This is a genomic window from Shewanella aquimarina, assembly GCF_023349185.1.
GTDB lineage: Bacteria > Pseudomonadota > Gammaproteobacteria > Enterobacterales > Shewanellaceae > Shewanella > Shewanella aquimarina.
In genome coordinates, this window is sequence record NZ_JAKIKY010000007.1 from 57,672 (window position 1) to 259,151 (window position 201,480).

The 201,480-nt window shown below is 52.6% G+C and carries 172 protein-coding genes, 8 tRNA genes and 3 pseudogenes; 118 read left to right on the forward strand and 65 right to left on the reverse strand.

Features of this window, described 5'->3' with window-relative positions; genetic code table 11:
* Window positions 1-211 precede the first annotated feature (211 nt).
* Window positions 212-508 carry a hypothetical protein gene (locus tag L2731_RS10140; protein ID WP_249253139.1) on the forward strand — a complete coding sequence of 99 codons (297 nt, stop codon included), beginning with the start codon at window positions 212-214 and terminating at the stop codon, window positions 506-508.
* Here the strand turns inward: L2731_RS10140 and nfo are convergent.
* Complete coding sequence (gene nfo, locus L2731_RS10145) at window positions 505-1,356, reverse strand: deoxyribonuclease IV (RefSeq protein WP_249252972.1); 852 nt, start codon at window positions 1,354-1,356, stop codon at window positions 505-507. The genes L2731_RS10140 and nfo overlap by 4 nt on opposite strands.
* Window positions 1,357-1,488: 132 nt before the next feature.
* Here nfo and L2731_RS10150 point away from each other — a divergent pair, with 132 nt between their 5' ends.
* From L2731_RS10150 to L2731_RS10160, 3 genes are all read left to right on the forward strand, one after another.
* A complete protein-coding gene (locus tag L2731_RS10150; RefSeq protein ID WP_239849867.1) occupies window positions 1,489-3,513 on the forward strand; it encodes a hybrid sensor histidine kinase/response regulator in 2,025 nt (674 codons plus the stop codon).
* Window positions 3,510-4,604 (forward strand): response regulator, encoded by a 1,095-nt coding sequence (locus L2731_RS10155; RefSeq protein WP_239849868.1) that lies wholly within the window; start codon window positions 3,510-3,512, stop codon window positions 4,602-4,604. Before L2731_RS10150 ends, L2731_RS10155 begins: the two co-directional genes overlap by 4 nt.
* Before the next feature lie 126 nt (window positions 4,605-4,730).
* Entirely contained in the window at window positions 4,731-5,273 is a 543-nt protein-coding gene (locus L2731_RS10160) for a hemerythrin domain-containing protein (RefSeq protein ID WP_041510391.1), read from the forward strand.
* A gap of 43 nt (window positions 5,274-5,316) precedes the next feature.
* On the opposite strand, the gene L2731_RS10165 is transcribed toward L2731_RS10160, so the two are convergent.
* The 5 genes from L2731_RS10165 to L2731_RS10185 all read right to left on the reverse strand — a co-directional run bounded on the left by L2731_RS10165 (window position 5,317) and on the right by L2731_RS10185 (window position 12,344).
* Entirely contained in the window at window positions 5,317-5,508 is a 192-nt protein-coding gene (locus L2731_RS10165; RefSeq protein WP_011864891.1) for a DUF3545 family protein, read from the reverse strand.
* A 230-nt stretch (window positions 5,509-5,738) separates the two neighbouring features.
* Complete coding sequence (gene pgi, locus L2731_RS10170) at window positions 5,739-7,376, reverse strand: glucose-6-phosphate isomerase (protein WP_239849869.1); 1,638 nt, start codon at window positions 7,374-7,376, stop codon at window positions 5,739-5,741.
* A 13-nt stretch (window positions 7,377-7,389) separates the two neighbouring features.
* Window positions 7,390-8,346 (reverse strand): transaldolase, encoded by a 957-nt coding sequence (gene tal / locus L2731_RS10175; RefSeq protein ID WP_041510393.1) that lies wholly within the window; start codon window positions 8,344-8,346, stop codon window positions 7,390-7,392.
* 273 nt (window positions 8,347-8,619) lie between these two features.
* A complete protein-coding gene (locus tag L2731_RS10180; RefSeq protein WP_239849870.1) occupies window positions 8,620-9,729 on the reverse strand; it encodes an OmpA family protein in 1,110 nt (369 codons plus the stop codon).
* Between the two features lie 248 nt (window positions 9,730-9,977).
* Window positions 9,978-12,344, reverse strand: a complete 2,367-nt coding sequence (locus L2731_RS10185) for a phosphoketolase family protein (protein ID WP_239849871.1) — start codon at window positions 12,342-12,344, stop codon at window positions 9,978-9,980.
* A 426-nt stretch (window positions 12,345-12,770) separates the two neighbouring features.
* Here L2731_RS10185 and L2731_RS10190 point away from each other — a divergent pair, with 426 nt between their 5' ends.
* Together L2731_RS10190 and yaaA are read left to right on the forward strand one after the other, a co-directional pair.
* Window positions 12,771-14,249, forward strand: coding sequence for an alanine/glycine:cation symporter family protein (locus tag L2731_RS10190; protein ID WP_249252974.1), 1,479 nt, complete (start codon window positions 12,771-12,773; stop codon window positions 14,247-14,249).
* 127 nt (window positions 14,250-14,376) lie between these two features.
* On the forward strand, window positions 14,377-15,153 hold the full coding sequence (gene yaaA, locus L2731_RS10195) for a peroxide stress protein YaaA (protein ID WP_239849873.1): 777 nt from the start codon (window positions 14,377-14,379) through the stop codon (window positions 15,151-15,153).
* A gap of 147 nt (window positions 15,154-15,300) precedes the next feature.
* Here yaaA and L2731_RS10200 read toward each other — a convergent pair whose 3' ends face one another.
* The gene (locus tag L2731_RS10200; RefSeq protein WP_239849874.1) at window positions 15,301-16,707 is read right to left on the reverse strand and encodes a M28 family peptidase; all 1,407 of its coding nucleotides are present in this window, start codon (window positions 16,705-16,707) and stop codon (window positions 15,301-15,303) included.
* 135 nt (window positions 16,708-16,842) lie between these two features.
* Here L2731_RS10200 and L2731_RS10205 point away from each other — a divergent pair, with 135 nt between their 5' ends.
* Window positions 16,843-17,139: an ArsR/SmtB family transcription factor gene (locus tag L2731_RS10205; protein ID WP_011864899.1), complete on the forward strand. Its 297-nt coding sequence runs from the start codon at window positions 16,843-16,845 to the stop codon at window positions 17,137-17,139.
* A 167-nt stretch (window positions 17,140-17,306) separates the two neighbouring features.
* Here L2731_RS10205 and rpsT read toward each other — a convergent pair whose 3' ends face one another.
* Window positions 17,307-17,573 carry a 30S ribosomal protein S20 gene (gene rpsT, locus L2731_RS10210; RefSeq protein WP_011864900.1) on the reverse strand — a complete coding sequence of 89 codons (267 nt, stop codon included), beginning with the start codon at window positions 17,571-17,573 and terminating at the stop codon, window positions 17,307-17,309.
* A 248-nt stretch (window positions 17,574-17,821) separates the two neighbouring features.
* On the opposite strand from rpsT, the gene murJ reads away from it, so the two are divergent.
* From murJ to L2731_RS10270, 12 genes are all read left to right on the forward strand, one after another.
* The gene (murJ, locus tag L2731_RS10215) at window positions 17,822-19,381 is read left to right on the forward strand and encodes a murein biosynthesis integral membrane protein MurJ (RefSeq protein WP_239849875.1); all 1,560 of its coding nucleotides are present in this window, start codon (window positions 17,822-17,824) and stop codon (window positions 19,379-19,381) included.
* A 65-nt stretch (window positions 19,382-19,446) separates the two neighbouring features.
* Window positions 19,447-20,382: a bifunctional riboflavin kinase/FAD synthetase gene (gene ribF / locus L2731_RS10220; RefSeq protein ID WP_041510400.1), complete on the forward strand. Its 936-nt coding sequence runs from the start codon at window positions 19,447-19,449 to the stop codon at window positions 20,380-20,382.
* Window positions 20,383-20,414: 32 nt separating this feature from the next.
* Window positions 20,415-23,237 (forward strand): isoleucine--tRNA ligase, encoded by a 2,823-nt coding sequence (ileS, locus tag L2731_RS10225; RefSeq protein ID WP_239849877.1) that lies wholly within the window; start codon window positions 20,415-20,417, stop codon window positions 23,235-23,237.
* A gap of 9 nt (window positions 23,238-23,246) precedes the next feature.
* The gene (gene lspA / locus L2731_RS10230) at window positions 23,247-23,759 is read left to right on the forward strand and encodes a signal peptidase II (RefSeq protein WP_041510402.1); all 513 of its coding nucleotides are present in this window, start codon (window positions 23,247-23,249) and stop codon (window positions 23,757-23,759) included.
* 3 nt (window positions 23,760-23,762) lie between these two features.
* The gene (gene fkpB / locus L2731_RS10235; protein ID WP_239849878.1) at window positions 23,763-24,185 is read left to right on the forward strand and encodes an FKBP-type peptidyl-prolyl cis-trans isomerase; all 423 of its coding nucleotides are present in this window, start codon (window positions 23,763-23,765) and stop codon (window positions 24,183-24,185) included.
* A gap of 23 nt (window positions 24,186-24,208) precedes the next feature.
* Window positions 24,209-25,138: a 4-hydroxy-3-methylbut-2-enyl diphosphate reductase gene (ispH, locus tag L2731_RS10240; protein WP_200890553.1), complete on the forward strand. Its 930-nt coding sequence runs from the start codon at window positions 24,209-24,211 to the stop codon at window positions 25,136-25,138.
* 230 nt (window positions 25,139-25,368) lie between these two features.
* Window positions 25,369-25,887, forward strand: a complete 519-nt coding sequence (gene pilV, locus L2731_RS10245) for a type IV pilus modification protein PilV (protein ID WP_239849879.1) — start codon at window positions 25,369-25,371, stop codon at window positions 25,885-25,887.
* Between the two features lie 5 nt (window positions 25,888-25,892).
* A complete protein-coding gene (locus tag L2731_RS10250; RefSeq protein WP_249252976.1) occupies window positions 25,893-26,867 on the forward strand; it encodes a PilW family protein in 975 nt (324 codons plus the stop codon).
* A gap of 11 nt (window positions 26,868-26,878) precedes the next feature.
* Entirely contained in the window at window positions 26,879-27,349 is a 471-nt protein-coding gene (locus L2731_RS10255) for a pilus assembly PilX family protein (RefSeq protein ID WP_041510551.1), read from the forward strand.
* Complete coding sequence (locus L2731_RS10260) at window positions 27,346-30,912, forward strand: pilus assembly protein (RefSeq protein ID WP_249252978.1); 3,567 nt, start codon at window positions 27,346-27,348, stop codon at window positions 30,910-30,912. Before L2731_RS10255 ends, L2731_RS10260 begins: the two co-directional genes overlap by 4 nt.
* A 7-nt stretch (window positions 30,913-30,919) precedes the next feature.
* Window positions 30,920-31,318 carry a type IV pilin protein gene (locus L2731_RS10265; protein WP_249252980.1) on the forward strand — a complete coding sequence of 133 codons (399 nt, stop codon included), beginning with the start codon at window positions 30,920-30,922 and terminating at the stop codon, window positions 31,316-31,318.
* A complete protein-coding gene (locus L2731_RS10270; protein WP_041510409.1) occupies window positions 31,315-31,614 on the forward strand; it encodes a TapY2 family type IVa secretion system protein in 300 nt (99 codons plus the stop codon). Before L2731_RS10265 ends, L2731_RS10270 begins: the two co-directional genes overlap by 4 nt.
* A 73-nt stretch (window positions 31,615-31,687) precedes the next feature.
* Here L2731_RS10270 and L2731_RS10275 read toward each other — a convergent pair whose 3' ends face one another.
* Both L2731_RS10275 and L2731_RS10280 read right to left on the reverse strand, forming a co-directional pair.
* Window positions 31,688-32,179, reverse strand: a complete 492-nt coding sequence (locus L2731_RS10275) for a GspH/FimT family pseudopilin (protein WP_249252982.1) — start codon at window positions 32,177-32,179, stop codon at window positions 31,688-31,690.
* 135 nt (window positions 32,180-32,314) lie between these two features.
* Window positions 32,315-32,827: a GspH/FimT family pseudopilin gene (locus L2731_RS10280; RefSeq protein ID WP_249252984.1), complete on the reverse strand. Its 513-nt coding sequence runs from the start codon at window positions 32,825-32,827 to the stop codon at window positions 32,315-32,317.
* A 251-nt stretch (window positions 32,828-33,078) separates the two neighbouring features.
* Between L2731_RS10280 and L2731_RS10285 the strand changes: the two genes are divergently transcribed.
* Complete coding sequence (locus tag L2731_RS10285; protein WP_011864914.1) at window positions 33,079-33,417, forward strand: P-II family nitrogen regulator; 339 nt, start codon at window positions 33,079-33,081, stop codon at window positions 33,415-33,417.
* Window positions 33,418-33,487: 70 nt separating this feature from the next.
* On the opposite strand, the gene L2731_RS10290 is transcribed toward L2731_RS10285, so the two are convergent.
* Window positions 33,488-34,510 carry a LacI family DNA-binding transcriptional regulator gene (locus L2731_RS10290; RefSeq protein WP_249252986.1) on the reverse strand — a complete coding sequence of 341 codons (1,023 nt, stop codon included), beginning with the start codon at window positions 34,508-34,510 and terminating at the stop codon, window positions 33,488-33,490.
* 412 nt (window positions 34,511-34,922) lie between these two features.
* On the opposite strand from L2731_RS10290, the gene L2731_RS10295 reads away from it, so the two are divergent.
* Together L2731_RS10295 and L2731_RS10300 are read left to right on the forward strand one after the other, a co-directional pair.
* Window positions 34,923-37,547 (forward strand): TonB-dependent receptor, encoded by a 2,625-nt coding sequence (locus tag L2731_RS10295; RefSeq protein WP_249252988.1) that lies wholly within the window; start codon window positions 34,923-34,925, stop codon window positions 37,545-37,547.
* Between the two features lie 91 nt (window positions 37,548-37,638).
* Complete coding sequence (locus L2731_RS10300; protein ID WP_249252990.1) at window positions 37,639-39,165, forward strand: tryptophan halogenase family protein; 1,527 nt, start codon at window positions 37,639-37,641, stop codon at window positions 39,163-39,165.
* A gap of 103 nt (window positions 39,166-39,268) precedes the next feature.
* Here L2731_RS10300 and L2731_RS10305 read toward each other — a convergent pair whose 3' ends face one another.
* Complete coding sequence (locus L2731_RS10305; RefSeq protein WP_249252992.1) at window positions 39,269-39,988, reverse strand: SapC family protein; 720 nt, start codon at window positions 39,986-39,988, stop codon at window positions 39,269-39,271.
* Window positions 39,989-41,310: 1,322 nt separating this feature from the next.
* Here L2731_RS10305 and L2731_RS10310 point away from each other — a divergent pair.
* The 5 genes from L2731_RS10310 (at window position 41,311) to nagP (ending at window position 49,158) form a co-directional block, all read left to right on the forward strand.
* On the forward strand, window positions 41,311-43,977 hold the full coding sequence (locus tag L2731_RS10310; protein WP_249252994.1) for a family 20 glycosylhydrolase: 2,667 nt from the start codon (window positions 41,311-41,313) through the stop codon (window positions 43,975-43,977).
* 262 nt (window positions 43,978-44,239) lie between these two features.
* Window positions 44,240-45,142 carry an N-acetylglucosamine kinase gene (gene nagK, locus L2731_RS10315; protein ID WP_249252996.1) on the forward strand — a complete coding sequence of 301 codons (903 nt, stop codon included), beginning with the start codon at window positions 44,240-44,242 and terminating at the stop codon, window positions 45,140-45,142.
* Window positions 45,143-45,203: 61 nt separating this feature from the next.
* Window positions 45,204-46,334 (forward strand): N-acetylglucosamine-6-phosphate deacetylase, encoded by a 1,131-nt coding sequence (gene nagA, locus L2731_RS10320; RefSeq protein WP_249252998.1) that lies wholly within the window; start codon window positions 45,204-45,206, stop codon window positions 46,332-46,334.
* 117 nt (window positions 46,335-46,451) lie between these two features.
* On the forward strand, window positions 46,452-47,639 hold the full coding sequence (gene nagX, locus L2731_RS10325) for a transmembrane glucosamine N-acetyltransferase NagX (RefSeq protein ID WP_415837027.1): 1,188 nt from the start codon (window positions 46,452-46,454) through the stop codon (window positions 47,637-47,639).
* 214 nt (window positions 47,640-47,853) lie between these two features.
* A complete protein-coding gene (gene nagP, locus L2731_RS10330; RefSeq protein WP_415837028.1) occupies window positions 47,854-49,158 on the forward strand; it encodes an N-acetylglucosamine MFS transporter NagP in 1,305 nt (434 codons plus the stop codon).
* A 380-nt stretch (window positions 49,159-49,538) separates the two neighbouring features.
* Here the strand turns inward: nagP and L2731_RS10335 are convergent.
* Both L2731_RS10335 and L2731_RS10340 read right to left on the reverse strand, forming a co-directional pair.
* Window positions 49,539-49,614 (reverse strand) — tRNA-Thr (locus tag L2731_RS10335).
* Between the two features lie 7 nt (window positions 49,615-49,621).
* Window positions 49,622-49,697: transfer RNA gene (locus L2731_RS10340), tRNA-Phe, on the reverse strand.
* Between the two features lie 386 nt (window positions 49,698-50,083).
* Here L2731_RS10340 and L2731_RS10345 point away from each other — a divergent pair.
* On the forward strand, window positions 50,084-50,638 hold the full coding sequence (locus tag L2731_RS10345; RefSeq protein WP_249253003.1) for a cytochrome b: 555 nt from the start codon (window positions 50,084-50,086) through the stop codon (window positions 50,636-50,638).
* Complete coding sequence (locus L2731_RS10350; RefSeq protein WP_249253005.1) at window positions 50,635-51,210, forward strand: YceI family protein; 576 nt, start codon at window positions 50,635-50,637, stop codon at window positions 51,208-51,210. Before L2731_RS10345 ends, L2731_RS10350 begins: the two co-directional genes overlap by 4 nt.
* A 75-nt stretch (window positions 51,211-51,285) precedes the next feature.
* Here L2731_RS10350 and L2731_RS10355 read toward each other — a convergent pair whose 3' ends face one another.
* Together L2731_RS10355 and mutY are read right to left on the reverse strand one after the other, a co-directional pair.
* The gene (locus L2731_RS10355) at window positions 51,286-51,564 is read right to left on the reverse strand and encodes an oxidative damage protection protein (RefSeq protein ID WP_011864926.1); all 279 of its coding nucleotides are present in this window, start codon (window positions 51,562-51,564) and stop codon (window positions 51,286-51,288) included.
* Between the two features lie 2 nt (window positions 51,565-51,566).
* Window positions 51,567-52,625, reverse strand: coding sequence for an A/G-specific adenine glycosylase (gene mutY / locus L2731_RS10360; RefSeq protein ID WP_249253008.1), 1,059 nt, complete (start codon window positions 52,623-52,625; stop codon window positions 51,567-51,569).
* Window positions 52,626-52,908: 283 nt separating this feature from the next.
* On the opposite strand from mutY, the gene trmB reads away from it, so the two are divergent.
* The 6 genes from trmB to L2731_RS10390 all read left to right on the forward strand — a co-directional run bounded on the left by trmB (window position 52,909) and on the right by L2731_RS10390 (window position 58,880).
* A complete protein-coding gene (gene trmB / locus L2731_RS10365; RefSeq protein WP_041510420.1) occupies window positions 52,909-53,625 on the forward strand; it encodes a tRNA (guanosine(46)-N7)-methyltransferase TrmB in 717 nt (238 codons plus the stop codon).
* A 31-nt stretch (window positions 53,626-53,656) separates the two neighbouring features.
* Entirely contained in the window at window positions 53,657-53,980 is a 324-nt protein-coding gene (locus L2731_RS10370) for a YggL family protein (protein WP_041510421.1), read from the forward strand.
* Window positions 53,980-54,894 (forward strand): glutaminase B, encoded by a 915-nt coding sequence (gene glsB / locus L2731_RS10375; protein WP_239849899.1) that lies wholly within the window; start codon window positions 53,980-53,982, stop codon window positions 54,892-54,894. Before L2731_RS10370 ends, glsB begins: the two co-directional genes overlap by 1 nt.
* 319 nt (window positions 54,895-55,213) lie before the next feature.
* Window positions 55,214-56,044, forward strand: coding sequence for a YggN family protein (locus L2731_RS10380; RefSeq protein WP_041510423.1), 831 nt, complete (start codon window positions 55,214-55,216; stop codon window positions 56,042-56,044).
* Window positions 56,045-56,389: 345 nt separating this feature from the next.
* A complete protein-coding gene (locus L2731_RS10385; protein ID WP_041510424.1) occupies window positions 56,390-57,331 on the forward strand; it encodes a LysR family transcriptional regulator in 942 nt (313 codons plus the stop codon).
* Window positions 57,332-58,217: 886 nt separating this feature from the next.
* The gene (locus tag L2731_RS10390) at window positions 58,218-58,880 is read left to right on the forward strand and encodes a hypothetical protein (protein WP_249253010.1); all 663 of its coding nucleotides are present in this window, start codon (window positions 58,218-58,220) and stop codon (window positions 58,878-58,880) included.
* A gap of 115 nt (window positions 58,881-58,995) precedes the next feature.
* Here L2731_RS10390 and L2731_RS10395 read toward each other — a convergent pair whose 3' ends face one another.
* The 8 genes from L2731_RS10395 to L2731_RS10430 form a co-directional block, all read right to left on the reverse strand.
* Window positions 58,996-60,837 carry a DUF885 domain-containing protein gene (locus L2731_RS10395; RefSeq protein WP_249253012.1) on the reverse strand — a complete coding sequence of 614 codons (1,842 nt, stop codon included), beginning with the start codon at window positions 60,835-60,837 and terminating at the stop codon, window positions 58,996-58,998.
* A 121-nt stretch (window positions 60,838-60,958) separates the two neighbouring features.
* Window positions 60,959-62,098 carry a radical SAM family heme chaperone HemW gene (gene hemW, locus L2731_RS10400; protein ID WP_249253014.1) on the reverse strand — a complete coding sequence of 380 codons (1,140 nt, stop codon included), beginning with the start codon at window positions 62,096-62,098 and terminating at the stop codon, window positions 60,959-60,961.
* Window positions 62,098-62,697, reverse strand: coding sequence for an RdgB/HAM1 family non-canonical purine NTP pyrophosphatase (rdgB, locus tag L2731_RS10405; RefSeq protein WP_249253016.1), 600 nt, complete (start codon window positions 62,695-62,697; stop codon window positions 62,098-62,100). The genes hemW and rdgB overlap by 1 nt, the downstream gene beginning before the upstream one ends.
* 141 nt (window positions 62,698-62,838) lie before the next feature.
* A complete protein-coding gene (locus L2731_RS10410; RefSeq protein WP_041510429.1) occupies window positions 62,839-63,273 on the reverse strand; it encodes a DUF4426 domain-containing protein in 435 nt (144 codons plus the stop codon).
* Between the two features lie 86 nt (window positions 63,274-63,359).
* The gene (gene yggU, locus L2731_RS10415) at window positions 63,360-63,650 is read right to left on the reverse strand and encodes a DUF167 family protein YggU (RefSeq protein ID WP_239849905.1); all 291 of its coding nucleotides are present in this window, start codon (window positions 63,648-63,650) and stop codon (window positions 63,360-63,362) included.
* A complete protein-coding gene (locus L2731_RS10420; RefSeq protein WP_220080195.1) occupies window positions 63,651-64,199 on the reverse strand; it encodes a YggT family protein in 549 nt (182 codons plus the stop codon).
* 60 nt (window positions 64,200-64,259) lie between these two features.
* Window positions 64,260-65,078: a pyrroline-5-carboxylate reductase gene (gene proC, locus L2731_RS10425; protein WP_249253018.1), complete on the reverse strand. Its 819-nt coding sequence runs from the start codon at window positions 65,076-65,078 to the stop codon at window positions 64,260-64,262.
* Window positions 65,079-65,159: 81 nt separating this feature from the next.
* Window positions 65,160-65,861, reverse strand: a complete 702-nt coding sequence (locus L2731_RS10430) for a YggS family pyridoxal phosphate-dependent enzyme (RefSeq protein ID WP_249253020.1) — start codon at window positions 65,859-65,861, stop codon at window positions 65,160-65,162.
* 35 nt (window positions 65,862-65,896) lie between these two features.
* Here L2731_RS10430 and L2731_RS10435 point away from each other — a divergent pair, with 35 nt between their 5' ends.
* The 3 genes from L2731_RS10435 to hemH all read left to right on the forward strand — a co-directional run bounded on the left by L2731_RS10435 (window position 65,897) and on the right by hemH (window position 69,300).
* Window positions 65,897-66,934 carry a type IV pilus twitching motility protein PilT gene (locus tag L2731_RS10435; RefSeq protein ID WP_041510434.1) on the forward strand — a complete coding sequence of 346 codons (1,038 nt, stop codon included), beginning with the start codon at window positions 65,897-65,899 and terminating at the stop codon, window positions 66,932-66,934.
* Between the two features lie 12 nt (window positions 66,935-66,946).
* Window positions 66,947-68,059 (forward strand): PilT/PilU family type 4a pilus ATPase, encoded by a 1,113-nt coding sequence (locus L2731_RS10440; RefSeq protein WP_239849908.1) that lies wholly within the window; start codon window positions 66,947-66,949, stop codon window positions 68,057-68,059.
* A 227-nt stretch (window positions 68,060-68,286) separates the two neighbouring features.
* A complete protein-coding gene (gene hemH, locus L2731_RS10445; RefSeq protein WP_249253022.1) occupies window positions 68,287-69,300 on the forward strand; it encodes a ferrochelatase in 1,014 nt (337 codons plus the stop codon).
* 416 nt (window positions 69,301-69,716) lie between these two features.
* Here the strand turns inward: hemH and L2731_RS10450 are convergent.
* A pseudogene (locus L2731_RS10450) lies at window positions 69,717-69,965 on the reverse strand (transposase); the annotation flags it as partial.
* 123 nt (window positions 69,966-70,088) lie between these two features.
* Between L2731_RS10450 and L2731_RS10455 the strand changes: the two are divergent.
* Together L2731_RS10455 and L2731_RS10460 are read left to right on the forward strand one after the other, a co-directional pair.
* A complete protein-coding gene (locus L2731_RS10455) occupies window positions 70,089-70,298 on the forward strand; it encodes a hypothetical protein (RefSeq protein ID WP_249253024.1) in 210 nt (69 codons plus the stop codon).
* 224 nt (window positions 70,299-70,522) lie between these two features.
* Window positions 70,523-71,065: a hypothetical protein gene (locus L2731_RS10460; RefSeq protein WP_249253026.1), complete on the forward strand. Its 543-nt coding sequence runs from the start codon at window positions 70,523-70,525 to the stop codon at window positions 71,063-71,065.
* A 552-nt stretch (window positions 71,066-71,617) separates the two neighbouring features.
* Here L2731_RS10460 and ruvX read toward each other — a convergent pair.
* The 4 genes from ruvX to L2731_RS10480 form a co-directional block, all read right to left on the reverse strand.
* On the reverse strand, window positions 71,618-72,037 hold the full coding sequence (gene ruvX, locus L2731_RS10465; RefSeq protein WP_220058764.1) for a Holliday junction resolvase RuvX: 420 nt from the start codon (window positions 72,035-72,037) through the stop codon (window positions 71,618-71,620).
* Between the two features lie 21 nt (window positions 72,038-72,058).
* Window positions 72,059-72,616 (reverse strand): YqgE/AlgH family protein, encoded by a 558-nt coding sequence (locus L2731_RS10470; protein ID WP_249253028.1) that lies wholly within the window; start codon window positions 72,614-72,616, stop codon window positions 72,059-72,061.
* 16 nt (window positions 72,617-72,632) lie between these two features.
* Entirely contained in the window at window positions 72,633-72,962 is a 330-nt protein-coding gene (gene yciH, locus L2731_RS10475) for a stress response translation initiation inhibitor YciH (RefSeq protein ID WP_041510556.1), read from the reverse strand.
* Window positions 72,963-73,178: 216 nt separating this feature from the next.
* A complete protein-coding gene (locus L2731_RS10480) occupies window positions 73,179-73,493 on the reverse strand; it encodes a hypothetical protein (protein ID WP_249253030.1) in 315 nt (104 codons plus the stop codon).
* A 173-nt stretch (window positions 73,494-73,666) separates the two neighbouring features.
* On the opposite strand from L2731_RS10480, the gene L2731_RS10485 reads away from it, so the two are divergent.
* Window positions 73,667-74,230 carry a DUF4136 domain-containing protein gene (locus L2731_RS10485; RefSeq protein WP_249253032.1) on the forward strand — a complete coding sequence of 188 codons (564 nt, stop codon included), beginning with the start codon at window positions 73,667-73,669 and terminating at the stop codon, window positions 74,228-74,230.
* 280 nt (window positions 74,231-74,510) lie between these two features.
* On the forward strand, window positions 74,511-74,960 hold the full coding sequence (locus L2731_RS10490; RefSeq protein WP_239849914.1) for a DUF924 family protein: 450 nt from the start codon (window positions 74,511-74,513) through the stop codon (window positions 74,958-74,960).
* Between the two features lie 366 nt (window positions 74,961-75,326).
* Here the strand turns inward: L2731_RS10490 and L2731_RS10495 are convergent, their stop codons facing one another.
* Window positions 75,327-76,202 (reverse strand): LysR family transcriptional regulator, encoded by an 876-nt coding sequence (locus L2731_RS10495; protein ID WP_249253034.1) that lies wholly within the window; start codon window positions 76,200-76,202, stop codon window positions 75,327-75,329.
* A 144-nt stretch (window positions 76,203-76,346) separates the two neighbouring features.
* Here L2731_RS10495 and L2731_RS10500 point away from each other — a divergent pair, with 144 nt between their 5' ends.
* The 3 genes from L2731_RS10500 to L2731_RS10510 all read left to right on the forward strand — a co-directional run bounded on the left by L2731_RS10500 (window position 76,347) and on the right by L2731_RS10510 (window position 78,520).
* Window positions 76,347-76,769: a PACE efflux transporter gene (locus L2731_RS10500; RefSeq protein WP_249253035.1), complete on the forward strand. Its 423-nt coding sequence runs from the start codon at window positions 76,347-76,349 to the stop codon at window positions 76,767-76,769.
* Window positions 76,770-76,955: 186 nt separating this feature from the next.
* Entirely contained in the window at window positions 76,956-77,666 is a 711-nt protein-coding gene (locus L2731_RS10505) for an OmpA family protein (protein WP_249253036.1), read from the forward strand.
* Between the two features lie 29 nt (window positions 77,667-77,695).
* A complete protein-coding gene (locus L2731_RS10510) occupies window positions 77,696-78,520 on the forward strand; it encodes a mechanosensitive ion channel family protein (RefSeq protein WP_239849917.1) in 825 nt (274 codons plus the stop codon).
* A gap of 97 nt (window positions 78,521-78,617) precedes the next feature.
* Here L2731_RS10510 and L2731_RS10515 read toward each other — a convergent pair whose 3' ends face one another.
* Complete coding sequence (locus L2731_RS10515) at window positions 78,618-79,271, reverse strand: trimeric intracellular cation channel family protein (protein ID WP_249253037.1); 654 nt, start codon at window positions 79,269-79,271, stop codon at window positions 78,618-78,620.
* Between the two features lie 316 nt (window positions 79,272-79,587).
* On the opposite strand from L2731_RS10515, the gene ltaE reads away from it, so the two are divergent.
* Entirely contained in the window at window positions 79,588-80,595 is a 1,008-nt protein-coding gene (gene ltaE, locus L2731_RS10520; protein ID WP_249253038.1) for a low-specificity L-threonine aldolase, read from the forward strand.
* A gap of 79 nt (window positions 80,596-80,674) precedes the next feature.
* On the opposite strand, the gene L2731_RS10525 is transcribed toward ltaE, so the two are convergent.
* The 3 genes from L2731_RS10525 to L2731_RS10535 all read right to left on the reverse strand — a co-directional run bounded on the left by L2731_RS10525 (window position 80,675) and on the right by L2731_RS10535 (window position 84,731).
* Window positions 80,675-81,481, reverse strand: coding sequence for a hypothetical protein (locus tag L2731_RS10525; protein ID WP_249253039.1), 807 nt, complete (start codon window positions 81,479-81,481; stop codon window positions 80,675-80,677).
* 101 nt (window positions 81,482-81,582) lie between these two features.
* Window positions 81,583-83,220, reverse strand: coding sequence for an alkaline phosphatase family protein (locus tag L2731_RS10530; RefSeq protein WP_041510448.1), 1,638 nt, complete (start codon window positions 83,218-83,220; stop codon window positions 81,583-81,585).
* Between the two features lie 14 nt (window positions 83,221-83,234).
* Window positions 83,235-84,731, reverse strand: coding sequence for an alkaline phosphatase (locus L2731_RS10535; RefSeq protein ID WP_041510558.1), 1,497 nt, complete (start codon window positions 84,729-84,731; stop codon window positions 83,235-83,237).
* A 283-nt stretch (window positions 84,732-85,014) separates the two neighbouring features.
* On the opposite strand from L2731_RS10535, the gene L2731_RS10540 reads away from it, so the two are divergent.
* A complete protein-coding gene (locus tag L2731_RS10540; protein WP_041510449.1) occupies window positions 85,015-85,383 on the forward strand; it encodes an acyl-CoA thioesterase in 369 nt (122 codons plus the stop codon).
* 109 nt (window positions 85,384-85,492) lie between these two features.
* Here L2731_RS10540 and L2731_RS10545 read toward each other — a convergent pair whose 3' ends face one another.
* The 3 genes from L2731_RS10545 to L2731_RS10555 all read right to left on the reverse strand — a co-directional run bounded on the left by L2731_RS10545 (window position 85,493) and on the right by L2731_RS10555 (window position 87,767).
* Window positions 85,493-85,699, reverse strand: a complete 207-nt coding sequence (locus L2731_RS10545) for a hypothetical protein (RefSeq protein WP_041510450.1) — start codon at window positions 85,697-85,699, stop codon at window positions 85,493-85,495.
* Window positions 85,700-85,773: 74 nt separating this feature from the next.
* The gene (locus tag L2731_RS10550; RefSeq protein WP_249253040.1) at window positions 85,774-87,075 is read right to left on the reverse strand and encodes an NAD(P)/FAD-dependent oxidoreductase; all 1,302 of its coding nucleotides are present in this window, start codon (window positions 87,073-87,075) and stop codon (window positions 85,774-85,776) included.
* A gap of 326 nt (window positions 87,076-87,401) precedes the next feature.
* Window positions 87,402-87,767 carry a hypothetical protein gene (locus L2731_RS10555; protein ID WP_041510452.1) on the reverse strand — a complete coding sequence of 122 codons (366 nt, stop codon included), beginning with the start codon at window positions 87,765-87,767 and terminating at the stop codon, window positions 87,402-87,404.
* 465 nt (window positions 87,768-88,232) lie between these two features.
* Here L2731_RS10555 and L2731_RS10560 point away from each other — a divergent pair, with 465 nt between their 5' ends.
* Window positions 88,233-89,390 (forward strand): efflux RND transporter periplasmic adaptor subunit, encoded by a 1,158-nt coding sequence (locus L2731_RS10560; RefSeq protein WP_249253041.1) that lies wholly within the window; start codon window positions 88,233-88,235, stop codon window positions 89,388-89,390.
* Between the two features lie 12 nt (window positions 89,391-89,402).
* Complete coding sequence (locus L2731_RS10565) at window positions 89,403-92,525, forward strand: efflux RND transporter permease subunit (RefSeq protein ID WP_249253042.1); 3,123 nt, start codon at window positions 89,403-89,405, stop codon at window positions 92,523-92,525.
* A gap of 78 nt (window positions 92,526-92,603) precedes the next feature.
* Here the strand turns inward: L2731_RS10565 and cspE are convergent, their stop codons facing one another.
* Together cspE and yiaY are read right to left on the reverse strand one after the other, a co-directional pair.
* Window positions 92,604-92,813, reverse strand: a complete 210-nt coding sequence (cspE, locus tag L2731_RS10570; RefSeq protein ID WP_144203266.1) for a transcription antiterminator/RNA stability regulator CspE — start codon at window positions 92,811-92,813, stop codon at window positions 92,604-92,606.
* Between the two features lie 696 nt (window positions 92,814-93,509).
* Entirely contained in the window at window positions 93,510-94,658 is a 1,149-nt protein-coding gene (yiaY, locus tag L2731_RS10575) for an L-threonine dehydrogenase (protein WP_249253043.1), read from the reverse strand.
* A 514-nt stretch (window positions 94,659-95,172) separates the two neighbouring features.
* On the opposite strand from yiaY, the gene malQ reads away from it, so the two are divergent.
* The 6 genes from malQ to L2731_RS10605 all read left to right on the forward strand — a co-directional run bounded on the left by malQ (window position 95,173) and on the right by L2731_RS10605 (window position 107,482).
* Window positions 95,173-97,434 (forward strand): 4-alpha-glucanotransferase, encoded by a 2,262-nt coding sequence (gene malQ, locus L2731_RS10580; protein ID WP_249253045.1) that lies wholly within the window; start codon window positions 95,173-95,175, stop codon window positions 97,432-97,434.
* Between the two features lie 47 nt (window positions 97,435-97,481).
* Window positions 97,482-99,791, forward strand: coding sequence for a 1,4-alpha-glucan branching protein GlgB (glgB, locus tag L2731_RS10585; protein ID WP_249253047.1), 2,310 nt, complete (start codon window positions 97,482-97,484; stop codon window positions 99,789-99,791).
* Window positions 99,782-101,971 carry a glycogen debranching protein GlgX gene (gene glgX / locus L2731_RS10590; protein ID WP_249253049.1) on the forward strand — a complete coding sequence of 730 codons (2,190 nt, stop codon included), beginning with the start codon at window positions 99,782-99,784 and terminating at the stop codon, window positions 101,969-101,971. The genes glgB and glgX overlap by 10 nt, the downstream gene beginning before the upstream one ends.
* On the forward strand, window positions 101,968-104,478 hold the full coding sequence (locus L2731_RS10595; protein WP_249253051.1) for a glycogen/starch/alpha-glucan phosphorylase: 2,511 nt from the start codon (window positions 101,968-101,970) through the stop codon (window positions 104,476-104,478). The genes glgX and L2731_RS10595 overlap by 4 nt, the downstream gene beginning before the upstream one ends.
* A gap of 78 nt (window positions 104,479-104,556) precedes the next feature.
* On the forward strand, window positions 104,557-105,831 hold the full coding sequence (glgC, locus tag L2731_RS10600; RefSeq protein WP_220044626.1) for a glucose-1-phosphate adenylyltransferase: 1,275 nt from the start codon (window positions 104,557-104,559) through the stop codon (window positions 105,829-105,831).
* The gene (locus L2731_RS10605; RefSeq protein WP_249253053.1) at window positions 105,824-107,482 is read left to right on the forward strand and encodes a glycogen synthase; all 1,659 of its coding nucleotides are present in this window, start codon (window positions 105,824-105,826) and stop codon (window positions 107,480-107,482) included. Before glgC ends, L2731_RS10605 begins: the two co-directional genes overlap by 8 nt.
* Window positions 107,483-107,486: 4 nt before the next feature.
* Here L2731_RS10605 and L2731_RS10610 read toward each other — a convergent pair whose 3' ends face one another.
* Window positions 107,487-107,960, reverse strand: coding sequence for a LabA-like NYN domain-containing protein (locus tag L2731_RS10610; protein ID WP_239849931.1), 474 nt, complete (start codon window positions 107,958-107,960; stop codon window positions 107,487-107,489).
* Window positions 107,961-108,164: 204 nt separating this feature from the next.
* On the opposite strand from L2731_RS10610, the gene L2731_RS10615 reads away from it, so the two are divergent.
* Window positions 108,165-109,760, forward strand: coding sequence for a tetratricopeptide repeat-containing sulfotransferase family protein (locus tag L2731_RS10615; RefSeq protein ID WP_249253055.1), 1,596 nt, complete (start codon window positions 108,165-108,167; stop codon window positions 109,758-109,760).
* A gap of 166 nt (window positions 109,761-109,926) precedes the next feature.
* On the opposite strand, the pseudogene L2731_RS19600 reads toward L2731_RS10615, so the two are convergent.
* From L2731_RS19600 to L2731_RS10630, 4 genes and pseudogenes are all read right to left on the reverse strand, one after another.
* Window positions 109,927-110,007 (reverse strand): annotated as a pseudogene (locus tag L2731_RS19600) (SEC-C metal-binding domain-containing protein); the annotation flags it as partial.
* 609 nt (window positions 110,008-110,616) lie between these two features.
* Window positions 110,617-111,102 (reverse strand): annotated as a pseudogene (locus L2731_RS19605) (aspartyl/asparaginyl beta-hydroxylase domain-containing protein); the annotation flags it as partial.
* A gap of 16 nt (window positions 111,103-111,118) precedes the next feature.
* The gene (locus tag L2731_RS10625; protein WP_239849934.1) at window positions 111,119-112,252 is read right to left on the reverse strand and encodes a sulfotransferase; all 1,134 of its coding nucleotides are present in this window, start codon (window positions 112,250-112,252) and stop codon (window positions 111,119-111,121) included.
* Window positions 112,253-112,322: 70 nt separating this feature from the next.
* Window positions 112,323-112,826: a GNAT family N-acetyltransferase gene (locus L2731_RS10630; RefSeq protein ID WP_239849935.1), complete on the reverse strand. Its 504-nt coding sequence runs from the start codon at window positions 112,824-112,826 to the stop codon at window positions 112,323-112,325.
* A gap of 216 nt (window positions 112,827-113,042) precedes the next feature.
* On the opposite strand from L2731_RS10630, the gene L2731_RS10635 reads away from it, so the two are divergent.
* The 4 genes from L2731_RS10635 to L2731_RS10650 all read left to right on the forward strand — a co-directional run bounded on the left by L2731_RS10635 (window position 113,043) and on the right by L2731_RS10650 (window position 122,289).
* Entirely contained in the window at window positions 113,043-114,284 is a 1,242-nt protein-coding gene (locus L2731_RS10635) for an efflux RND transporter periplasmic adaptor subunit (RefSeq protein ID WP_249253059.1), read from the forward strand.
* Window positions 114,284-117,388: a multidrug efflux RND transporter permease subunit gene (locus tag L2731_RS10640; protein ID WP_249253060.1), complete on the forward strand. Its 3,105-nt coding sequence runs from the start codon at window positions 114,284-114,286 to the stop codon at window positions 117,386-117,388. The genes L2731_RS10635 and L2731_RS10640 overlap by 1 nt, the downstream gene beginning before the upstream one ends.
* Before the next feature lie 867 nt (window positions 117,389-118,255).
* Window positions 118,256-121,873, forward strand: a complete 3,618-nt coding sequence (locus L2731_RS10645) for a pilus assembly protein (RefSeq protein WP_249253061.1) — start codon at window positions 118,256-118,258, stop codon at window positions 121,871-121,873.
* A 104-nt stretch (window positions 121,874-121,977) separates the two neighbouring features.
* Window positions 121,978-122,289 (forward strand): TapY2 family type IVa secretion system protein, encoded by a 312-nt coding sequence (locus tag L2731_RS10650; RefSeq protein WP_249253062.1) that lies wholly within the window; start codon window positions 121,978-121,980, stop codon window positions 122,287-122,289.
* A 52-nt stretch (window positions 122,290-122,341) separates the two neighbouring features.
* Here the strand turns inward: L2731_RS10650 and L2731_RS10655 are convergent, their stop codons facing one another.
* From L2731_RS10655 to ettA, 3 genes are all read right to left on the reverse strand, one after another.
* The gene (locus tag L2731_RS10655) at window positions 122,342-123,460 is read right to left on the reverse strand and encodes a PepSY-associated TM helix domain-containing protein (protein ID WP_249253063.1); all 1,119 of its coding nucleotides are present in this window, start codon (window positions 123,458-123,460) and stop codon (window positions 122,342-122,344) included.
* 436 nt (window positions 123,461-123,896) lie between these two features.
* Window positions 123,897-125,015, reverse strand: a complete 1,119-nt coding sequence (locus L2731_RS10660; RefSeq protein ID WP_249253141.1) for a metallophosphoesterase — start codon at window positions 125,013-125,015, stop codon at window positions 123,897-123,899.
* 213 nt (window positions 125,016-125,228) lie between these two features.
* Window positions 125,229-126,893 carry an energy-dependent translational throttle protein EttA gene (gene ettA, locus L2731_RS10665; protein ID WP_249253064.1) on the reverse strand — a complete coding sequence of 555 codons (1,665 nt, stop codon included), beginning with the start codon at window positions 126,891-126,893 and terminating at the stop codon, window positions 125,229-125,231.
* 311 nt (window positions 126,894-127,204) lie between these two features.
* Between ettA and L2731_RS10670 the strand changes: the two genes are divergently transcribed.
* From L2731_RS10670 to L2731_RS10720, 11 genes are all read left to right on the forward strand, one after another.
* Window positions 127,205-128,830 carry a DUF3943 domain-containing protein gene (locus L2731_RS10670; protein ID WP_249253065.1) on the forward strand — a complete coding sequence of 542 codons (1,626 nt, stop codon included), beginning with the start codon at window positions 127,205-127,207 and terminating at the stop codon, window positions 128,828-128,830.
* A 342-nt stretch (window positions 128,831-129,172) separates the two neighbouring features.
* A complete protein-coding gene (glyA, locus tag L2731_RS10675) occupies window positions 129,173-130,426 on the forward strand; it encodes a serine hydroxymethyltransferase (RefSeq protein ID WP_249253066.1) in 1,254 nt (417 codons plus the stop codon).
* Between the two features lie 124 nt (window positions 130,427-130,550).
* A complete protein-coding gene (gene nrdR / locus L2731_RS10680) occupies window positions 130,551-131,024 on the forward strand; it encodes a transcriptional regulator NrdR (protein WP_041510466.1) in 474 nt (157 codons plus the stop codon).
* Between the two features lie 52 nt (window positions 131,025-131,076).
* The gene (ribD, locus tag L2731_RS10685; RefSeq protein WP_249253067.1) at window positions 131,077-132,225 is read left to right on the forward strand and encodes a bifunctional diaminohydroxyphosphoribosylaminopyrimidine deaminase/5-amino-6-(5-phosphoribosylamino)uracil reductase RibD; all 1,149 of its coding nucleotides are present in this window, start codon (window positions 131,077-131,079) and stop codon (window positions 132,223-132,225) included.
* Window positions 132,226-132,231: 6 nt separating this feature from the next.
* Window positions 132,232-132,897: a riboflavin synthase gene (locus L2731_RS10690; protein WP_239882712.1), complete on the forward strand. Its 666-nt coding sequence runs from the start codon at window positions 132,232-132,234 to the stop codon at window positions 132,895-132,897.
* Between the two features lie 82 nt (window positions 132,898-132,979).
* On the forward strand, window positions 132,980-134,083 hold the full coding sequence (gene ribBA, locus L2731_RS10695; protein WP_239849944.1) for a bifunctional 3,4-dihydroxy-2-butanone-4-phosphate synthase/GTP cyclohydrolase II: 1,104 nt from the start codon (window positions 132,980-132,982) through the stop codon (window positions 134,081-134,083).
* Between the two features lie 123 nt (window positions 134,084-134,206).
* Entirely contained in the window at window positions 134,207-134,683 is a 477-nt protein-coding gene (ribH, locus tag L2731_RS10700) for a 6,7-dimethyl-8-ribityllumazine synthase (RefSeq protein ID WP_011864992.1), read from the forward strand.
* Between the two features lie 14 nt (window positions 134,684-134,697).
* On the forward strand, window positions 134,698-135,102 hold the full coding sequence (nusB, locus tag L2731_RS10705) for a transcription antitermination factor NusB (protein WP_011864993.1): 405 nt from the start codon (window positions 134,698-134,700) through the stop codon (window positions 135,100-135,102).
* A 131-nt stretch (window positions 135,103-135,233) separates the two neighbouring features.
* Entirely contained in the window at window positions 135,234-136,190 is a 957-nt protein-coding gene (thiL, locus tag L2731_RS10710; RefSeq protein ID WP_249253069.1) for a thiamine-phosphate kinase, read from the forward strand.
* Window positions 136,191-136,192: 2 nt separating this feature from the next.
* Window positions 136,193-136,687 carry a phosphatidylglycerophosphatase A family protein gene (locus L2731_RS10715; RefSeq protein WP_249253071.1) on the forward strand — a complete coding sequence of 165 codons (495 nt, stop codon included), beginning with the start codon at window positions 136,193-136,195 and terminating at the stop codon, window positions 136,685-136,687.
* A 173-nt stretch (window positions 136,688-136,860) separates the two neighbouring features.
* A complete protein-coding gene (locus tag L2731_RS10720) occupies window positions 136,861-137,298 on the forward strand; it encodes a GFA family protein (protein ID WP_249253073.1) in 438 nt (145 codons plus the stop codon).
* A gap of 90 nt (window positions 137,299-137,388) precedes the next feature.
* On the opposite strand, the gene L2731_RS10725 is transcribed toward L2731_RS10720, so the two are convergent.
* From L2731_RS10725 to barA, 6 genes are all read right to left on the reverse strand, one after another.
* Complete coding sequence (locus tag L2731_RS10725) at window positions 137,389-138,519, reverse strand: hypothetical protein (protein ID WP_249253076.1); 1,131 nt, start codon at window positions 138,517-138,519, stop codon at window positions 137,389-137,391.
* Window positions 138,520-138,806: 287 nt separating this feature from the next.
* On the reverse strand, window positions 138,807-140,468 hold the full coding sequence (gene recN / locus L2731_RS10730) for a DNA repair protein RecN (RefSeq protein WP_249253078.1): 1,662 nt from the start codon (window positions 140,466-140,468) through the stop codon (window positions 138,807-138,809).
* Between the two features lie 150 nt (window positions 140,469-140,618).
* Entirely contained in the window at window positions 140,619-141,587 is a 969-nt protein-coding gene (locus L2731_RS10735) for an AEC family transporter (protein ID WP_249253080.1), read from the reverse strand.
* Between the two features lie 96 nt (window positions 141,588-141,683).
* Window positions 141,684-141,878, reverse strand: a complete 195-nt coding sequence (locus L2731_RS10740; RefSeq protein WP_220073417.1) for a hypothetical protein — start codon at window positions 141,876-141,878, stop codon at window positions 141,684-141,686.
* Between the two features lie 3 nt (window positions 141,879-141,881).
* Window positions 141,882-142,484, reverse strand: a complete 603-nt coding sequence (locus L2731_RS10745) for a YjaG family protein (protein WP_249253082.1) — start codon at window positions 142,482-142,484, stop codon at window positions 141,882-141,884.
* Window positions 142,477-145,260, reverse strand: a complete 2,784-nt coding sequence (gene barA / locus L2731_RS10750) for a two-component sensor histidine kinase BarA (RefSeq protein ID WP_428985253.1) — start codon at window positions 145,258-145,260, stop codon at window positions 142,477-142,479. Before barA ends, L2731_RS10745 begins: the two co-directional genes overlap by 8 nt.
* A 115-nt stretch (window positions 145,261-145,375) precedes the next feature.
* Between barA and rlmD the strand changes: the two genes are divergently transcribed.
* The 13 genes from rlmD to rpoS all read left to right on the forward strand — a co-directional run bounded on the left by rlmD (window position 145,376) and on the right by rpoS (window position 159,282).
* The gene (gene rlmD, locus L2731_RS10755) at window positions 145,376-146,710 is read left to right on the forward strand and encodes a 23S rRNA (uracil(1939)-C(5))-methyltransferase RlmD (RefSeq protein ID WP_249253086.1); all 1,335 of its coding nucleotides are present in this window, start codon (window positions 145,376-145,378) and stop codon (window positions 146,708-146,710) included.
* Between the two features lie 168 nt (window positions 146,711-146,878).
* On the forward strand, window positions 146,879-149,083 hold the full coding sequence (gene relA / locus L2731_RS10760) for a GTP diphosphokinase (RefSeq protein ID WP_249253087.1): 2,205 nt from the start codon (window positions 146,879-146,881) through the stop codon (window positions 149,081-149,083).
* A gap of 68 nt (window positions 149,084-149,151) precedes the next feature.
* Window positions 149,152-149,949, forward strand: coding sequence for a nucleoside triphosphate pyrophosphohydrolase (gene mazG / locus L2731_RS10765; RefSeq protein WP_249253088.1), 798 nt, complete (start codon window positions 149,152-149,154; stop codon window positions 149,947-149,949).
* Window positions 149,950-150,059: 110 nt separating this feature from the next.
* A complete protein-coding gene (pyrG, locus tag L2731_RS10770) occupies window positions 150,060-151,697 on the forward strand; it encodes a CTP synthase (protein ID WP_041510479.1) in 1,638 nt (545 codons plus the stop codon).
* A 131-nt stretch (window positions 151,698-151,828) separates the two neighbouring features.
* Complete coding sequence (gene eno / locus L2731_RS10775) at window positions 151,829-153,124, forward strand: phosphopyruvate hydratase (RefSeq protein WP_041510480.1); 1,296 nt, start codon at window positions 151,829-151,831, stop codon at window positions 153,122-153,124.
* A 99-nt stretch (window positions 153,125-153,223) separates the two neighbouring features.
* Entirely contained in the window at window positions 153,224-153,526 is a 303-nt protein-coding gene (ftsB, locus tag L2731_RS10780; protein WP_041510481.1) for a cell division protein FtsB, read from the forward strand.
* 41 nt (window positions 153,527-153,567) lie between these two features.
* Complete coding sequence (gene ispD / locus L2731_RS10785; protein ID WP_239849958.1) at window positions 153,568-154,299, forward strand: 2-C-methyl-D-erythritol 4-phosphate cytidylyltransferase; 732 nt, start codon at window positions 153,568-153,570, stop codon at window positions 154,297-154,299.
* On the forward strand, window positions 154,300-154,785 hold the full coding sequence (gene ispF / locus L2731_RS10790) for a 2-C-methyl-D-erythritol 2,4-cyclodiphosphate synthase (RefSeq protein WP_249253089.1): 486 nt from the start codon (window positions 154,300-154,302) through the stop codon (window positions 154,783-154,785).
* Window positions 154,786-154,794: 9 nt separating this feature from the next.
* Window positions 154,795-155,862, forward strand: coding sequence for a tRNA pseudouridine(13) synthase TruD (gene truD, locus L2731_RS10795; protein WP_249253090.1), 1,068 nt, complete (start codon window positions 154,795-154,797; stop codon window positions 155,860-155,862).
* Window positions 155,855-156,604: a 5'/3'-nucleotidase SurE gene (gene surE, locus L2731_RS10800; RefSeq protein WP_249253091.1), complete on the forward strand. Its 750-nt coding sequence runs from the start codon at window positions 155,855-155,857 to the stop codon at window positions 156,602-156,604. Before truD ends, surE begins: the two co-directional genes overlap by 8 nt.
* Window positions 156,601-157,236 (forward strand): protein-L-isoaspartate(D-aspartate) O-methyltransferase, encoded by a 636-nt coding sequence (locus tag L2731_RS10805; RefSeq protein WP_239851030.1) that lies wholly within the window; start codon window positions 156,601-156,603, stop codon window positions 157,234-157,236. Before surE ends, L2731_RS10805 begins: the two co-directional genes overlap by 4 nt.
* Window positions 157,237-157,285: 49 nt before the next feature.
* Entirely contained in the window at window positions 157,286-158,230 is a 945-nt protein-coding gene (locus L2731_RS10810) for a peptidoglycan DD-metalloendopeptidase family protein (protein ID WP_415837029.1), read from the forward strand.
* 77 nt (window positions 158,231-158,307) lie between these two features.
* Complete coding sequence (gene rpoS, locus L2731_RS10815) at window positions 158,308-159,282, forward strand: RNA polymerase sigma factor RpoS (RefSeq protein WP_041510486.1); 975 nt, start codon at window positions 158,308-158,310, stop codon at window positions 159,280-159,282.
* 273 nt (window positions 159,283-159,555) lie between these two features.
* On the opposite strand, the gene mutS is transcribed toward rpoS, so the two are convergent.
* Window positions 159,556-162,123 carry a DNA mismatch repair protein MutS gene (gene mutS, locus L2731_RS10820; RefSeq protein ID WP_249253092.1) on the reverse strand — a complete coding sequence of 856 codons (2,568 nt, stop codon included), beginning with the start codon at window positions 162,121-162,123 and terminating at the stop codon, window positions 159,556-159,558.
* Window positions 162,124-162,453: 330 nt separating this feature from the next.
* On the opposite strand from mutS, the gene recA reads away from it, so the two are divergent.
* The 14 genes from recA (at window position 162,454) to L2731_RS10890 (ending at window position 172,540) form a co-directional block, all read left to right on the forward strand.
* Complete coding sequence (recA, locus tag L2731_RS10825) at window positions 162,454-163,515, forward strand: recombinase RecA (protein WP_041510488.1); 1,062 nt, start codon at window positions 162,454-162,456, stop codon at window positions 163,513-163,515.
* A 63-nt stretch (window positions 163,516-163,578) separates the two neighbouring features.
* Window positions 163,579-164,031 (forward strand): recombination regulator RecX, encoded by a 453-nt coding sequence (recX, locus tag L2731_RS10830; protein ID WP_249253094.1) that lies wholly within the window; start codon window positions 163,579-163,581, stop codon window positions 164,029-164,031.
* 304 nt (window positions 164,032-164,335) lie between these two features.
* Window positions 164,336-166,960, forward strand: coding sequence for an alanine--tRNA ligase (gene alaS / locus L2731_RS10835; RefSeq protein WP_249253096.1), 2,625 nt, complete (start codon window positions 164,336-164,338; stop codon window positions 166,958-166,960).
* A 306-nt stretch (window positions 166,961-167,266) separates the two neighbouring features.
* Window positions 167,267-167,464 (forward strand): carbon storage regulator CsrA, encoded by a 198-nt coding sequence (gene csrA, locus L2731_RS10840; RefSeq protein WP_011865020.1) that lies wholly within the window; start codon window positions 167,267-167,269, stop codon window positions 167,462-167,464.
* Window positions 167,465-167,677: 213 nt separating this feature from the next.
* A tRNA-Ser gene (locus L2731_RS10845) sits at window positions 167,678-167,769 on the forward strand.
* A 21-nt stretch (window positions 167,770-167,790) separates the two neighbouring features.
* Window positions 167,791-167,867 (forward strand) — tRNA-Arg (locus L2731_RS10850).
* Between the two features lie 39 nt (window positions 167,868-167,906).
* A tRNA-Arg gene (locus tag L2731_RS10855) sits at window positions 167,907-167,983 on the forward strand.
* Window positions 167,984-168,008: 25 nt separating this feature from the next.
* Window positions 168,009-168,085: transfer RNA gene (locus L2731_RS10860), tRNA-Arg, on the forward strand.
* Window positions 168,086-168,137: 52 nt separating this feature from the next.
* Window positions 168,138-168,214: transfer RNA gene (locus L2731_RS10865), tRNA-Arg, on the forward strand.
* 8 nt (window positions 168,215-168,222) lie between these two features.
* Window positions 168,223-168,314: transfer RNA gene (locus L2731_RS10870), tRNA-Ser, on the forward strand.
* A gap of 501 nt (window positions 168,315-168,815) precedes the next feature.
* Window positions 168,816-169,064, forward strand: coding sequence for an OadG family protein (locus L2731_RS10875; protein WP_041510490.1), 249 nt, complete (start codon window positions 168,816-168,818; stop codon window positions 169,062-169,064).
* Window positions 169,065-169,083: 19 nt separating this feature from the next.
* On the forward strand, window positions 169,084-170,901 hold the full coding sequence (gene oadA, locus L2731_RS10880; protein WP_249253098.1) for a sodium-extruding oxaloacetate decarboxylase subunit alpha: 1,818 nt from the start codon (window positions 169,084-169,086) through the stop codon (window positions 170,899-170,901).
* 8 nt (window positions 170,902-170,909) lie between these two features.
* Window positions 170,910-172,043, forward strand: a complete 1,134-nt coding sequence (locus tag L2731_RS10885; RefSeq protein WP_041510492.1) for a sodium ion-translocating decarboxylase subunit beta — start codon at window positions 170,910-170,912, stop codon at window positions 172,041-172,043.
* Between the two features lie 311 nt (window positions 172,044-172,354).
* Window positions 172,355-172,540, forward strand: a complete 186-nt coding sequence (locus tag L2731_RS10890; protein WP_249253100.1) for a hypothetical protein — start codon at window positions 172,355-172,357, stop codon at window positions 172,538-172,540.
* A gap of 10 nt (window positions 172,541-172,550) precedes the next feature.
* Here the strand turns inward: L2731_RS10890 and L2731_RS10895 are convergent, their stop codons facing one another.
* Together L2731_RS10895 and L2731_RS10900 are read right to left on the reverse strand one after the other, a co-directional pair.
* Window positions 172,551-172,736 (reverse strand): hypothetical protein, encoded by a 186-nt coding sequence (locus L2731_RS10895; RefSeq protein WP_041510494.1) that lies wholly within the window; start codon window positions 172,734-172,736, stop codon window positions 172,551-172,553.
* A gap of 131 nt (window positions 172,737-172,867) precedes the next feature.
* Entirely contained in the window at window positions 172,868-174,118 is a 1,251-nt protein-coding gene (locus L2731_RS10900) for a dicarboxylate/amino acid:cation symporter (protein WP_249253103.1), read from the reverse strand.
* Between the two features lie 279 nt (window positions 174,119-174,397).
* On the opposite strand from L2731_RS10900, the gene L2731_RS10905 reads away from it, so the two are divergent.
* From L2731_RS10905 to L2731_RS10950, 10 genes are all read left to right on the forward strand, one after another.
* Window positions 174,398-174,820 (forward strand): YqaA family protein, encoded by a 423-nt coding sequence (locus L2731_RS10905; protein ID WP_249253105.1) that lies wholly within the window; start codon window positions 174,398-174,400, stop codon window positions 174,818-174,820.
* An 87-nt stretch (window positions 174,821-174,907) separates the two neighbouring features.
* Entirely contained in the window at window positions 174,908-177,742 is a 2,835-nt protein-coding gene (locus L2731_RS10910) for a M16 family metallopeptidase (protein WP_249253107.1), read from the forward strand.
* Between the two features lie 180 nt (window positions 177,743-177,922).
* Entirely contained in the window at window positions 177,923-179,512 is a 1,590-nt protein-coding gene (gshA, locus tag L2731_RS10915; RefSeq protein ID WP_249253109.1) for a glutamate--cysteine ligase, read from the forward strand.
* A 2-nt stretch (window positions 179,513-179,514) separates the two neighbouring features.
* Window positions 179,515-179,955: a hypothetical protein gene (locus L2731_RS10920; RefSeq protein WP_249253112.1), complete on the forward strand. Its 441-nt coding sequence runs from the start codon at window positions 179,515-179,517 to the stop codon at window positions 179,953-179,955.
* Between the two features lie 122 nt (window positions 179,956-180,077).
* Complete coding sequence (locus L2731_RS10925; protein ID WP_041510499.1) at window positions 180,078-180,695, forward strand: transglycosylase SLT domain-containing protein; 618 nt, start codon at window positions 180,078-180,080, stop codon at window positions 180,693-180,695.
* Window positions 180,696-181,019: 324 nt separating this feature from the next.
* Complete coding sequence (gene purE, locus L2731_RS10930) at window positions 181,020-181,529, forward strand: 5-(carboxyamino)imidazole ribonucleotide mutase (RefSeq protein WP_041510500.1); 510 nt, start codon at window positions 181,020-181,022, stop codon at window positions 181,527-181,529.
* A gap of 132 nt (window positions 181,530-181,661) precedes the next feature.
* Entirely contained in the window at window positions 181,662-182,030 is a 369-nt protein-coding gene (locus L2731_RS10935; RefSeq protein ID WP_249253114.1) for a hypothetical protein, read from the forward strand.
* A gap of 93 nt (window positions 182,031-182,123) precedes the next feature.
* Window positions 182,124-182,750: a sigma-70 family RNA polymerase sigma factor gene (locus tag L2731_RS10940; RefSeq protein WP_415837098.1), complete on the forward strand. Its 627-nt coding sequence runs from the start codon at window positions 182,124-182,126 to the stop codon at window positions 182,748-182,750.
* A complete protein-coding gene (locus tag L2731_RS10945) occupies window positions 182,740-183,546 on the forward strand; it encodes a hypothetical protein (RefSeq protein ID WP_249253115.1) in 807 nt (268 codons plus the stop codon). Before L2731_RS10940 ends, L2731_RS10945 begins: the two co-directional genes overlap by 11 nt.
* A gap of 375 nt (window positions 183,547-183,921) precedes the next feature.
* On the forward strand, window positions 183,922-187,236 hold the full coding sequence (locus tag L2731_RS10950) for a S41 family peptidase (RefSeq protein ID WP_249253116.1): 3,315 nt from the start codon (window positions 183,922-183,924) through the stop codon (window positions 187,234-187,236).
* 273 nt (window positions 187,237-187,509) lie between these two features.
* Here the strand turns inward: L2731_RS10950 and L2731_RS10955 are convergent, their stop codons facing one another.
* The 5 genes from L2731_RS10955 to L2731_RS10975 form a co-directional block, all read right to left on the reverse strand.
* Window positions 187,510-187,950 carry an OsmC family protein gene (locus tag L2731_RS10955; RefSeq protein WP_249253117.1) on the reverse strand — a complete coding sequence of 147 codons (441 nt, stop codon included), beginning with the start codon at window positions 187,948-187,950 and terminating at the stop codon, window positions 187,510-187,512.
* Between the two features lie 63 nt (window positions 187,951-188,013).
* Entirely contained in the window at window positions 188,014-188,517 is a 504-nt protein-coding gene (locus tag L2731_RS10960) for a hypothetical protein (RefSeq protein ID WP_249253118.1), read from the reverse strand.
* Between the two features lie 82 nt (window positions 188,518-188,599).
* Window positions 188,600-188,932 (reverse strand): DUF3325 domain-containing protein, encoded by a 333-nt coding sequence (locus L2731_RS10965; protein WP_249253119.1) that lies wholly within the window; start codon window positions 188,930-188,932, stop codon window positions 188,600-188,602.
* Window positions 188,929-190,635: a PepSY-associated TM helix domain-containing protein gene (locus L2731_RS10970; RefSeq protein WP_249253120.1), complete on the reverse strand. Its 1,707-nt coding sequence runs from the start codon at window positions 190,633-190,635 to the stop codon at window positions 188,929-188,931. The genes L2731_RS10965 and L2731_RS10970 overlap by 4 nt, the downstream gene beginning before the upstream one ends.
* 4 nt (window positions 190,636-190,639) lie before the next feature.
* Complete coding sequence (locus L2731_RS10975; protein WP_249253121.1) at window positions 190,640-190,948, reverse strand: hypothetical protein; 309 nt, start codon at window positions 190,946-190,948, stop codon at window positions 190,640-190,642.
* A 641-nt stretch (window positions 190,949-191,589) separates the two neighbouring features.
* Between L2731_RS10975 and hpf the strand changes: the two genes are divergently transcribed.
* The gene (hpf, locus tag L2731_RS10980; RefSeq protein WP_041510507.1) at window positions 191,590-191,946 is read left to right on the forward strand and encodes a ribosome hibernation-promoting factor, HPF/YfiA family; all 357 of its coding nucleotides are present in this window, start codon (window positions 191,590-191,592) and stop codon (window positions 191,944-191,946) included.
* Between the two features lie 138 nt (window positions 191,947-192,084).
* Here hpf and L2731_RS10985 read toward each other — a convergent pair whose 3' ends face one another.
* The 3 genes from L2731_RS10985 to L2731_RS10995 all read right to left on the reverse strand — a co-directional run bounded on the left by L2731_RS10985 (window position 192,085) and on the right by L2731_RS10995 (window position 194,751).
* Window positions 192,085-192,501, reverse strand: coding sequence for a hypothetical protein (locus tag L2731_RS10985; protein ID WP_249253122.1), 417 nt, complete (start codon window positions 192,499-192,501; stop codon window positions 192,085-192,087).
* A gap of 139 nt (window positions 192,502-192,640) precedes the next feature.
* Entirely contained in the window at window positions 192,641-193,726 is a 1,086-nt protein-coding gene (locus tag L2731_RS10990) for a M35 family metalloendopeptidase (RefSeq protein WP_249253124.1), read from the reverse strand.
* A 236-nt stretch (window positions 193,727-193,962) separates the two neighbouring features.
* Entirely contained in the window at window positions 193,963-194,751 is a 789-nt protein-coding gene (locus L2731_RS10995) for an alpha/beta fold hydrolase (protein ID WP_249253126.1), read from the reverse strand.
* A gap of 394 nt (window positions 194,752-195,145) precedes the next feature.
* On the opposite strand from L2731_RS10995, the gene L2731_RS11000 reads away from it, so the two are divergent.
* The 3 genes from L2731_RS11000 (at window position 195,146) to L2731_RS11010 (ending at window position 196,358) form a co-directional block, all read left to right on the forward strand.
* Complete coding sequence (locus L2731_RS11000; RefSeq protein WP_249253128.1) at window positions 195,146-195,361, forward strand: TIGR02450 family Trp-rich protein; 216 nt, start codon at window positions 195,146-195,148, stop codon at window positions 195,359-195,361.
* Between the two features lie 142 nt (window positions 195,362-195,503).
* Complete coding sequence (gene ohr / locus L2731_RS11005; RefSeq protein WP_249253129.1) at window positions 195,504-195,926, forward strand: organic hydroperoxide reductase Ohr; 423 nt, start codon at window positions 195,504-195,506, stop codon at window positions 195,924-195,926.
* 9 nt (window positions 195,927-195,935) lie between these two features.
* Window positions 195,936-196,358, forward strand: coding sequence for a DoxX family protein (locus L2731_RS11010; protein ID WP_249253130.1), 423 nt, complete (start codon window positions 195,936-195,938; stop codon window positions 196,356-196,358).
* Between the two features lie 210 nt (window positions 196,359-196,568).
* Here the strand turns inward: L2731_RS11010 and L2731_RS11015 are convergent, their stop codons facing one another.
* Complete coding sequence (locus tag L2731_RS11015) at window positions 196,569-197,510, reverse strand: LysR family transcriptional regulator (protein ID WP_249253131.1); 942 nt, start codon at window positions 197,508-197,510, stop codon at window positions 196,569-196,571.
* A 138-nt stretch (window positions 197,511-197,648) separates the two neighbouring features.
* Here L2731_RS11015 and L2731_RS11020 point away from each other — a divergent pair, with 138 nt between their 5' ends.
* The 6 genes from L2731_RS11020 (at window position 197,649) to L2731_RS11045 (ending at window position 201,284) form a co-directional block, all read left to right on the forward strand.
* Window positions 197,649-197,897 carry a hypothetical protein gene (locus tag L2731_RS11020; RefSeq protein WP_249253132.1) on the forward strand — a complete coding sequence of 83 codons (249 nt, stop codon included), beginning with the start codon at window positions 197,649-197,651 and terminating at the stop codon, window positions 197,895-197,897.
* 1 nt (window position 197,898) lies between these two features.
* Window positions 197,899-198,831: a sodium-dependent bicarbonate transport family permease gene (locus L2731_RS11025; RefSeq protein WP_011865049.1), complete on the forward strand. Its 933-nt coding sequence runs from the start codon at window positions 197,899-197,901 to the stop codon at window positions 198,829-198,831.
* A gap of 9 nt (window positions 198,832-198,840) precedes the next feature.
* Window positions 198,841-199,323, forward strand: coding sequence for a 5-(carboxyamino)imidazole ribonucleotide mutase (gene purE / locus L2731_RS11030; protein WP_249253133.1), 483 nt, complete (start codon window positions 198,841-198,843; stop codon window positions 199,321-199,323).
* Window positions 199,323-200,420 carry a 5-(carboxyamino)imidazole ribonucleotide synthase gene (locus tag L2731_RS11035; protein WP_249253134.1) on the forward strand — a complete coding sequence of 366 codons (1,098 nt, stop codon included), beginning with the start codon at window positions 199,323-199,325 and terminating at the stop codon, window positions 200,418-200,420. Before purE (L2731_RS11030) ends, L2731_RS11035 begins: the two co-directional genes overlap by 1 nt.
* 184 nt (window positions 200,421-200,604) lie before the next feature.
* The gene (gene tnpA, locus L2731_RS11040) at window positions 200,605-200,994 is read left to right on the forward strand and encodes an IS200/IS605 family transposase (protein ID WP_249253135.1); all 390 of its coding nucleotides are present in this window, start codon (window positions 200,605-200,607) and stop codon (window positions 200,992-200,994) included.
* A 176-nt stretch (window positions 200,995-201,170) separates the two neighbouring features.
* Window positions 201,171-201,284 (forward strand): AlpA family phage regulatory protein, encoded by a 114-nt coding sequence (locus L2731_RS11045; protein ID WP_249253137.1) that lies wholly within the window; start codon window positions 201,171-201,173, stop codon window positions 201,282-201,284.
* Window positions 201,285-201,480: the final 196 nt, after the last annotated feature.

The window sequence follows — 201,480 nt, forward strand, 5'->3', positions numbered from 1 at the left end:
AGTTGTTTAGATGGGGCGGCAGCTAACCTCCGTGCCGTATTTTATTAGCATTATCAGCAATGCGTTTGCATCGAATCGCGTCCATTACCTAGGTTGCCAAATGTATCAATGACCTTGAGACCGGCGTGATGGTTATCACAACCAAGCTCTGCTAAATCACTTATCTTACGGGCCTTTTTCTTTAGCCATTATTTGATAGAGCCGTGACGTGTTGCATCTTAGAGTGATTTTATCTGGCCTTTGTTTACTGACAGCCTGCGCCTCAAATGAGCCACAGCTCTACTCGCGAATTAATGAGGCCTATGATTTCGAGGTGACCCATTGCGATAGTTTCGCTATGGTGACTGGGATAGGCAGAGGGGAGGCGCCGCTAAGGGCGGCGCGGGAGAATGCCAAGCAGCAAGGTGAGGCCCTGCAGGGCACTCATATCGTCTGGCTACAGGAGGATCACTTCGACAGGGATAATCAGGTCAGGGTGATTGCCGTGGTCTATAAGTGCTTGTTTTAGCGAACCTGACTCCTTAGCCAGTTGATCTCTTGTGGCCAGATCTCAGGTTCTATCGTCTCCAGGATGAGTGGGATCTGCTTAGTCGCGGGGTGTTTCATGATATAGCTAAACGCATCCATGCCGATATAACCGGCGCCGAGGGAGTGGTGCCTGTCGACCCGGCTGTTGAGGGGCGTTTTGCTGTCGTTAAGGTGCATCGCCTTAAGGTAGCGGTTGCCCACTATGGCATCGAATTGTCCGAAGCTCGCTTCGCAGGCCTCATGGGTCGTTAAATCATAGCCAGCGGCAAACATGTGGCAGGTGTCGATACAGACACCTACGCGGCTCTTATCTTCTACCTTGTCGATGATCTGCGCCAGCTGCTCGAAGCTATGGCCCAGGTTTGACCCCTGACCCGCGGTGTTTTCTATGATGGCGCTGACGCCTTGCGTCTTGTCCAGTGCCAGATTGATCGATTCGCTGATGCGGGCCAGGCACTCGTCTATGTCTATCTTGTTGAGATGACTACCGGGATGAAAGTTGAGCAGGGTCAATCCCATCTGTTCGCAGCGCTGCATCTCGTCGAGAAAGGCTTCTCGCGAGCGCGTGAGCTGCTCGGTATCCGGATGGCCAAGATTAATCAGATAGCTGTCGTGGGGCAGAATGGCATCGGGGCGAATATTGGCCTGCTCGCAGTTGGCCTTGAAGTCGGCTATCTGCTTAGGACAGAGCGGCGCCGCCTGCCAACGTCTCTGATTCTTGGTAAATAGCGCAAAGGCGTTGGCGCCAATCTTCTGTGCGTTTAGCGGCGCATTGGCGATACCGCCGGCGGCGCTGACATGGGCACCAACCCAATGAGTGTCTGACATTCTTCCTCACTAACTTTCAACAAGCTTATAAATTATCACGGTATTTTGAGCGATTTTTCTAGGCTGGACTATGCTCAATGAAAGGTATTTAGCCTTAATTGTTTATTTTTCGATAGTGGAATGGACTCTAGCGTGTTTAAGGATCTCTCTCAATCTGAATTTATGGACTTCGGCCCAGCCTTGATCGCCCAGCTGGGTAAGTTACAGGGACAGTTTATTCGTGGTGACGATGTGCTCTTGCCCCTGTGTCGTGTTCTGGCCGATAGCAGCGGCGCCGAGTCTGTGATGATCTTGTCTCGTCGCCTGCTGGCCTGTGACGAGATGCCGGCCGATGTCACCTGCTGGTGCCGGGATTCTATGCGATATATCACCCTGTGGCGCCAGGTAAAGGACTGGCCGCTGTTGGATGGTCAACGCGGTGCACATCTGTGGCAGCGATTTGTGGTGTGGCCCATCGAGGGGCTAGACGTCAATATCTTCTTCTATCGCCCGGTCAAGGGCTGGCTGTCGTTTCTCACCTCCTATCAGACCTTTATTGCCGATAGTATCAGCGGCATGTTGCAGCAGCAGAGCCTGGATTGGCAGCAGAGCCGTAATGCCCAGATCATCAAGTCGATCGACACCCAGATGTATCAGTCTATCGTCAGTAACAGCGAGGATATGATAGTGGTTGCTTCGCGCCAGAAGGGGATGGCGCCCGTGATCATGTATGCCAACGCGGCGGCAACCGCCATCAGCCAATATCCCCGCAGTCAGCTGATCGGCAAGTCGATTGAGCTCTTCTTCGGAGATCAGGATGACAAGGCGCAGGAACTGCTGGAGGCGATAGAGCTGCGCCTGGAATTTACCGGCGAGCTGGTTTGTTCGACCGCTACGGGGGAGAAAGTGATCCTGCATACCCATCTGATTGCCTTAAACGAGCAGTATGAAGACGGCAGCCTGTTTACCCTGGTGGGGAGGGATATCACAGAGCAGAAGCTGATGCAAAATACCATGGCCCGTACGCAAAAGATGCAGGCCATGGGCCAGCTGGTGGGCGGTGTGGCCCACGATTTCAACAACATCTTGGGTGTGCTCAAGGGCAATCTGGAACTGATGGAGCTCAAGGGCAAGGACGATACCATAGCACGTTACCTGGCCACGGCGCTCAAAGCTTGTCAGCGAGGCACCGACCTGACCCGGCGCCTGCTGCAGTTTTCCCGGCAGGAGCAATTCAGTGCCCAACCGGTGCAGGTCAATGAGGTGCTGCTGGGCTTAGAGGAGCTGCTGGAGAAGTCGTTAACCACTCAGGTGAGCCTCAATATTTTGCCTCAAGCGTCGATGCGGGATATCTGTGTCGATCGTGGCGACCTGGAAGATGCCCTGATTAACCTGGTATTGAACGCCAAGGATGCCATGCATGGGGAAGGGCAGATCACCATAGCGACAGGTGAGCAGTATCTGTCGGGCTATCTGCCAGGAGTGGGCAATACGGTCAGCACAGATAACCGCGACTATGTGTGGGTCTCTGTGATCGATCAGGGTGGGGGGATAGCCGATCACCTGCTGGATAAGATTTTCGAGCCATTCTTTACCACCAAGGATAAGAGCAAGGGGACCGGACTCGGCCTCTCCATGGTGTACGGCTTCGTAAAACGCTCTAACGGTTACATGAGTATCATGCACACAGGCGCAGAGGGCACTGAGATACGCCTCTGGTTTCCGGCCATCAAGCCGGTCGAGCGACAGAGCGAGCGACATCACAGGCCGCTCGAGTACCCCAAGGTCGCGCGGCCCATCAGGGTGCTCATCGTCGATGATGAACCCGACCTGCTGGAGGTGCTCTGCGATCACTGTCAGATGATGGGGATGGAGGTGCTGGCCTATACAGACCCTCTGTTGGTCAGGGAGCAGTTTAGCGGCGGCATAGAAAACATAGATCTCATCATCTCAGATCTCTTGATGCCAGGTGGCATAAACGGCTATGAGCTGGTGACAGATTTGAATCGGCACACAGCTATCCCTGTGCTCTTGATCTCAGGTTATGTCGGTGATGTCGGGATCAGTAGCCGGGAAGATCTGCCCTTTAAGGTACTACAGAAGCCCTTTGATATTAGCGCCTTCGTGCGTGGGCTCGAAGAGATAGGGATTGAGTTTTTACAAGGAGAATTGCGATGAACAACATGGAGATTTGGGTTGTCGACGATGACAGGGATTACTGCGAGCTGATCGTCGAGATGTTGCAAGATGAATTTAAGGTGACTCCCTTCTATGGTGCGGCCGATTTTCGTATTGCCCTGCAAAGTAGCCAACCCGACCTGTTGTTGATGGATATCAATCTGCCCGATACCGATGGCATCACTCTCTGCAAAGAGCTGCAGGAAACAAACCAGGAGGTGGCCGTGCTGTTTGTCTCTGGGATGAATACCCTAGAGGAGCGGCTCAAGGCCTATGAGGTGAATGCGGTGGACTTTATCGCTAAACCCTTTGAGTTAAAAGAGTTACTGGCCAAGGTCCATAGCGTCGCCCACTATGTGATGAAGCAGAGAGAGCTGATTCAGGCGGAATCAGTCTCCCGCAACATGGCCTTTCAGTCGATGACCGAGTCGTCTCAGTATGGCTGCGTATTGCAGTTCTTTCGCCAGTGTTTTCTCTGTCACGATCACCAGACTCTGGCCGATGCCTTCTTTGACCTGATGCAGCAGCTTAATCTCAACACCTGCCTGGAGATACGTGGTGATAGCGTGGAGTATTTTGCGCCTAGGCATGCCGCGATCAGCCCCATAGAGTCGAACATTCTCGAACTGCTGGACAAACATGGCCGCCTGTATGACTTTGGCTGCCGTACCATATGCAACGATAAACATGTCTCCTTCCTGATCAAAAATATGCCGATAAATGACGAGGTGCTCTATGGCAGGTTACGGGATATTATCGCCGTGGTGGTCGAAGGCCTCGAGGCGCGCGTCATGGATATCGGTCGTCAGCAGACACTGAAACAGGTTTTTGTCGATATCGAAGCACTTATCGGTGACATCAACGCCGCGACCCTTGAGCATGATGAAAGATTCAGTGCCGCACTCATTAACATGACCACTGAGATCCGCGGCAGCTTTCATGTGCTGGACATGACCATAGAGCAGGAAGATTATTTTACCGCGCTCATCGAGCGTAATTTGAAGGAGGTGAAGTCGGCCTCGCAGGCCTTTACCCGCCTACAGTCTGCGCTGGGCAAGGTGATGGATGTACTGGGGGCAAGCGTACCTTAAGTGATTATTTTATGTTCATTTTTCTTGATCTGAGTCACGTCATCATGGCGGGTTACATATTAGTGTGAGTAAAAGTTCAACAATTGACTATAGTAACTAAAGGCGTCTAGAAGGTTGGAGGTGACGATGTTAGCGAGACTTCATAATGACCATAAACATATCGCGATACTGTTAAATATTCTCAAAAATAAGCAGCAGCGGCTGCAAAATGGTGAGGCCGTCAACTTTAATCTGATCCGAGATATCGTCGAATATATGCAGAGCTATGCCGAGCACAGCCATCACCCGGTAGAGGATCTGATCAACGAATTCTATATCCAGACACACCCTGAAGAGGCCCTGGAAGAGAATCTGGGGGAAGAGCATCATGGTCTCATCGAAAGTTCGACCAATCTGATGACTACCCTAAACCTTATCTTGAGTGACGTCCCGGTACAGAACGAAACCCTGAGTCAGGCGCTGAAGGAGTATGTTGAGGCTCAGCGAAATCACATGATGTATGAAGAGAGTAAGTTGTTCCCCATCTGGGAGGCGGGGATGACCGAGGCGCAGTGGCAGCAGGTGGCCGACAGATGTCAGGAGAAGTTAATTAGCGACCCCTTATTCAGCGACGATGACAATCTGCTCTTCGAGGAGTTAAAAGAATATCTGGCCAAGGCCGAAGAGTGACAGACATAAAAATAGCGCCTTAGGCGCTATTTTCTTATCATTTTTACATCAGAAGGTTATCTAAGTCGTATTCGAAACTGCTGTCGATATCCTGAAGCTCTTTAATCAAACGCTGTTTCTCTTTGATAGCCTCTATTTCGCGCCATTTTCGCTTCTTGTTGGAGCTTCGCGAACGACTGTTGGGTCTTTCAATGACGGTATCATCTAGCGCACTACCATAATCTAAGCGATTCATGGCAACCTCCTGTTGTTGTATTTTTTCTCAACAATTAAATATCACACTTCCAATTTATAGTGCAAGAAAAATGTTTCAATAATGTTAAGTCTGAGTGAATCATTTATGGCGCGGCAGGTGGTTTTTTGCCCGCTGTATGGGCGAAAGCTTAAGCTTGCTGGTGGATGTTACTGCAGATAATAAAAAAGCCAGTGAAAACTGGCTTTTTTATTGGCTAATCTTTCGCGAGCTTAAATGTGGCCGCGTCTAAAGAGATTGATGAGGGCGTTGCTGGATGCATCCAGCGCCTTAGCCTCTTCATCGCTCTGAAGACGAGCGAGTACATCGTTACCTAGGGTCTTACCCAGTTCGACGCCCCATTGGTCGAAGGAGTTGATGTCCCATAGTGCACCCTGAACGAAGGTTCTATGTTCGTACAGGGCAATCAGGGCACCCAGAGTTTCCGGGGTCAGCTTGTCCATCAGTAGGGTGTTGCTTGGCTTATTGCCATCCATCACCTTGTGCTTAGCGATCAATGCCTTCTCTTCCTGGCTCAGCGAGCTGCCGTCGAGTTCGGCAAGAGCCTCATCGAAGGTTCTGCCTTGCATCAGCGCCTGGGTCTGTCCAAAACAGTTTGACGCCAGCTGAACATGGTGTTCACCGAGGGGGTTGTGGCTCTGCAGCGGCAGAATAAAGTCTGCCGGGATCAGTGCCGTGCCTTGGTGCAGTAACTGATGGTAGGCGTGTTGACCATTAGTGCCTTCGCCGCCCCAGATCACCGGGCCGGTTGCATGGTCGACGCTGTCGCCGTTGAGGGTGACAGATTTACCATTACTCTCCATGTCCAGTTGCTGGAAGTAGGCTGGCAGGCCTCTGAGGTAATGATCATAGGTCAGTACCACATGGGACTGTGCCTGGTAGAAGTTGCCATAGAGCAGGGAAAATAGCCCCATGATCACCGGCATATTCTGCTCGAGAGGCGCTTCGACAAAATGTTTGTCCATCGACTTGGCACCGGCCAGCAGCTGGTAGAAGTTGTCCATGCCAATGAGCAGTGCGATAGGCAGGCCAATCGCCGACCAGAGTGAATAGCGGCCGCCGACCCAATCCCACATAGGGAAGATGTTATCCGCATCCATGCCAAATTCGGTTGCCTTGGCCACATTTGAGGTTACGGCGACGAAATGCTTGGCGATATCCGCTTGAGTGCCGCCATTTTCCAGGAACCAGGCCTTGGCACTCAGGGTATTGGTCAGCGTCTCTTGGGTGCCGAAAGACTTGGACGACATCACGAACAGAGTGGTTTCTGGATCCACCAGACGCAGCTTCTCACACAGTGAGGTGGCATCGACGTTGGCAACGAAGTGGCACTTGAGCGCCGGATTCCAGTAGGGGCGCAGCGCCTGAGTGACGATTTTAGGTCCAAGGAATGAGCCGCCGATACCTATGCTAACGATATCTGTGATCGCCTTGCCCGTGTAGCCTTTCCACTCGCCCGAGGTGACAGCTTCGACAAACTTGGCCATCTTGGCCTGAGTCTGTTTTACCTCGGGGACGATATTTTGGCCGTCCACCAGGATCACCTCGTCAGTCTCGGCTCTGAGGGCGGTGTGCAGTACGGCGCGCTTCTCTGTGTTGTTGATGATCTCGCCATTGAACATGGCGCGGATCTTATCACTTAACTTGGCAGATTTAGCCAATTCAAACAGTTGTGTCAGTGTCTGCTCATCGGCTCGGTTCTTGGAGTAGTCCAGCAACAGTCCACATGCCGACAGTGACATCTTGTCAAAGCGCTGTGGATCGGCTTCAAAGAGCTCGCGCATATGGGGCAGCTTGGCGGTTTGCGCTTCAAGCTGGGCCCACGCATCTTGCTGAGTAAGCTTAGTCATGACGTCTATTCCCTTAGGCTTCGAGTTCGGCTTTTAGCATGGTTTCAAGTTTGCCCTGGTCGATGGCAAAGTTGCGGATACCTTCGGCAAGCTTCTCAACGGCCATAGGATCTTGGTTGAACTCCCAACGGAACTCGGCTTCGCTGAGGGCGGCACCCGGGGCAACGACTTCGCCTGCTGGTTTCAGCTTTTGAACGACAGGCGTGTCACTGTTTGCCATCTCTTCAAGCAGTGCAGGGCCAATTGTCAGGCGATCGCAGCCAGCAAGTTCGATGATCTCACCCGTGTTGCGGAAGCTGGCGCCCATCACAACCGTGTTGTAGCCATGGCGCTTGTAGTAGTTGTAGATGTTAGTGACCGAGACAACGCCAGGATCTTCCTCGGCGCTGTAGTCCAGGCCGGTATCCTTCTTGTACCAGTCGAGAATACGGCCGACGAAAGGCGAGATCAGGTAAACACCGGCTTCGGCACAGGCTCTGGCCTGGGCGAAACAGAATAAAAGTGTCAGATTACAGTTGATGCCTTCTTTTTCCAGCTCTTTGGCGGCGCAGATCCCTTCCCAGGTCGAGGCCAGTTTGATTAGGATGCGAGACTTGTCGATGCCGGCCTCTTCATAAAGCTTGATCAGCTTGTGCGCCTTCTCGATAGAGCCGGCCTTGTCGAATGAAAGACGAGCGTCCACCTCGGTAGAGATGCGGCCTGGAACAATTTTTAGGATCTCGAGGCCGATGTTGACCGCCAGTTTGTCGCCGGCATCTTCAACCTGCTGCGCCAGATCGTCACTCTGAGACTTAGCCCATTCGATGGCATTGGCAATCAGGTGTTTGTATTCAGGAATTTGGGCTGCTTTGAGAATAAGAGAGGGGTTGGTGGTAGCGTCTTGTGGTTGATAACGCTTGATGGCTTCGATGTCACCGGTATCGGCGACTATGGTGGTGATTGATTTGAATTGCTCGAGTGTATTAGCCATGAAAATTACATCCTTCTTAAGAAGCAGCTTAAGTGTGTGGTTTACTAACGGCTATTAGACGCGATTTTGCCGATATTTCCAACCATGAATGAAAAAAAATTACAGAAAAGTTGCTAAATATCAGTAAAAGGCATTTTAGCCATTGCCGTATAGCCGGGCTGATGTTTGGGCTAAACGGACTTAGAGTATAACCATTAAATTATGACAGGAAAAAAAATCGCTGCCTAAGCAGCGATTTTTATTGAGCTCGATCATTAAGTTAATCGTAAAGACTTACTTTAGAATCGCCTCTTTACGAACACCCGTAACGTGGGCTTCGATGCGACGGTTAGCCTTGTTGGCTTCGGCGCTGCTGCCTTCGATCAGCGGCTGAGTGATACCATATCCCTTAGCGCTGACGCGATCTTGGCTGATACCGTACTTGCTGACCAGTAGCTCGGCAACGGCATTGGCACGACGCTCAGACAGATCCATGTTGTAGTCAGGGTTACCTACGTTAGAGGCGTGACCACCGATCAACACGGTTGCGCGTGGGTTTTGGTTCATGTAGTTGGCCAGCTTTTCGATTTGGCCATAAGACGCAGAGTTCACCACGGCAGAGTTATTGGCAAAGCGAATTGAACCCAGTTCATGTTTCTCGGTGACTTCGCGGTAAAGGGTACAACCGCTGGCATCAACCTTATGATTGCTCGGCGTGTTGGCACATTGGTCTTTATCGTCGGTCACGCCGTCGTTGTCTGAATCCTTTGGTTCAACAACCACAGGTGCTGCAACGGGTGCGGGTGCAGCGGCTGCGCGACCGAAGCGGTAGCTTAGCTCAAGACCCCAGTAGTTGCTTTCCATCTCAAGGGTGTTCCACTTGTCTTCGTCGAGATTTTCATAACGACGATACTTGGCTTGCAGCTTGAGGTTTTCGGTAAAGTTGTAGCCGATACCTGCACCAAAGTAAGGTGCAACACCGCTGTCACTGTAGTACTCGCTACCCCACTGTTTGTTGTTAGACAGTAGGTAATTCATTGCACCGGCTTCGGCTGACAGGCTCCAACGGTCGGCAAACGGCCAGAAACCTACCAGGCCGAGTGTCATACCGCGAGCACCGACATCGTTAAGTTTGTTGGCATAGTCGACCCATTCGGCGCGGCCCAGGTCACGATAACCCAGTTCGACACCAAAATAGTCGTTAAAGAGGTAACCACCAAATACATCCCAAGCATAAGGATCATCTTCACCACATTGCTTCATGGTTTTCTGATCGCAGTTAGGCTCGTAGTTGTTTACGCCTAAACCGCCACCGACGTACCAAGGGGTGAGTTCTTGTGCTGCATTGGCTGCAAATGGGAGCATTGATGTAAGCAGAATAGCTTTCAATGTATTGTTCATCATTTTCCAATTCCTTTGTTTTACTATCTTTCCCCCATGCTGTTTTTATCCAGTAAAAACATGCCAGCACTTTGTGGGGGGATTCCTTTGGTATTATCGCTAGCCTCTGTATTATCTTACGCGAATATAGAAATTGCCACGAATAACAGGCAAATTTTCTAGGATTATTGGTCGATAGACAATAAAAAAGGCGTTTCCGCTAGGAATCGCCTTTTTTCTAGTAGAATAATTAACTTAGCGTTAATCTATTCTTAACGTGTCCAGACCCAGTTTTCGATGCTTTCAGGGTCTACACCGTTGGCCTTGATGTAGTTACGGTGATCAACCAGACGCTGAAGCATGTCAGTGGTGATGGCGACGTGTTGTGTCTCGTCGATCACACCCTGTTGGAATAGCTTGTAAGCCATATCGATAACCAGGTGGTAGCGAGAAGTACCGTTACGCACGCCCATATCGAATGGTGTTGTGGTTGAACCTTCCTCTTCATAACCCTTGATACGGAATCTGTGGCTACCCTTGTAATCGAACACCAGCTTCTTGATAGTGTTTGGATAACCATGGTAGTTGAAGACCACGCCTTTATCGGCGGTGAAGATCTCATCCATCATCCAAGGCTTGCTTTGGAACTTACGGCTACCCAGACCGCTGCTGGTTAGCTCGGTTACGCTCACGAAGCGCACGCGGACTCTTGGTAGTAGCTCACGCAGGATGACTAGAGAAGCCATACATTCCTGGGTCACATAGTCACCACAGCCTGCTAGAACGACGTCTGGGTTGTCGTCAGAGGCGAAATCCCACACCATGACGCCATCTTTAGCCTGTTGACGTGCTTCGTCCAGTGTCAGCCATTGTGGCAGCTCTTTCTTACCGGCAGCGATGATGTTTAGCTTGTCGCGGTCGGCGAAGGCACGCTCGGTGTAAACCAGTGTCGAGTTGGCATCTGCTGGCAGATAAGCCGAGATGATCTCTGGGTGCTTCTCAAGCATAGCCCCAAGGAAAGAAGGGTTCTGGTGAGAATAACCGTTGTGGTCTTGACGCTCTAGCAGTGAAGAGAGCACGACGTTACAAGAAGGCACAGGCTTACGGAAGTGTACGCCCTGGCTGGCATAGACATACTTACAGTATTGGTCGGCCATAGAGGACACTACTTGTGAGAAAGACTCATAAGTTGGGAACATACCGTGACGACCCGTTACTGTGTAGCCGTGTAGCATACCGAACAGCAGGTTTTCAGATAGCAGCTCGAGTACACGACCATCGCGAGACATATCTTCGTCCCAGCTCTCGATAGGCCATTGCCATGCACGATCTGTCTCTTCAAACACAGCCTGTAGCTGGTTAGAGTAGGTTTCGTCAGGGCTGAAGATACGTAGGTTACGCTGATCTCTGTTGAGCTTGAACGCATCACGCATCCATTGACCCATCTTCAACATAGAGTAACCACGCTGTCCTCTTGGTGTTTCAGCACCGTAGGCCAGGTCTTCCAGCTTAGGGTTGTTCAGTGAACGTACCACTTCGCCGCCATAGCTCAGGTGTTGACGACCACAGCAAAGCTCTTTTGGTGGGAGCAAAGATTGAATGTCTTTGTCGAACACGATCTGGTTTTGCTCGTTGATGCTATAGAGTTCGCCGAACTTGTAGCTGGCAAGCCATTGATCTAAGGCTTCAAGGTGTTGTTTGTCTTTCGCACACTTGTTAACGATAACCTGGTGAGATTCACAGTTGCCTTCCAGCTTCTTACCATTGTCTTCGGCAACGCCTGTCCAGCCTTTTGCGGTGCGCATCAGAATCACTGGCCAGCGAGGCTTAACGACATCTTCGCCGCTACGAGCCTTGGTTTGAATGGCTTCGATCATGGCATAGGATTCATCCATCGCCTTGGTCATCTGCACGTAGACATCTTCTTCAAGGTCGCTATCGACGATGATTGGATGATAGCCAAGACCTTTAAATTCCAACTCAAGTTCTTCGTGGCTCATGCGTCCCATACGGGTTGGGCCAGAGATCTTGTAGCCGTTGATGTGAACGATAGGCAGTACGGCACCGTTGTTTGCTGGAGAAACCAGACGGTTAGCGTACCAAGAAGCTGCTAGTGGGCCTGTTTCAGATTCACCGTCACCGATAAGTACGGTAGCGATGAGGTTAGGGTTATCCAGTACGGCACCCCAGGCAACAGAGAGCGAGTAACCTAGCTCACCACCTTCTAGGATCTGACCCGGTGCTTCTGGGTTAGCGTGAGAAGGATAGCCATAGGCAGCTGAAAATTTCTTACAGATATCTTCGATACCAGTCTCGTTGTACGGAATCGTCTCTGGATAGAAATGACTCAGCGATCCTTCCATAAACAGGTTAGCTTGTACTGCAGGGAAGCCGTGGCCTGGGCCGACAAGGTAGAGGAAAGGACGATTGGTTTTCTTGATGAGACGGTTGACGTTAGCGTAGACGAAGTTGATACCTGGACAAGTACCCCAGTGCCCTAGCAGTCTGGGTTTGATGTCGCTATGTTCTAGCGGACGCTTGTGCAGTACGTTTTGCTTTAGATAGATTTGCGAGGTGGCCAGGAAGTTGGTCGCTCTTACAAATTTCTTTAGTGCGGTGATCTCTTGCTGTTGTGACATAAATAACCCCATTTATAGTAAGCAATAAGTTAATCAAAGCTCATGTGAGGCACTATATTTGTAATTTTATTACAAAAATGTGTTCAATATCTTATTTTTGAAAAGTCGTTAAATTTACTAAATGTTAAATTTTTGGTGGTAAACACCATGTTAGTTACGTTAATACAGTAGCTTATTTATGTCTGATTGCGTGATGCCAATGTCATGTAAATGGGTAAGTGTGATCTGTATCACATGGCGCTTTTTTGATGGTATGCTATTTTGGCGTGTCGAATTCGGCAGGCATGTTGTTTTGGCATCATGAAAGGATAATTCGAAAAGAAAATCCTGCCGAAATTATTCGATCAAATTGGGAAGGAAATTTAACAAAGATGGCGGCTTGTTTGGATATGCCGCCATAAACGTCCTAAGGGTGATAGAAGTTCTATGTTTGAATCTGTATTAAATTTAGTCGATTCGACTATCAACGCGGTAAACGGCATGCTGTGGGGCAGCGTGTTGATTTACGTGCTGGTCGCTGCGGGCGTGTTATTTACATTGAGATTGGGCTTTATCCAATTACGTATGTTTGGTCATGGCACCAAACTTGTGCTGCAAGGACGGGAAAAGACTAATGGCATTTCCTCGTTCCAGGTGTTTTGTACCTCTATGGCGGCGCGTGTGGGGACGGGCAACATGGCGGGGGTTGCGGTGGCGATCACTGTAGGTGGTGCCGGCGCCGTGTTCTGGATGTGGCTCATCGCCCTGCTTGGGATGGCGACCGCCTTTATCGAGTCGACCCTGGCTCAGGTCTATAAGGTAAAAGACAGCGACGGTCAGTATCGCGGTGGTCCGGCCTATTATATGGAGCAGGGCTTGGGCAAGCGCTGGATGGGCTCGCTGTTCTCGATATTGCTGATCATCGCCTTCGGTTTTGCGTTCAACGCCGCGCAGGCCAACACCATGACTGAGGCACTCAACAATGCCTTTGGCTTAGATAAGACCATGGTAGGTCTGGTGATCGTCGCAGTTGCGGCCTATATCATCAGCGGTGGTCTGAAGAAAGTGGCTAAGGCTTCTGAGCTTATCGTGCCTGTGATGGCGGTGGCTTATCTGGCTATCGCCTTGGTTGTGCTGGTGATGAACCTAGAGCAGGTGCCTGCGGCGCTGGCCTATATCGTGAAGAGTGCCTTCGGTTGGGAAGAAGCCGCCGGTGGTGCCATGGGGGCCATGATGGCGGGGATCGCCAGGGGACTCTTTTCAAACGAAGCGGGTATGGGCAGTGCGGCCAATATCGCGGCGTCAGCATCACCGAACCCTAACCACCCTGCTTCTCAGGGCTTCGTGCAGATGATCGGCGTATTCGTCGATACCATAGTCATCTGTAGCGCGACTGCCGCCATCATTTTGCTGTCTGGCGTCCTTGATGCGCCGGGCGAGCAGAAGGGGATTGGCCTGCTGCAGTTGGCGCTCACCAACGAGGTGGGCGGATGGGCAGCCTATTTTGTTGCCTTTGCCATCATACTCTTCTGTTTCTCTTCTATCATAGCTAACTACAGCTATGCGGAGAGCAATATCCTGTTCCTGAGCAAGAGTAAGAAGGTACTGTATACCTTCCGCGCCTTGGTGTTGGCCATGGTCATGGCGGGGTCGGTTGCCTCGTTGCAGCTGGTGTGGAATTTCGCCGATGTCTCCATGGGGCTGATGGCGCTGGTGAATATTGCCGCCATCGTCATGCTCTCTAAGGTGGCCTTTGCGGTGATCAAAGATTATGAGCTGCAGCTAAAGGCGGGCAAGGTGCCAACCTTCGATGCTGCGCATTTTCCCGAGCTTAATGGTCTGGATGAGAAGATCTGGAAGGGTAAGCCGAGTGCGGGGGTACTGGCTAAAGAGGAAGAAGAGTCGGTTGCCGTCCCAGAGGTATAGGGATATTGGGCTAATCGCGGCTTTCTATTAGTTCTATCTAAAAAACCACGTCCTTTGGGCGTGGTTTTTTATTGTCTGCGTCAGTATGATAGTCACCTCGCTTAATGTTAGAAATAAAGGATAATTTATGCTGATCTTAGTCTCTCCGGCTAAAACCCTGGATTATGAAACGCCAGCAAGTACCCAAACCTTTACAATGCCTGCACTGCTGGAACACAGTGAAGAGTTGATCAAGGTGTGTCGAGAGCTAACACCAGCAGATATCGCGTCTTTGATGAAGGTTAGCGACAAGATCGCCGGTCTCAACGCCGCGCGCTTCGCCCAGTGGAACAGAGACTTTAACTTGGATAATGCCAAGCAGGCGCTGTTTGCCTTTCGCGGCGATGTCTATACCGGGCTGGATGCCGATACTCTGTCTGAGGCGAGCCTTGGACGCGCGCAGCAGCATCTGCGCATCTTATCCGGACTCTATGGTTTACTGCGCCCCCTAGATCTGATGCAGGCTTATCGATTGGAGATGGGCACTAAGCTGGCTAACGGCCGAGGAGCTAATCTGTATCAGTTTTGGGGCGATATTGTCACCCAAGAAGTTAATAAGGCGCTAGCCGAACAGGGGGATGATATTCTGGTGAATCTGGCGTCGAATGAATATTTCAAGGCGGTGAAGCCAAAGCAGATCCAAGGTCAGGTGATCACGCCAGTCTTTAAGGATAAGAAGAATGGCCAGTATAAGGTGATTAGCTTCTTCGCCAAGAAGGCCCGCGGCATGATGGTGCGTTATATGCTGGATAATCAGGTGAGTAGTTATAATGAGCTGATCAAGTTCGACACCGCCGGCTATTACTATAGCGAGGCAGACTCGAGCGTCAACGAGCCGGTATTCCTAAGGGAAGAGCAGGCTTAATGTCAGGTAAGAATTGAATCAAAGCGAAAGTCTACTCTCAAGCTAAGTTAGTTAATGGCTCAGCAAGCGCGATAAAAAAGCAGCCATAGGCTGCTTTTTTTGTCTGTCGTCGGCGTAAAGGTGCTGGCGGCCGCTGTTTTTCGCTATTTATTTTGCCTTAGGGGTAAGTGGCCTTAGCTTGATTTCAGACTGGGCCATTAGGTAAGCAAACTGGGCATAGGCCGCCGCATTTTGCGCTAGCGCCTTGGGATCGATTTTATCCAAGGTATCGTTTGGCGTGTGGTGATAGTCGAAATAGTCGCTGCCATCTTGTCTCAGTGACGCAACCGGGACTCCGTAGCCGGGCAACATGGAGACATCAGGGCCGCCAGAGGCCTTGTTGTTGCCGGGAGCGACGCCGTTATCCTGCATCGAGCTTGTATGGGCCTGTACGGCGCCGAAGGCCTTGTCGGCGACGTTAAAGTCGATTTGGTAGATAGGTCCAGCACCAAAGTCGGATTCGGCGGCTATATAGTGTTTGGCCAGTTCCGCTTGATGCTCTTTGGCGTAGCTCTTGCCGCCAATTAACCCTAGCTCTTCAGCGGCGTAGAGGACGACACGTACCGTGCGAGCAGGTTTTGTGGGTAATTGAGCAATATAGTGGCCTGCGGCGGTGACAATGGCTACACCTGCGCCGTCGTCGATGGCACCGGTTCCTTCGTCCCAAGAATCCAGATGGGCACCGATGAGCACTATCTCGTCGGGCTTGCTACTGCCGGTGACCTCGGCAATCACGTTGTAGGATGTGGCATAGCCCAGGTTCTTGGGGCTCATCTCTAGGTGCATCACGACATTGGGATCGCGCTTTAGCATCAGGGTGATCAAGTCCGCATCAGGGTTGGACATGGCCGCTGCTGGGATCTTATCAACCCCGTCCTGGTAGCGCATCATGCCAGTATGAGCCATTCTGTCATGGTCTGTGCCGATAGAGCGGATCACTATGGCTAGCGCGCCTTTCTCTGCCGCCGCAATCGCGCCGCGCGAGCGTCCGCCTACCGTCATGCCGTAGCCTTTGCCTGTCTTGAACCTTGGGGTGATGTGATCGATAAAGACGATTTTTCCTGTGACCTGGCTTGGATCGGCTTGTTTAAGGGCATCCAGGGTCTCGAAACGGACGATTGGCGCGCTGATACCTTCTTCGGGCGTGCCGATACTGCCACCAAGGGCGGTGATCACCAGTGGCTGTGCATAGGGAGAGACAATATTGGCTTTGGCCTCGCCTCGTTGCCATACGGGCACCTGTACCGCTTCCTTATAGACTCTGTCGAACCCAAGTGAAGCGAGTTTTTTCTCTGCCCACTGAACGGCGATCAGATCTTTCTCGCTGCCCGCGAGTCTAGGGCCTACCTCGACAGTTAGCGATTCGACAATATCGAATGCCAGGCTGGAAGCGAGCGCCTCTTGCTGAAGCATTTGGCTAACACTTTGATTTGTGTCTGTTGCTAACGCGTTTTGGCATGCTAATAACCCGGTAAAAAAGAGCGTGGAAAGGAGGGTGATAGGGGAGCTTTTCATGAGTTTCCTTTATTTTTATTACGTATGTCCCATTTTTGAAAACAATCTAGCAAAAAGTGTGCTTCATGTCCCGACTATATCTTTAAGTCAACGCTATATTAGTGCCGGGGTTTGTTTTAGGAGAAATTGCTCGTAATGAATATAGAATTGATGCAGCAACGAGCGGATAATGCTGTTGTATTGCTAAAGGCTTTAGCAAATGAACGCCGGCTGTTCATCTTATGCTACTTGTTGAGCGAAGGTGAGATGTGCGTCGGTGAGATGAATAAAAAGCTGGGGCTTAGCCAATCTGCGCTGTCGCAACACTTAGCATGGCTTCGTAAAGACAATTTGGTCGAAACGCGAAAAGAAGCGCAAACGGTATTTTATTCGCTAAAAAGCAAGGAAGTATCTGAAATTATTAAGTTACTTAACACTATCTATTGCCACTAAACGGCTTGAGAATAGCGCAGATAGAAAGCTGATGGGCTGTAGGCCATCAGCTTTTTTGTTTTTTAGCTTAGGCCTATGCCTGTAATACTGAAGGGAAGTTGACCTAGTACTCGGGCGACAGGCACAAAAAAACCGGCCTAAGCCGGTTTTTTTATATCGCTAAAAGATTAAGCAGCCAGTGCTTTGATCTTAGCGTTTAGACGAGCCTTATGACGGGCAGCTTTATTCTTGTGAATAAGACCTTTAGTCGCCATACGGTCAACAATTGGTTGTGCAGCATTGAATGCTTCAGTTGCCGCTTTGTGATCGCCAGTGTTGATCGCAGCGATAACTTTCTTAACGTAAGAACGTAGCATAGAACGACGGCTAGCGTTGTGCTGACGACGTTTTTCAGATTGAAGCGCGCGCTTCTTTGCAGACTTGCTATTAGCCAAGGTGCAACTCCTAAAAGGGTTAGATATTTTTAAAGGTCGAGGAATATGCCTTTTTTTCGTCAGTTTGTCAATGACAATGATCGGATCTTTATCTTAAAGATAAATTAATCAGAGCAGACTTGGCCTTCTTCAACCTAACTCGTGTAATATGGGGCGCAATTCTAGCAGTATTTGCTGCTTGGTGACAGGGGGTAAGTCGACTTTTTAACTTGCTCGATACACCTGTGATGCTCGTTTCAGGGGGAGCTTTGAGCAAGAAACTTTTTAAGTCAGGCATGATCGTGAGTGCTATGACGCTGATTTCTCGTGTTTTAGGTTTAGTGCGAGACGTGGTTATCGCCAATTTGATGGGAGCAGGGAGTAGCGCCGACGTCTTCTTTTTTGCCAATAAGATCCCAAATTTTTTACGCCGATTATTTGCCGAAGGCGCCTTCGCCCAGGCCTTTGTGCCGGTATTGACCGAATATCAAGAGAAACATGACGACCAGGCGGTTCGCGAGTTGCTGGCCAAGGTGACCGGTACGCTCGGGCTGGTGGTGACCTTGGTGACTCTGGTGGGGGTGATCGCCTCGCCACTATTAACGGCTCTGTTTGGCGGCGGCTGGTTTTTGGCCTGGCTAAACGATGAGCCAAATGGTCAGAAGTTTGAACTTGCATCACTAATGTTGAAGATCACCTTCCCCTATCTTTGGTTTATTACCTTTACCGCCTTGGCGGGTTCGATACTCAATACCCGAGGTCGTTTCGCGGTGTCGGCTTTTACCCCGGTTTTTTTGAATGTCGCCATCATCAGTGCGGCGCTGTTTCTGGCGCCTAAGCTCGATCAGCCGGAGATAGGCCTTGCTTGGGGCGTTTTCGCCGGTGGCCTGATCCAGTTTCTGTTTCAGATTCCTTTTCTATTTAGAGAGAAGGCCTTGGTTAAGCCGTCGTGGGGCTGGCATCACCCGGGCGTCGTTAAGATCCGCACCCTGATGCTGCCCGCGCTGTTTGGCGTGTCTGTGTCGCAGATCAATCTGCTGCTCGATACCTTTATCGCCAGTTTCTTGGTGACGGGCTCCATCAGTTGGCTCTACTACTCAGATCGACTGCTGGAGTTCCCCTTAGGTCTGTTTGGTATCGCGATTGCTACCGTTATCTTGCCGGCCCTGTCGAAGAAACATGTCAACGCCGAAGGTGATGGGTTTGCCAAGACGATGGATTGGGGGATCAAGGCGATTCTGCTGATGGGGGTTCCGGCCATGTGTGGGCTGATCGTCTTGGCCAAGCCCATGTTGATGGTGCTGTTTATGCGCGGTGCCTTCACGATAGATGATGTCGATATGGCCTCCTACAGTTTAATGGCTTATGGTTCGGGTCTGCTGAGTTTCATGCTGATCAAGGTGTTGGCCCCTGGGTATTATTCTCGTCAGGATACCAAGACGCCGGTGCGCTACGGTATCGTCGCCATGGTCAGTAACATGGTGTTTAATCTGATTTTTGTGTTTCCTTTCGGCTATGTGGGGTTGGCGATAGCTACCTCGCTATCGGCACTGCTCAATGCCAGCCTGCTTTATCGCGGTCTACATCGTGCTGGTGTTTATCAAATCTCAAGGCAAACCCTTGTGTTTATGGGGAAAACCTTGGTAGCTGCCGCGCTGATGATCGCCGTGCTCTATCAGTTGTTACCTAGCATGGAAACCTGGCTGACACTCTCCTTTGTGGGCAGGGCAACTCAGCTTGCATATTTGATTGGTGCGGGGGCTGTGGTCTATCTGCTGGCTATGTTATTGTTAGGAATTCGCCCCTGGAGGATGAAAGCTGGCTTTTGATTGCTGATAATCATCTTGAGCTGGTATATAATCCGCGAACTTATGCTTGCTAGTTATTGAATGTAATGGAACTGATCCGCGGTATACATAATATTTTACCCCGACACCAGGGCTGCGTGCTGACTATTGGTAATTTTGATGGTGTGCATCGTGGGCATGCCGAAGTCATTGCTGCACTTGTGAAAAAAGCCAAGCAACATGGGGTTCCAGCAACACTCATGACATTCGAACCTCAGCCGCAAGAGTTGTTTAAGGGGGATAATGCCCCGGCTAGGCTGAGTCTGCTGCGCGATAAGATAGTCTTGCTCGATGAGCTGGGCATAGATCGTCTGCTATGCGTCAATTTTAATCAGAAGTTTGCCGCCATGCCCGCCGAAGCCTTTATCGAGGATCTCCTGGTAAAACAGCTAGGGGTGAAATACCTGGTGGTGGGGGATGACTTCTGTTTTGGCAAGCAGCGTCGCGGTAATTTTGAGATGTTAAAGGCCGCCGGTGAAAAATATGGTTTCGCCGTGGTCAATACCCATAGCTTTATCCTAGGGGATAAGCGGGTGAGCTCGACCGAGATTCGTGGGCTGCTCGCCAAAGGCAACCTAGAGCAGGCAAGACGTCTGCTGGGCCATCCCTATGCACTGAGCGGCAAAGTTGCCCACGGCGAGAAAATTGGCCGCACCATAGGCTTTCCCACTGCCAACATCGCCTTGAAACGTAAGGTGTCTCCGGTACGGGGCGTCTTTGCCGTCAGGCTATTTTGGGATGGTAGTGACATCTATGAAGGGGTGGCAAACGTGGGCTTTAGGCCTACGGTCAATGGACAAAATTGTCAGTTAGAAGTCCATTTGTTTGATTTTGATGGAGACCTCTATGGTCGCACCGTCGAAGTCGAGCTGGTGGCAAAGATTAGGGATGAACAGCCATTTAAGTCATTAGATGCGCTGAAGCTACAAATTAAAGATGATGCTGACAGGGCCAAGGCCCTGCTTGGCTGCGATGCAGGCTGAGAGCGATCAGCTAAATTAACGGTATAGGATCAATGAGCGACTATAAATCTACTTTAAACTTGCCGGAAACTGAGTTTCCGATGCGTGGTAATCTGGCGAAACGCGAGCCAGAGATGTTGAAATCTTGGACAGAAAAGAAGCTGTACCAAAAGATTCGTGAAAGCCGCACAGGTGCCAAGCCATTCATTCTGCATGATGGCCCACCGTACGCTAACGGTAGTATTCATATTGGTCACTCAGTAAATAAGATCCTTAAAGACATTATTATCAAGTCGAAGACCCTGTCGGGTTTCGATGCACCTTATATTCCTGGTTGGGACTGTCACGGTCTGCCTATTGAGCTTAAGGTCGAGCAGAAAGTGGGTAAGCCAGGCCAGAAGGTGTCTGCGGCCGAGTTTCGTCAAAAGTGTCGTGAGTACGCAGCTGCCCAGGTAGATGGTCAGCGTGAAGACTTTATCCGTCTTGGCGTGTTGGGCGACTGGCAGAATCCTTATCTCACCATGAACTTTGATACCGAGGCCAACATAGTTCGCTCTTTGGCTAAGGTTATCGATAACGGCCACCTACACAAAGGTGTTAAGCCGGTGCATTGGTGTACCGATTGTGGTTCGGCCCTGGCTGAAGCCGAGGTGGAGTATGAAGATAAGACTTCACCAGCAGTAGATGTCGCTTTCCTAGCGGTCGATAAGGCGACTGTGCTGGCTAAGTTTGGTGTAGAGCAGTGTGAAGCCGATGTCGCGACCGTTATCTGGACCACGACGCCTTGGACACTGCCTGCTAACCGCGGTCTCTCTATGGCCGGTGATATCGATTACGATCTGGTTGAGTACACTAAAGAAGGTAACAAGCGCGCGATCATCGTGGCGCAGGAACTTGTAGAGTCTTGCGTTGAGCGTTATGGCGCCGAGTCACATCGCGTGCTGGGTACGGTGAAAGGGCAGGCCCTTGAACTGTTGCGCTTTAAGCATCCTTTCTATGATTTCGATGTGCCTGTCATCATTGGTGATCACGTCACGGTTGACTCAGGTACGGGTGTGGTTCATACGGCGCCTGGCCATGGTCAGGACGACTTTGTGATTGGTCAAAAATATGGCCTGGAAGTGGCTAACCCTGTTGGAGACAACGGTGTCTATAAGCCAGATACCGAGTTCTTTGCCGGTCAACACGTGTTTAAGGCCAACGACAATGTAGTTGCACTGCTTGAAGAGAAGGGCGCGCTGCTGAATCATGTGGCCTATCGTCACAGCTACCCACACTGCTGGCGCCATAAGACGCCTATCATCTTCCGCGCGACGCCGCAGTGGTTCATCTCTATGGACCAAAAAGGCTTACGTACTCAGTCACTGAGCGAGATCGAGAAGACCCAATGGATCCCTGACTGGGGGCAGAGCCGAATCGAAAAGATGGTTGAGAACCGTCCTGATTGGTGTATCTCTCGCCAGCGTACTTGGGGCGTGCCTATTACCCTGTTTGTGCACCGTGATACCGAAGAGTTGCATCCTGATAGCGTCGCCCTGATGGAGCGTGTTGCCCACAGAATCGAGCAAGAAGGTATTCAGGCTTGGTGGGATCTCGACGCTGCAGAGCTATTGGGTGAAGAGGCTGACCAATATCGTAAGGTCACAGATACCTTAGATGTGTGGTATGACTCAGGTTCAACTTTCTCGTCGGTGGTTGCCGCACGTCCCGAGTACAACGGCCATCCTGTCGACCTTTACCTCGAAGGTAGCGATCAGCACCGTGGTTGGTTCATGTCATCACTGATGATCTCTACCGCCATGAGTGGTAAGGCGCCATACAAGCAGGTGCTGACTCACGGTTTCACCGTAGACGGCCAGGGCCGTAAGATGTCTAAGTCTATCGGTAACGTGATCGCGCCGCTGCAAGTCACCAACAAGCTTGGCGCAGACATTCTACGTCTTTGGGTTGCGGCGACCGATTACAGTGGTGAGATGACGGTATCTGACGAGATCCTCAAGCGTAGTGCCGATGCCTATCGTCGTATCCGTAACACGGCTCGCTTCCTGCTTGCTAACCTGAATGGTTTCGATCCGGTAAACGACACCGTTGCCGTCGAAGATATGGTGGCGTTAGATCGCTGGGTGGTACGTCGCGCTGCGGCCTTGCAAACCGAGATCCTGGAAGCTTACGAGCAATACAACTTCCATTTGGTGACTCAGAAACTGATGCAGTTCTGCTCTGTCGAGCTTGGCAGCTTCTATCTGGATATCATCAAAGATAGACAATATACGGCTAAACGTGACAGCCTGGCTCGTCGTAGCTGTCAAAGCGCGCTGTTCCTGATCGCCGAAGCCATGGTGCGCTGGATTGCGCCTATCCTGAGCTTCACCGCCGATGAAGTATGGCAATCGCTACCGGGTGAGCGTGAAGAGTTTGTCTTTACTCAGACCTGGTTCGAAGGCTTGGCCTCTGTGACGCTGGATAGCGACCTGAGCGATGATTACTGGGCAAACCTTATCACGGTTCGTGACGAGGTGAACAAGGCCATCGAGCAGGCACGCCGCGAGCAGCGTGTCGGTGGCTCCTTAGAAGCCGAAGTGACTCTCTACGCCGATGAGGCGCTCACCGAGTCTTTGGCGCTGCTTGGCGATGAACTGCGTTTCGTACTGCTGACCTCTAATACTCAGATTGCACCACTGGCTAGTGCCGGTGCCGATGCAGTTGAAACTGAGCTGGCCGGGTTGAAACTATTAGTGGCTAAGACTGAAGCGGCCAAGTGCGATCGCTGCTGGCATCACAGAGAAGATGTGGGTCAGGTCGAAGCGCATCCACTGCTGTGTACCCGCTGTGTGACCAACATCGAAGGTGATGGCGAACAGCGTCAGTTCGCATAAGGGAGTCGAATGCCATCTAGCTGGAAAGAGAGTGGCTTACGTTGGTATTGGGTAGTTGTATTGGTGTTTATTGCCGATCAACTATCCAAACAATGGGTATTAGCCAATTTTGACCTGAGAGAGTCAATTAACCTGCTGCCATTTTTTAATTTCACCTATGTGAGAAATTATGGTGCGGCTTTTAGCTTCTTAAGTGATGCCGGAGGGTGGCAGCGTTGGCTGTTTACCTTGGTTGCCGTCGGTTTTAGTACCTTGCTTACCGTCTGGTTACGTAAGCAATCCAAAGGGATGTGGAGATTGAATCTGGCCTATACCTTAGTGATAGGTGGAGCGCTGGGGAACTTAATCGACAGATTGCAGCATGGCTTTGTGGTCGATTTTCTCGATTTTTATTGGAAGACGAGCCACTTCCCCGCCTTTAACATTGCCGATTCGGCGATCTGTGTTGGCGCAGGGCTCATCATCTTAGATTCGTTTATTTCGGAGCGTAAGCCAAACGGCGAAGACGTTGCAAAGGGGTAAGTCGTGACTGTTACTCGTTCATTATTGTGTCATATGAATATCGTGCTGGAGGACGGTTCGACCGCCGATAGCACTAAAGCTTCTGGAAAACCTGCTAAGTTAAACATTGGCGACCAGAGCCTGAGCCCAGCGTTTGAGGCCGAGATCACGGGTCTGAAGCAAGGGGATAAGCATAGCTTTACCCTGGCCGCCGCCGATGCTTTTGGTGAGTCAAATCCAGATGCCATTCATCATATGGACAGAAGTAAGTTTCCTGCCGATATGACGCTCGAAACCGGGGTTATCGTGAGTTTTGCCGGTCCTGGTGGCAGCGAGATCCCTGGCATAGTGCGTGAGGTGATTGGCGACTCGGTAACCGTCGATCTTAATCATCCGCTGGCGGGGCGCTCGGTGACATTCGAACTGGAAGTGGTTCAGGAGCTTTAATCATGACACAACCTCCTCAAGGCTTGCAGATCAAACTGGCTAATCCACGTGGCTTTTGCGCCGGTGTCGACAGGGCCATCAGCATAGTCGAAAGAGCGCTCGAGCTGTTTTCGCCGCCTATTTATGTGCGCCACGAAGTGGTACATAACAGATATGTGGTGGAAAATCTGAAAGACAGGGGCGCCGTATTTGTCGACGAGCTAGATCAAGTGCCAGACGACAGCATAGTGATCTTCAGTGCCCACGGCGTATCTCAGGCGGTTCGCGCCGAGGCGAAAAAGCGTGGTCTGAGAGTGTTCGATGCGACATGCCCCTTGGTGACTAAGGTACACCTTCAGGTGACTAGAGCCAGTCGTAAGGGAATTGAGTGCATTCTTATCGGTCATGCGGGCCATCCTGAGGTTGAGGGAACCATGGGACAATACGATAACCCTGAAGGGGGCGTGTTGTTGGTGGAGTCCCCCGCCGATGTTGAGGCCTTAGTGGTTAAAGATCCAGATAACCTCTGCTTCGTCACACAGACCACCTTGTCTATGGATGATACCGCAGATGTGATCGCCGCCCTGCAGAAGCGTTTCCCTTCAATTCAAGGGCCGCGTAAGGACGATATCTGCTATGCCACCCAAAACCGACAAGATGCGGTGCGTAATGTTGCCGATGATGTTGACCTCTTTATTGTTGTGGGCTCTAAGAACAGCTCAAATTCGAACCGTTTGATGGAACTTGCCATCAAGAAGGGCACTCAGTCTTATCTTGTCGACAATGCCGATGACATAAAATTAGAGTGGTTTAACAATATCTCTAAGGTCGCCGTAACTGCTGGCGCGTCTGCGCCAGAGGTCCTCGTTCAGCAGGTAATCGATGCAATAGCCAAGCTGGCCCCGAGTGTCATTACAGAGGTAGAAGGGCGTAAAGAAGATACTGTATTTGCCGTACCGGCGGAATTGCGATAGGTATCTTGCTGTTTTGATGAGAAAAGGAGGCTTAGCCTCCTTTTTTATTGTCTAAAAATCACACTCGGCATATTGAATTTTATTTTTAGACCTAATATTACTAGCGAGTAACATTCGACTAATCTATGATTAACTAGTATAGTTTAAAGTTATGCTAACTTTCAGATTTTAAAAGACTAAACGGCTGGAACGACTGTCAAAAGTATGGCTAATATCGGAGATTTGACATCATGGTAAAAGGTGGGAAAGGGTTTTCCCTAATAGAGGTGATGGTATCGCTCGTCATTCTTGTTATTGGCCTGATCGGCATATTTAATCTGCACGTTGTTTCCAAGCGCGGCAGCTTCGAGTCTTTTCAGCAGACCCAAGCTTCATACTACGCCAACGATATTATCAATCGTATGAAGTTAAATCCTACCCAGTTAGCAAATTATGCGGGCACCTATAGTGGTGCCCCAAGTTCAGTCAGCAAGCAATGTCAAGGAGCTACAATATGTTCGTCCTCGGAGATGGTTGCTTGGGATCTGTATGAGTGGCAAACATTGTTCAATGGTACCGCTGAGCAGGTAGGTACTCAGAATGTTGGAGGGTTAGATACGCCAACGGCTTGTATTGTGATTAATGGCAATAGTGTATTGGTTACCATGGCTTGGAAAGGTATTCGTGAAACTTCAATTGCCTCAGCGACTTCTGATTGTGGATCTACTACTGCAAATCGACGACTCTATTCAGTTCAAACGGTGATTTAAACGGGATGAAGATTTTAATTATGCGTACTCAGTCAGGGATGTCTCTCGTTGAGCTGATGGTAGCACTTGTTATTAGTCTGTTTTTATCGGCAGGCATCTTCACTATGTTTAGCATGTCTGCTTCTAATGTCACGACAACAAGTCAGTTTAATCAACTGCAAGAAAATGGCCGTATAGCCTTAGCCATTATGGAACGAGACATAAGTCAGCTTGCCTTCATGGGGGATATGACTGGCACCGACTTTATTGTGGGAAATAATACAACAATATCCTCTGCTGCGGTCCCCAATGACTGTATCGGAGGCGGGGTTAATAATGCGACCTTACCTAATGGTACACCTTCGCATTTTAGGAGGATTTGGGGTTATGAGGCTGGCGTTAGTGGCGTAGCTTTTAATTGTCTTACTGGGGTGAATGCTAATACAGATGTATTGCAAATTAAGCGTTTGGTTGGGCCTAATGTCTTGGCTCCAAATAATGTGTCTAGTCACTATGTAGCAACCACTTCTAGTCAAGCGATTTTTTTTACGGGCAATCAAGTGACCCCGGTACTCACAAATAGTCGATTTTGGGAGTATCAACATCATATCTATTTCATAAGAAATGATGGAACGATTCCTGTTTTAAGAAGAAGGACGCTTACCGTCGCAAATGGAATGAATAATGAGGAACAGCTCGTTGAAGGGATAGAAAACTTAAGGGTTTTGTACGGCGTCGATGATGATGGTGATGATATTCCTAATCGCTATGTGCCCGTTGGTAACGTGAATACCGTAATGTGGGACAACCAATCATTTCAACGGATCGTGGCACTAAAAGTGTTTTTGCTTGTTCGCTCTGTGGATCAGGATCCTAGCTATACTAATGAGACTCAATATCAGTTAGGCGATAAAACGATATTAGCTCCTCAGGATCATTTTAGGCGCAAGGTAATGTCGACCACTGTCATGCTTGAAAATCCAGTGCTGATTAGGAATTAATGAGGTTGCAAATGAACAAACAGAAAGGCGTTGTACTCTTTTTTGCCTTAATCGTTTTGATTCTTATGACGGTTATTGGCGTTGCATTGGCGGTTAATTCTACTCAGTCTTTAAGAATGGCGGGGGCTGGAGCCGAACGAATTGAAGCAAAAGCCTTGGCCGATGGTGGCGTTGCTGCCGTGCTATTAAATAAAACACAGGCTTTTTTGGCTACCATGACAACAATTGACGATCAGAACTCTTTTTCTGGTGGAAAGCAGGTATTAACGCCTTTGCCATTGGTGGATGACGGTGCGGGAAATTTAATTGTTCAGCCGAAAAACGTGTCTTGTCAGAGAAGTGCGGCGGCCAGTGGTACAGATTTATTTAAATGTCGCAGAATTGAAATCTCGAGCCAGGTTAGTTTTGGTCGAGATAATTTGGGACAAGTGTTAGTTGTAACAGGTATTGAGCAGGAAGTGCTCAGTGGGAGCGGGTCATGAAGTTTAATAAAATTTTATTTGCAAGCCTAGTTACAGCATTGGCTTTGCCTGTTCAGTCTTTTGCTGATGATACTGATCTTTATTTAAATCCAGCACAGAATAATGTACGTCCACAAGTGCTGATTATTTTTGATAATTCAGGAAGTATGGATACCATTTTGGATGGTGTCCCAGGTGGGTATGAACCGGAAACTGTCTATGATGCGGTGGGGAGTTCGAACTCTTATCAAGGAAGAATGATCTATTTTACCGTCGGTACCGGGATGGATGAATCATCGCTGCCCGTACCCGATAGTCCTTCTGAATCCAGACGCTTTAATGATTTCTTAAATGGCTGTAAAGCCGCCAGGGATGCGTTGAATCAGTATGGACGTTTCACCGGTTATATCAGGGAGTTTATTAAAAAAGGTAAGGGTAAAGCAACCTGGCAGCCTATAAAAGAGAATAGTGGTGCAGAGACTAATAATCCAATAGATTGCTGGGAAGACATTGAATTAGGTTACAACAGTAACAATGATGATGGCAGTGCTTATAAGACTGGCTTTGCCTCTGGTTTTCCTAAAGATGGAGATGTAAATTCGCCGTGGGATGATTCAACTAATGCACAAGAGAGAGCAAAAAATTTAGGTTGGAATAATGGGGAGTTGGTAACTCTCTATACCGATAATTATTTACGCTGGTATACCCTATATAAGAATAATTTATTGCCAATCCCCCCTGACGGAGAAGGGTTTACTCGTTTAGAAATTGCCAAGAAGGCAATTTCTGGTGTTATTAGCTCCATACCTTCGGTGGATTTTGGTCTAGCGGTTTTTAACCTGAATTTCCCTAATGAAGGGGATAGCGATGGTGGTCGTATCGTTGCTGGTATACGCTCTAGAACATCTGCAGAAAAAGATACTTTGCTTGGTACCATTAATAACTTACCAGCTAAAACGAATACGCCACTATGTGAAACGCTGTTTGAAGCATATCGTTACTTCTCAGGCGGTCCAATAACTTATGGGCATGCTGATTCCGATTATAATGGCAAGGATATTAAGTATACCGCCAATCGCCCTATGTACGATACCAGCATAGAAGATGGAGCGAATTATAAAACGCCTTTATCTGAATGTAATAAAGTTGCGCATGTCATCTATATTACAGATGGTGCTCCAGTGTTAGATGATAGTGCTAATGATTTTATCAAGGCTTTAAATGATGATCCGTATGTCTATAAGGCAGCAAGCGGTGACCAACCTGCTAAAGTAAGTTATCTGCCAGCATTAGCAGAATATATGTTTGCCAATGATTTATTGCCAGATGTAGAAAATAAGCAGCGTGTAGTGACTCATACCATAGGTTTTAGTCTTGGCGAAGATTCTGAGGCAGAACCTTTGTTGGTTGAAACAGCCGCTCGATCCTATTTGATGACTTCTGAAGGTAAGAAGGTTTTTGGTACTTATCGAAGTGCCAATGATGTAAGGGGATTGCAAGCAGCTGTTAGTAATATTATTGATTCAATTCCGCAGACGGGACAGCGTTTTTCTGCCCCAGGTGTCGCTTTTAGTAATGCGGATCCGACGAGAACATTAGACTCAGCTTACTATGCGCTCTTTCGTCCAGAACAGAGTCCCAAGTGGGCAGGAAATCTGAAAAAACTGAAAGTTAATTCCTCTGGTACTTTAGTTGATTCTACCGGGAAGCCTGCTATTGACAGTTCTGGCGGTATTGCCGAAAGCTCATGTAGTTTGTGGAGTTCTTGTACAGGTGGCACTGACGGTAATGATGTTGTTTTAGGTGGCGCTGCGCGTACGATAGATCCTGATAGCCGAACGATTTGGAGCGATATTGGTGGTGCAGGAAAGTTTGCCAAACTTACCCGAACAAATGCTTCAAGTTATGCGGGAGGGGATGATGCTCTAGCGACTTATCTTGGACTAGCTAAATTGGATGTTGATGCGGAATTGACTGCTACATTTGATTGGATCAAGGGTAAAAATGTCGATAGAGATTCAGAAGGCGTTTTGACCTCTGAGGATTTCTCCGGTGTTAGAGGGGATATCATGGGGGATCCGCTGCATTCTCAACCTTTGGCTATTGATTACGGCGGTGATGGATCCAATGTTCGTATCTTTGTAGGTACAAATCATGGAGCGCTACATGCTTTTAGGGATTATGGCCCATCAGTGAATGAGAGTTGGGCATTTATGCCGTATCAGCTTCTTCCGAATCTAGCAACCATACGTCGTGACAGCTATTTAGCGGGACATAGTGTCTACGGTATGGATGGCTCTCCTGTAGCTCATATTGAGCGTAATGCTTCTGGAGCGATAACCAAAGCTTGGTTGTTTGTTGGGATGCGCAGAGGCGGCCAATCTTATTATGCTATTAATATCACAAATCCAGATTCTCCATCTTTGATGTGGCAGATAACTAATAATACCAATGGTTTTACTGATATGGGACAGACTTGGTCTACCCCTGTGGTTACCAAAATACCTGGTTCAGATAAACCTGTAGTTGTTTTTGGTGGTGGATATAATCAGGGGTATGATTCCGGTGTAGGATCTAATTCTGTTGGCCGTTTGGTTTATCTTGTAGATGCAGAAACGGGTAATTTAATTCATAGTTTTGGCGCCAATGGTAATACATCTCTTGCTGGCATTGAGGACTCGATCGTTGGTTCAATCGCGACCTTAGATAGTAATAGTGATGGCTACACCGACCGACTCTATGCTGCTGATTTAGGCGGAAACATTTGGCGTATGGATTTGCCTTCTGCTGAAAAGAGCACTTGGAGTGGATTTAAGTTTGCAGAGTTAGGGGGGAGTATTGCATCGAGTGATCGACGTTTCTTTTATGAGCCTACCGTCGCACAAACTTATTTTACAAATACAACGAAAGTTACTGTGACGGATGGTTCTGGAACCACTACAACCGTCGCCTATCAAAATGTTCCCTATGATGCTGTGACTTTGGGCTCAGGTAATAGAGCAGATCCTTTGAATTTAAATACAGATGATATGTTTTTTGTCTTACAGGATCGATATGTTATTTCACAGCAGTTTGGCGATGGTGGTACAGCAGTGCCCACACCGATAACACTTGCTAATCTTTATGATGTTACTTCGGCGTCACCTTCAACAGAGACTGAAAACATTGAGTTTGGTACGAAGAAAGGCTGGTATTTTAACTTTGCTGTAACCGGTGAGAAGAGCCTTTCTCCATCTGTGGTCATCAAGGGTAAAGTATATTTTACTTCCTTCATTCCAACTCAACCTGCGGCAGACCAAAACGTTTGTAGTGTATCTTCGGTTGGACGTTTATATACGCTGGATTTACATAAAGGGGGACGCTTCACTGAGGAGTATGTTATTGATGTCTGTGATAACTGTATCCCTCAACCTCCTAAGATTATTACGCCGCCTGTAGATCCTGATAATCCAGGAAGCGAGTCCGAACCAGTTCTTATTATTGGTAAGGGCAAGTGTGATGAAGATGGGGAAAACTGTACAGGAACAGTAGGATTAGAGTCTGGCCTGACTACTAATAAAATTTATTACCACATAGATGAGTAGTGTTTTAATGAAGAAGAGTCGTTTAGTTGGTTTTACACTGATTGAGTTGATGATTGTTGTTGCAATTATTGGTATTTTGGCCGCAATAGCTTATCCGTCATACGTAGATTACATCACCAAGAGCGCACGTTCTGAGGGCGTCGCAGCGGTGATGAGAGTAGCTAATTTACAGGAGCAGTATTATTTAGATAATCGTGCTTATGCGACGGATATGACCAAGCTAGGGCTAAGTGCAAATCCGTTTGTTACCGAGCATGGTCATTATAGTTTGGCCTCGGCAGGTACTGGTTCTTTTACTATTACCGCAACGGCGAAAGGGGCACAGGCAAGCAGGGACTCAACCTGTGGCACTATTACTATGACATCGGCAGGTGTTAAGGGGCCTTCAGTGGAGTGTTGGAAATGAATAAGTTAATTGCAACTTTATCTTGCGTTGTTGCGCTAGGTGTAACCTCTTCAGTATTTGCTGCTAAACAGGATTATAAGTGTTTCATTCAAAGCTCTAAGAAAGGTGAGCAAGTAGTTTTTTATCGATGGGATATTAAAGACGCTAAAATACGAGCTAATAGTTTGGTGGGGAAGCGGCTAAGCGATAGCAGTGGAAAGAAATATTTCATTAAGAGTGTTGAGGAATGCGTGCCATTAAATGAAGAGTTTTCGAGTGGTAAGGCCAGGAAGATTGATGGCCAAACACTAAGATAGAGTGTTAGATATTTTTATTTAGCCAAATGTAAAAAGGCCCCAACGAAAAGTAGGGCCTTTTTACATTCTAGTTTTAGCAGGCGTTACCATCGGTCCCATAAGAGACTATACCGCTGGTGCTTAGAGAAACGCTCTTCGAATCACTGGCTCTACCGTTTGGACAATAGATTACAGTCCCGCCGGAAGAAAGCCCATCAGCGGAAAAAGTCATTGAGATGGCCGATGCTTTAACTTTGTCTTGGCTATTGAAACTATTGATAGCTCTTAGTTCATGGTCTGTATTTGTCGCATCAGTTATGTAAACTCTGATGCCACCACTCCAGTCTGTACTTGTTCCGCATGACGTTGCCGTAGCGAAAGAGCATACATTTACCGTTGCACCATAACTAACGGCTTGGTTGCGGGCAAAAGCGAAGAGATCGTGAATTTTTTCAACGTTATTGTTTACCCTAACTTGTTCATATACAGAGGTTAAAGAGGGAACGCCGATAGTCAAGAGTATTGCGGCAACGGCAATGGTGACCATCAATTCTACTAAGGTAAAGCCTTTATTATTGTTACACATCTAAAGTTCCTCGCTGATACTGATACAAAGTATAAGCGAGAAGTTTTAGGATTTCAGTATATATAAGCTATTCTTTTTAATGCCAATAATTTGTCGGCTTGATTAAAATTGGCGTGAAGTATTACTGTGAGCTTGTTATTGGTTGCAGCTAATATTTTTCTCCTTCGAAAATCGCACTCTACCGGCCTGATTGACGATGACGGCTTTGGAATAAGGGCTGTTTGCTGAATCTGGACAATACCTAAGTGTACCGTTGCTGCCCGATGCGAGCCCATCGGGTTGAAAACGAGCGGCGGCTCGGTTGTAGTAGACAATGTCACTGCTATCGAATGTAGTGGTTTGCATTAGCAACTTATCTGCGCCGTCGATTTGATTACTGGTTCCAGAGTCGGTGAAAACGCTGAGCCCTAGATGCCAGTCATTGCTACATTGATTGTCTTTGAGCGGACATACAGTAACCCGCACACCGTAGTTAATGGCGTTATTTCTCGCAAACTGCAGTGTTTGTTGGATGATTTTTATGGCGGCATCGGCTCGATAAGCTCTATGTAAGTCCGACAAGTTGGGTATGGCTATAGAAAGTAGGATGGTCGATACGGCGATAGTGACCATTAATTCAATAAGCGTAAATCCATTGCTATGTTTCATGGCGATTCCTTGCTGTGTTTAGTCTATGCTTCCTGCAATGACCTGAACTCGTTTTTTGGGCGAGTTCATTGAGTATAGAAGAGTTGCTTCAGGTTTAGGCGACAGCTATATATTGTTCTGCTCTATGAATATTGAATCATTTTATCTCTCGATATAATCATCTTTGGTGGTTTGGATGGACGTGGTAAGCTAGTGCCTAATAAGCTTAGGTTTTGTTGAATTTGGGTCAGTAGAATTTTAGGGAGCGTTTGATGAAGAAGGTCGAGGCCATTATTAAGCCGTTTAAGTTAGATGATGTGCGTGAGTCTCTGGCGGAGATCGGTATTACCGGCATGACGGTTTCTGAAGTCAAAGGTTTTGGGCGCCAGAAGGGGCATACAGAGCTCTATCGCGGTGCCGAGTATATGGTGGATTTCTTACCTAAGGTGAAAATTGAGCTGGTTATTCAAGATGAGCAGCTAGATCAGGCGCTCGAAGTCATCGTCGATACTGCTAGAACGGGTAAGATAGGTGACGGTAAGATATTTGTTACCGAAGTTGAACGCGTGATCCGCATTCGTACCGGTGAAGAAAACGAAGAGGCGGTTTAAATTCGCCAAAAGAAAACCGCTGATGATAAGTCAGCGGTTTTTTTATATCAGTTTCTCGAGCCCAACTATATTAGCTGGCTCTCGGCTTTGCCGACGAGTCTCTTAGCACTGGCTCAGGAATAAACACCTGGTGAGTCGTCTCACTTTGCTTGTTGCCTTGATTTTCGATGAGTAACTCGGTCGCCGTCTGGGCAATCAACTTATTAGGTTGATGGACTGTGGTTAACTTAGGCCAGGTTTGCCTTGAGAAGGGGCTATCCTCGAAGCCAACGATAGAGAGTTCCTCGGGTATCGCGACCCCAGCTAACCTTGCCGCAAAGAGTGCACCCGCGGCAATTTCATCGTTACAGGCCACAATGGCGGTAGGGCGATGCGACTTAGCCAGCAGGGTTTTAGCCCCTTCAACGCCCGATTCAAAAGAATACTGGCCGTTAATGATGTTTGACTCATCCAGTGTTAAGTTGTTGCTTTGCAGGGCCGCCTTAAACCCCGCTAGACGTTCCTTGGTGGATTCGTGCTGGTGGTCACCACTCAGGAAGGCGATATTTTTATGTCCCAAGTCGATAAGATGCTGAGTGATGGATACCGCGCCATGTTTGTCATTGACCAGGATCGATAAGCCATCGGTCGGGCTCACCTCTTCACCTGCAATAATGCGGACATAATTGGCGTTAATCTGATCTAGGGCCTCTAAGACTTTTGGATCTTCCGACAGCGGCGGGGTGAGAACTAAGCCCGACAGCCTGGCCTGGCGCACCATATCGACCAGCTCCTGGCAGATATTGTCGGACTTGGCATCGCAGGGGTGGATGAGTAGCTCATAGCCTCTTTGCTTACAGGAAGACAAAATACCATTTTGCATATCAATGACATAGTAGGCATTGGGGTTGTCGTAGACAAAGGCGATCACATAGGATTTTGTGCCGGCTAGATTACGGGCTGCCACATTGGGTTGATAGTTGAGTGCGGCAATGGCCTGATTGACTTTATCTATTGTCGCCTGACGAACCGAAGGTTCGTTATTCGTAACCCGTGAAACCGTTTTTATGGAGACGCCGGCATATTTTGCGACGTCATTAATGGTGACTTTCATCTAGCGGATACTCTTTGTGTCTGCGCAGCGTCTAGCTGCATCAGAATTCAAATATGTCTTAAACAATGTACTGTATGGTTACACAGCAGATCTCACTTCCCCTGGCGACAATATTGCTAAGTTTTCCACTATTAAGCAATCATCAAATTGATTTCTATCCCGAATTACTTTTATTTGCTTACAGGCTGAAGTGGTTTTTTCTCTTTATTATCAGCGGATTGCAATGGCGTCTGGATAATACATTTTGTTTAATAAATGTATAAATCCAAAGAAATTCCCGCTTTTGGTTATTTTGTTGTGGCGCATCTGTTAATTGTTGTGTAATCTTTGTACTCACATGACAGCGTTGTCATTCCTGCGGGAATGGTTATGAATACGAAAAAAGATAATAAAGTTATGGAAGGGAAACGAGATGCGACCATCTACTTTTAAGAAAAGTGTACTAGCTACAAACATTGCCCTGCTCATGAGTGGCGCAGTGTCTGTTTCTGCTTTTGCGGCTGAGGCCGAAGCAGAAGCGGTTAATACTGACAATATTGAAAAAATTGAAGTACGTGGTCTACGCGCTTCGATGAAGGCGTCTATTAACGCCAAACGATTTTCTGATGCCGTTGTCGATGCCGTAACGGCCGAAGACATTGGTAAGTTCCCTGATGGCGACGTTGGTGAGTCTTTAGGGCGTATTCCCGGGGTTACCGTAAACCGCCAGTTTGGCCAAGGCCAACAGGTGTCGATTCGCGGTGCCTCTGCTCAGTTAACCCGTACCCTGTTAAATGGCCACTCAGTTGCCTCAACGGGTTGGTTTGACCAACAGGCCATCGACCGTAGCTTTAACTACTCTCTACTGCCACCCGAGATGGTAAGCGGCATCGAAGTCTATAAGTCTTCTCAGGCCGACATCACAGAAGGTGGTATCGGTGGTACGGTGATCGTTAAGACACGTAAGCCATTGGATTTAGAGGCTAACACGCTATTTCTAAGTGCCAAGGGTGACTATGGTACTGTCTCTGAGGCGACAGATCCTGCCGTTTCAGGTCTGTATAGCTGGGCTAACGACGACGAGACATTTGGTATCTTAGTCTCTGCCGCAGGCTCTCAAACCGATTATCAACGTAACGGTATCGAAACCTTGCTAGGTTGGGGTGAGATAGTACCTACAACTTTCCAGCAAGATCGCGAGCGCACCGCCTACAACATCGCAGCTCAGTATCGTCCGACCGACAACCTAGAGTTCGGCCTAACGGTGACTAGCCTAGATCTTAAGGCAAATAACGCCAACACATCTATCTTCCTCTTCCCGACACAGCAAGGCGTTAGTACCTGTAATCAGACCAATGCCGCAGGTGTCTGTACCGATATCACCCATACTGGTGAGGGTGGATTTGCCTGGGCGCAGACTTGGGCTCGTGAAGCCGAGATGTCGTCTGATACCTATGACTTTGACTTCAAATATGAAGCAGAAAACTTCACCCTTGAAGGTCGCGTTGGTAACACCAAGGCTGATGGCGGTACCAGCCTGACCTCTAACTATGGTAACTCAATTGGTCAGCCTGGCGACTTTGCCGGTCATTATGACGCGACAGGCGAGAAGATTTTGATCGACATCGCCAACAAGTCTTTCGGTGCGGGCGACTTTAACGGTCAGCTAGAAACAGCTGGCTGGGCGCTGAAGAAGCAGCCTAACACTGACGAAGAGACCTATGCTCAGTTTGACCTGACTTTCCCGGTTGATCTTGGTGCCATCACTTCTATCAAGGCGGGTGTGCGCTATGCCGACCATGACGTGACACAGCAGACTGACGCGGCTATCGTGGGTGACATAGTGGCTAAAGATGCCTCTGAATACTATTCAGGTACTATCTCTTCTGGCGCAGGCTTTACCCTGCCTAAGCCTAATTTTGATGCCATGATCCGTGATGCCAAGGCTTCTGTGGACGGCTTTACTCGTGACAAGTCTGGTTACGGCACCCTGAATGAGAAAAACCTGGCCGCTTATGCCATGGCTAACTTCGAAGCTGAAGGGATCCGCGGTAACTTCGGTCTACGTTTCATCTCTACCGATATCGAGTCTGACTACTATGCGCTGAGCTCAAGCGGTCAGTTTGCCGACGAGCTAAGCACAGATAAGTCTAGCTACAGCGACGTATTGCCAAGCATCAACGTGACGTTTGATTTAGCGCCGGATCTCTTGTTGCGTACTACCGCGGCTCAGGTGATATCTCGTCCTAACTATGCCGAGCTGTTTGCTACATCGACGCTGCCTGGTTTGAACGATGGTACGCCGGGTAACGAAAAGCTAAACCGCGGTTCTGTAGCCCTTGACCCATTTAAGGCGACCCAAGCCGATGTCAGCTTAGAGTGGTACTTCGGTGGCGAAGGTCTCGCTTCTTTGACCTACTTTATCAAAGACGTGAGTTCGTTCATCACCACACGTCAGAAGCTTAACCAGCAGATAGGCATCGAGGATAACAACCTTAAGGAGCAAGGCGGCAGCGCTTGTGGGGTTGGCGTGTACGATTGCTGGACCGTCAGTGAGAAATACAATGCAAACGGTGGTCGTATCGAAGGGGTTGAGCTGCAGCTGCAAGACTCGTTCGAAAATGGCTTAGGCTACTCGGTTAACTATACCTTCGCCGATGCCGGTTCCCCTGCCGAGAACTATCCTGATGAGGTGGGAGTATTCTCTGACTCGTCGAAGCACACAGTTAACCTGGTGGGCTACTATGAGATGGATAGCTTCTCTGCCCGTCTGGCTTACAACTGGCGTAGCGAATATATGATCCGTGAATTGCCAGGCTTCTATGGTAACCGTCAGCACCAAGACTATGGTTCGCTGGATCTGAGCATGAACTACAGCGTTACCGATTGGATGGATTTGACCTTCGAAGCCGTTAACCTCACAGAGGAAGACAGCATTCAGATAGGCGTCTCACCAGTCGACAACGAAAATGTGATTGCCGAATTTAAAGATAACTACCCGGTATGGAGCTTCGAAGGCGAAGCAAGATACAAGGTCGGTGTCGCACTGCGTTTCTAATCGACACATGAGTGTAGAAAGCCCGGCATAAGCTGGGCTTTTTATTAGCACCGGCCTTTAATTAGACCAAGAGTAGGGAAGAGGTGAAACCATGGACATTAAGCGTATCTTGATATTAGGGGGCGGAACGACAGGCTGGTTGGCGGCCAATCACCTGGGCAAGGCTCTTGAACATCGCCAGGACGTGACCATCACGCTGGTGGAGTCACCAGATATCCCCATCATAGGCGTCGGAGAGGGGACAGTGCCAGCCATTCGTCAGAGTCTGAAACGCTTCGGCATCAGCGAGTCTGAGTTTATCCGTCAATGTGATGTTACCTTTAAGCAGTCGATCAAGTTCGTCAACTGGATGGATAAGGGCCGGGACGGAGCTGAGAACTTCTATCATCACCTGTTCGACATGCCGAGCCCTCTGGGGGAGGACCTGACCCAGCATTGGCAAGCGAATCGCCAACAAGCCTATGGTGACCTGGTTTCGCCCCAACACAAGGTGTGTGAAGCGGGTAGGGCGCCTAAACGTATCACCCACAGCGAATATGAAGGGGCATTGGGCTATGCCTATCACCTTAACGCTGCCAAGTTTGCCAAGCTGTTAGCGGATAACGCCATCAGGCGTTTCAATGTCGAGCATATTAAGGCCAACGTCTGTGAGGTTATGCTCAAGGATAATGGCGAGATTGCCTCCCTGGAAACCGATAACCGGGGCAGCATCAGCGCCGATTTCTACATAGACTGCAGTGGGTTTGAATCTTTGCTTATCGATAAGACGCTCAAGGTGCCCTTTGTCGATAAGTCCCATCAGCTATTTGCCGATAAGGCGATTGCCGTTCAGGTGCCCATAGGTGAAGAAGAAGCGATTCCGCCTTATACCCTGGCGACGGCCCATCAGGCCGGTTGGATATGGGATATCGCCTTGACCCATAGGCGTGGCGTCGGTTTTGTCTATTCCTCTAAGTATATGGATGATGCTACGGCGCTTAAAAAGCTGTCACATTATCTGGGACAGGATGTCGCTCAGTATCAATACCGGGTTTTGCCGATGAAACTTGGCTATCGCAGGGAGTTCTTGCATAAAAATTGCCTAGCCTTGGGGTTGGCGCAAGGCTTTCTCGAACCCCTGGAGGCAACCTCTATCTTGCTGACCGATTTTGCAGCAGGCTACATCGCCAACCGTTTACCAAAAGATAGTGAAGCGCTGGCTTTGCTGGCTGAACAGTTTAATCGGGTGATGACCTATGCCTGGGAGCGTGTCGTCGAATTTATCAAGATGCACTATTGCCTGTCAGACAGGAGTGACTCGGCGTTCTGGGTCGATAATCGCGATCCGGCGACGATTCCGTGTGAGCTTAATAGCCGGCTAAAACTGTGGCGAGATCACGCCCCCATAAGGCAGGACTTCTTCAGTAAGTTTGAGGTGTTTGATTTAGAAAACTACCTGTATGTGCTCTATGGCATGCACTACCCAACGAACACGCAGGTGGCGAGTGAGCAGCAAAGAGAAGCCTGGCAAGTACAGGGAAAACAGATAGCCAACTTGGCTGAGCATCTGGTGAATGAGCTGCCAGCTCATCGAGACTTGCTCGAGAAGATTGCCAAATATGGTATGCAGAGATGTTAACTTGGGTTTGGCCTAGGTGTTAGCCAGACGAGGGGCATCAGGGCTCAAAAAAGCAGAGCCGATATTTATGTACTCTCATATTATCGGCTCTGCTACTTAAAAGTTATTGCAACTTATCAAACTGATTTTGCTTGGCGATGAGGCGCGACATCTGATTGAGGGAGGCTCTGTGGGCATAAACAATCGGCAGCAAACCTTTCTTTCTTAGCTCGAGGAAATCTTCATCGCTCAGTTCGTTCAATGCCTTGTCATCGATCAGATAGACGCCATTGATATTGATCTTCTGCTCAGATCTTTCCAGCTTAATGGTCAGTTGCTGTGACACCAGTAGGTTTTTGTCTGCCAGGAATTGGCAAACCGCCTGAGTCTGTTGATGCATAGCGGCGACATCCAGTAGGGCATTGGTTCTTGCCGTCAGGTATTCGCTACGCTCCCCTTCATCGGTAAACAGGCGGTTACCTTCCGCCTCAGACACCATTGGGCTCTCCTCATCGATGCAGACGATCACGTTGTCGCCTTCCTCCGAGGTTCTGGCGATCGACAGGGGCGCATTGCTAAAGCCAATTGGGCTGATAGGGGCATCCCATTGGTTGCTTTGGCAATACAGGTTGACTTCGGGTTCGATCCCCATGATAGCCACAGGGATGAACTGACCCGTCTCACCATTCTTCACGAAGACGATAGGGAATTCGGCCACCAGGCTGGGGATCTCTCTGGCCAATACCGGGATCAGGTGCTCTTTACTGAAACGGCTGAAATCATTTGAATGGGTCAGCTTGATGTTGAGATGTTTTTCCGTTGAAAGGGGGACTATCTTCGCCATATTCTTACCTTAGTTAATTTTAGTTTGTGGTGTCTGTCTCAAGCGTTAATTGTCTAACCTGAGAAACGCTGGGTTAATCTTTTACCGCTAGTGGGGGCAAAAGCGCAAGTATTAATGTTTCGAGCTAGCCCGAAACAAGCCCTAAATTGGAGTGAAAAGACGTTAAGCCAGTCTCATCCCTACCCTTTGGGGATCTTAATACTTTTCTGTGTTAGGGAGCACTACTCCGGTTATCTCTCGCCTTACACATCTTTGTTCTGTTCCTCTCCTATATGGACACTTAGCACTCATTGTTTAGTGTTTTTTCGACTCTGAGTACTGTTAGCCTCTCTGAATGTTATCAATAGTTGACAGCGTTGTCATGTTTGTGTGGTGAAGAAGGCTTTGTTCGGCCTCTATGACAGCGTCTGTGCTTGGCGGCTTTCAGCGGTGTGATAAAAAATTGCCTCACAATGTCAAAAAAATGTAGAAATTCTGTTCTTTCTTAGGTAAATTAATCAATGACAGCGTTGTCATTTGCTTGTGTGGCACGTTTGTTTTGTAAGGTTTGCATTGTTAGGAAGAGGTCTCCTAACGTTTGCATTGGCAGTAGCCATTAAGTTTGTAGCAATGGTTATTGTGTTTGTTTTTTCCTATAGTCTCTCCCCAGATACTAGAGATGGCTAGATGTGTTATGTCTCAATTGGCGCCTTTATCGGTGGCACTTGATACATGATGCATCTAGCGCTTTTTTCTGGATTAGAGTGACGCCTGATGAGTGGGCGCTAGGGAAATGCGTAAGAGCGAGCAAAGCACAGCGCGGCACGGCACAGCAGGGCGTTCGTTGTCTTGCAGAGATTCAGATTAAATAAACAGATTTCTTTCATTGTCAGATGGCTGAGTGGTTTCTAAAGCCAGAACGCTTTCTATAGCCTGATTACTTGCCAATTCTAGATTGCCTGTAATTGCCAGGTGGGGTTCGGGGAGCCGCTAGATTTGTACAAGTCTGACGATGATCTATTTTCGCGGCGGCATTTTTGTTAATCGGCCAAGATGCGGCGGCAAAAAAGACCAAGCGCAATAAGTAAGTGATCAGCAATAGCGCAGGGAAAACGTTTGAGAGCAAGGCTGGATTTTTAGGTAAGTAGTTATTCTAAAATCAAAAAAGTAATGCAGTTATCGAACGTTTTAACAAGTTCGCTTGAACAGTTATTTATTAGGATTGGCATAAAGTGGTGGCTATCTCAGATATCGCAATAGCAGGAAGCTTATTGCCGATGCTGATGGGGAAGGGTAGCTGCAATGAGACTTGAACGTTCAAGTTGAGAAAAGTGAGGATAACAATGAATAATAAGCTCATACCAATAACATTACTCATTAGCCTAGGACTGATTGCCTGCAGTCAGCCAACCACTACTCAAGTCCCCAAGGATGAAGGCGCCGCGGCGCAGCAAGTTGTTGACAGCGAGCCGCAACAGGCGCTGCATCAATTTGCCACTAGTCTGGCGGTCAACTATCACACTCTGACCAATTATCCTCAGCAGTGCACTTCTAGCGGTGTCGACGGTCGTTGTTTTGCCGCCCAGATTGAGCTAATCCCAGGTGTTGATTTTGACCGTAAGGATTGGGCCATCTACTACAGCCAGATGCGACCGGTGAAGCAGGTGCTAAGCGATGCCTTTGAGCTAACCCAAGTGAAAGGGGACCTGCACCGCATCACGCCTACTGACAAGTTCAAGGGCTTTTACAAGGGTCAGCCGGTCGATATCGCCTTTCTTGGGGAGCTATGGCAGCTGTCGGAAACCGATGCCATGCCCAACTACTATATTGTCGTTCCCGGCCTTCAACCTGAGGTTATCACCAGCACTCAGCTCACCGTGGATGCCAGCACAGGCATGGAGCAGCGCCCCTATGTTGAGGCATATGTCAGCGCCGAAAGCCAATATAAGCGCAGCGATACAGACAGGTTAGCATGGGCGACCCCTAAGATATTGTTTGACGCGAACCAAGATATCGAGAGCCGCCCTGAGCTTGCCGTCAACGCGATTATCCCAACGCCGAAGCGACAAATCATAGAGAGTCAAAGTCCGGTATTATCGCTGGCCTCAGGTTATCATCTGGATTCAGGCAGTGTATCTAAAACCGCTGTCGAGGCGGCGCTGTCTCGCTTGGCGCGCCTGGGCGTGAAGCCATCGCCTCAGGGAGTCGCGCTTAAGTTAGAGAAACTGACGACTAGACTTCCCGAGGGGGGGTATCGACTCAGCATTACTGCAGATGGGATCACCATCGCTGCGAGCGACGATGCTGGTTTTTCCTATGGTTTGGCGTCGCTGACGAGTCTCATCTCGCTCGACAACCTGTCGCTTAATGCCATGCAGATCCAAGATGAACCAAGATATGGCTTTCGCGGCATGCACGTCGACGTGGCGCGTAATTTTCACAGCAAGCAGTTTATCTTAGATCTACTTGATCAGATGGCGGCCTATAAGCTCAACAAGTTACACCTGCATATGGCCGATGATGAGGGCTGGCGCCTTGAGATAGATGGATTGCCCGAGCTGACTCAGGTGGGCAGTCGTCGCTGCCACGATCTGAAGGAAGATACCTGTCTATTGCCTCAGTTGGGCAGTGGTCCATATGGTGACAGCAAGGTTAACGGCTACTACTCCAAGGCAGATTATATCGAGATCCTCAAGTATGCAGCTGCCCGGCATATTCAGGTGATTCCCTCTATGGACATGCCGGGGCATTCCCGCGCCGCCATCAAGTCGATGGAGGCCAGGTATCGTCGCCTGATGGCCGAAGGTAATGAGGCCGGAGCCAACGAGTACCGGCTTATCGACCCGCTCGATAAGACGCAGTATGCCTCGATTCAATATTATGATGACAACACGATCAACGTCTGTATGGAGTCCAGCTATCACTTCGTCGATAAGGTGGTGAGCGAAATTTCCAAGTTGCATCAGGCCGCAGGCCAACGCCTGGATCTTTACCATATCGGCGCCGATGAAACCGCCGGTGCCTGGGTGGAGTCGCCAGTCTGTCAGGCACTGCTAGCAGTCAAAGAGAGCGGCCTTGAGAGCGAGGCACATTTTGGTGCTTATTTCATCGAGCGGCTGGCGAATATGCTGGCCGATAAAGGGATTGAAACTGCGGGTTGGAGTGATGGCATGAGCCATACACGACCTGAGCGTATGCCGGCAAAAAATCAGTCCAACATCTGGGACGTGGTTGCTCATGGCGGCCATAAGCGCGCCCATGCACAGGCCAACTTGGGCTGGGATACGGTACTGAGTAATCCCGAGGTACTCTATTTCGACTTCCCCTACGAAGCCGATCCGAAAGAGCATGGATATTACTGGGCGAGTCGCAGCACCAACGAGCGCAAACTCTTTAGCTTCATGCCCGACAACCTACCGGCCAACGCCGAGCAGTGGACGGATATCGAAGGTAAGTCATTTGAGGCCGACGATACCCTTAAGCTCGATGATGCGGGCAAGCGAATCAGCGGCCCACTTAATCAAGGTGTCCGCTTCAAAGGGATCCAGGGACAGCTGTGGAGCGAGACGATTCGCTCAGACCAAGTAGTTGAATATATGGTGTTTCCTCGCCTGTTAGTCCTAGCGGAAAGGGCCTGGCATAAGGCCGATTGGGAAGTGCCTTATCAATATCAGGGGGCTAAATACAGCGCCGAGACTAACTACTTCACGGCCGAGATGCGCGAGAAGCAGAGAATTCAATGGCAGACCTTTGCCAACACCTTAGGTTACAAGGAGCTGGCCAAATTGGATAAGGCGGGGATCGCCTATCGTGTGCCAACGGTGGGGGCCAAGATTAAGGATGGCTACCTGCAGGCGAATAGCATCTACCCTGGACTCGGCATCGAGTATCGTGTCGATGGCGGCCAGTGGCGGCAATATACCGAGGCGGCTAAAGTCTCGGGTAGAGTCGAGGTGAGGGGCGTTGCCGCGGATGGTATGCGCAAGGGACGCATACTCAGGGTCAATTAGCATTTCACAAATAAAACGCTTAAATCAGGGCGGTTATCTATGAGTCGATAACCGCTTTTCTTCATGTCGCCTAGCTAAAGCAAATAGAGGGCCTAACAGGTCTAAAGCGGACAGTAACATCGAGGATTAGCTGTCATAAACTTAGCTAAAATTTTGAATGACAGCGCTGTCATTTTTGTTGTAACATGACATTAACTTAGTCAGTGGGCAGGGCGGGCGAAGCGAGATGCCCTGGATAATAAAACTGTGAATGAGGTTGGTAATGGGATTTAACCAGACAGAGGAACAGGCCCTCGTCATAGGCATAGATGGTGGCGGTAGCAAGTGCCGCGCGACTATCTATGCCGGAGATGACAGTGTAATAGGCACTGGTGTGGCCGGGCGTGCGAATCCGCTTTACGGCCTGACACATACCTTCGACTCTATCTCGCGCGCGACTGAGCTTGCTCTACAAGACGCCGGGCTAAAAGCGAGCGACAGCAAGACACTGGTGGCCGGGGTGGGCCTGGCCGGGGTTAATGTTGAGCACCTCTATCAGGCGATCAAAGAGTGGCAGCATCCCTTCGCAGAGATGTATGTCACCACAGATCTGCACACAGCCTGCATCGGCGCCCATAAAGGGGGCGATGGCGCGGTGATCATCACAGGTACCGGCTCTTGCGGTTATGCCCACGTGGGCGAGCAGTCCCTGAGCCTGGGTGGTCACGGATTTGCTCTGGGCGATAAAGGTAGTGGCGCCTGGTTAGGCCTCCAGGCCGCCCAGCAGGTGCTGTTAGATCTCGATGGCTTTGGTCCGGCGACTCTGCTCACCGAGCGTTTATTGGATCACTTTAAGGTCAGCGATGCCATGGGCATAGTCGAGCACCTGGCGGGGAAATCATCCGGTTGTTATGCCACTCTGGCGCGCACGGTGTTATCTTGTGCGCAGGCACAGGATGAAGTGGCCAAGGCGATAGTGGTCGAGGGCGCAGAGTATATCAGCGCATTGGCGCACAAGTTGTTTGAGATCCATCCGCCGCGTTTTTCCATGATAGGTGGTCTAGCCGAACCCTTGGCACCTTGGCTGGATAAGCGAGTGGTCGACAAGATCTCGCCAATACTTGCCCCGCCAGAGTTAGGTGCCGCCTATTATGCGCGTCAGCAGTTAGGCTTGAGCCAGGCATAGCCTGTGTCACTTAGCCAGTCGCAAATAGCTAGTCGCAGATGATGTTTTGCCAGGAGAATAAATGAAACAGACACTCATTGCCGAGCGGGTATTCGACGGTGAACACTTCCACCACAACCAGGCCATCACCATAGAGGATGGGCGTATCGTCTCCTTTGACAAGGCGAGTGACGTCGAGCCCATTTTGCTTGCCGGCACCCTGGTACCCGGCTTTATCGATGTACAGGTCAATGGCGGCGGCGGCGCCCTGTTCAACGACGCGCCCAGTATTGAGAAGATAAAGACCATAGGCCTGGCTCATGCCAAGTTTGGTACAACGGGCTTCTTGCCGACCCTGATCACAGATGATATTCAGGTGATGCATGCTGCTGCCGATGCGGTGGCTGAGGCGATCGCCCTGAAAACACCGGGCGTGCTAGGGATCCATTTCGAGGGGCCGCATCTTAGTGTGCCTAAGAAGGGAGTGCATCCGGTCGATTTTATTCGTCGAATCTCAGATGAAGAACTCGCGATATTCGCTCGCAATGATCTCGGCACTAAGGTGGTGACACTAGCACCGGAGAATGTGGCGCCAGAGGTGATCCGTGCCTTAGTCGAGTGTGGCGTCAGAGTCTGTCTCGGTCACTCTAATGCCGACTACGACACTGTAGTTAAGGCGCTCAATGCCGGCGCAACAGGTTTTACCCATCTGTTTAATGCCATGTCGCCCATGGATTCTAGGGCGCCGGGCATGGTGGGCGCTGCGCTCGAGAGCCAAGCTGCCTGGTGCGGCCTGATTGTCGATGGGCACCATGTACACCCGGCGTCGGCCAAGGTGGCCATCGCGACTAAGCCTAGAGGCAAGGTGATGCTGGTGACGGACGCCATGCCGCCGGTCGGCATGGATGATGATGCCAGCTTCGAGCTATTTGGCACGCAAGTTGTGCGTCAGGGAGATAGGCTGAACGCCGTGACGGGTGAGCTTGCCGGTTGTGTGCTGGACATGAATGGTGCGGTCAACAATAGTGTTGACATGCTTGGTGTGGCTCGTGAAGAGGCACTACGCATGGCATCGAAATATCCCGCCGAGTTTATCGGTCAGCGTCAGCGTGGCATATTCACCATAGGTGCCAAGGCGGATATGGTGCTGCTGGATCAAGACAACAGGGTTGCACGAACCTATATAGATGGCCAGCTGATTAATCAGGCCTAGCGAGTCTTCTGTGTGCATGGCCGTTTGTGTTCTGTGCTTAAAATTCTATTGCTATTAGCCCCTTAGGTTATACCTTGGGGCCTTAATTATAATAATAACCATAAGAGAGACGCCCCGATGGAGCCAAAGCTAGATAGCCATCCTAAGCCAGCAACTAAGCCAGCCTCTATGCCAGCCAATAAGCCCAGGCTGAAGTCGCTCGATGCCCTAAGGGGCTTCGACATGTTTTGGATCTTAGGTGGCGAGGCCTTGTTTGCGGCGCTGCTTGTATGGACCGGCTGGCAGGGATGGCGTATCGCCGATGCCCAGATGCATCACAGCCAGTGGCATGGGTTTACCTTCTATGATCTTATTTTTCCCCTATTCATCTTTCTCTCCGGCGTTGCCTTAGGCCTGTCACCAAAACGTTTGGATTCACTGCCTTGGCCAGAGCGCCTGCCGCTTTATCGTCATGCGATAAAGCGTCTGTTCTTGTTGCTTCTGTTTGGCGTGCTCTATAACCACGGCTGGGGCACGGGCATGCCCATGGCGGCTGATGAGATAAGGTATGCCAGTGTGCTTGGGCGTATCGCCTTTGCCTGGTTCTTTGCCGCCTTATTGGTTTGGCATACCGACCTGAAGACGCAGATCATCATCGCAATCGGGATATTGATTGGATATGCCGCTATGCAGCTCTGGCTGCCGGTTCCCGGCGGCGTAGCCGGGGACTTCTCTATCTCTGGCTCCATCAACGCCTATGTGGATAGTCAATTTCTGCCCGGGATCACCTATCAGGGCAGGGCGACAGACCCCGAGGGGATCCTCTCGACCCTGCCTGCCATAGTCAATGCCTTGGCCGGCGTCTTTACCGGTCGCTTCATCGTTAAGCCTCATTCCAAGTGGGGAGGGGCAAAGGGCGAGTGGGCTAAGGTCGGCATCTTGTTACTTGCCGGTTTGCTCAGCCTGGGGCTCGGCTGGTTGATGAACCCTTATATTCCGGTAAACAAAGATCTCTGGACCAGCAGTTTCGTCTTGGTCACCCTGGGCTGGAGCCTTATCTTGTTAGCCATCTTCTATGCGCTGGTGGATGTCATCAAGCTGCACAGATTGGCCTTCGGGTTTGTGGTCATTGGCTGCAATGCCATCATCATCTATCTGGCGTCGAGCCTGGTCAAATGGGAGTATCTCGCCACTAGCCTCTTCGGTGGTGTGATGCGGGCACTTCCCACTGATATGCAGCCGCTGGGGTCTGCCTGCGCCTTGCTGCTGGTGCAGTGGTTACTCCTCTACTGGATGTATAAGCGCGGTATCTTCATCAAGGTTTAAGTCTTGTAGAGGATAATGTTCGGGCAATTTGGCAAGGAAAACGTTGAGTTAGCCTGCTAAGGTTAAAAAGCTAAAATGACAGCGTTGTCTTTTTCTGTTTTATGTTTTAACATCGGTGAAACAAGGGAGCAACTTGTCGCCCAAGCTGTAAATGTACCAAGCCGATATCACAGCGCTGATATCCAAAGATTAATTACTATAAGAAAACAGGCTTATGGAAATGACATTAAATAGTGAAAGTAAGCGCAGCAGCGTGATCCCTATGGCGATCGTTGCCGGGCTCTTCTTTATTCTGGGTTTTGCGACCTGGCTAAACGGGTCCTTGATGCCCTACCTCAAGCAGATCCTGCAACTTACCCCACTTCAAGCCTCCCTCATTCTCTTCTCCTTCTATATCGCCGTGACCTTTACCGCATTACCCTCGGCCTGGGTGATCCGTAAGGTGGGCTATAAGACAGGGATGGCGATGGGCATGGGGATCATGATGATTGCCGGCCTGCTATTTATTCCTGCGGCCAAGACACAGATATTTGCGCTATTTCTATTTGCCCAGCTGGTTATGGGCACGGGCCAGACCCTGCTACAGACGGCGGTGAATCCCTATGTGGTCAGAATTGGTCCCGAGGAGTCGGCCGCCGCTCGCGTGAGTGTCATGGGGATCCTGAACAAGGGCGCTGGTGTTATCGCCCCTTTGGTGTTTACCGCCCTTATTTTGGATAGCTTTAAGGACAGAGTCGGCATGGAGCTGACTCAGGCGCAGATCGACGAGATGGCTAACGGCCTGGTGTTCCCATATCTGGGCATGGCTATCTTTATCGGTGTGCTGGCGCTGCTGGTGAAGAAATCGCCTCTGCCAGAGCTTGAAAATGAAGACGAGCAAGAGCAGGGCACCAAGGGTCATACCCGTGAGGCGCTGTCTCATCCTAATCTGGCATTAGGGGTAGTAGCACTGTTTTTCTATGTGGCGGTGGAAGTGATCGCCGGCGACACCATTGGCACATTCGCCCTCTCTCTTGGGGTCGAGAACTATGGTGTGATGACCTCATATACCATGATCTGTATGGTTATCGGTTACTCGCTCGGTATCCTGACCATTCCACGTTTCATCTCTCAGCCTAAGGCCTTGATGATCTCGGCGATATTGGGCTTGTTACTGACGCTGGGGATCTTGTTTGGTGACAACGAGTCCTATGCGATCGCCAATGCCTTACTGGTTCCATTCGGTGGTGCCATGCTACCGGACACCCTATTGATGATCGCCTTCTTAGGTTTGGCTAACGCCATCGTTTGGCCCGCGGTATGGCCGCTGGCGCTATCGGGTATGGGCAAACTGACCAGCACAGGTTCGGCGCTCTTGGTGATGGGCATAGCAGGCGGGGCCTTCGGACCGCTGTTTTGGGGATTAACCAGCTCTGCTACCTCGCTCGGTCAGCAGGGTGGCTATATGGTGATGTTGCCTTGCTACCTGTTTATCCTCTTCTACGCAGTAAAAGGTTATAAGATGCGTAGCTGGAAGTAGCCTTATACCAATCACAATAAGTATGTGATCAGAAATAGCGCAGGAAAAACGCTTGAGAACAAAGCAGGATTTTTAGATAAGTAGTTATTCTACAATTAAAAATACTAATACAGTTATCGAGCGTTTTAACAAGCTAGAATGATCAATTATTTATTACGATTGGTATTAGTTATTTCATCAAATCAAAAAGGAGCCTAGTGCTCCTTTTTTGCTGTCTGCTTTCTAACTTAGTCCGCTTTCTAGCTTATGCCATGAAGGCGTTAACAGGAAAGGCTGGATAATCGCTGGCTATAGGGGAGGGGCTGAATATAAAGAATTGAAGCAAAGAGTGAAATCATACAGATATAAAAAAGCCCCGACATTGTCGAGGCTGTTTTATATGGTGCCGGCACCAAGAGTCGAACTCGGGACCTACTGATTACAAGTCAGTTGCTCTACCAACTGAGCTATGCCGGCTAAATTGTGGTGCCCGAACCCGGAATCGAACCAGGGACACGAGGATTTTCAATCCTCTGCTCTACCGACTGAGCTATTCGGGCAACTAAACTAAGTGTCTAGTTAACTACTTCAAACCAGGTCTCTGTGACCCTTGCCGTTTGGAGTGCGCGTATAATATAGCGCTGATATTTATCCTGCAAGCGCTTTTTTGGAGAAATTTAACTGCATGGCTAGTTAATGTGCAAAGTGCTGGCTTTTTGGCATTTATGCCGTTTTTTAGCACAGTGGCTGTGGTTAAAACCCAGGTTTAAGCCACTATTTGTTTTTAAGGGGGCATTTTCAGGCCTCTTATTTCTCAATGCTCCACTTATCTCGTTTGTCTTGGCGCTACCTTTCTAAAAATTAGAAGTTTATTGGCGAAATTACGCGATATTCGTCGATCTAAATCGAAGTTAATATGCTGTTAAGTGATAAATGAGGAAGAATCGTGCTTAAAAATACCCAGAGCCGCTACGGAGTGGTGAGCATAGGCCTGCACTGGCTATCGGCGTTAGCCGTATTAGGGCTTTTCGCCTTAGGTGTGTGGATGGTCGAGCTGACCTATTACAGCCCCTGGTATAAGCGAGCGCCGGATATTCATAAGGGCATAGGCGTCTTGCTCATGGTGGTGACCCTGTGCCGTCTGCTGTGGCGCTGGTTAAATCCTGCCCCCAAGGCTCTGCCTGAGCATAAAAGGTGGGAGAAGTTGGCCGCCGGCCTGATGCACCGCCTGCTTTATCTGATGTTGCTCGGCATGTTGGTCTCAGGCTACCTGATCTCGACAGCCGACGGCAGACCCATAGTCGTCTTTTCTCTTATCGAGCTGCCGAGTCTAGGGCTGCTGTTTGAGGAGCAGGCCGACATCGCCGGCTGGATACACAAGTATTTGGCCTATGGATTTATTGCCTTGGTTGTCCTGCACGCCTTAGGCGCCATTAAACACCACCTTTTAGACAGAGATGCCACATTAAAACGAATGTTAAACATTAAGGAGATACAATGAAAAAGACGTTAGCCACAGCCTTGATATCGGCTTCCCTCATGCTGCCTATGGGGGCCAATGCCGCCGATTATGTGATAGATACTCAGGGCGCCCATGCGTCAATACAGTTTAAGGTGAGCCACTTAGGTTACAGCTTCGTGGTGGGGCGCTTTAATGAATTCGCCGGAGGCTTTAGCTTCGATAGCAAGCATATGGGTGATGCCAAGGTAAATGTAACGATCAACACGGCGAGCCTCGACTCTAACCACGCCGAGCGTGACAAGCACCTGAGAAGCGAGGATTTCCTTAATGTCGCTAAGCATCCAGAGGCAAGCTTTAAATCGACCTCGGTCAAAGAGCTGGGTGACGGCAAGTTTGTGCTCAATGGCAACTTGACACTCAACGGCGTGACTAAGCCTGTGGCAATCGATGCAAAGTTTATTGGTGAAGGGCAAGACCCTTGGGGTGGCTACCGCGCCGGTTTCGTCGGCCAGACAGAATTTGCTTTGAAGGACTATGATATCAAGATGGATCTGGGCCCCGCGTCCAGCCATGTGACCCTAGATTTCGTGGTCGAAGGCATTCGTCAGTAGTGACTGCTTAAGCAAGTCCCCATTATAGAAAAAGCGCCAATAGGCGCTTTTTAATTTTATAGAGCGAGTAATTTATTACTCGTCATCTTTTTGCGGCACATAGCCTTCGATCTCGACCTCTTTGCCCTCAAACAGGAAGTTCACCATCTGCTCTTCGAGGAACTTGCGATCGTCAACATTCATCATGTTGAGTTTCTTCTCATTGATCAGCATGGTCTGCTTGGCCTGCCAGAGCGACCAGGCTTCCTGGCTGATGTTGTCAAAAATTCGCTTACCGAGTTCACCCGGGTAGAGCTGAAAGGCTAGGCCGTCTGCCTCTTTCTTCAGATACTGGCAGTTCACTGTACGCGCCATGATTACTCCTTATTTGATACTGAACCTAAGCTGGAGAGGATCCGCTCGGTGGCGGCGGCCAGACCAACCTTCGGTGGCTTGGCTATGTTATACCAGAGAGAGGCGCTCTCTTCCATGATCTCATGTGCGCTTGTGGCCTTGCGGGCGACAAAGGCGCTGATATCCAGATGGAAATGGCTGAAGGTGTGACGAAAGCTATCAATTGGCTCCTTGCTGGTCAGTGTCAGGCCTTTATCTTCGGCAAAGGTCTCGAGTGCCTCCTGGCTGTCGAACTGCGGAAAGCACCAGAGCCCGCCCCAGATCCCAGCCGGTGGGCGTTTGCTCATCAGCACCCTATCGTCATCTTTAATCACCAACATATAGCCGAGCTTTTCCGGAATCGTCTTCTTTGGCTTTTTGCCGGGAAACTCAGTCTGGCGCCCCATCAGCTGCGCCTTGCAGTCTATGGCGACGGGGCAGAGCTCGCACTTGGGCTTAGAGCGGGTACAGATACTGGCGCCAATGTCCATCATCGCCTGGTTGTATTGGGTGACGCCCGCTTTTGGCGTCTGGGTTTGAGTGAGTTGCCACAGCTGCTCCTCCACCTCCCGCTTACCCGGCCAGCCTGCTATGGCGCCGTGTCTGGCGAGCACTCGCTTGACGTTACCATCTAAGATGGGGTGATGCTGACCAAGAGATAGTGAGAGTATTGCACCCGCGGTGGAGCGACCAATTCCTGGCAAGGCGAGTACCTGCTCGAACTCTGTGGGGAAGGCTCCATCATATTCGCTGGCAATTATCTGCGCACACTTATGTAGGTTACGCGCCCGGGCGTAATAGCCAAGGCCGGTCCAGTGATGCAGCACCTCATCCTGATCGGCGTTTGCCAAGTCCAAGATAGTGGGGAAACGTGCCATAAAGGCTTCGAAGTAGGGGATAACGGTCGCCACCTGCGTCTGCTGCAGCATGATCTCGGACACCCAAACCTTATAGGGGGTCTTATCTTGTTGCCAGGGGAGATGCTTGCGTCCGTGTTTGTCGTACCAGGAGACTATGCGCTGGTGAAATTGCTCTGTTTTCATGGCGCTCAGTCTATAGAGGGGCAAGGTTTTTCTCAAGGCAAATGGCATCTCTAAGCCGGCATGGCTCGCGCGCCGTGGGATAATTGGTATACTTTGGCAACATAGGGCTTGCCTTAGCGCAGTATCTTTGGATAATGCCCTTCTTTTTATAATTTTCCAATCATATAAGTGTCAGGATCCCATGGGATCATATGAGTTGGTCTGTCGAGCCTTGAGCCGCTTGACGCTGACTTTTTCTCGGCGCTATATGGCCAACCACAGGCAGATCTGAGGCTGAAAGATAATGAGCGAAGTGACCACCGCAGAGTTTAACGAAGAGGGTAAATACCTTCGCAAAGTGAGAAGCTTTGTTTTACGTGAAGGACGTTTGACCAAGGGCCAGGCACAGGCCATGGAGCAACAATGGCCTATCATGGGGCTGGACTATTCGCCCGAGCCGCTGGATCTGGTCAAGGTGTTTGGCCGCGAAGCCGATACCGTATTGGAAATTGGTTTCGGCATGGGCGCCTCACTGGTTGAGATGGCTAAGGCGGCTCCCGAGCTTAACTTCATCGGTATCGAAGTGCACAAGCCTGGTGTCGGTGCCTGCCTGGCAGATGCGGCAGAGGCCGGTGTCACTAACCTGCGCGTGTTTCACCATGACGCCATTGAGGTATTGGAAAACAGCATTCAAAGCGGCAGCCTGGCCAGAGTACAACTATTCTTTCCTGATCCTTGGCATAAGAAGCGTCATCATAAGCGCCGTATCGTGCAGCCCGAGTTTGCCCAGCTTATCCGTCGCTGCCTGAAGGTTGGCGGTGTGTTCCATCTGGCGACCGATTGGGAAAACTATAGCGAGCATATGTTAGAGGTGATGAGCGCCGCGCCCGGTTATAAGAACCAGGCACAAGAGGGGGATTTTGTGCCTCGTCCGGATCATCGCCCACTGACCAAGTTTGAGGCCAGGGGTCATCGTCTGGGACATGGCGTCTGGGATCTGATGTTCGAGCGTACCGAGTAAGCTTTATTTCTATATAAAAGAGGGAATACACATGGCAACACGTAGTCGTCGTTTACGTAAAAAATTGCGCATTGATGAGTTTCAAGAGTTCGGCTTCGATGTGAATTGGACCTTCGATGATTCGGTAACCGAAGAGCAGATCGATGCTATCGTCGATCAGTTTATCGACCAGGTGATCGAAGAGCGAAAGCTGGGTTTCCACGGTGGCGGCCATAAAGAGTGGGAGGGCATCATTGCCACTCAAACCATTGGCAAGTGCACCGAAGAAGACAGGCAAGCCGTGAGTGACTTCTGGAAGAAGCAGCCGGCTAAAGATGTTGTGGTTAGCGAGCTGTACGACATCTGGTGGAACTAATGCCACAGAAGGACCTGCTCGAGACCATTATCGAGCAGGTGCGTCCTCTGCTGGGAAAGGGCAAGGTCGCCGACTATATTCCTGCCCTGGCCGAGGTGGATCCTACCAAGCTTGGGATCGCCGTGACCACAGTAGACGGTCAAACCATAGGGGCTGGAGACTATCTCGAGCCCTTTTCGATCCAGAGTATCTCCAAGGTCTTTAGCCTCACGGTCGCCCTGACTCTGTATGAGGAGGGGGAGATCTGGTCGCGTGTCGGCAAGGAGCCATCGGGGCAGTCATTTAACTCCCTGGTGCAGATTGAGCTCGAGCGCGGGGTGCCGAGAAACCCCTTTATCAACGCTGGTGCCCTGATCATCGCCGACCTGCTGCAGAGTCGTCTCGGTGCGCCCAAGCATCATATGCTTGAGGTGGTCAGAAAGCTGAGCGCCGATCCCCATGTGATTTATGACAAGCGTGTCGCGGCCTCAGAATATGAGCATAGTGCCCGCAATGCGGCGATTGCCTACTTGATGAAGTCGTTCGGCAACTTTAACAACGATGTCGATAGAGTACTGAAAAACTACTTTCACTACTGCGCGCTTAAGATGAGCTGCGCCGATCTCTCAAGGGCCATGCTCTATCTGGCCAATCGTGGCCAGAGCCTTTCTGGGCAGCAGGTGGTTTCCCCCATACAGACCCGTAAGCTTAACGCCTTGTTGGCGACATCTGGCCTGTATGATGGCGCAGGTGAATTTGCCTATCGCGTGGGCATGCCTGGCAAGAGTGGTGTGGGCGGCGGTATCATCGCCGTGATCCCGGGCGATATGAGCATCTGTGTCTGGTCACCCGAACTCGATAAGAACGGTAACTCCCTGGCGGGCACCGCCGCGCTGGAGCGACTCTCCCAAGCCCTGGGACGCTCTATCTTCTAATAGTGCGTCTATTCGAGGCGCTCTTTTTGTTCTACCTTTTCACTCTTAGCCGGTTTCCTTTTCTCCCTTTCCTTTCTTTTCTTCTATCAGCCTCCATTCTCTCGATGGTGAAATTTGCTAAAAACTGGCAGAAGGCTTTACTTTTCTGAGCTCCTTGCCGACTGGCTGGCTCTATCTTATAACGCTAAATTTACCTAATCTATTGATTATATTTAATTAGTTAAAATTGGCACGATACCTGTATTGTTAGCTCTCAATGACACATGGTGCACCTTAAGCTTCACATCATGTGATTTTCAATGACTTAAGGATTAAGAATATGAAGAAATTGACCGCATCTCTTGGACTGACAGCTTTCGTACTTGCCACTACCAGTGCCGCTTGGGCCGGTGAGGATAAGGACAACCATATTTCGTTCGGCAGAGATGACAAGCAGTGCGAGGTGAGCCTTAACTATGATGTCTCGGTAGAGCCGAGCAAGCTGGTGGTCAGTGAAGCCAAAAAAGAGGTATATCGCATCGAGCTTGGTCGTCTCTATGTTAACGGTGACAAGGTTGAGCTTAACGATAAGCAGCAGGCCCTGGTTAACCAATATGCAGGTGAGGTGTCAAAGCAGCTGCCCGAGGTGATCGACGTGGTGCATGACGCCGTCGATATTGCCTCTACCGCGGTTAGCATGGCGCTCACCCCTCTGTTAGGCGACGCCGCCGGTGCCAAGATTGATGAGATGATGGACGGTCTGTCTCAGCGTATCGACACGGTTGCCTATCAGAATGGCGACAAGTTTTACCTGGGGGCGACCGAATCTTCTATAGAAGATACCTTCGGTAAAGAGTTCGAGCAAGAGATGGAGCAGCTGGTGCAGAGCTCTATCGGTAGCATGATGATGACCCTGGGTAGCGAGATGATGAAGGGCGACGGTGAGAGCTTCGAAGAGAAGATGAACGCCTTCTCTGCTAAGATGGACAAGGTGGGCGACGATATCGAAGCCCAGATTGAACAGCAGGCAACGGATCTCGAGGCGCGCGCCGACAAGCTGTGTGACAACTTCCAGCAACTGGTTGCCTTAGAGTCTCAGATGCGTAGCGAAGTCCCGGCGCTGCGCGACTATCCACTGGTTAGCGCTAAGCAGCAAACCCTGCGCGAATAAGTCGCAAACAATTTCCTCTGGCAAAGCAAGATCCACATTTCCCTGCACTTACCTTGGGTGCAGGGCTTTTTTTATTCTGGGCCCACTATTCTTATGACTTTTCCTCCACTCCTAACTGGGTGTATAGTGGCTAGAAAATAGGTATTAGAATCAAAGAGCAAATCTTTGGTATACTTGTAAAAAATAATAACAATGCTGGCGAAATTTCGATAACGAAATGGCTAACAGTCTGACTCTACTCTTAAAATAATCTGCATAGTCAAGGGGATAACTTCGAAGTCAGGAGGTATCTCCATGATTTATAATTGGTATTTATAGGGTCGCATACACCTTAAGGCTATTTAAATGTTAGAACTTTTAGAACCTATTGCAATTTTTACTCATGTTGCTCGTGCCGGGAGTTTTAGCTCTGCTGCGCGAAAATTGGGGATTTCTAAATCAAAGGTCAGTACTCAAGTTGCCGATCTTGAGCATAAATTAGGTGTTCAGCTGATACAGCGTACCACTCGGAGTCTGAGTTTAACCGAAGCCGGACAGCTACTTTATGCCCAGGGTGAAGAGTTGCTTCGCGATGCCGACCAGGCGGTTGCCAGCGTGCACAATCTTAACGATGCCACACGCGGTGTACTCAAGGTGGGGATCTCCCAATCTTTCGGTACCATGCACATCATTCCTGCCTTGCCCGATTTTATGGCCAGACATCCCGAGCTGGAGCTACAGGTAAGCCTGTTGGATCATAAGGTGGATGTGGTCAGTGAAGGTTTGGATCTGCTATTGACCATGTCTGAGCAGTTACCACTCGGCATGGTGGCCAGGCCGCTGATGAAGTGTCAGTTCCTGCTGGCGGCATCGCCTGAGTATGTCGCCAAGCACGGCTACCCTGAGCGCCCCGAGCAGCTGGTGGATCATAACTGTCTGGTGTACCACGGTGAGTGGCACGAGCATAGCGTCTGGCAGTTTAAGAAGGGTGACGACTACTGCGAGATAGGTGTATCGGGTAATTTCAGGGTCGATAACGCCCCTGCGCTCAAGTCTGCCGCGGTAAGTGGCCTGGGTGTCGTCTATCTTGCCAGTTACCTGCTGGAAGATGAGATAGAGAAGGGCACACTGGTGCCGCTATTGCCAGAATGGCAGTTGACTCACCATCTGCCACTGCAGGCCGTTTACCCAAGACGTAAACACCTGGCACCTAAGGTTAGCGCCTTTATCGACTTCATTAAGGATCATATCGGTTCACCACCCTATTGGGACGAACCATACGCCGCCCTGTATGCCCAGCGTAAATAGCAGGATGTGGCTGAAAAAACAGCATTTTATCCATGTTGTTGTTAAGGTTTTTGCTACTTTCAGTTATCAATAACTTAAAAACATTGTTCTGATAACAAGACGATAACCCCCGGTATTTTTTGTGTTGGGGGTTATTCTTTTATAATCATGTGGTTACACTGGTATTACCTCTCTGTTTCGTGATGACTTATTTAGCTCAAACTAAAGCTTGAAAGTAATTCACGTTGCAGTCCGTTCTTAATTTAATACAATGGTGGCAGTTGATATCGGGATGACCTGATTCAGTTAGCCGAGCCAGAGAATGACCCCTCTCTCGTTTGGTTACACAGGTCGGCGTTACTGCAATCTTGAATCAATGCTGGCAGCGGTTTAAGAACTAAAACAATGCTAGCCTTAAAACCATCATCCTAGTTTTGGTTTACCCCAGCAAAGATTGCTGGGGTATTTTTCTTTTAGCTCCTTATCTTTTCATCACCTTGCTTTTGTCCTTCAATCCCCCTAGGGCCTGTTTATCTTTCGCGTTCATTTATGCATCATTCTGTATCGCTTTTATACAAGGCAGAGCGATTGTAATCTAGTGTGCTACATCAATGAGCGATAACGCAGTAGAAAAATGATACAGACGTTGCCCGCAGGGTTCGTCTTGAGCACGTTCAACTCTTTGTTACTCGGCTTTTATATAGAATAACTATACTCCAAGCCTCATGCCGCGATTTGAACGTGCTCAATTAGAACAAAATTTGCTCTCAAAAGGTCAACAGGCCCTAGCCTTTTTGACCGCTCGATAAAGAGAATTTAATCTGTTGTCGATGGCACCTATATGCAGAGCAGGTTATTGTGCTGCACAGTTCAATCGAATCGGCCTCTAATGAGTAAAGGGATATTTATGGCTCGTAAACTACTGTTTTCAATTCTCGCCCTGGTTAGCTTAGTCATTCTGGCGGGCATCTACCGTTTTAACTTTACCCATGATGACCTCTATGTGGTGCAGGAGGATGGCAGTGTCGTCCCATTAGATGAAGATATCGACAGGGTCATGCTGACCCTCTTTAGCATAAAGGCTCATGAGGGCTGGTCTATCAAGCTGCCCGAGTCCCAGTCGCAGCCCCCGGCCGAGGCGAGGCTGACCCGTGTCGATCTCAGTGGCGACAGACGCTTTGCCAGTGGCGATTATCAGGATGGCCCAGAGCGTGGCAGCGTGCGCCTCGATTATATGAAGATGTTGACCCTCAACTATGTCGGTGACGCTGACCAGATGCTGTTTGTGGCGCCCTTCTTTGTCTCCAATCAGGGCAGTGGCGTGTTCGCCTACCTGGGCCTGTTTAATCTCAATCATAAACGCGGCGATATCGCGCAGTTAGGCAGTGTTTTTATTGGAGACAGAATCGAGATCCGTGACTTGCAAGTTGAAGAGCCATTCGATGTGACTTCGAGTGTGTCGCTGAGTTATCTCCCCCATGGCGACGAGCAGAGTATGGCCGAGGCGCCTGCTAAGCTGGTGACTAAGCTTATTAAGGTGACGCCATCGGGCTTTAGCGAGCAGCGCTAAGGCCATTATGAATACATGAGCCTGAGTTAATGACTATTTGCAGGTAAATGTAAAAAGGCCGCTCTCGTTTAAGAGCGGCCTTTCTTATGGACAATCTTGAATATAAGGTCAGCTGTTAGGCCTTGTGGGCCCAGTTCATTACCTTAGATTCCAACACATCCAGCGGTAGTGGCCCGTTCTTGAGTACCAGGGTGTGGAACTCACGAATATCGAACTTATCTCCCATGATGGCCTTGGCCTTCTCGCGAATATCGACAATCTTGAGCATGCCTATCTTGTAGGCGGTCGCCTGAGATGGCATCACGATATGACGTTCAACCATCTTGATCGCATCTGATTCGGCATTTGGAGTGTTGTTGACATAGTATTGGATCCCCTGCTCGCGGGTCCAATGCTTAGCATGGATCCCCGTATCCACCACCAGTCGGCATGAGCGCCATAGCTCCATGGAGAGGCGGCCGAAGTCAGAGTAGGGATCTTTATACAGGCCCATCTCCTTAGGGAAGAACTCACTGTACAGTCCCCAACCTTCGATATAGGCGGTATAGCCACCGAACTTCCTGAATTTAGGGATCCCCTCTAGCTCCTGGGCGATGGCTATCTGCATGTGATGACCCGGTGTGCCCTCATGGTAGGCGAGCGCCTCCATCTGGTATTTGGGCATGGCGTCCATATCATACAGGTTGGCGTAGTAGGTGCCAGGGCGACTGCCATCGGGCGTCGGCTGATTATAAAACGCCTTACCGGCAGACTTTTCTCTAAACGCCTCGACCCGTTTGACTATCATGGGGGCCTTGGGTTTGACATAGAACACCTCATCGAGACGCGAGGAGATGTTATCTATCAGCGTCTTGGCATCTTTGAGATAGGCGGTGCGGCCCTCTTCCGTGTCAGGATAGTAGAACTGCTTGTCTTCACGCATAAACTTGAAGAAGGCCTTGAGATCGCCCTTGAAGCCGACCTTCTTCATGATGGCGCGCATCTCCTGATGGATGCGGTCGACCTCGGCAAGGCCCAGCTGATGGATCTCATCGGCTGTCATCTGGGTGGTCGTGGTGCGTGCCAGGGCGTTGTTGTAAAACGCGTCACCATCTCTAAACTTCCACACGCCATCTTTGGTATCGGCGCGCTTCTCTAGGGTTTCTATGTAGGCGATAAGTTTGTCATAGGCGGGCTTGACCTTGGCGGTCAGCGCCTGCTTGGCCTCATCGAGCAGCTTATTGCGTTGATTATCCGCTATCGCAAGCTTGGCCACCTTACGCTGAAAATCGGCCCAGATGGCGCTGTCATCCGCCTGGTCGAAGGGGGCGCCGCTGATGATGTTGCGGCTGTCGGACAGCACATAGGCAAACACAAACTTAGGCGCTATGATGCCGGCCTTGGCGCGCTCCTCTAATGCTTCTTCCAGCTGCTGCATGTAGTGGGGCACACCCTTGAGACGGCTGATATAGGCCTCGGCGTCGGCGACGCTGTCTATCTGATGTTGGTTAATCAGGAAAGAGGGCACCATGGCGTGGCCGCCATACATCTGGTTAACCGGGTAGTTGTAAAGGCGCCACTTATAGTCCTTGATGCTCTCTTCAAGTTTCTGGGTCAGCAGGTCATAACTCAGCAGCGTCTGCGCATCTAACTTACTCTTATCTATCTGTTTGAGCTGCGCGAGATGTCGCTTATCTCTAGCCAGGCTCTCCTTATCGGCGGCTTCGCCTCGCTCATCCCATTTGCCGTAATCTGTCTTGATCCCAAGCTGGGTCTGACTCATGGGGCTGGCCATCACATTTTCCATGAAGATGGTTTCGAAGAGTTGGTTAGCCTTTTCCGATTCTTGCGCGCTAATCTTTTGTGCGGGTTCGCTGGCGCTAAGTAGAGGGAGTGAAACTGGCGCGGCGTGTACAGCGCCAGAAAGTAGTGTCGCCAAGGTGATGGCGAGCATAGTTGTTTTTGTTTTTATTGGCATAACTTTATTAGTTTAACTTGGCTTAGATTGACTAGTGCCTGTTATCCTAATAAAGCTGACGATTAAATATGCAAACTAAGTGTTAGAAAATGTTTCTGTTCCCCTCGTCTGAGGGGAAAGATTATTCGCAAAACAGTCCAAGTAGCTCGTTGACAAACATCTGTCCCTTGGACGTAAGCTGCCAGTGATCGGCTTCTATGATCACCAGACCCTTTGCCGCCGCCCGTGCCATGCCGTCATCCAGTACATCTGCAGAGAGGCCGGTGCGTTCCTCAAACTCGCGCCTAGGGATAGGCGACATCAACCTGAGGCGATTCATCAGGTATTCCAGCGCCCTGTCTTCCGCTAACACCTCGCTCTTATCGAATAGATAATCACTGGCGCCCAGATAGCCCTTGGGATGCTTTATCTTCACCGTGCGGTAGATGCGCTGCTCATTCACTAGGGTTATCTTGCCGTGGGCACCGCAGCCTATCCCTAAGTAGTCACCAAACTGCCAGTAGTTGAGGTTGTGACGACAACGATAACCGGGTTTGGCGTAGGCGGAGATCTCATACTGTTCATAGCCGAGCGCGGCGAGGCGTTGCTGGCCCTGCTCATAGATCTGCCAAAGTGCCTCGTCGTCAGGCAACTGTGGCGGCTTAGAGTGGAACAGGGTATTGGGCTCTATGGTGAGCTGATACCAGGAGAGGTGAGGCGGATTGAGGGCCGCCGCCTTATCGATATCGTGCATCGCTTCCTCGAAGCTCTGATTGGGCAGGCCATGCATGAGATCCAGGTTAAAGCTCTGGTAACCGGCCTGGGCGGCCTTGGTGGCCGCGACCTCAGCCTCATGCTTGTCGTGAATTCTGCCGAGCAGATTCAGCTTGTCGCTGGAAAAACTCTGCACTCCGATAGAGAGGCGAGTCACCCCGGCGGCGAAATAGGCGCTAAAGTCATCGTGCTCCAGGGTGCCCGGGTTGGCCTCCATGGTGATCTCTATATCCTCTGCAAAGGGGATCTGCGCCTCGACGCCTTTGAGGAGACGCCTTATCTGGGCGGCATCGAATAGCGACGGTGTGCCGCCACCGATAAAGATGGAGTGCAGGCTGCGCCCCTGAACATAGGCGGCATCGTTAGCCAGATCGGCGAGCAGGTCATTCACATAGGCCTGCTGCGGCAGCTCACCATGTTGACCATGGGAGTTGAAGTCGCAGTAGGGGCATTTCTGCACGCACCAGGGGATATGGATATAGAGGCTGAGCGGAGGAAGCTTAAGCATTAGCCGAGAACACCCTTGGCCTTGAGCTCGGCCAGTAGCAGCTGCATCGCCTTGCCTCTGTGGCTGAGGGCATTCTTCTCGTCGCTGCTTAGCTCGGCGGCGCTGCACTCATGCTCGGCGGGAATAAAGATAGGGTCATAGCCATGGCCGTTGTCGCCCCTAGGCTCGAAGCCGATAGTCCCTTCCCAGGATGCTTGGCAGATGATGGGCGTCGGGTCTTTGGCGTGGCGCATATAGACCAGGATGCACTGGAAGCGGGCGCTGCGCTTGTCGCTGTTAGTCAGCGCGTCCAGTAACTTGTTGTAGTTATCGCTGTCACTGGCGCCTTCGCCGCCGTAGCGGGCCGAGTAGATGCCGGGGGCACCCTCTAAGGCGTCTACTTCCAGGCCGGAATCGTCGGCGATGGCTGCAAGGCCGGTTACCTGGGCGGCGTGGCGAGCCTTGATGATGGCGTTCTCGACGAAGGTGGTGCCGGTTTCCGGGACCTCTTGAACATTAAATTGGCTCTGTGGCAGGACTTCGATGCCAAATTCGGCAAGGATCTCGGCAAACTCTTTCAGTTTTCCCTTGTTGCCGCTGGCTAATACGATTTGATTCATTTTCGCTGACTCATGGTGGCAGGTTTCAATGGCCGCCATGATACCCAAGCTGGCGGGGAAACGATAGGGCATCTGCTTAAATAACAACAAGCCGCGCAGGGCGCGGCTTCAACTGGGTTTGAAGTGGCTTAATGGGGCCGTTTAATCGACGTAAAACTTCTGCTTAAACTTCAGCTGGGTGTTGAGCTTGTTGCCATATTTGATGGCAATCTGAAAGTTGATCTCCTGATCGTCCCGGTAGGGCACCTCGGCGATGTAGTAGATAGCCTCACCCTCGCGGATCTCCTTGAAGGTCAGCTCCACCCTGGCATCGAGCAGGTTGTTGGCGATCCCCGAGATCTCAACGGGTATCGCCGGATTCCCCTCGGCGCTGGTATCGAGCACCGAGATGTTGATTAGGCCGGTATAGCTACTGCGCTTGATGCCGTAGGTCTTGGCGATGGAGGGGGTGATGAAGGTGCTGCCCAGGGCAACATAGTGGATATCAAAAGTGCCGACGCTCTGTTTCTGCTCCGCCGCGGCATTGCCCATGCTAAGCAGTGTCAGCGCCAGGGCACAAAAAAGGGTACGTATCATGGTGATCTCCTGTCACGGGATAATTGATTCTAGTATAGCTATTAAAGTCTTAGGCTGCGGTGCCCTGGCTTATTTGCTTACACATTTCATGGGATTAAGGCCAAGATCTCCGCGGGGATCTCCTTAGGCATCACCACGCGGATCTGCTTGTGGCGCCCAAGTTCTCCGTTCTCGATAAGGATATTGCCCTTAGCCGTCTTAAACTGTTTCGAGAGAAACTTACACAGGTGGGCATTGGCCTTACCGTCGATAGGAGGGGCGGTAATGGCCACCTTAAGCTCGTCGCCATGGGGACCAACAATCTGGTCCCGGCTGGCCTTGGGCTGAATATAGAGCCTGATGACGAGGTCATCCTCTTCTTTGGTGACAACCGCCATCTAGACGTTGGCCCAGAAGGGAACGTATTGCGACAGCAGCTTGTTGATGAAGATCAGGCCGAACATGAAGATCATCACCGAAAAATCCAGGCCGCCCATGGGCGGAATCACCCGGCGGATAGGGGCGACCAGCGGCTCGGTCAGCTGCGCCATCACCATCTCGATGGGATTATGTCCCTGGCTAACCCAGCTGAGGATGGCGCGTAGGATAAGCATCCAGAACAGCAACACGCCCGCCTGTTTAACTACAGAGACCAGCGCCACCAAGAGTATGATAGGCAGGTTGATGGCGGCGCCCGCCATCAGGCTGAGGATCACAAACTTGATTACCACCACCGCCAGGGCGAGTACCACTGAGGCGGTATCCAGGCCACCTAGCGGCGGCAGGAAGCGGCGCATAGGGCCAACTACGGGATGGGTCGCCTTGACCACAAACTGGCTGAAGGGGTTGTAAAAATCGGCGCGGGCCAGCTGCAACCAGATACGAATGATGACCACCATGAGGTACAGGTCAAACAGGGTGTTCACTAAAAAACTTAATGCATCCATTGTGTTTCTCTACTGTGCTATATCGAATAAAACTAGGGTTAAACCTATATAAGGCCAGCCCTAAAACTGCTTCGCCATCTCCTGAGCCCTGTCCATGCAGTCGTGCATGGCGGTGCGCACTATCTCCCTCAGGCCGGCGCGCTCAAACGCCGCCAGGGCCTGAGCCGTGGTGCCGCCTTTAGAGGTGACATTTTCCCTTAGTTGCGCCGGTGAAAGTTGTGGGTTCTGCTTCACCATTGAGGCCGCACCTAATGCGGCCTGCTGCACCATCTCGCGGGCCGTCTGCTCGTCTACGCCATCGCGTTTGGCACTGTCAATCATAGCCTCCATCATAAGGAAAAAATAGGCCGGCGAGCTGCCCGCCAGGGCGATCACCTGATTGAGATCCTCTTCCTTTTCGACCCATACGGTTTCACCGCCCGTCTGCATCAGCTGCTCACACAGATGGCGGTCCTGCTCGCCCACGCCTGGCTCGGCGTAGAGGCCCGTCATGCCGAGGCCTATCTGAGTCGGAGTATTGGGCATGGTGCGGATTAGCTGAATGGGCTGCTTGAAGAAGGCGTGATAGCGCTCGGCCGTGACACCTGCGGCGATGGTGACGATAAGCTTGTCTTTCAGGTTGAGTCCGCTCATCGCCTCGCACACCTGCTGCATCAGCTGTGGCTTGACCGCCAGTACGATAACGTCGGCCCCATCGGCGGCCTTCAGGTTGTCGTGGGAGACCTGGATGCCTAAATCCTGTTTCAGGGCGATGAGTTTGCCTTCGCTTGGGTTGGTGGCATGAATAAGCTGAGGTGCATAGCCTCCCTTGACCAAGCCGCTGGTGATGCTGCGAGTCATGTTGCCCGCGCCGATAAAGCAAATCTTCTTCTGTGTCATAAGGGTCTCTATTTATTCGTCTAACTATCTATATTTGGGCGCTTAGGCTAATTACAAGGGGTCAGCCTTAGGCGTGATATTCTAAGCTTTGGCATAATCCCGGGCGCCGAAGATGGCGCTGCCGATCCGCACCATGGTGGAGCCCGCGGCAATCGCCTGTTCCAGGTCCTGGCTCATCCCCATGGAGAGGGTATCAAGGTCTGGGTGCCGCAGTTTCAGCGCGTTAAATAAGGTCTGCATCTGACTGAATTCGTCCTGCTGCAGCGCAACATCGTCTGTGGCGGTGGGAATGGCCATAAGCCCTCTCAGGGTCAGCCTGGGCAGGGATGCGATGGTTTCGGCTAGGTGAGCGACCTCATCTGGATTAATGCCCGACTTGCTCTCCTCCTGGCTGACATTCACCTGGATGCAGACCTGCAGCGGCGCAAGGTGGTCGGGGCGCTGCTCGCTCAGGCGTCTGGCAATCTTCTCCCGGCTCAGTGTGTGCATCCAGTCGAAGTGCTCGGCAATGGTGCGTGTCTTGTTTGACTGCAGCGGGCCGATGAAGTGCCATTCGATGTCGCCATGGCTTTCGCGCAGGGCATTTATCTTCTCTTCACCCTCCTGGACATAGTTTTCACCAAAAAGCCGCTGCCCGGCATCATATGCCGCTACTATCTGATCTATGGGCTTAGTTTTACTGACTGCCAGCAGCTGAATCTCCTTGCTATCACGTGATGAATTTTGCGCCGCTTGAGCGATTCTTTGGTGGGCGTGGGCCAGTCTGTCTGCTATTGTTGTCATGTTGTAAGTTTTTGGTTGAATGGATATCCCATACTATGGAAATCACAGAGTTACTTGCCTTTAGTGTAAAACACAACGCGTCGGATCTACACCTTTCTGCGGGAGTATCTCCCATGATACGTGTTGATGGTGAGGTCAGAAAGATCAATCTGCCTGCCCTGGATCATCAAGGCGTACACAGCCTCGTTTATGACATCATGAACGACAAACAGCGTAAAGATTATGAAGAGCATTTAGAGATAGATTTCTCGTTCGAAGTGCCCAACTTAGCCCGTTTCCGTGTGAACGCCTTTAACCAGTCGCGTGGCGCCGCGGCCGTGTTCCGTACCATTCCCAGCGAGATCTTAAGCCTGGAGAAACTGGGCGCCCCTGAGATTTTCAAGAAGATTGCCAGCTTTCCCCGCGGTCTGGTGTTGGTCACAGGCCCGACCGGTTCGGGTAAGAGTACCACCCTGGCCGGCATGATAGATTATGTGAACGAAAACCGTCACGACCATATCCTGACCATCGAAGACCCTATCGAATTCGTGCACCAGAACAAGCAATGTCTAATCAACCAGCGTGAAGTGCACAGACACACTCACAGCTTCAACGCCGCGCTGCGTAGTGCACTGCGTGAAGACCCGGACGTGATCCTGGTGGGTGAGATGCGTGACCTCGAAACCATACGTCTGGCCATGACGGCGGCGGAAACCGGTCACCTGGTATTTGGTACCCTGCACACCACCTCGGCGGCGAAGACTATTGACCGTGTGGTCGACGTATTCCCTGAGGGCGAGAAGAGTATGGTGCGAACCATGTTGTCAGAGTCGCTACAGGCGGTTATCTCCCAGACCCTTATTAAGAAGGTGGGCGGTGGCCGTGTGGCGGCGCACGAGATCATGATGGGTACCCCGGCGATTCGTAACCTTATCCGTGAAGATAAGGTAGCGCAGATGTACTCGGCTATTCAGACGGGTATGGCTCACGGTATGCAGACCCTAGATCAGTGTCTGCAAAATCTGGTCAGTCGTGGCCTGATCACCCGTGAAGATGCGATGGCCAAGAGTTCTAATAAAAACGCTAGTTTCTAATAAGGTTTGAGTATGGAAGTTCGTCCATTTTTAAAGGTGATGGTAGAGCGTAAGGCGTCGGATCTCTTTATCACCGCCGGCTTTCCCCCCAGTGCTAAGGTTGATGGCGAGGTGCGTCCACTTGCCGAGAACCCCTTTACCCCGGCCCAGGCGCTGGAGTTTGTCGAATCTTTGATGACTGAGGCCCAACGTAAAGAGTTTCACGAGACTCGTGAATGTAACTTCGCCTACGGCGAGAAAGGCTTGGGGCGTTTTCGTGTCAGCGCCTTCTGGCAGCGCGAGTCGCCGGGCTGTGTGATGCGTCGCATCGAGACCAAGATCCCGCTGGTAGAAGATTTGAAACTGCCGCCAATCCTGAAAGACCTGGTGATGAGTAAGCGTGGCCTTATTATCATGGTGGGTGGTACGGGTACGGGTAAGTCGACCTCGTTGGCGGCCCTGGTGGGTTATCGTAACGCCAACGCCCGTGGCCATATCCTGACAATCGAAGATCCGGTGGAATTCGTGCACGACCATCGCAAGAGCATCATCACCCAGCGTGAGGTGGGTATAGATACCGAGTCTTTCGATGCCGCGCTTAAGAGCTCGCTGCGTCAGGCGCCAGACGTGATTCTCATCGGTGAGATCCGTACCCAGGAAACCATGGAATTTGCCCTGTCGTTCGCCGAAACCGGTCACCTGTGTATGGCTACCCTGCACGCCAACAACGCCAACCAGGCGCTGGACCGCATCATGCACCTGGTGCCCGAGAGTAAACATCAACAGCTGTTGTTCGACTTGTCGTTAAACCTTCGCGGCATCGTGGCGCAGCAACTGGTACCTAAGAGCGACGGTACGGGGCGCCGGGCGGCCATCGAGGTATTGATCAACACCCCAAGGGTTGCCAGCATTATCCAGAAGAACGAGCTGCACCTGCTTAAGGAAACCATGGCGAAATCCAACGAGCAGGGGATGCAGACCTTCGACCAGGCGCTGCTTAAGCTCTATGTGGAAGGTGAGATCAGCTACTCGGATGCGTTGCACCACGCCGATTCGCCAAACGATCTGCGCTTGATGATCAAGCTGCAAAGCTCAGAGTCTGCAAGCTCAGGCTTCATGGAAGGTGTGACGCTGGATCTCGACTAGCCTTTGATAGCACTTTGAAAAAACCGATAATCCTTTTATCGGTTTTTTTATGGGCGGGCCTTGATCTAAGCTGCTCTAATGGGCGTACAAGATGAGTGCTCAGTTGCTTTTAGAGTAAGTGAGAGAGCGCAAGTGAGATAAGAGCCAGTTCGATAAAATCAATCGAGTTGAGCGTAAGCGGACAAGTGCAAGGCAGGCGCCTGAACAGATAAAAACAAGGAATCATTTTGGCAAAATACTTTGGATTAAATAAACAGCAGGGCCATGGTGGTCGTGGCAAGACCACAGTACTGCTGATGAATCTGGGCACACCGGACGCGCCAACGACGGGCGCGGTGCGGCGTTATCTGGCGGAGTTTCTGTCTGACCCTCGCGTGGTGGAGATCCCTAAGTTGGTGTGGATGCTGATACTGCACGGCATCATACTCAGAGTCCGCCCGGCCAAGTCGGCGACCCTGTATCAGTCTATCTGGACCGAGCTGGGCTCACCCCTGATGGCCATCACTAAGGCCCAGCGCGACAAGCTGCAGCAAAGCCTGAGTGATGCGGGCATGGCGGTCAATGTGGATTTTTGCATGCGTTACGGTCAGCCGAGCGTCAAGGAGACGCTGAAAAAGCTGCATGCAGAGGGCAGCGACAAGCTTATTGTCTTGCCCCTTTATCCTCAGTACGCCGCGCCTACCACGGCCTCGGCATTCGATGCTATTGCTAAAGAGCTGATGTCCTGGCGCTACCTGCCGTCGCTGCACTTTATCAACAGCTATCATGACCATCCCGATTATATCGCGGCCTTGGCCGAATCTATCGCCGAGGATTTTGCAAAGCATGGCAAGCCTAAGAAGTTAGTGCTCTCTTACCATGGCATGCCCGAGCGTAACCTGCACCTTGGCGACCCCTACTACTGCCTTTGTCAGAAGACCACCCGTCTGGTGGTAGAGCGTCTGGAACTCAGTGAGAATGACTATATCACCACCTTCCAGTCGCGCTTCGGCAAGGCCAAGTGGCTCGGCCCCTACACGGATGCCACCCTCGAAGCCCTTGGGAAAGAGGGCGTGGATGATGTCGCCATCGTCTGCCCGGCCTTTAGCGCCGATTGTCTTGAGACACTCGAGGAGATAGAACACGAGAACCGGGATGTGTTCACCCAGGCCGGTGGCAAGAAGTATCGTTATATTGCCTGCCTCAATGACAGGGATGATCATATCGAGATGATGGCGAATTTGGTGAAGCCTTATCTTTAGCTGAGTTAGGTTAAAGGGGGGATTCTTGGTTGCCTCAAGGGGGGCATTAGTTTGCTTGATTAGCATTTGGCGACATGCTCACTTATTAAATGAGTTGAAGGTTGTACTTTCACTTCTATCAATTGCCTGCGGCAGGCTTATGTGTAAGCACTCTTTTGGCACGCCGCAAGCACGTATATGGACACCTCGGATAGATCAAACATTTTGTGAGTAACAGAAAGTAATACTGCGTACGTATATCCGACCTGTTTGTGAGCATCATTGTGCTCTGGCCTTAATGAGAACCGCGCCTTCGCTGCTTATCGTCCGTTCGGTGTTACAACACCTTGTGCTCTCTCAGCATTTACGAAGGCCGGTATTACCTGTTACTTCATTAATAGTGTTCGGTTTTTAGGGTATGTAATTGTTCTTGTTGTTTAGCCAGGTCTGTACTCCGTTTTGTAGTAAAGCATTGCCCAAATGATTCTGGCGAGTTTGTTGGCCACAGCTATCGCCGCTTTCTGTTTGCCTCTTCGTTCGATGACCTTTCTTGCCCAGACTGATAACCTGTCGTCGTTATTATTGGCGTAGCGTATGACAGACCAAGCACCTTGAATCAGCTGTCGTCTTAGATAGCTGTTTCCCCGCTTGGTGATAGCTCCTAATTTCTGTTTTCCACCACTTGAGATAATGATAAGTCTGGGTTATACGCTGTGAAGTTCCTTCTCGGCTGGGGTTGCTGGACAGGGGGATAGAGTCTACTTATAATGCCTAATATATACGTCAAGGGACGTGAGGATGTGTTTATAATGCTGAACTCCATATTTACATTTGTAACTTTTGGTATTGTCGGCTCCAAAGAAGATAGAGAGCTTTCGAACAGGATCAAGAATTCCTATACTTCTTTGGATGTAATCGGTCGTGGTACAGTTGTTGTAAGTGCCAAAGAAGTACATCAAGACTTGGTTGCCTCTGGGGTGTATGACAAAGCTGATAGACTTGTGAGACAACGAGGATAATGCTTCTTCTTCTTGTACTACCTGTTCTTGTAAGCGGATTTCTATTATTTCACTTTCATCCTTACTACAAATACAAACTTCATAGATATGAAGGGCAATACCTTTATTTGAGGAGTGCTCAGTTTGGGTTATATTGCTTTCTCATTTCAATATTTATTGATTCATATGCATACTCAAATCTTCCAGCTAGTGTAACAGTTTGTAGCTTTGTATTTGAGATTGATTTGCATAAGTTTGTAAATGGAATCCTCTCTAGTTACGAAGTTCTTAATAGTACCGAAGTACCGAAATTAGCATGGATACTGGTAGTTATAATTACATCTCTTGTTGTTCCACTTCTTTGGAGCGGCCTTTCTTTTCTAAAGTACTTTATTCGTTACTGGACTCTATCGACAAGACAGCCTTTGATTGCCAAAGTACTCTCTGACAGCCCTTTGGACGCCTTTTTATTCGAAGCTATGCTCAAAAAAGGAGAGCACCTAGTGATGCTTTCTCTATCAGATAGAAAAGTATATGTTGGTAAAATTCTCAGCATGGGAGAACCAAATGAATCTGAAGGCCCTGACCAAGAAGTGCTTTTAAAACCCGTTATGAGTGGGTATAGAAAAACTGAAGATTTAACTGTTGAATTTACAACCTCTTACAATGGACTTGATGAAGACACATTTATCACTATACGACAAGATCTGATTGTGTCTGCTTGTGAGTTTAAATTTGACACTTACGAAAACTTAAATCCCAAAAAAGAGCCGTGGTCACCAGTTTGAGAGGAAACAACGGAAGCTAGCAAACAAATTCAATACGTTCACTTCGTTCACCGTACAAGCTAACGCCTGCCTTTTATTTTGGCGTAAAGCATACAAAAATTAATCAGAATCAGATGGATAGCGTTAAAAATCTAATTTGTTTGTCTCCTGAGTGTTCCCATACCGCCCAATCGAAGAGATGGATAACTGGGTGTAGATACGCCGGGAGCTTCCGAAACAGGGATGTTTCGGCAGAGCCTAAAGGGATTTATTTACGGCGTCTCACAGGCGTATCTGCACAAAAAGCCTGCTGCCAAGCAATTCAAAATAATGACGGTCAACGCTAGAGTTAGCTTTACTACAGGACAGACCAAGCTAGATGCTAGGTTTAGAAACCTCCGCCACCATTATTCCACTTACTGTAAGTCATTCAAGAACAACAGCGAATAGCGCTAGTTGGGTAAATGCTAACTACCCTATGGGAATAGGTTAAAAAGGGAAAGTCTAACTTTAGGCAATAAAAGTCGGGCAATAAAAAGCGGCCTTGTTTGGCCGCCTTCGAACGTTCAAATTTTAGTAGAGATTCTCGAAATAACTCTCGATGATGAGTACCGCCGACATGGAGTCGACCTGACCCTTGGACAGGGCCTTGTAGCCGCCCATCTCGAACAGTCTGGCCTTGGCGTCGGCTGTGGTGAGGCGTTCATCCTGGGTGGCTGTCTTGACGCCGAAGCGGCCGCTGATGCGGTTGGCAAACTTGCGCGCTCTCTGGGTCATCTCTTGCTCTGTACCATCCATGTTGAGGGGCAGGCCGACGACGATAAGGTCGGGTTTCCACTCCTTGATGAGCGCCTCTATCTCTTCCCATCTGGGGATGCCGTCGTTGGCCTTGAGGGAGGCGAGGGGGGTGGCGCTGCCTGTGATCTGCTGGCCGATGGCGACGCCTATGCTCTTGGTGCCGAAGTCGAAGCCCAAGACACTTGCTGAACTCATAGTGAATTTTATCCTTTACTGTTAGGCGTGACCGGCCTGGGAGGAGAGCTGCCAGATATCGAAGCCCAATGATTCTGTGGCCTTCTGCCAGCGCTGCTCATGAGCTGTGTTGAACATCAGATCCATATTGACGGGGATGGAGAGCCAGGTGTTGTCGGCCAGCTCCTGTTCCAGCTGGTGGCGTCCCCAGCCTGCATAGCCGAGGGCGACGATAAACTGTTCGGGCGCCTCTTTGCCGCCCAGGGAGGTGAGTACGTCGCGGGAGGTGGTGAGCATGAGATCATCACTGATCTGCTGGCTGTTGCTCCACTGTGACTGCGGCGTATGCAGCACGAAGCCTTTCTCTTGCCCAACCGGGCCCCCCACCAGAACCTTGCTGTTGATGCTCTCTATGGTATGAAAATCATCCAGCTCCATCTGTCTGAGCAGCTCATTGACATCGACCCCTATGGGGCGGTTGATCATCAGCCCCATGGCACCTTGTTCGTTGTGCTCGCACAGGTAGATCACGCTGCGCTCGAAGAAGGTATCCTTGAGCGAGGGCATGGCAATGAGTAAATGATTTTGCAAACTTTCCATCTAGCACTCCAATGGGTTAACCACCCGCCAGTTTCACCTGATAATTAAGCTTTTCCAACAGGGTTTTCAGTTGTTCACGGTTGTCGGTTTGGATCTCTATGTTGAACTCTTTTACCGTACCGCCGCAACCGCACTGTTTCTTGAGTTTCTGCGCCAAAGCTTTGAGTGCTTTCTCGTCCAGGCCCAGGCCCTTGATCACCGAGACGCCTTTGCCTTTACGGCCCTTGCTGTCTTTATGAATGCGTACTATGCCATCGCCTTCCGGGATAGCCTTGGTTTCCTTGGGTTGGTCTATTTTGCCGCCATCAGTGCTGTACACCAGGGCAATATTGGGATCGATTCTCATCATCTGTCACACACTTAACTAAGATACCCTGAGTCTATCAAATTGAAACTCCCTTGTGGGAGGAGTAATCCCTAGATACAAAAAAAAGACCACCCTAGGGTGGTCATGGATAAGCAACGATACCAAATGCAGGGAGGTATCAATGTTTTAATATCCCAAGGCGCCAGGCGAGCTGGCGCAATCAGTGAGCAAAACTCTTTAAGCGAAACCTAGAGGCTAGAGATACTGCAGCGCCAACATCAGCAGTGACAGGCCTGTGTAGGCGGCGCAGGGAAGGATGAAACGATGAAAGCGGCTGATGGCCACGCTACAGGCGGTGAGGGCGAAGCCGATGGCGATGCTGGCGTGACTCGAGCTATAACCCTTTGCCAGGGCGATCATCATGACAAGCAGTGCCAGCATAGGCAGGGTAAAGAGCACCCACTGGGAGGCCTTGATCTTAGTGCTGTCCGCCATGGGCGTGGCCAGGGATTTAGGGGCAAACATAAACACTGCGCTGGCGATAACAAATGCTGTGATAAACCAAGTCATGATACGAATCTCAATTAACCTTAATTGATAATCATTATCATTTAGGTTTTTACTGAAGTCAAGCTGAATGAAACGCCATTTACAATAAAGAAGAGTTGTAGAACAGAGGTTTGCTAGGTAAGCTTTAGGATAAATTCCTGTTTAAGCCATGTCTGAAACATGCTGGAGAGTCTATGAAAAAGGTGATTATCTTGGCCGCTGCACTTGCCCTTTCGGCCTGTAGCACACTGAAAACCAGCTCCGATTATGATCCTAAGGTCAACTTCGATGAGGTGAAGACCTATGCCTGGGTGGTTAAGAAGACAGAGGATACTACCTATAACTTAGACGGCTTGATGGATCAGCGTGTTCGCGAGGCGGTAGACCGTGAACTGCAGATGAAGGGAATCAGTAAAGTCGAGGCAGACAGTGCCGACGTGCTGGTGAACTACTTCACTAAGGTCGACAAGAAGATCAATGTCGATACCTTTAATACCAACTTTGGTTATGACCCCTACTACTATCGTCCAGGCTGGGGCTGGAGCGGCAGTGTGCATACTCAAACCACGGTGCGCGAGTATGAGGTGGGAACCTTAGTGCTGGATATGATCAACAGAGAGACGGGTAACCTCATCTGGCGCGGCTCGGTTGCCGATACCATCCGAGATAAGAGTACGCCAGAGGAGCGCGTCGAGGTGGTTAATAAGGCGGTAGCGGCCATGATGCTTAACTACCCACCACAGCAAGCGGCGAAATAGCCTTTTAGTTTGTTAGTAAAGCGGCCCTTGGCCGCTTTTTTATGCTTGTTGTTTTGTTTTCCCTATTTTGTTTCCCCTATTTAGTACCTTTGCTATTTGCCTCTGTTACTTTAGTGCTTAAGCAAAAGTGTGAGCCGCTCGACGCCGTGTCACTCCTATTTACGACTTCCTTCGACCAAAGTCCAAGTTATCCGACCGCTGGCCTGGTGTTATCCTGCCTCGACCAAGATTTTTTAAACTCATGATTTAATCGTATCTTTAATTGTATCTAGGGGGCAGCGTGGAACAGTTTTTACAGCAGTGGTTTCACCACTATGAGAAGGGCGAAGGTGTCGAGGCCAAGGAGCTATGCCCGGAGACCTTGAGTCATTGGCAGCAACTGCTGGTGGGTGCCAAGTCGGGTGAGCTGGAGCACTGGCAGAAGAATCCGCCGGGACGTCTGGCACTTATCCTTCTCATGGGGCCGGTGGCACATCTGCTGGAAGACGAGGCTGCCTTGGCCCTGCAGCTCAAGGCGCGGGATCTCTGTGTATCTGGAGTCGATCGCGGCTTCGATACCCAGCTCGAACCCCTGCAGCGCCGCTGCTTCTACGATCCCCTGTTCTATTCCAGCAAGAGTGAAGACAGGGCATTGCTGGTTCGCTTGCTGGAAGGGATGCAATCCCACATGGCTACCACAGCCAGACCCGCCTGGAGCCATTGGTATCAACAGGCCTCCCTCAGTAACTAGGGCCTGTTGACCTTTTGAGAACAATTTTTGTTCTAATTGAGCACGTTCAAATCGCGGCATGAGGCTTGAAGTATAGTTATTCTATATAAAAGCCGAGTAACAAAGAGTTGAACGTGCTCAAGACGAACCCTGCGGGCAGCGTCTGTATCATTTTTCTACTGCGTTATCGCTCATTGATGTAGTGCACTACATTACAATCGCTTTGCCTTGTATAAAAGCGATACAGAATGCTGCAAAAATGAACGCGAAAGATAAACAGGCCCTAGTGGGCGTTGACCAGACTAAGTCTATTTGCGGCGAGCCTGCTGGCTCGCCGCGCTAATCATCTATCCTGTCGTTGGCCACTAACTATTTAGGTGGCGTTCCTTAGGCGATGGCCGCACTCAATATTTGACGGAATACCCCGCTTACCTCTTGATTGACGCTGCTGTGCTGGATCAGATCCACATTGGCAATCCAGCCCATCTGCTCCATGGTGAGTGGAATATGGCATAGCTGCCCCTGCTCTAAGGCGTCCAGTACCAGGTGTTCGGGCAGCAGGGCCCAGCCAAAGCCAGACTTAGCCAGATCCAGCAGGGCATAGTAGTTGTCGGCGAGCCAGAGCTGGGGCGAGTGCTCCGCCTGAAAACTCCACTGCGGTCCCTGTTTGCTGCCTATGGTGAGTTGGCGATGGAGTTTCAACTGGTCGAGATTGTTCATGGTCGCCTTGGCCAGCGGATGCTTGGGGCTGACCACAGGTTCAAACTTCACTGAGCCCAGGGATTCAAAGTCTATCTGCTGGGGATAGATCTCCTCACTAAAGACCACCCCCATGTCCACGCTCTGTTGCCTGACCTGCTCGATAATCTCCTTGCTGGGCAGCATGCGCAGCTCGAGCTGCATCAGGGGGTAGCGGTCGGCAAACAGGCTCAGGTGCTGGCTGAACTCGGCGAAGGGGACCCCTTCGTCTATGGCCACACGAAACTGCTGCGGCAGTCCGGCGTCCAGCGAGTCGATGAGAGATTGCAGCCTTAGGTGCTGGGCAATCACGGCCCTGGCCTGGGGTAACAGGGTCTGGCCTGCCTGGGTCAGCACTGGGTAGCGACCGCTGCGGTCGAACAGCTGCGTATCGCAATCTATCTCCATGTTGATGATCTGCTGACTCACCGCAGACTGCACCTTATTGAGGCGCCTGGCCGCCGCCGAGAAGGAACCGGTTTCCACCGTTGCCAGAAAGAGTTGTAGCTGTTCGAGTGTTGGCATATCGTAAAATGAGATGGTATCTAACTTTTAAGTATCATATTTGTGGATAAAAATGGTCGCAAGTTAATTTTGCGGAGCGAGCTTATGTCTACCAAGATAGTGTCTACAAAGATTGTGCCTACAAAGAGGATACCTACAACCAGCATGTCTACAGCAGAGAGAATCCTACACTCTGTGTTGTTTGAAATTTTTGCCCTGGTGCTGGTGGTGCCCATCGCCATCTGGTTTACCGGCCATGGGGTGGCGGAGATGGCTGCCGTGGGGATCGGTCTTAGTCTCTACACGGTCACCTGGAACTATTTCTACAACCTGCAGTTCGATAAGTATTTCGGTGAAGATCGCACCAGGCGCACGCTTAAGCTGCGTGTGCTTCATGCCCTGGGTTTCGAAGGGGGACTAGTGTTTGTAACCGTGCCCGTGGTGGCTTGGTTTTTAGCCATCTCCATCTGGCAGGCGCTGATACTAGAAGCGGTTTTCTTGGTGGTGTTTTTCTTCTATGCCATTATCTTTAACTGGCTTTTTGACTGGGCAAGATCTAAGTTTTATGGGCAGCGTGTGGGCTCTTAATGGCTAGACTGGGCTCGGCGGCCAGGTGAAGGCCAGAATGAGAATTAATTTCACTAGATAGATATTCTTATATTGGAGATGCAGGCAGAAGGATATAAAATGTATCCCTGTCTGCATCTTTATATTTGATTGTTTTTCATGCGTTTTGAGACAGCTCTGTTTGAGTGATTGGCATGAGTGACTCCTATGACTGAACTAAGTAAGCTAATGGCGGGTGGTCGCCTAATGCCCACTTGCCGTGTAATGGGCAGCGCCTTTGTTTTAAAGGTGAGTCAGGGCCTGTTAGGCGCGCTTTGCAGCGTCTGGCTTGCCGGCGCCGTGCTGGCTCAGGGCTGGGTCGATAGGGATCGAGACGGGGTGCCAGACAGTAAAGATGCCTGCCCACACTCGCGCCCCAATGTCGCCGTCGATGCTATGGGCTGTGAGATTAGAGCCGAAGCGATGGCATGCATGGCTTCTAAGGGGGCGGGGTCGCAACTGATCGCTTGTGAGGGGGCTGAGCCCGGTAAAAGCGTTGAGCCGGCTAAGCAAGCTAGCACGGCTAATCAAGGTGCCAGTGAGCCTGATATCCTTCGCGTCTATTTCGCCTTCGGCAGCGCCGAGGTGGGTATCGACCAATGGCCGCAGCTGGCAAAGGTGCATGGCTTTCTAAAGACGAGCGATGCCAAGTTAACGCTAGTCGGGCACACGGATAACATCGGCAGCGAGGCGGTCAATATGAACCTGTCGCGCCAGCGCGCCGAGCGAGTAAAACAGATTTTTGTACAAGATTATGGCGTTGAGGCACAAAGGCTGTCGATAGTCGCCAAGGGGGCCAGCCAGCCCGTGACCGACAATGATGGTCCTGGCGGGCGAGCCTTAAACCGCAGAGTCGAGTTTATAGTTGAGGCCAGATAATCCTGGTCCATTTTATTAGGGAGCGTTACATGGAAAATTTGGATAAATATATCGAGCAAGCGCCCGAGCTGATCGTGACCTATGGTCTTCAGGTGATCTTTGCCATCGTCATTTTCTTTATCGGTAAGTACTTTGCCAAGGTGGCTAAGAACCTTACCACTAAGTTGATGAATAAACGCAAGATCGACAAGACTGTGGTCTCCTTTGTGGCCAACATGGCCTGGGCCCTGGTATTTGTCTTCACCGTCATCGCGACCTTAGGTCAGATCGGTGTTCAGACCGCTTCTCTGGTTGCCGTGATCGGTGCCGCCGGTTTAGCCGTGGGTCTGGCACTGCAGGGCTCGCTGTCTAACTTCGCCTCTGGCGTCTTGATGGTACTGTTCCGTCCATGTCGCGTGGGTGACTATATCGAGGCCGCTGGTATCGCGGGTACCGTCGATGAGATCACCATCTTCTCGACTAAGCTGCGCACCCCGGACAACAAGGTGATAGTGGCGCCTAACTCGTCAATCATGAACGGCACCATCACCAACTACTCGGCCATGGAAACCCGTCGTATCGACCTGGTGATCGGTGTCTCTTACGATGCCGACCTTAAGCAGACTAAAGACGTGCTTAAGCAGGTATTGGACAACAACGCCCATATCCTGAAAGATCCAGGCTACACGGTCGCGCTGACCGAGTTGGCGGATTCTTCGGTTAACTTCGTGGTACGTCCATGGGTCAAGGGTAGCGACTACTGGCCAGCCCGTTTCGAGATCCTAGAGCAGATTAAGCTGGCGCTGGATGAGAACAATATCGGTATTCCATATCCACAGATGGATATCTATGTCAAAGAGACCCCGGCGGCTTAAACCTTAAGTTGATTGACAGCAAAAAGGTCGGCATTTGCCGACCTTTTTTTGTGCCTAGATTTTGCGATACAAGGGGTGGTGAAAGGTTCGCAAAATCTTAATGGGCCTGACTGTCCTGATTGCTCTGATCCCCGTGCTGATAGTCAAACTTGGGCATGCCCCAGTGGTAGCGAATAGCCAGCATGCGGAAGCTAAAGCCGACGCTCAGGCTGATGGCCAGGTTGACCCATTCGGTGATCTCATAGCTGCGCAGCAGCATGTAGAGGCTGGCGGTGGTCAGCGAGACCAGGGCGTAGAGCTCCTTCTTGAAGATCAGCGGCACCTGATTACAGAGGATGTCGCGGATCACCCCGCCGAAGACGCCAGTCACTACACCCATGACGATGGCCAGAGCCGGGCTAAAACCCAAGAGCAATGTCTTCTGGGCGCCCACAATGGAGAATACCGCCAGCCCAAGTGCATCTATGGTCAGAAACAGCTTGGAGAGATAGCGCATCACGGGGGAGATGAGTACGGTCAGCAGGGAGGCGAAGGCGATGGCCAACAGGTAGTGGATGTTCTCGACCCAGATGAGGGGATAGTTGCCCAGGAGAATGTCGCGTAGGGTGCCGCCGCCGATGGCGGTGGCACAACCTATGATGACCACGCCAAACAGATCCATCTGTTTTCTGCCGGCGCACAGCGCACCTGTCATGGCCTCGGCCAGTATGCCGATGAGCCAGAGTAGGGTGATAAATTCAGCTTCTTGCATTGTCGATTCAGTCGGGAAAAAAGAGTGCGCATATTGCCAGTCTCTCACGGGAAATGACAGCGAGATTTTTTGAAAAGTTCGGATTAGATTTTTTAATTCTATATGTTGGTGAATTTTGGCTTGTTAGCAGTTTGTTGCCTTAAATATGGCTCATTGTGGTTTTCATCCTATTAGTTTATTCAGGTTAAAGCTAAGAGTGAGTGACGCCTGATGATAATTTTCTCGGCTGGCGTTAGGGCTGGCTCTAGCGAGGGCGGGCGGCGAGGAGTACTATTTGCGCTCGGTGTATCATTTTAAGATGAGTCGGACGGGGAAGATGATTGATTTTCGCAGTGACACAGTAACTCAGCCCACGGCGGCGATGCGCCGCGCCATGGCAGATGCCCAGGTTGGCGACGATGTGTATGGGGACGATCCCAGTGTTAACCGACTGGAGGCGATGGCGGCAGAGCGTTTTGGCTTCGACAGTGCCCTGTTTACCTCCTCGGGCACCCAGGCCAACCTGCTGGCGCTCATGTCTCACTGTGATCGTGGCGATGAGTATCTCTGTGGTCAACAGGCTCACAACTATAAGTTCGAGGGCGGTGGTGCCGCCGTGCTGGGCAGCATTCAGCCTCAGCCCCTCACCAATCAGGCTGACGGCAGCATATTGCTCTCTGATATCGAGGCGGCCATTAAGCCGGACGATTTCCATTTCGCCCGTACCCGCCTCCTGAGTCTGGAAAACACCATAGGCGGCAAAGTGTTGCCTCAGTCTTATCTGGCCGAGGCCCAGGCGCTGGCCTTCAACAAGCGGCTCAAGATCCACCTGGATGGCGCCAGGGTCGCCAATGCGGCGGTGGCGCAGAATCTGGATATTGCCGATATCACCCAATACTTCGACTCAGTCTCCATCTGCCTCTCCAAGGGCCTGTGTGCGCCCGTGGGCTCGCTGCTGCTCGGTGATGAGCGGCTGATCAACAAGGCGCGTCGCTGGCGTAAGATGCTAGGCGGCGGCATGCGTCAGGCCGGGATATTAGCCGTGGCCGGTGAAATCGCCCTGAACGATCAAGTTGCCCGCCTGGCAATCGACCATGAAAACGCCCGTTATCTGGCGGAGCAGTTGAGCAGCCTGGATGAGTTTGAGGTAGATCTTGGCGAGGTGCAGACCAACATGTTGTTTGCCCGGGTGGCCGACGGTGTGGCGATAGACAAGCTTGCCAGGGAGCTAAAGGCCTTAGGTATTCTCATTAGTCCGGGTAAGACGCTGAGGCTGGTCACCCATGCGGATATCAGCCGCGAAGATATCGACCTCTTTATCGATAAGTTCAAGGCGTTGCTCTGAGCGATTAGCTTGGCGAGACAGCCACAGTGAAAGCAAAAAGCCATCCTCAGGATGGCTTTTTTGTTATCAGGTAAACGGCCTAGTGATGGTGGTCGTGGCCGCCTTCAAGTTGCTTACCGTCTGCCGAGTAGAAGCCCGAGCTACCATGCTGAATAAAGCCCTGGGTGATCATCTTGGCGATAAAAGGGTCTGACTCGCTGTCGCCCACGTCGGCAAAGTCGAGGTCCTGATAGCCTGAGGTTAGCAGGTTGAACTCTTGCTGACTGACAGGGGTGAGCTTAGTGAGTCGGTAGTTAAGCTGCTGGCCGCTTTGGGTAATGGTCAGGCTGGCGGGGAGCCCAAGCTCGTCTATCCAGTCGAGTGCCAAAGATTGCCGCTGGCTCTTACTCGTATGTGAGTATCGCTGCTGGGTAAAACAGGCCGCCTGATGTTGCTCGCCCTTGTCGAATTGGCTTAAGGCTGCCGGAGAGATCAGATGAAACTGTTTGTCGATATCCGTATGGATATTGAGCGCCAGCAGATCGCTGCGGCGATAGCTTATCGAGCGATTCTGCTCGGGGAAGTAACGGATATACTCGCCATTTTTCTGCCAGGCCTCATAGCTGACCGGGCCGCGCTGGTAGATGATGGTGTCATCGAAGCGGGTAAGGATCAGCTGGTGGGCTTGCACCTTATCATCATTTCCAGCGGTTATCTGATAGCTGGCTTGAAAGCGTGTTGGCTGAGCGGCGCTGTCACAGATCAGAGTACCGGCGGCATGCAGATGCCCTTGGCTGTCTGACTGAGCATGAGCCATAGCTAGTTTTCCAAGGAGCAGGTTGCCCATTAGCAGGCTGCCGGTGACGCCTAAGAAGAGTGAGACTGACTTGAGTGTTGAGCGAGACATAATAGACCTACCGATATTTCTCTTAAAACTAAATAAGCAGCCTGACACCCTGCCCGAAACTAAGGAGCTGCTAGGGGCGTCAGGCTGCGGGTCGCTGCGCCTTATTGCGCCGCGGCCGCTTCTGCCTTGCTGACTAGGTCACCGGCAAAGTTCATCACATGGAAGATGTGATTCTGCTCGACCGTGCCTTCAATCAGGCTGGCGCCCGGGCCACGGGCGAAGATGGCAACGTCTTCACCGGCGTGGGTTTCGCTTCCCAGCGGTACCAGGGCTTCCTGGTGGAAACCGGCGCTCTGGGTGTCGATGTAGTTCAGGTCGACACGGCCAGGCTCGGCGGCGTAGTTGTAACGCTCATCGCCACCGGTTTCCAGCGAGCCAAAGCCCAGACCGTTGGCATAGCCAACAGTGGTGTATGGCATGCCGTTGGCATCGGTTGAGTTGGTCACTGAGGGCTGACCGTTTGAATCGTTGCTCTTCACTAGCCCCAGGATTGGGTTACCACGGGTTGGATAACCTGCGATGGTGAACACATGGCTGTGGTCGGCCGTGACCATGAGCAGGGTATCGTTAGCCGAGGTCTTCTCCATGGCCACACGCACCGCCTCAGAAAGGGCGATAGTGTCGTGCAGGGCACGGGCCGCGTTACCGGCATGGTGAGCATGGTCGATACGACCCGCTTCGACGATCAGTACGAAGCCCTTGTCGTTCTTGCTCAGGATGTCGATACTCTTAGCCGTCATCTCGGCCAGTGAAGGCTCGCCTTCGACGCCATCTTCGACTCTGTCATAGTCGTATTCCATGTGAGACGAGTTGAACAGACCCAGGGCGTGCTCTGTGGTGTTGGTGTCCATGGCCAGGAAGCCGTCACGGTCGGTGACATAGGCGGCGTTAGGATACTGCGCCATCCACTCGGCGGTCAGGTCGCGACCATCTGCACGCTTACCCGATTTGCCCTCAGGATCCACTGTGGTGTTAGGGATGAAGGCGCGGCGACCGCCACCCATGACCACGTTGATCCCCTTGCCGTCGTTGAAGTCCAGCATCTGAGCGGCGATATCTTTACAGCCGTTGGCAACGGCTTCGGCCGGCAGGTTGCTGTCTGCTTCCCAGTTACGCTCTGGCACATGGGCATAGGTTGCCGCAGGCGTGGCGTGCGTAATACGGGCGGTAGAGACTACGCCGGTAGACATGCCCGCCATGGCGGCCAGTTCCAATGATGTCACCAGGTCCTGACCTGTGGTCGATGAACACACGCCGCGCTCGACGCCTTCGGCCTGTGAGATCACGCCAACGTCTGTCTTCACACCTGTGACCATGGCGGTCATGGTGCCGGCAGAGTCTGGGGTTTGGCCGTCGACGTTATAGGTCTTAGCCAGGCCCAGATGCGGCAGGGTCTCGAAAGCGAGTGAGTTCTCTTCACCAGTTTGGCCCTTGAGCTGACCGTCTAAGATGCGCGCCGCCGTTACCGTGGATACGCCCATGCCGTCGCCGACGAATAGTATGATGTTCTTGGCGGCGCCCGCTTCGTTGTTCTTGCTCATGCCCGCGGCCTTGGTGACGCGGTTCTGACCGTCGATATACCACTGGTTGACGCCAGTCCAGTCTTTACCATTAGTGCCGTTGCTACCGTCGGTACCTGGCGTGCCGGCTGCGCCATCTTTGCCGTTGTCACCGTCGCTACCACAAGCCGCTAGGCCGAGAATGGCTGCTACTGACAGTACAAGTAGTTTCTTATTCATTTTGCTGCTCCCAATTAATACTTAGTACCGCCAAGCGCTTGGGCTTGGTTGATGATGTGGAAAATGACGTTCTGTTCCATCACGCCCTGTACCAGGTTTGCGCCTGGGCCCGTGGCGTGCAGGCTGATATCTTCACCTGCGTGTGTCTCGCTACCCATAGGGATAAGAGACTGCTGCATGAAGTCTTTGTCTTGGGTATCGACTGAAGATAGGTCGTCACGGTTACCCACAACGGCGCCAGGACCATTGGTGTAACCTAGGGTGGTGTATGGCTTGCCATCCAAGGCGGTCGAAACGCTGCCGTCTACGCCATGTACCAGACCAAGGATTGGGTTACCACGCTTTGGATAACCTGCGATGGTGAACACGTGGCTGTGGTCGGCAGTGACCAGGATCAGCGTCTCTTCCGGGTCGGTGTTTTCTACCGCGGCCTTGACGGCGTTAGACAGCTCGACGGCATCAGCCAGGGCGCGCTTGGCGTTGCCCGCGTGGTGACCGTGGTCGATACGACCCGACTCGACGATCAGCAAGTAGCCGTTGTCGTTCTTCTTCAGCATCTCGATAGATTTCGCTGTCATCTCGGTCAGCGAAGGCTCGCCGCCCACATCATCGGCGCGATCGGCCTCATATTCCATGTGAGACGAGTTAAACAGGCCCAGCAGGTGGTCTGTGGCGGCAACATCGATAGCGTCGAACTCTTCGCTGTTCCACACATAGGCGGCGTTGTCGAAGTTCTCGACCCAAGCCTTGGTCAGATCCAGGCCATCCTTACGCTTACCCTTCTTGTTCTCACCATCGGTCACGGTTTCAGGGATGAAGGCGCGGCGACCGCCACCCAGGGCGACCGTTAGGGCGTTGTCCTTGTCACGCATCACCATCTGATAGGCGATATCTTTACACTCGTTGGCAACCGCCTCGGCTGGCAGGTTGCTGTCTGCTTCCCAGTTACGCTCAGGGCTGTTGGCATAGGTAGCCGCCGGGGTGGCGTGGGTGATACGGGCGGTAGAGACCACACCGGTAGACAGGCCTTTGGCATTGGCCAGATCCACTAGGGTGACCAGCTCATTGCCTTTAGATGACAGGCAGTTGCCACGCAGTGATTGTTCTGACACTGAGAGTACACCCGCCTTAGACTTAACACCTGTGGCGATGGCTGTCATGGTGCCGGCGCTGTCAGGCGTCTGTTGGTTGGTGTTGTAGGTCTTGACTAGGGCGGTATGGTCGAACTTCTCGAAGCTTAGGAAGTTCTCTTCACCGCCTTGGTTACCGGCCAGCTGCTGGCCCTGGTAGATACGCGCGGCGGTCAGGGTAGAGATCCCCATGCCATCGCCCACAAATAGAATGACGTTTTTGGCCTTTGCTTTGGTTTCTAGTGTGGCCTTGTTTGACACCCGCTCGGCACTTTCCTTATACCAATGGCTGTCTGTCTGAACACTGGGTAACACGGCGCTGTTGGCGGCCATGGTTACTAGGCTGCAAGAGATCAACGCAGCTAATCTTTTTATCATCATCACTTTCATCATCCGTATTGGGTTGAAGTAAATTGTTCGCTATTTGAGATAAAGCGGCCTGATTGTCAGGTATCCAGATGACAGAATTGGTGAATTAAGATTGCAGTTATATGAAGCTAAGAAGTCGAAACCCTTTTTATGTCTGAGTTAACTTGGTGCACAGGGCACTAAATTAGTGAGTTTCGTGTCGATGACCTGTTTTTAATTGCCTGTTTTATATGGATTTATTTTGTTGGTCTGTTTCTTGTAACGCTTTCGTCTGAGTCTATCAGGGAGAGCACAAATGAAATATTACAGTCGACGCTTTATTAAACCCGAACATTTAAATCCGGCTAATGCATTGTTTGGCGGACAGCTTTTAAGCTGGATAGATGAGGAGGCGGCCATCTTCGCGGCCTGTCAGATGAACAGCCAGAGCATAGTCACCAAGATCATCTCGGAAATCAACTTCATGACGCCGGCGCGTCAGGGGGATGTGATCGAATTTGGCCTAGCGCTGATCAGCGCCGGGGTCAGTTCCATCACTGTCTGCTGTGAGGTGCGCAACAAGGTGACCCGGCTACCCGTGGTGACCATAGACAAGATGATCTTCGTTAACGTGGATGAAAACGGCCTGCCTAAGCCTCATGGGATGAGGGCTAATGCTGCTTAATAGTGCTGCTGGCTGAGCTAGAGATAGCGAATAAAAAAAGAGGGCGGATATGCCCTCTTTATCTGTAGCTCAAGGCTACTAAGGTTCAAGGCCCTAGGCCCATGCCGATTTAATTTTCTTTGCTGAGATCTTCTTTAACCGATTTAACCGCGTCGCGCGATGCGTGACCAATTGCCTTGGTGGTATCTCGGGTGGCGTGGCCGATATCTGTGGTCACTTCCTTGGTGGTGCTACCTATGGTGCGACCGGCTTCTTTAAGATCGGCGCAGGCGCTGAGGGCGCCAAGGATCATAACCGCGCTAATAATTTTTTTCATAATGATCTCATGTTGACGAAAGTTGGCACATTTTAACCCGTTAGTCCGGTAAGCGAAAGCCTCTACCCTAGCCCCTAGTGCAGCTTGAGGTGAGGGTGGATGATACGGCTGATCCCCTTGGCGAACATCAGCAGGCTGCCCTTAAAGATCCCATGGAGTTCAATCAGATGGCGCCGATAGAGCGAGGTATAGACGAACCTGGCTATCTTGCCCTCGACCAGAACGCCGCCACCGATGAAGGACATCAGGTTACCCACGGTATGGAACTTGGACAGGTTCACCAGGGAGCCGAGATCTTTGTAGAGATACTCCTTGCTGGGCGCCTGGCCGGCTAACATCAGGCCTATGTTGTCGGCCGTCATCAGTGCCATCTGCCGCGCCGACTGCCCCCTGGGCGGCACCCAGGAGCCGTCTGGCTGTGGGCAGGCGGCGCAGTCGCCGATGGCGAAGATGTGAGGATCCCGGGTGGTCTGCATGTTGGGCTTAACCATCACCTGATTGATATGATTGCTCTCCAGGCCGCCTATCTCACGCATGAAGTCGGGCGCCTTCACCCCGGTCGACCAGATGGTCATGTCGCTGGCGATGATCTGGCCGTCACAGGTGTGCAGCGCATTCTCATCGACCCGGTCGATGCGAGTATTGGTCATCACCCTGACGCCTATCTGATTGAGCTGGTCCGTTACCGCCTGGGAGATCTCCTGCTTCTCTACCTTGGGCAGAATGCGTGAGTCTGCCTCGATCAGGGTCACCTCCAGCAGGCTGGTGTCTATCTTGTAGCCGAAGCCACTGAGCTGCTCGACCGCGTGGTGCATCTCGGCCGACATCTCGACCCCGGTCGCGCCCGCGCCGACGACGGCTATCTTGATCTTGTCGTCCAGCTGGTGGTGGCTGGCATAGCGCATGAACTTGTTGAGCAGCATGGTGCGGATCTGCATCGCCTGCTGGGTGTTGTCGAGAAACACGCAGTGCTCCCTGACGCCGGGGATATTGAAGTCGTTGGCGATACTGCCGATGGCCAGCACCAGGTAGTCGTAGTCTATGCGGCGGGCGGGCAGGAGTTCGTTGTCCTTGTCGTCTAAGATGGGCGCCAGGATCACCTGCTTATGTTCTCGGTCGATATCTGTCATCGCCCCCTGCTGAAAATGGTAGCCGTGGGCGGCGGCATGGCTGCGGTAGCTGATGGCATCTATGCCGATATCCAGTGCCCCGGTGGCGACCTCATGCAGCAGGGGTTTCCAGATGTGGCTGTCGGCGCAGTCGATAAGGGTGATCTTGGCCTTGCCCTTACGTCCCAGTTTACGACCTAACTTGGTCGCTATCTCCATTCCACCCGCACCACCGCCGACGATGACGATATTGGCCACTGCACCCATGAGGCTATTGCTCCTATATTCTGCTTAAGTTGATGATTGGCTGGCATTGTTCTGCCAGCAAAACTGTCTCGAATCGAGAAAAGTGTAAGCTTGAGCCGATATTTTGACAATTAGCCTAAGTTGGCGAGATTAAGTGGGTGAAATAGGTGGTTTTTTCCTTTAACTATTTGTTTTGTAGTTTATTGTGATTTGGCTTTTTGCGGTTTAAGTCGGCGTGCATCACATTTTAGCGCGTCGTAAATGTGATCTGGATTGTTTTGCGAGCGGAAAAATGTGAGCCAGATCGGGTGGCGAACTGGCTCTTTTAGCTGTGGTTGAGTCGGCGACTAGGCGAGTTTGGCGAGTCGCTGACGATAGTCATCGATCAGGTGCGTCATGATCTCCTGCACCGAGCTGTCTTTGGTGGCATCGTCCATAAAGATCTTAAAGGTGACCAAGATATGGCCATCATTTTTCAGTCGGTCACTCTGCATCGAGAAGTAGGCGCTCTCGCCATCGGCTTCCCTGACGATAAAGCCGTCATGTTCGAAGATGCGGTGGCCGGATCTGTCGTGCCACTTGGTGATGCGATTCAGGCCAATTTCGCATGACTGATTGAATTCGATATGGTTTTGCCAGGTGGTTGGGTGGGCGGGATCCTTAATATGCGGGCATCTGACTGTATAGTTATAGACATGAGAAATGGCTGTCATAAATTACCTTCCTGATTATGGATACAAGGGCCATCATAGGCACTGCATTTCTTTAGGGTCAACAACTATTCGCCTGGTTTGCACCGATTTAGCCGGCCATGGGAGAAGACCCTTGACCTGTTGTAGCACGATAAGAACGGCCATAACCTTGTGCTGTGTCTCATTTTTACGCCCATTTTGCCATCTGCTTAATAAAGCATCAGCTAATAGACAAGTTGCGGACGTTCAGGTGGGACCTGTTAACATTTATCCTAAGAAAATCCCACTGCTCTCTGGTGATTACGCAAGTTGAAAAATTTAGAAAATGCCAAATGAGTCAGATAATTGCCCTTGCTATTCCTGGTGAAAGCATTAGCTTGTTACTAATATGATAAGCGGTTGTAAATGATGCTGCCGTCATTCACATCCGTCTGCCGTCTGATCAAAGTTATCCATGAATTGTCGCTTGGCGCTATGGAGGCCCAAATGCTTGGTAGAAACACCTCAATTCTCTCTCGACTCACTCTATTTAGCGCAGCCTTGATGCTGCTGGCCTGTGGTAAGGCGCCGGCTCCCGGGCCAGCCATGATGCCCAGCGTGGTGGTCAACACCGCTCAGGTAAAGGAGATCCGCGCCAAGACGGAGATCGTCGGCCGTACACGGGCATCGGAAGATGTGGTGATCAAGTCGCAGATCCAGGGTCAGCTGTTAAAGCGTAATTTTGTCGAGGGTGACGATATCGAGGCGGGCGCGCTGCTGTTTGAAATCGATCCCTCCACCTTCGAAGCCGAGCTGGCGCAGCAACAGGCGGTGCTCAAGCAGGCCATCGCCTCTCGTGATGTGGCTGTGATGAACTGGGAACGTGGTCGTCGCCTGTTACCCGACGGCATGATAAGCGCCCAGGATATGGATGAACTCACCAGTCGCAAGTTGACCACAGCCGCCGGGGTGGTTCAGGCCGAGGCTGCGGTGAAGGCCGCCGAGTTGCAGCTGAGCTATACCAAGGTTTATGCGCCCATCTCTGGCCGTATCAGCGGCGCCAAGGTGAGCCAGGGGGATATCATCACGCCTCAGTCTGAGCTCGCCAGCCTGGTACAGCTACAGCCCATGTGGGTCAATTTCCAGGTCGCCGAGAAGACCATCATCTCCGCCAAACAGAATTTTGCCAAGGCCGCCAAACATGATGTGGAGCTCTCGGATATCCTGATCCGTTTGCGTCTGCCCAACGGCACCATGTTTGACGAGACAGGGTATATCGACTTTATCAGTAACCGGGTCGACGCCGCCACCGGTACATTGGAGCTCAGAGCCACCTTCAACAATGAGAGTAAGCTGATGCTGCCCGGCCTGTTTGTCACCCTGGTCATCGAGTCGCCCGTTAGCGAGCAGGCTATCTTGATCCCTCAGGCCGCGGTGCAGGAAGATCAGCAGGGGCGCTTCGTCATGGTGGTCGATAAGGAGAACAAGGTACAGAAGCGGGTGGTAGAGCTGGGTGACAGATTCGGTGTCGACTGGCGCGTGCTCAGTGGCCTCAATGAGGGTGAGCGTATCGTAGTGGATGGTCTGCAGAAGATCCGTCCGGGTATCGAGGTAAAGGCGGTCGAGCAACAGGCGGTGCCTTTCCAAGAAGCTAACGATGCCTAATCGGGGGTCATTATGATCAGTGAATTTTTTATTCATAGGCCGAAATTTGCCTTCGTCATCTCGACCGTACTAACCCTGGTGGGCTTGATCTCCATCCCCATCTTGTCGGTGGCCGAGTTTCCCGAGATTGCGCCGCCTCAGGTGAGCGTCAGCACCAGCTACTCGGGGGCCAGTGCCGATATCGTCAAGGACACCATAGCCCAGCCCATCGAGGCGGAGGTCAATGGCGTCGAGGGCATGCTCTACATGCAGTCCAAGAGCGCCAACGACGGTAGCTACTCCCTCAATGTCACCTTCGATGTGGGCACAGACGCCGACATGGCCCAGGTGAAGGTGCAAAACCGAGTGCAACAGGCGATGCCCAGACTGCCCGAGGAGGTTAAACGCCAGGGGGTCAAGGTCGAGAAGCAGAGCCCTAACATTCTCATGGTGGTTAACCTGGTTTCCCCCAATGAGACCTTCGATTCCCTGTTTATTACCAACTATGCCGGCCTGAATGTGAAAGATGCCCTGGCGCGGCAGAATGGAGTCTCTAAGGTGCAGGTAATTGGGGCACTGGACTACGCCATACGTATCTGGCTCGATCCCAACCAGATGGCCAGCTTTGGTGTGACGGCCAACGATGTCATTGCCGCCTTGAGAGAGCAGAATATTCAGGTGGCCGCCGGACGTATCGGCGCGGCGCCGGTGCAGCCGGATCAGCAGTTTCAATACACCCTGCAGACCAAGGGGCGCCTGAAGGATCCCGAGGAGTTTGGCCGGGTGATGATCCGCGCCAATTCCGATGGCTCTAAGGTGATCGTCTCGGATGTCGCCAGGGTCGAGCTGGGCTCCCAGACCTATGATGCCCAGGGTAAGTTGAACAACAAGCCGTCGGCCATCATCTCCATCTATCAGGCGCCGGACGCCAATGCGTTGGAGGTCGCCAAGGCGGTCAAGGCAGAGATGGAAAACCTCGCCAGCCGTTTCCCGGACGATCTCGAATATAAGGTGCTCTATGATACCACTGAATTTGTCGAGACCTCGATCACCGAGGTGGTACAGACCCTGTTTATCTCCATCGCTCTGGTGGTGTTTGTGGTCTATATCTTCCTGCAGGATGCGCGCTCGACCTTAGTGCCGGGGATCGCGATTCCCGTCTCCCTGATAGGTACCTTTGCCTTCTTGCTGCTGTTTGGCATGAGCATCAATACCGTCTCCCTGTTCGCCCTGATTCTGGCTATCGGTATCGTGGTGGATGACGCCATCGTGGTGGTGGAGAATGTCACCCGCCTGATGGAAGACGAAGGCTTGTCGCCCACCGAGGCGACCTCCAAGGCGATGAAAGAGGTAACTGGGCCCGTTATCGCCACCACCCTGGTGCTGCTGGCGGTGTTCGCGCCCACGGCGGTGATGCCGGGGATCACAGGGCAGATGTATGCCCAGTTCTCTGTGACCATCTGTATCTCTGTGCTTATCTCCTCGGTTAATGCCTTGACCCTGAGCCCGGCGCTGTGCGCCTCCTTGTTGAAGCCGCCCAAGAAGCACACCAAGGGCTTCCATTATCTGTTTAACACCTATTTCGAGCGTTTTACCGGTCGTTATATGAGGCTGGTCTCCTCACTGGTGCGTAAGCTGGTGCTGGTGGGCATAGCCTATGCCTGTCTTATCGGTGCCACTGGCGGCATTGCCAAGATACTGCCGTCTGGCTTCGTGCCCATGGAGGATAAGAAGGCCTTCATGGTGGATATTCAGTTGCCCGATGGCGCGTCTCTCAATCGCACCGAAGAGGTGATGCGTGAGCTGGTGACGCTGACGCTGGCTGAGACTGGGGTGGAGAACGTTATCCATGCCAGTGGCTTTAGCATCCTGACCGGCTCAGTCTCCTCTAACGGCGGCCTGATGATCGTGACCCTGTCGAGCTGGGAGGAGCGAGACTCGCCCGACATGGTGGAGGAGGCGATCGTCGCCAGGTTACAGGCCAAGTACGCCGCCAATCCGTCGGTGAAGGCGATGGCTTTCTCCCTGCCGCCTATTCCTGGCGTGGGCAGCGTCGGCGGTTTCGAGTTTGTGCTGCAAGACACCCAGGGGCGTTCGCCCCAGGAGCTCGCCTCTGTGATGCGCGCCTTGATCATGAAGGCCAACGAACAGACGGAAATCGCCATGGCATTTAGTAATTTCCGTGCCGATGTGCCGCAGATGTATGTGGATGTGGACAGAGACAAGGCCAAGGCCCTGGGGATCTCGCTAAACGAGATCTTCTCCACCATGCAGACCATGCTTGGCTCCATGTATGTCAACGATTTCAACCGCTTCGGTAAGGTGTTTAGGGTAATACTCCAGGCCGAAGGGGAGTTTCGTAACTCCGACAAGGATATCGCCAGCTTCTATGTGCGCTCCGCCAGTGGCGATATGGTGCCCCTGAGCACCCTGGTTAAGGTGACGCCGATTCTGGGGCCGGATGTGATGAACAGCTATAACATGTTCAGCTCGACCACCATTAATGGCTTCCCGGCGCCAGGCTTTAGCTCGGGCGATGCCATCGCCGCCATGGAGCGGGCGGCGGATGAGACATTGCCAGCCGGCTATAAGTTTGAGTGGACGGGGCAGACTTACCAAGAGATCAAGGCGGGTAACTTAGCGCCGTTAATTTTCGGTCTGGCATTGATCTTTACCTATCTATTCCTGGTTGCCCAGTATGAGAGTTGGAGCATTCCCTTTGCGGTGATGTTGGCCGTGCCCATCGCCATCCTGGGGGCCTTCCTCAACATACTATTGGTGGGGAGCGAGCTGAATCTCTATGCCCAGATAGGCCTGGTGCTGCTGATCGGTTTGGCCTGTAAGAACGCCATCCTGATCGTCGAGTTTGCCAAGCAGCTCAGGGAGGAGGGCAAGAGTATACTGGAGGCTGCTGAAACCGCCGCGCGCCTGCGTTTTCGCGCCGTGCTGATGACCGCCTTCTCCTTCTTGCTGGGGGTCTTGCCGCTGGTTATCGCAACGGGTGCCGGCGCGGGAAGCCGCCGCGCCCTGGGCTACTCCGTCTTCGGTGGCATGATGGCGGCGACTTTGGTTGGTACCCTTTTAGTGCCTGTGTTTTACGTCATCATGCAGAAGCTGCGTGAGCGCATGAAGGGTGAAGGCGCGACGAGCCAATAGTTAAAACTTGAGCTAAAGCTTAAAATCTGGGCACAAAAAAGGCGACTTGAAGTCGCCTTTTTTTATCGAACCGTTCGATTAAGCCGGAACTACGTTCGCAGCTTGCAAGCCTTTTTGACCTTGCTCAACATCGAAGGTGACCTTTTGGCCTTCGGCTAGCGTCTTGTATCCGTCAGATACGATAGCGCGGAAATGCACGAACACATCAGCGCCGCCATTTGCCTGCTCGATGAAACCAAAACCTTTATCTTCGTTAAACCACTTAACGGTACCAGTTGTATTAGACATATTTGTCCCTTATTCAATTCGTATAAAAAATCCGCGATGTTGCGGTATGCCGAGCCGTTGAATTATTGAGTATTACGATGAAGCTAAGGGAAAACTGAGGACAAAAATGGTGAAGATTTGACTAAGGTTTTGACTTTTACTTAATGCTTTAAACTAATAACCCTGAACAACAGAGCCCGGATAAGATAACACACTTTAGCCATTTACCTAGGGTTTATTTTCGCCATCACGGAGGAAATCAGTTGCGCTAAATTTATACGGCAGTGTTTTCATGGGCTTATGGAAATAAAAAAACTGCCTCTCGGGTACTTCGGTCTCTCTTTGGCATTTGTTGTGGCAGAGTGATAGCGTCAGATATCAGGGAGAAGAAAAAGGCTCGCCGGCAATAGTTGCCGACGAGCCTTTTAGCTAGCTGAATCTTTGCAGGGAAAAAGCGAGCTGACACTATTTTATAACACATGTATCCGAAGGGACTAGTCCAAAAGTGTGACATGAAAAGAGTATTTAGCTATTAGTGCTGGCTTTTTATGATAAAAACTTCGAATGGCCGTGGCTTTAGCGGATAACAGAGTGATTCTGTTTGTTTCTGCTCCCTCTGCCGATAGTTTTTAGAGACCGGGTAGCAAAAGGCCCACCTGAGGTGGGCCTTTGGGAATTTCTACTTGCAGGGAGAAATTCGAAACTTATGCGGCGAGTCTATAGCGCATTGGTAAAGATCTGACAGATCTCTTCGTGGGTCGCCTGTTTAGGGTTAGTCAGGCCACAGGCATCTTTCAATGCGTTGTCGGCAAGCGTTGGGATATCTTCTGCCTTAACGCCCAGTGTGGTGAGGTTTTCAGGGATCTTCACCGCGACAGATAGCGCCTTGATCGCTTCGATGGCGGCGTTTGCACCTTGCTCATCTGTCATTGCACTGACATCGACACCCATCGCCTTGGCAACATCCTTTAGACGCGGCGCGGCAACCTGTGCGTTGTAGGCCTGAACGTGCGGCAGCAGCAGAGCGTTACAGACACCGTGTGGCAGGTCGTAGAAACCGCCTAGCTGGTGCGCCATGGCGTGAACATAACCTAGGCTGGCGTTGTTGAAGGCCATACCCGCCAGGAACTGGGCGTAAGCCATTTGGTCGCGTGCCTCAAGGCTCTTACCGTTCTCAACCGCTTCTACCAGATTACCTTTGATAAGCTCGATCGCCTTGATGGCACAGGCATCGGTAATAGGGTTAGCCGCGATAGAAACATAGGCCTCGACCGCGTGTGTTAGTGCGTCCATACCGGTTGCCGCAGTCAGGCCGGCAGGCTTGAGTAGCATCAGCTCAGGGTCGTTAACCGACAGGATAGGCGTAGTGTGCTTGTCCACGATCGCCATCTTGATGTGACGAGCCTCGTCTGTGATGATGCAGAAGCGGGTCATCTCACTGGCGGTACCGGCAGTGGTGTTGATGGCGACTAATGGAAGCTGTGGCTTCGCCGACATATCCAGGCCTTCATAGTCCTTGATGCTGCCACCGTTAGTGGCAACCAGGGCGATACCCTTAGCGCAGTCGTGTGGCGAGCCGCCACCCAGCGATACCACGAAGTCACAGTCGTTCGCCTTGAGCAGTTCGAGGCCCGCTTCCACGTTACCCACTGTTGGGTTGGGTTGCACGCCGTCAAACACGGTCGATGTGATGCCCGCCGCGCCAAACTTCTCGACGATCTGACCAACCAGACCAATCTCGACCAGTGGCTTGTCGGTGACGATCAGCGCACGCTGAAAGCCTAAGGTTTTAATATCACCAATTGCGTCGTCAACAGCATTTTGTCCTAATACGTTGACTGATGGGATAAAAAATTTAGCAGCCATAAAATCACCTTTTTTATGCTTAAAGTTAAAAGTTGTTATCTTTTCTGGTAACTAAAGTACCAATGCGGTTATCGCAAAGGTGTGATCTGCCTCATAAATAGCATCTGTCCAGTCGAAAGCATGGCAAAAACTTAGATCAATACGACTAAATTTGTAAATTTATGACAAATACGAAATTTGACTGATTTTCAATTTCGAAAATCTATCACGGCGACTTTCAGCATCTGAAACTCACTCAGATGAGCCAAACCACCCGATCATTGTCTGTTTGATTTTTGTGCATCGCCTTAGCTAGGATGCACAATATTTGTGCGACGCCAAATCTCTACAGCGACCGCTCGGTCTGGCTTGCTCCCCGGCCAGCCCTTAAGTGTAAAGTCTTAAGTGGCTAATTATTATGGATAAATAGAGTTCATCTGATTGACATAAATCTGTCGTCAAGCTGTTACCTGTGCTTGGCATGTTTACTGCTCAAGGAATTAGGGCTGTTTGAGTGATTGGCAGGGACAGGGCGATGGGCTTAGAGAAGGGCTTAGAAAAGTTACTCTATTTACAGGGCGTAGGTGCCAGCTATAGCGACTACTTGGGCCGCATGGTGCACCATAGTCAGGCCGAGCGTCTCGGCATACTGGCCTGCCTGCTGGCTAATTGTACCCAGCCTGAATTTAACCTGGATGATCTCTGCCCAGATGCTTTTGTCGCCGCCAACGGCGAGGCGATTGCAGAGCGCAACTTCGACCTCGACGCCGCGCCCTGGCAACGACCGCTCTCGGCCTTTCAATTTGCCTGTCTGACGGCCCCAAGCTTTATATTGTCTCTGCCCAGCGAGATGCAGCGCGATCTTAGGGTGCGTATCGTCACCGAAGGCGGTACTCAACTCGAGATGACTATCCCCTTCTCGGCGCTGGAGCGGGTCGGCGATTACTATGACGAGCCGCATCTCTATTACCGTTACCGGGTATCGGTCGCGTCTTACCTGGCACAGGGGCAATCTTTGCCCATGGGCTATCACAAGTTGTGGGTTGGCTTTAGCAAAAGCACGGGCGAGGCCAACACTAACACCAACACAAACACGCAAGCCAAGGTCATCGACTGGCAAGCCGAGGGGCATCAGGGGATCTGGCTACTGGCACCGCCCAAGGCCAAGCAGCTGCGGGAGACGGATAAACCCTGGGGAGTGAGCATCGCCCTCTATAGTCTGCGCAGCGACAGTCAGTGGGGCATAGGGGACTTTGGCGATCTGGGGGCTTTGATCGCTTGGCTGGGTGGCTATGGCTGCGACTTTATTCAGCTCAATCCGCTTCATGCTCTGGGGGACTCCTTCAATCTGGAAGAGGCCTATATCAGCCCCTACAGTCCGAGCGACAGACGCAGGCTCAATCCTCTCTATATTCATATCGAGTCTGTGCCCGAGGCCAATGAGATAGCGCCGCTGCTGCAAACTCTTGCCCTGGATCGTGAGCGTCTCAACCGCGACAACTGGCTCGATTACCCCAAGCTCACCCGGCTCAAGTATCGCCTCTTTGTCGCCCTCTATCAGGTGTTTAGCCGTGACGTGCTGGGTAGCGGTGGGGCGCGCGAGCAGGCCTTCATGCAGTTTGTGGCCCAGGAAGGGGAGGCGCTGAGCAGTTTCTGCCAGCTGGAGGCAGACAAGGCCTCGGCCCAGGGAGAGCAAATGGCCGCGGATCCCCAATTGCATCGTTACTTACAGTTTGTCGCCCATGAGCAGCTGCTCGATTGTCAGCATCAGGCGCTGGCGGCGGGTATGAGCATAGGCCTTATCGGCGACATGGCGGTTGGCGTGCGCGGCGATGGCGCGGAGGTCCATCACAATCAAGGCAGCTACTGCCAGAATGCCAGCATAGGTGCGCCGCCGGACGATTTTGCCCCCAAGGGGCAGAACTGGGGGCTGACACCGCCGGATCCTATCGCCATGGCCCAGTCGGGCTTTAGCCATTTTATTGCCCTTATCCGCAGCAACATGCGTTACTACGGCGCCCTCAGGCTAGATCATGTGATGGCGCTGCTGCGTCTCTGGTGGTGGCCGAGTGAGCCCCAAGAGGCTCCCGGGGCCTATGTGTACTACCCCATAGACACGCTACTTGCGATCGCGCGTCTTGAGAGCATGCGCAGCAACTGTGTGGTGATAGGCGAAGATCTCGGCATAGTGCCGGACGAGGTGCGCGCCAAGCTGAGTGACGGCGGCATCTATGCCAACGAACTCTTCTATTTCTGCAAGCAGGGCGAATCCTTCAAGTCGCCACAAGATCACAGGGCCGACAGCCTGATGATGCTGGCCAACCATGACGTGCCTACGCTACTGGCCTGGTGGTCTCAAAGCGATCTGCATCTCAAGCGCCAGCTCGGACTCATCGACAGCGATGCGGCGCTGGAGCAAGCCCTGGAGCGACGCGACGGCGAGCGCCAGCAGCTGCTGGCCTGGCTCGAAGACAACGGTGAAGCGGGCTCGCTGGAAGACGACTATCTGCAGCTGCTCAGTGGCTGGGTGGCGGTGGCGGCGCGCTCCAATTCACGCCTTTTTAGTGTGCAGCTGGCGGATCTCTGCTGCGAGCGACACGGGGTCAATATCCCGGGTACCTGGCAGGAATACGCCAACTGGCAGCGACGACAGCCCTATAGCCTGACCAGCCTGAGACAGTCGCCCTCGATCAAACGCCTGCTACGCCGTATCGTCGAGGGGCGCAGCTCGGCCGAGGCCAGCGACCAATATTGCCGGGCCGACGATCGCCATCGTCAGCCTGTTTTCTGCCGATGACACAGCTATGACACTCCTATGAAACAGACAAGCAAAGGGATAACCAGATGACTAAGCAGATACCAGTGCAGACACCTGCGCAGACACCACTGATAGCGCCAAGTGAAATTGAAGCCCTGCTGGCTGCCGACTACGTGGATATCTTCGCCTTGTTGGGGATGCATGCTATAGAGATGGCTCCGGCCACTAAGTCTAGTAAGGGCATCAAGGAGGCTAAGGCGGTAAGCCTGGTCAAACGCTTGGTGGTGCGCTGTTTTCTGCCGGGGGCCGAGCGTGTCGAGCTGATCGTCAAGCAAGATGGTCGCAAGGTGGCCGAGCTGGAGAAGTGCCATGATGAGGGGATCTTCGCCGGGCTCGCCGGGCGGCGCATCAACCCATTCGAGTATCGCCTGCGGGTGCATTATCCCTTCAGCGTCGAGGAGATAAACGACCCTTACCAATATGCCAGCCTGCTGAGTGATGAGGCGCTGTACCTCTTCAGCGAGGGGCGTCAGGAGCAGGCCTATCGTTTCATGGGGGCCAACTGGCGTGAGGTCGATGGGGTGAGCGGCGTGCAGTTTTGTGTCTGGGCGCCCAATGCCAAGCGGGTCTCTCTGGTGCACGATGCCATCGACTGGGACGGTCGCCGTCAGGTGATGCGCCACCATCCGGCCAACGGCGTGTGGGAGATCTTCATCCCCTCGATGAAGGCGCTGACCCACTATAAATATGAGATTGTCACCCAGGAGGGAGAGCGAGTGCTCAAGGCCGATCCCTTCGGCCGCGCCATGCAGGGCGCCCCGGGTAACGCCTCAATCGTGCCGCCCCAACTCGACTATGCCTGGCAGGATAAGCGCTGGCTGGTGAAGCGGGCCAAGCAGAGCTGGCACGATCAGCCCGTCTCCATCTATGAGGTGCATCTTGGATCCTGGCGTCGTCAGGGGGAAAACGGCGAGCAGTATCTCAGCTATAGCCAGCTTATCGATCAGCTGATCCCCTATGTGGTCGAGATGGGCTACACTCATCTGCAGCTGATGCCCCTGTGCGAATATCCCTTCGACGGCTCCTGGGGCTATCAACCGGTCGGCCTGTTTGCGCCGACCCACAGATTCGGCCAGCCCCACGAACTTAAGGCCTTCGTCGATGCCTGTCATCAGGCGGGCATAGGGGTGATCCTCGACTGGGTGGCGGCGCATTTTCCCAAGGATCCCCATGGGCTGACCCGCTTCGACGGCTCCTGCCTCTATGAACATGAGGATCCCCGTCAGGGAGAGCATCCAGATTGGGATACCCTTATCTACAACTATGGCCGCGGCGAGGTGCAGAGCTATCTGCTCAGCAACGCTCACTACTGGTTGCAGGAGTTTCATTTAGATGGCCTGCGCCTGGATGCCGTCTCCTCCATGCTCTATCTCGACTACAGCCGCGAGCCCCATCAGTGGCTGCCTAACGCCCATGGCGGGCGCGAAAATCTGGATGCCATCGCCTTCTTGCAGGATCTCAACACCCGTCTCTACCAAGGCTTTCCCGGCATCATGATGATCGCCGAAGAGTCCACCGCCTGGCCCGGCGTCACCAAGCGGGTCGATGAGGGCGGCCTGGGCTTCGGCTTCAAATGGAACATGGGCTGGATGAACGACAGTCTGAGCTATATCGGCCGGGACCCCATCCATCGCAGCCATCATCATAACGAGCTGACCTTCAGCCTGATGTACTGCTTCACCGAGCAGTTCATCCTGTCGCTGAGCCATGACGAGGTGGTGCACGGCAAGGGCTCCTTGCTGCATAAGATCCCCGGCGATGACTGGCAGAAGTTTGCCACCCTGCGGGCCTATCTGGGCTTCATGTGGGGCCATCCGGGCAAGAAACTGCTCTTCATGGGCGCGGATTTTGCCCAGCGCGACGAGTGGGACCATCAGCATAGCCTGGACTGGCACCTGCTGGCGTTCGAGCCCCACCAGGGGATGCAGCGCTGGGTGAAAGATCTCAACAGCCTCTATCGTCAGAGCGTCGCCCTCTATGGCGACGATCACCACGGCGAGGGCTTTAATTGGCTCGACTGCGATAACGCCAGTGCCGGCGTGCTGAGTTTTATCCGCCAGAGCGGTGACAAGCAGCTGATCTTTATTGTTAATATGACCCCAGAGGTCTACCGCGAGTTTCGCATTGGCCTGCCGCAGCCTGGTCGCTACCATGAGCGCCTAAACAGCGACAGCCACTACTATGGCGGCAGCGACGTGGGCAATCAGGGGATGATCCAGACACAGACGCAGCCCTATCAGGGCCAGGCCCAGAGCGCCTGCATCAGCGTGCCGCCCTTGGCCTGCCTGGTACTGGAACAGGTACTGGAACTGGATGAGCACCGCCCATGCGACTGACCCACGGCAAGCCTTATCCACTCGGGGCCACCTTAGATAGCGAGGGGGTGAACTTCGCGCTGTTTTCCGCCCACGCCACTGCCGTCTACCTGTGTCTGTTCGACGAGGAGGAGCGGGAGGTCGTCAGGCTAAGGCTAGAGCGACAGTCTCAGCAGATCTGGCACGGCCATGTGTCTGGGCTCAGGGCGGGTTGCCGCTACGGCTACCGGGTCGATGGCCCCTATCAGCCCTTGATTGGCCACAGATTTAATGTCAACAAGCTGCTGCTCGACCCCTACGCCAGGCGCCTGAGCGGCGCCATCGAAGATCATAAATCCCACTACGGTTATCAGTTTGGTCACGAGCAGGAAGACTTAAGCTTCTGCGAGCTGGATAACGCCGAGCGGATGCCCAAGTGTGTGGTGGTAGATCTCGACAACCTCAAGCCCATAACGCCCCTGGTGAATCCCTTTGAACAGGGTGATAGCCCGCTGTCCCTGCGCCGCAGCGTGATCTACGAGCTGCATGTGAAGGGCTTTAGTCAGCAAAACCCCGAGGTGGCGTCCGCCCACCGGGGGCGTTTCGCCGGCCTTGGCGATCCCGCCAGCCTACAGCACCTGAAAAGCCTTGGGGTCACCGCCGTCGAGCTTCTGCCCGTGCAGCAGTTTGTCACCGAGGCCTTCCTGCAGCAGAAGGGGCTGACTAACTACTGGGGCTACAACACTATAGGCTATTTCGCGCCCCATCAGGCCTACCTAAGTGAGTCTGAGGGTGATGGGGCGATAGAGGAGTTTCGCGACATGGTCAGCGCCCTGCACGGCGCCGGCATAGAGGTGATCCTGGATGTGGTATACAACCATAGCGCCGAGGGCAATCGTCTCGGGCCCACCTACAGCTTCAAAGGGATAGACAACCTTAGCTACTACCGTCTGCACCCCAGTGAGCCGCGCTACTACATCAATGACACAGGCTGCGGCAACACCCTCAACCTGTCCCATCCCAGGGTATTGCAGCTGGTGATGGACTCACTGCGTTACTGGGTCGAGGTGATGGGGGTCGACGGCTTCAGGTTCGATCTGGCCAGCACCTTAGGGCGTGAGGCTCACGGCTTCGATGTGGGTTCCGGCTTCTTCGATGCCATCAGCCAAGATCCTGTGCTCAGCCAGGTGCGTCTCATCGCCGAGCCCTGGGACATAGGACCAGGTGGTTATCAGCTGGGGCAGTTCCCCATCGGCTGGAGCGAGTGGAACGACAGGTATCGCGATACGGTGCGCCGTTTCTGGCGCGGCGATGCCGGTATGTTGCCCGAGTTCGCCACCCGTTTTCATGGCTCCAGCGATCTGTTCGAACACGCAGGGCGTAAACCCGCCGCCAGCATCAATTTTATCACCAGCCACGACGGCTTTACCCTGATGGATCTGGTGAGCTATCGCCACAAGCATAATCAGGCCAACGGCGAGCAGAATCGCGACGGCCACAATGAGAACTACAGCGACAACTATGGCCACGAGGGCCAGAGCGACGAGCTGGCCCTCACCGCACTGCGTGCCCGCCAGTGCCGCAACATGCTCACCACACTGTTTATGTCTCAGGGTGTGCCCATGCTGCTGGCTGGTGATGAGGTAGGTCATAGCCAGCTGGGCAACAACAACGCCTATTGCCAGGACAACCCCGCAAGCTGGCTCGATTGGCGCAAGGATATCGACAGCGACGAGCTGCTGAGTTTCACCGCTAACCTCGTCAAGCTGCGTCGCCGTTTCCCCATGCTGTGCCACAGAGACTATATCCACGAGAGTGCCAACCATACCTCGCCTGGACTGGACTGGTTCTGTAGGCAGGGCGAGCCCATGACCAAGGCCCACTGGGGCGAGGCGCAGACCCGCACCCTGAGCCTGGTGATCAGCGGCGAGTTGGAGGCCCAGGCCGGTTGCCGTCAGGCGCTGTTGCTGATGTTTAACGCCGACAATAGACCCCAACAGTTCACCCTCCCGAGCCTCGAGGGGATAGTGCAGTGGCAGTGTCTGCTCAGTACCCAGGACAGTCCCCAGTATGGCGAGTCCGCCAGCTATCAGGCCCTGCTACAGGGCGCCAGCCTGGTGCTGCAGGACCGTAGCCTGATGATCTATTACGCCCAATTTACCTCAGCGCAAGAAGAGCCCTCTGCAGGTGAAAAGCCTTCAGCCAAAGGAGAGTCTAGATGAGTTCGACAGCTAAGCCGGTGAAGTCCACTAAAACGAGTAAGACTAGCAGCAAGCCTGTGGTAAAGGTCGAAGCCAAGGCCGACAGCCTTATCTGCGATCCCTGTGAGACCCTGGGGGCCTGTTTCGAGCGTCATATCGACAAGAGCCTGACCCCCAAGGAGCGTGACGAGCAGGCGCTATTTTACGCCTTCGCCATGAGCGTGAAAGATCAGATGCTGCCCAAGTGGCGCGCCACCCGCCAGCTGGATCGCGACACGGGCAACAAGAAGGTCGCCTATCTGTCGCTGGAGTTCCTCATGGGGCGGGCCCTTGGCAATGCGCTGCTGAATCTGGATATGAACGACGAGAGTGCCCAAGTATTGAAAGATTATGCGGTGGCGCTTGAGACCCTGGAGGCCCAGGAGCATGACGCCGGGCTGGGCAACGGCGGCCTGGGACGCCTGGCGGCTTGCTTCCTCGACAGCTGCGCCAGCCTGGATCTCAATGTCACCGGCTACGGCATAAGGTATGAGTACGGCATGTTCGCCCAGAAGCTGTGCGACGGCTATCAGGTGGAGCGCCCCGACCGCTGGCTCAGGGATGGCAACCCCTGGGAGGTGAGGGTGCCAAGCCATAACGTGACTGTGCCTTTCTTCGGTCATACCGAGTCCTATATCGACCGAGACGGTAAGCGCCAATACACCTGGGTGGAGACTCAGGATGTGCTGGCGGTGGCCTATGACATCCCTGTGCCCGGCTATCGGAACGAGCGGATAAACACCCTCAGACTGTGGAAGTCTGAGGCCACCGACGATTTCGATCTCGAGGAGTTTAACCAGGGGGATTACACGGAGGCAGTGGCCCGTAAGAACCTGGCGGAGCAGATCACCATGGTGCTCTATCCCAACGATGCCAGCGAGAACGGTAAGGAGTTAAGGCTGCGCCAGCAATACTTTCTTTCTTCTGCCAGCCTGCAGGATCTGCTCAATACCTGGGTGAGCCAGCGCGGCCTCAACTTTAGGGATTTTGCCCGCCAGCATGTGATGCAGCTTAACGACACTCACCCCAGCGTGGCGATCCCCGAGTTGATGCGCCTCTTGATGGACAAGTATGGTCTGTCCTGGGATCAAGCCTGGGATATCACCAGCCAGACAATGGCCTACACCAACCACACCTTGCTGCCCGAGGCGCTGGAGCGCTGGCCGGTGCGCATGTTTGCTCATATGCTGCCCAGGTTGCTGGATATCATCTATGAGATCAACGCCCGCTACCTGGACATGGTGGCTCACCATTGGCCGGGGGATGGCGACAAGCTGCGAGCCATGTCGATCATCGAAGAGGGCGATGAGCCCCATATCCGCATGGCTTACCTGGCGATCGTCGCCAGCTTCTCGGTCAACGGCGTCGCCGGGCTGCATACTCAGTTGCTGACCTCTGGCCTGTTTAAGGACTTCTATGCCCTCTGGCCCGAGAAGTTCAACAACAAGACCAACGGTGTGACGCCGAGACGCTGGCTGGCCCAGAGTAACCCCGCGCTGGCCGAGCTGCTGGGCAAGCGATTGGGTGAAGGCTGGGTGAAAGATCTTAGCCGTCTCAGCGCCCTCAACGCCTTCACCGATGACGAGGGGCTGCTAAAGGCCTGGCAGGAGGTCAAACATGGCAACAAGCAACAGCTGGCAAAGCTGGTGGAGCAGGAGTGCGATGTTCGCTTCGATCCTAAGATGATGTTCGATGTGCAGGTGAAACGCATTCACGAATATAAGCGTCAGCTGCTCAATATCCTGCATGTGATCCACCTGTATCACCAGATCCAGCAGGGCAAACTCACGGATATCACCCCAAGGTGCGTGCTGATCGGCGGCAAGGCGGCCCCTGGCTATGCCATGGCCAAGCTGTTGATTAAGCTCGCTAACAATGTGGCCCACATGGTCAACTCGGATCCTCTGGTGACGCCATATCTGCGTTTCGCCTTCTACCCCAACTACAACGTCAGCGCTATGGAACGTATCTGCCCGGCGACGGATCTCTCCGAGCAGATCTCTACCGCCGGCAAAGAGGCCTCGGGCACGGGCAACATGAAGTTTATGATGAACGGCGCCCTCACCATAGGCACCCTGGATGGCGCCAACATCGAGATGCTCGAAGAGGTGGGCGAGGATAACTTCTTCCTCTTCGGCCTGAGGGCCGACGAGGTGGAGGCCCTAAGGCCCCACTACGATCCCCAGCACTTTATCGCCAAGTCCCAGGCGCTGACCGAGGTGATGAGCCTGCTGGAGAGCGGCCACTTTAACCTGCTGGAACCGGGGATCTTCGACCCCATCATCAACAGCATACGTTGTCCTCGGGACCCCTGGATGACCGCCGCCGATTTCGAGTCTTACCGACTCGCCCAGGTGCAGGCGGCCAAGGCCTACCGGGATCCCCACCATTGGACACAGATGAGCATACGCAATACCGCCGCCAGTGGTCGCTTCTCCAGCGATGTCACCATTGGTCAATATCGAGACGAGATCTGGGGGATAGCCTAATGACGTTAATCGAGCTAAGTCGGGTCGCCGCGGCGCCCAAGCAACTGGTGTGTTTTTTATCTCAAGGAGTGAGTACCTATGCCTAACATGAATCCTAGCCCACGTTATATCAGTAATTTAACCCGAGAAACCTATGCATTAATCTTGGCCGGGGGGCGAGGTTCACGTCTGCATGAATTGACCGATTGGCGCGCCAAGCCATCGCTCTATTTCGGGGGCAAGTTCCGCATCATAGACTTCCCGCTGTCGAACTGCATCAACTCGGGCATTCGCCGCATCGGCGTGGTGACTCAGTACAAGTCGCACTCGCTGATCCGCCACGTGATGCGTGGCTGGGGCCACTTCAAGAAGGAGCTGGGGGAGTCGGTGGAGATCCTGCCCGCCTCTCAGCGTTATTCCGAGAGCTGGTACAAGGGCACGGCCGATGCGGTATTTCAGAATATCGACATCATACGCCACGAGCTGCCCAAGTATGTGATGATCCTCTCTGGCGATCACGTCTACCGCATGGACTATGCGGGCCTGCTGGCCGCCCATGCCGAGTCTGGCGCCGACATGACGGTCTCCTGCCTCGAGGTGCCGGTGGCCGAGGCCGCGGGCGCCTTTGGGGTGGTCGAGGTGGACGAGCGCAACAAGATCTTGGGTTTCGAAGAGAAGCCTGAGCTGCCCAAGCATCTGCCGGAAAATCCCGAGATGTGCCTGGCCTCCATGGGTAACTATGTGTTTAACACTGAGTTCCTGTTCGAACAGCTCAAGAAAGATGCCATGAACGAGAACTCGGATCGCGACTTTGGCAAGGATATCATCCCGTCGATCATCGAGGGGCACGAGGTCTACGCCCACCCGTTCAGAAGTGGCTTCACCGATGAGGAGGCCTACTGGCGCGACGTGGGCACCCTGGACTCCTTCTGGCAGGCTAACATGGAGCTGCTGTCGCCCACGCCGGCGCTGAATCTCTATGATGCCAAGTGGCCCATCTGGACCTTCCAGGAGCAGCTGCCGCCGGCCAAGTTTGTCTTCGATGACGACGAGCGCCGCGGCATGGCGGTGGACTCCATCGTCTCCGGTGGCTGTATCATCTCTGGCTCCACCGTGAGACGCAGCGTGCTGTTTAACGAGGTGCAGGTCTGCTCCTACTCCACGGTGGAAAACTCTGTGGTACTGCCCGATGTGGTGGTGCTGCGTCACTGCCAGATTAAGAATGCCATCTTAGACAGAGGCTGCATCATCCCCGAGGGTACGGTAATTGGCCACGACCATGATCACGACAGGGCACGGGGCTTTAGGGTCTCGGAAGGTGGGATCACCCTGGTGACTCGTGACATGTTGGGGTTACCGGTGGGTTATGAGTAAGACGCAGAAGGAGAGCGCCATGAAGCGCGTGTTGATGGTCGCCGCCGAGAACGGCGCGCTCAAGGGCGCCAAGGTGGGCGGCATGGCCGATGTGATCCGTGACCTGCCGGGCGCCCTCTATCCGCTGGGCGTATGCAGCGATGTGATCATGCCAAGCTATGGTTTTCTGCATCGTCAGCAGGGGGCCGAGCCCCTGGGCGAACTGGTGGTCGACTTCTATGGCCAGCCCCACTGGTTGACCCTCTACCGCGCATCGCATCCCAGTCTGCCTGAGGTAAACCTCTTCTTGTTGGATCACCCGCTGTTCGATCAGGACGGTAAGATCTACACCCCGGGGGCGAGCGATCGCCCTTTCGCCGAGGATGCCAACAAGTTCGCCCTGTTCTGCCTCGGTGTCGCCAAGGCGGTGTTGTCCGGCTTGATGCCAAGGCCGACTCATCTGCATCTGCATGACTGGCATTGCGGCGTGCTGGCGCTGCTGCGCGCCTTTGCCCCCGAGTATGCTGCGCTGCAGGCGATCCCCTGCGTGTTGTCTATCCACAATCTGGCGATTCAGGGGGCGCGGCCCTTAACTCAGGAGCACTCCTCACTGCAGGCCTGGCTGCCGAGTCTGTTTGCCTCGCTTGGCAGTGACGCGCTCAATCAGGTGATCGACCCCAGGTATCCCCAATGTTTTAATCCACTGCGCGCCGCCATAGTGCTGAGCGATCGCGTGCATCTGGTGTCCCCCAGCTATGCCCAGGAGGTGCTGCGTTCCTCATCGCCTGAAAAGGGGTTTATTGGCGGCGAAGGGCTGGAGGTGGACCTTCAGCAGAAGCAGCAAGCGGGCGCGCTGCATGGCATCTTAAACGGCTGCGAGTATCCGAGTAAGTTGAAACGTTCGGGTCAGCTCAGCAAACGTCAGGCGCTGCTCAGGGGCAACACCGACAAGCTGTTGCCGCTCATCGATAGCGCCGAGCGGGCGATACAAGGTTGGCTATGTCAGACGCCTTGGGTGCGCAGCGTCGATCAGCAGGCGCTGATGACCCTTGCCCGGCTGAGGCGTCAGTCGGAGTTTCAGGATGCCCCCAGGCTGCTATTGACCTCTGTGGGACGATTGACGGATCAGAAGATGGCGATCCTCTGCTATCGCGACGAGCAGGGCGTCAGCACCTTGGAGCATCTGCTTAAGACATTGGCTGAGCATGCGCCTAATGGCCTGATGGCTATCTTGGGTAGCGGCGATCAGGCGATAGAGGCGCAGCTTGCACAGCTTGCTGGCAGGTATCAGAACCTGCTGTTTATCAATGGCTTCGACTTGCCACTGTCAGACAGCCTGTACGAGTGCGGTAACCTGTTTATCATGCCCAGCTCCTTCGAGCCCTGCGGCATCAGCCAGATGCTGGCGATGCGGGCCGGTCAGCCCTGCCTGGTGCATGGCGTTGGAGGCCTGAAAGATACGGTAAGCCATGGGGAAGACGGGGTTGTCTTCTATGGCGATAGCCTGGCGGAGCAGGCGGCCGCCTTGCTACAGACCCTAGCGCAGACCCTGCCACTCATAGGTAAGGAGGAGTGGCAGCAGGTTTGTGATAATGCCAGTCAGAAGCGATTTAGCTGGGAGGCTTCGGCGAAGGCCTATTGCCAGCGGCTCTACAAGCTGTCAGCGCATTAGAGCATTAGCGCAGCAGCTCGCCTTCGATGGGGTGAAACTCTGTGGCGGCGTCCATCAACGCCTTGGCGGTGAGCTCAGGTACGCCGTAAACCTGGGTTTCTACGGTATGCTTGCTTGCGATATGCTCGAGCAGCATGGCGAAGTCACCATCCCCAGAGAGTAAGATGACTGCGTCCACCTCGGCGGCCAGCTCCATGATATCTATGGTGATCCCAACGTCCCAGTCTCCCTTGGCGCTACCGTCGCTGCGCTGAATAAAGGGCTTTAGCTTGACCTCGAAGCCGATATGCTTGAGGGCATCCTGAAACTTGATCTGACCGTCATCGCCCCGGTCGATAGCATAGGCAAGCGCCTTCACTATCTCTCCCTGCTCATTGAGCCTCTGCCACAGCGCGTGATAGTTAAACTGACGACCATAGGCCTGGCGGCAGGTGTAATAGATGTTCTGGACATCGACAAAGAGGGCGATTCGTTTCACGCAGATACTTCGAGTTGCTGAGTCATGAGATGACCATAACCTAGCGGCACTAAGAGGGGAAGGGGAAAGAGGAGAAGAGGCTGAGACAAACGGCTTTGTTAACACCTCGTTGCTTTTGTTGGGGCGCGATGTTTAGAATAGGCCTGCAAACCAAGATCACAGTCGCAGTCACTTAAATAATAACGATAACAACAGGAGTATGACTTGAGTCGAGAAGCGCGCTATTTAGAAGAAGCCAGAGCCTTTTATCAGAGTGGAAAATTTTCCTCTGCCGGCATCTATGCCCGTAAGGTGATTCGCAGAGAACCCAGTAATGGTGAGGCGCAGGCGCTATTGGGTCACCTCGCTTTTCGCAGTGGTGAGCATCAAGAAGCCTTGAGCTGCTACCTAAAGGCCCAAGCGGCTGGATTTCAAGATAAAGAACTGCGCCTAAATATGGTGACCCTACATGAGCGCCGCGAGGCCTTCTTCGATGCAGTCAACTTACTCAGGGAGCTGGTTGAAGAGACGTCGCAAGATTTAAGCCTGCAGCTTCGCCTGGGCATAAACGCCAGCCGCACCGGCGATATGGCGACGGCCGAGTCGGCGCTACTTGCTGCATTAGCGGGTGATGAACAGGCGGCGCAGGCAAGCCTGAATCTGGGGCATGTCTACAAGGCCAAGGGGGATACAGATAAAGCCGCAGCCTTCTACCATGATTACATTCGTCTGGCGCCCAGTCAGCAGGCGACCGCCTACTGGAGCCTGGCGGATCTGAAAAACTATCGATTCACCGAGCAAGATGAAGCCGCCCTTAAGGCCAATATCGCCTCTGAGGAGTTCTCTCAGGCGAGCCAGTCTCTGCTTCATTTTGCCCTGAATCGTGTCTATGAGCAGCGCAAACAGGGCGAGTTAGCATTCGATGCGGTGCGTATGGCCAACCAGCTAATGCGGCCACTACGTCCCTTTAAGAGAGAGGCTTTTACCCGCTTGGTCGATAGCCTCAAGTCGGCTGAGGTGAAGCCGCGCGCCGAAGAGACTAGCGGGCATTGGACACCTATCTTTATCGTCGGCATGCCGCGCTCAGGCACCACACTGTGTGAGCAGATCCTGGCAAGCCACAGTCAGGTTGCGGCAACCGATGAGCTGCCCTTCATGGAGCGTCTGGCGCTGAGCCTGGAGATGAAGGGAGGCTATGGCGCCATGTTACCTCAGCTGTCCAGCGAGCAGATAGCTCAGATGCGTCAGCAGTATATCGAGCAGGTGAACCAGTATCTTAAGGCCCAGGGTGAAGCGTCGCCAAGCCTAGTGCCAAGCTTAGTGATTGACAAGAACCCCAATAACTTCATCCATATCGGGCTTATCAAGACGCTGTTTCCCGAGGCCAAGATAATCAACGTGATCCGCGATGCCAGAGACAACGCCATGGGGGTCTATAAGCAGCATTTTAGCCATGGTCACGACTACTCTTACCATCTGGATGATATCTGCCACTACTGGCAGCTATACCTGGAATTGATGAGTCACTGGCAAGCGGCCTATGGTGATAGCCTATATCATCTTTGTTTCGAAGAGCTGGTGAAGGCGCCGGACGAGGAGATCCCCGCCATGCTGGACTATGTCGGCCTGGCATTCGAGCCTGGCTGTCTTAAGTTTTATGAGTCAAAGCGCAGCGTGCTGACCCCCAGTGCCAGCCAGGTGAGAAGACCGATGAACCCTAAGGCGATAGGCCAGAGTGAAGCCTATGCGGCCTTTATTCCCAATGCCTATCGCACCTTGAGCGAGATTGCCGACAAGGCCCATAAGACCTTCTTGAGTTGATGGGGTGTTAGCCAAGCTTGTTGACCTAAAAGGTGACTATATAAATGGTGATTAGGTAAAAGGGCGACACAAGTGTGTCGCCCTTTTCTTTGTCTGAAGCAGATTGCTGACTGTAATTGGCCTCAGCTTTTGGCCCTAGCTGTTGAAGATAGTATTGGCCATAGTGTTAGTTAAGCTGGCCGTGACACTGCTTATACTTTTTGCCTGAGCCGCAGGGGCAAGGGCTGTTACGAGTCAGTCCTGCACCTGGCTGTGAACCTGTTTTTGCTTCGCCCGATGGTTCTGGTTCCGCCTCGCTCACTGTTGTGGCAACGGCGCTTGGCGGTATCGACGCCCTTTGCGTAGTCTTTTGCGTAGCCCCTTGCGGCGCGGCATTGTTTACCTGGGCCAATTCCGGGCTCATGGCCGGGCCCATGATCAGGTGAACCAGCACCTTCATCGCCGATGTCTGGCTGTCTACCATTACCTGATTCTCCAGCGGGGCAGCCTGTGCCAGCGTCTGTTGTCTCAGCCTATGGTAGGCGTCCCAACCTGTCTTATCGTCTCCAAACTGTGACCAGATAGCCTGCCAGTCCAGTGCAAAGTCATTGAGTAATTTGATAAAGCGCTCACTTGCCTGGGGGGCGTTATCCGGTGCGGCTTGGATCTGCGAGCCTAGCTCTTGAGTCAGCAGACGCACCTCGCTGGGGGGCATCACCAGAGGAAAGTTTACCTTCTCTGTGATGATCTCTGGCTGACTACCTGGGATGAAACTCAGGTGCTTGGACTTAAAGCTTGGGTCATCTAACTGGCCGTAGGGCAGCGAGGCTTCGTCGATCATCTGCCAGAAACGACTCGAGCCCATGGTGTCGATAACCAGATGAACCCGCATCTTGTCACTCTTGTTCACCACCTTGTGGTATTTCCAGGAGTCGAAGATCCAGCATTCTCCCTCGCCCATGTGTACCTGCTTATCGTCGCAGTGAAACTGCACCGCGTCGTCTGTGACGATGGGGATATGGATACGCACCCGGTTGTGCCAATGGTAGTTGATGTCGCTGTGCAAAGGCACCTCGCAGCCGGGGGCCAGACGCATCAAACGAGAGCGGCCAATTACCTCACCGAAGGAGGCGATAACCTGCTGAAGATAGGGGCTCTGCAGCAGTGCCGGAGTGGGACTCATGGGGCCCTTAAACTCGTTGTTAAAGCTGCCGCCGACCGAGATGAGGGCGATGGCCGAATTGCCTTTAAAGCTTTCATGATGGGCGCGCCAGTCTTCCTCGGTGAAGGCCGACAGCTCCTGTTGCAGGCGCTCGACATCAAAGCTTAGGGGCAGACGGTAGAACTCTTTTGCTAACTTCATAATCTCTCTTTTATCCCTATTGCAGTTTGCCGTGACAGGCCTTGTATCTCAGCCCAGAGCCACAGGGGCAAGGGGCATTGCGGGCGGTATTGGGGTAGCTAGTGCTGGAAGCGCCTGGATTAGAAGCGCCCGGATTTGAAAAGCCTGAATTGGAAAAGCGTGTGCTCGCCCCGTGAGCCGCGCGCTCGCCTGGTGTCCCCTGCTTCGCTGTTGACTCCAACGACGGTGTGGTATCGGGCTCAGTATCTGCCGCACTCAGAGGTGGCGAGGGTAATTCTGTGGCAAAGGGGGAGAGGCCTCTAGCTATCAGCCTCTGATTTATTTTGTCGAGACAGGCTTGTGTTTGGGGCCAGATGGCGTTTATGGCCGCATAGTTGGCCAGCCATTTATCGGCCTTAGGAGCCGAGACAGTGTAGCGGGAGTGAGGCAGTTTGCCATCGCATCGCTCTGCCAGCGAGGCATCCAGAGGGAGCTGGCAGAAGTCGACTATCTTCTGGGTGGTTCCCTTAGGATCGGCAACCAAGTCATGATAGCTCACCAGGTGCCAGCGATCCTGGGGCAGTTTATCCAGTGAGGCCATGATATGGTCATTTGCCTGACACCATTGAAAACAGGCGACCTGCTCTAGGGGTTTTCCTCTTAATGCCTGCCAGCCTGGCGGCAACAAGAGTGACCAGTCGCCGCCCCAGCCGGGTAGCCCCGGGTAGGTGCGAAAACGGCCGCTGCGCCAGGCCTGCATTATGCTGGCAATATTTTCCTTGGGATCCCTGACCAGATAGATGAAGTGCGCATCGGGAAAAAGTTTATTGAGAAAATCGATACGCAGGCTGTTCTTGGGGGTCTTCTCCAGAAAGCGGATCGGCCCGAGTTTGTCTTGATAGGGCGCTCCTTGGTGGTCTCGTAGCGCCGCTTCAAAGTCAGCCTTGAGCTGCTGGTCGATGTCGGCACCCCAGTCGCTAATGTCCAGTGCGTTGGAGGCAAAACCCTTGGCGGTGATATTGAGCTGTCTATGTTTCTCTATGACGGCATGGCTCTCACCGCCTATGGTCCAGAGAGATTCGCTATGGCTTAAGAGTTCAAATAATAGGGTGCTGCCGGATCGCGGCGCCGAGATGATAATAATGGGTCTATCGAAACAGGATTGATGCAACAGCGCCACCTTCTGTAGGGTGTTTGGATATTGTTATGGTGGCTTTACTTTAATGTTATTGCAGAAAAACTCAAGTGGACGATTCTTCCTGGTAGTGCATCAAAACGAGCTGTTTGCCTTGAGTCTGGTAGCGCCTTTGCAGCTGCAGCAGCTCGCTGGGAGGGTTATTGGGTAACATGAAGCCCAGGCCGTGGTAGAAAGCAGTGAGTTCGGCTTCGCAAAACAGGAAACTGGGCGCCGCGCCAAGTGTCGGTGCCAACGCCTGCATCAGGCTTGTACCCAGGCCTTGTCCCCTTAAATGTGGATGAACTAACAGGCCTGTCAGCAGGTGATAGGGACCTATTGGGCGAATGCGCGCCGCGGCGGCTATCTGTCTGTCTTCTAAAAGTAGGCTCTTTCGCTCTTGCCTTGTTTGATGCTCTATCGTCTGCGTTTTACTTGCCTGTTCGGTCAGCTCACCGAAGTAGACGACGCAGAGGGCTTCTTTCTTGGCGATCCTGGCGTGAGGCATGAACGCCTTGTAGAAGGTAAATGCCTGTGCACGGCTGTCGTTATCTAGCCAGTCGAGTTTCATGCTTGCTTGTCTTTTCCCAATTTACGCTGCTTGTGATTCATCAGCCGAAAGTTAGCGTGCTCGCTATCTGTCATGCTTGGCCGACATACCTGTTTGCACTCTTGTTAATCAATGAGTATGACGCTTTGCGCAGCTTTACATTGCTTTACCCTCTAAGCCACGGCGCCATTTTACAATAGGGGCACTCGAAAAGCCCATGGATAAGATACCGTCCCAATGGATAAGAAATACCTGTTTATTCCTCTTGGCCTGCTAGTCCTGGCCGTGCTGTTCACCTTTGCCCTCGCCGACAAGCAGGCTGAGGAGCAGTCGTCACAAGCGACTAATACCAAAGCGACTAATACCACAGCAGCAAGCACCAAAGGCGCTAATGCCACAGCAGTTAATGCCAGGGCCGTTAATACCAGCGCCCTTAATACCAGAGCCCTTAATATCAGAGCCGTGCCTATCGCCAGTGCCAGGGTAGAGGCCCACCAGGTGGCGCAGCACCTGTCGTTAGTGGGTAAGCTGGCCGCTAATCACTCGGTACAGATCGCCGCCGAGGTGGCGGGTAAGGTGCAGGCGATCAATTTAAGTGATAATCAGGCCGTGGAACAGGGACAGGTATTGGTGCGTCTCGAAGATGCCAAGGCCAAGGCAAACCTGGCCGAGGCCAAGGCCTATCTCAATGACGAGCGGCGCAAGTTAGGCGAATACCAGCGACTCATAGGTAAGCACGCCATCACCCAGACCGAGATAGATGCCCAGTTGGCCAGTGTCGATATCGCCAAGGCCAGGCTAGAGGCTGCACAGGCGGATTTGGATTATCACACGCTTAAGGCGCCCTTCGATGGCGTCGTGGGGCTGGTGGACTTTAGTCTGGGCAAGCTGGTGAGTGTCGGCAGTGAGTTGGTAAGCCTGGACGATCTCTCCAGCATGCGCCTGGATCTGCAGATCCCCGAGCGTTATCTGTCGCAGATCTATATGGGTATGCCTGTGGTGGCCCGCAGCAGTGCCTGGCCTGGCGCCGAGTTTCATGGTCAGGTGGTGGCCATGGCCCCAAGGATCAATCCAGAGACCCTCAATCTCAAGGTGAGGGTGAATTTCGATAACCCGGATCATCGGCTAAGGCCCGGCATGTTGATCTCGGTGCGGCTCAATTTTGACCCCGTGACCCAGGCCGTGGTACCGGTTCAGGCATTGGAGTATTCCGGCACCAAACGTTTCGTCTATGTGGTGGGTAGCGACAATATCGCCCACCGCACTCGGGTGACCCTGGGGGCGCGTATCGACGATCAGGTGCTGATCGATGATGGCTTATCCCTGGGGGACACCATAGTGGTCAAGGGACTGGTGAACATGCGTGATGGCATCAAGGTCGAGGATGTCGAGGCCAGCCAGCTGGCCGACAGCTCGGGCGAGGGACGGCTATCAGAGGCCCAGACGGGCGAAGCTGAACTCACGCGAGGACAGAGCTAATGTTGCTGTCGGATCTGTCGGTAAAACGTCCTGTGGTGGCGATCGTCCTAAGCCTGTTGCTGTGTGTGTTTGGTCTGGTGAGTTTTTCCAAGCTGGCGGTGCGTGAGATGCCGGACGTGGAGAGCCCTGTGGTCACTGTGATGACAACCTACAGCGGCGCCTCGGCCAGCATCATGGAGAGTCAAATTACCACTGTGCTCGAGGATGAGCTGACGGGAATAAGCGGCATAGATGAGATCACCTCAGTGACCCGCAACGGCATGTCGCGCATCACCATCAGCTTCGATCTCGACTGGAACCTGACCGAGGGGGTGAGCGATGTTCGCGATGCCGTGGCCAGGGCACAGCGCCGCCTGCCCGACGAGGCGGACGAGCCGATCGTCTCTAAAGACAATGGTTCGGGCGAGCCCTCTGTCTACATTAACCTTAGCTCCAGCACCATGGACAGGACTCAGCTGACCGATTATGCCCAGCGGGTGTTGGAAGACAGGTTTAGCCTGATAACCGGGGTCAGCTCGGTCAATATCTCCGGCGGCCTCTACAAGGTGATGTATGTGCAGCTGGATCCCAAGTTGATGGCCGGGCGTGGGGTAACCACCACAGATATTACCGATGCGCTGCGCAGCGAGAATGTGGAGAGCCCGGGCGGTGAGGTGCGCAACGACACGACTGTGATGACGGTGCGCACCGCCAGACTCTACCTGCACCCTGAAGACTTCGATTACCTGGTGGTGCGAACCGCCAGCGACGGCAGCCCCATCTATCTTAAGGATGTGGCGCGGGTGTTTATCGGCGCCGAGAATGAAAACTCCACCTTCAAGAGTGACGGCGTGCCTAACCTCAGCCTGGGGATCGTGGCACAGTCCGATGCTAACCCGCTACAGGTGGCGCAGCGGGTGCATCAGGAGGTGGACAAGTTGCAGAAGTTTCTGCCCGAGGGGACACAGCTGTCGGTGGACTATGATTCGACCGTGTTTATCGACCAGTCGATCGGCGAGGTGTACAATACCCTCTATATCACCGGCGCCCTTGTGGTGCTGGTGCTCTACCTGTTTATTGGTCAGGCGAGGGCGACGCTGATCCCGGCGGTGACAGTGCCGGTTTCCTTGATCTCGGCCTTCATCGCCGCCAACTACCTCGGCTACTCCATCAACCTGCTCACCCTGATGGCGCTCATCCTGGCCATCGGTCTGGTGGTGGATGATGCCATCGTGGTCGTTGAGAACATCTTTCACCATATCGAGCGGGGGGAACCTGCGATTCTGGCGGCCTATAAGGGGGCCAGAGAGGTGGGGTTTGCCGTGGTGGCGACCACCGCCGTGTTGGTGATGGTGTTTCTGCCAATCTCATTCATGGACGGCATGGTGGGACGTCTCTTTACCGAGTTTGCCGTGATGCTCGCCATGGCGGTGATCTTCTCATCGGTGATCGCGCTCACCCTGACCCCAGTGCTCGGTAGCAAGTTACTCAAGCGTAAGCATGAGCCTAATGCCCTTAACCGTCTGATGGACGCAGGATTCTCAAGGCTGGAGGCCGTCTATCGCCGCTGCCTGGCCTGGGCGGTGCGTTATCGCCTGGGGGCGCCTGTGGTGATCATCGCCTGTGTTTTTGGCAGTGGTCTATTGATGAAGCAGGTACCGGCGCAGCTGGCCCCTCAGGAAGACAGGGGGGTGATCTTCGCCTTCGTGAAGGGCGCCGAGGGCACCAGCTATAACCGGATGACGGCTAACATGGATATCGTCGAGCAGCGACTGATGCCACTGCTGAGCCAGGGAGTGATCAAATCCTTCAGCGTTCAGGCGCCGGCATTCGGCGGACGCGCCGGCGATCAAACCGGCTTTGTGATCATGCAGCTAGAGGATTGGCAGGCCCGTGATATCAACGCGCAACAGGCATTGGGCATAGTGGCTAAGGCGCTTAAGGGGATCCCGGATGTGATGGTGCGGCCCATGCTACCCGGCTTTAGGGGGCAGTCTAGTGAGCCGGTGCAATTTGTGTTGGGGGGCAGCGACTATGATGAGCTGTTTAAGTGGGCCAGCGAGCTTAAGGCGATTGCCGATGCTTCGCCCATGGTGACCGGCGCCGACCTTGACTATGCCGAAACCACGCCTGAGCTGGTGGTGAGTGTGGACAGGCAGCGCGCCGCTGAGCTGGGGATCAGCGGCGCCCAGGTCTCTCAGACGCTGGAGGTGATGCTTGGGGGTCGCAGCGAGACTAGTTTCATTGAGCGTGGCGAAGAGTACGACGTGTATCTGAGGGGAAAGGAGGAGAGCTTCAACAGCATGGCGGATCTGAGTCAGATCTATATGCGCGCCGCTAACGGCGAACTGATCACCTTAGATGCCATTACCCGTATCGAGGAGGTGGCCTCGGCGCACAAGCTGAGTCATACCAATAAGCAGAAGTCGATCACCCTCAAGGCCAATCTTGGAGAGGGCTACACCTTAGGTGAGGCGCTGGATTTTCTCGATGCCAAGGCGATTGAGATCTTGCCCGGCGATATCAGTATCGGCTACACGGGTGAGTCCAAGGATTTTAAGGAAAACCAGAGTAGCGTCATGCTGGTCTTTGCCCTGGCGTTGCTGGTGGCCTACCTGGTGCTGGCGGCGCAATTCGAGAGTTTTATCAACCCTCTGGTGGTGATGTTGACTGTACCCATGGGGATCTTCGGTGGCTTCATGGGTCTCTATCTGATGGGCGTCGGGCTCAACATCTACAGCCAGATAGGGATGATCATGTTGATCGGCATGGTGACCAAGAATGGCATCCTGATCGTCGAATTTGCCAACCAGCTCAGGGATAGGGGGGCCTCACTGGAGTGTGCGATATTAGACGCCTCGGCGCGCCGCCTGCGCCCGATCCTGATGACGGCCTTTACTACCTTGGTGGGGGCCGTGCCCCTGATTTTATCGAGCGGCGCCGGTTCCGAGAGCCGAATCGCCGTGGGCACTGTGGTGTTCTTCGGCATGGCATTTGCGACCCTGGTGACCCTACTGGTGATCCCCGCCATGTATCGGTTGATCTCCGGTCGTACCCGATCGCCCGGCTTTGTAGCCGAACAGTTAGAGCATGCTATCGCCAAACAGCAGGCGACAGGCGCCTAAATCATCCGCCAGCCTTGTCCGTGAAGACGAGGCTGGCGCGGCTGATGGGGTGGCGGGTCAAACCGTGGCTAAACGGAGGTTAGATATTACTAACTTCCCCTAAATTCAGATAATAAGTGCACCACTCTACAATCAATTGGGCATCTCTTATTCAGCAGCGTCGATTGAACGCTATACAGGTTTAAAAGAGAGTTGCTTAAGAGGAGGGTAAATCTTTGCCAATAGCATCGAATGATGACCTATTTAGGTCATATAGGTTTTATTAGATTTATTTCATATTTTGCGATGAGTAAATATTGTCATTAAGTTGAAAAATTTGCATCTTAAATAAAAGGTGAATATTTTTTGCGCCATATAGACTAAATATTCACTCAACGAGCCTGGATGACGCGGGTGTCATTTATACGACGCTCATCTTCATCTGGTTTGGCGCAGATAACTTGTTAGGTTAACGCCAGTATTTTTGTGAAAAATTCCTTTTATTCAATGTATTAGTTATTAGTTGATTTTTTACTTTAGTCTGGTGCCGTGTTTTTATTAAACTGGTCATTCCAGTGTCAATAAAATAGCATTTCTGTTATCCGAGTCTCTTATTCATTCGAAATTCGACGATCCTCCTGTTTGCATGATTCAATTTGGTTAAAAATGTTGCATTTTGTATCAATGGGGTGTTAAATCCGCTTTCTGTCGCACTTTTGTCTCATCCTAACTGGCTGAATTCATGCTTACGGCTAGTGTTTTTCTGCCTGAAAGTCTGCATTTGGTTGATAGCCTCTAGCTATAGCGGATTTAGGTAATGAGCCATGGAAGTGGGATAAGGGGTCATTTAAAAAATTAAAAAGAATTTGAAGTAATAGGTTTAGTGAAATGGATATTTTGCGCGCTGGTCAGTCTGCTCTGGCAAATATCATCATGCTGCGAAAGGGAGAGCTTGTTAAACCCCTTGTCGCGCTGTTGACTGCCATCATGAGTCTTCTCTCGGCCTCTTCTTGGGCCGATGATACCGAGTTGTATGTCTATGAGGCGAGTGCCCGAACGGGCGCCAGGCCGCAGATCCTGATCATCTTCGATAACTCTGGCAGTATGAGTACCACAGTCTATGACGTGGATAAGCCTTATACGCCGGGCGCCGGTGGTGTTTCCCGTTACAATAACGGCAAGAAAGGGATGCTCTATTATGTGAAGGGCGATCAGGGTAAGAATAAGTTGCCCAATCCCGATGACCCTAACGAACGCCGCAAATTTTCGGGTGACATCAACAGCTGCGCGAGTTCCTGGGAATTTCTTAACGAGTATGGTGTATTTACCGGTTTCTTTCGCAAGTATACCTATAGTGGCGCCAACGGTGCCTGGCGTGAGTTTGGCGACAACAACGGCCTGAATGCCAAGGCGGTGGATTGTTACGAAGACATTCAAGAAGGCAATTATCTCAACGCCAAGGGACTCATGTCTGGCTTGCCTGTCGATAGTCAAGGCTCACCCATCACGCCCATCATGTATAACAATGTCACCAGTAGTTCGAGCGACAGCATTAAGAAGACGGCCAAGGAGCAGGCGCAGCTTACTGGCTTTGGTACCGGGCGGGTGCTCACCGTGTATACCGAGGATTACCTTCGCTGGCATCATAATGCAAATAAGAAACAAGAAGATAAGACTCGCTTAGCCTTAGCTAAAGATGCGATTAAGAACGTCGTCCTAACCACCCCTGGGGTGGACTTTGGCCTGGCGATCTTTAACATGAATGGTCCGGACGATACCCTGGATAATGGTCGTAACGGCGGCCGAATCATCAAGGCGATTCAGACCCTATCTCCAGGGCAAAAAAAGACTTTGCTTGAAGGGGTTAAAGATATTGAGTATGGCTGGAATACCCCCCTGTGTGAAACCCTCTACGAGGCCTACCGTTATTTTGCCGGCGCGCCTGTGCTCTTTGGCGATGATGACAAAAATTATACCTATAAATCATGGGGTCGATGGGTAACTTATAAAGCCAATAAAAATGACGGTTTAGATCAAGGTGCACTCAATAAGACAAATAAGAAGCTCTATCAATCGCCCTTTAAAAAGTGTCAGAACAACGCCTATATCGTCTTCATCACAGATGGTGAACCGACGCTGGACAGCGCCGCCGATAAAGCGGTAAATGATTTGACAGGCGGCGTCGACAAACACAGCACCAGCTACATGAGCGCGCTGTCGAGTTGGATGTATCGCAAAGACGTGAACCCTAACCTGGATGGGGAGCAACATGTGATCACCCACACCATTGGCTTCAGTGAGGGCGCGAAGAAGGCCGAAGATCTGCTCAAGAAGGTGGCGAGCAAAGGGGGCGGAAGCTATTTCGATGCCACCGACGCGACTAAGCTACAGGGCTCGATTCAACAGGCGGTGAACGAGGTATTGGCGAACAGTGCCAGCTTCACCTCTCCCTCTGTGGCCAGTAACAACTTTAACCGCACCCAGACCTTCAACTATGCCTATTACTCCATGTTCCTGCCCGACAGGGGGCCGCGCTGGACAGGCAATATCAAGAAGTTCAGAGTCGACTCTGAAGGCAAGGTATTAGATGCTGAGGGTAAGTTAGCCATAGGTGGTGACGGCAACATCAAGGACGATGCTTGTTCCTACTGGACGCCCAAGAACCTCTGTGGAGATGGTAACGATGTACGCAAGGGCGGCGTGCTGTCGGCCATGCAGGGTGCCGATAGCCGAACCCTGTATAGCAATCTGGGGGGCGGCATGGACAAGCTGAGCCTATCGGCGGCAGCCAGCAAGGCAGGCGGCAAGGAGAAGCTGGCCAATTTCATGGGGGTGGATAAGAGTCAGCTCGACGGACTCTTCGACTGGGCCAAGGGGCTGGATGTCGACAACGAGAAGAACCAGTCTAGCATTGCCAATCCCGCCAAGAATTGGCGTAGCGATATCATGGGCGATGCCCTGCACTCTAAACCTTTGGCATTGAACTTCGGCAGTAAGTCCAGCCCGGATATCCGTATCTTGGTGGGCACCAACCATGGCTTCATGCATATGTTCAAGGATGACACCACTGCCAATGAGGTGAGTGAGAGCTGGGCCTTCATGCCCTATGAACTGCTGCCTAATATCCAAACACTTAGAAACAATGTGCCTACGGGCGTGCACTCCGTCTACGGTATCGACGGCTCTCCCGTGGCCTATGTGAAAAATGGCGCCTCGGGTGTAGAAAAAGCCTGGCTCTACTTCGGCATGCGTCGTGGTGGTGACAGCTACTATGCCCTGGATATCAGTGATCCTGATTCACCAACCTTCAAGTGGCGTATCGATGCCAGCTCATCAGGCCTGAGTGAGATGGGGCAGTCTTGGTCGACGCCTGTGGTGACCACGATTCGCAGCGCCAGTGGCACCGACAAGCCTGTACTCATCTTCGGCGCCGGTTACTCGCCGGCAGGTAAAGATAGTAAGAATGTCGGCACCGCGGACAATAAGGGACGCGGCGTATTCATCATCGATGCCGACACCGGCAAACTCATCCATCAGTTTGGCGTTGGTGGCGGCACTGCATTGCCAGGGATACAGGACAGCATTCCCAGCAGTGTGGCGGTGATCGATGCCGACGGTGATGGCAATACCGACCGCATCTATGCCGTCGATACTGGCGGTAGTGTCTGGCGCATGGACATGCCTAGGGCGGATAAGGCCAGCTGGTCGGCCTTTAAGTTTGCCGACTTGGGTGGCAGGTCGTTAGCGCAGAATCGTCGTTTCTATTCCGGTCCTGTAGTGGCCCAGACCATGTTTAACAGTCAGTCTGTGGTGGACCATACGGTCAACGGCAAGACCACAAGGGTGACCACCAGTCAGAATGTGCCTTATGATGCCGTGGTGGTGGGTAGCGGCCACAGGGCGGCGCCGTCGGATACTTCCCGGGAGGATATATTCTTTGCCTTGCAAGACAGAAACGTGGTTAGCCAGACCTTTGGCGGTACGGGCAGGCCAAAGCCACCCGCGCCTTTGACCATTAGCGATCTTTACGAAACCTCTGAGTCAAAATCGAAAAATACGCCAGACAAGATTGCTATCAGCAAGAAACGTGGTTTGTATTATAAACTGCCTAAGAAAGGTGAGAAGAGTCTATCGCGAGCCGCCATCATCAACGGGGTGGTTTACTTTACCACGTTCGCGCCGGGTAGCGCGGCGTCTAATAACCAATGTCTCACTTCGGGTATGGGATTCTTGAGACAATTTGGCCTGCACTTTGGCGAGAGTACCTATAAGTCGACCGCACTCGAAGCGGGCAACTTGGTGCTAGACACGCCTCAGCTGGTGATCCCCGCCGACAACAAGGGAGGCCTGAATAAGGGGGGTGATGCCTATATGTATCTTATCGGCATAGGCAATGCCGCCGAGAAGATGGAGAAGGTTAACCCCGATAACGATTGCCCCGCCGGGGATAATCGCTGCGTCGGTGGTGGAATGCGCGCCAAAAAGCTCTACTACTATAGCGAGTAGTTGATGCCGTTGGTGAGTAAGGGATGCAGCTCGAGTAGGCGATGCTGTTCGACCAAGAGATGCCGAGGCGTGAGATGATAAAGAGAATGATTGAGAGAATTAGCGTGAATAAATTAACTTTGCTGGCGTTAGTTACTGGTTGTGTGATGGCCGGACCACTGAAGGCGGAGCCCCGTGAAGACTACAAGTGCTTCATCGACACCAATAAGGGGCAGGTGCTGGTGCGTTTCTCCTGGCAGCCCAGCAAGGCGTCAAAGTATAAGAAGCAGCTCCTTGGCAGTGAGTTGCCCGCCTTGCCCCACACAGACGGTAAACCCATGCTGGTGAAACGTGTCTATGAGTGTGTCAAAAAAGAGGATGCATTTAGCACCAGCCAGGGACGCATGCTAGAGCATAACTGGCCCATGGAAGGCTAAATGCTATCGAATCCTTATCAAGAGGCCGGGTGATCACCCGGCCTTTTTTATCCTATCGGGCCAACACCTGCTCCTTCGAAGTCTTGCCTTGTGTTTGCTTAGTGCGGCGCCTTGTTTGCGGTTTGCGCCGGGTCTGCCACATCAAATAACCGGAGAGGGCCATCAGGCTCGGAAAAAAGCCCACCACACACCAGATAATTTTGCTGATAAGCCCGCCGAAATGGCCGTAATGCAGTGGACGAAAGCTGTCGACGAATTGGTAAAGTACGTCGGCCTGAGTGGCATCCACGCTGGCGGTGAGGCGACCCGCTTTATCATCGAAACTGACGATAGAACCATAGTCGCTGCGAAGCGCTCCGCTGTCTCTTGCGGCGCCAAAAAGGTGGATGCCGGGATAACTCTTGTCGGGAAAGCGTACATAATGGGCCTCGAAGCCCGGGATAACTTGATTTGCCTGAGTCAATAGCGCATCGAAATCCAGCTGCTTGTTGTAGTAGCTCTGGGTGATGGCGAGTGTCTTAGGATCTACCTCATCCCACTCTTCTAAGATGTGCGCTATGTTCCACCAGGCGCCGGTAAAGCCAAGGATTAGAAACAGAGGCGCGCCGACTATCCCCATCATCTTGTGGCTATCGCTGAGAAAGAGTCGCAGACTCTTACCCCATCTTAGGGTGAAGAAGGTTCGCCAGAACTGACGATGTAGTATAAATCCTGATAACGAAAGCAATATCAGCAAGACAGATATTAATGCGGTAACGGCGAGCCCCAGATGATCCGCCAGTAAGGTGTAGTGCAGCTCTAGGAGCCAATCCAGCAGGTAGTGACTCAGGCCGACGGGCTGGCTTAGCAAGTTGCCTTGGCTTGGGTCGACAAAAAGGATCTGCCAGTCGTAGGTACCCTGCTTGGCTACATAGAGCTTGTCTGCCTCGCCGGCGTGAGCCGCAAACTGCCAGCCAAGAATTTCATGTTGTGGCAAGGCCTGGTCTGCCGCTCTCAGGAGCTGGGTAAAGCTCAGCCGGCTATCATCGGTGGCGAGCACCTTCTCAGGCATCAACAGGTGTTCGAGTTCGCTCTTAAACACCAAGACGCTGCCGGTCAGGGCGATGATAAATAGCGGCGCGGCGGCGAAGAGTCCGAGCCAGCCGTGCCATTTCCATAGGAGACGACGCATTAGATGATTACCTTTTGTTATGGCGCCATTCTGAAAGATGCGAGTGGCAGGGTAGAAGAATCAGGGGTGAGGTTAACATTAGTGAGAATCAATTTCATTCTCAAGTTGAGCTCTGCGGCATTGAGTCACATTTTTAATCCAAAGCGCCGCATTAGACTCGTTATCCAGGGAGATGGGAGGTAAATATAATGAGCAGGGGACTTGGCTTGAATTGCCAGGTCCTCATTTCGTTCTTTAGTCGCTTTAGACTGCTAGATTGTGTCGGATTCAGGAGAGCTTTGGGTTTCAGGTTTTAGGATTTGGCTTAGAGGCTTAGAGGCTTAGAGGCTTAGAGGCTTAGGCGTGGCGATGGCTTTATTTTTGGCCATCGCCACGTCTTTCAATAGAAGGAGCGCCAGACTGAGTCGAGCCTGAGCTTAGGCTGAGCTTTGCGGGCTTAAAGCGGCGTCTGTGTGCCGTCAAACTGACCGCGGATAAGCTTGTCTTTCTCTATGAGGAGCAGTTCACCAGACAGGCCTTTTTTAATGCTGCTGTCGACGGCAATCACCCGGTTGTCGAAAAGGCCAAGCACTCGCGTCTGTGAGGTGTGGCCCACGACGATGCGCTTGACCTTGAAGTAATTCAGGATATTGGCCAGTTCCTGGGTATCGAAGTCGGGCTTAAAGTAGCCGCGATACCAGGTGGGGCCGTTACCGAAGAAGAGAAAGTTAAGCAGCTCATCTTGTTTTAATTCGGGCTTAGTCTTGTCGATATTTTCCCGGTAGAGACGATTGGCTCTGTCCAGTGTCAGCTCTCGGTCGACCCACTCCTGGCTGATGCCACCATGGAGAAAGAGGGTATCGTTTATCTTAACGATAGTGTGCTTGCTGCGCAGCCATTGGCCGAGTTCGCTGTCTTTGCCGTAGAGATCCTGATATTGGCGATTAAGCAGGGTACTGGCCGTCTGATACTTGTCATTGACGTAGCGCAGATCGCCGCGCATCACCATCTGCTCATGATTTCCCATCAGCAGATGTAGCTGGCCACCGGCGGCCTTGGCCTGTTTGTCGAGCTTGTACATGAACCAGAGCACCTCGTTGACCTGAGGGCCGCGGTCGAACATATCGCCCGTCATCACCATATGGCCCTCGCCGAAGGCCCAGTTGTCATTCTGATCGATGATCTTATTGCGGCGCAGCAGCTGCAGCAGCACCTCATATTGACCATGAACGTCGCTGAGCGCCACTATCTTATCCACCCCTTGATAGCTGTCGGCCAGCACCTCTTTAGCCTGCGGATTCAGGCTGGGCTCAGGGAGCTGACCGCAATGTTCGGGTCGGCTCAGCTGTCCCTGATTGACGCGGGTCTGTTTATGCTCGCCTTCGCAGATCCAATCGGCCAGCTCGGCCTGTGGCTGGAGAAATAGATAGGGGCCGTCACTAATGCCTGAATTCGTACTGACTTGAGTCACTGCCTTAATCTCTTGCTCAGTTTGTGCCTGAACGGCTAAAACTTGTAGGGGCAGTAAACCGGCCAGGCATAAGCTGGCCGCCTTTAGCGCTGAGTCTAGGGGCATTAGCCTGAGTGATCTATTCAAGACAAATCCTTTTATTATTCTGATGTTGTTGGCGGATAGGCGTTCAATCCTAGCACGCTTTTGTTTCCGTGTTAGCCCCTTTTAAAGAGGGGAGTGGGCGTTGGGAAGAGAAGATAAAAAAACGGAGGCTGCTGCCTCCGTTTGTATGTGCTTTGCGCTACTGAAATTACTTGAGAGTGCGAGATGCGCGAGTTAACTCATGCGCTTGTACTTGAGACGGTGCGGCTCAATCACATCCGTACCCAGAGTCTCTTTCAGCCAGGTCGAGTATTCTGTGTAGTTACCCTCGTAGAAGTTCACCTGACCCTCGTCGCGGTAATCCAGGATGTGGGTGGCGATTCTGTCGAGGAACCAACGGTCATGCGAGATCACCATTGCACAGCCCGGGAATTCAAGCAGGGCTTCTTCCAGGGCGCGCAGGGTTTCGACGTCGAGATCGTTGGTGGGCTCATCGAGAAGCAGCACGTTGCCGCCAGCCTGGAGCAGCTTGGCCAAGTGCACACGGTTACGCTCACCACCGGACAGGGTGCCGATGATCTTCTGCTGATCGCCGCCGCGGAAGTTGAAGCGGCCCACATAGGCGCGGCTCGGGATCTCTGTGTTGTTGATACGCATGATATCTTGACCGCCGGAGATCTCCTCCCATACGGTCGCCTTGTCGTTCATGGCATCGCGGAACTGCTCCACCGAGGCTATCTGAACCGTATCACCGACTTCGATGCTGCCGCTGTCTGGCTGCTCGGCGCCGCTGATCATCTTAAACAGGGTCGATTTACCGGCACCGTTCGCACCGATAATACCGACGATGGCACCCTTGGGTACGCTGAAGCTCAGGTTGTCGATCAGCACGCGGTCGCCATAAGACTTGGTCAGGTTGTTCACCTCGATCACCTTGTCACCCAGGCGTGGTCCTGGCGGAATAAACAGCTCGTTGGTCTCGTTACGTTTCTGGTAATCGTTGGTGTTCAGCTCTTCGAAGCGCGCCATACGGGCCTTGCCCTTAGACTGACGACCCTTGGCACCCTGGCGAACCCACTCGAGTTCCTTGGCGATGGTCTTCTGGCGAGCGCTCTCGGCGGCCGATTCCTGCTGCAGACGGGCCTCTTTCTGTTCTAGCCAGGAAGAGTAGTTGCCTTCCCATGGGATACCCTCGCCACGGTCGAGTTCTAAGATCCAGCCGGCGGCGTTGTCGAGGAAGTATCTATCGTGGGTAATGGCCACAACGGTACCCGTGTATTCCTGCAGGAAGCGTTCTAACCAGGCGACAGACTCGGCGTCCAAGTGGTTGGTCGGTTCGTCCAGCAGCAACATGTCTGGCTTTTCAAGCAGCAGGCGACAGATGGCCACACGGCGACGCTCACCCCCTGACAGTACCTCAATCTTCTCGTCCCAGTCCGGCAGACGCAGGGCGTTGGCGGCGCGCTCGAGAATGTTGTCCAGGTTGTGGGCATCCTGGGCCTGGATGATGGCTTCCAGCTCACCCTGCTCCTTGGCCAGGGCGTCGAAGTCGGCATCTGGCTCGGCGTACAGGGCGTAAACCTCATCGAGACGGGTCAGGGCGTTCTTGGCCTCGCTTACCGCCTCTTCGATCGCTTCGCGCACTGTTTGCTGGGGATCTAGCTTAGGCTCCTGGGGCAGGTAACCTATCTTAAGATCTTGCATCGGACGCGCTTCACCCTCGATCTCGGTATCGATACCGGCCATGATGCGCAGCAGGGTTGATTTACCCGAACCGTTAAGACCCAAGACACCAATCTTGGCGCCGGGGAAAAAGCTTAAGGAAATATCTTTGAGGATCTGCTTCTTCGGCGGGACTATCTTGCCCACGCGTAGCATGCTGTATACAAACTGAGCCATAAAAAAGTTTACTCACTGACGAAACAATGGGGGCAATTCTACTGTAATCGCCTTAGAACTTAAATCGGATTTTCGGTCCCTTTTCGCTGGCCTCGCTGCCATGTTCTGCGATGAGAAGTTTTTGTTTTGTGACATCTTGTAAAAATTGTTAACATCCTGAGCCGCTCAAGGGGGCATAGCTAAACGCTAGGCGCCATGAATTAAGCGGATGAACACGGTTTCTGATAAAAAGCATCGATTAAAAGCTATGACCTTAAGGGTTGAAGAAAGAACACAAGAATAAGAATAACGATTAAGATAAGGGATTGATCTTGAAAGCCACATCACCTGTTATTGCCGCCTCCCTGTTAGGTGGTGCCAGCCTGTTATTGCCACTTGCCGCACATGCCGAGCCAGCACAGGCCAAGCCTGTTCAAAAAGCGCCGGCCCAAGGCCAATTGGCGTATGGCTTAGCCTCTGCGTCTCAAGTGCAGCGGCCAGCGGATAAGCCGGCGCAGATCGCGCCGGTAGAGGCCATAGACTTGCCGCTTGCGCCCAGCGAGAAGGATTGGTGGGGCGCGACACTGGAGCTCTCTACCGTGCTGGTGCTTGGCGAGCTGCTGTACAAGACAGGCTCACAGGCCATGGAAGATGATTTCGATTATGAGATCGACGGCAATGCGGCGGAGTTTTTCTACGACAGGCTGACCACGGGGGCCTCCTGGAAGTATGACGATAACGATATCGGCATGAACTGGGGGCACGCCTACGCCGGCGCCCTCTATTATCAGGCGTTTCGTAACCACGGTTTCAACTACTACGAGTCGACCCTGGGCACCTTTGCCGCCTCCACCATCTGGGAGGTGTTTGCCGAGTATAAGGAAGTGGTGAGCATCAACGATCAGATAGTCACCACCTGGGGCGGCGCCGTGCTGGGGGAGAGCCTGTTTCAGTTTTCCGAGATGCTGGCCGCCAAAGAAGGCTGGTTGCCAACCGGCCTGAGTTATCTGTTTAACCCGTCGCGCACGCTGCGGGGCTGGTTTGGTTACCCGAGCCCCAACAGGTTCGATCGCAGCCAGACCCAAGACAGCTTCTCCGTCTATACCGGCGTGCGCTACGCCAGCAAAGACAAGGCGGATGTCAGCAGCACCATGGCGATGCTGGGGATGCGGGCGGCCATCGATAGTCGCGAAGGGAAATATGACACCCTCAGCGGCACCCCGAGCCGAGTCGAGATGATGATGGAGACTGCGGTTTCTCAGGAAGGTGTGGAGGAGTGGCAGATGGCCACGCAACTGCTGCTGGCAAGCTATGGCCGCAAGCATAAAGGCGGCGGGCTCGCCAGCGACTGGTCCCATAGTTTCTATGTCGGTCCGTCGACCGGCATGGAATACACCAGCCTGGGGCTGGAGCTGGATGAAGACTTCTACGCCGTGGTCAACCTGCTGGGGTTGTCTATGGGGGCCAACTGGTCCAATCAAGATATCAGTATCGATCTGCGCGGCGATCTCTTTGGTGACTTTGCCATGGTGAAGCCCTTCGCCACCAAAGATTATCTCTCCCAGGGACGGCATTTCTGGGGCACCAAGTCTGTGCTCTGGGAGGGGGAATATGGCTATGCCTGGGGGCATACCTTTAACCTGTCACTGGAGGCCAGCTATCGCAACCTCCTGTTAGGCATGAAGCTTAAGTCCCAGCGCTGGAGCTCGATCAACGACAAAGAGAACGAGCGTGCGCCCCAGTGGAACCCTAACAACAGCGATCTGGACTTCGACGATGCCAGAGACAGATATGAGATCTATCTCAGCTATGGCATCAGCAAGGATCTGACCCTGAGCCTGCACCACGAGCGGATCGACCGCAGCGGTGAGATCCATGGTATAGACAATCCTGGGATCTACAGCCGCCTCGATGACAGTGAGCAGCGCAGCTGGCTGCAACTCGAATACTACTACTGAGTACCATGACTGATCACGGTTGCTGATTACCATTACTGATTACGATTGCTGATTACCATTACTAATGCAAAATGACGGCCCAGTGCCGTCATTTTTGTTGGGTAATCAAAACAGTGTTTTCGTTCAAAAGGCTGTAAACCAGCCATTTTGTCCCTTGCAAAAAAGGAGGCTTGGCAAAACAGGGCTTAATCGCCCGACTTTTGTTGTAAGGGGCATTTTGATGAACATTTCTCAGCCTGAATCGCAACTAATTTCATGTCGCAAATGCTGGGATTGTGATCGAATGCACTGTAGAATACCGCGCAACCCTACCTTATAAGACTTTCACAGCTGGAGTGACCAATGCTGAAAAAAGAGATGAACATCGCTGACTTTGATCCGCAACTGTTTCAAGCGATCCAGGAAGAGACTCGTCGTCAAGAAGAGCACATCGAGCTAATCGCCTCGGAGAACTACACCTCTCCTCGCGTGATGGAGGCTCAAGGTTCTCAGCTGACCAACAAGTACGCCGAAGGCTATCCTGGCAAGCGTTACTACGGTGGTTGTGAACATGTCGACATCGTCGAGAACCTGGCCATCGAACGCGCCAAGGAACTTTTCGGTGCGACCTATGCTAACGTTCAGCCTCACTCCGGCTCACAGGCTAACAGCGCAGTCTACATGGCGCTACTGCAACCAGGCGATACCGTTCTGGGTATGAACCTGGCTCACGGCGGTCACCTGACTCATGGCTCTCCAGTAAACTTCTCTGGCAAGCTGTACAACATAGTGCCTTACGGCATCGACGAGTCTGGCAAGATCGACTACGACGAGATGGAGCGTCTGGCTGTAGAGCACAAGCCTAAGATGATGATCGGTGGTTTCTCTGCCTATTCTGGTATTGTCGACTGGGCGCGCATGCGTGAAATCGCCGACAAGATTGGTGCTTACCTGTTTGTCGACATGGCGCACGTTGCTGGCCTAATCGCCGCCGGTGTCTATCCTAACCCAGTGCCACATGCGCACGTGGTAACTTCTACTACTCACAAGACCCTAGCCGGTCCTCGCGGCGGTATCATCCTGTCTGCGGCGAATGACGAAGACCTCTACAAGAAGCTGAACTCTGCGGTATTCCCAGGTGGTCAGGGTGGTCCTTTGATGCACGTTATCGCCGGTAAGGCGGTGGCTTTCAAGGAAGCACTGTCTCCTGAGTTTAAGGAATATCAACAGCAGGTAGTGGTTAACGCTAAGGCGATGGCTAACACCTTCATCGAGCGCGGTTTCGATGTCGTTTCTGGCGGCACCGAAAACCACCTGTTCCTGCTGGATCTGATCGCTAAAGATATCACAGGTAAAGATGCCGATGCGGCGCTGGGCCGTGCCAACATCACGGTAAACAAGAACTCAGTACCTAACGACCCACGTTCACCCTTCGTGACCTCGGGCCTGCGTATCGGTTCGCCAGCTATCACACGTCGTGGCTTCAAAGAAGCCGAAGCGGTTGAGTTGACCAACTGGATCTGTGATGTGTTAGATGACATCAACAACGAAGCGACTATCGAACGCGTGAAGAACCAGGTGCTTGAATTGTGCGCTAAGTACCCTGTTTACGGTTAACCTTAAGGGGTAAATCGGGTAAACTCCGATGGCCGCTACTGATTTAATATTGGTAGCGGCCATTTTTGTATCTAATTCAAGGGAAAGCTCCCCAAGATACCGATTAGCATATGCTGGAGGCTCAATGCATTGTCCGTTTTGCAGCGCAACCGACACTAAGGTGATTGATTCTCGTCTGGTGGCCGATGGTCATCAGGTGCGTCGTCGTCGCGAGTGTCTGCTTTGTCACGAGAGATTTACCACCTTCGAAGGCGCCGAGCTGGTGATGCCCAGAGTGGTGAAACAAGATGGCAGCCGCCAACCCTTCGATGAAGACAAGTTGCGTGGCGGCATGCTCAGGGCAGTAGAGAAGCGCCCCGTGTCGATGGACGAGATAGAGCAGGCGCTCAGCAAGATTAAATCTACCCTAAGGGCCACGGGCGAGCGCGAGGTCACCTCTAAGATGATAGGTAATCTGATGATGGATCACCTGGTCAATCTCGACAAGGTGGCCTATATCCGCTTCGCCTCCGTGTACCGCGCCTTCGAAGATGTCTCCGAGTTCGGCGAGGCGATTGCCAAGTTGCAAAACGATAAGAGCAAACCGGGCAAGTCTTAGATTATGCGTAGCGGGGCTTCCCCAATTATTCTCAAGAGATGGCGATCCAGACATGGCCTGGTCCAAATTTGATTCTCAGATGATGGCGCGCGCCATCCAGTTGGCCCGCAAGGGCCAGTACACCACTCGTCCCAATCCGAATGTCGGTTGCGTGCTCGTCCAGGGGGAGACCCTTGTGGGCGAGGGCTATCATATCGCCGCCGGCGGCCCCCACGCTGAGGTGCACGCCCTGCGTATGGCGGGCGATAACGCCAAAGGCGCCACTGCCTACGTGACTCTGGAGCCCTGTAGCCACTATGGCCGCACGCCCCCCTGCGCCGAGGGGCTGATAAAGGCGCAGGTTTCCCGCGTCGTGGTAGCGGTCACCGACCCAAACCCTCAGGTGTCAGGCCGTGGCATCAAGATGCTCGAGGATGCCGGTATTCGCGTCGAGGTCGGCCTGCTGCAAGAAGAGGCCGCTGCACTCAACCCTGGGTTTATGAAGCGGATGCGCAGCGGACTTCCCTGGGTCAGCATTAAGCTGGCCGCCAGTCTCGATGGTAAGACGGCGCTTTCCAATGGCGTGTCTAAATGGATCACTGGCCCCGAGGCGCGCCGTGACGTGCAGCGCATGCGCGCCCGTTTCGACGTTGTAGTGACTGGCATAGAGACGGTACTGGCCGATGACCCAAGTTTGAACGTACGACATGGGGAGCTAGGTTATTTGCGTGAGCAGCTAGCGGATGCCGATATTCGTCAGCCTCTGCGTGTCGTGCTCGATTCTCGTGCTCGTCTTGGCGCCAAGGCTAAGCTGTTTGACACTGAGCCCCCCGTGCTCTTGGTGAGCTGTCAGCCCTATCCCGATGAGATCGTCAGAGCCTGGCCTGAGCAGGTGAGGCAACTGCAACTGACCAGCGAGAATGGGCAGGTGCCGTTAAAGGCACTGCTCGAATACCTTGGCGGACAAGTTAACAGTGTGATGGTGGAGGCTGGGGCGACCCTAGCCGGCGCCTTCATGGCTCAGGGACTGGCGGACGAGTTGGTGCTGTATCAGGCGCCCAAGATCTTAGGCGGCCATGGCCGCAATCTGCTGGCCCTGCCAGACTATACTGAGATGGCACAGTTACCCGGCCTGCGTCTGTGTGACGAACGCCGCATCGGCGCCGACAGACGCCTTACCTTTCAATTGAGTCACAATCATTTACCGAGCGAAAAAGAGTAGTTAGTCATGTTTACAGGGATCATCGAGGCTGTGGGCAGCCTGAGAAAAATTGAGCGTCGCGGCGATGATATTCGCCTGACCGTGGCGAGCGGCAAGCTGGACTTAAGTGACGTTAAATTGGGTGACAGCATAGCCACCAATGGCGTGTGCCTGACCGTCGTCGAGCAGATGGCCGATGGTTATGTGGCCGATATCTCCGCCGAAACCGTGGCCCTAACAGGCTTTGCCCATTATCAGGTGGGGCAGAAGGTCAACCTGGAGAAGGCGGTCACCCCAACTACGCGCCTTGGCGGCCATATGGTAAGCGGCCACGTCGACGGCGTGGCCAGCGTGGATGACAGGCAGTATCGCGGCAAGGCGATCGAATTCTGGTTGACACCGCCCAAGGGGCTGGCGCGCTATATCGCCCATAAGGGCTCTATCACCATAGATGGCGTTAGCCTGACGGTAAACGAGGTGGACGGCGAGCGTTTTCGCCTGACCATAGTGCCTCACACCGCCAGCGAAACCACGCTTATCGATCTCAAGGCGGGTGACAGGGTCAACATCGAGGTGGATCTGATCGCCCGGCACCTGGAGCGCCTGCTGAGTTTCTCTCAGTCAGAGGAAAATCCAGCGAAAGAATCAAAGGTCACCATGGATCTGTTAGCTCGCTCCGGCTTTTTAAGATAGACACTGGCAATCCCGGTCGATAGCAGATTAAATAACTCTTACTATAAGAATATTTCAAGGTCTAACAGTTTAAGGTCTAACAATGGCACTACACAGCATAGAAGCGATTATCGAAGATATCCGTCTGGGTAAGATGGTTATCTTGATGGATGACGAAGATAGAGAGAATGAAGGCGACCTGATCATGGCCGCCAATCTGGTGACGCCCGAGGCGATCAATTTCATGGCCACATATGGCCGCGGCCTCATCTGCCAGACCATGACCAAGGCCCGCTGCGAGCAGCTCAACCTGCCGCTGATGGTTAGCAACAACAATGCCCAGTTCTCCACCAACTTCACCGTGTCTATCGAGGCGGCCGAAGGGGTGACTACGGGTATTTCTGCCTATGACAGAGCCGTTACCGTGCAGGCCGCCGTGGCTCGTGACGCCAAGCCGTCGGATATCGTGCAGCCGGGTCATATCTTCCCACTGATGGCCCAAGAGGGCGGGGTGCTTATCCGCGCCGGTCATACCGAGGCGGGCTGCGATCTGGCGCGCCTGGCCGGTCATGAGCCATCGGCAGTGATTGTCGAGATCCTCAACGAGGATGGCACCATGGCCCGTCGCCCGGATCTTGAGGTGTTTGCCGAGAAGCATGGCCTCAAGATAGGCACTATCGCCGATCTCATCGAATACCGTAATACCAAAGAGACCACTGTGGTGCGCGAGGCTAAGTGCAAGCTGCCGACCCGTTTCGGCGAGTTTGACATGATCACCTACCGCGACACCATAGATAACCAGCTGCACTATGTGCTGGTGAAGGGAGAGGTAGAGCCTAACGCCTTGGTCCGTGTGCATCTGCAAAACACATTCAACGACCTGCTGCACTCTGAGCGCGACGAGAAGCGCAGCTGGCCGCTGGAAAAAGCCATGGCGCGTATCGCCGATGAGGGCGGCGTGTTAGTGGTGCTGGGTCATCAGCAGAGTAACGAAGAGCTAATCGCTAAGGTTAAGGCGTTCGAGGCGGAAGATAAGGGCGAGATTGGTGCACCGGCGCCGTGGCAGGGCACCTCACGTCAGGTGGGTGTGGGCTCGCAGATCCTTGCCGATGTGGGCGTGACCAGCATGCGTCTACTCAGCTCGCCTAAGCGTTACCATTCGCTGTCGGGTTTCGGGTTGGAAGTCACTGAATATATTGCAGAATAAGTTACTCTGTAGGGAATTCATCGATTTGAGTTAAATTGCATGGGGATCAACGCGGTGGGCTGTGGTATCATACCGCCTCTTTTTTCCCGTGCCGGGTTTGTTAAGCTAATTTAGGTAAGATAAATGAACGTAGTTCAAGGTAATATCGAGTCGAAAAACGCCAAAGTGGCCATAGTGGTTTCACGTTTTAACAGCTTCGTGGTTGAAAGTCTGCTAGAAGGCGCGGTGGATACATTGAAGCGCTTCGGTCAGGTCGCCGATGACAACATTACCGTTGTCCGTGTACCCGGTGCCGTAGAGCTGCCACTGGCAGCCCGTCGTGTGGCGGCAAGTGGTAAATTTGACGGTATCATTGCGCTGGGCGCCGTGATCCGTGGTGGTACGCCACACTTTGATTTTGTTGCAGGCGAGTGTAACAAGGGGCTGGCTCAGATAGCGCTTGAGTTCGACCTTCCTGTGTCATTCGGTGTATTGACCACAGATACCATTGAACAGGCTATCGAGCGTTCTGGTACTAAGGCGGGTAACAAGGGCGGCGAAGCGGCACTTGGTCTGCTAGAGATGGTCAATGTTCTGCAAGAACTAGAACAGCAGTTGTAAGATTAGGAACCAAGATGAAACCTTCAGAGCGCCGTAAAGCCCGTCGTCTAGCGGTACAAGCTATCTACTCATGGCAGCTAAGCGGCAATAATGTTGCCGACGTGGAGCATGAATTTCTCACCGAGCAGAAGATCGATGGCGTCGACGTTAGCTATTTCCGTGAATTGCTATCAGGCACCACGACCAAGTCGGCTCAGTTGGATGAGTTGATTATGCCTCACCTCGAGCGCCCGTTCGATGAGGTTTCGCCTATCGAGAAGGCGGTGTTGCGCATCGCCACCTACGAGCTGACCTTCCGTAAGGATGTGCCATACAAGGTCGCCATCAACGAGGCGATCGAGCTGGCCAAGGCCTTCGGCGCCGAAGATGGCCACAAGTTCGTTAACGGCATTCTCGATAAGATAGTCGCTAAAAAGTGATACAATAAACGGCGTCCCAGGATGCCGTTTTTTATATTCAGGTTTAGCCTCGACGTCGCCTTCGTTAGCTCGATGTTGCCTTCGCTAAAAAGTGTGCTAGCTGATTAACCCTTACTATGGTTCTTAAGACTGTGAAAGAGTTTACACTGATAGATCATTTCTTCGCTAACCTTGGCCAGGCTCGCCGCGATGTGCACCTCGGCATAGGCGATGACTGTGCCCTGGTCCAGCCTGGTGAAAACAAGGTGATTGCCATCTCCTGTGACACCCTGGTTGAGAATGTACACTTCTACGCCGACATGCCTGCTAAGGCGCTGGGTTATAAGGCGCTGGCGGTTAACCTGTCTGATCTCGCCGCCATGGGGGCCGAGCCTGCCTGGATGACGCTTGCCCTTACGCTTCCTGAGGTGGATGAAAGCTGGCTTCAGGAATTTAGTCAGGGGCTGAAAGAGGCCGCCGAGTATTATGGGGTTGCCCTAGTTGGTGGCGACACGACCCGTGGTCCTAAGTCGATCACCATCACCATCAACGGCCAGGTGCCTGAGGGCAAGGCGTTAACCCGAGGCGGCGCCAAGAATGGCGACTGGATCTATGTGACCGGTAGCCTCGGCGAGTCCGCCGTGGGGCTGGCCATTCTGGGTGACAAGCTTAATATCGAGGGTGAGGCGAGAGAGCACTTTATTCAGCGTCATTATTTCCCGACGCCCAGGGTGCTCGCGGGTCAGTCGCTGCGAGGATTAGCATCGAGCGCCATCGATCTTTCCGACGGTTTCGTGTCTGACATAGGCCATATCCTTAAACAGTCTCAGGTGGGAGCCGTAGTGGATGTCGATCGTCTGCCCTTGTCGGCCCAGATGCGCGAATCTTTGGATGAATCTGTGGCACTTGGCTATGGCCTAACGGGTGGTGAGGATTACGAGTTGCTGTTTACCGTCCCCGAGGCCCAGCGCGGCGCACTGGAGACGGCCCTGGCCCACGCTGGCGTCAGTTTCACGCAGGTTGGCCAGATCGCCACTGGCGATAAGCTGCGCCTCATCAAGGATGGCGAGCCCTATACACCGTCTCAATTTGGTTTCGAGCACTTTTAAACATGCAGTTATGGTCGAGCGATCCGGTTCTTAAGAAGCTTTCTCTGGCAAACCCTATTCATTTCCTGGCCTTGGGTTTCGGTTCAGGCCTAGCCGCCAAGGCCCCAGGCACCTTCGGTACCCTGGCGGCGATTCCGCTTTATCTGTTGATGGCAGGCCTTCCGCTGAGTTGGTATCTGGGGTTGACCCTGCTGAGCGTACTCGCCGGTTTCTATATCTGTGACAAGGCCTCTAAAGATATGGGCGTGCATGATCACGGCGCCATCGTCTGGGACGAGGTGGCGGGTCTGCTGATTACCCTCATCGCTGCGCCCGCCGGTTGGCTCTGGCTGGCGATCGGTTTCGCGCTGTTTCGCTTCTTCGACATCCTCAAGCCCTGGCCCATCAAAGTGCTGGACGCCAAGGTTCATGGCGGCATAGGCATAATGATCGATGATGTGCTCGCCGGGGTGTTTGCATTTTTGTGCCTGCAGGGGATCGTCTATCTGGCCGGATAGTGATTGGTTTACCCAGTTCTGAGTTGAAATTAAGTCCCGACTGTCGATGGCGAGCACGCCGAGATAATCGGGATTTTTGTTTTTGGCACATCAGCAAAAATTTGATTTGTCGCTGCGCTGACTGCATGCTCAGTTTTAACTTTTAGTCATTTTCAGACAAGAGGAGACAGGTTATGGATGATGAGAGCCTTAATCAAAACAGGTTGGACGTTGAGTTCAGTGGTAGCTGTCTCTGTGGTGGCGTGGCCTTTAGCTTAGTGGGTCATTTCGATGCATTTTATTTGTGTCACTGTAGCCGCTGTCAGAAGGGCACAGGCTCGCTGCATGGGGCCAATCTGTTTTCCAATCATTTGGCCCTTGACTGGCGGCGTGGCGAGGCCTTGCTGCAAACCTTTAAGGTGCCGAACAGTCGTCATAGGCGCTGCTTCTGCAAGGTGTGTGGCTCGCCTATGCCTTATCGGCTGCAGGCGTTAAATTTGGTCGTGGTGCCTGCAGGCTGTCTGGATGTCGAGGTGCCCATTGCGCCGACGGCAAAGCTGTTTATGGTAGAGCGGGCGAATTGGGGGAAGGCGCTCTCATCTGTGCCGGGTTTCGATCGTCTACCGGAATAGCATTTTAAAGCAAAAAATTTTTGGCATTTATATCCCCTGAAGCTGGTCAGGGAATCAGCTGTGATGACGGAAAAAGAAACTGTAGGCTCGTTATTCTAGTGAGCTCTCCCTAGGTTTTTCGTCATTGGCCTCTATCACCATCCCTTCCGAGATAGCAGGAGCTGTTAAGCGGGTGACAAGTTCGGCGCGCAGCGATTCCAGTTTGTTAGCAGTAGTCTGGTAACTCTCAAATGATGGAATACCAGAACAGAGGATAAATTTACCCATTGGGTTATAGCCGTACTCTTTTAGGGTCGATAGTGAGAAGTTATCAGGACACGGTTTAATGTTTGCCTTGCCTGTTAAGATATCTGCGTAGCGGTTTGAGGTATCCTGTTGTTGCAACAGTGGCATAAGCATCGCCTCGGCGATCTTAGCTGTGATGCTGGCGTCTTCACCTGCCTCAAATGATTGATTTACTTTAGTTAGGAAGTGCCACTCACCACGTTTAACCCGCTTTAGTGACAACACTTCTTCTGAGGTGGACTGCAGCCAGAGGCTAGGTATTTGAGTATCCTCATCCTCTGTTCGCTTTTGACTGACGAGCAGTTCACCCAGTTTCATGTTTTGCTTGAGCGCCGAGATGGCGAGGAATTTATTGCTTAGCATGTTGATTCGCTCGGCGGCCTGCTGCCAGAACTGCATATCTGTATCTATGGCGGTTATGAGGGAGGCTGGATCCGTTCCATTGAAATAAGCATTAACAAGGTACAATTGCCTTGCAGCAGCGAGATGTTTAAAAGACACCATGCTGCGATAGGGATTAAAGTGGGTATCATCTTGCCAATGACCGAGAGAGAGCAGGGTGCGGTAGCGCTCAATAAGCCAGGCATAGTCATCGAGTGTGGCCTTAAGTGTTTCTGGCTCGGCAAATAGGGGAGCACACTCATCGAGATAGCCTTCTTGTTTGAGGCAGTTGGAAATAGCCCATTCGGGAAGCTCGAATTTTTCGTCGACAGTCTTTTTTGGCCTATCTAATACACCAAGTTGTTTGAGCGCTTGATAGCGTTCAAGTCCGACCGCCATGGGGTCATCATCTTTCGGCGCATCGAAACCCATGGCATAAAGATAAGGGTTGTTTTCAAGGTGCTGACTCAAGGCGGCCTCTTCGGCATTCACCTGCTCAAGAAAGGCGCTGGCCTGCGCTGATGGCGCGCTATCTTGCAGATTGATCAGCAGCAAGATGAGATAGCCGCCGACGGGAATGAATAGCAGGGTAAATAAAATCCATTTCAGGGCACGAAAAAAGTGTCGCATTTCAAATCCTTGTGGCTTTTAACTTCTTTTAACTTAGTGTCGACGGCAAAGGCCTGAGTTTATCAGAGTCTCTTAGCGGTGCAACAGCGTTATATTGGCGGCGCAATAGGCGCGCCTCAGAGGTGCTTATGAAATGAAAAGCGCGGCTAAAATATTGCCGCGCTTGCTCTCGTTAATCTACTCAATGGCTGTCAATGTCAGGGCTCATCGGTCTAGCCTTGCAGTAACTCCTTGGCGTTGGCCAGAGTGTTGTTGGTGATGACGTCACCACCAAGCAGGCGAGCCAGCTCTTCGATACGCTGTCCCTTATCAAGCGGCACCATAGAGGTCTCGGTTTGCCCCGCCTTGCTCTGCTTGTTAACGAACATATGCTGATGACCGTTGCCGGCGACCTGGGGCAGGTGGGTGACACACAGCACCTGGGTGGATTCGCCTAGGGCGCGCAGCATTTTGCCCACCACGGCGGCTGTCGGGCCTGAGATCCCAACGTCGACCTCGTCGAAGATGAGGGTTGGGGTCGCAACCTTCTTGGCGGTGATCACCTGAATGCCCAGACCAATACGCGACAGCTCGCCGCCCGAAGCTACCTTGGCGATGGGTTGCAGCGGCTGACCCGGGTTGGTGGTCACCTGAAACTCCACAGTGTCGCAACCGCTGGGTGACATCATCTCGGGGTTGAACTGCACGTCGATGATAAACTTTCCCTTGGGCATGCTGAGCTCATGGATAGAGCGGGTAACCTGCTTGTCCAGCTCCTTGGCGTAACGTTGGCGGCTCATGCTGAGCTTCTGGGCGTGGGCGATGAAGCTCTCGCGGCAACTCTCGAGTTGCTGGGCTATCTCATCGAGCTTCTCCTCATCCGAGTCCAGCTCGCTCAGCTCCTGGCTTAGCGCCTGGTGATGGTGATAGAGATCTTTGGCGTTCACATGGTGCTTACGTGCCAGCATCATGATCTTCGACAGGCGCTGCTCCAGGGCGGCAAAATGATCCGGGTCCAGCTCTAACTTATCTAGGTAGCGTTGCAGCTCGCTGCTGCTCTCCTGTACCTGGATCAGGGCATCGTTAAGCATGTTGCCCACCCCTTTAAGCTCAGGATCGTAACCTTCGAGCTCCTGGGCCTGATCTAGACTCATGTTGAGCAGCGACTCTATGGCGCCCTCTTCGTTATCCTGCAGCAGGTATAGGGTGCGCTGGCAGGCCTGGATCAGGGCAGTGCCGTTGGCCAGTTTCTTATGCTCGGCCTCTATCTCGTCAAACTCTTCTTCGCCCAGGGCGAATTCGTCCAACTCTTCGACCTGATATTGCAGCAGCTGCTTGCGGGCGATGCGCTCCTGTTGCGACTGCTGTAGCTGGCTCAGCTCCTTTTGGATCAGCTTGAAGCGCTGGTAGCTGGCGCTGCAGGCCTCGAGCAACATCTTGTGGTTGGCATAGCTGTCGAGCAGGGTAAGTTGATGCTCACTCTTTAACATGGCGTGGTGGGCATGTTGGCCGTGAATGCCGATAAGTAGCTGGCCCAGGGCGCGCATCTGATTGAGAGGCACAGGATTACCGTTGATGTAGGCGCGTGAACGGCCGTCGCTGCCTATGGTGCGGCGCAGGATACATTCGTCGTCTAGCTCAAGGTCATTGTCTTCTAACCAACGTTTGGCCAGCGGGATATCGTTGAGGGCGAAGCGGGCACTGACTTCGGCCTTGCTCGCGCCCGGTCTGACGGTATTGGCATCGGCGCGATTGCCCAGGCATAAGCCTAAGGCATCGATGGCAATCGATTTCCCCGCGCCGGTTTCGCCTGTGATGCTGGTCATCCCAGACTTAAAGTCGAGTTCTAAAAAGCGGACAATGGCAAAGTTATTGATGCTGAGCTGACAAAGCATGATGACATCCTTTTACAAAGTACTGTATTCATGCACAGTATATACTGAATTTTTATACAGTAAATACCTGTGTGCTTTTTACCCATGAAAATAAGTTTTAGGCTCTGCACTCCGACAAAACAAGCCTGCCCGTTAAAACAAGCCTATCCGTTATGAAAAGCTTGCGGTGCCCGAGTCCAGCCAATGGTGCAGTAGCGGAATGGTGGCAAAGCTGATCACTATCCCCAGGCTGATGGTCTGGGCGCTACTGGTGGCGCCGACGTTGAATCTGTGGGCCAGCAGGTAGACGCTGGCGGCGGTGGGCAGGGCGGCCAGAATCACCCCCATCTGCAGCAATTGTCCGCTAACTCCTAAGGCGCCCAGGAGCAGATAGGCCAGCAGCGGTTGTAGCAGCAGCTTACTCAGGTTGAGCATGGCCAGCTCGGCAAGGCGTGACTGAATGCCGGCGGCGTTTCTGCCTCCCTGATTGGCCTTGCACAGCACCATGCCGATGGCGAACAGGGCGCAGGGGCTGGAGGTCATGCCAAATTGCCGGATGATCTCGGCGATGGGGCGATAAAGCTCTATGTGAGCTGCAGATATCGCTACGCCAGCCAGGCTACCCAGTATGATGGGGTTTTGAATGAGGGCAAAGAATACTGTCTTAAGTGCGCTATCAGTCTGACCCTGAAACAACGCCAGCTGGGCCAGCACTATGGCAAATACGGTCACCGATAAAAGGCTAGCCAAGGCGGCTGCGGCCAACGCTAGCTGATCGCCGGGAAACAGCATCATCATCAGCGGGATGCCGATGAAGGAGGTGTTACCAAAGGTGGTGTTGAGGGCGCGAATGGCCGCGAGGGGCTTATCCTTGGGCTGTAACCAGAGTGACAGCAGGCCAGTGAGCAGATAGATGAGGGTCATGGCCAAGCTGTAGCCGCCAATAAATCCCCAGTTGGTGATCTCTTCGATCGGGGTCTCGGCCAGCACTATCATCATGATCGCCGGAAAGGCGATGTAATAGACATACTGATTGAGGACGTTGTCGCTACCTTCGGGCAGTAGCCGCGCCTTTTGCACGATAAAGCCGGTGACCATGATGCCAAACACGACAAAGAGTGGCGAGAGAGTGGTTAACATAGGGAGACGACTTCCTTGGCTGGGATCCGAGCGGTGATAAACCGAATACGCCGTTAGGGTATCACTTTGCCCGTCGCGTCCCTATAACGCTAAAGTCTAATGCTTGGGGCCGGAGCGCCGATGGAGTGGCTTAGGTGGCGGCAATATCCCCAGCTCCTGGTAGAAATGAATCTGGCGCCTGAGCTCAAACAGGGAGCCGACGCGTCGCTGCTCCCCTAGGGTGAGGCACCAGGTATTTGTTAACCCATCTGGGTTGGTGAGCACAAATCCCTGGTAGATAAGTTTGCGCATGGGTTAGGCGCCTACTGAGATACCTATGTTAGATACGCCTGCCTGCACTAACTCCTTGCGCAGCGCCTTGACGAAGTCGGCGGTGATCTTAGGGTTCTCTTCGATGAGCTCCAGCAAAGATGCCTGAAGCGCCTTCTCTTCCTGCATCACCTCGTGGTTGAAGATATGATCATCCAGTGCTTCTTCATCCATCTCCTCCTCGAGTGTGGCCTCGATATAGTTAGCCACTGTGGCAGAAGAGAGCTTGCTGATGTTGGTGATGTCGTCTTCCACCTTGCTCTGAATGGCGCTAAGCAGTGAGGTGAGGGCGACGGCTGCGTCCATGGCAGGATAGACGCCGTAGACATCGAAATCGCTCGGCTCGGGCGTGTTGAGATCCAGCCGCTCGAGGTAGAGATCGATATTCAGTTTCAGCTTCTGATCGTACATGGATTGCCACAGCAGGTTGAGCACGGTATCGAGCACCTGTGGGTCGCCAAATTCGCACACCTCGCTGAACAGCTGATAGTTAGGGTACATGCGTTGGCAAAGGGCGATGGCGAACAGCTTCTTCTGTTCTGGTTCGAGGGCCTTGAGGCGCTTGAAAAACCCGGGTTTATTACTCATCGATCACATCCATAGATAACTGGGCTATTACTTGATTTGCGGCCGATTCTACCTTAGAAAGCTCGTCAAGTAACTCAAGTATTTCAGGCTCCACCAGATCGACGCTGGCATTTTGCTTGAGTGACTGTTCAATCTCTCGACAGAGTCGCTGAGTGGTCGGCACGCCGCAGTAGCAGCTGGCGCCGTGGAGCTTGTGCACATGGCTGACCATGGCCTGGCCGTCCTGACGCTCGAGGGCGCCTGAGATGTGCTCACGGGTCTCGGGCAGGGAGTCGACCAGCATCTGCAGCATCTCCAGCGCCAGACTGGTTTTCTGGTTGGCCTGGGTCAGACAGAGATCCCAATTGAGGGTGTGCTGGTCGAAATGGGTAAACTGCGGCCGGGTCTTCCAGCGACTGATGACGCTCTTCAGCGCCGCCTCATCGATTGGCTTAGGCAGGTAACCATCCATGCCGCTCTGATCGATGCGCTCGCGCTCCTCGGCGATGGCGTGGGCGGTCACGGCGACAATCGGCGTATTGCGATTAAGTGATTGCTCACGTATCTGCTTGGTGGCGCTAAAGCCGTCGGTGCCCGGCATCTGAATATCCATGAAGATGAGATCGAAGCTCTTGGCCTTGGCGATCTCCACCGCCTCCTGGCCGTTGTCTGTGACCGTCACCTGAGTAACCAGCTCCTTGAGCAGGGTCTTAATCAGCTTGAGGTTGGCGGGGTTATCGTCCACCGCCAGCACGCTCATGGGTTCGCGCTCCTGAGTCTCTTTGCCCGCCTCTTTGAACGGCATGGCTTCGAATTGGGCGCGGTGAGGATTGATCAGTGTCACCGCCAGGGCGCGTTCGCCTACCGGTGCCTGCATCACCTTGTCTACAGTGGGCTGGATCAGACTCATCTTGGCGGCGCTATCGGTGCTGCTGCACAGGTAGAGGGTATAGTCGCTGATCTTGGCAATCTTATTCAGCACGTTGAGCAGGTTAGGGCTACTGGCCAGATCGTTACAGCTGATGATGGCATAGTCGAAGTGACGTCCCTCTTCGCCGGCGACACGGGCCAGATCTTCCGGGGTCGTGATGCTGACACTCTGCATGCCCCAGTGGCTAAGCAGGCTTTCATGGACCTTGCGTGACAGCTCCCTTGGCTCGAACAAGAGCACCGTCTTGCCGATGAGTTTATCGGTTTCCAACGGCTGACTGATAGGGTAGGAACTCAACTTGAGAGGTAGGGTGAACCAGAAGGTAGAGCCCTTATCTGGCGCCGAGATGCAGCCGATTTGACCGCCCATACGGTTGATCAGACGCTTGGTGATAATTAGGCCCAGGCCGGTACCGCCGAAGCGGCGTGAGATAGAGGAGTCTGCCTGGCCGAAGGCCTGGAACAGCTGCGCCTGATGTGGCTTGTCTATGCCTATGCCTGTATCTGTGATCTCACAGCGGACATTGACCTTGTCAGTCTCTTCACTGGTCAGGCGCATCTTGAGGTGTACGCTACCGCTGTCGGTAAACTTGATGGCGTTGCCCACCAGGTTAGTGATCACCTGACTGACCCGTAGGGCATCGCCAGAGACGTTGTCGTTGATGCTCGGCTCGATATCTACCACAAGTTCGAGATCTTTCTCCTTGGCGCTGTTGGCCAGCAGCGAGATGGTGTCGTCGATCAGCTCGCGCAGGGCAAAGGGCATGTTCTCCAGCTCCATCTTGCCCGCCTCCAGCTTGGAGAAGTCTAAGATGTCGTTGATGATCCCCAGCAGGTTGGTGGCGCTCTTTTCTATGGTCTTGATGTAGTCCTGCTGGCTGGCGTGCAGTGGTGTCTTTAATAGCTGCTTGGCAAAACCTATCACCCCGTTGAGCGGCGTGCGCAGCTCGTGGGACATGTTGGCCAGGAACTCAGACTTGATACGGCTGGCCTCCAGGGCGCGTTTCTTGGCCAGATCCAGCTCGACGTTTTGGATCTCGATCTGCTCCAGAGTTTCACGCAGATCCGAGGTCGCCTGATCGATATTCTGCTGCATCTCCTCATGGTATTCCGACAAGGAGCCCGCCATGGCGTTGATGCCTCGCTTGAGCAGGTCAAGCTCACCAATCAGGTTGCCGTCGACCCGGGTGTCCAGCTTGCCTTCGCGGATCTTGGCTACCACGCGCACCATCTCTGTGATGGGGTGGGTCACGTTCTTCACCAGGCGGAAGGTAAACAGCAGGTTCAGCTGCACGCCGATCAGGACTATGATAAAGGCGGCCACCGCGGCCCTGTGCTGCTCCAGCAGGGCGTTCTCCTTGTTGAGCAGCACGGCGATATAGCCGAGTTTGGCGGAGTTGACCTGCTGGGCCATGGAGTTGCTGTCGTAGGGGCTGACCACAAGTTCGCGCTGGCTGGAGAAGATGGGGCTGCGCATGATGATGCTATCGCCAAACTCCTCTACCTCAGTGGTCTGCAGCGAATCTATGGGCTCGTTGTAGCGCATAAACTCGTGGCTCTTATAGTGATGGGAGGTCACTATTACCCGGTTACTGGTGTCGAAGATGGCAATAAACTGTACCAGGTTGGATTTGTTGAGCTGTACCGAGGTGATCAGTCGCTTGGTGGTCTCGAAATTCTTAGTTTCCAGGCCTATCTCGGCTGAGATGGCCAGAGGCTCTATGATGTTACCGCCACGCTCGATTAAGCTTTCTTCCAGCTCATAGAAACGATTTATGGTAAAATAGCTGCCAAGCAAAATACCAACCAAAATAGTGGGCGCTAAGGCCAGCACGAGAACCCAGGCTCTCAGGCTGTATTTAGTCATATTGTCTGCACTATTCATTGAGTTGGTATTATTTATCTACGATGGATATAGGTTACATTAGACTGCCAGACTTTGTGCAGTCTTTACTAGTATTTTTATTGTTTTAGAGGCCTAAATGGCACAATTTTATAAAGCTAAACCCCGCAAGACACAACAAACCCAGGCCAAGCAAAGTTTCCATGTGAGCCAGCTGGATCACCTAGGGGCGGGGATAGCCGAGCATCAGGGAAAAATCGTCTTTATTCCCGGCGCCCTGCCCGGTGAAACGGTAACGGCGCAGATAACAGAGCAGAAGAAGCGTCACGCCAAGGCCAAGCTGATCAAGGTGGAAACCGCCAGCGAGGCGCGTATCGCCCCTAGTTGTCCTTATTATGGCCGCTGTGGTGGCTGTGACCTGCAACACCTTGAGCTCTCTGCCCAGCGCGATGCCAAGCAGGCGGCGCTCGAAAACCTGATCAACAAGATGGGCTGCACCCAGCCACAGGCCATGAGTGAACCGCTAAGTGGCGAGGGCTGGCACTATCGCCGCCGCGCCCGCTTGGCAACCCAGTATCAGCGTGATAGTAAGCGACTCAACCTGGGCTTTCGTGCCTTGGCCAGCAGTGAGGTGGTTAACATAGATGCCTGCCCCGTGCTGGCTAAGTCGCTGTCAGATCTGATCGCGCCACTCAATCAATGCCTTAACCGCCTGAGCGCGAAGCGTAGCCTGGGCCATGTGGAGCTACTCTCAGTCGACTCGGGCCCAGGTGTGGTGCTGAGGATCACCAGCCCTTTGAATGACAAGGATAAAGCCTTGTTAGCAGCCTTTGGCGAGCAGCATGGGGTAAGGGTGATATTGCTCGACGACGAAAGCAGGCTTGAGACCCTTTGGGGCGACGAGGGCCTGCCTTTTTATCGGCTAGAGGATGGTAGTCAGCTTAGCTTTTCGCCGGGCAACTTCATTCAGGTCAACGGTGAGATCAATCAACAGATGGTGACTCAGGCCATCGACTGGCTGCAGGTTCAGCCCGGCGAGCGGGTGCTGGATCTCTTCTGCGGCGTGGGTAACTTTACCCTGCCGCTGGCCGAGGCCGGTGCCCAGGTAGTAGGTGTCGAGGGGGTCGAAACCATGGTGGCTCAGGCAAGACTAAATGCCGGTGCGAGCGGCGTAGAGGGCGTGGAGTTTTATCATGGGGATCTCAGCGCGGATCTGTCCGGTGCACCTTGGCTCGGGCGTATCGACAAGTTACTGCTGGATCCTGCCAGAGCCGGCGCCTATGAGAGTCTACAATGGTTAAAGAAGATGAAGCCGAAGGCGATTGTTTATATCTCCTGTAATCCTGTGAGTCTGGCCAGAGATTGTGAGCCGCTGCTGGCGCAAGGATATGTACTCAGTCGCCTCGGCCTTATCGATATGTTTCCACAGACACATCATATCGAGGCCATGGCTTTGTTTGAGTTGGGTAAATAGTTGTTAATCTTGGTCTAAGCGCACAAATAGTCGGCGCATATTATTTGACTTTGACGGGGGAATCCCCAAGATAGTGTGTTTGTTATTGGCGATCTCATGTGGCGCTTAATTTTAGCCGGAGTCGAGCGCTTTTAGGGGCAAGCAATCAAGTAATAGGACATGCAGTAGATGGTATCTGTTAGAGAAGCACATTTTAAAGACGCAGATTTTCAATTGACCGAGTGGGTTAATCGTTATCTGAGTGACGCCGATGACGCCAGCACCTTACTCGCGCTGATCAAGCAGATCGAGTCGCTGGTGGCGAAACATGATGCTAACAATACCCTGCTGATCGGCCGTGCTCGAGAGCTGATCGAGATCTTAGCGCCGCTCAACATGGATATCGAGACCCTGCAGGCGGCGGTGATCTTCGTGGTGTTCGATGCTGGCCTGCTGACCGAGGAACAGATGCTTGAGCTGTTTGGCGACAAGCTCACCACCCTGGTTAATAGCGTGGTCACCATGGAAGCCATTGGGGCCCTTAAGGTCAACGAGCAGAGCCGTAACGCAGAACCCCAGATAGATAACATACGTAAGATGCTGCTGGCCATGGTTGAGGATGTCCGCGCCGTGGTGATCAAGCTGGCCGAGCGTATCTGTCTGCTGCGTGAGGTTAAGAACGCAGATGAGGAGACTCGTGTCTTACTGGCACGGGAGATCGCCGACATCTATGCGCCCCTGGCCAATCGCCTTGGCATAGGCCAGCTCAAGTGGGAGCTGGAAGATATCTCGTTTCGCTATCTGCACCCTGAGATCTACAAGGACATCGCCAAGCAGCTCGATGGCAAGCGGATGGATCGTGAGACCTATATAGATAACTTCGTCAATCAGCTACAGCAGCGATTGGATGACGAGCAGATCCGCGCCAAGGTCTATGGCAGGCCTAAGCATATCTACAGCATCTGGAAGAAGATGCGCGGTAAAGATCTTACCTTCGATGAACTCTTCGATGTGCGCGCGGTGCGAGTCGTCACCGAGCGTCTGCAGGACTGCTACGGCGCCTTGGGTGTGGTACACACGCTCTGGCATCATATTCCTAAAGAGTTTGACGATTATGTGGCCAACCCTAAACCCAATGGCTATCAGTCGATCCACACCATAGTTGTGGGGCCAGAGGGCAAGACGGTGGAGATCCAGATCCGTACCGAGCAGATGCATGAAGATGCCGAGCTGGGGGTGGCTGCCCACTGGAAGTATAAAGAGGGCACCACAGGCAAGCAGAGCGGCTACGAAGAGAAGATCAACTGGCTGCGTAAGATCCTGCAGTGGCAGGAAGATGTGGCCGAGAGCGGCAACCTGGTGGACGAGGTGCGTAGCCAGGTGTTTGAAGACAGAGCTTATGTGTTTACACCAAATGGCGACGTGGTGGATCTGCCCATGGGCTCAACCGTGCTGGATTTCGCCTACTATATCCACTCCCAGGTGGGCCATAGGTGTATCGGTGCCAAGGTCGATGGTCGTATCGTGCCCTTTACCTATCAGGTCGAAACCGGTGAACGGGTAGAGATCATCACCTCCAAGCATCCTAACCCTAAGCGCGACTGGCTTAACCCTAACCTGGGCTATATCAAGGCATCGCGCACCCGCTCTAAGATCCAGCATTGGTTCAAGCAGCAGGACAGAGACAAGAATATCGTCGCCGGCCGTGAGATGCTCGAGGCCGAACTGGCACGCTCTGGCCTGACACTGAAAGATGCTCACAGTGCGGTGGAACGCTTTAATATGGTGGGCATGGACGATCTGCTGGCCGGTATCGGCGGCGGTGACGTCAGGCTCAACCAGGTGGTCAACCACGTACAGAGCCGGATGAGGGTCAACGAAGTCTCCGAAGAGGAGGCGCTGGAAGATCTGCTGAAGAAGAATCAGGCGCGTTCCACCGGTAAAGGCAAGGGCCAGGTCGAGGTGAATGGCGTCGGTAATCTGCTCAGCCATATCGCCAAGTGTTGTCAGCCGGTGCCGGGAGATGAGATCTTCGGGTTTATCACTAAGGGCAGGGGGATCTCGGTTCACCGAGCCGATTGTGAGCAGGTGAAGGAGCTGATGCGGGTGCATCCCGAGCGCAGCGTCGATGTGGTCTGGGGTGAGAACTATTCCGGCGGCTATAAGCTCAAGCTCAAGGTGCTGGCCAATGATCGCAGCGGGCTGCTGAGGGATCTCACCTCTGTGCTGGCGGCAGAGAAATCAAACGTGCTGGCAATGAGCTCATCATCGGATGTGAAGACCCAGACCGCGGCTATCGAGCTGGAGCTTGAGCTATACAACCTCGAGGGCTTGTCACGGGTGATTGCCAAGTTGTCTCAGGTGAGTGGCGTTATTGAGGCGAGACGTCTCTAAGGCTTAAATGACAGTCTACATACAATAATTAAGAGGCGGCCCTGGCCGCCTTTTTAATGAGGTAAACGATGCAGAGCAAATCAGACATCCAGAGACTGCTGACCATAATGGAGCGGCTCAGAGACCCACAGACGGGTTGCCCCTGGGACAAGGCCCAGAGCTATCAGACCATAGTACCCTTCACGCTGGAAGAAGCCTTCGAAGTGGCCGACACCATAGAGCGCGGCGCCCTAGATGAGCTACCCGGGGAACTCGGCGATCTGCTGTTTCAGGTGATCTTCTATTGTCAGTTGGGTAAAGAGCAGGGCAGGTTCGATTTTGAGCAGGTGGTGGAGAAGATCTGCACTAAGCTCACCGAGCGTCATCCCCACGTATTTGGCGAGATGAGTCAGGCCTCAAGCGAGTCGGTGCGCGAGACCTGGGAGAGCATCAAGGCCAAGGAGCGCGCCGGGCGCTCGCTGCATTCGGTGCTGGATGATATTCCAAGGGCACTGCCAGCCCTGACCCGCGCGGCCAAGGTACAGCGCCGGGTGGCAACTGTGGGCTTCGACTGGAACGACTTAGGGCCTGTGGTGGCCAAGATCCATGAGGAGATCGATGAGGTGATGGTGGAGGTCGCCGCCCAGAATAGCGACAAGATGGAGGATGAGCTGGGTGATCTGTTGTTTGCCGTGGTGAATCTGGCCAGGCATCTTAAGCTGGACCCTGAGCAGGCGCTGCGCCGGGCGACCAACAAGTTTGAACATCGCTTTCGTGGTGTGGAGGCCCTGGCAGCCCAGGCGGACAAACCCATGCAGGCGCATACCCTTGAGGAACTGGATGCCTATTGGGAGCAAGTCAAGCGAAATGATCCCTTAAAAGGCTAAAATAGTTGCTGTTACCTATTTGTCGAATCCAAAGGGCTTTGATATAATAACGCCCCGTCCTAGTGCTTTCTTACAAGCACATATTTCCAACTCATTTTCTCAGGTTCAGCATGACTACAAGGTATATCTTCGTTACTGGTGGCGTGGTTTCATCACTAGGTAAAGGCATTGCAGCAGCATCATTGGCGGCAATTTTAGAGGCTCGGGGCCTTAACGTAACCATTATGAAGCTGGATCCTTATATTAACTTGGATCCGGGTACCATGAGCCCAACCCAGCACGGTGAAGTATTCGTCACCGAAGATGGTGCTGAAACTGACCTAGACCTGGGTCACTACGAGCGTTTCATTCGTACCAAGATGAACCGTCGTAACAACTTCACCACGGGTCGTATCTACGAGGAAGTGCTGCGCAAAGAGCGTCGTGGCGACTACTTAGGGGCTACCATTCAGGTGATCCCACACATCACCAATGCGATTAAAGAGAAAGTGCTTGAGGGCGGAGAAGGGCACGACGTGGCGATCGTAGAGATCGGCGGTACCGTTGGTGATATCGAGTCATTGCCTTTCCTTGAGTCTATTCGTCAGTTAGGCGTAGAACTCGGCCGTGACCGTACCTTATTTATGCATTTGACCCTGGTGCCTTTCCTGGGTGCGGCGGGCGAAGTGAAGACTAAACCTACCCAGCACTCGGTGAAAGAGCTTCGCTCAATCGGTATCGCGCCAGACGTATTGGTTTGCCGTGGTGACCGTGCGATCCCATCTAATGAGAAGGCGAAGATCTCGCTATTCTGTAACGTCGAAGAGCGTGCGGTTATTTCACTGAAAGATGTCGATAGCATCTATAAGATCCCGGCTCTGTTGAAGGCGCAAGGTCTGGACGACCTGGTCACCAAGCGTTTCGGCCTAGAGTGTAAAGAAGCCGATCTGTCTGAGTGGGAAAATGTGATCTATCAAGAAGCTAACCCAACCGGTGAAATCACTATCGGTATGGTGGGCAAGTACACTGAACTGCCAGATGCCTATAAGTCGGTGAACGAAGCGCTGAAACATGCGGGTCTGTTTAACCGCGTATCGGTCAACATCAAGTATATCGATTCACAAAACATCGAAGCCAAGGGCACTGAAGTGCTGGAAGGTCTCGACGGTATCCTGGTACCGGGTGGTTTTGGTGAGCGCGGCGTAGAAGGTAAGATCATGGCGGCCCAGTATGCCCGTGAGAATAACCTGCCGTATTTCGGTATCTGTCTGGGTATGCAAGTGGCGCTGATCGAGTTCGCTCGTCACGTGGCTGGTTTAGAAAATGCGCATTCAACCGAGTTCAACAAAGACACGCCGCACCCAGTTGTGGGCTTGATCACAGAATGGATTGACGAAAAAGGTAATATCGAGCAACGTCATGAAGAATCAGATCTCGGTGGCACCATGCGTCTAGGCGCGCAGCTGTGTCATCTGGTCGAAGGTACTAAGGCGGCAGAAGCCTACAAGGGACTGACCTGTGTAGAGCGTCACCGTCATCGTTACGAAGTGAATAACACATACAGAGAACGTTTAGAGAAAGCCGGCTTGGTATTCAGCGGTCTGTCGACAGATCGTCAGCTGGTTGAAATGATTGAACTACCTAACCACCCATGGTTCGTGGCGGGTCAGTTCCACCCTGAATTTACATCAACACCTCGCGATGGTCAGCCATTGTTCCAAGGTTTCGTTGCTGCAGCCGTTGCGTACCAGAAACGCGATTTAGGCTAATCTTTATACAAGAGCCGCTTCCGAGTCTCGGAGGCGGCTTTTTTGTTTCAGATGATGTAAATTTAGCGATAAGAATTTTAGTTTTGCATTAACTTTTAAACTTAAATCTTAAACTTAGAGTCGAGGAAATTATGGCTAAAATTATCAATGTCATTGGTCGCGAGATCATGGATTCACGCGGTAACCCAACGGTTGAAGCGGAAGTGCATCTAGATGGCGGTTTCGTAGGCATGGCAGCTGCACCATCGGGTGCTTCTACCGGTAGCCGCGAAGCATTAGAGCTGCGTGATGGTGACAAGAGCCGTTATATGGGTAAAGGCGTACTGACTGCTGTGGCTAACATCAATGGTCAGATCCGTGATGCCCTACTGGGTAAAGATGCGACGGCGCAAGCCGAGCTGGATCAGATCATGATCGACCTAGATGGCACTGAAAACAAAGACAAGCTAGGCGCGAACGCTATCCTGGCCGTGTCTCTGGCTGCTGCGAAAGCCGCTGCTGCCTTCAAAGGCATGCCACTATACGCGCACATCGCCGAGCTAAACGGTACTCCAGGCCAGTACTCTATGCCTGTACCTATGATGAACATCCTTAACGGTGGTGAGCACGCCGATAACAACGTTGATATCCAAGAGTTCATGGTTCAGCCTGTTGGTGCTAAGAGCTTCCGTGAAGCGCTGCGTATGGGCGCCGAGATCTTCCACAACCTGAAGAAGGTACTGCAAGAGCAAGGCCTTAACACGGCTGTGGGTGATGAAGGTGGTTTCGCGCCAAACCTGGCCTCTAACGCCGATGCACTAGCTGTTATCAAGGTTGCGGTAGAAAAAGCCGGTTACAAGCTGGGTGAAGACGTGACACTGGCCCTTGACTGTGCAGCCTCTGAGTTCTACAAAGACGGTCAATATGACCTGTCTGGCGAAGGCAAGGTATTTGACTCAAACGGTTTCTCTGACTTCCTGAAGTCTCTGACCGAAGAGTACCCAATCGTGTCTATCGAAGATGGCTTGGACGAATCAGATTGGGATGGCTGGGCTTACCAGACTCAAATCCTGGGCGATAAGATTCAGCTGGTGGGTGACGATCTGTTCGTAACCAACACTAAGATCCTAAGCCGCGGTATTGAAAACAAGATCGCTAACTCAATCCTGATCAAGTTCAACCAGATAGGTTCTTTGACTGAGACGCTGGCGGCAATTCGCATGGCGAAAGATGCTGGTTACACTGTGGTTATCTCTCACCGCAGCGGCGAAACCGAAGATGCGACCATCGCGGATCTGGCGGTAGCGACTGCGGCTGGCCAAATCAAGACCGGCTCTCTGTGTCGTAGTGACCGTGTTGCTAAGTACAACCAACTGCTACGTATCGAAGAGCAGTTAGGTGAAAAGGCTCCTTACAAGGGCCGTAGCGAGATCAAAGGTCAAGCATAACCGAGTTTTTACGGTTAATTTGGTAAAAGGCCACCACTTGGTGGCCTTTTTTGTTGTAATATCAGTTCAGCCTTTTAACAGAGATAAAGCCCATTAAGGATGAAGCGACTTCTTATCGCCATGTTTATGCTGCTTGGTCTGCTCCAGTATCGACTCTGGTGGGGACAAAATAGCCTTCCCGAATCTTTTCAGCTGCAGGAACAGATCAAGTTGCAGCGCGAGAGTAACGCCAAACTCATCGAACGAAATCAGGTACTCAAAGAAGAGATTCTCGACCTTAGACGCGGTACCGAGGCGCTTGAAGAACGCGCCCGCAACGAACTGGGGATGGTGAAACAGGGAGAGACCTTCTTTCGGGTAGTGGGTGAGCCTCAGCGTAAAGCCGAGATCGGCGAGCACTAACCTCAAACGGTTTCGCCTAAAAGTGACACGAGTTAACACCTATGATTAGTCGCATACAAGAGCTGGTTGCTATCGTGCCCGCCGCCGGCATAGGCGCGCGAATGGGCGCCGAGATCCCAAAGCAATATCTGATGTTAAATCATCAACCTATCCTGGCGCACACCTTAGATGTGCTATTGGCACATCCGCGCATCACCCAGGTGATTATTGCCCTGAACCCTGAAGATAACTATTTCGCCAAGCTGGTCCAGGCGGCCCATCCTAAGCTGATGACAGTTATCGGCGGTAAAGAGCGCGCCGATTCTGTGCTGAGCGCTCTCAAGGCGGCACCGAGTGATGCCTGGGCGCTGGTACATGATGCCGCGCGCCCCTGCCTGAGCGCCTTGGATATCGACAAGCTGATCGTCGCCTGCGAGACAGATGTGGGTGCTGAGCAGGGCGCCATACTGGCGATGCCGGTGCGCGACACCATGAAGCGCTCGGGTGAAGGGGGAGCTATTCAAGAGACCGTCTGCCGGGAGAATCTCTGGCATGCGCTGACACCCCAGCTGTTCCCGGTTCAGAGTCTTAAGCACAATCTTAATGATGCCCTGGCCGCGGATGTTGCCATTACCGATGAGGCCTCGGCGATGGAGTGGGCCGGAGGTCGGCCGCTATTGGTGAGTGGACGCTTCGACAACATCAAGGTGACCCATCCAGACGATCTGCAACTGGCGGCGCTGTTTCTGCAGGCGGCTGCGAGTGACTTAATTTCGAACACAGGTGAAAAGTAGATGAATATACGTATCGGCCACGGTTTCGATGTGCATAAATTCGGCGGCGAGTTACCGCTTATCCTCGGCGGGGTGGAAGTCCCCTATGATACCGGCCTGGTCGCGCACTCGGACGGTGACGTGGTGCTGCATGCCATCTCAGATGCCATTCTTGGCGCCATGGCCCTAGGGGATATCGGCAAACATTTTCCCGATACCGCCCCAGAATTTAAAGGGGCCGACAGCCGCGTGCTGCTACGTCACTGCTACCAGCTGGCGCTGGATAAGGGCTATAGGCTTGGTAATCTGGATGTCACCATCATCGCCCAGGCACCTAAGATGCTGCCCCATATTCAGGCGATACGCGAGTGTTTAAGCAGTGACTTAGACAGTGATATTGAAGCGATCAATGTAAAGGCTACCACCACAGAGAAGCTTGGCTTTACCGGGCGCAAAGAGGGGATAGCGGTGGAAGCCGTGGTGCTGATGTGCGCCTCCCTGAGATAAGAGAGAGTTATGACCCCACTACATTATTTGCATGGCCAGCCCGAGGCGAGCGCCGACTTAAGAACTTTTAATAGCGATTTTATCGTGCAGGAGCTATTGCCATTCCTCCCGACAGGAGAGGGGGAGCATCACATGCTGCACATTCGCAAAGAGGGGTTAAATACCGCCGATGTGGCGCGCATGCTCTCAAGTTTTGCAGGGGTGCATCCTAAAGAGGTGACCTTTGCCGGCCAGAAAGATAGACATGCCATCACTGAGCAGTGGTTCGGGGTGCGTATTCCCGGCAAGAGTATGCCCGACTGGCAGTCGCTCAACAGCGAGCAGCTCACCGTGCTTTCCAGTGCTCGTCACGGCAAGAAGCTGCGCACCGGCGCCCTCGCGGGTAACCGCTTCACCCTGACCTTAAGGGCTGTGTCTGACATGGACGCTTTGGTGCGGCGCATCGAGCTGATCAAAGCCACCGGCGTGCCAAACTACTTTGGCGAGCAACGCTTCGGCCACGATGGTAAGAATCTCACTTTTGGTCGTTTGATGCTCAGCGGACGCAAGAAGGTGAAAGACAGAAATAAGCGCAGCATCTATCTCTCTGCGGTGCGCTCTCATCTCTTTAATCAGCTGGTGAGCGAGAGACTGCGCCAGCATGAGCTGAAGACGCTCGAGGGCGACTGTGTGATGCTGGCCGGCAGCAAGAGCTATTTCGTGGCTAATCCTTGGGACGAGGAACTGATGGCCCGTCTGTCACAGAAGGACATCCAACTCTCGGCGCCCATGTGGGGCAGAGGTCAGGCATTGAGCGAAGCTGAGGCGTTAGCCTTTGAGCAGAGTGTTTGCCATCAGTACCCTGAGGATCTTGCTGGCCTGGAGCAGGCAGGTCTGAATCAGGAGCGTCGCCCCCTGCTGCTTATGCCCCAGCAACTGAGTTACGAGATTAAGGATGATGTCATAGTGATAAAGTTCGCCCTACCGGCCGGTAGCTTTGCCACCTCTGTGCTGCGGGAACTGGTGAATTATCAAGATGTCAAAGAGCGGGAATATCAGGCCAGAAAGGCCGCAGCGAGTGAAGAAGCCCATGATTAAGATATTGGTAAGCAATGATGATGGCATCACGGCGCCGGGTATCGCGGCCCTGTCCAATGCCCTGGCGAAGCACTTTGACGTGATGACAGTCGGTCCGGATCGCAACTGCTCCGGTGCCAGTAATTCACTAACCTTGACTAACCCTTTGAGAATTAATAAGTTAGACAATGGTTATATTTCCGTCAGTGGTACGCCAACCGATTGTGTACATCTGGCCATTCGCGAATTTTATGCCCATGAGCCGGATATCGTGGTGTCCGGCATCAATGCCGGTGCGAATATGGGGGATGACACCCTCTATTCGGGTACCGTCGCGGCGGCGATGGAAGGACGCTTTCTGGGCTTGCCGGCGATTGCCATCTCGCTTGTGGGCCGAGAACTGAAGCATTATGACAGCGCAGCCCATTACGCCTGTAAGATAGTGGCTGGCTTGATCGATAGCCCTATCGCTTCGGATCAGATCTTAAATGTGAATGTGCCGGACTTACCGCTCAGTGAGATCAAGGGCATAAAGGTGACCCGCCTCGGCGCCAGACACAGGGCCGAGGGCATGGTACGCATGCAAGATCCGGCCGGACGCGAAATATTTTGGCTGGGTCCGCCGGGTGAAGAGCAAGATGCCAGCGAAGGCACTGACTTTCATGCCGCGGCCAACGGCTATGTGTCGGTGACGCCATTGACGGTGGATCTGACCGCATTTGAACAAGTACCAAAGATAAAGCAATGGATAGAGCAATTATGAATGGGGTAGCCACAACGGCGGCATTGAATCTGGCACGTCACCTTCAGGGGGCGGGGATAGTTAATGCTGATGTTTTATCTGTGGTGGCGAAGACGCCGAGAGAGCTGTTTCTCGATGCGGCCCTGGGCCATAAGGCCTATGAAAATACTGCTCTGCCCATAGGACAGGGACAAACTATCTCTCAGCCCTACATAGTTGCGCGCATGACGGAGCTGCTGCTGGAATCGCATCCCAAGCGCGTATTGGAGATAGGCACAGGTTCTGGTTATCAGGCGGCTATATTGGCGCAGTTGGTGGATGAGCTCTGTACTGTCGAGCGCATCAAGAGCCTGCAGATCCAGGCGCGCCAACGTCTAAAGCGCCTCGATCTGCATAACGTCTCCTTTAAATATGGTGACGGCTGGAAGGGATGGGCGAACAAGGGGCCCTTCGACGCCATCATGGTGACGGCCGCGGCCAGCAGTGTGCCTCAGGCGCTGCTCCAGCAGTTGGCCGATGGCGGCGTGCTGGTTATCCCCGTCGGCGACGAGGTTCAACAATTGATGCGCGTGGTGCGCCAAGGCGACCAATTTCATTCGCAGACTATCGAGATGGTGAAGTTTGTCCCCCTGGTTAACGGTGAACTCGCCTAGTGGTGGTTGTCATGTTTTTCGCTGGCGCTAAGGGAATAGGGGAGCTGTCATGCTGAGCCCCCCGAGTCGGTGTAGGTTTTTGCAAAAGCTTGTTCAAAAGCCTGTCGGCATTCTATGTGTCTTGATGCTTACCTGTCTGCTGAACGCCTGTAGTTTTCAGGCCCATTCTCCCGCTCCCGTGGTCAATGTTAACTCGCCGGTGAAAAAAGCCTATAAACGAGGCGGCCTCACCTCCGACCACTATAAGGTCAGGCGTGGCGATACCCTCTATTCGATCGCCTGGGCGGCCAACAAAGATTTTGTCGAAATTGCCCGATATAACGGGCTTCGCAAGCCCTATACCATCTATCCAGGACAGGTTTTAAAGCTAAAATCGACAAACGCTGTTACAAATAGCAAAACCCAGCGTAGCACTCAGGTATCGAGTAAAAAAACGCAGCAAAATACAGTTAAAAGTCAACCTAAACAAACAGTTAAATCTAGTCAGCAGGTGGCTACCAGTAAAACGGCTCCGGTGAAAAAATCGCTTGATCGGGGCGATAAATCTGCGTACGCTGTAACAACTGGTCAACAAAATATTAACGGTGTTATCCACAAGCCCAGTAGCACCCTACCCAAGAAGGTTCAGCGCTGGCATTGGCCTGTTAAAGGCAAGTTGATCGGCACATTCTCTACCAAGGAGCAAGGTAATAAAGGGATTAAGATCGCAGGATCCCGAGGCGATCGCATTCAGGCCGCCGCCGATGGGCGAGTGGTGTATGCGGGAAATGCACTAAGGGGATACGGTAATCTGGTGATCATTAAGCATAGCGATGACTATCTCAGTGCTTATGCCCATGCCGATAAGATCTTAGTAAAAGAGAAGCAGTTCGTTACCGCGGGACAAACGGTGGCGAAAATGGGACAAACGGGTACCAACAGAGTGATGCTGCATTTCGAGATACGGTATCACGGCAAATCCGTTGACCCACTTAAATTTTTGCCTAAATCATAATTTTATAGGCGCCATTTTGGCAATTGGAGGACAGTAAAGTGCAGTAAATTAGCATGTAAAATTTGGGAGAGTATATTATGGGTCGTAAACAATCTACCGCCGTGGCGGAGCCCTTGGTTGACTTGTCTAAGAATGAGTCTGATCTATCAGTGACCAACAGCAAGGAGGTTTTGAAAGAAGCAGAACTAGAACAGCAAGTACAAGATGACTTACAAAAGAACTTAGATGCCACTCAGCTGTATTTAAGTGAAATTGGATTTTCCCCCCTATTGAGTGCGGAAGAGGAGGTTTATTTCTCACGTAAGGCCCTAAAAGGCTGTGAAAAATCTCGCAACCGTATGATTGAGAGTAATCTCAGACTCGTCGTAAAAATTGCACGTCGTTATAACAATCGTGGCTTAGCATTATTGGATCTGATTGAAGAAGGTAATTTAGGTTTGATCCGTGCCGTCGAAAAGTTCGATCCGGAACGCGGTTTTCGATTCTCTACCTATGCTACCTGGTGGATCCGCCAGACCATAGAACGTGCGATCATGAATCAAACCCGTACCATTCGCCTACCTATTCATGTGGTGAAGGAGCTCAACGTTTACCTTCGTACCGCTAGGGAACTCGCGCACAAGCTAGATCATGAGCCTACCGCCGAGGAGATCGCCGAGCAGTTAGACTTGCCCAGTAGCGATGTGAGTAAGATGCTTAAGCTCAATGAGCGTATCACCTCTGTCGATACACCGCTGGGTGGCGACAACGACAAGGCATTGCTGGACGTGTTAGCCGACGATGATTGCGTGGGCCCAGATTACAAGGTACAAGACGATGATATGTCTAAGTCTGTCGTACGCTGGCTAGACGAGCTGAACAGCAAGCAGAGAGAAGTGCTTGCCCGTCGTTTCGGTTTGCTAGGCTATGAGCCATCGACTCTTGAAAATGTCGGTAAGGAGATAGGTCTCACTCGTGAGAGAGTACGCCAGATCCAGGTGGAAGCCCTGAAACGGTTAAGAGATCTGCTCAGTGCACAAGGACTATCGGTAGAAGCTATCTTCAGAGTATAAGTGTGTATCGGGGTGTAGGCTTAAGGGCTGATTTAATGTACTTATTGCCGTTTTGAATTTGTCGCCTGGTTGAACTGGCCGTATGTTGGCTAGAAGGTCGATGAGCAGTGCTAGCGTCTTGTTGAGAAAAGTTGTGGTAAGCGCCCTAAGGTGTAAACCTTTTTCATGAAGAGCCGACCCCAGAATTAAAAAAAGCGCATCTCTAAGAGGTGCGCTTTTTGCTGTCTAGACTTGATTAACCTAGCTGTATTTAATTAACCTGCCTGTATTTAATCAACGTAGCTGTTTGAGCTCATAGAGCAGATCCAGCGCCTGTCTCGGGGTAAGGCTGTCGGGATCTATGGTGTCTAATCTGTCTAGGGCCTTTGAGGATTCTGGCATGGCGAGACTCAGCTGAGCCTGTCTGAGTTCGGGCAGGCCCTCCTCTCTGTCACGGCTCTCAAGATGATGCAGCTTGTGCTTGGCGGCCTGTACCACTTTGGCCGGTACCCCGGCTAGGGCCGCCACCTGTAGGCCATAACTCTTACTCGCCGCTCCTTCCTGCACCGCATGCATGAAGGCGATGGTGTCGTCATGCTCTATGGCGTCAAGGTGCACGTTAGCCACATTTTCCATCTGCTCGGGCAGCTGGGTCAGCTCGAAATAGTGGGTAGCAAACAGGGTCATAGACTTTAAGTTCTGCGCCAGATGTTCGGCGGCCGACCAGGCGAGTGATAAGCCGTCATAGGTCGAGGTGCCCCGGCCAATCTCGTCCATCAGCACCAGACTCTCCGGCGTGGCGTTATGCAGTATGTTGGCAGTTTCCGTCATCTCAACCATGAAGGTCGACCGGCCGGAGGCGAGATCGTCCGCGGCGCCAATACGGGTAAAGATGCGATCCACTGGGCCGATGGCGGCCTTCTGCGCCGGCACGAAGCTACCGATATGGGCCATCAAAGTGATCAGTGCGACCTGACGCATATAGGTTGACTTACCGCCCATGTTAGGACCGGTAACGATCAGCATGCGCCTCGCCGGGTTGAGGCTGACAGGGTTGGCGATAAATGGCGTCTGACTGACGCGCTCGACCACGGGGTGCCTTCCCGCCTCGATATTTATGCCGCTCTGAGCCGTGAGTTCTGGCCTGTGATAGTCCAGCTGCTCGGCGCGCTCGGCAAAGTTGGTGATCACGTCAAGCTCGGCGGCGGCGCGGGCGAAGGCCTGTAGCTCGTGCAGGCGGGGCATTAGCAGATCGAACAGCTCTTCCCATAGCTGTTTCTCCAGTGCCAGAGCCTTGCCCTGACTGGAAAGCACCTTCTCCTCATGTTCCTTGAGCTCGGCGACGATATAACGCTCTGTGTTCTTCAGGGTCTGTCTGCGCTGATAGCTCATGGGGACCAGATCTGACTCGCGGCGACTCACCTCGATGTAATAGCCGTGCACCCTGTTATAGCCAACCTTCAGGGTTGAGGCGCCGGTGGCAGCCTTCTCGCGTGCCTCGAGTTCGGCAAGGTAGTCGGTTGCGCCCTGGCTGAGTTTGCGCCACTCATCCAGCTCTGCATGATAGCCCTCTTTAATCACTCCACCGTCGCGGATCAGCATAGGCGGGTTGTCGACGATGGCGCGGCTTAGGAGGGCATGCTCTTCGGGAAACTCGCCGATAGATTGCGACAGGGTACGTAGATGTGCGCTGTGACAATCGGCTAGCTGTTGCTGTATTTCTGGCAATAGGGCTAGTGCCTGACGCAGGCGGGCAAAGTCACGGGGGCGAGCACTGCGAATGGCCAGACGCGCCGTGATACGCTCTATGTCGCCCAGGGCTTTTAGCTGCTCGTGCAGACTCTCGTGATAACCATTGTCCAGTAGCTCGTCGATAGCATCGTGACGGGCACGAATGATGTTGTGGTTGCGCAGTGGTTCGTGGATCCAGCGCTGTAACATGCGGCTACCCATAGGAGTTGCCGTGTTATCCAGTACCGAGGCCAGGGTGTTGTCGCTGCCCCCCTGCAGGTTGCGGGTCAGCTCCAGATTCTTTCGGGTGGCCGCGTCCAGCACTATGCTGTCGCACTGATTGAAACGTGTGATGGCGTTGATATGGGGCAGGGCGGTGCGCTGGGTATCTTTTACATACTGGATAAGGCAGCCAGCCGCCTGCAGCGATAACCTGACTTCGCCCAGGCCAAAGCCATAGAGGTCTTTGGTGCCGAACTGTTCCAGCAGCAGCTTGTAGCTGGTGTCATAGTCGAACTCCCATTCGGGACGGCGACGCTTACCCGAGAGCGAGGCGATCAGTGCCGGCTCGCTGAAATCTTCGCTGTAGAGCAGCTCCGCCGGATTGGTGCGTTGTAGCTCGGCTTCCAGTGCTTCTTTGCTGGCCAGCTCTGTAACCACGAAGCGCCCGGATGAGACATCCAGGGTCGCGTAACCAAAGCCAATCTTACCGTGATAGACGGCGGCAAGCAGGTTGTCTTGCCTCTCCTGCAACAGGGCTTCATCGGTCAGCGTGCCAGGGGTGACGATGCGCACGATTTTTCGCTCCACCGGTCCCTTAGTGGTGGCGGGGTCACCTATCTGCTCGCAGATAGCCACAGATACCCTAAGTTGCACCAGCTTAGCCAGATAGCCTTCTACCGCATGGTAGGGGATGCCCGCCATGGGGATAGGGTCACCGCCACTCTTGCCCCGGGCCGTTAAGGAGATCCCTAACAGCTCAGATGCGCGCTTAGCATCGTCGTAGAAGAGCTCGTAAAAATCTCCCATACGATAAAAAAGCAACATATCGGGTGTTTCGGCTTTCAGCGTCAGATATTGACGCATCATGGGGGTGTGCTTTTCAAGATGTTGAGTATCGACGGCGTTCATGAATTAACCAAGGTATCCTGCTACAAAAATGTCTGTCATAGCCCCGCGGCTAGCACAGAATGAATGGCCTCAATACTAACAATAAATTGATGGCGGTTGCGCATTTATCCTGCCTGTTTGGATAAATTTAGTGCTAATGCGCCTTGGGGCATTTAGCTGGCTTTGTCGGAGCTTAGGCAAAAATAATCGCATACAGTACTTGATACTGTATGATTGTACAGTATACTAGGTTTCATATTGAGACAGCCTAAAGCGATGCAGAAACCGTCTGCGGGCTTTAACTTAACGGATACCCCACAGCGCAGCGTCTGTGATTGAGAGGAAAGCAGAATGAAGATTGATGCGAATAAAGAGAAAGCCCTGAGCGCGGTTCTTGGCCAGATTGAGAAGCAGTTTGGTAAAGGCTCTATCATGAAGCTAGGTGAAAACCGCTCTATGGATGTTGAGACTATCTCAACGGGTTCTCTGTCGCTGGACGTTGCATTGGGTGCCGGTGGTCTGCCACTGGGTCGTATCGTTGAGATCTATGGTCCTGAATCTTCGGGTAAGACGACCCTGACCCTGGAAGTGATTGCGGCGGCTCAGCGCGAAGGTAAGGTTTGTGCCTTCATCGACGCCGAGCACGCGCTGGACCCTATCTATGCGCAAAAGCTGGGTGTGGATATCGATAACCTGCTGTGTTCTCAACCCGATACTGGCGAGCAGGCCCTTGAGATCTGTGACGCACTGACGCGTTCTGGCGCTGTGGATGTGATCATCGTCGACTCGGTAGCTGCCCTGACGCCTAAGGCGGAAATCGAAGGCGAGATCGGTGATTCTCACATGGGTCTAGCCGCGCGTATGATGAGTCAGGCGATGCGTAAATTGGCAGGTAACCTGAAGCAATCTAACACCTTGCTGATCTTCATCAACCAGATCCGTATGAAGATTGGTGTCATGTTCGGTAACCCTGAGACCACAACTGGTGGTAACGCGCTTAAGTTCTACGCCTCCGTTCGTTTGGATATTCGTCGTACGGGCGCTATCAAGGACCGTGAAGAGGTTATCGGTAACGAGACCCGCGTTAAGGTGGTGAAGAACAAGATTGCCGCACCGTTTAAGCAGGCAGAGTTCCAGATCCTCTATGGTGAAGGTATTAACCGCACAGGTGAGCTGGTGGACCTTGGTGTGATGCACAAGCTGATCGAAAAGTCGGGTGCCTGGTACAGCTACAAGGGCGACAAGATTGGCCAGGGCCGCGCTAATGCCGGTAAGTACCTGGTAGAGAACCCAGAGATTGCTGCCGAAATCGACCAGGCGCTGCGCGCCATGCTGCTGGGGGCTGGTCAAGTGGTTGCCGAGTCGGCCACTGGCGATGAGAATGTCGATCTGGAAACCGGTGAAGTATTTTAAGCTGGCCCGTTTCAGCTAATCGGTTTTTGATGACTCAGGCTTTGCAATGACCTTGGTTTTTTCATGATAATGTCGGCGATGCAAGTTGCGGTGGGCCTGCTGGCCCGCCGCGATTATTCCCGCTATCAGATAAAGAGTAAGCTGAATCAGAAAGGCTTTCTCGACGGCGAGATAGAAGCGGTGCTTGGCGAATGTGAGCGCCAGGGCTATCTCGATGACGCCAGGTTTGCCGGACTCTTGTTGCGTTCTCATATCGCTAAAGGTCATGGTCATAATAAGATTCGTCAATCCATGTCGCAGAAGGGACTGACTAAAGAGGTTATCGAGTCGACCCTCAATCAGAGCGATTGTGACTGGTTCGAGCTGGCGAGACAGAAAGCCGCCAAGAAGTATGCCGCTAGCGGCCCTATTCAAGATCAGAAAGACCGCGCCAGGCGAGTGCGTTATCTTCTCTCACAAGGTTTTGGCTTCGATCAGGTCGCCTATGCCTTAGAGGTCGACCCCGACTTAGATTAAGACTAAATTCCTGACGACTATCCAAGCAATGGCTATGGCTCAGGCGCAGGCTATGAATCAGGCAATGACTCACACTGTGCCCCAGACTATGACCCAGACCTGAATTAAGTCATAGCCTGAAAATCATCCTCGCTCTTTAGCTAGCAGACCCAATGGAAACTGAGGCTTTTTACGGTTTCTTTGGGGATCCTCGGCTAAACCTCTGGTTGTTCCCCCATAGACTGCTTATAATGCTGGGCTAACTGAGCATCGTCGGTGAACCTTTTGCTTTCATCGCTAAAATAATCAAATTCAGGATGATTTCATGTATCAAACCACTGCAGCGCTGAGAAGTGCTTTCTTGGAGTTTTTCCGCAGAAACGGTCACCAGGTTGTGGACAGCAGTTCACTGGTACCTGGCAATGATCCCACCTTGCTATTTACCAATGCAGGGATGAACCAGTTTAAAGATGTTTTCCTTGGGGAAGACAAGCGTGACTACACTCGAGCCACCACGGCCCAGCGCTGTGTGCGCGCCGGCGGTAAGCATAACGACCTAGATAATGTCGGTTACACTGCGCGTCACCATACCTTCTTCGAGATGCTGGGTAACTTCAGCTTCGGTGATTATTTCAAGCAAGATGCGATTCGTTTTGCCTGGACCTTCCTGACCGAAGAACTCAAGCTGCCAAAAGAGCGTCTGTGTGTCACCGTCTATGAGACAGACGATGAAGCCTTCGAGATCTGGAACAAAGAGATTGGCGTAGCGGCCGAGAACATCATTCGCATCGGCGATAACAAGGGGGCTGCATATGCCTCTGACAACTTCTGGCAGATGGGCGATACCGGTCCTTGTGGTCCTTGTACCGAGATCTTCTACGATCACGGCGAGCATATCTGGGGTGGCCGTCCCGGCACGCCTGAAGAAGATGGTGATCGCTTCATCGAGATCTGGAACATAGTATTCATGCAGTACAACCGTCAGGCCGACGGCACCATGGATCCGCTACCTAAGCCTTCGGTCGATACCGGTATGGGCATAGAGCGTATCGCGGCTATCATGCAGGGCGTGCACTCAAACTATGAGATCGACATCTTCCAGTCACTGATCAAGAAGACCGCCGAAATATTGGGCGTTACCGATCTGGAGAACAAGTCGCTGCGCGTCGTCGCCGACCACATCCGTTCTTGCGCCTTCCTGGTTGCTGATGGCGTAATGCCATCAAACGAGGGCCGTGGTTACGTACTACGCCGTATCATTCGCCGCGCCGTGCGTCATGGTAACAAGCTGGGTGCCAACGAAGCCTTCTTCTATAAGCTGGTACCGACACTCATCGAAGTCATGGGCGACGCAGCCAAAGAGCTGGTGGCGACCCAGGCGATCGTCGAAAAGGCACTTAAGGCGGAAGAGGAGCAGTTTGCCCGTACGCTTGAACGTGGTCTTGGTATTCTCGACAATGCCCTGAGCCAGCTAGAAGGTAAGGAACTTGATGGCGAGACAGCCTTTAAGCTTTACGATACCTATGGTTTCCCTGTGGATCTCACCGCAGATGTATGCCGTGAGCGCGATATCACTGTCGATGAAGCTGGCTTCGAAGCGGCCATGGCCGAGCAGCGTAGTCGCGCCCAGGCGGCGGGACAGTTTGATACAGATTACAACGAAAGCCTGAAGATAGATGCCGAGACCGAGTTCTGCGGTTATAGCGACCTTAACGGTGAAGCTAAGGTGATTGGTCTCTATGTCGATGGTCAGGCGGTCGATGCCCTAGCCGAAGGCGACCAAGGTGTCGTGGTGCTCGACAGTACGCCATTCTATGGCGAGTCTGGTGGTCAGTGTGGCGACAAGGGCCTATTGAGCGCCGAAGGCGTCGAGTTCCAGGTGAAAGACACCCAGAAATATGGTCAGGCAATGGGCCATATCGGTCAGGTTAAGACTGGTGGCATCGCCATGGGTCAAACCCTTAACGCTGCAGTGGACAAGAAGCTTAGACATCGCACCGAACTCAACCACTCTGTGACTCACCTGCTGCACGCCGCGCTACGTCAGGTACTGGGTATTCACGTGAGCCAGAAGGGCTCTTTGGTAGAGCCTGAGCGTCTACGTTTCGACTTCTCTCACTTCGAAGCGGTTAAGCGTGAAGAGCTTAAGCAGGTCGAAGATCTTGTTAACACTCAGATCCGTCGTAACCACGAGCTGAAGGCCGAGGTGATGGATATCGACCAGGCGAAAGAGAAAGGCGCTATGGCCTTGTTTGGTGAGAAATATGACTCACAGGTTCGTGTGGTGACCATGGGTGACTTCTCTATCGAGCTGTGTGGTGGTACTCACGTGGGTCGCACGGGTGATATCGGCCTGTTTAAGATCACATCTGAAGGTGGCATCGCCGCCGGTATCCGTCGTATCGAGGCGGTCACAGGGGCGGCGGCGATCGCTTATGTCGGTGAGCAACAGGCTCAGCTCGAACAAGCGGCTTCCTTGCTCAAGGGCGATAGTGCCTCTGTTGTGGCCAAGCTTAAGGCGCAGCTGGATAAGACTAAGCAACTTGAGAAGGAGCTGTCTCAGCTTAAAGACAAGCTGGCGGCGGCGACCAGTGCCGACCTAGCAGGTGAGGCTCAGGAGCTTGCTGGCGTTAAGGTGCTGGTTAAGCAGCTAGAAGGCGTCGAAGCCGGCGCGCTACGTGGCCTACAGGACGAGCTCAAGCAGAAGCTGCAATCTGGCATCGTAGTGCTGGGGATTGCCGGTGATGCCAAGGTGAACCTGATTGCCGGTGTGACCAAAGACTTGACCGGTAAGGTCAAGGCCGGTGAGCTTGTTGCCATGGTGGCTGCTCAGGTGGGCGGTAAGGGCGGTGGACGCCCAGACATGGCTCAGGCCGGCGGTAGCGAGCCTGCTAAACTAGCGGGCGCATTGGATTCTGTGATTCCTTGGCTGTCTGAACGTTTGGCCTAAGTTGCCTCAATAGAAAAAAGCGCTCCCTGAGCGCTTTTTTTGTGCCATATTGATTGAAGCATAGGCCGAGGTACGGTTTAACGTGTTAAATATAAAGCTGGTTTACTTGACCGCCCTTAATATCTTGGATATCTGTTAATGAAGATTTGGCTAAATCAGCGATGTGCGGCACATTTAAACGAACTAACATGCAATAAAAGGGTGTTTTTCATCAGAACACTATTAATTTGTACTAAGCTGACCGTATAATAAGGTCATAACGGAATAATGCCGTATAAGCAGAATTAGGAACTAAAGGAGCAAAAAATGCTGATATTGACTCGTCGTGTTGGTGAAACACTGATGATTGGTGATGAAGTTACTGTCACCGTTTTAGGCGTAAAGGGTAATCAAGTTCGTATTGGTGTGAATGCACCAAAAGAAGTTTCAGTTCATCGTGAAGAGATTTATCAGCGTATTCAGTCTGAAAAGTCAGGTAGCTCTTCGGAAGGCGGCAATTTTTAAGCGATAGATATAACCGGCGTTACACGATAAGAGTCAGCAAGTTTGCTGGCTTTTTTGTTTTTAGCTGCCAGCTTTTTAACCATAACGGCGACATAGCATACAGGCCCTTAGGGGAAATAGGGATAACTGCTTAAAAACAGCTCAAACAGCATTTGTTTAGGAGAAATGGTTTGACTTATTTTCTTCAAACAGTAATATGTGCGCCAAGAAAACGGAGAGGTGGCCGAGTGGCCGAAGGCGCTCCCCTGCTAAGGGAGTATGGGCTTTATCTCCCATCGAGGGTTCGAATCCCTCCTTCTCCGCCATTTCTTAACTGACAAAACAGGGCGCGTGTAGCTCAGCTGGATAGAGTACCTGGCTACGAACCAGGCGGTCAGAGGTTCGAATCCTCTCACGCGTACCATTTGTTTTTCAGTATAAAGTAGGTTTATAGATATAAGATGCGCGTGTAGCTCAGCTGGATAGAGTACCTGGCTACGAACCAGGCGGTCAGAGGTTCGAATCCTCTCACGCGTACCATCTCTTAACTTACTTAAATTTCTGTGCGCGTGTAGCTCAGCTGGATAGAGTACCTGGCTACGAACCAGGCGGTCAGAGGTTCGAATCCTCTCACGCGTACCATATTTTAAAATCGACGGTTTTGGCCGTCGTTTTGTTTGAAAGCCTAGAATTTGCGCGTGTAGCTCAGCTGGATAGAGTACCTGGCTACGAACCAGGCGGTCAGAGGTTCGAATCCTCTCACGCGTACCATTTTAGACGGAGAGGTGGCCGAGTGGCCGAAGGCGCTCCCCTGCTAAGGGAGTATGGGCTTTATCTCCCATCGAGGGTTCGAATCCCTCCTTCTCCGCCATTATTAAAACCCGCAACCTAAGTTGCGGGTTTTTTTATGCCTGTTTTCTGTATCTCTCAAAGCTTACCCCATCTGGCCCATGGTTAAGCCAGACCTCCTCATGCACAGCCGATAACCTGTATAGATTGCATAATTTTGCATTTCTCGCAGGTTCTCGTTCGTATTCGTGAATTCAATTTTCAAGCGGGTTAGGGCTTTTTAATCAAATTCTGCATTTGGCGGCTAAAATATTATGTGATCGTCAAAAATAACTGCTATTTATTGTGAAATAACCGAATGCCCCTTATCAATTAGTCTTATTTTGGTAAGACCAATTTACAACGTACTCGCCTTTTTGTTATAGATTGGTTAAGGTTTCCTGGCTAAAGGCGATCCCTTTGCGCCCTAATCGACGACACCTGTCATGTCATCGGTCGATTTTTAAGCGTGTTACCTGAATAAATAGCATGTCGTGCGGCTAGGCCGTTAGTCTGATGTGCTCGATTAACCTGAGAGGATAGTATGGAATCAATGGCTCAACAGATAATGGAAGCACTGACGATCATGGTGCTGGGAATGGGGTTGGTGTTTATCTTCCTAACTATACTCATTGGGGTCGTTAATCTGGTGGCCTGGAGGTGTGCGCCTAAGCCCAGTCTTGCACCACTCGCTGAGGCGAGTGAGCCGCAAGCGCCACGTTTTCCAGGCGTCGACCCTAAGATGGTCGCCGTGATCACCGCCGCCGTACATCAATATCGCGCCAAAGCATAAATAGAAGTAGGGAGTTTTTATGAGCAAGCCACTTGCATTAACCGACGTCGTGTTACGCGACGCCCATCAATCGATTCTTGCCACGCGTCTTCGTATCGACGATATGCTTCCTATTGCCCCCTTACTGGACAAAGTGGGCTTCTGGTCGCTGGAATCCTGGGGCGGTGCCACCTTCGACGCCTGTATCCGTTATTTGGGGGAGGATCCCTGGGAGCGGATCCGTGAGCTCAAGAAGGCGATGCCCAATACGCCGCAGCAGATGTTACTCAGGGGACAGAATCTCTTAGGCTATCGTCACTATGGCGACGACCTGGTGCATAGGTTTGTCGAACGCGCACATGACAACGGCGTCGATGTGTTCCGTATCTTCGATGCCATGAATGATGTGCGTAATCTGGAGACGGCCGTTAAGTCTGTGGTCGAGGTGGGTGGTCATGCTCAGGGCACCATCTCCTACACCACGAGTCCGGTACATACCTTAGAGACTTGGGTGGACATGGCTAAGCGTCTGGAAGATATGGGCTGTCACTCGCTCTGTATCAAGGATATGGCCGGCCTGCTAAAGCCTTTCGATGCTTTCGATCTCATCAGCCAGCTCAAGGCGCAGACAAACCTGATTGTCTCCATGCAGTGTCATGCCACCACAGGCTTGAGCACGGCAACCTACCAAAAAGCGATAGAGGCTGGCATCGACGTGCTCGATACCGCCATCTCTTCCATGAGTCAAACCTACGGCCATAGCGCTACCGAGACCCTGGTGGCCATGGTAGAAGGCACAGACAGGGCCACAGGCTATGACATGGCGCTGCTGGAGCAGATCGCCGCCTATTTCAGGGAGGTGCGTAAGAAATACGCCGCCTTCGAAGGAGAACTCAAGGGGATCGATTCGCGCATTCTACGCGCCCAGGTACCCGGTGGCATGCTTACCAACATGGAGAATCAACTGAGGGAGCAGGGCGCCGCCGATAAGTTGGACCTGGTGCTCGAAGAGATCCCTAAGGTGCGTGAAGATCTTGGTTTTATTCCGTTGGTCACGCCTACCTCGCAGATCGTTGGCACCCAGGCGGTGATCAATGTGCTCACCGGCGAGCGTTATAAATCGCTCACCAAGGAGACCGAAGGGGTGCTTAAGGGTGAATATGGCGCCACGCCTGCCCCGGTTAACAGTGAGCTGCAGGCTCGTGTGCTGGCCGGTGGCGAGGCGATCTGTTGTCGCCCGGCCGACTTGCTGCCCAATGAGCTAGACAGTTTGAGAGCCGAGCTCAATGACAAGGCCGCCAGCGACAAGATAAGTTTGGCTATAGAGGTGGACGATGACGTATTGACCTACGCGCTCTTCCCACAGATTGGCCTTAAGTTCCTTAAGAATCGTGATAATCCTGATGCTTTCGAGCCTAAACCCGAAGCACCTCAGGCCGCAGCTCAAGCCACAACTCAAGCCGCATCGTCTAGCGAGCCGGTCGCTACGCGCCAGCCACAAGGTAAGGAAACCTATACGGTCAATGTTCAGGGCCAGAGCTTCGTGGTAGAGGTCTCTCCCGGCGGCGACATCAGTCAGATAGTGCCGAGTGAGAACGTGGTGCCTTTCGCGGCGCCAGAACCCGCAGCTCCAGCGGTCGGCGACGGGGCGCCCATGAATGCGCCTTTGTCGGGTAACATCTTCAAGGTCAATGTACAGCCAGGTGACGCCGTTAAGGCGGGGGATGTGGTGATCATCCTAGAGGCGATGAAGATGGAAACGGAGATCCGCGCCGAATCCGATGGCGTGGTCGCCAAGGTGTGGGTCAAGGAAGGTGACTCTGTTGCCGTTGGCAATCAATTGCTTGCCATAGCATAGGAGCTGAGATGGACGGATTAATCGCCTTTTGGGCCGAGTCGGGTATTGCTAACTTTACCGGTGGCCAGTTGTTGATGATGGCTGTGGGTGGGCTCTTGCTCTATCTGGCTATCGCCAAGGGATTTGAGCCACTGCTGCTCTTGCCTATCGGTTTTGGTGCCATATTGGCCAACATTCCCAACGGTGGCTTCACCGAAGAGGGCGGCATGCTCTATTACGCTTATCATGTGGGGATCGAGACCGGGGTCTTCCCCTTGTTGATCTTCATGGGCGTCGGTGCGCTGACAGACTTTGGTGCCCTTATCGCCAACCCTAAGATGCTATTACTGGGGGCCGCGGCGCAGTTTGGTATCTTTGCCACCTTAATTGGAGCCATCGCGCTCAACGCTGTGCCTGGATTTGAGTTCTCCATGACGGATGCGGCGGCCATTGCCATCATCGGCGGCGCCGATGGTCCGACGGCTATCTTCCTCGCCTCCAAGTTGGCCCCTGAGCTGCTCGGTGCCATTGCGGTGGCGGCATACTCCTATATGGCGCTGGTGCCCATCATCCAACCGCCTATCATGAAGCTGCTGACCACTGAGGCCGAGCGTCAGATCAAGATGGAGCAGCTGCGTGAGGTGAGTAAGCTTGAGAAGATCATCTTCCCACTCGCCGTGCTGGGGCTGACCATACTCTTCCTGCCGGCGGCGACTCCCTTGGTGGGCATGTTCTGTCTGGGCAACTTAATGCGCGAGTCCGGTGTGGTCGACAGACTCTCCAATACGGCGCAGAACGAGTTGATCAACATAGTGACCATCTTCCTGGGTCTGGCGGTCGGCTCTAAGCTTTCGGCGGACAAGTTCCTGCAGCTGGAGACCTTAGGCATCTTGGTATTGGGGGCCGTGGCCTTCGGCATCGGTACGGCCGCCGGTGTACTGATGGCCAAGCTGATGAGTAAGCTTTCTGGCGGTAAGATCAACCCACTTATCGGCGCCGCAGGTGTCTCGGCCGTGCCTATGGCTGCCAGGGTGGTGAACAAGGTGGGTCTGCAGGCCAATCAGCAAAACTTCCTGCTGATGCATGCCATGGGGCCGAACGTGGCCGGTGTGCTGGGCTCTGCGGTCGCCGCCGGTGTCTTGCTGGCGGTACTGGGCGGCTAGCCTTTTTAGACTCGAAGCGTCTTAAACCTAAAAGCGGTCGGCACCTGTGTCGGCCGTTTTTATTTTTTCTGTTTAATCGACTTGCTTAATCGACTCGTGGCATTACGTCCTGATTTAACGCCTTTTTATGGCTTGATTGATTACGCCTCTCCACCAAGCTGGCTGCCATTGGGCTTACCTTAATCAAGCTAATGCTAAAGCGCTTGATGCAGATCAACGTCTGCCTCGCAGGTTTAGCGTCTAATAAGTGTGACGCAGCTCTCAATACGTCTGTTTTGGTGAGCCATGATCCAATAAGTGAGGAGTAGACGATGGAATTACGACCCAACTGTTATACCGATATCTGTGTGAACGGCAAATGGTTTCATTATGATCACGGCGACCTTTCGGTGTTTATGTTAAACGGCGGCGATCCCTTAACCTTCGAGCTAAGTGAGTTACCCACCACAGAAGCCGAGCTTGAGGCGCACTTGGAAAGCTTTACCCGCCAGGGCTAACGAGGTTAAGTCAACCGCGCAGGTTTTGCCCGGCGGTGAGCCAGAGCAGAAAGCCGAGCGAGAAGATGAGGGTAGCGCTGATCGCTATGATGTAGATAAAGCCTTTCTTGCCTTGTTTCAGTGGCACGCCGTTGAGATAGAGAAACAGCGCCCAGAACAAACTTAAGATGATTGGCAGTAAAAACAGGCGAGCCATGACGGTTAATCGTTACCTTATTGCTGGGTGCAGTTAATATATGATTTAAACTTACTATTTCAGATTTAACAAGCAATTAGCAATAAAAAAGCCGCATTAAGCGGCTTCTTTTATGTCGGGCGGAACTGAGATTAGCTGGCAACCTCAGGGGCGTCGCTCTCTTCGTTGCGATAGAACTGCTCTTGGTCGAGCTGGCCTTCCGACTTGCCCACCACGACGGCTGTCATCATGTCGCCGGTGACGTTGGTGGCGGTGCGGATCATGTCGATCACCCTGTCGATAGAGGCGATGAAGGCGATACCCTCGAGCGGCAGACCTACCACGCCCAGGGTGACAGAGAGCATCACCATGGCACTGCCCGGTACACCGGCGGTGCCCACAGAGGCCACTGTAGCGGTAACGGCGATCAGCATATAGTCGGTGGTTTCCAGCGGGATACCGTAGATCTGTGCGATGAAGATGGCGGCGATGGCCGGATAGATACCGCCACAGCCGTCCATGTTCATGGTGGCACCGAGTGGCAGCACGAAGGCGCCATATTTCTTCGACACGCCCATGGTCTCTGTGGCACGGGTGCTGGCGGGCAGGGTGCCGAAGCTCGATGCCGTGGTAAAGGCAACCAGCTGGGCCGGCATCGCTTTTCTGAAGAACTGCACCGCGCTAAGGCCTGCACCAAATCTCACCAGGCCGCCATAGACGAAGATCATGTGGATCAACGCGGCGATATAGATGGCACCGATAAACTTGCCAAGAGGCAGCAGGGTAGATAGACCATATTCGCCGACGACCCAGGCCATCAGGCCGAATACGCCGATAGGGGTCAGTTGCAGCACCATGCGGGTCAGCTGGAACATCACCTCGGCACCGGCTTCGATGGCGTGCTTGAGTGGCTCGGCCTTCTCGCCAACCTTATTGATGGCGATACCGACTAAGGCGGCAAAGACGATGATCTGTAGTACCTTGCCTTCTGCCAGAGAGGCAAACGGATTCACCGGGATCATGTCCAGTAGCACCTGTGCGAAACCGGGCACGTTACGTTCGCGCACCTCTGTGGTGGCCAGCTCCAGCGAGCCCCCCATGTCGATCAGGCTGCCGATGGTCAGGCCGATAAGCGAGGCGATGGTGCCGGTTAGCATGAACATGGCAAGGGTCTTGATACTCAGGCGCTTAAGGCTGACATCATTACCAAGAGAGGTGATGCTGACCACAATGGCGCAGAAGATAAGCGGCGCAACCAGCATCTTGATTGCCGCGATAAAGAGGTCGCCAAGGGGCTTTAGTTGGGTTGCTTGTTCACCTAGGATCACGCCCAGGCCTACCCCTAAAATGAAACCGGCGAGAACCTTCTGCCAAAAGGGGATCTGTTTAATTGTTTGCCACATGGGATCTATTCCAAATTTTATTAAGTCGTTATTGTGGATGGCGTTGTCGAATCAAAAATGAATTGCTTGTTCTAGCATGAGCCATCTAGGTATTTCAACCTTAGCGAGTGAGCCAGACATTGTATCTGGCCACAGCCTTGCTTACCAAAGCGATTTTGTTATAACTTATTGTGATATAAGAGTTTGTTTTAATAAGATTAAATTTTTACTTTTAGGTAACATCATCAGCTTGAATGACATACACATAAAAATTTACTTTTTTTCATTAGGTAAGGGATCATGACCGCGTTATGGTTGATCTTTAGTGGCGCCTTTTTGGCGGCCACCCTGTTGCCTGGAGGCTCTGAGGTGCTACTGGCGGCGCTGATTAATCAGGCACCAGAGACCTGGGTGTCGCTGGTGGTGATGGCAACCCTGGGGAACACCTTGGGATCTTTGACCAGTTACTATCTGGGCGCGCTGGGACGCTTTGCCAAGACGCCGGAGGAGATGGCTAGCGGTCGCTATCGTCATGGGTTACAGCTTGTCGAGCGCTACGGCTACTGGAGCCTGCTGCTCGCCTGGACCCCCCTCATCGGTGACATTTTATGCCTGCTGGCAGGCTGGCTTAGGATGCCACTGGTCAAGTCCAGCATAATGATTTTTATAGGGAAAGGAGTGCGCTATCTGCTGGTTGCAGCCTTGGCGCTACATTGGTTGTGAGCAGTCTGGTTTGTGTCTGATACTGAGTCGCCTCGCCATAGAGCCGACTCGATAAAAACACACCACTGCTTCAAATAGGAGTAAAGAATGAAAAAATGGATATTGGCTGCGGCAATCTCGGCCGCGCTAAGCGCCTGTGCCAACGCACCGGCAAACGTGGTGCTGCCTCAGGGCGTTTCGCTGATCGAAAATGTGGCCCTGGCCGAGTCGGGCGTCGGCATTCCCTACAAGAAATATCAGCTGGCCAACGGCTTAACGGTGATCCTGCATCAGGATCATTCCGATCCTCTGGTGCATGTGGATGTTACCTATCATGTGGGCTCGGCAAGAGAGCTGCCAGGACGCTCTGGATTTGCGCACCTATTTGAGCACATGATGTTCCAGGGCTCAGAGCATGTGGGCGACGAGCAGCACTTCAAGACGGTAACCGAGGCCGGTGGCACACTTAACGGCACCACCAACACAGACCGCACCAACTATTTCGAGACTGTGCCCAGCAATCAGCTAGAGAAGATGCTCTGGCTGGAGTCTGATCGCATGGGGTACTTCTTGCCCGCGCTGACAGACAACAAGTTCGAGGTGCAGCGCGAGACAGTGAAGAACGAGCGCGCCCAGCGTATCGACAATCAGCCCTATGGTCGCATGAACGAGCGCTTCAATCAGGCCTTCTACCCCAGCGGACATCAATATTCCTGGCCCGTCATCGGCTGGCCAGAGGATCTCAATCGTGCCCAGCTCGATGACGTGAAACACTTTTTCCAGCGCTGGTACGGCCCGAACAACGCCACACTCACCATAGGCGGCGATTTCGACGAGATGCAGACCCTGGCCTGGGTGAACAAATATTTCGGTGAGATCCCAAGAGGGCCAGAGGTGAAGCCTGAGGCCAAGACGCTGGTCACGTTAGATAAGACCCGCTACATCTCCATGGAAGACAGGGTGCACCTGCCGTTGCTGCGCATGGCATTTCCAACTGTGTATGCCAGCCACGAAGATGAGGCGGCGCTTGATCTGCTGGCCAACATCATCGGCGGCGGCCCCACCTCGCTGGTGTACAAGAACCTGGTGAAGGATGGATATGCTGTACAGGCTGGCGTGAGCCATCCTTGTCAGGAGCTGGCCTGTCAGTTCTCTATCTATGCCCTGGCCAATCCGGCCAGAGGCGGTCAGCTAGCGGATGTCGAGCAGCGCATCAGGGAATCTATTGCCGAGTTTGAACAGCGTGGCGTGACAGATGATGACCTACAGAAGGTGAAGGTACAGTTTGAGGCGAGCACCATCTTCGGCCTGCAGAGCGTCAAGGGCAAGGTATCGACCCTGGCCCTGAATCAGACCTTCTTCGGTAATCCCGATATGATAGCCCACGATCTCAAGCGCTACGCTAACGTCACCAAGGAAGATGTGATGCGGGTGTTTAACACTTACATCAAGGGCAAGCCGTCTGTGGTGATGAGTGTGGTGCCTCAGGGACAACAGCAGCTGATCGCCCACGAAGATAACTTTGTGGCGCCTGCGCCGCGTGTGGCGGCAGAGGCTGTGAGTGGCATGGTTGATGTGGCAAAGGCCGGAAGCAGCTTCGATCGCAGCGTCATGCCGAGCGCCCAGCAGGCACCCGTTATCACGGCGCCAAGCCTGTGGACAGATAAGCTGAGCAACGGCATAGAGGTCATGGGTACTGAGAGCGATGAGACCCCAACCGTCGAGCTGCTCATCTATCTTAACGGCGGCCATCGTTTGGCCGATGTGAAGCAGGCGGGGCTAGCCGGCCTGACCGCGGCCATGCTCAATGAATCCAGCGACAAGCGCAGCACAGAAGAGCTGGCCCAGGCGCTGGAGATGCTCGGCAGTAGTGTCAGTTTTGGCAGCAGCATCTATCAGAGCTATATCAAGGTGTCCGCCCTGACCTCGCATCTGGATGAGACCCTGGCGATCGTTCAGGAGAAGCTGTTCCATCCTGGCTTTAAAGAGAGCGATTTTGCCCGGGTGCAGCAACAACATCTGCAGAGCCTGCAGCACATGCAGTCGGACCCTAACTATGTCGCCGACAGTCAGTTCGATGCCTTGCTCTACGGCAAAAACACGGCCCTGGGCGTGAGCGACATGGGTACGCCAGAGACAGTATCTCAGCTGACACTGGACGATGTTAAGGCTTTCTACAACAAGCAGTTCCGCGCCGGTAACGCCCAGATAGTGGCCGTGACTAACCTGTCTAAGGCGCAGCTGATGCCTAAGCTTAAGGGCCTTGCCAAGTGGCAGGGGGAGGCGACGCCTATGCCTGAGCTTGCAGCCATGCCAAAGCTTGATGCCGGTACCGTCTATATTTTGGATAAGCCGGGCGCGGCACAGTCGGTGATCAAGATAGGTAAGCGTGCCATGGCCTATGACGCCACAGGAGAGTTCTTCAAGTCTTACCTGATGAACTACCCGCTCGGCGGCGCCTTTAACAGCCGCATCAACCTTAATCTGCGTGAAGACAAGGGCTACACCTATGGCGCCCGCAGTTACTTCAGCGGTGGTAGCGAGCTTGGCCTGTTCGAGGCATCGGCCAGCGTTCGTAGCGATGTGACGGCGCAGGCGCTCAGTGAGTTTGCCAAGGAGATCAATGCCTATCAGGCTGGCGGCATGACAGACAAGGAACTGAGCTTCCTGCGCAGCTCTATCTCTCAGGGTCAGGCTCTGGATTATGAGACGCCATACCAGAAGGCGGGCTTCATGCGGAAGATCCAGCGTTATGATCTCGCCGCCGATTACACTCAGCAGCAGGCCGAGATCATCAATTCGGTCAGCAAGGATGAGCTCAATCAGCTGGCGAAGGATAAGCTGGCACTGGACAAGATGATCGTCCTGATCGTCGGCGACAGAGGCAAGATAGAGCAAGAGATTAAGGCGCTTGGCTACCGGGTGAGTAATTTAGAGTTGTAATCTGTAGATTGCGCCCCAATATAAGCCCTAGCGGTGAGCATTAACTCTGCTCACCGCTTTATTTTTTCCCTTGCCAAGGATCTAGCACAGCGGCTATTTTGTGGTGATGGCGAAAGCAAACGCGCTTTTTGCAGGTCTGACTTGCAAGGCAAACGGTTGAAGCAATGAGAGACGAAGAATTTGAACTCTTTCGATGAAGTGATAGGCCTACTCGATAACGAGCAGGGAAGCGCCGCACTGGCAGGTATGCAACGAGGTATTGAGCGCGAAGCATTACGTATCGAGCCAAATGGTCATCTGGCCATGGATAAACATCCTAAGGCGCTCGGCTCGGCCCTGACCCATTCGCGGATCACCACAGACTACAGCGAATCCCTGTTAGAGTTTATTACCCCAGTCTATCAAGATATCCCCGCCTTGCTGACGGATCTCACCCAGACCCATGCCTTTACCGTAAGGCATCTGGGCGAGCAGCAGCTCTGGCCGGTGAGCATGCCCTGTTATGTGGGCGATGTGGCCGATATTCCCATTGCCGATTATGGCAGTTCCAATACCGGCAAGCTTAAACGTTTGTATCGCAAAGGGTTAACCTATCGCTATGGCGCCCAGATGCAGATCATCTCTGGTGTACACTTTAACTTTTCCGTGTCCGATGCCCTATGGGAGCAACTCTACCAGGCATCGGATAAACGTCTCAGCCGGGGCGATTTTATTTCCGAATCCTATTTGGGATTGATCCGTAACTATCGCCGTCTGGTATGGGTACTGCCTTATCTGTTTGGCGCCTCGCCGGCTCTGTGTGGCTCCTTCATCAAGGATCAACAAACCGATCTTGCCTTCGAGAAACTGGGTAAGGGCACCCTTTATCTGCCCTATGCCACCTCACTGCGCATGAGCGATCTGGGGTACACCAACAAGGAGCAGGAGCGGCTTAACATCAGTTACAACTCCCTGGCGGATTACCTCGAGGGGATCAACGCGGCCATCAAGATGCCATCGGCCAGTTTCGAGGCGATAGGCGTCAAGGTCGACGGCGAATTCCGTCAGTTGAATGCCAACGTGCTACAGATAGAAAACGAATTTTACTCACCCATCCGCGCCAAGCGGGTCACGCTGGCGGGCGAGAAGCCTTCTCAGGCATTGGCCCGCGCCGGAGTCGAATATATCGAGGTGCGTGCACTGGACGTTAATCCATTCAGCCCCGTGGGCATTGATGCCGATCAGGTGCGCTTCCTGGATCTCTTCCTACTGCACTGCCTGCTGACGCCATCGCCAAAGAGCGATGCACAGGACGAGGCAGCCATCGGCGATAACCTGAGCCGGGTGATCACCCGCGGCCGAGAGCCAGGGTTGACCCTTAACCGTGCCGGTGAGGAAGTGACGCTGCAGGCCTGGCTGGAGTCGCTCTTTGGTGAGCTAAACACTTTGGCCAAGCTGCTCGATGCTGAAGGACAGGCTTATCAAGACAGCCTGGCCCATTGGCTCGAGGCGGTGCGCGATCCTGCTAAGACGCTGTCTGGCCGCGTGATGTCGACGCTGCTGGCCGAGGGGATAGACCACAGTCAGTGGGTGAAATCCCTGGCGAAAGATTATTATCAGGCCCTGCTTGAGTATCCACTCTCTCAAGAGGTTGAGGCGGCCTATGAGGCGGCGGCTACGCAATCCCTAGCGGCCCAGGCCCAGCTTGAGGCCGAATCAACCCAGGACTTTGAGCAGTATCTTGCCGACTACTTTGCCGAGGCGCCCGCGCCGGTAGAGCAAGTGGTGTAAGTATGAAGGCTCGCGCTATTGGTGCAGGTGCTGGCCTGCTGACGCTGATGATGTTATCGGGCTGCGCCTCTGGGCCCGATAACGAGTCTTTGTGCGCGACCGTATCTGGCTATCAGATGCCCGATGAGTCCCAGGGCTTATACCGCGCCGTGGTGACCCACCTCAACGGTAAGCCTGTGATCTCAAGGCCCAACTATCGCCTCGCACCAGGGGAATACCAATTTACCCTGGCCGAGCTTATCGATTCGCCGCGGCTCAAGGTGAAACTCGCGGCGCGCAAGACCAAGACACTGACGCTGCATCTCGAGGCGAATCAGCGCTATCATCTCGCCGCGCAATTTAATCAAGACAAGATCTACCGCGGACTGGACAGCGACTACTGGCAGCCGGTGGTGTGGGTCCAAGAAAGTCACGAGTGTGAGTTTCTAAGCGAAAGCAATTAGTGCGCCTTTGCCAAGGTTAAAAATCCCTTTGGCCGAGGTGAAAAATCTCCTTGGCCGATTGCATCTCGCTAGTAAGGATGTGACACTAGCCTTTTGATTGAGTTATTGTTTCGGGCCTTTTGATGAGAAAGATTTCCTTTGCCTTACTTGCCGCCACGCTTCTGACTCTGGGCGGCTGTGCCACCTCTCCACCGGAGGATCCTGAGAACCTCTGCGCCATCTATCAAGAGAATCGAGACTGGTATGAGGCCGCGGTCAATACCCGCGAGAAGTGGGGCGTCCCGGTACATGTCCCGTTGGCCATGATGTATCAGGAGAGCTCATTTAAACATAATGCCGCGCCGCCGATGGAGTATTTCTTAGGCTTTATCCCCATCGGCCGTGCCAGCGACGCCTATGGCTATGCCCAGGCCAAGACGCTGACCTGGGATGACTATGTGCGTGAGACGGGAAACTCCTGGTCGAGCCGCAGTGATTTCGATGATGCCATGGACTTCATGGGCTGGTTTATCTACAAGACTCATAAGATCAACGGAGTCTCCAAGTGGGATGCCCGTAATCAGTATCTCAATTACCATGAGGGCTGGGGCGGTTATAAGCGTGGCACCTACAGGCAGAAGCCTTGGCTGATCAAGGTGGCCGACAAGGTCGACAAGCGCTCTAAGCGTTATGCCGCCCAGTACCACAGCTGTAAGGAAGATCTCGACTCCTCCTGGTTGTGGCGTCTCTTCTTCGGCTAACTGGTTGAATTTACCTCGCCTGCCTCTTTGAAAGGGGTGGGCGAGGTGCTGAGCCAAGACTCTCGATATGGCTAAATATGTCCGGTTGCGTCGTCAAATCGCCTAACAATTAGCTATTTATCACCTATCTATTACTTATCCAGCACTCCAGAACTCACTGTTTTTATATTCGCACAATGTTAATCGGTTATTTGGGGGCTAAGTCAATGCTGCCTAAGCCTTTTTACTGCACTTAGGTTAATCCCGCCGATCACTATTATCTGCATTTAAAAATGACTATAATGCGCGCAAAACAATAGCCTTACCCTACAAAAAGGATAAAAGATGACTAAGCCATTTGTTGCCGTACTCATGGGATCGGATTCTGATCTCCCAACAATGCAAGCCACCTTAGATGTACTTAAAACTTTCGGTATTCAATACGAAGCCAAGGTAACTTCGGCGCACCGCACGCCTGCAGCGACCCATGCTTACGTTCACGATGCCGAAGAACGTGGTTGTAAGGTATTTATCTGCGCGGCGGGTCTGGCGGCTCACCTGGCAGGTGCCGTAGCCGGTATCACTACTCGTCCGGTCATCGGTGTGCCAGTAGATTGCGGTCCACTACAGGGTCATGATGCTCTGCTATCGACAGTGATGATGCCTGGCGGTGTGCCTGTGGCAACCGTGGCTATCGGCAGTGCAGGCGCGAAGAACGCGGGTTACCTGGCGGCGCAGATGCTGGCCGTTGGCGATGACGCCCTGGCGCTTGCGGTGAAAGAAGAGCGTGCCAAGTCTGCCGAAGCCGTACAGGCAAAAGACGCCAAGCTACAAGAGAAATTAGCCAACGCATAATCTCATTTTTATGAGAAAAAAAGCCGCCAACCTTATAGGTAGACGGCTTTTTTTTGTCTTGTTTAACCCTTTAGCCAATTTCTAACGTTACTAGAATTAATGATGAGTTTAACGTGACAGCAGGAGTGTGAAATGTGGATGAATCTATCGACCCAAGTTAACGCCGTGCCGAGCACTGCTAACCTAAATCATTTGTCCTCGTTGGTGGTGGGATTTTTGTTCCTTATGCTCTCGGGCTGTCACATGACAAATCAACAATCACGTGAACAAAACACAGCTGAAGCGCAGGTGAAACAGACTGAAATCCTTGAGATACAGGCAACTGATAATAGCAGCGAACAGCCGCTAAAAGTGCTTAAGCAATCAACACGAGAAGAGCCTGCCGCCCCGAAAATAAAGCAGGGAGAGCATACCTTAGTTAAACCAATAGATAAGCCTTGGCCGCCTCAACCGGATCCTAAACCAGTATTGGAAGAGAAGCCTAGAAAGGACAGCATATAGTTGAATTTACAAGCATACCTTAGGTTAGCCGTAGACAAACGCAGCGAGGCGATGCAGACTCAGTCATAGAAGACTGATGATCCATATATGGATATGCATAGGGAGCCTAGCGTGACTAAGGTATCTGAAGATGATGTTGTAAAGGATCCTGATCAAACATTAATGATGCAATATGCCCAGGGAGATCAGGGAGCCTTTGAGCAGCTTTATCATAAACACAAGGGTGGCCTGTACCGCTATTTTAAGCGTCAACTCGGCGACGGTGCCTTGGCCGAAGACCTCTACCAAGAGACCTGGAGCCGGGTGATTAAGGCCGCCGCAGGCTACGAGCAGCGTGCCAAGTTTACCACTTGGCTCTATCGCATCGCCCACAACTTGCTAATCGATCATGTCAGGGCGCTCAAGCCGGTGGACAGCCTGAGTGATCCGGCGGGCGATGAACAGCCCTTGGAGGCTGTTATTCCCAGCGATGAGAGCGGCCCGGACGACCAGCTCGAGGATGAGCAGAAGGCCTCGATCTTAAAGGATTGCATCAGCCTTTTGCCCCATGTGCAGAAAGAAGCCTTTCTGCTGAATGTGGAGATGGGATTTACCGCGGCGGCCATTGGTGAGATCGCCGGGGTTGGCATGGAAGCCACCAAGAGTCGTATTCGTTATGCCAATCAGGCGCTTAAGGCCTGTGTGCAACAGAAGTGGCAGGAGCAGTCTAATGTCAGATGAAAACGATAAAATGCTCTCGGATGCCGAGCTAAAGGCACTCTATCTCGCAAAGGCGACAGAGCAGCCATCATCAGAGCTGGATGCCCGTATTCTGGCGATGGCCCAGCGACGCCTAGATGAGCAACACCTAAATGAGCAAGGTCTAAATGAACAGCAATTGGCCGAGCAAGAGAGTGAGGGAGCGGATAAGCAGAGCGGGTCTGCCAATGTTATCCAGGTTAGCTTCTGGCGCCGCTATCGCTGGCCGATGTCAACGGCCGCGTCAGTACTCCTGTTGTCTAGCCTGCTGCTGATGAACCTCAATGGACCAAATCCCATAGACGAGCAGGTTCGGCCCATGCTCGCCAGTGAGCCTCAGCCGATGAGGATGGCCGCGCCGCCCGAGCAGCAAGAGCCGAAAGTACAGCTGGGACCCAGTGCCCAGGCCGATGTCGACGCGCCCGAGATGGCGAGCCCCCAGGCCGTCACTATGATGTCTCGTAAAGCGCCTGCGGATCTCAAGACAGAGGTGAAGAGAGACACGCAGCCAGAAGAGCAGACAGACGAGCAGGCCAAGCTCGAGTCGCTAACGCCTAACGAAGCCGAAGTGAAAACCCAGGCCAAGGCGGTGATATCGGATATTCAGGCGGTGAATCATCTGCAGCAGCTGGTCGATGCCGAGCTGTGGCCTGATGCCGATACCCTTTACCAAAGATTGTTAAAGGAGCGTCCAAGGCTGGAAGATAGCAGCCATCCTCAACATGCCCAGTGGCGTGAGTTGGTGAATCAGATTAAGGCGCACCGACAGGACAACTAATGGGGTGAATTAGCAACGGGGCCTATGGGCCCCATTTGTTTTGAAGGGCTTAATTCGCTGGTGGATTTGGCTGGGTCATTATCAACCAATCTTTTACGCCATCTTTTACCACCCTCGTTTACCATCATCTTTTGCGACTCACCCTTAGCCCTCTCTTTTGACTAGCTTCTTTTGCTACCTCCGTTTGCCACCTCTTTTAGTTAAATAGATAGCGATATCCACTCCCCTTATCAGCCGACTAAAGGTCAGTGTAGGATTATGGATATTTGTACACATTTGCTAATACTTCTTTGGTCACAAATTACTGTAGATTTAAGGAAAGTTTGCTACCTTGTTGCCCCATAAGAATAAATCTGACTTAATCATGGGCGCTATATGAAACTTTCTCACCTGTTTGCCTGCTGCGCGATCGCCTTGGGCACAGCCTCTTCCGCACCACTCTTCGCCGCTCAAGCTGAAAATGTAAAAGCCGAGAGCCAAGCCGCAGAGCAGAACGTAGGTTATTACCGCTCGCCAGCCATTCATGGTGATACCCTAGTGTTTACCGCCGAGGGGGATCTTTGGGTTCAGCAGTTGGGCGATGCCCAGGCGAGAAGGCTTACCAGCCTGCCGGCGCAGGAGCTGGGCGCCGCCATCTCTAACGATGGTCAGCAGCTCGCCTTTGTCGCCAACTATGAAGGGGCCAGCGAGGTCTACGTGATGCCGGTTCAGGGGGGCGTGGCCAAGCGAGTCAGTTTCGAGAACAGCCGAGTAAGAGTGCAGGGCTGGACGGCTGATGGCAAGGTGCTCTATGCCACGGATAATGCCTTCGGCCCGGCCAACTATTGGGTGCTACGCAGCGTCGATCCTAAGACGCTAACCACCCAAGATCTGCCGCTGGCGGATGCCATCGAAGGTGTGGTGGACGATGCCGGTGATTATGTCTACTTTACCCGCTTCGGTCTGCAGGCCACCGGCGATAATGCCAAGGTGTATCGCGGTGGTGCCAAAGGCGAGTTGTGGCGCTATAAGCTCGGCAGCGACCAGGAGGCTCAGCCTCTGAGCGCCGAGCATGAAGGCTCGGTGCGCCAGCCCATGCTGTGGCAAGACCGCCTCTATTTCGTCAGTGACAGCAGGGGTAACGATAATATCTGGTCCATGGCGCTCGATGGCAAGGATCTACGTCAACATACGCAATTTAGTGACTGGCAGGTACGCGGTGCCCGTCTGGAGCAGGGGCGCGTGGTGTTTCAGCAGGGCGCCGACATCAAGCTCTATGATATCGCCAGCAATCAGGTGTCGAACCTGGATATTCATCTGACCTCGGATTTTGCCGAGCGCCGTGAGCACTGGGTCAATCAACCAATGAAGTATGCCACCTCGACTAGCCTGGCGCCGAGTGGCAACAAGGTGGTGATCACCGCCCGCAGCCACGTGGCGTTAGCGGGCACAGACGGTTCGCGCCTGATAGAACTGGCTTTGCCCGGCGACTACCGAGTTCGCGGCGCCGTGATGAGCCCGGATGGTAAATGGGTCTATGGCATCAGCGACGCATCGGGCGAGCAGGAGATCTGGCGCTACAGCGCAGATGGCAGCGATGAGGCCAAGCAGCTTACCCAAGATGCTAGCGCCCTGCGTATGGGTATCAGCCTGTCGCCCGATGGTCGTTACATTGCCCATGATGATTACAATGGCGATTTATGGCTCCTCGATCTCAAGAAGGGCCGCAACAGCAAGATATTGACCAATGGCCAGGGACTAGGTCCTTACGGCGATGTGGTCTGGTCGAACGACAGCCGTTTTATTGCTGTGACCAAGGATGAGCGTGGTCAGCAGAGGCCACAGATAGTGCTCTATTCTCTGGATGAGAAGCGGGCCGAGGCGCTGACCAGCGACAAGTATGAGTCATTCTCGCCAGCCTTCAGCGACGATGGTCAGTGGCTCTATTTCATCTCTAATCGTGAATTTAATGCGACTCCCACCTCACCCTGGGGCGATCGCAACATGGGGCCGGTATTCGACAAGCGCGGACAGATCTTCGCCCTGGCGCTGACGCCAAAGGCGGTCTTCCCCTTTACTAAGCCTAACGAGTTAAATCAGCAGTCTGCTAAAGAAGCGAGCGCCGCCGATAAGCCCACCAAGACTCAGGTTCAGTGGCAGGGGCTTGGTAAGCGTCTATGGCAGGTGCCTGTGGCGTCGGGCAACTATAGTCAGTTGCAGGTAACCGCCAAGGGATTGTATCTCTTGTCTCATTCGGTCGATGGCGCCCAGGCGCCGTCGCTTAAGTGGATCAAATTTGATCCCCTCGGACCTAAGGTTGAGACCTTCAGTGACGATGTGGCCAGCTATGGGCTTTCAGCCGATGACAGCAAGCTCTTCATGCGCCGCCACAGCAAAGGGGGCGCGGAGATGCTAATCGTCGATGCGGGCGAGTCGCTGCCCAAGGAGCTAAATCATGCCAAGGTGCAGACCGAACAATGGCAACTGGCTATTTCGCCTCAGCTTGAGTGGCAGCAGATGTTTGAAGATGCCTGGCTGATGCACAGAGATTCCTTCTTCGACAAGAAGATGCGCGGCCTCGACTGGCAGGCGACCAAGGCCAAGTATCAGCCACTGCTGGCCAGGCTGACGGATCGCCATGAGCTCAACGATATCTTTATGCAGATGATGGGCGAGCTCGATGCCTTGCACTCTCAGGTGCGTGGTGGCGACCTGCCACAGGATCCTAACCAGCCTAAGGGGGCGAATTTAGGGGCCCGTCTGCTACAGACCAAGCAAGGGGTCAAGATAGCCCATATCTACCAAAACGATGCCGAGTTACCCCAGCAGGCCTCGCCGCTGGCCAGGGTCGATGTCGATGCCAGGGGGGGTGACTTGATACTGGCTATCAATGGTAAGCCGGTTGAAAACGTTGCCGACGTGGCACGTCATCTACGCAATCAGGCCGATAAGCAGGTGCTGCTGACCCTTAAACGCGAGGGTAAGGCGCTCAAGACCATAGTCTTGCCTGTGGCTAACCGCGTCGATGCCAAGCTGAGATACCTAGATTGGGTCAACAACAATAACCAGAAGGTGGCTAAGGCGGCAGGCGATGACATAGGTTACCTACACCTCTATGCCATGGGCTCAGGCGATATCGCCAACTTTGCCCGCGAGTTCTACGCCAACATTGAGAAGAAGGGCTTGATCATCGATGTGCGCCGTAACCGTGGCGGTAACATCGACAGCTGGATCATCGAGAAGCTGCTGCGCCGCGCCTGGATGTTCTGGCAGCCTACCCAAGGCACGCCAAATACCAACATGCAGCAGACCTTCCGTGGTCACCTGGTGGTGTTAACCGATCAGCTGACCTATTCAGATGGCGAAACCTTCTCTGCCGGCATCAAGGCGTTAGGCCTGGCGCCGCTCATCGGCAAGCAGACCGCCGGTGCCGGTGTCTGGCTCTCGGGTCGTAACTCGCTGACCGATAAGGGGATGGCACGTGTTGCCGAATATCCTCAGTATGCCATGGATGGACGCTGGATAGTGGAGGGTCGAGGCATCAGCCCGGATATCGAGGTCGACAATCTGCCCCACGCCACCTTTAAGGGAGAAGATGCCCAGTTGAATAAGGCGCTTAACTATCTCAAGCAGAAGCTGGAACTCGAGCCTGTATTGCCGATTAAGGCGCAGCCGATGCCAGGCAGCGGGATGGCCCAAGACGTTAAATAAAGCTTTTTATAACGCCTTAACTTAACCCATACCATTTTAGGGGGTTACCGACCAAGCAGTTCCCAGGTCGGTAACCTCCATTTTTATGGGCGCTGATTTACGTGCTCGGATATATGTATGCTGAGCACGATTTCTCTGTGGTAAAGGCTAGGCGCCGGAGACGGTGTGAGTGCTATGGTGTATCGCCAGCCCAGCGTATCGCCAGCTCAGTGTGGGCCATTGGCATCTTGAGGCATTGGCATCTTGAGGTAAGGGCACCTTGAGCCGTCAGCGTTAGCCAGGGATGATCTCGATTGCTATCTCTTTGGCCAGGGAGTTAGCGATAAAGCAGTGTTTGTGGGCCAGGGCATGCAGCTTCGTTAACTGTTCGTCGTTTAATGGCGGCACAGATTGAACCTTGGGTCTTAAGCTGATGTGGGTGATCGCCGTTCTCCCCTGAGCGTTGGTGCCCAGCTCGGCGCTCGCCTCGTCATGATAGCTTATCAGGGTGAGTCGCTTCTTTTGCACTATGGTGAGAAAGCTCAGCATGTGGCAGGCCGCCAGCGCGCTCAGCAGACTCTCTTCTGGATTGACTCGCGTATCATTACCGCGATATTCGGCGGCGGCCGACCCCTGCAAATGCTGACCACTACCAAAGCCAAGCTGATGATCTGTCGATCTGAGATTGGTAGCACTATCCTGCGCTGGCCATGAGATGTTTACCGAAAAAGACACGCTTGCGACTCGTTAGTGTGAGGTGGCATTAATATAACAGAGTCACGCTGACTTAGCAGGCGCTTAGGCCTGATACCAACTCATCGCCTGTTCATTGCTTTTGGCATAGGTCTGCATGGCAGAAACCTGTTGCTGTTGCATGCTAGCGTTGACGACTGCACTGCGTGCGTCGTCATGCCGGGATAGATAATAGATGCTGACCGGTGACAAACCATTATGATTGCCCGTGACGATAGAAGCCATGTCGCTGCGTACCTGATATTCGAGCTGGGCCTTCTTATAGGCCTTTAGTTTGTCCAGCACATCTTCAGGTTCTGAGCGATTTAGTTGCTGAGTCGCTGTTGCTTGAGCAGTGGCCTTATCATGTTCACTTAGCTGTCTTGCCAGGGCCGAGATGGTCACTGTGTCCTGCACGCCATCGACCTTAGTCTCCACAGTCTGCGAACCTTGGTGTGGCGTCATCTTGCCTGCTGGTGGCATGATGACCGCATTGTCATCTTGCCTTTTCACTTGTTGATTGGCCAGTTGATTGAGCTGTTGGTAGGCCATTTCCGGAGAAACTTGCATCTTAATTCGCCTTAGTCACCTGTAGTCTGATTAGGCGTATCCTAATGGACTGAGGCTGTACCTTAGCTGAATTAATGACCAGTTAGGCGATTAGGCTGCTGCCTCCAAACACTAAGGTAAAGACACTGGTTAGGGTTAACACCAAAGGCAGGCGCTTGGCCTGGTAACTCAGCAGCAAGATGGTGGACAGTGCCGTAATGGTCATCACGCCAAAGAAGACGATGCTGCCGTAGCCCAGATGATAATAGTGGATGCATTGGCCATAGCTGCCGAGTAATAGTAACCAGGCAAATCCTGTTAGCCAGCGTTGCTCGGCCCTCGTCGGGGCTCGACCAAAGCAGTCTTTATAATGGCCGAACATAGACAGCGCCATCAAACTAAAGGCGATGACGCCAAGACAAAGGGCTAATATCATTGGCGAGCCTCCTCTAAGCTTAGGTCTCTCGATTCTTTCTTATTAACCGCTGCTCTGGGAGTAAGAGTGTTAGCTGTGCTAGGCGTGGCTGATTTACTGTTTAGCCTGCTAGTGGCGCCTTGGCGCGAAGAGATCAGCTTAGTGCGTGACACCTGCCTGGCGGCAAACCCCAGTGCTAAGGCAGACAGCAGGCTGATCATATCGAAACCCACCAGGGTCCATTGGTTATCGGCCATGTTGCTAAGCAGACTCTGCCCAGAGGTGACGGCGCCTAGAAGCGGCAGCGCAGCAAAGGCCAGGGCACTCAGGGCTAACCATTGACGCCAACGTCGCCAGGATTGCGTGCAGCGCAGCCCATCCCACAGCGCAACGATGGCAATGACGGCCAGGGTGATAAAGAAGAGATCCACCTCTCGTTGGGCTCGGTCAACCATATCGACTGGTAACAGGCGGTTGGCATAGAAAAAGCCTGCCGTGGCGAGAGGAAGGCCACAGATGAAGCTGATGTTGAGCCCATCCACCAGCCTGAGGCCAATGCTTGGCCTGGCCCCTGTTTTAATGGCTTTTTGTTGTTTCTGTGCGATTTTCACCGCCCATAGCAGGGTGCCTGTGGCCACCATGGCGCAACCTAGCAGACCACAGAGGAAGAACAATCCCCTCAAGGCCCAGTCGGCAAAGCGCGCGGTATGCAGTGACATCAGGGTGTCGTAGGTCTTGTAGGTGACGCTCTCTGGGTTGCCTAAGGATTTAAGCTCGCCCGTTACCCCATCGAAGACAAGTAGATTGCGTCTATCTGTCACCGTCTGCTCGCTGTTAAGGGTAAAGCTGATGCGGCTGTTGTCACGCCCCGGGCCTGTGATGCTCACCTGTTTCAGCGGCGCAATGCCCCATTGACGCTCGACTTGACTGACGAGTCTGGCCGCATCGAAGAGGGGCGCCTGGGTATCGCCTGGCTTTTCCTGTATTCGTGCGGGGTTGAGATCGGCCCTGAAGGCGCGCACGTCACCATCGTATTGCTGCAGAGCGCCCCATGGCATGAACATGAACATCAGGGTGATGAGACCCGTGTAGGTGATGATCAGATGATAGGGCAGTGCCATCACGGCGCTGACATTGTGAGCGTCGAGCCAGGAGCGACTGCCCTTGGCAGGCCTGAAGCTGAAGAAGTCTTTAAAGAGCCGCTTGTGGATCACCACGCCGCTGATCAAGGCGATCAGCATCGCCATTGTGGCGAGCCCTACTATCCAGCGCGCGGCCACCACGGGGAGGTAATGGAGATCGAAATGCAGGCGATAGAAGAAGTTGCCACCGCGGGAGTCGCGAATGTCAGTGATCATCTGCTGACCATCCTGGTTCACCACATGCTCGTGGAATTTGCCGCGGCGTTCGCCTGCTTTCGGCGCATCTGCCCAGCCGAAGCTCAGATAGGGCTTACGCTCGCTCGGAAAAGAGATGGTCCAGCTGGCGGCATCGGGCGCCTTATCGGCCAGATATGCCTGGCCCTTGGTGATTTGCTGCTCAACTTGCCTTTGGTCATAGTCTTGGAACACGGCTTGGTGCAACTCGGGCTTACTCCACAGGCTGATCTCATGGCGAAAATAACTCAGGCTGCCGGCAAAGAAGATGAGTAGCAGTAGCCAGCAGACGGCGAGACCGGCCCAGGTATGCAGCCAGGTCATGGAGCGAAAAAAAGTCTCTTTCATGGGATTAACCTAAAACGAGTGTGAGGCCGTAAAGCAGGCTGCAGAGTGCCACGGGTTCCAGCACCACACGTAGGTGGGACCTTAGGCTAAAGAGTCGAATGATCATCATGGCAAAGAGGCTAAAGGAGACCATGGTGCCCACAAGCACGGCGTCGAGACGGCTTAGGGGCAGAGATTGCGCCAGCAGCACAGTGGTGAGCGCCGCCACGCCATAGCCACCAAACAGGGAGGCGAGCAGGCGTACGATGACCGAAGCTCTGGGAGATAGGTCTCGCTTGATTGGCGTCAGACGCTGAGAAATGCTTGTATTCACTATGGATAAATTGATGACCTATAATTCAGGTCATTCTACACTTGTTGAGATGGGTTCTCATTCGTATTTACATGTAAAGCTCATCTCTTAGCCTAGCGAGGATGCTAGGGCCTGTTTATCTTTCGCGTTCATTTTTGCAGCATTCTGTATCGCTTTTATACAAGGCAGAGCGATTGTAATGTGGTGTGCTACATCAATGAGCGATAACGCAGTAGAAAAATGATACAGACGCTGCCCGCAGGGTTCGTCTTGAGAACGTTCAACTCTTTGTTACTCGGCTTTTATATAGAATAACTATACAGCAAGCCTCATGCCGCGATTTGAACGTGCTCAATTAGAACGAAATTTGTTCTCAAAAGGTCAACAGGCCCTAAGGTGACGTCATAAAGTCAGATTGATTAAATTTTGTTTATTTTGTGGGATTTATGGCCGAAACCGCTCGTTTGCACCCGATATCCTGTTTTTGCCGCTTGATTTTAACCTGTATGGGGAGTAGATCTTAGTAGACAGTGAATGGAGATTTACTTGGATATCGCCCATGCTTACATAGGCGTCAATTGAAAAAAAAGTGCTTCAGTCCCTTGTTTTTTCTTTTAATCATCCCAAGTTCATTATTGAAGTCATCCTAAAAAGGAAAACCTATGAAAATAAATCTTTCTGGTCATCACGTAGATATCACCGATTCAATTAAAGAGCATGTGAATCAAAAGTTTTCCAAGATCGCGACCCATTTCCCAACGCTCATTTCACTCGATGTCATCATTGCTAAAGAGCACGGAGAGTTTCAGGTCGAACTCAGTACCAATTATGAAGGTAGCCGGATATCCGCCTCTGGGAGTGACGATGTTATGTATCCAGCTATCGCAAATGCCGCCAAAAAACTGGATGCGGCGTTAAAGCACAGAAAAGGGCAGTTGAAGGCAGATCTGCATCAAAAGCCAGTAAGTACCACACCTGAGATAGCCCATGAGATCATCCAGGAGATGAAGTTGGTCTAATCAGCCTGCCAGGTAAGTGATATAGAGAAGCCACCCTAAGGGTGGCTTTTTTATGTTCGTCCTAAACCCGAACAGGGCTGAAAGGCTAATGCGGTTAAGGCCAGGCTGTTAAAGCAAATGCAGTAAAAGTCAGTGCGGTTAAGGCAACTCTACCTCTAGCGCCGGGCATTCAAGCGTCGTGATCAGCTGCTTGTCGCTTAGGTCTTGATAGAGTCTCATGGGCTTCAGCGCCGCTCTGTATCGACCAGGCGGGATCTCAAACGCCTGGGCAAGCGCCAAAGAGACGGTTAGGGATTTACCCGCAGGCAGAAGCAGGTAGTCGTCATCAAGTGGCTCGCCGCGCTTGGCCAGTGCGCCCTGGTAATCGAGTTTCTGTTGATTGCTAAGGTCGGTCAGGGTCAGAAACTCACTAAACCAGGCATCGAAGGGCGTGTGCCAGCTAAGCAGATACCAGCTGGTTTCGGTGGGGGCCTGTATCTCGAAGGTGAGGGTATTGTCTTGCTCCGCCTTTAATAGGCGACAGGTGGGCAGTGCTTGATGTGCGAGGCTGTTCATACTGATCGTCCAGAGTAGCAAGAGGCTAAGAGACAGAGACCTTAAAGGCGTAAACATAGGCGTTAACCCTTGGCATAGACTAAACAAAAAAAGGGCGGATAATTCCGCCCTCTAACTGACAAGAAAGATAATAAGAAGATTAGTTTAAGTTAGGCGTGTTTTCAGCAAAATATTCATGGCTGTCAGCATTTTGAATCGCCTGTGAAGGATCGCTGATCGCCAAAGATTTTGCACCACTCTGACCGTAAACGATGTCATCGGTACCGGCAACTACATTGAAGTGGCTGGTTTCGTGGATGATGGTGCCGCCCTTAGAGTCTGTGCCCGATGTTGGGGCTGACCAGAAGGCATTACACATGTAGATCTTGTATGGCTGAGTTGGGTAAACATAAGCGTAGTATTGCTTCTTACAGCTACAGTCAAAGGTCAACGGCTCGTTGTTAAGCGCACTGTCGATCTTGCTGAAGTTATTGCTTACCGTGTTCCAGCGAGAAGAGCTGTAGGCACCAAACCAGGTGCTGTAACGCTGAGAGTTGCTGCTGGCCGTGGCCAGGTGCTGGTTAGCGTCGGCAGACATAGTCTTAGCCGCAGCCAGGCCAGCAAGGATATCGCTCTGCTGTGAGTTGCTGCAGCGACCGGTGAAAGAGATACCGTCAGGTGTAGTACCGCCGCCATCGCCAGTGCCTGGCTTACCCTTGTTAGCGCCGCCCTTAAATTCGCGACCCTCTAGGTAGAAGCTGGCTGGCGCCGAATGTATGCCTTCTACGCCCAGGCGAGCCAGCTTCTTGGCTTGGCCAGGATTTGGCGCAAACAGTTGCAAAGAGCTGACATCGTAGCTGATCTCATAGTTGGCTGTAGACGACATGTCGTATAGCGACGAAAGCTCTACCTGATAAGAGATGCTCTCGCCAGATTTTAGCTTGATGTAGTCCTTATGGCTTGGTGCTGGACGCTTGTAGTGAGCGCCAAGGTAAGGGCGCTCCTGACCGTCAGCGGTAACTTTAAATAGCGACTCTTCAACACCATCTGCCGCGGTAAACCACTTGAGTAGTTTCACCGGAACGTTTGCTTCATTGGTCAGGGTTAGCGTGACCATCACGTCCTGGTCGCTGCTAAAGCTGTCTTGGCTCATCTGCAGCTTAGCGGCGATCCCCTCGGCGAGGGCCGATTGACTCAGTAAGGTGGTAGCAATGGCGAGTGTTGATAATTTGAATAGCTTGCTCATCAATTTGTCCTTTTGATTGAGGTTGTTCTTATTGTGTTTACAAATGTTACTCAAATGTTGCGAAATCGAGTTTATGTCGAACCGCTAATGAAAAGCAAGACTAAGTTGGCGATTTGTTTCGTTATGATCTTAATATCTAGTGTAAAACGCTTTTTTATCACCCAGCAGGAAGGCGAAATTTAGGGGCGTGGCAGGGCATGCGGGCTCGATTCCTCATCGAAATGAGCCCGGTTAGGTTAACGTGTTAACCATTGGGTGATGGCTTGATTAAAGGCCTCCGGCGCTTCTGTCATGACCCAGTGACGGGTATCGAAGGCGATGACCCGATTCCCTTCTCTTGCGGCCATCTCTTGTTCCCACGCAGAGGAGTGGAACATACCCGGTTTATTCTTTCCGTATATAAACAGCAAGGGACAATCGATTTTTAGCGGCAGATGACCCAGAGGCTTGCCCGTCAGCGTTCGACTCCATTTCCAGTAGTAGGAATAGGTCATGGATGAACTGATCAAGGCAGGATCTCCCGGTGCATGAAGCCACTTAGCCATCTTGCGGGTCATCGCATCGCCAATGGTGCCGCCAATTTTCCAGGCCGTGGCTAACCAGATCTGGTAGGCAAACATAAAGGCTTTGACGCTTGCGGTTAACTGATGCTCCTTTGAGCCGGCATCACCAATGTCGACACCTATGATCTTCTCGACTTTATCCTGGTGGCGCAGATAAAACTGGTAACCGAAGAAGCAGCCCCAATCGTGGAGCATTAAGATCACCTTTTGGTTAGGGCTAACGGCATCGATGACAGCGTCAATTAAGGTGACGATCTGCTCTAAGGTATAGAGTGTGCGCGATTGTTTGTCCTCGTAGCCGGGCAGGCTAAATCGAACACAACGATAATCTGACTTAAGGACATCGACCTGTGGTTGCCAGAGCCGATAGGTATCGGGCCAGCCGTGAAGCATCAGTATGGTCTGTTCGCCTTGACCTTCTATATGAACCTGAGTTCCGTTTACATCTACTAATTCAACCATGTTAACTCCCACTCTTGGTGAAAACGGTTTAGAGTAATTACTCTATTTCAAGGTAAGGCGAAAAAGAGAGCATGTCCAGAAGATGTTAATGCATCAGATCATGTTTTCAACGTAAACCTGTGGGGTGAAAAACGGCTGCCGATGCGAGTATGGCGTGAGCACCGTGTGAGCATAGTGTGGTCAATCGTAGAAAGATTGTAGATAGGCCAATGTTAAGCGGCGAGATCATGAGGCCAGTGAGACCATGAGGCTAGCAGTACCAAGAGCTGGTGGACGGGAGCTTTAACCTTCTATCAAAAGTCATCGTCTTTAGGAGGGCAATAGCAGCGGGGCATAGTTAAGCTTTAACGCCCGCCGAGTGATCTCTGGGACGGCTATTGCCGTAGGCCTATTTATGAATCGATTACATCCTAAGAAACTGCTCCAGAGTAAATGGACAAAAGTAACGCCACAGGCGCGTGAGAAACACTTCATAGTGATTGAGGTGGATTATGACGAGCAGCGAAATGTCCAAGGCTGCGTCATCGAGGCCCTGCATAGTGGCAGGCAATATGCTATCGACTGGCGTTCACTGAAAGACAGTGATATCTGGCTTGTTGGCTGGCGCTAATCGGCTTAACCAATAATCGCCATCGAGCCTTTTTACTTAAATTGCACGCAATTTATTTGCGCGACACTCTCTTGTTTGCTATAAATAGCCACAGTTAAGTTGTGTGCAATTTATTTTATCAAGATCGAGAGAGGAAAATGAGATGAAGGCATTATATCAAACCAGTGCTACTGCCAGTGCCGGACGTAACGGCCGAGTCGCCACCGACGATGGCAAACTGTCGCTAGACCTAAGCTATCCTAAGGAGATGGGCGGAACCGGTGAGGCGACCAACCCAGAGCAACTGTTTGCTGCGGGTTATAGCGCCTGTTTTTCTAACGCCATATTGCATGTTGCCAGAGAAGCTAAGGTGAAGCTGACTCAGGCGCCGGTTACGGCCGAAGTTGGCATAGGCGCCCGCGCCGAAGGCGGGTTTGGACTGAGCGTTAAGCTCAACGTTGAACTGTCATTACCTCAGGAGCAGGCGGTTGAATTGGTCAAGATGGCCCATCAGGTCTGCCCATACTCTAATGCCGTGCGTAACAACATTGACGTAGGGCTAATGGTTAATGGTGAGTCTTTGTAAGTGCAATTTATGAATAGTCATTCGATGGATGAACGATTCGCTTCTGCGGGCATCTTAGTTGGGTGTATCATGCTAGCGCTCTATTTTCTCGTCCCTGGGATCTTGAAGTTTGTCAGTTGGGATATGCATGTTGCCTTAATGGAGCGACATCACATGGTGCTAATTCCCCTGCTGCTTGCCAGTGCCGGTGTTAGCCAGATTGTGGCGGGCATCTGTTTAATGTTAAACCGTTATACGTCAGTGGTTGCTTCGCTGTTAGCTATGATGGTGTTACTGATTAACGTTACACTGCATGATTTTTGGCATTTCGAAGGGCTTGAAGCGGCACATGAGATGCAAAATTTCATTAAGAATCTGGGGATATTCGCAGGTTTACTGGTGTTGGCTGGCCACAGTCACCTGAAGCAACTTGGTAACAAGGGGGGTCGCTAGGCCTAGTCTAGAATAATCCGTAAGCTTGGGTTTGTCGGCCGTTGCCTACTGGGGGCAGTTTTGTGGCGTCCCCTAATGACTAATGACTAATGCCTAGTGCCTAAGGCTTGTATAATTGCCTGCAAAATAGCGCATCAATAAGCCTTTAAGATCAACAGGCACTAGGTATTCACCAGGACACAATAAAACGCCCCATTCTATGGGGCTTTCTTATAACTTATGTTTGGCGAGTTCGGTAAGCAGCATCTCACGGCCCTCGCTTTCAACATGGGTCAAGAAGGCCTGGGCGATCGCCGAGGGACGTTTTGATTTAAGCCAGAGAAAATACCAGTTGGAGTTAATCGGCAGCTCCTTCACATTCAGCTGCGCCAGCCCGGTATTGCCGCCAAAGGCAAGGGTATGGGCCGAGAGAATACTGACGCCCAGCCCAGACATCACCGAGTGCTTGATCGCCTCGTTGCTTTCAATGGTCATCTTCACGTTTAGCTTCACCCCCTGTTTCGCCATGAAACGCTCGATGGCCAAGCGGGTGCCCGAGCCATTTTCACGCATCAAGAAGGGCGCCTCACAGAGCTCGGCTAACGAGACGCCATCCTGACTGACCAGAGGATGATTCTCCTGGGCAATAGCCACCAGAGGATTGTTGAAGAACTCGATACTCTCTGTGTTGAGATCCGCCGGTGGATGACTGAACACATAGAAGTCGTCGATGCCCTGTTTGAGGCGCTCGATGATCTGCTGGCGGTTGCCCACATTTAGCTGCACAGCGACATTGGGGTAGCGCTCGCAGAAGGGGCCAAGCAGGTGGGGAATAAAGTATTTCGAGGTGGTCACCACAGCCAGGCGCAGGGTACCCGATTTGAGCTCCCCCATGTCCGAGAGCGACATCTCTAGCCTCGCAAAGCTGTCGAGGATCTCTGTGGCCGATTTAACCACCTCCAGCCCCGCCTCGGTAAACACCACCTTGCGACCCACTATGTTATACAGGGGGAAACCTATCACATCGGCGAGCTTCTTGAGTTGCATCGAGATGGTGGGCTGCGTGAGATGTAAGGTCTCGGCGGCGCCGCTTACACTGCCGCTATCATAGACAGCCAGCAAGATCTCCATCTGCCTGAGGGTACCAAGATGTGCCTGTAGTCTGAGGGACATAGTCGCTCCATATATAGATTTTTATCTATATAAAAACACAAAAATATCTATTTTTATATATAAATTGTTTTTGGCAAGATCGCTCCAGTTAAAAGAACACCGAATTTTTCGCGGTATCAGTCGTAAACGGGGGATCTTATGAAACAGTTAACTCAGCTTGTCCTGGCAGAAAAACAATCACTCTTTAGCCTAGTCGTCGGTCTGATGGTGACCACGCTGGCGTTTGCGACCATGAGGGAAGGGCACAACGGCATGGGGTTACTGGTAGTTGGTCTCGGTCTGCTCTCTCTGACCCTGGTCTCTATCGCTGCCAAGCTGTCGTCTAAGTTCTCGAATAGGCGCCGCACCGTAAAGCCTGCCACTCGCCTGCAAGTAAAGGGCGCCTAAGATGCAGTTAGATATCACCATCGCCTTCTTTATCCTGGGAGCGCTCGCCACCCTAATCCGCTCGGATATACAGTTTCCCAAGGCGCTCTATCAAAGCCTCACGCTGTTTCTCATGCTGGCCATCGGCCTCAAAGGAGGCGTGGCACTGTCAAAATATGGCTCCATGGCATTGCTGCCACAATCCTTGTTAGTGATTGGTATGGGGCTGATTATTCCGCTGATCGCCTTTCCTATTCTGCGCTATATCGGCCAGCTTAAGCTTGAAGATGCAGCCTCAATTGCCGCCCACTATGGTTCGGTCAGCATAGGCACCTATGCGGTGGCCGTGGCGTTTCTCGAGGCGCAAGGCATAAGCTACGAGGCCTATTTCCCGCTGTTTGTGGTATTGCTGGAGATCCCCGCCATCGCCGTGGGTATCGCCCTGGCCAGACGCTCGGGTACTAACCTAAAGTGGCGCACACTCATCCATGAGGTGTTCTGCAACCAGAGCCTGGTGCTGCTGGTCGGCGCGCTGATCATCGGCTATTTCTGGGCCGAGCGCATCGAGGGGGTGACCCCGCTCTTCTTCAACCTGTTCCATGGTGTGTTAGCCCTCTTCCTGCTGGAGATGGGGATGCTTGCCGCCAGCCGTCTAAAAGAGCTGAAGCAGATGGGCAACTTCATGTTGGCATTCGGCGTCTTCATGCCACTGATTGGTGGCTTGCTGGGCAGTATTCTTGGCTTACAGATGGGACTGTCGAGCGGCGGCGCCACTCTGCTGGCGGTACTTGGGGCGAGCGCCTCATACATAGCGGTGCCGGCGGCCATGCGGGTCGCGATTCCCGAGGCGAATCAGAGCCTGTCTATTACCTATTCACTGGCAATTACATTTCCGTTCAACGTATTGGTGGGCATACCTACCTATGCGCTGTTCACCTATTGGTTATCAAATTAAGAGGCACGTATGAATAAAGCAAGAGTAGCAATCATCATGGGTTCACAGAGCGATTGGCCGACCATGAAAAATGCCACCACAGTCCTGGATGCCCTGGGGATCGCCTACAGCAAACAGGTGGTCTCGGCGCACCGCACCCCAGAGCGACTGGTGAGCTTCAGCCACGGCGCGGCTGATGAGGGGAGCGAGGTGATCATTGCCGGTGCCGGCGGCGCCGCGCATTTGCCGGGCATGACCGCGGCCATGACACACCTGCCGGTGATTGCCGTGCCTGTGATGAGCAAGGCCCTGAAGGGGATGGATAGCCTGCTTTCTATCGTGCAGATGCCCAAAGGCGTTGCGGTGGCGACTCAGGCGATTGGCGATTCAGGCGCCTTCAACGCCGGCCTGATGGCGGCGCAAATCCTGGCCTTGGGTGATGCTGAACTGACCCAGCGTCTGTGTGACTGGCGTGCTAGCCAAACCTCAGGTGTGCCGCTGGAGGTGGAATAATGCGTATCGGCATTATCGGTTGTGGTCAGCTGGCGCGCATGATGGCGCTGGCGGGCATTCCCTTAGGGCTTAAATTCAGTTTCGTCGCCGATGGCGGCCCTGATACGGATCTCAGCTGCGTCGAGGGCCTAGGCCCTGTGGCGCCCTGGCAGTCGGGGCAGAGTGTCAGCGCACTCTATGAAGCCTTGGGCAAACCCGAGGTGATCACGGTCGAAAAAGAGCAGGTGGATCTCGAGTTAGTTCGCGCCCTCGATGCCCACTGCACCATCAGACCGAATGTCGACAGCATCGCCAAGTGCAAGAGCCGCATCCATGAAAAGCAGCTATTAGCCGAGCTTGGTATTCCCTGTGCGCCCTTTACCTATAATGTCAGCCTCGAGGAGAGCGCCAAGACCTTAGGTTATCCCATGGTGATCAAGTCCCTCGATGAAGGTTATGACGGCAAGAACCAGTGGGTGGTACGTAGCGATGATGATCTTGCTAGTGTTGCGCCTGAGCTTAAACAAGGTCATTACTTAGCCGAGCAATGGATCCCCTTCGATGCAGAGGTGTCTATTATCGGTGTGCGCAGCGCCAGCGGCGAGGTGAGTTGTTATCCCTTGACCGAGAATCAACATCAAAACGGTATTCTGCTGCGCTCAATGGCGCCCGCCAGAGGGTTAAGCGGCGAGATGGTGCAGCAGGCGCAAGCCTATATGACCAAACTGCTGCAAGCCCAAGAGTATGTGGGCGTGCTCGCCATGGAGCTGTTTGTGGTGGGTAATAAGCTGCTGGTGAACGAACTGGCACCTAGGGTACATAACAGTGGTCACTGGACCCAGCTCGGTGCCCAGACCTGCCAGTTTGAGAACCACATTCGCGCCGTCGCCGGACTCGCCTTGGGGGCAACTTCGGCTATAGGTAAGACCGGCATGCTGAACCTACTAGGCGTAGTTGCACCGCCAATGGACGCCCTAAGCAGCAATGCCAGCCTGCACTGGTACAACAAGGCCGCTAAGCCCAACCGCAAGCTGGGACACATCAATTTCATGCTGGATGACTACGCCCTACTGGCCAGTCAGATGCAAAGCGTCGAGCAGTCGCTGGTGAAGTGCTAGGCTAAGTGATTCATGTGCAAGCACTAGATTGGTGTCTAAGATTTAGCTTCTAAGCGTCTTAAATCGATAATAAAAAACCACCTCCTATGGAGGTGGTGATCGTTCCTTCTGGGCTATGCCCGTAGAGTGCTCATGCTAGATACTCACAGTTGTTTGTTACCAGCAAATAGAAGGAGTAAATAGCATGAGCAGATATGAATCCGCTTCTCACGTTTTCTATCGTTGCCAGTATCACATTGTGTGGACCCCGAAGTATAGATATAAGATTTTTAGGGGAAATGTTGGCAAGGAGCTTTATCGAAGTATTTATGTGTTTTGTAGCATGAAGAAATGTTCTGTTGTGGAATTGAATGTTCAAGTAGATCACGTACATCTTGTGGTAAGAACTCCTCCAAGCTTGAGTGTTTCAGAGCTAATGGGGACTTTGAAAGGTCGTACGGCGATAAGGTTATTTAATAAATTTCCATACTTACGAAAGAAGAAGTTATGGGGTAACCATTTTTGGCAGAGAGGATATTTTGTAGATTCAGTTGGTGCAAACGAAGAGATAATTAGAAGATACGTAAAGCATTAGGATAGAAAAGCTAAAGAAGATGCATAACGTCAGCAACAACTTGAGCTTTCATAACATCCAAAGGCACCCTTATAAGGTGCCTCAAAAGCAAAGCCACCTGCTATGCAGGTGGATTTTTACGGTTCGTATTGAATCGCCACTGCTTATCTGATGAGGCAATAACAACGGAGCTCATCATGAAGCTAATTAAATTGAAAGAAGTAATGGAAATCACCAGTCTAAGCAAAGCTACTCTTTATAGAATGATTAAGCAGGGAGCATTTCCTGAACAGTTATCGATTGGAGTGTAGTGGTCATAACTAACGATTACGAAGCTGGTGTGTAGTGGTCAACTAAAATTGGCCACGGTTTTGTATTCAAGCCAGTATCTTCGCTCTGTAGTGGTCAACTAAAATTGGCCACGGTTTTGTATTCAAGCCAGTATCTTCGCTCTGACTCATTAGGTGTTAGCCCACCGTTATATTGATGTGGTCTCAGCTGACTGTA

Excerpts from the sequence above, each read along its gene's own strand:
- L2731_RS10990 (WP_249253124.1), bottom strand. The coding sequence starts at position 193,726 with ATGAGCAAGCTATTCAAATTATCAACACTCGCCATTGCTACCACCTTA.
- L2731_RS10270 (WP_041510409.1), top strand. The coding sequence starts at position 31,315 with ATGAATAAGTTAATTGCAACTTTATCTTGCGTTGTTGCGCTAGGTGTA.
- truD (WP_249253090.1), top strand. The coding sequence starts at position 154,795 with ATGACCCCACTACATTATTTGCATGGCCAGCCCGAGGCGAGCGCCGAC.
- nfo (WP_249252972.1), bottom strand. The coding sequence starts at position 1,356 with ATGTCAGACACTCATTGGGTTGGTGCCCATGTCAGCGCCGCCGGCGGT.
- L2731_RS10900 (WP_249253103.1), bottom strand. The coding sequence starts at position 174,118 with ATGTGGCAAACAATTAAACAGATCCCCTTTTGGCAGAAGGTTCTCGCC.
- L2731_RS10260 (WP_249252978.1), top strand. The coding sequence starts at position 27,346 with ATGAAGTTTAATAAAATTTTATTTGCAAGCCTAGTTACAGCATTGGCT.
- recX (WP_249253094.1), top strand. The coding sequence starts at position 163,579 with ATGATAATGTCGGCGATGCAAGTTGCGGTGGGCCTGCTGGCCCGCCGC.
- L2731_RS10920 (WP_249253112.1), top strand. The coding sequence starts at position 179,515 with ATGAAGGCTCGCGCTATTGGTGCAGGTGCTGGCCTGCTGACGCTGATG.
- L2731_RS10180 (WP_239849870.1), bottom strand. The coding sequence starts at position 9,729 with ATGATGAACAATACATTGAAAGCTATTCTGCTTACATCAATGCTCCCA.
- L2731_RS10495 (WP_249253034.1), bottom strand. The coding sequence starts at position 76,202 with ATGCCAACACTCGAACAGCTACAACTCTTTCTGGCAACGGTGGAAACC.
- L2731_RS10275 (WP_249252982.1), bottom strand. The coding sequence starts at position 32,179 with ATGTGTAACAATAATAAAGGCTTTACCTTAGTAGAATTGATGGTCACC.
- L2731_RS10200 (WP_239849874.1), bottom strand. The coding sequence starts at position 16,707 with ATGAAAAGCTCCCCTATCACCCTCCTTTCCACGCTCTTTTTTACCGGG.
- L2731_RS10390 (WP_249253010.1), top strand. The coding sequence starts at position 58,218 with ATGGCTCGTAAACTACTGTTTTCAATTCTCGCCCTGGTTAGCTTAGTC.
- L2731_RS10715 (WP_249253071.1), top strand. The coding sequence starts at position 136,193 with ATGCAGTTATGGTCGAGCGATCCGGTTCTTAAGAAGCTTTCTCTGGCA.
- glsB (WP_239849899.1), top strand. The coding sequence starts at position 53,980 with ATGCCACAGAAGGACCTGCTCGAGACCATTATCGAGCAGGTGCGTCCT.
- L2731_RS10165 (WP_011864891.1), bottom strand. The coding sequence starts at position 5,508 with ATGAATCGCTTAGATTATGGTAGTGCGCTAGATGATACCGTCATTGAA.
- L2731_RS10280 (WP_249252984.1), bottom strand. The coding sequence starts at position 32,827 with ATGAAACATAGCAATGGATTTACGCTTATTGAATTAATGGTCACTATC.
- hemW (WP_249253014.1), bottom strand. The coding sequence starts at position 62,098 with ATGCTTAAGCTTCCTCCGCTCAGCCTCTATATCCATATCCCCTGGTGC.
- yciH (WP_041510556.1), bottom strand. The coding sequence starts at position 72,962 with ATGAGAATCGATCCCAATATTGCCCTGGTGTACAGCACTGATGGCGGC.
- trmB (WP_041510420.1), top strand. The coding sequence starts at position 52,909 with ATGAGCGAAGTGACCACCGCAGAGTTTAACGAAGAGGGTAAATACCTT.
- L2731_RS10595 (WP_249253051.1), top strand. The coding sequence starts at position 101,968 with ATGAGTTCGACAGCTAAGCCGGTGAAGTCCACTAAAACGAGTAAGACT.
- nagP (WP_415837028.1), top strand. The coding sequence starts at position 47,854 with ATGGAAATGACATTAAATAGTGAAAGTAAGCGCAGCAGCGTGATCCCT.
- tnpA (WP_249253135.1), top strand. The coding sequence starts at position 200,605 with ATGAGCAGATATGAATCCGCTTCTCACGTTTTCTATCGTTGCCAGTAT.
- alaS (WP_249253096.1), top strand. The coding sequence starts at position 164,336 with ATGTATCAAACCACTGCAGCGCTGAGAAGTGCTTTCTTGGAGTTTTTC.
- L2731_RS10740 (WP_220073417.1), bottom strand. The coding sequence starts at position 141,878 with ATGCGCAAACTTATCTACCAGGGATTTGTGCTCACCAACCCAGATGGG.
- L2731_RS10515 (WP_249253037.1), bottom strand. The coding sequence starts at position 79,271 with ATGCAAGAAGCTGAATTTATCACCCTACTCTGGCTCATCGGCATACTG.
- L2731_RS10985 (WP_249253122.1), bottom strand. The coding sequence starts at position 192,501 with ATGAACAGCCTCGCACATCAAGCACTGCCCACCTGTCGCCTATTAAAG.
- L2731_RS10265 (WP_249252980.1), top strand. The coding sequence starts at position 30,920 with ATGAAGAAGAGTCGTTTAGTTGGTTTTACACTGATTGAGTTGATGATT.
- L2731_RS10255 (WP_041510551.1), top strand. The coding sequence starts at position 26,879 with ATGAACAAACAGAAAGGCGTTGTACTCTTTTTTGCCTTAATCGTTTTG.
- L2731_RS10805 (WP_239851030.1), top strand. The coding sequence starts at position 156,601 with ATGAATGGGGTAGCCACAACGGCGGCATTGAATCTGGCACGTCACCTT.
- L2731_RS10745 (WP_249253082.1), bottom strand. The coding sequence starts at position 142,484 with ATGAGTAATAAACCCGGGTTTTTCAAGCGCCTCAAGGCCCTCGAACCA.
- pgi (WP_239849869.1), bottom strand. The coding sequence starts at position 7,376 with ATGACTAAGCTTACTCAGCAAGATGCGTGGGCCCAGCTTGAAGCGCAA.
- glgX (WP_249253049.1), top strand. The coding sequence starts at position 99,782 with ATGCGACTGACCCACGGCAAGCCTTATCCACTCGGGGCCACCTTAGAT.
- L2731_RS10545 (WP_041510450.1), bottom strand. The coding sequence starts at position 85,699 with ATGAAAAAAATTATTAGCGCGGTTATGATCCTTGGCGCCCTCAGCGCC.
- L2731_RS10660 (WP_249253141.1), bottom strand. The coding sequence starts at position 125,015 with ATGCCCCTAGACTCAGCGCTAAAGGCGGCCAGCTTATGCCTGGCCGGT.
- L2731_RS10385 (WP_041510424.1), top strand. The coding sequence starts at position 56,390 with ATGTTAGAACTTTTAGAACCTATTGCAATTTTTACTCATGTTGCTCGT.
- L2731_RS10690 (WP_239882712.1), top strand. The coding sequence starts at position 132,232 with ATGTTTACAGGGATCATCGAGGCTGTGGGCAGCCTGAGAAAAATTGAG.
- L2731_RS10510 (WP_239849917.1), top strand. The coding sequence starts at position 77,696 with ATGGAAAATTTGGATAAATATATCGAGCAAGCGCCCGAGCTGATCGTG.
- L2731_RS10455 (WP_249253024.1), top strand. The coding sequence starts at position 70,089 with ATGCTGAACTCCATATTTACATTTGTAACTTTTGGTATTGTCGGCTCC.
- L2731_RS10525 (WP_249253039.1), bottom strand. The coding sequence starts at position 81,481 with ATGTCTCGCTCAACACTCAAGTCAGTCTCACTCTTCTTAGGCGTCACC.
- nagX (WP_415837027.1), top strand. The coding sequence starts at position 46,452 with ATGGAGCCAAAGCTAGATAGCCATCCTAAGCCAGCAACTAAGCCAGCC.
- L2731_RS10290 (WP_249252986.1), bottom strand. The coding sequence starts at position 34,510 with ATGAAAGTCACCATTAATGACGTCGCAAAATATGCCGGCGTCTCCATA.
- ispF (WP_249253089.1), top strand. The coding sequence starts at position 154,300 with ATGAATATACGTATCGGCCACGGTTTCGATGTGCATAAATTCGGCGGC.
- L2731_RS10560 (WP_249253041.1), top strand. The coding sequence starts at position 88,233 with ATGCTTGGTAGAAACACCTCAATTCTCTCTCGACTCACTCTATTTAGC.
- nagK (WP_249252996.1), top strand. The coding sequence starts at position 44,240 with ATGGGATTTAACCAGACAGAGGAACAGGCCCTCGTCATAGGCATAGAT.
- L2731_RS11025 (WP_011865049.1), top strand. The coding sequence starts at position 197,899 with ATGCAGTTAGATATCACCATCGCCTTCTTTATCCTGGGAGCGCTCGCC.
- yiaY (WP_249253043.1), bottom strand. The coding sequence starts at position 94,658 with ATGGCTGCTAAATTTTTTATCCCATCAGTCAACGTATTAGGACAAAAT.
- L2731_RS10395 (WP_249253012.1), bottom strand. The coding sequence starts at position 60,837 with ATGCCAATAAAAACAAAAACAACTATGCTCGCCATCACCTTGGCGACA.
- L2731_RS10655 (WP_249253063.1), bottom strand. The coding sequence starts at position 123,460 with ATGCGTCGTCTCCTATGGAAATGGCACGGCTGGCTCGGACTCTTCGCC.
- L2731_RS10875 (WP_041510490.1), top strand. The coding sequence starts at position 168,816 with ATGGAATCAATGGCTCAACAGATAATGGAAGCACTGACGATCATGGTG.
- L2731_RS10380 (WP_041510423.1), top strand. The coding sequence starts at position 55,214 with ATGAAGAAATTGACCGCATCTCTTGGACTGACAGCTTTCGTACTTGCC.
- L2731_RS11035 (WP_249253134.1), top strand. The coding sequence starts at position 199,323 with ATGCGTATCGGCATTATCGGTTGTGGTCAGCTGGCGCGCATGATGGCG.
- L2731_RS10160 (WP_041510391.1), top strand. The coding sequence starts at position 4,731 with ATGTTAGCGAGACTTCATAATGACCATAAACATATCGCGATACTGTTA.
- L2731_RS10505 (WP_249253036.1), top strand. The coding sequence starts at position 76,956 with ATGACTGAACTAAGTAAGCTAATGGCGGGTGGTCGCCTAATGCCCACT.
- L2731_RS10480 (WP_249253030.1), bottom strand. The coding sequence starts at position 73,493 with ATGACTTGGTTTATCACAGCATTTGTTATCGCCAGCGCAGTGTTTATG.
- nusB (WP_011864993.1), top strand. The coding sequence starts at position 134,698 with ATGAAACCTTCAGAGCGCCGTAAAGCCCGTCGTCTAGCGGTACAAGCT.
- L2731_RS10995 (WP_249253126.1), bottom strand. The coding sequence starts at position 194,751 with ATGGTTGAATTAGTAGATGTAAACGGAACTCAGGTTCATATAGAAGGT.
- L2731_RS10535 (WP_041510558.1), bottom strand. The coding sequence starts at position 84,731 with ATGATGATAAAAAGATTAGCTGCGTTGATCTCTTGCAGCCTAGTAACC.
- ribF (WP_041510400.1), top strand. The coding sequence starts at position 19,447 with ATGGAACTGATCCGCGGTATACATAATATTTTACCCCGACACCAGGGC.
- hpf (WP_041510507.1), top strand. The coding sequence starts at position 191,590 with ATGAAAATAAATCTTTCTGGTCATCACGTAGATATCACCGATTCAATT.
- lspA (WP_041510402.1), top strand. The coding sequence starts at position 23,247 with ATGCCATCTAGCTGGAAAGAGAGTGGCTTACGTTGGTATTGGGTAGTT.
- mutY (WP_249253008.1), bottom strand. The coding sequence starts at position 52,625 with ATGAAAACAGAGCAATTTCACCAGCGCATAGTCTCCTGGTACGACAAA.
- nrdR (WP_041510466.1), top strand. The coding sequence starts at position 130,551 with ATGCATTGTCCGTTTTGCAGCGCAACCGACACTAAGGTGATTGATTCT.
- L2731_RS10940 (WP_415837098.1), top strand. The coding sequence starts at position 182,124 with ATGCATAGGGAGCCTAGCGTGACTAAGGTATCTGAAGATGATGTTGTA.
- L2731_RS10205 (WP_011864899.1), top strand. The coding sequence starts at position 16,843 with ATGAATATAGAATTGATGCAGCAACGAGCGGATAATGCTGTTGTATTG.
- csrA (WP_011865020.1), top strand. The coding sequence starts at position 167,267 with ATGCTGATATTGACTCGTCGTGTTGGTGAAACACTGATGATTGGTGAT.
- purE (WP_041510500.1), top strand. The coding sequence starts at position 181,020 with ATGACTAAGCCATTTGTTGCCGTACTCATGGGATCGGATTCTGATCTC.
- L2731_RS10645 (WP_249253061.1), top strand. The coding sequence starts at position 118,256 with ATGGATATTTTGCGCGCTGGTCAGTCTGCTCTGGCAAATATCATCATG.
- L2731_RS10550 (WP_249253040.1), bottom strand. The coding sequence starts at position 87,075 with ATGGGTGCAGTGGCCAATATCGTCATCGTCGGCGGTGGTGCGGGTGGA.
- ruvX (WP_220058764.1), bottom strand. The coding sequence starts at position 72,037 with ATGAGTTCAGCAAGTGTCTTGGGCTTCGACTTCGGCACCAAGAGCATA.
- L2731_RS10305 (WP_249252992.1), bottom strand. The coding sequence starts at position 39,988 with ATGGCGAAGATAGTCCCCCTTTCAACGGAAAAACATCTCAACATCAAG.
- L2731_RS10895 (WP_041510494.1), bottom strand. The coding sequence starts at position 172,736 with ATGGCTCGCCTGTTTTTACTGCCAATCATCTTAAGTTTGTTCTGGGCG.
- yggU (WP_239849905.1), bottom strand. The coding sequence starts at position 63,650 with ATGGCGGTTGTCACCAAAGAAGAGGATGACCTCGTCATCAGGCTCTAT.
- L2731_RS10565 (WP_249253042.1), top strand. The coding sequence starts at position 89,403 with ATGATCAGTGAATTTTTTATTCATAGGCCGAAATTTGCCTTCGTCATC.
- L2731_RS10965 (WP_249253119.1), bottom strand. The coding sequence starts at position 188,932 with ATGATATTAGCCCTTTGTCTTGGCGTCATCGCCTTTAGTTTGATGGCG.
- L2731_RS11015 (WP_249253131.1), bottom strand. The coding sequence starts at position 197,510 with ATGTCCCTCAGACTACAGGCACATCTTGGTACCCTCAGGCAGATGGAG.
- mutS (WP_249253092.1), bottom strand. The coding sequence starts at position 162,123 with ATGAACGCCGTCGATACTCAACATCTTGAAAAGCACACCCCCATGATG.
- L2731_RS10635 (WP_249253059.1), top strand. The coding sequence starts at position 113,043 with ATGGATAAGAAATACCTGTTTATTCCTCTTGGCCTGCTAGTCCTGGCC.
- L2731_RS10185 (WP_239849871.1), bottom strand. The coding sequence starts at position 12,344 with ATGTCACAACAGCAAGAGATCACCGCACTAAAGAAATTTGTAAGAGCG.
- L2731_RS11000 (WP_249253128.1), top strand. The coding sequence starts at position 195,146 with ATGAATCGATTACATCCTAAGAAACTGCTCCAGAGTAAATGGACAAAA.
- nagA (WP_249252998.1), top strand. The coding sequence starts at position 45,204 with ATGAAACAGACACTCATTGCCGAGCGGGTATTCGACGGTGAACACTTC.
- mazG (WP_249253088.1), top strand. The coding sequence starts at position 149,152 with ATGCAGAGCAAATCAGACATCCAGAGACTGCTGACCATAATGGAGCGG.
- ileS (WP_239849877.1), top strand. The coding sequence starts at position 20,415 with ATGAGCGACTATAAATCTACTTTAAACTTGCCGGAAACTGAGTTTCCG.
- eno (WP_041510480.1), top strand. The coding sequence starts at position 151,829 with ATGGCTAAAATTATCAATGTCATTGGTCGCGAGATCATGGATTCACGC.
- ribBA (WP_239849944.1), top strand. The coding sequence starts at position 132,980 with ATGGCACTACACAGCATAGAAGCGATTATCGAAGATATCCGTCTGGGT.
- L2731_RS10350 (WP_249253005.1), top strand. The coding sequence starts at position 50,635 with ATGAAAAAGACGTTAGCCACAGCCTTGATATCGGCTTCCCTCATGCTG.
- cspE (WP_144203266.1), bottom strand. The coding sequence starts at position 92,813 with ATGTCTAATACAACTGGTACCGTTAAGTGGTTTAACGAAGATAAAGGT.
- L2731_RS10370 (WP_041510421.1), top strand. The coding sequence starts at position 53,657 with ATGGCAACACGTAGTCGTCGTTTACGTAAAAAATTGCGCATTGATGAG.
- purE (WP_249253133.1), top strand. The coding sequence starts at position 198,841 with ATGAATAAAGCAAGAGTAGCAATCATCATGGGTTCACAGAGCGATTGG.
- L2731_RS10905 (WP_249253105.1), top strand. The coding sequence starts at position 174,398 with ATGACCGCGTTATGGTTGATCTTTAGTGGCGCCTTTTTGGCGGCCACC.
- proC (WP_249253018.1), bottom strand. The coding sequence starts at position 65,078 with ATGACACAGAAGAAGATTTGCTTTATCGGCGCGGGCAACATGACTCGC.
- L2731_RS11020 (WP_249253132.1), top strand. The coding sequence starts at position 197,649 with ATGAAACAGTTAACTCAGCTTGTCCTGGCAGAAAAACAATCACTCTTT.
- L2731_RS10250 (WP_249252976.1), top strand. The coding sequence starts at position 25,893 with ATGAAGATTTTAATTATGCGTACTCAGTCAGGGATGTCTCTCGTTGAG.
- L2731_RS10500 (WP_249253035.1), top strand. The coding sequence starts at position 76,347 with ATGTCTACAGCAGAGAGAATCCTACACTCTGTGTTGTTTGAAATTTTT.
- L2731_RS10640 (WP_249253060.1), top strand. The coding sequence starts at position 114,284 with ATGTTGCTGTCGGATCTGTCGGTAAAACGTCCTGTGGTGGCGATCGTC.
- L2731_RS10960 (WP_249253118.1), bottom strand. The coding sequence starts at position 188,517 with ATGCAAGTTTCTCCGGAAATGGCCTACCAACAGCTCAATCAACTGGCC.
- L2731_RS10440 (WP_239849908.1), top strand. The coding sequence starts at position 66,947 with ATGGAAGTTCGTCCATTTTTAAAGGTGATGGTAGAGCGTAAGGCGTCG.
- L2731_RS10950 (WP_249253116.1), top strand. The coding sequence starts at position 183,922 with ATGAAACTTTCTCACCTGTTTGCCTGCTGCGCGATCGCCTTGGGCACA.
- L2731_RS10885 (WP_041510492.1), top strand. The coding sequence starts at position 170,910 with ATGGACGGATTAATCGCCTTTTGGGCCGAGTCGGGTATTGCTAACTTT.
- L2731_RS10530 (WP_041510448.1), bottom strand. The coding sequence starts at position 83,220 with ATGAATAAGAAACTACTTGTACTGTCAGTAGCAGCCATTCTCGGCCTA.
- malQ (WP_249253045.1), top strand. The coding sequence starts at position 95,173 with ATGGGCTTAGAGAAGGGCTTAGAAAAGTTACTCTATTTACAGGGCGTA.
- L2731_RS11045 (WP_249253137.1), top strand. The coding sequence starts at position 201,171 with ATGAAGCTAATTAAATTGAAAGAAGTAATGGAAATCACCAGTCTAAGC.
- L2731_RS11010 (WP_249253130.1), top strand. The coding sequence starts at position 195,936 with ATGAATAGTCATTCGATGGATGAACGATTCGCTTCTGCGGGCATCTTA.
- L2731_RS10155 (WP_239849868.1), top strand. The coding sequence starts at position 3,510 with ATGAACAACATGGAGATTTGGGTTGTCGACGATGACAGGGATTACTGC.
- L2731_RS10430 (WP_249253020.1), bottom strand. The coding sequence starts at position 65,861 with ATGACAACAATAGCAGACAGACTGGCCCACGCCCACCAAAGAATCGCT.
- L2731_RS10285 (WP_011864914.1), top strand. The coding sequence starts at position 33,079 with ATGAAGAAGGTCGAGGCCATTATTAAGCCGTTTAAGTTAGATGATGTG.
- surE (WP_249253091.1), top strand. The coding sequence starts at position 155,855 with ATGATTAAGATATTGGTAAGCAATGATGATGGCATCACGGCGCCGGGT.
- L2731_RS10945 (WP_249253115.1), top strand. The coding sequence starts at position 182,740 with ATGTCAGATGAAAACGATAAAATGCTCTCGGATGCCGAGCTAAAGGCA.
- L2731_RS10540 (WP_041510449.1), top strand. The coding sequence starts at position 85,015 with ATGAAATATTACAGTCGACGCTTTATTAAACCCGAACATTTAAATCCG.
- ltaE (WP_249253038.1), top strand. The coding sequence starts at position 79,588 with ATGATTGATTTTCGCAGTGACACAGTAACTCAGCCCACGGCGGCGATG.
- ettA (WP_249253064.1), bottom strand. The coding sequence starts at position 126,893 with ATGGCTCAGTTTGTATACAGCATGCTACGCGTGGGCAAGATAGTCCCG.
- rlmD (WP_249253086.1), top strand. The coding sequence starts at position 145,376 with ATGGCACAATTTTATAAAGCTAAACCCCGCAAGACACAACAAACCCAG.
- L2731_RS10355 (WP_011864926.1), bottom strand. The coding sequence starts at position 51,564 with ATGGCGCGTACAGTGAACTGCCAGTATCTGAAGAAAGAGGCAGACGGC.
- L2731_RS10890 (WP_249253100.1), top strand. The coding sequence starts at position 172,355 with ATGGAATTACGACCCAACTGTTATACCGATATCTGTGTGAACGGCAAA.
- oadA (WP_249253098.1), top strand. The coding sequence starts at position 169,084 with ATGAGCAAGCCACTTGCATTAACCGACGTCGTGTTACGCGACGCCCAT.
- recA (WP_041510488.1), top strand. The coding sequence starts at position 162,454 with ATGAAGATTGATGCGAATAAAGAGAAAGCCCTGAGCGCGGTTCTTGGC.
- L2731_RS10435 (WP_041510434.1), top strand. The coding sequence starts at position 65,897 with ATGGAAATCACAGAGTTACTTGCCTTTAGTGTAAAACACAACGCGTCG.
- L2731_RS10605 (WP_249253053.1), top strand. The coding sequence starts at position 105,824 with ATGAGTAAGACGCAGAAGGAGAGCGCCATGAAGCGCGTGTTGATGGTC.
- L2731_RS10295 (WP_249252988.1), top strand. The coding sequence starts at position 34,923 with ATGCGACCATCTACTTTTAAGAAAAGTGTACTAGCTACAAACATTGCC.
- rpoS (WP_041510486.1), top strand. The coding sequence starts at position 158,308 with ATGGGTCGTAAACAATCTACCGCCGTGGCGGAGCCCTTGGTTGACTTG.
- L2731_RS10300 (WP_249252990.1), top strand. The coding sequence starts at position 37,639 with ATGGACATTAAGCGTATCTTGATATTAGGGGGCGGAACGACAGGCTGG.
- ispD (WP_239849958.1), top strand. The coding sequence starts at position 153,568 with ATGATTAGTCGCATACAAGAGCTGGTTGCTATCGTGCCCGCCGCCGGC.
- pyrG (WP_041510479.1), top strand. The coding sequence starts at position 150,060 with ATGACTACAAGGTATATCTTCGTTACTGGTGGCGTGGTTTCATCACTA.
- L2731_RS10555 (WP_041510452.1), bottom strand. The coding sequence starts at position 87,767 with ATGACAGCCATTTCTCATGTCTATAACTATACAGTCAGATGCCCGCAT.
- barA (WP_428985253.1), bottom strand. The coding sequence starts at position 145,260 with ATGACTAAATACAGCCTGAGAGCCTGGGTTCTCGTGCTGGCCTTAGCG.
- L2731_RS10420 (WP_220080195.1), bottom strand. The coding sequence starts at position 64,199 with ATGGATGCATTAAGTTTTTTAGTGAACACCCTGTTTGACCTGTACCTC.
- ribH (WP_011864992.1), top strand. The coding sequence starts at position 134,207 with ATGAACGTAGTTCAAGGTAATATCGAGTCGAAAAACGCCAAAGTGGCC.
- L2731_RS10935 (WP_249253114.1), top strand. The coding sequence starts at position 181,662 with ATGTGGATGAATCTATCGACCCAAGTTAACGCCGTGCCGAGCACTGCT.
- L2731_RS10470 (WP_249253028.1), bottom strand. The coding sequence starts at position 72,616 with ATGGAAAGTTTGCAAAATCATTTACTCATTGCCATGCCCTCGCTCAAG.
- L2731_RS10720 (WP_249253073.1), top strand. The coding sequence starts at position 136,861 with ATGGATGATGAGAGCCTTAATCAAAACAGGTTGGACGTTGAGTTCAGT.
- L2731_RS10190 (WP_249252974.1), top strand. The coding sequence starts at position 12,771 with ATGTTTGAATCTGTATTAAATTTAGTCGATTCGACTATCAACGCGGTA.
- L2731_RS10630 (WP_239849935.1), bottom strand. The coding sequence starts at position 112,826 with ATGAAACTCGACTGGCTAGATAACGACAGCCGTGCACAGGCATTTACC.
- rdgB (WP_249253016.1), bottom strand. The coding sequence starts at position 62,697 with ATGAATCAAATCGTATTAGCCAGCGGCAACAAGGGAAAACTGAAAGAG.
- L2731_RS10410 (WP_041510429.1), bottom strand. The coding sequence starts at position 63,273 with ATGATACGTACCCTTTTTTGTGCCCTGGCGCTGACACTGCTTAGCATG.
- L2731_RS10310 (WP_249252994.1), top strand. The coding sequence starts at position 41,311 with ATGAATAATAAGCTCATACCAATAACATTACTCATTAGCCTAGGACTG.
- ribD (WP_249253067.1), top strand. The coding sequence starts at position 131,077 with ATGGCCTGGTCCAAATTTGATTCTCAGATGATGGCGCGCGCCATCCAG.
- L2731_RS10910 (WP_249253107.1), top strand. The coding sequence starts at position 174,908 with ATGAAAAAATGGATATTGGCTGCGGCAATCTCGGCCGCGCTAAGCGCC.
- glgB (WP_249253047.1), top strand. The coding sequence starts at position 97,482 with ATGACTAAGCAGATACCAGTGCAGACACCTGCGCAGACACCACTGATA.
- L2731_RS10485 (WP_249253032.1), top strand. The coding sequence starts at position 73,667 with ATGAAAAAGGTGATTATCTTGGCCGCTGCACTTGCCCTTTCGGCCTGT.
- pilV (WP_239849879.1), top strand. The coding sequence starts at position 25,369 with ATGGTAAAAGGTGGGAAAGGGTTTTCCCTAATAGAGGTGATGGTATCG.
- L2731_RS10810 (WP_415837029.1), top strand. The coding sequence starts at position 157,286 with ATGCTGAGCCCCCCGAGTCGGTGTAGGTTTTTGCAAAAGCTTGTTCAA.
- glyA (WP_249253066.1), top strand. The coding sequence starts at position 129,173 with ATGCTGAAAAAAGAGATGAACATCGCTGACTTTGATCCGCAACTGTTT.
- L2731_RS10735 (WP_249253080.1), bottom strand. The coding sequence starts at position 141,587 with ATGTTAACCACTCTCTCGCCACTCTTTGTCGTGTTTGGCATCATGGTC.
- yaaA (WP_239849873.1), top strand. The coding sequence starts at position 14,377 with ATGCTGATCTTAGTCTCTCCGGCTAAAACCCTGGATTATGAAACGCCA.
- tal (WP_041510393.1), bottom strand. The coding sequence starts at position 8,346 with ATGGCTAATACACTCGAGCAATTCAAATCAATCACCACCATAGTCGCC.
- ohr (WP_249253129.1), top strand. The coding sequence starts at position 195,504 with ATGAAGGCATTATATCAAACCAGTGCTACTGCCAGTGCCGGACGTAAC.
- recN (WP_249253078.1), bottom strand. The coding sequence starts at position 140,468 with ATGCTTTGTCAGCTCAGCATCAATAACTTTGCCATTGTCCGCTTTTTA.
- L2731_RS10970 (WP_249253120.1), bottom strand. The coding sequence starts at position 190,635 with ATGAAAGAGACTTTTTTTCGCTCCATGACCTGGCTGCATACCTGGGCC.
- relA (WP_249253087.1), top strand. The coding sequence starts at position 146,879 with ATGGTATCTGTTAGAGAAGCACATTTTAAAGACGCAGATTTTCAATTG.
- ftsB (WP_041510481.1), top strand. The coding sequence starts at position 153,224 with ATGAAGCGACTTCTTATCGCCATGTTTATGCTGCTTGGTCTGCTCCAG.
- L2731_RS10925 (WP_041510499.1), top strand. The coding sequence starts at position 180,078 with ATGAGAAAGATTTCCTTTGCCTTACTTGCCGCCACGCTTCTGACTCTG.
- glgC (WP_220044626.1), top strand. The coding sequence starts at position 104,557 with ATGCCTAACATGAATCCTAGCCCACGTTATATCAGTAATTTAACCCGA.